This window comes from Streptomyces longhuiensis, from assembly GCF_020616555.1.
Classification (GTDB): domain Bacteria; phylum Actinomycetota; class Actinomycetes; order Streptomycetales; family Streptomycetaceae; genus Streptomyces; species Streptomyces longhuiensis.
This window is the reverse complement of sequence record NZ_CP085173.1, coordinates 4,607,826-4,787,500: the sequence shown is the minus strand read 5'-3', so window position 1 is coordinate 4,787,500 and position 179,675 is coordinate 4,607,826. Positions and strand designations below refer to the sequence as shown.

Annotated in this window: 176 protein-coding genes, 1 tRNA gene, 2 rRNA genes, 1 pseudogene and 1 riboswitch (2 of these 181 cut by a window edge); of the genes and pseudogenes, 93 read left to right on the top strand and 87 right to left on the bottom strand. The window is 70.9% G+C overall.

Going from position 1 to position 179,675, the window contains the following annotated elements; genetic code table 11:
- Window positions 1–2,813: ribosomal RNA gene (locus tag LGI35_RS22195) — 23S ribosomal RNA — on the top strand; it begins 310 nt to the left of the window's first position.
- Between the two features lie 89 nt (window positions 2,814–2,902).
- A 5S ribosomal RNA gene (rrf, locus tag LGI35_RS22190) occupies window positions 2,903–3,019 on the top strand.
- A gap of 77 nt (window positions 3,020–3,096) precedes the next feature.
- Here rrf and LGI35_RS22185 read toward each other — a convergent pair.
- From LGI35_RS22185 to LGI35_RS22170, 4 genes are read right to left on the bottom strand one after another with little or no spacing between them, the layout of a single operon-like run.
- Complete coding sequence (locus LGI35_RS22185) at window positions 3,097–3,759, bottom strand: response regulator (RefSeq protein ID WP_227295750.1); 663 nt, start codon at window positions 3,757–3,759, stop codon at window positions 3,097–3,099.
- On the bottom strand, window positions 3,756–5,006 hold the full coding sequence (locus tag LGI35_RS22180) for a sensor histidine kinase (RefSeq protein ID WP_227295748.1): 1,251 nt from the start codon (window positions 5,004–5,006) through the stop codon (window positions 3,756–3,758). The genes LGI35_RS22185 and LGI35_RS22180 overlap by 4 nt, the downstream gene beginning before the upstream one ends.
- Window positions 5,007–5,042: 36 nt before the next feature.
- Window positions 5,043–5,816, bottom strand: a complete 774-nt coding sequence (locus tag LGI35_RS22175) for an ABC transporter permease (protein WP_227295745.1) — start codon at window positions 5,814–5,816, stop codon at window positions 5,043–5,045.
- Window positions 5,813–6,742 carry an ABC transporter ATP-binding protein gene (locus LGI35_RS22170; RefSeq protein WP_227295743.1) on the bottom strand — a complete coding sequence of 310 codons (930 nt, stop codon included), beginning with the start codon at window positions 6,740–6,742 and terminating at the stop codon, window positions 5,813–5,815. The genes LGI35_RS22175 and LGI35_RS22170 overlap by 4 nt, the downstream gene beginning before the upstream one ends.
- Window positions 6,743–6,846: 104 nt before the next feature.
- Between LGI35_RS22170 and LGI35_RS22165 the strand changes: the two genes are divergently transcribed.
- Entirely contained in the window at window positions 6,847–7,404 is a 558-nt protein-coding gene (locus LGI35_RS22165) for a GNAT family N-acetyltransferase (protein ID WP_227295740.1), read from the top strand.
- Between the two features lie 6 nt (window positions 7,405–7,410).
- Here LGI35_RS22165 and LGI35_RS22160 read toward each other — a convergent pair whose 3' ends face one another.
- The 6 genes from LGI35_RS22160 to LGI35_RS22135 form a co-directional block, all read right to left on the bottom strand.
- Window positions 7,411–8,928 carry a type IV secretory system conjugative DNA transfer family protein gene (locus tag LGI35_RS22160; RefSeq protein ID WP_227300435.1) on the bottom strand — a complete coding sequence of 506 codons (1,518 nt, stop codon included), beginning with the start codon at window positions 8,926–8,928 and terminating at the stop codon, window positions 7,411–7,413.
- 117 nt (window positions 8,929–9,045) lie between these two features.
- Window positions 9,046–10,476, bottom strand: coding sequence for an ATP-binding protein (locus LGI35_RS22155; protein ID WP_227295738.1), 1,431 nt, complete (start codon window positions 10,474–10,476; stop codon window positions 9,046–9,048).
- Between the two features lie 15 nt (window positions 10,477–10,491).
- Window positions 10,492–12,051, bottom strand: a complete 1,560-nt coding sequence (locus LGI35_RS22150; RefSeq protein ID WP_227295736.1) for an SCO6880 family protein — start codon at window positions 12,049–12,051, stop codon at window positions 10,492–10,494.
- Window positions 12,048–13,397 (bottom strand): hypothetical protein, encoded by a 1,350-nt coding sequence (locus LGI35_RS22145; RefSeq protein WP_227295734.1) that lies wholly within the window; start codon window positions 13,395–13,397, stop codon window positions 12,048–12,050. Before LGI35_RS22145 ends, LGI35_RS22150 begins: the two co-directional genes overlap by 4 nt.
- Window positions 13,387–14,199: a DUF8175 domain-containg protein gene (locus LGI35_RS22140; protein ID WP_227295733.1), complete on the bottom strand. Its 813-nt coding sequence runs from the start codon at window positions 14,197–14,199 to the stop codon at window positions 13,387–13,389. The genes LGI35_RS22145 and LGI35_RS22140 overlap by 11 nt, the downstream gene beginning before the upstream one ends.
- Before the next feature lie 142 nt (window positions 14,200–14,341).
- Window positions 14,342–14,650: a hypothetical protein gene (locus LGI35_RS22135; RefSeq protein WP_116512240.1), complete on the bottom strand. Its 309-nt coding sequence runs from the start codon at window positions 14,648–14,650 to the stop codon at window positions 14,342–14,344.
- 759 nt (window positions 14,651–15,409) lie between these two features.
- On the opposite strand from LGI35_RS22135, the gene LGI35_RS22130 reads away from it, so the two are divergent.
- Both LGI35_RS22130 and LGI35_RS22125 read left to right on the top strand, forming a co-directional pair.
- Window positions 15,410–16,432 carry a C40 family peptidase gene (locus tag LGI35_RS22130; protein ID WP_116513563.1) on the top strand — a complete coding sequence of 341 codons (1,023 nt, stop codon included), beginning with the start codon at window positions 15,410–15,412 and terminating at the stop codon, window positions 16,430–16,432.
- Between the two features lie 235 nt (window positions 16,433–16,667).
- The gene (locus LGI35_RS22125; protein ID WP_227295730.1) at window positions 16,668–17,387 is read left to right on the top strand and encodes a phosphatase PAP2 family protein; all 720 of its coding nucleotides are present in this window, start codon (window positions 16,668–16,670) and stop codon (window positions 17,385–17,387) included.
- A 383-nt stretch (window positions 17,388–17,770) separates the two neighbouring features.
- Here LGI35_RS22125 and LGI35_RS22120 read toward each other — a convergent pair whose 3' ends face one another.
- Window positions 17,771–19,339 carry an FAD-binding oxidoreductase gene (locus tag LGI35_RS22120; protein ID WP_227295728.1) on the bottom strand — a complete coding sequence of 523 codons (1,569 nt, stop codon included), beginning with the start codon at window positions 19,337–19,339 and terminating at the stop codon, window positions 17,771–17,773.
- A gap of 71 nt (window positions 19,340–19,410) precedes the next feature.
- On the bottom strand, window positions 19,411–19,572 hold the full coding sequence (locus LGI35_RS22115; protein ID WP_227295727.1) for a hypothetical protein: 162 nt from the start codon (window positions 19,570–19,572) through the stop codon (window positions 19,411–19,413).
- A 96-nt stretch (window positions 19,573–19,668) separates the two neighbouring features.
- Here LGI35_RS22115 and LGI35_RS22110 point away from each other — a divergent pair, with 96 nt between their 5' ends.
- On the top strand, window positions 19,669–20,523 hold the full coding sequence (locus LGI35_RS22110; RefSeq protein WP_227295726.1) for an SCO4651 family lipoprotein: 855 nt from the start codon (window positions 19,669–19,671) through the stop codon (window positions 20,521–20,523).
- 97 nt (window positions 20,524–20,620) lie between these two features.
- Window positions 20,621–20,821: a hypothetical protein gene (locus LGI35_RS22105; protein ID WP_227295725.1), complete on the top strand. Its 201-nt coding sequence runs from the start codon at window positions 20,621–20,623 to the stop codon at window positions 20,819–20,821.
- 88 nt (window positions 20,822–20,909) lie between these two features.
- Here the strand turns inward: LGI35_RS22105 and LGI35_RS22100 are convergent, their stop codons facing one another.
- Window positions 20,910–21,260, bottom strand: coding sequence for a metal-sensitive transcriptional regulator (locus LGI35_RS22100; protein WP_116512247.1), 351 nt, complete (start codon window positions 21,258–21,260; stop codon window positions 20,910–20,912).
- 188 nt (window positions 21,261–21,448) lie between these two features.
- On the opposite strand from LGI35_RS22100, the gene LGI35_RS22095 reads away from it, so the two are divergent.
- Both LGI35_RS22095 and LGI35_RS22090 read left to right on the top strand, forming a co-directional pair.
- Window positions 21,449–22,069: a DUF47 domain-containing protein gene (locus LGI35_RS22095; protein WP_116512248.1), complete on the top strand. Its 621-nt coding sequence runs from the start codon at window positions 21,449–21,451 to the stop codon at window positions 22,067–22,069.
- Window positions 22,070–22,078: 9 nt separating this feature from the next.
- Window positions 22,079–23,077: an inorganic phosphate transporter gene (locus tag LGI35_RS22090; RefSeq protein ID WP_116512249.1), complete on the top strand. Its 999-nt coding sequence runs from the start codon at window positions 22,079–22,081 to the stop codon at window positions 23,075–23,077.
- Window positions 23,078–23,217: 140 nt separating this feature from the next.
- Here the strand turns inward: LGI35_RS22090 and pstB are convergent, their stop codons facing one another.
- The 12 genes from pstB to mshD all read right to left on the bottom strand — a co-directional run bounded on the left by pstB (window position 23,218) and on the right by mshD (window position 35,852).
- A complete protein-coding gene (gene pstB / locus LGI35_RS22085) occupies window positions 23,218–23,994 on the bottom strand; it encodes a phosphate ABC transporter ATP-binding protein PstB (protein ID WP_100595598.1) in 777 nt (258 codons plus the stop codon).
- A 25-nt stretch (window positions 23,995–24,019) separates the two neighbouring features.
- Window positions 24,020–25,090 carry a phosphate ABC transporter permease PstA gene (gene pstA / locus LGI35_RS22080; protein WP_227295724.1) on the bottom strand — a complete coding sequence of 357 codons (1,071 nt, stop codon included), beginning with the start codon at window positions 25,088–25,090 and terminating at the stop codon, window positions 24,020–24,022.
- A complete protein-coding gene (pstC, locus tag LGI35_RS22075; protein ID WP_227295723.1) occupies window positions 25,087–26,094 on the bottom strand; it encodes a phosphate ABC transporter permease subunit PstC in 1,008 nt (335 codons plus the stop codon). Before pstC ends, pstA begins: the two co-directional genes overlap by 4 nt.
- Window positions 26,095–26,193: 99 nt before the next feature.
- The gene (gene pstS / locus LGI35_RS22070) at window positions 26,194–27,324 is read right to left on the bottom strand and encodes a phosphate ABC transporter substrate-binding protein PstS (protein ID WP_227295722.1); all 1,131 of its coding nucleotides are present in this window, start codon (window positions 27,322–27,324) and stop codon (window positions 26,194–26,196) included.
- A gap of 238 nt (window positions 27,325–27,562) precedes the next feature.
- A complete protein-coding gene (locus LGI35_RS22065) occupies window positions 27,563–28,024 on the bottom strand; it encodes an NUDIX hydrolase (protein ID WP_227295721.1) in 462 nt (153 codons plus the stop codon).
- On the bottom strand, window positions 28,021–29,088 hold the full coding sequence (locus LGI35_RS22060; RefSeq protein ID WP_227295720.1) for a CHAD domain-containing protein: 1,068 nt from the start codon (window positions 29,086–29,088) through the stop codon (window positions 28,021–28,023). The genes LGI35_RS22065 and LGI35_RS22060 overlap by 4 nt, the downstream gene beginning before the upstream one ends.
- Window positions 29,069–31,441 carry an RNA degradosome polyphosphate kinase gene (locus tag LGI35_RS22055; RefSeq protein ID WP_376222358.1) on the bottom strand — a complete coding sequence of 791 codons (2,373 nt, stop codon included), beginning with the start codon at window positions 31,439–31,441 and terminating at the stop codon, window positions 29,069–29,071. The genes LGI35_RS22060 and LGI35_RS22055 overlap by 20 nt, the downstream gene beginning before the upstream one ends.
- Window positions 31,442–31,554: 113 nt before the next feature.
- Window positions 31,555–32,511, bottom strand: a complete 957-nt coding sequence (locus LGI35_RS22050; protein WP_227295718.1) for an ABC transporter permease — start codon at window positions 32,509–32,511, stop codon at window positions 31,555–31,557.
- Window positions 32,508–33,497, bottom strand: coding sequence for a hypothetical protein (locus LGI35_RS22045; RefSeq protein WP_227295717.1), 990 nt, complete (start codon window positions 33,495–33,497; stop codon window positions 32,508–32,510). The genes LGI35_RS22050 and LGI35_RS22045 overlap by 4 nt, the downstream gene beginning before the upstream one ends.
- On the bottom strand, window positions 33,494–34,414 hold the full coding sequence (locus LGI35_RS22040; protein WP_227295715.1) for an ABC transporter ATP-binding protein: 921 nt from the start codon (window positions 34,412–34,414) through the stop codon (window positions 33,494–33,496). The genes LGI35_RS22045 and LGI35_RS22040 overlap by 4 nt, the downstream gene beginning before the upstream one ends.
- Window positions 34,411–34,797, bottom strand: a complete 387-nt coding sequence (locus tag LGI35_RS22035; RefSeq protein ID WP_376227701.1) for a GntR family transcriptional regulator — start codon at window positions 34,795–34,797, stop codon at window positions 34,411–34,413. The genes LGI35_RS22040 and LGI35_RS22035 overlap by 4 nt, the downstream gene beginning before the upstream one ends.
- Window positions 34,798–34,919: 122 nt before the next feature.
- Entirely contained in the window at window positions 34,920–35,852 is a 933-nt protein-coding gene (gene mshD / locus LGI35_RS22030; RefSeq protein ID WP_227295711.1) for a mycothiol synthase, read from the bottom strand.
- Window positions 35,853–36,025: 173 nt separating this feature from the next.
- On the opposite strand from mshD, the gene LGI35_RS22025 reads away from it, so the two are divergent.
- Both LGI35_RS22025 and LGI35_RS22020 read left to right on the top strand, forming a co-directional pair.
- On the top strand, window positions 36,026–37,837 hold the full coding sequence (locus LGI35_RS22025; protein ID WP_227295710.1) for a bifunctional metallophosphatase/5'-nucleotidase: 1,812 nt from the start codon (window positions 36,026–36,028) through the stop codon (window positions 37,835–37,837).
- Between the two features lie 90 nt (window positions 37,838–37,927).
- The gene (locus tag LGI35_RS22020) at window positions 37,928–39,193 is read left to right on the top strand and encodes an LmeA family phospholipid-binding protein (RefSeq protein ID WP_227295708.1); all 1,266 of its coding nucleotides are present in this window, start codon (window positions 37,928–37,930) and stop codon (window positions 39,191–39,193) included.
- Window positions 39,194–39,198: 5 nt separating this feature from the next.
- On the opposite strand, the gene LGI35_RS22015 is transcribed toward LGI35_RS22020, so the two are convergent.
- The 3 genes from LGI35_RS22015 to LGI35_RS22005 all read right to left on the bottom strand — a co-directional run bounded on the left by LGI35_RS22015 (window position 39,199) and on the right by LGI35_RS22005 (window position 42,590).
- On the bottom strand, window positions 39,199–40,656 hold the full coding sequence (locus tag LGI35_RS22015) for a HAMP domain-containing sensor histidine kinase (protein ID WP_227295707.1): 1,458 nt from the start codon (window positions 40,654–40,656) through the stop codon (window positions 39,199–39,201).
- On the bottom strand, window positions 40,653–41,387 hold the full coding sequence (locus LGI35_RS22010; protein WP_227295705.1) for a response regulator transcription factor: 735 nt from the start codon (window positions 41,385–41,387) through the stop codon (window positions 40,653–40,655). The genes LGI35_RS22015 and LGI35_RS22010 overlap by 4 nt, the downstream gene beginning before the upstream one ends.
- A gap of 99 nt (window positions 41,388–41,486) precedes the next feature.
- Entirely contained in the window at window positions 41,487–42,590 is a 1,104-nt protein-coding gene (locus LGI35_RS22005; RefSeq protein WP_227295704.1) for a S1C family serine protease, read from the bottom strand.
- A 342-nt stretch (window positions 42,591–42,932) separates the two neighbouring features.
- Between LGI35_RS22005 and LGI35_RS22000 the strand changes: the two genes are divergently transcribed.
- Window positions 42,933–44,687, top strand: coding sequence for a trypsin-like serine protease (locus tag LGI35_RS22000; protein ID WP_227295702.1), 1,755 nt, complete (start codon window positions 42,933–42,935; stop codon window positions 44,685–44,687).
- Window positions 44,688–44,751: 64 nt separating this feature from the next.
- Here the strand turns inward: LGI35_RS22000 and LGI35_RS21995 are convergent, their stop codons facing one another.
- Window positions 44,752–45,774, bottom strand: a complete 1,023-nt coding sequence (locus LGI35_RS21995; RefSeq protein ID WP_116512267.1) for a LacI family DNA-binding transcriptional regulator — start codon at window positions 45,772–45,774, stop codon at window positions 44,752–44,754.
- A 23-nt stretch (window positions 45,775–45,797) separates the two neighbouring features.
- Complete coding sequence (locus LGI35_RS21990) at window positions 45,798–46,670, bottom strand: winged helix-turn-helix transcriptional regulator (protein ID WP_227295700.1); 873 nt, start codon at window positions 46,668–46,670, stop codon at window positions 45,798–45,800.
- Between the two features lie 269 nt (window positions 46,671–46,939).
- Between LGI35_RS21990 and LGI35_RS21985 the strand changes: the two genes are divergently transcribed.
- The 11 genes from LGI35_RS21985 to LGI35_RS21940 all read left to right on the top strand — a co-directional run bounded on the left by LGI35_RS21985 (window position 46,940) and on the right by LGI35_RS21940 (window position 54,955).
- On the top strand, window positions 46,940–47,773 hold the full coding sequence (locus tag LGI35_RS21985) for an alpha/beta hydrolase (protein WP_227295698.1): 834 nt from the start codon (window positions 46,940–46,942) through the stop codon (window positions 47,771–47,773).
- 36 nt (window positions 47,774–47,809) lie between these two features.
- Window positions 47,810–48,064, top strand: a complete 255-nt coding sequence (locus LGI35_RS21980) for a MoaD/ThiS family protein (RefSeq protein ID WP_116512270.1) — start codon at window positions 47,810–47,812, stop codon at window positions 48,062–48,064.
- A gap of 5 nt (window positions 48,065–48,069) precedes the next feature.
- Entirely contained in the window at window positions 48,070–49,353 is a 1,284-nt protein-coding gene (locus LGI35_RS21975) for a polyadenylate binding domain-containing protein (RefSeq protein WP_227295696.1), read from the top strand.
- Window positions 49,354–49,479: 126 nt separating this feature from the next.
- The gene (locus LGI35_RS21970; RefSeq protein ID WP_227295694.1) at window positions 49,480–50,208 is read left to right on the top strand and encodes an LmeA family phospholipid-binding protein; all 729 of its coding nucleotides are present in this window, start codon (window positions 49,480–49,482) and stop codon (window positions 50,206–50,208) included.
- Window positions 50,209–50,399: 191 nt separating this feature from the next.
- On the top strand, window positions 50,400–50,480 hold the full coding sequence (locus LGI35_RS46620; RefSeq protein WP_351257108.1) for a putative leader peptide: 81 nt from the start codon (window positions 50,400–50,402) through the stop codon (window positions 50,478–50,480).
- 145 nt (window positions 50,481–50,625) lie between these two features.
- Entirely contained in the window at window positions 50,626–51,465 is an 840-nt protein-coding gene (locus LGI35_RS21965; protein WP_227295692.1) for a sulfurtransferase, read from the top strand.
- A gap of 49 nt (window positions 51,466–51,514) precedes the next feature.
- Entirely contained in the window at window positions 51,515–51,802 is a 288-nt protein-coding gene (locus LGI35_RS21960) for a DUF1416 domain-containing protein (protein WP_100595620.1), read from the top strand.
- Between the two features lie 228 nt (window positions 51,803–52,030).
- Window positions 52,031–52,414: a hypothetical protein gene (locus tag LGI35_RS21955; protein ID WP_227295690.1), complete on the top strand. Its 384-nt coding sequence runs from the start codon at window positions 52,031–52,033 to the stop codon at window positions 52,412–52,414.
- 14 nt (window positions 52,415–52,428) lie between these two features.
- A complete protein-coding gene (locus LGI35_RS21950; RefSeq protein WP_227295680.1) occupies window positions 52,429–54,000 on the top strand; it encodes a peptidoglycan-binding protein in 1,572 nt (523 codons plus the stop codon).
- 31 nt (window positions 54,001–54,031) lie between these two features.
- Window positions 54,032–54,502, top strand: a complete 471-nt coding sequence (locus LGI35_RS21945) for a protease inhibitor I42 family protein (protein ID WP_227295678.1) — start codon at window positions 54,032–54,034, stop codon at window positions 54,500–54,502.
- A 42-nt stretch (window positions 54,503–54,544) separates the two neighbouring features.
- Entirely contained in the window at window positions 54,545–54,955 is a 411-nt protein-coding gene (locus tag LGI35_RS21940; protein ID WP_227295675.1) for a hypothetical protein, read from the top strand.
- 188 nt (window positions 54,956–55,143) lie between these two features.
- Here LGI35_RS21940 and LGI35_RS21935 read toward each other — a convergent pair whose 3' ends face one another.
- Together LGI35_RS21935 and LGI35_RS21930 are read right to left on the bottom strand one after the other, a co-directional pair.
- Window positions 55,144–55,419 (bottom strand): DUF3099 domain-containing protein, encoded by a 276-nt coding sequence (locus LGI35_RS21935; RefSeq protein WP_227295673.1) that lies wholly within the window; start codon window positions 55,417–55,419, stop codon window positions 55,144–55,146.
- Between the two features lie 25 nt (window positions 55,420–55,444).
- Window positions 55,445–55,807 carry a DsrE family protein gene (locus tag LGI35_RS21930; protein ID WP_100595624.1) on the bottom strand — a complete coding sequence of 121 codons (363 nt, stop codon included), beginning with the start codon at window positions 55,805–55,807 and terminating at the stop codon, window positions 55,445–55,447.
- 143 nt (window positions 55,808–55,950) lie between these two features.
- On the opposite strand from LGI35_RS21930, the gene LGI35_RS21925 reads away from it, so the two are divergent.
- From LGI35_RS21925 to ygfZ, 6 genes are all read left to right on the top strand, one after another.
- A complete protein-coding gene (locus tag LGI35_RS21925) occupies window positions 55,951–56,655 on the top strand; it encodes a hypothetical protein (protein ID WP_227295671.1) in 705 nt (234 codons plus the stop codon).
- A complete protein-coding gene (locus tag LGI35_RS21920) occupies window positions 56,652–57,491 on the top strand; it encodes a hypothetical protein (RefSeq protein WP_227295669.1) in 840 nt (279 codons plus the stop codon). The genes LGI35_RS21925 and LGI35_RS21920 overlap by 4 nt, the downstream gene beginning before the upstream one ends.
- The gene (locus LGI35_RS21915) at window positions 57,488–58,459 is read left to right on the top strand and encodes a hypothetical protein (protein ID WP_227295667.1); all 972 of its coding nucleotides are present in this window, start codon (window positions 57,488–57,490) and stop codon (window positions 58,457–58,459) included. Before LGI35_RS21920 ends, LGI35_RS21915 begins: the two co-directional genes overlap by 4 nt.
- A gap of 232 nt (window positions 58,460–58,691) precedes the next feature.
- On the top strand, window positions 58,692–59,264 hold the full coding sequence (locus LGI35_RS21910; protein ID WP_227295665.1) for a heme-binding beta-barrel domain-containing protein: 573 nt from the start codon (window positions 58,692–58,694) through the stop codon (window positions 59,262–59,264).
- A 105-nt stretch (window positions 59,265–59,369) separates the two neighbouring features.
- On the top strand, window positions 59,370–59,846 hold the full coding sequence (locus tag LGI35_RS21905) for a Fur family transcriptional regulator (RefSeq protein ID WP_227295663.1): 477 nt from the start codon (window positions 59,370–59,372) through the stop codon (window positions 59,844–59,846).
- 52 nt (window positions 59,847–59,898) lie between these two features.
- Window positions 59,899–60,864 (top strand): CAF17-like 4Fe-4S cluster assembly/insertion protein YgfZ, encoded by a 966-nt coding sequence (gene ygfZ, locus LGI35_RS21900; protein ID WP_227295661.1) that lies wholly within the window; start codon window positions 59,899–59,901, stop codon window positions 60,862–60,864.
- An 11-nt stretch (window positions 60,865–60,875) separates the two neighbouring features.
- On the opposite strand, the gene dtd is transcribed toward ygfZ, so the two are convergent.
- Window positions 60,876–61,301: a D-aminoacyl-tRNA deacylase gene (dtd, locus tag LGI35_RS21895; protein WP_227295659.1), complete on the bottom strand. Its 426-nt coding sequence runs from the start codon at window positions 61,299–61,301 to the stop codon at window positions 60,876–60,878.
- Window positions 61,302–61,441: 140 nt separating this feature from the next.
- Between dtd and LGI35_RS21890 the strand changes: the two genes are divergently transcribed.
- The 3 genes from LGI35_RS21890 (at window position 61,442) to LGI35_RS21880 (ending at window position 64,438) form a co-directional block, all read left to right on the top strand.
- The gene (locus LGI35_RS21890; RefSeq protein WP_116512279.1) at window positions 61,442–62,062 is read left to right on the top strand and encodes an RsiG family protein; all 621 of its coding nucleotides are present in this window, start codon (window positions 61,442–61,444) and stop codon (window positions 62,060–62,062) included.
- Window positions 62,063–62,146: 84 nt separating this feature from the next.
- Complete coding sequence (locus LGI35_RS21885) at window positions 62,147–63,109, top strand: asparaginase (RefSeq protein WP_227295657.1); 963 nt, start codon at window positions 62,147–62,149, stop codon at window positions 63,107–63,109.
- Window positions 63,110–63,184: 75 nt separating this feature from the next.
- Window positions 63,185–64,438 (top strand): GNAT family N-acetyltransferase, encoded by a 1,254-nt coding sequence (locus LGI35_RS21880; RefSeq protein WP_227295655.1) that lies wholly within the window; start codon window positions 63,185–63,187, stop codon window positions 64,436–64,438.
- Window positions 64,439–64,571: 133 nt separating this feature from the next.
- Here the strand turns inward: LGI35_RS21880 and LGI35_RS21875 are convergent, their stop codons facing one another.
- Complete coding sequence (locus tag LGI35_RS21875; RefSeq protein WP_100595631.1) at window positions 64,572–64,757, bottom strand: hypothetical protein; 186 nt, start codon at window positions 64,755–64,757, stop codon at window positions 64,572–64,574.
- 175 nt (window positions 64,758–64,932) lie between these two features.
- Here LGI35_RS21875 and LGI35_RS21870 point away from each other — a divergent pair, with 175 nt between their 5' ends.
- On the top strand, window positions 64,933–65,823 hold the full coding sequence (locus LGI35_RS21870) for a winged helix-turn-helix domain-containing protein (protein ID WP_227295653.1): 891 nt from the start codon (window positions 64,933–64,935) through the stop codon (window positions 65,821–65,823).
- 25 nt (window positions 65,824–65,848) lie between these two features.
- On the opposite strand, the gene LGI35_RS21865 is transcribed toward LGI35_RS21870, so the two are convergent.
- Window positions 65,849–66,037: a hypothetical protein gene (locus LGI35_RS21865; RefSeq protein ID WP_227295651.1), complete on the bottom strand. Its 189-nt coding sequence runs from the start codon at window positions 66,035–66,037 to the stop codon at window positions 65,849–65,851.
- A 126-nt stretch (window positions 66,038–66,163) separates the two neighbouring features.
- Here LGI35_RS21865 and LGI35_RS21860 point away from each other — a divergent pair, with 126 nt between their 5' ends.
- Window positions 66,164–67,042 (top strand): GntR family transcriptional regulator, encoded by an 879-nt coding sequence (locus tag LGI35_RS21860; protein ID WP_227295650.1) that lies wholly within the window; start codon window positions 66,164–66,166, stop codon window positions 67,040–67,042.
- A gap of 32 nt (window positions 67,043–67,074) precedes the next feature.
- Window positions 67,075–67,782, top strand: a complete 708-nt coding sequence (locus tag LGI35_RS21855; protein ID WP_227295648.1) for an HAD family hydrolase — start codon at window positions 67,075–67,077, stop codon at window positions 67,780–67,782.
- 14 nt (window positions 67,783–67,796) lie between these two features.
- On the opposite strand, the gene LGI35_RS21850 is transcribed toward LGI35_RS21855, so the two are convergent.
- Window positions 67,797–67,979, bottom strand: coding sequence for a hypothetical protein (locus LGI35_RS21850; RefSeq protein ID WP_227295646.1), 183 nt, complete (start codon window positions 67,977–67,979; stop codon window positions 67,797–67,799).
- 170 nt (window positions 67,980–68,149) lie between these two features.
- Here LGI35_RS21850 and LGI35_RS21845 point away from each other — a divergent pair, with 170 nt between their 5' ends.
- From LGI35_RS21845 to LGI35_RS21830, 4 genes are all read left to right on the top strand, one after another.
- Window positions 68,150–69,022, top strand: a complete 873-nt coding sequence (locus LGI35_RS21845; protein ID WP_227295644.1) for a GntR family transcriptional regulator — start codon at window positions 68,150–68,152, stop codon at window positions 69,020–69,022.
- A 120-nt stretch (window positions 69,023–69,142) separates the two neighbouring features.
- Window positions 69,143–71,389 carry an aminoglycoside phosphotransferase family protein gene (locus LGI35_RS21840; protein WP_227295642.1) on the top strand — a complete coding sequence of 749 codons (2,247 nt, stop codon included), beginning with the start codon at window positions 69,143–69,145 and terminating at the stop codon, window positions 71,387–71,389.
- A gap of 30 nt (window positions 71,390–71,419) precedes the next feature.
- Window positions 71,420–72,061, top strand: coding sequence for a TetR/AcrR family transcriptional regulator (locus tag LGI35_RS21835; RefSeq protein ID WP_227295640.1), 642 nt, complete (start codon window positions 71,420–71,422; stop codon window positions 72,059–72,061).
- Between the two features lie 32 nt (window positions 72,062–72,093).
- Complete coding sequence (locus tag LGI35_RS21830; protein WP_227295639.1) at window positions 72,094–74,193, top strand: HelD family protein; 2,100 nt, start codon at window positions 72,094–72,096, stop codon at window positions 74,191–74,193.
- 9 nt (window positions 74,194–74,202) lie between these two features.
- On the opposite strand, the gene LGI35_RS21825 is transcribed toward LGI35_RS21830, so the two are convergent.
- From LGI35_RS21825 to LGI35_RS21810, 4 genes are all read right to left on the bottom strand, one after another.
- Window positions 74,203–74,667: a pyridoxamine 5'-phosphate oxidase family protein gene (locus LGI35_RS21825; protein WP_227295638.1), complete on the bottom strand. Its 465-nt coding sequence runs from the start codon at window positions 74,665–74,667 to the stop codon at window positions 74,203–74,205.
- Between the two features lie 39 nt (window positions 74,668–74,706).
- On the bottom strand, window positions 74,707–76,152 hold the full coding sequence (locus LGI35_RS21820; RefSeq protein ID WP_227295636.1) for an MFS transporter: 1,446 nt from the start codon (window positions 76,150–76,152) through the stop codon (window positions 74,707–74,709).
- A gap of 135 nt (window positions 76,153–76,287) precedes the next feature.
- Window positions 76,288–76,773, bottom strand: coding sequence for a MarR family winged helix-turn-helix transcriptional regulator (locus LGI35_RS21815; RefSeq protein ID WP_227295634.1), 486 nt, complete (start codon window positions 76,771–76,773; stop codon window positions 76,288–76,290).
- Between the two features lie 81 nt (window positions 76,774–76,854).
- Window positions 76,855–77,625 (bottom strand): SDR family oxidoreductase, encoded by a 771-nt coding sequence (locus tag LGI35_RS21810; RefSeq protein ID WP_227295633.1) that lies wholly within the window; start codon window positions 77,623–77,625, stop codon window positions 76,855–76,857.
- Window positions 77,626–77,729: 104 nt separating this feature from the next.
- Between LGI35_RS21810 and LGI35_RS21805 the strand changes: the two genes are divergently transcribed.
- From LGI35_RS21805 to LGI35_RS21785, 5 genes are all read left to right on the top strand, one after another.
- Complete coding sequence (locus LGI35_RS21805) at window positions 77,730–78,689, top strand: sigma-70 family RNA polymerase sigma factor (RefSeq protein WP_227295632.1); 960 nt, start codon at window positions 77,730–77,732, stop codon at window positions 78,687–78,689.
- Between the two features lie 71 nt (window positions 78,690–78,760).
- Window positions 78,761–79,225 (top strand): helix-turn-helix transcriptional regulator, encoded by a 465-nt coding sequence (locus LGI35_RS21800; RefSeq protein ID WP_227295631.1) that lies wholly within the window; start codon window positions 78,761–78,763, stop codon window positions 79,223–79,225.
- Window positions 79,226–79,310: 85 nt separating this feature from the next.
- Window positions 79,311–79,739, top strand: a complete 429-nt coding sequence (locus LGI35_RS21795; protein ID WP_227295630.1) for a helix-turn-helix domain-containing protein — start codon at window positions 79,311–79,313, stop codon at window positions 79,737–79,739.
- A gap of 28 nt (window positions 79,740–79,767) precedes the next feature.
- Entirely contained in the window at window positions 79,768–80,364 is a 597-nt protein-coding gene (locus LGI35_RS21790; RefSeq protein ID WP_227295629.1) for a hypothetical protein, read from the top strand.
- Between the two features lie 128 nt (window positions 80,365–80,492).
- Complete coding sequence (locus tag LGI35_RS21785; RefSeq protein WP_116512297.1) at window positions 80,493–80,834, top strand: DUF2516 family protein; 342 nt, start codon at window positions 80,493–80,495, stop codon at window positions 80,832–80,834.
- A gap of 47 nt (window positions 80,835–80,881) precedes the next feature.
- Here the strand turns inward: LGI35_RS21785 and LGI35_RS21780 are convergent, their stop codons facing one another.
- The 3 genes from LGI35_RS21780 to LGI35_RS21770 all read right to left on the bottom strand — a co-directional run bounded on the left by LGI35_RS21780 (window position 80,882) and on the right by LGI35_RS21770 (window position 84,533).
- Window positions 80,882–82,180, bottom strand: coding sequence for a PP2C family protein-serine/threonine phosphatase (locus tag LGI35_RS21780; protein WP_227295628.1), 1,299 nt, complete (start codon window positions 82,178–82,180; stop codon window positions 80,882–80,884).
- A gap of 273 nt (window positions 82,181–82,453) precedes the next feature.
- On the bottom strand, window positions 82,454–83,515 hold the full coding sequence (locus LGI35_RS21775) for a C40 family peptidase (protein ID WP_227295627.1): 1,062 nt from the start codon (window positions 83,513–83,515) through the stop codon (window positions 82,454–82,456).
- Window positions 83,516–83,738: 223 nt separating this feature from the next.
- Window positions 83,739–84,533, bottom strand: a complete 795-nt coding sequence (locus tag LGI35_RS21770; RefSeq protein WP_227295626.1) for a class I SAM-dependent methyltransferase — start codon at window positions 84,531–84,533, stop codon at window positions 83,739–83,741.
- Between the two features lie 187 nt (window positions 84,534–84,720).
- On the opposite strand from LGI35_RS21770, the gene mshA reads away from it, so the two are divergent.
- From mshA to LGI35_RS21755, 3 genes are all read left to right on the top strand, one after another.
- Window positions 84,721–86,070 carry a D-inositol-3-phosphate glycosyltransferase gene (gene mshA, locus LGI35_RS21765; RefSeq protein WP_227295625.1) on the top strand — a complete coding sequence of 450 codons (1,350 nt, stop codon included), beginning with the start codon at window positions 84,721–84,723 and terminating at the stop codon, window positions 86,068–86,070.
- Between the two features lie 7 nt (window positions 86,071–86,077).
- Window positions 86,078–86,572 carry a type III secretion system chaperone family protein gene (locus LGI35_RS21760; protein ID WP_376222768.1) on the top strand — a complete coding sequence of 165 codons (495 nt, stop codon included), beginning with the start codon at window positions 86,078–86,080 and terminating at the stop codon, window positions 86,570–86,572.
- A 149-nt stretch (window positions 86,573–86,721) separates the two neighbouring features.
- Window positions 86,722–88,395: a glycoside hydrolase family 55 protein gene (locus LGI35_RS21755; RefSeq protein WP_227295622.1), complete on the top strand. Its 1,674-nt coding sequence runs from the start codon at window positions 86,722–86,724 to the stop codon at window positions 88,393–88,395.
- A 71-nt stretch (window positions 88,396–88,466) separates the two neighbouring features.
- Here LGI35_RS21755 and LGI35_RS21750 read toward each other — a convergent pair whose 3' ends face one another.
- Entirely contained in the window at window positions 88,467–89,756 is a 1,290-nt protein-coding gene (locus tag LGI35_RS21750; protein ID WP_227295621.1) for an MDR family MFS transporter, read from the bottom strand.
- 225 nt (window positions 89,757–89,981) lie between these two features.
- Here LGI35_RS21750 and LGI35_RS21745 point away from each other — a divergent pair, with 225 nt between their 5' ends.
- Together LGI35_RS21745 and LGI35_RS21740 are read left to right on the top strand one after the other, a co-directional pair.
- The gene (locus LGI35_RS21745; protein WP_116512303.1) at window positions 89,982–90,743 is read left to right on the top strand and encodes a phosphoglyceromutase; all 762 of its coding nucleotides are present in this window, start codon (window positions 89,982–89,984) and stop codon (window positions 90,741–90,743) included.
- Window positions 90,744–90,982: 239 nt separating this feature from the next.
- Window positions 90,983–91,957 carry a magnesium transporter CorA family protein gene (locus LGI35_RS21740; protein WP_227295619.1) on the top strand — a complete coding sequence of 325 codons (975 nt, stop codon included), beginning with the start codon at window positions 90,983–90,985 and terminating at the stop codon, window positions 91,955–91,957.
- A 223-nt stretch (window positions 91,958–92,180) separates the two neighbouring features.
- On the opposite strand, the gene LGI35_RS21735 is transcribed toward LGI35_RS21740, so the two are convergent.
- From LGI35_RS21735 to LGI35_RS21725, 3 genes are all read right to left on the bottom strand, one after another.
- Window positions 92,181–93,464, bottom strand: coding sequence for a serine hydrolase domain-containing protein (locus tag LGI35_RS21735; RefSeq protein WP_227295617.1), 1,284 nt, complete (start codon window positions 93,462–93,464; stop codon window positions 92,181–92,183).
- Window positions 93,465–93,681: 217 nt separating this feature from the next.
- Entirely contained in the window at window positions 93,682–94,059 is a 378-nt protein-coding gene (locus LGI35_RS21730) for a hypothetical protein (RefSeq protein WP_227295615.1), read from the bottom strand.
- A gap of 454 nt (window positions 94,060–94,513) precedes the next feature.
- Window positions 94,514–95,947: a purine-cytosine permease family protein gene (locus LGI35_RS21725; protein ID WP_227295613.1), complete on the bottom strand. Its 1,434-nt coding sequence runs from the start codon at window positions 95,945–95,947 to the stop codon at window positions 94,514–94,516.
- A 169-nt stretch (window positions 95,948–96,116) separates the two neighbouring features.
- On the opposite strand from LGI35_RS21725, the gene LGI35_RS21720 reads away from it, so the two are divergent.
- The 6 genes from LGI35_RS21720 to LGI35_RS21695 all read left to right on the top strand — a co-directional run bounded on the left by LGI35_RS21720 (window position 96,117) and on the right by LGI35_RS21695 (window position 101,415).
- A complete protein-coding gene (locus LGI35_RS21720) occupies window positions 96,117–97,025 on the top strand; it encodes a LysR family transcriptional regulator (RefSeq protein WP_116512306.1) in 909 nt (302 codons plus the stop codon).
- A 137-nt stretch (window positions 97,026–97,162) separates the two neighbouring features.
- Window positions 97,163–97,699, top strand: a complete 537-nt coding sequence (locus LGI35_RS21715) for a flavin reductase family protein (protein WP_227295612.1) — start codon at window positions 97,163–97,165, stop codon at window positions 97,697–97,699.
- Window positions 97,696–99,168 (top strand): 4-hydroxyphenylacetate 3-hydroxylase family protein, encoded by a 1,473-nt coding sequence (locus tag LGI35_RS21710; protein WP_227295611.1) that lies wholly within the window; start codon window positions 97,696–97,698, stop codon window positions 99,166–99,168. The genes LGI35_RS21715 and LGI35_RS21710 overlap by 4 nt, the downstream gene beginning before the upstream one ends.
- Window positions 99,165–99,587, top strand: a complete 423-nt coding sequence (locus tag LGI35_RS21705) for a RidA family protein (protein WP_227295609.1) — start codon at window positions 99,165–99,167, stop codon at window positions 99,585–99,587. The genes LGI35_RS21710 and LGI35_RS21705 overlap by 4 nt, the downstream gene beginning before the upstream one ends.
- The gene (locus LGI35_RS21700; RefSeq protein ID WP_227295607.1) at window positions 99,584–100,261 is read left to right on the top strand and encodes a DUF1028 domain-containing protein; all 678 of its coding nucleotides are present in this window, start codon (window positions 99,584–99,586) and stop codon (window positions 100,259–100,261) included. The genes LGI35_RS21705 and LGI35_RS21700 overlap by 4 nt, the downstream gene beginning before the upstream one ends.
- Window positions 100,258–101,415 carry a M20 family metallopeptidase gene (locus LGI35_RS21695; RefSeq protein WP_376222950.1) on the top strand — a complete coding sequence of 386 codons (1,158 nt, stop codon included), beginning with the start codon at window positions 100,258–100,260 and terminating at the stop codon, window positions 101,413–101,415. The genes LGI35_RS21700 and LGI35_RS21695 overlap by 4 nt, the downstream gene beginning before the upstream one ends.
- Here the strand turns inward: LGI35_RS21695 and LGI35_RS21690 are convergent.
- Entirely contained in the window at window positions 101,393–102,007 is a 615-nt protein-coding gene (locus LGI35_RS21690) for a TetR/AcrR family transcriptional regulator (RefSeq protein ID WP_227295603.1), read from the bottom strand. The two genes, LGI35_RS21695 and LGI35_RS21690, sit on opposite strands and share 23 nt — an antisense overlap.
- A gap of 115 nt (window positions 102,008–102,122) precedes the next feature.
- Between LGI35_RS21690 and LGI35_RS21685 the strand changes: the two genes are divergently transcribed.
- The 4 genes from LGI35_RS21685 (at window position 102,123) to LGI35_RS21670 (ending at window position 106,890) form a co-directional block, all read left to right on the top strand.
- The gene (locus tag LGI35_RS21685) at window positions 102,123–103,586 is read left to right on the top strand and encodes an aldehyde dehydrogenase (RefSeq protein WP_227295595.1); all 1,464 of its coding nucleotides are present in this window, start codon (window positions 102,123–102,125) and stop codon (window positions 103,584–103,586) included.
- Between the two features lie 83 nt (window positions 103,587–103,669).
- Window positions 103,670–105,022 (top strand): aminotransferase family protein, encoded by a 1,353-nt coding sequence (locus LGI35_RS21680; protein WP_227295586.1) that lies wholly within the window; start codon window positions 103,670–103,672, stop codon window positions 105,020–105,022.
- An 85-nt stretch (window positions 105,023–105,107) separates the two neighbouring features.
- Window positions 105,108–106,670, top strand: coding sequence for an APC family permease (locus tag LGI35_RS21675; protein ID WP_227295584.1), 1,563 nt, complete (start codon window positions 105,108–105,110; stop codon window positions 106,668–106,670).
- Between the two features lie 61 nt (window positions 106,671–106,731).
- On the top strand, window positions 106,732–106,890 hold the full coding sequence (locus LGI35_RS21670; RefSeq protein WP_165914669.1) for a hypothetical protein: 159 nt from the start codon (window positions 106,732–106,734) through the stop codon (window positions 106,888–106,890).
- 80 nt (window positions 106,891–106,970) lie between these two features.
- Here the strand turns inward: LGI35_RS21670 and phoU are convergent, their stop codons facing one another.
- Window positions 106,971–107,654 carry a phosphate signaling complex protein PhoU gene (phoU, locus tag LGI35_RS21665; RefSeq protein WP_227295582.1) on the bottom strand — a complete coding sequence of 228 codons (684 nt, stop codon included), beginning with the start codon at window positions 107,652–107,654 and terminating at the stop codon, window positions 106,971–106,973.
- 189 nt (window positions 107,655–107,843) lie between these two features.
- Between phoU and phoR the strand changes: the two genes are divergently transcribed.
- The 3 genes and pseudogenes from phoR to LGI35_RS21650 all read left to right on the top strand — a co-directional run.
- Complete coding sequence (gene phoR / locus LGI35_RS21660; RefSeq protein ID WP_227295580.1) at window positions 107,844–109,121, top strand: two-component system sensor histidine kinase PhoR; 1,278 nt, start codon at window positions 107,844–107,846, stop codon at window positions 109,119–109,121.
- A gap of 5 nt (window positions 109,122–109,126) precedes the next feature.
- The gene (gene phoP, locus LGI35_RS21655) at window positions 109,127–109,798 is read left to right on the top strand and encodes a two-component system response regulator PhoP (RefSeq protein ID WP_468975769.1); all 672 of its coding nucleotides are present in this window, start codon (window positions 109,127–109,129) and stop codon (window positions 109,796–109,798) included.
- A gap of 94 nt (window positions 109,799–109,892) precedes the next feature.
- Window positions 109,893–109,997: pseudogene (locus LGI35_RS21650) on the top strand (winged helix-turn-helix domain-containing protein); the annotation flags it as partial.
- Window positions 109,998–110,090: 93 nt separating this feature from the next.
- Here LGI35_RS21650 and LGI35_RS21645 read toward each other — a convergent pair.
- Complete coding sequence (locus LGI35_RS21645) at window positions 110,091–110,735, bottom strand: copper chaperone PCu(A)C (RefSeq protein WP_227295578.1); 645 nt, start codon at window positions 110,733–110,735, stop codon at window positions 110,091–110,093.
- Window positions 110,736–111,411: 676 nt separating this feature from the next.
- On the opposite strand from LGI35_RS21645, the gene LGI35_RS21640 reads away from it, so the two are divergent.
- From LGI35_RS21640 to LGI35_RS21610, 7 genes are all read left to right on the top strand, one after another.
- Complete coding sequence (locus LGI35_RS21640) at window positions 111,412–111,894, top strand: CarD family transcriptional regulator (RefSeq protein ID WP_003953493.1); 483 nt, start codon at window positions 111,412–111,414, stop codon at window positions 111,892–111,894.
- Between the two features lie 294 nt (window positions 111,895–112,188).
- A complete protein-coding gene (ispD, locus tag LGI35_RS21635) occupies window positions 112,189–112,932 on the top strand; it encodes a 2-C-methyl-D-erythritol 4-phosphate cytidylyltransferase (RefSeq protein ID WP_100595665.1) in 744 nt (247 codons plus the stop codon).
- Complete coding sequence (gene ispF / locus LGI35_RS21630) at window positions 112,922–113,416, top strand: 2-C-methyl-D-erythritol 2,4-cyclodiphosphate synthase (RefSeq protein WP_227295576.1); 495 nt, start codon at window positions 112,922–112,924, stop codon at window positions 113,414–113,416. The genes ispD and ispF overlap by 11 nt, the downstream gene beginning before the upstream one ends.
- A gap of 74 nt (window positions 113,417–113,490) precedes the next feature.
- Complete coding sequence (locus tag LGI35_RS21625) at window positions 113,491–113,895, top strand: PPOX class F420-dependent oxidoreductase (protein WP_227295574.1); 405 nt, start codon at window positions 113,491–113,493, stop codon at window positions 113,893–113,895.
- Between the two features lie 92 nt (window positions 113,896–113,987).
- Complete coding sequence (gene cysS, locus LGI35_RS21620) at window positions 113,988–115,388, top strand: cysteine--tRNA ligase (protein WP_227295565.1); 1,401 nt, start codon at window positions 113,988–113,990, stop codon at window positions 115,386–115,388.
- A gap of 85 nt (window positions 115,389–115,473) precedes the next feature.
- The gene (gene rlmB, locus LGI35_RS21615) at window positions 115,474–116,418 is read left to right on the top strand and encodes a 23S rRNA (guanosine(2251)-2'-O)-methyltransferase RlmB (protein ID WP_227295563.1); all 945 of its coding nucleotides are present in this window, start codon (window positions 115,474–115,476) and stop codon (window positions 116,416–116,418) included.
- Between the two features lie 92 nt (window positions 116,419–116,510).
- Window positions 116,511–118,172, top strand: coding sequence for a DoxX family protein (locus tag LGI35_RS21610; RefSeq protein WP_227300434.1), 1,662 nt, complete (start codon window positions 116,511–116,513; stop codon window positions 118,170–118,172).
- 75 nt (window positions 118,173–118,247) lie between these two features.
- On the opposite strand, the gene LGI35_RS21605 is transcribed toward LGI35_RS21610, so the two are convergent.
- The 3 genes from LGI35_RS21605 to LGI35_RS21595 form a co-directional block, all read right to left on the bottom strand.
- A complete protein-coding gene (locus LGI35_RS21605) occupies window positions 118,248–119,000 on the bottom strand; it encodes a nucleotidyltransferase family protein (protein WP_227295560.1) in 753 nt (250 codons plus the stop codon).
- A 44-nt stretch (window positions 119,001–119,044) separates the two neighbouring features.
- Window positions 119,045–119,500, bottom strand: a complete 456-nt coding sequence (locus LGI35_RS21600; protein ID WP_227295558.1) for a hypothetical protein — start codon at window positions 119,498–119,500, stop codon at window positions 119,045–119,047.
- 222 nt (window positions 119,501–119,722) lie between these two features.
- The gene (locus LGI35_RS21595) at window positions 119,723–120,862 is read right to left on the bottom strand and encodes an ABC transporter ATP-binding protein (RefSeq protein ID WP_227295556.1); all 1,140 of its coding nucleotides are present in this window, start codon (window positions 120,860–120,862) and stop codon (window positions 119,723–119,725) included.
- A gap of 217 nt (window positions 120,863–121,079) precedes the next feature.
- On the opposite strand from LGI35_RS21595, the gene LGI35_RS21590 reads away from it, so the two are divergent.
- A tRNA-Thr gene (locus LGI35_RS21590) sits at window positions 121,080–121,154 on the top strand.
- A gap of 63 nt (window positions 121,155–121,217) precedes the next feature.
- Here the strand turns inward: LGI35_RS21590 and LGI35_RS21585 are convergent.
- Both LGI35_RS21585 and LGI35_RS21580 read right to left on the bottom strand, forming a co-directional pair.
- A complete protein-coding gene (locus LGI35_RS21585; protein ID WP_227295554.1) occupies window positions 121,218–122,639 on the bottom strand; it encodes an NAD(P)/FAD-dependent oxidoreductase in 1,422 nt (473 codons plus the stop codon).
- A gap of 11 nt (window positions 122,640–122,650) precedes the next feature.
- Complete coding sequence (locus tag LGI35_RS21580) at window positions 122,651–123,382, bottom strand: rhomboid-like protein (protein ID WP_227295553.1); 732 nt, start codon at window positions 123,380–123,382, stop codon at window positions 122,651–122,653.
- Between the two features lie 26 nt (window positions 123,383–123,408).
- Between LGI35_RS21580 and LGI35_RS21575 the strand changes: the two genes are divergently transcribed.
- Both LGI35_RS21575 and LGI35_RS21570 read left to right on the top strand, forming a co-directional pair.
- A complete protein-coding gene (locus tag LGI35_RS21575) occupies window positions 123,409–124,290 on the top strand; it encodes an aminoglycoside phosphotransferase family protein (RefSeq protein ID WP_227295551.1) in 882 nt (293 codons plus the stop codon).
- Window positions 124,291–124,362: 72 nt separating this feature from the next.
- Complete coding sequence (locus LGI35_RS21570; protein WP_227295550.1) at window positions 124,363–124,836, top strand: GNAT family N-acetyltransferase; 474 nt, start codon at window positions 124,363–124,365, stop codon at window positions 124,834–124,836.
- A 24-nt stretch (window positions 124,837–124,860) separates the two neighbouring features.
- On the opposite strand, the gene LGI35_RS21565 is transcribed toward LGI35_RS21570, so the two are convergent.
- Together LGI35_RS21565 and LGI35_RS21560 are read right to left on the bottom strand one after the other, a co-directional pair.
- On the bottom strand, window positions 124,861–125,865 hold the full coding sequence (locus tag LGI35_RS21565) for a zinc-binding dehydrogenase (RefSeq protein WP_227295549.1): 1,005 nt from the start codon (window positions 125,863–125,865) through the stop codon (window positions 124,861–124,863).
- Window positions 125,866–125,955: 90 nt separating this feature from the next.
- On the bottom strand, window positions 125,956–127,131 hold the full coding sequence (locus LGI35_RS21560) for an FAD-dependent oxidoreductase (protein ID WP_227295547.1): 1,176 nt from the start codon (window positions 127,129–127,131) through the stop codon (window positions 125,956–125,958).
- A gap of 159 nt (window positions 127,132–127,290) precedes the next feature.
- Here LGI35_RS21560 and LGI35_RS21555 point away from each other — a divergent pair, with 159 nt between their 5' ends.
- Complete coding sequence (locus LGI35_RS21555) at window positions 127,291–127,992, top strand: pentapeptide repeat-containing protein (protein WP_227295545.1); 702 nt, start codon at window positions 127,291–127,293, stop codon at window positions 127,990–127,992.
- 22 nt (window positions 127,993–128,014) lie between these two features.
- Here LGI35_RS21555 and LGI35_RS21550 read toward each other — a convergent pair whose 3' ends face one another.
- The 3 genes from LGI35_RS21550 to LGI35_RS21540 all read right to left on the bottom strand — a co-directional run bounded on the left by LGI35_RS21550 (window position 128,015) and on the right by LGI35_RS21540 (window position 130,419).
- Window positions 128,015–128,524: a hypothetical protein gene (locus LGI35_RS21550; protein ID WP_227295543.1), complete on the bottom strand. Its 510-nt coding sequence runs from the start codon at window positions 128,522–128,524 to the stop codon at window positions 128,015–128,017.
- A gap of 123 nt (window positions 128,525–128,647) precedes the next feature.
- Window positions 128,648–129,289: a response regulator gene (locus tag LGI35_RS21545; RefSeq protein ID WP_227295541.1), complete on the bottom strand. Its 642-nt coding sequence runs from the start codon at window positions 129,287–129,289 to the stop codon at window positions 128,648–128,650.
- Window positions 129,286–130,419, bottom strand: coding sequence for a sensor histidine kinase (locus LGI35_RS21540; RefSeq protein WP_227300432.1), 1,134 nt, complete (start codon window positions 130,417–130,419; stop codon window positions 129,286–129,288). The genes LGI35_RS21545 and LGI35_RS21540 overlap by 4 nt, the downstream gene beginning before the upstream one ends.
- A gap of 330 nt (window positions 130,420–130,749) precedes the next feature.
- Between LGI35_RS21540 and LGI35_RS21535 the strand changes: the two genes are divergently transcribed.
- Together LGI35_RS21535 and LGI35_RS21530 are read left to right on the top strand one after the other, a co-directional pair.
- A complete protein-coding gene (locus tag LGI35_RS21535; protein ID WP_116512341.1) occupies window positions 130,750–131,304 on the top strand; it encodes a GlcG/HbpS family heme-binding protein in 555 nt (184 codons plus the stop codon).
- A gap of 76 nt (window positions 131,305–131,380) precedes the next feature.
- The gene (locus LGI35_RS21530) at window positions 131,381–132,763 is read left to right on the top strand and encodes a M1 family metallopeptidase (RefSeq protein ID WP_227295539.1); all 1,383 of its coding nucleotides are present in this window, start codon (window positions 131,381–131,383) and stop codon (window positions 132,761–132,763) included.
- Between the two features lie 37 nt (window positions 132,764–132,800).
- Here LGI35_RS21530 and LGI35_RS21525 read toward each other — a convergent pair whose 3' ends face one another.
- Together LGI35_RS21525 and LGI35_RS21520 are read right to left on the bottom strand one after the other, a co-directional pair.
- Window positions 132,801–134,357 carry a M4 family metallopeptidase gene (locus LGI35_RS21525; RefSeq protein ID WP_227300430.1) on the bottom strand — a complete coding sequence of 519 codons (1,557 nt, stop codon included), beginning with the start codon at window positions 134,355–134,357 and terminating at the stop codon, window positions 132,801–132,803.
- 359 nt (window positions 134,358–134,716) lie between these two features.
- The gene (locus tag LGI35_RS21520; protein WP_100595698.1) at window positions 134,717–135,292 is read right to left on the bottom strand and encodes a TerD family protein; all 576 of its coding nucleotides are present in this window, start codon (window positions 135,290–135,292) and stop codon (window positions 134,717–134,719) included.
- 180 nt (window positions 135,293–135,472) lie between these two features.
- Here LGI35_RS21520 and arfB point away from each other — a divergent pair, with 180 nt between their 5' ends.
- The gene (gene arfB, locus LGI35_RS21515) at window positions 135,473–135,910 is read left to right on the top strand and encodes an alternative ribosome rescue aminoacyl-tRNA hydrolase ArfB (RefSeq protein WP_227295537.1); all 438 of its coding nucleotides are present in this window, start codon (window positions 135,473–135,475) and stop codon (window positions 135,908–135,910) included.
- Window positions 135,911–135,938: 28 nt separating this feature from the next.
- On the opposite strand, the gene LGI35_RS21510 is transcribed toward arfB, so the two are convergent.
- Window positions 135,939–136,574 (bottom strand): flavin reductase family protein, encoded by a 636-nt coding sequence (locus LGI35_RS21510; RefSeq protein ID WP_376223791.1) that lies wholly within the window; start codon window positions 136,572–136,574, stop codon window positions 135,939–135,941.
- A gap of 336 nt (window positions 136,575–136,910) precedes the next feature.
- Here LGI35_RS21510 and cdgB point away from each other — a divergent pair, with 336 nt between their 5' ends.
- The gene (cdgB, locus tag LGI35_RS21505; RefSeq protein WP_227295536.1) at window positions 136,911–138,623 is read left to right on the top strand and encodes a diguanylate cyclase CdgB; all 1,713 of its coding nucleotides are present in this window, start codon (window positions 136,911–136,913) and stop codon (window positions 138,621–138,623) included.
- Between the two features lie 98 nt (window positions 138,624–138,721).
- Window positions 138,722–139,696 carry a carbohydrate-binding protein gene (locus LGI35_RS21500; protein WP_227295535.1) on the top strand — a complete coding sequence of 325 codons (975 nt, stop codon included), beginning with the start codon at window positions 138,722–138,724 and terminating at the stop codon, window positions 139,694–139,696.
- 37 nt (window positions 139,697–139,733) lie between these two features.
- Here the strand turns inward: LGI35_RS21500 and LGI35_RS21495 are convergent, their stop codons facing one another.
- From LGI35_RS21495 to LGI35_RS21485, 3 genes are all read right to left on the bottom strand, one after another.
- Window positions 139,734–140,666 carry a 1-phosphofructokinase family hexose kinase gene (locus LGI35_RS21495; protein WP_227295533.1) on the bottom strand — a complete coding sequence of 311 codons (933 nt, stop codon included), beginning with the start codon at window positions 140,664–140,666 and terminating at the stop codon, window positions 139,734–139,736.
- An 84-nt stretch (window positions 140,667–140,750) separates the two neighbouring features.
- The gene (gene nagA, locus LGI35_RS21490; RefSeq protein WP_227295531.1) at window positions 140,751–141,896 is read right to left on the bottom strand and encodes an N-acetylglucosamine-6-phosphate deacetylase; all 1,146 of its coding nucleotides are present in this window, start codon (window positions 141,894–141,896) and stop codon (window positions 140,751–140,753) included.
- Window positions 141,896–142,843: an ROK family protein gene (locus tag LGI35_RS21485; RefSeq protein ID WP_227295530.1), complete on the bottom strand. Its 948-nt coding sequence runs from the start codon at window positions 142,841–142,843 to the stop codon at window positions 141,896–141,898. The genes nagA and LGI35_RS21485 overlap by 1 nt, the downstream gene beginning before the upstream one ends.
- Before the next feature lie 208 nt (window positions 142,844–143,051).
- On the opposite strand from LGI35_RS21485, the gene LGI35_RS21480 reads away from it, so the two are divergent.
- The 3 genes from LGI35_RS21480 (at window position 143,052) to otsB (ending at window position 145,538) form a co-directional block, all read left to right on the top strand.
- Window positions 143,052–144,314, top strand: coding sequence for an ABC transporter substrate-binding protein (locus LGI35_RS21480; protein WP_451024760.1), 1,263 nt, complete (start codon window positions 143,052–143,054; stop codon window positions 144,312–144,314).
- A gap of 100 nt (window positions 144,315–144,414) precedes the next feature.
- Window positions 144,415–144,633, top strand: a complete 219-nt coding sequence (locus LGI35_RS21475; RefSeq protein ID WP_227300426.1) for a DUF3263 domain-containing protein — start codon at window positions 144,415–144,417, stop codon at window positions 144,631–144,633.
- A 47-nt stretch (window positions 144,634–144,680) separates the two neighbouring features.
- On the top strand, window positions 144,681–145,538 hold the full coding sequence (gene otsB / locus LGI35_RS21470; protein ID WP_227295528.1) for a trehalose-phosphatase: 858 nt from the start codon (window positions 144,681–144,683) through the stop codon (window positions 145,536–145,538).
- Window positions 145,539–145,715: 177 nt separating this feature from the next.
- On the opposite strand, the gene LGI35_RS21465 is transcribed toward otsB, so the two are convergent.
- From LGI35_RS21465 to LGI35_RS21455, 3 genes are all read right to left on the bottom strand, one after another.
- Window positions 145,716–147,113, bottom strand: a complete 1,398-nt coding sequence (locus LGI35_RS21465) for an alpha,alpha-trehalose-phosphate synthase (UDP-forming) (RefSeq protein WP_227295526.1) — start codon at window positions 147,111–147,113, stop codon at window positions 145,716–145,718.
- Between the two features lie 109 nt (window positions 147,114–147,222).
- Complete coding sequence (locus LGI35_RS21460; protein WP_227295524.1) at window positions 147,223–149,307, bottom strand: DUF7927 domain-containing protein; 2,085 nt, start codon at window positions 149,305–149,307, stop codon at window positions 147,223–147,225.
- Between the two features lie 37 nt (window positions 149,308–149,344).
- Window positions 149,345–150,292, bottom strand: coding sequence for a glucosyl-3-phosphoglycerate synthase (locus LGI35_RS21455; protein WP_227295522.1), 948 nt, complete (start codon window positions 150,290–150,292; stop codon window positions 149,345–149,347).
- 180 nt (window positions 150,293–150,472) lie between these two features.
- Window positions 150,473–150,604: riboswitch (SAM riboswitch) on the top strand.
- Between the two features lie 17 nt (window positions 150,605–150,621).
- Here LGI35_RS21455 and thrC point away from each other — a divergent pair.
- From thrC to groL, 4 genes are all read left to right on the top strand, one after another.
- Window positions 150,622–151,908 carry a threonine synthase gene (gene thrC, locus LGI35_RS21450; protein ID WP_227295520.1) on the top strand — a complete coding sequence of 429 codons (1,287 nt, stop codon included), beginning with the start codon at window positions 150,622–150,624 and terminating at the stop codon, window positions 151,906–151,908.
- A gap of 47 nt (window positions 151,909–151,955) precedes the next feature.
- Complete coding sequence (locus tag LGI35_RS21445; protein WP_100595710.1) at window positions 151,956–152,231, top strand: MoaD/ThiS family protein; 276 nt, start codon at window positions 151,956–151,958, stop codon at window positions 152,229–152,231.
- A 451-nt stretch (window positions 152,232–152,682) separates the two neighbouring features.
- Window positions 152,683–152,886, top strand: a complete 204-nt coding sequence (locus LGI35_RS21440; protein WP_005315736.1) for a cold-shock protein — start codon at window positions 152,683–152,685, stop codon at window positions 152,884–152,886.
- Between the two features lie 319 nt (window positions 152,887–153,205).
- Window positions 153,206–154,831 carry a chaperonin GroEL gene (gene groL / locus LGI35_RS21435; RefSeq protein WP_116512355.1) on the top strand — a complete coding sequence of 542 codons (1,626 nt, stop codon included), beginning with the start codon at window positions 153,206–153,208 and terminating at the stop codon, window positions 154,829–154,831.
- Window positions 154,832–154,903: 72 nt separating this feature from the next.
- Here groL and LGI35_RS21430 read toward each other — a convergent pair whose 3' ends face one another.
- The 4 genes from LGI35_RS21430 to LGI35_RS21415 all read right to left on the bottom strand — a co-directional run bounded on the left by LGI35_RS21430 (window position 154,904) and on the right by LGI35_RS21415 (window position 157,105).
- Window positions 154,904–155,179, bottom strand: coding sequence for a hypothetical protein (locus LGI35_RS21430; RefSeq protein WP_227295518.1), 276 nt, complete (start codon window positions 155,177–155,179; stop codon window positions 154,904–154,906).
- A gap of 53 nt (window positions 155,180–155,232) precedes the next feature.
- The gene (locus LGI35_RS21425; protein WP_227295516.1) at window positions 155,233–155,772 is read right to left on the bottom strand and encodes a hypothetical protein; all 540 of its coding nucleotides are present in this window, start codon (window positions 155,770–155,772) and stop codon (window positions 155,233–155,235) included.
- Window positions 155,773–156,066: 294 nt separating this feature from the next.
- A complete protein-coding gene (locus tag LGI35_RS21420; RefSeq protein ID WP_227295514.1) occupies window positions 156,067–156,279 on the bottom strand; it encodes a DUF397 domain-containing protein in 213 nt (70 codons plus the stop codon).
- Window positions 156,254–157,105: a helix-turn-helix domain-containing protein gene (locus LGI35_RS21415; RefSeq protein WP_376227610.1), complete on the bottom strand. Its 852-nt coding sequence runs from the start codon at window positions 157,103–157,105 to the stop codon at window positions 156,254–156,256. Before LGI35_RS21415 ends, LGI35_RS21420 begins: the two co-directional genes overlap by 26 nt.
- Window positions 157,106–157,199: 94 nt before the next feature.
- Between LGI35_RS21415 and LGI35_RS21410 the strand changes: the two genes are divergently transcribed.
- Together LGI35_RS21410 and LGI35_RS21405 are read left to right on the top strand one after the other, a co-directional pair.
- Window positions 157,200–157,433: a hypothetical protein gene (locus tag LGI35_RS21410; RefSeq protein WP_376227612.1), complete on the top strand. Its 234-nt coding sequence runs from the start codon at window positions 157,200–157,202 to the stop codon at window positions 157,431–157,433.
- Complete coding sequence (locus LGI35_RS21405; RefSeq protein WP_100595718.1) at window positions 157,430–157,633, top strand: hypothetical protein; 204 nt, start codon at window positions 157,430–157,432, stop codon at window positions 157,631–157,633. The genes LGI35_RS21410 and LGI35_RS21405 overlap by 4 nt, the downstream gene beginning before the upstream one ends.
- Here LGI35_RS21405 and LGI35_RS21400 read toward each other — a convergent pair whose 3' ends face one another.
- The gene (locus LGI35_RS21400; RefSeq protein ID WP_227295510.1) at window positions 157,634–158,143 is read right to left on the bottom strand and encodes a MarR family winged helix-turn-helix transcriptional regulator; all 510 of its coding nucleotides are present in this window, start codon (window positions 158,141–158,143) and stop codon (window positions 157,634–157,636) included.
- A 146-nt stretch (window positions 158,144–158,289) separates the two neighbouring features.
- On the opposite strand from LGI35_RS21400, the gene LGI35_RS21395 reads away from it, so the two are divergent.
- Window positions 158,290–158,820 (top strand): YceI family protein, encoded by a 531-nt coding sequence (locus LGI35_RS21395; RefSeq protein WP_227295508.1) that lies wholly within the window; start codon window positions 158,290–158,292, stop codon window positions 158,818–158,820.
- A 49-nt stretch (window positions 158,821–158,869) separates the two neighbouring features.
- On the opposite strand, the gene LGI35_RS21390 is transcribed toward LGI35_RS21395, so the two are convergent.
- The 3 genes from LGI35_RS21390 to LGI35_RS21380 all read right to left on the bottom strand — a co-directional run bounded on the left by LGI35_RS21390 (window position 158,870) and on the right by LGI35_RS21380 (window position 162,426).
- The gene (locus LGI35_RS21390; protein ID WP_227295506.1) at window positions 158,870–160,393 is read right to left on the bottom strand and encodes a PTS transporter subunit EIIC; all 1,524 of its coding nucleotides are present in this window, start codon (window positions 160,391–160,393) and stop codon (window positions 158,870–158,872) included.
- A gap of 98 nt (window positions 160,394–160,491) precedes the next feature.
- Complete coding sequence (murQ, locus tag LGI35_RS21385; RefSeq protein WP_227295504.1) at window positions 160,492–161,445, bottom strand: N-acetylmuramic acid 6-phosphate etherase; 954 nt, start codon at window positions 161,443–161,445, stop codon at window positions 160,492–160,494.
- Between the two features lie 60 nt (window positions 161,446–161,505).
- Entirely contained in the window at window positions 161,506–162,426 is a 921-nt protein-coding gene (locus LGI35_RS21380; RefSeq protein WP_116512367.1) for a MurR/RpiR family transcriptional regulator, read from the bottom strand.
- Window positions 162,427–162,549: 123 nt separating this feature from the next.
- Here LGI35_RS21380 and LGI35_RS21375 point away from each other — a divergent pair, with 123 nt between their 5' ends.
- Window positions 162,550–162,918, top strand: coding sequence for a hypothetical protein (locus tag LGI35_RS21375; RefSeq protein WP_227295502.1), 369 nt, complete (start codon window positions 162,550–162,552; stop codon window positions 162,916–162,918).
- Window positions 162,915–163,190 carry a DUF4031 domain-containing protein gene (locus LGI35_RS21370; protein ID WP_116512368.1) on the top strand — a complete coding sequence of 92 codons (276 nt, stop codon included), beginning with the start codon at window positions 162,915–162,917 and terminating at the stop codon, window positions 163,188–163,190. The genes LGI35_RS21375 and LGI35_RS21370 overlap by 4 nt, the downstream gene beginning before the upstream one ends.
- Here LGI35_RS21370 and LGI35_RS21365 read toward each other — a convergent pair.
- From LGI35_RS21365 to LGI35_RS21350, 4 genes are all read right to left on the bottom strand, one after another.
- Window positions 163,138–164,373 (bottom strand): Cmx/CmrA family chloramphenicol efflux MFS transporter, encoded by a 1,236-nt coding sequence (locus LGI35_RS21365; RefSeq protein ID WP_227300422.1) that lies wholly within the window; start codon window positions 164,371–164,373, stop codon window positions 163,138–163,140. The genes LGI35_RS21370 and LGI35_RS21365 overlap by 53 nt on opposite strands.
- 97 nt (window positions 164,374–164,470) lie before the next feature.
- Window positions 164,471–164,971: a GNAT family N-acetyltransferase gene (locus LGI35_RS21360; protein WP_227295500.1), complete on the bottom strand. Its 501-nt coding sequence runs from the start codon at window positions 164,969–164,971 to the stop codon at window positions 164,471–164,473.
- Window positions 164,972–165,002: 31 nt separating this feature from the next.
- Window positions 165,003–165,653, bottom strand: coding sequence for an HD domain-containing protein (locus LGI35_RS21355; protein WP_227295498.1), 651 nt, complete (start codon window positions 165,651–165,653; stop codon window positions 165,003–165,005).
- Between the two features lie 50 nt (window positions 165,654–165,703).
- Window positions 165,704–165,895, bottom strand: coding sequence for a hypothetical protein (locus LGI35_RS21350; RefSeq protein ID WP_227295496.1), 192 nt, complete (start codon window positions 165,893–165,895; stop codon window positions 165,704–165,706).
- A 261-nt stretch (window positions 165,896–166,156) separates the two neighbouring features.
- Between LGI35_RS21350 and LGI35_RS21345 the strand changes: the two genes are divergently transcribed.
- The gene (locus LGI35_RS21345; protein WP_227295494.1) at window positions 166,157–168,202 is read left to right on the top strand and encodes a HelD family protein; all 2,046 of its coding nucleotides are present in this window, start codon (window positions 166,157–166,159) and stop codon (window positions 168,200–168,202) included.
- 4 nt (window positions 168,203–168,206) lie between these two features.
- On the opposite strand, the gene LGI35_RS21340 is transcribed toward LGI35_RS21345, so the two are convergent.
- Together LGI35_RS21340 and LGI35_RS21335 are read right to left on the bottom strand one after the other, a co-directional pair.
- Entirely contained in the window at window positions 168,207–168,902 is a 696-nt protein-coding gene (locus LGI35_RS21340; protein WP_227295492.1) for a copper homeostasis protein CutC, read from the bottom strand.
- Window positions 168,903–169,055: 153 nt separating this feature from the next.
- Window positions 169,056–170,027, bottom strand: coding sequence for a hypothetical protein (locus tag LGI35_RS21335; protein ID WP_227295491.1), 972 nt, complete (start codon window positions 170,025–170,027; stop codon window positions 169,056–169,058).
- A gap of 181 nt (window positions 170,028–170,208) precedes the next feature.
- Between LGI35_RS21335 and LGI35_RS21330 the strand changes: the two genes are divergently transcribed.
- Window positions 170,209–172,485 (top strand): heavy metal translocating P-type ATPase, encoded by a 2,277-nt coding sequence (locus tag LGI35_RS21330; protein ID WP_227295489.1) that lies wholly within the window; start codon window positions 170,209–170,211, stop codon window positions 172,483–172,485.
- Between the two features lie 57 nt (window positions 172,486–172,542).
- Here the strand turns inward: LGI35_RS21330 and LGI35_RS21325 are convergent, their stop codons facing one another.
- Both LGI35_RS21325 and LGI35_RS21320 read right to left on the bottom strand, forming a co-directional pair.
- Window positions 172,543–174,195, bottom strand: a complete 1,653-nt coding sequence (locus tag LGI35_RS21325; RefSeq protein ID WP_227295487.1) for a DNA repair helicase XPB — start codon at window positions 174,193–174,195, stop codon at window positions 172,543–172,545.
- Window positions 174,196–174,313: 118 nt separating this feature from the next.
- Window positions 174,314–176,839 carry a helicase C-terminal domain-containing protein gene (locus LGI35_RS21320; protein WP_227295485.1) on the bottom strand — a complete coding sequence of 842 codons (2,526 nt, stop codon included), beginning with the start codon at window positions 176,837–176,839 and terminating at the stop codon, window positions 174,314–174,316.
- Window positions 176,840–176,980: 141 nt separating this feature from the next.
- Between LGI35_RS21320 and LGI35_RS21315 the strand changes: the two genes are divergently transcribed.
- Window positions 176,981–177,994: a hypothetical protein gene (locus LGI35_RS21315; RefSeq protein WP_227295483.1), complete on the top strand. Its 1,014-nt coding sequence runs from the start codon at window positions 176,981–176,983 to the stop codon at window positions 177,992–177,994.
- A gap of 12 nt (window positions 177,995–178,006) precedes the next feature.
- On the opposite strand, the gene LGI35_RS21310 is transcribed toward LGI35_RS21315, so the two are convergent.
- On the bottom strand, window positions 178,007–178,984 hold the full coding sequence (locus LGI35_RS21310) for an ABC transporter substrate-binding protein (protein ID WP_227295481.1): 978 nt from the start codon (window positions 178,982–178,984) through the stop codon (window positions 178,007–178,009).
- Window positions 178,981–179,675, bottom strand: partial view of an ABC transporter ATP-binding protein gene (locus LGI35_RS21305; RefSeq protein WP_227295479.1) — the 3' portion only. The gene runs 145 nt beyond the window's last position; only the last 695 of its 840 coding nucleotides appear in the window; its start codon lies off the right edge, out of view; the stop codon is at window positions 178,981–178,983. Before LGI35_RS21305 ends, LGI35_RS21310 begins: the two co-directional genes overlap by 4 nt.

Below are 179,675 nucleotides of genomic sequence, written 5' to 3'. Positions count from 1 at the left end.
GTGGGGTTGTGGGATCTCTCTTTCACAGTCTGCCGGCTGTGAGACGAGTCAGAAACCGTTGATGTAGGCGAAGGACATGCGAAAGGTCCGGCGTAGAGGGTAAGACCCCCGTAGTCGAAACATCAGCGGCTCGTTTGAGAGACACCCAAGTAGCACGGGGCCCGAGAAATCCCGTGTGAATCTGGCGGGACCACCCGCTAAGCCTAAATATTCCCTGGTGACCGATAGCGGATAGTACCGTGAGGGAATGGTGAAAAGTACCGCGGGAGCGGAGTGAAATAGTACCTGAAACCGTGTGCCTACAAGCCGTGGGAGCGTCGCGCAAGGAACTTGTTCCTTGCGTCGTGACTGCGTGCCTTTTGAAGAATGAGCCTGCGAGTTTGCGGTGCGTTGCGAGGTTAACCCGTGTGGGGAAGCCGTAGCGAAAGCGAGTCCGAATAGGGCGATTCAGTAGCGCGCTCAAGACCCGAAGCGGAGTGATCTAGCCATGGGCAGGTTGAAGCGGAGGTAAGACTTCGTGGAGGACCGAACCCACCAGGGTTGAAAACCTGGGGGATGACCTGTGGTTAGGGGTGAAAGGCCAATCAAACTCCGTGATAGCTGGTTCTCCCCGAAATGCATTTAGGTGCAGCGTCGTGTGTTTCTTGCCGGAGGTAGAGCACTGGATAGGCGATGGGCCCTACCGGGTTACTGACCTTAGCCAAACTCCGAATGCCGGTAAGTGAGAGCACGGCAGTGAGACTGTGGGGGATAAGCTCCATGGTCGAGAGGGAAACAGCCCAGAGCATCGACTAAGGCCCCTAAGCGTACGCTAAGTGGGAAAGGATGTGGAGTCGCACAGACAACCAGGAGGTTGGCTTAGAAGCAGCCACCCTTGAAAGAGTGCGTAATAGCTCACTGGTCTAGTGATTCCGCGCCGACAATGTAGCGGGGCTCAAGCGTACCGCCGAAGTCGTGTCATTGCGATATATACCCCCAACGGGGATCGTGATGGGTAGGGGAGCGTCGTGTGCCGGGTGAAGCAGCCGCGGAAGCGAGTTGTGGACGGTTCACGAGTGAGAATGCAGGCATGAGTAGCGATACACACGTGAGAAACGTGTGCGCCGATTGACTAAGGGTTCCTGGGTCAAGCTGATCTGCCCAGGGTAAGTCGGGACCTAAGGCGAGGCCGACAGGCGTAGTCGATGGATAACCGGTTGATATTCCGGTACCCGCTGTGAAGCGTCAAACATTGAATCAGGCGATGCTAAGTCCGTGAAGCCGTTCCGGACCCTTCGGGGAAAGGAAAGTGGTGGAGCCGACGGACCAGACTTGTAGTAGGTGAGTGATGGGGTGACGCAGGAAGGTAGTCCAGCCCGGGCGGTGGTTGTCCCGGGGTAAGGGTGTAGGCCGTGTGATAGGTAAATCCGTCACACATAAGGCTGAGACCTGATGCCGAGCCGATTGTGGTGAAGTGGATGATCCTATGCTGTCGAGAAAAGCCTCTAGCGAGTTTCATGGCGGCCCGTACCCTAAACCGACTCAGGTGGTCAGGTAGAGAATACCGAGGCGTTCGGGTGAACTATGGTTAAGGAACTCGGCAAAATGCCCCCGTAACTTCGGGAGAAGGGGGGCCATCACTGGTGAGAGGACTTGCTCCTCGAGCTGGGGGTGGCCGCAGAGACCAGCGAGAAGCGACTGTTTACTAAAAACACAGGTCCGTGCGAAGCCGTAAGGCGATGTATACGGACTGACGCCTGCCCGGTGCTGGAACGTTAAGGGGACCGGTTAGTGCACTTTCGGGTGTGCGAAGCTGAGAACTTAAGCGCCAGTAAACGGCGGTGGTAACTATAACCATCCTAAGGTAGCGAAATTCCTTGTCGGGTAAGTTCCGACCTGCACGAATGGCGTAACGACTTCTCGACTGTCTCAACCATAGGCCCGGTGAAATTGCACTACGAGTAAAGATGCTCGTTTCGCGCAGCAGGACGGAAAGACCCCGGGACCTTTACTACAGTTTGATATTGGTGTTCGGTTCGGCTTGTGTAGGATAGGTGGGAGACTTTGAACTCTGGACGCCAGTTCAGGGGGAGTCGTCGTTGAAATACCACTCTGGTCGTGCTGGATGTCTAACCTGGGTCCGTGATCCGGATCAGGGACAGTGTCTGATGGGTAGTTTAACTGGGGCGGTTGCCTCCTAAAGAGTAACGGAGGCGCCCAAAGGTTCCCTCAGCCTGGTTGGTAATCAGGTGTTGAGTGTAAGTGCACAAGGGAGCTTGACTGTGAGACCGACGGGTCGAGCAGGGACGAAAGTCGGGACTAGTGATCCGGCGGTGGCTTGTGGAAGCGCCGTCGCTCAACGGATAAAAGGTACCCCGGGGATAACAGGCTGATCTTCCCCAAGAGTCCATATCGACGGGATGGTTTGGCACCTCGATGTCGGCTCGTCGCATCCTGGGGCTGGAGTCGGTCCCAAGGGTTGGGCTGTTCGCCCATTAAAGCGGTACGCGAGCTGGGTTTAGAACGTCGTGAGACAGTTCGGTCCCTATCCGCTGTGCGCGTAGGAATATTGAGAAGGGCTGTCCCTAGTACGAGAGGACCGGGACGGACGAACCTCTGGTGTGCCAGTTGTCCTGCCAAGGGCATGGCTGGTTGGCTACGTTCGGAAAGGATAACCGCTGAAAGCATCTAAGCGGGAAGCCTGCTTCGAGATGAGTATTCCCACCCCCTTGAGGGGTTAAGGCTCCCAGTAGACGACTGGGTTGATAGGCCAGATCTGGAAGCCCGGTAACGGGTGGAGGTGACTGGTACTAATAGGCCGAGGGCTTGTCCTCAGTTGCTCGCGTCCACTGTGTTGGTTCTGAAACCACGAACAACCCCACGTTTGTCACAGAGCGTGGTGCGGTTGACAGTTTCATAGTGTTTCGGTGGTCATAGCGTGAGGGAAACGCCCGGTTACATTCCGAACCCGGAAGCTAAGCCTCACAGCGCCGATGGTACTGCAGGGGGGACCCTGTGGGAGAGTAGGACGCCGCCGAACTATTTTTGATAAAAAGCCTCATTCCCCGAGTGAAAACTCGGGGAATGAGGCTTTTTTGCGTTCATGTTCTTTCGGATTCACGCCGGCTCCACCAGCTTCGCGTCGTACGCCACGATCACCGCCTGCACCCGGTCCCTGGCCCCCGTCTTCGCCAGAATGCGGCTCACATGCGTCTTCACCGTCGATTCGGCGAGGTGCAGGCGTGCGGCGATCTCCGAATTCGTCCAGCCCTGGGCGATGACCGTGAGGATCTCGCGCTCCCGCTCCGTGAGGGCGGCGATCCGGGGGTCGGGGCCCTGGGGCGCGTGCGTGGTCGGCAAGTGCTGTACGTACGCGTCGAGGAGACGGCGCGTCAGGCTCGGGGCGACCACCGCGTCGCCTGTCGCCACCGCGCGAATCCCGGAGAGGAGCTCCTCGGGCAGTGCGTCCTTGACGAGGAATCCGGACGCTCCCGCACGCAGGCCGTCGTATGCGTACTCGTCGAGGTCGAACGTCGTGAGGATCAGGACCCTGGTGCGTTCGCCTGAAGCGACGATGCGGCGTGTGGCCTCGATGCCGTCGAGGCCCGGCATGCGGATGTCCATCAGGACGACGTCGGGGTGGAGGCGCGCCGCGAGGCGGACCGCCTCGGCGCCGTCGCCCGCCTCGCCGGCGACCGTCAGATCGTCCTGGCTCTCCAGCAGCATGCGGAAACCGAAGCGCTGCATGGGCTGGTCGTCGACGATGAGCACGCTGGTCACGGGGAGGGTTCCTTCGGGAGATGGAGGTGGACGCGCCAGCCGCCCGGGGGCGTGGGCAGCGGGCCTGCCTCAAGTGTGCCGTCGTAGAGGGAAGTTCGCTCGCGCATGCCGGTCAGGCCGCGGCCCGCGCCCGGCCCTGGTGCCGGGCCTCCGCGGCCCGTGTCCGTGACGCTGACGCGTACTCCGTCGTCCCCGTACGTGACGTCGACGGCCGCGGCGGCGCCCGGACCGGCGTGCTTGAGCGTGTTGGTGAGTGCCTCCTGCACGACCCGGTACACCGTCAGTTCCTTGCCGGGGGCGAGGGAGTCGGGCCGGCCGCGCAGTGCGAGGCGTACGGGCAGTCCCGCCGCGCGGACTCCGTCGACGAGCCGGTCCAGGTCCGTGAGCGCCGGCTGGGGTGTCAACTCGGCTGTGGGCGCGGCCTCTTCGCGTAGTACGTCGAGGAGGCGGCGCAGTTCCGCGAGGGCCTGGCGGCTCGTCGTGGCGATGGCCTCCAGTGCCTGTCCTGCGCGTTCGGGGTTCTTGGCGGCCGCGTAGGAGCCTCCGTCGGCGAGGCCCGTGATGACGGAGAGGTTGTGGCCGATGATGTCGTGCATCTCGCGGGCGATGCGGGTGCGTTCCGCCGCCGCGGCGAGCTGGGCCTGCTGGTCGCGCTCGACCTCGAGTCGGCGGGCGCGCTCGACGAGGGACGACGTGTACTCCTGGCGGCTGCGGACCGCGATGCCGAGGAGCGCCACGAGGGTGATCGCCCACACCTGCGGGACGATCTGCTGGTCCCAACTGCCTTTCGGATAGCGGAAGACGCCGACGACGACCGGCACCAGCGTCAGTGCGCAGGCGGCCGCAAGGAGCTTCAGCGGGCGGCGCAGCGCGACGTTGAACACGACGATGAGCTGGACCAGGGCCGCCTGGAGCAGCGCGCCCGTCCAGCTGTTGACGACCCCCGCCGCCACCATCACCGCGAGGGTCGTCATCGGGCGTGTGCGGCGCCACAGCAGCGGCACCGTCAGCGCGAGGCTCAGGCACAGGACGAGCGGACCCGGTACGTCGGTGTTGTGGGCGATGTTGCGCCAGCCGCCGCCCGTGTAGTCGACGAGGGCGGCGATCACGAAGAAGCCCGTCAGTACCAGCTCCCAGCCGAGCGGGCGGCGCCGGTCGAAGGCGCGCACCCGCTCGGTGAGCCGTTGGACGTACGCGGTGAGGGGGAAGGGGGCTCGCTCGGGCGCCTGGGTCCTGTCGTCCGTCACCGGTTCATCCTCGTACGGGAAAGGGTTTTGCGGGGGTCATACGTCGCGGCGCCTGAGGAGCAGGGCCGCGGCCGTGAGGACCGCGGCGGCCCACAGGGTCAGGGAGAGGAGGCCCATGGCGGGGGAGACCGCGCCGGCGAGGTGGGTGGCGGAGCCGAGGGATTCCGCGGACTGGGTCGGGAAGTGGTTCACGGCGCTGTCCACCGCGTCGTACGGGAGCATGCCGAGGATCTCGGGGAGGATCAGCACGGCGCCGACGAACGCGCCGATCGCGGCCGGGACCGAGCGCAGCAGGGCGCCGAGGCCGAGGGCGATCAGGCTCATGAGGGTGATCCCGGCGGCGTTGCCCGCGAGGGCGCCGAGGACGCCCGGGTCGGTGAGCGAGGTCGCCTTGTCGCCGTCGGAGAGCCAGATCTGCGCGACGAGGAACGTGACCAGGTTCGTCAGGAAGCCCAGGACGAACGCGACGGCCGCGAACACGCCGGCCTTGGACCACAGGACGGGCATCCGGCGCGGGACCGCCGTCAGCGAGGCGCGGATCATGCCCGTCGAGTACTCGCTCGCCGTGACCAGGATGCCCAGGACGGCGACGCAGAGCTGCGAGAGCTGGGTGCCGAGGAGGACGAAGACGACCGTGTCGATCTCGGAGTCGTCGCCGTCGTAGGTCGCGCCCATGGTGATGCCGACGGCGAGGACGAGGGCGCTCGCGACGGCGAGGGTGATCCATGTGGAGCGCAGGGTCCAGAATTTGTGCCACTCGGAGCGCAGCACGCGGGGCGTGGTGACGCGGTAGGGGACTGCGGTGGTCATGCTGCTGCTCCCGTCAGGGCGGTGGCCTGGTACTCGACCGAGTCGTGGGTGAGGTCCATGAAGGCCTGCTCCAGCGAGGCGGTCCGCGGGGTGAGTTCGAAGAGGGGGATGCCGTGCGTGGCGGCCGTGCGGCCGATGTCCGGGGCGTCGGTGCCGCGGATGTGCAGGGTGTCGGGGGACTCGTCGGTGACCTCGACGCCGGGGGCGCCGGACAGGAGCTCGCGCAGGCGTACGGCTTCGGGCGTGACGACCTTGACGTAGGCCGCGCCCGAATCGCGTACGAGGTCGGCGACGGTGGTGTCGGCGAGGAGGCGGCCGCGGCCGATGATGACGAGGTGGTCCGCGGTCAGGGCCATCTCGCTCATCAGGTGGGAGGACACGAGGACCGTACGGCCCTCCGCGGCCAGGGACTTGAGGAGGTTGCGGACCCACAGGACGCCCTCCGGGTCGAGGCCGTTGACCGGCTCGTCCAGGATGACGGTGGCCGGGTCGGCGATGAGCGCGGCCGCGATGCCGAGGCGCTGGCCCATGCCGAGGGAGAAGCCCTTCACACGCTTTCCCGCGACGTCGGTGAGGCCGGTGAGGGCGAGGACGTGGTCGACGCGGGAGCGCGGCACTCCGTGCGTGTGAGCGAGAGCCATGAGGTGGTGGAACGCGGTGCGGCCCGGGTGGATCGAGCGGGCCTCCAGGAGGGCGCCGACCTCGTGCAGGGGTGCGGCGTGGGCGGCGTAGGCGCGGCCGCCGACGGTGGCGTGGCCCGCGGTGGGGGCGTCGAGGCCCAGGAGCATGCGCATGGTCGTGGACTTGCCGGCGCCGTTCGGGCCGAGGAAGCCGGTGACGGTGCCCGGGTTGACCGTGAAGGTGAGGTCCTGGACGACGGTCTTGTCGCCGTAGCGTTTGGTGAGTCCGTGTGCCCTGATCGTCATGTTCCGAAGGTAGGGAGCGGGGCGGGGGCGGGGCGTCCGACCGCGGTCCGGAGCTGCCGAAATGCTGTAGTACCCCGGTACGACGGTCCCGTAGGGTCCGGCCCATGGAGCCTGGCGAGAAGTACGTCGTACGTCCTGTCCGGTCGGAGGAGTGGGAGGCGGTGCGGGAGATCAGGCTCGCCTCCCTGCGCGATCCGGCGGCGCCGATCGCCTTCCTGGAGACGTACGAGGCCGCACTCGCGCGGCCCGAGGAGTTCTGGCGGGACCGGGCCGGACGGTTCGAACTCGACGGTTCCGGAAACCAGTTCGTTGCCGAGGGAGCGGACGGCCGGTGGTGGGGGTCCGTGACCGTGCGGGTGGAGGAGGCCGGGGTGCCGCTCGCGTTCGGTGACACGAGCGACGTGCGGCAGGCGCATCTCGTCGGCGTGTACGTGCGGCCCGAGCACCGGGGGACCGGCGTGACCGAGGCGCTGTTCCTGGCGGCCGTGCAGTGGGCGCGCTCACTGGAAGGGCTGGAGCGGGTGCGGCTGCACGTGCACCAGGACAACGCGCGGGCCCAGGCGTTCTACCGGCGGTTCGGCTTCGGCCGCAGCGGGGCGAGCGTGGCGGTGCCGGGCGACCCGTCGAAGGTCGAGTACGAGATGGTGCTCGAGCACTTGTGACAGGCGTCAGGCGACCGGAAGTTCGGCGTGCGGCCAGCGGGCCCGGCCCTGCTCCCGGGACCGGAGGAGGGCCAGGGTCGGCAGACCCCGGTCCGCTCCGGTGGACAGCAGCTCCGGAAGCTGGGGAAGCGGAGCCACCGCGGCGACGTCGTCGAGGACGAGCGTCATTGGTGGGTCGAGCCGACCGGCAGATGACCGTTCGGCCATGCGCCGGCCGTGCTCGACCACGCTTGAGGCGAGGGCCGTGAGGAGGGGCATCGCGCCCGGGTCCGCCTTGGGATCCTCGATGGCTTCACCCACCACATAAAGCGTGCCCCCTTCGTTCACGAAGGAATCCAGGGTGAGCGCATCAGTTCGGTTTGGGGTGCACGCCTCGCGGATGTGGACGGAGAAAAGGGAGGACAGGGCGCGGGCCGTCAACTCCTGTGCCATGTCGCGGCGTTCGGGGTGCGAGGTGAGCGCGGCCTCCAGCTCGCCCGCGGAGCCGGCCGCCGCCTTCGGGCTCGTCCGCAGGATGCGTACGGCCTCCTGGACCTGGGTGCCCTGCGCCCAGCGGTGCACGTGCCGGAACGGCTTCGCGTCCACGGCGGCGGCGTGCAGAAAGCTCCGCAGCAGCGTCTCCGCCGTGTCGGCGGTGGCCGTGTCGAGTTTGGCGGTGGGCCGGATCGGGGCGAGGAGGGCGGCCGCCCGCGACGCGGCCGTGGGCTTGTCCTCGCAGCCCTGCGCCGGGTTCCAGTGGAGGCGGGCCGGGGTGTCGCACAGGTGGGTGGGGTCGTAGACGAGGACGGGGCCGAGCTTCGACCGGGCGTCCTTGGTCTCCGCCCAGACACTCGCCGACGACGTGACGACGAGGACGGGACCCTCGGCGTCCCTGATGGCCTGGATGGCCCGGGGAGCGCGGGTCTCGGCGGGCCCGAGGACGACGGGACCGCGGGGGGTGGGGAGGGCCGTGGGGGCGGGCGGGGCGGCGGGGCTCTCGTGGAGCTCCGGGTTCTCCGGGTTCGCAGAGGGCTCCGGCCCGGCCGCCGGGACCTCGGAGACCGCGGCCCGGGGAGCGGGGGCGGCCACGGGCGCCGGTTCGGCCGAATGCGCAGCGGCTGCTGCCTCCGCCCGGCCCCGCCGCCGCACGGCCCGCCACCGCGCCACCGTCCCCGCGACGAACACCGTGAGCACGATCAGCACAAGGACCTGGCCGATGAACAGGCCCCAGAACAGCCCGTACCCGGAAAGCTGCCCGTCCGGGGTGTCCGGCCACGCGCCCGGCAGGTCGTGCGGGCGGCCGATGAGGGAGCGCATCGCCACCGGCGTGTGGCGGATCGTCACGCCGTCCGGCCAGGTGCCTTTGGAGAACAGGCCCGACAGGCCCGTCGCCGTCCACACCATGACGGTCATGCCGAGCAGGAACGCGAGCACGCCGAGGAGCAGCCCGTCGGGAATGCCGCGTTCCCGTTCCCGCGGGGCGGGGCCACCCCGGCCCCGGTCCCCGTACCTGTCGTCCTGCTCGTAGGCGTCGTGCCGCCGCATGCCGCTCTCGCTCTCGCCGAGCCCCACCAGTAACTTCCCAGACCTCAGGTCTCAGACCGCCGGCCCCAGAACTGAGAGCCCTGAGAGCCCCAGAACTGAGACCACAGACCACAGACCTCAGGCCACCGTCGACTCCGACGAGTCCTTCAGCCGGTCGCCCATGTGCTGTTCCACGAAGGCGGCCGCCCGCTCCTCCGCCTCCAGGTCGGCGGCGCGCATGGCGTCGTCGTCGCCGAGCGTCTCGGCGGAGGACTCCGTCATGGCGCGATCGGTGAAGACCAGGGGCCGTTCCGTCTCGGTGATGAGGTGCTTCACGACCTGGACGTTCCCGTTCACGTCCCAGACCGCGATGCCCGGGGTCAGCGAGGGGATGATCTCCACGGCCCAGCGTGGCAGGCCGAGTACGAGACCGGTGGCCCGCGCCTCGTCGGCCTTCTGGGCGTAGATGGTCCTGGTCGAGGCCATCTTCAGGATCGCGGCCGCCTCCTTGGCCGCGGCCCCGTCCACCACGTCACTGAGGTGGTGGACGACGGCCACGAAGGACAGACCGAGGCGCCGGCCGAACTTCAGGAGCCGCTGGAACAGCTGCGCCACGAAGGGCGAGTTGATGATGTGCCACGCCTCCTCCACCAGGAAGATGCGCTTCTTGCGGTCCGGCCGGATCCACGTGTGCTCCAGCCACACACCCACGATCGCCATCAGGATCGGCATCGCGATGGAGTTGCGGTCGATGTGGGAGAGGTCGAAGACGATCAGCGGGGCGTCGAGGTCGATGCCGACCGTCGTCGGACCGTCGAACATGCCGCGCAGGTCACCGTCCACGAGACGGTCGATGACGAGGGCGACATCGAGTCCCCACGCCCGTACGTCGTCTATGGCCACGTTCATCGCTTCCGCCGACTCGGGTTCCGGGTGGCGGAGCTGCTCGACGATGTCGGTCAGGACGGGCTGACGCTCGACGATGGTCTCGTTGACGTAGGCGTGCGCGACCTTGAGGGCGAAGCCCGAGCGCTCGTCGAGGCCATGCCCCATGGCGACCTCGATGATCGTCCGGAGCAGGGCGAGCTGCCCGGTCGTCGTGATCGCCGGGTCGAGCGGGTTGAGCCGGATCCCCATGTCCAGAGCGGCCGTCGGGTCCAGCCGGATGGGAGTTATACCCAGCTCCTCGGCGATGAGGTTCCATTCGCCGACCCCGTCCTCACCCTGCGCGTCGAGGACGACGACCTGGCGGTCCTTGAACCTCAGCTGCCGCAGGACGTACGTCTTCTCCAGCGCGGACTTGCCGTTGCCGGACTCGCCGAGGACCAGCCAGTGCGGGGCGGGCAGCTGCTGCCCGTACAACTGGAACGGGTCGTAGATGTAGCCCTTGCCGGAGTACACCTCGCGGCCGATGATGACGCCCGAGTCGCCGAGGCCGGGGGCGGCCGTCGGCAGGTAGACCGCCTGGGCCTGCCCCGTCGACGTACGGACCGGAAGCCGGGTCGTCTCCACCTTCCCGAACAGGAAGGAGGTGAAGGCGTCCGTGGCCATGGACAGCGGATCCCGCATCTCAGAGCCCTGCCTCTACCGTCGGATGCCGGTCGCGAACGGCAATGTGTTGACGAAGGCCCTGTGGTGCTCGCGGTCGCACCACTCCAGCTTCAGATAGGACTTGCCGGCGGAGGCGCGGATCGTGCGCTTGTCGCGCGCGAGGCTCTCCGGCGAGCGGGAGGAGACGGTGATGTAGCCGACGAGGTTGACCCCGGCCGCGCCGCTGGCGAGGTCCTCGCCGCGCTGGTCGAGGCGGGTGTTGGCGGCGACGTCGCGCGGGTCGACGGTCCGGTTCATCTTGGCGGCGCGGCTGGCCTCCGCCTCGTCGTTCGTCTTCTCCGTGAGCATCCGCTCGATGGCGACCTCGGTGGGTTCCAGGTCCATCGTGACGGCCACGGTGCGGATGACGTCGGGGGTGTGGACGAGGAGCGGCGCCAGGAAGTTCACGCCGACCGGCGTCATCGGCCACTCCTTCACCCAGGCGGTGGCGTGGCACCAGGGCGCCCGCGTCGACGACTCACGCGTCTTGGCCTGGAGGTACGTCGGCTCCATCGCGTCGAGTTCGGCCGGCCAGGCGTTGCGCTTGGTCATGGCCTGGATGTGGTCGATCGGATGATCCGGGTCGTACATGGAGTGCACGAGCGAGGCGAGACGCCCCTGCCCGAGCGGCTGCCGCACCCGGATGTCGGCCTCCTGGAGGCGCGAGCAGATGTCGGTCAGCTCGCGCGCCATGACGACCGCGAGCCCGGCGTCCCGGTCGACCTTGCGGCCGCTGTGGGGACGGGCCGCACGGGCCATGGCGTGCGCCTCGGCGGCCAGCTCGCGGGTGTAGTGCATGCAGGCCACGAGGTAGGCGCGGTGCTGCTCGCTGCTCGTCGACACCATCGACTGGAGCTGGTCGTACGACTGCTGCAGCCAGCCCGGCGTGCGGTCGTCGCCGCGCACGGCGACGTCCTTGGCGTGCGCGTCGGGGTCGGCGGGGAGCGTGCGGGCGAGCATCTGGAGGCGCGTGACGAAGCCGTCCCCGTTCGCGACGTGCTTCAGGAGCGTCCCGAACCGGTCGACCAGCGCTTCCTGGTCCTCACTGTCCCGCAGCCCGACGCCGGGCCCCTCGATCTCGATCGCGGCCGTGACCGTCCGCCGGTCGGCGTGCAGCAGCACGGCGATCTCGTCCGGCCCGAACGGCGCGGCCAGCCACGTCAGCCGGCCGATGCCGGGCGGCGGCCCGATCTCCACCTCGCGCCCGTCGAGCCGGACGCCGGCGTCCATGGCCCGCGACCGGTACGTCGTGCCCCGCTTCAGCTGCCGCTTGTAACTGCGGTTGATCTCGAACCACTTGTAGAAGGTGCGGTGCTTGTACGGGATGTAGACGGCCGCGAGCGCGATCAGCGGGAAGCCCAGGAGCAGCGCGATGCGCAGGGACAGGGCGGGGACGAGAAGCCCGCACATCATGCCCAGGAAAGCGCCCCCGATGATGAGGGCGATCTCGCCGGTCTCGCGGTTCTTGCCGACGATGGCGTTCGGCCGGGCACGGCCGATCAGATACGTACGGCGGGGCGTGACCGATGGGGACACATGGGACTGGGTCGTCAACGCCCTGCACCTCCTTGCCGATTGCTGTTGCCGGTGTTACCACCGCTACGCGTATTGCTCGCGTGCGGCGTGTTCGTGGGGCTCGTGCGGGGCGGAGGTGCGGCGGAGGGGACAGATCCGCCGCCACCGCCACTGCCCCCGGAGGAGGGGCGTGTGCTGTGTGCGGCCACGCCTCCCGACACGGGGTTCGCGGGGCGCGCCTGGGACTGGCCGCCACCGCTGCCGCCGCCACCGTCCGCGCGGGCGCTGTGCGTCTTGATGCCCTGCGAGACGAGTGCGGCGGGTGAACTGATGACCGCGGCCGCCTTGCTCTCGGCGCCGCGCATGATGCGGTTGTTACGCCCGTTGGCGATCTCGTCGCCGAAGCCGGGTACGAAGCGGTAGATCATGCCGCTGGCGAAGATCGCGAGCAGCACGATCGCGAGACCGGACACCACGGCTGCGAGCGAGTCGGGCCCTTCGGACCCCGACAGCGCACCCGCGAGCCCCAGCACGATCACGATCACCGGCTTCACCAGGATCACCGCGATCATGACGCCCGCCCACCGACGGACATGCCCCCACAGGTTCTTGTCGACGAGCCCGGCGTAGACCACGACCCCGAGCAGCGCGCCCACGTACAGCAGCACGGCCCGCAGATACAGCTCCAGGTACAGCACACCCGCGGCGAGGATCGACACGAGCGAGACGACGATCAGCATGATCGGCCCGCCCCCTATGTCGTCGCCCTTCTTCAGCGCACCGGAGAACGTCCCGAAGAACGCGTCCGTCTGATCCCCCGTCGCCTTCGCCAGCACGTCCGAGACACCGTCCGTCGCGGACACGACGGTGTAGAGGATCAGCGGCGTGAACGCGGACGCGATGACCGTGAGCCAGAGGAACCCGATGGCCTCGGAGAGGGCGGTACCGAGGGGGACACCCCGGACGGCCCTCTTGGCCACGGCGAGCAGCCACAGCAGCAACGTGAGAATCGCCGACGCCGCGAACACGATGGCGTACTGCTGAAGGAACTTCGGGTTGGTGAAGTCGACGTTGGCGTTCTGCTTGATGGACTTGCTGAGCATGTCCACGGTCCAGGACGCGGCGTCGGCACAGCCCTTGGCGAGGGAGGAGAGGGGGTCCAGGGGGTTGGTGGTGCCGGGGGGTGTGGCGGGACTCCCACCACTGGACTTTCCGTTGCCGCGCTCGCAGTAGGCCTTGGCGGGGCCGCGGATGAGGTCGCAGGGGTCGCTCGACGACTTGGGGTCGGGAGCCGCGAAGGCACGCGTCGCCAGAAGCACGGCCGCGGTCTGCACCGTGGTCACAGCTGCGGCGAGAGTGAGGGTGCGGCGTCGGCTACCGGGCATACGTGAACCCTCCGTACTGCTCTACAGCCTTCGCCATGTCGTCCGCGGTGGAGGCCCTTTGGTCGCGGCCGACCGGCACGGGTCCGTCCTTCTGCTGAAAGTCCGTGACCTTCCAGTCGCCGCCGGTCCACCGCAGCTCGTACGTGTTGGTGAACCAGCTCTCGGACACGGGGTTCTTGGTGTCCGTGCCGGCCAGGCCGAAGAGGGAGGAGTACCAGATGTCCACGGTGGCGCTGTCGTCGGCGAACTTCACGGCCTTCGTGCCGACGGGGATGATCCGCGAGACGAACGTCGATCCGCCGGGCGCCGAACCGTCTTTGTTCAGGCCGATGCTGGACAGGAAGGCCTCCTGGGCATAGACCTTGTCGAGACTGGCCTGGCGGTCGGCCGCGACGTCAGGGGCGTAGACGGAATCGACGATCGAGTGACGGCGGCTCTTGTCGAACATCTCGGCGGAGCCGAGAGCCACCGCATAATTCGCCGCAGCGCTCTGCGCCCCCTGCTCGTCATGGGCGAACCCCGACGCGACCGCCTTCGTCCCCGTGGGGGCCGTCGGGGACGTGCCCGGCTTCTTGTCGCTCGCGCCGTCGGACGACGCATCGTCTCCGCGGTTGGCGAAGGCGATCGCCGCGACGAGGAGGACCACTACTCCGACCACCGTGATGAGGCTGCGCGACGAAGAGCGGGCGGGTCTGCGCGCGGTGCCCCCGTACATGTCGCCCTGACCCCCGTCGGGCAGGCGCGTGCGGGTCTGACCTGTGCCGCCGTAGAGGTCGTCGTCGTTGCCGTCGCCCGGACTCATCCCGCGTACGCCCCCTCAGGCTCGTGCTGAACCGCCACGTACGACGGTAGCCGCGCTGCTTTCCGCGCGGGCGCGGTGTGGTGACTCGACATCAGGGAGTTGCAACCTCAGTGCAGATGAGACCGGAGCGGGCGGAACAGGGCTAGATCGCCATGCCGTACACGATGGTGAAGAGCGTGCCGAGCGAGCCGATGATGAAGACGCCGGTCAGCCCCGCGATGATGAGGCCCTTGCCCTGCTCGGCGCTGAAGGTGTCGCGCAGGGCCGTCGCGCCGATCCGTTGCTTGGCCGCGCCCCAGATGGCGATGCCCAGGCACAGCAGGATCGCCACCGCCATCACGACCTCGACCATCACCTGTGCTTCCTTGCCCAGGTTCTGGAATGGGCCCCAGTCGGGGGCGATCCCGCCGATGATGGTGTCGATGTTGCCCTTGCCGGCTGCCAGCAGCATGTGTAACTCACCGCCCCAAGTGGGTAGTTCTGTCGCCCCCGCCGCAGCGCAGAGGTCAGGCCCATTCTTGCCCAGATCGCCGCGGATGCCTGCCGACTTGGCGCCATTCCTTGGCTGAGTTCCAACGTCTTCACATGGTTGCGTATACGACGGAACGTACGGTCACTCTGTGTATCACGCTGCGTCACTCCGGGCAATGAACGTCAGGTCTGCGCCGTGACCTGGACGGTGACGATTCGTTGGCCACTCACCGGCGGTCACCGGATGCGTCGTCGTGGGGCATGGGGCGTCCTTCCCGGAGGTCACCGATGAAAGCGGATTGGGTGACGGGGGGAGGCGGGCTGCCGGGTGCGGGCCGGTTTGGATGCGGGCGGGGCGGGCTGATTTCTTCGTCGTGGACGGGAACTGGCCCGAATCTGCCAGTCATTGAGAGCTCTGCCGCCGGTCATGAGAGCGCTGCCAGGAGGGCACTGCCCCAGCTGGGCTTTCGTGGAAGGTGTCCTGGGGCGGGCTGTCCATAGGGGTGCGAGTGGCAGATCCCGGTCAAGCGAAGGGGCATCGGCCCCCCGACGGGCCGCGGCCGCGAGCGAGACGCGCGACCGCCCCCGCGCCCGCCGGACGAGAGCGGCGACGGCGTCGGGGCCCGTGTGCGTGATTCGGACAATCCGGGGGGTGCGTCCTTGCGATGAGGGCCGGTGAGAACCCTGCCCACCTACACTGAGGCCCGGCGTACTACCGGGCTTCGAGGGGCGGTTGACGGTGCGTAAGGCGTGGGTCGTCGGGGGTGCGCTCGCCGCCGGGGGGACCGGGTTCGTGACGCTGCTCGTCGTCGGTACGTTCATGGCAGCCGGCAGTCTCGCCAGCGGGGTCGGCAAGGGGGCCGTGGGGCTCGCCAAGGGCGCCGTGCCCAGCGCGTACCAGTCGATCGTGCAGGAGTGGGGGAACCTCTGCCCCGCGATCAATCCGGCGCTGCTCGCCGCGCAGCTCTATCAGGAGAGCGGGTTCAACCCGAACGCGAAGAGCCCGGCGAAGGCGCTCGGGATAGCGCAGTTCATCCCGGGGACGTGGGCCGCGCACGGGGTCGACGGGGACGGGGACGGGGACCGGGACATCTGGGATCCGAAGGACGCCATTCCGTCCGCGGCCTCGTACGACTGCTCGCTCGCCAAGTACGTGAAGGACGCGCCGGGCAATCAGACCGAGAACATGCTCGCCGCGTACAACGCGGGCGCGTACGCCGTCATCAAGTACGGGGGCGTGCCGCCGTACCGCGAGACGCAGAACTACGTGAAGACGATCACGAACCTGGAGAAGAGCTTCGCGCGGCCGGTCGGCCGGGTGCAGCCCTCGCAGCAGGCTGCGGGTGCCATCTACTACGCGCAGAAGAAGCTCGGGACCGAGTACCTGTGGGGCGGGAACGGGACCGCCGATCAGGGCGGCCGGTTCGACTGCTCGGGGCTGACGCTCGCCGCGTACCGGGAGGTCGGGATCGAGCTGCCGCGGGTCGCGAACGACCAGTACAACGCCGGGCCGCATCCCAAGCGGGACGAGCTGCTGCCGGGGGATCTCGTTTTCTTCTCGGACGATCTCACCGACAGCCGTGCGATCCGGCACGTCGGGATCTACGTGGGCGGCGGCTACATGATCGACGCGCCGCGTCCGGGTGCCGTGATCCGGTTCGACCCGGTCGACACACCCGACTATTTCGGGGCGACACGGGTGACCGAAGATGGTGCGAAGGCCGTGCCGAGCGAGAGGCCGGACGGAAACCCCGAAGTGTGACGTGGCCGGAACTCTCCGTCAGAGCCCTGCCCTGAGCTGCGGCTTCGTGTCTCTCTTCGATAACGTCTACGTGATCATTCCGTGGATTGTGGAACGAAGGAGAGGGGACCGTGCGTTCCTTTTCCTGAGCCGATCGCGGATCGACGAAGACCGCGGATCTATGACCACGGGGGTGGACGAGCGGCGCACGACTGTGTGCGCCCACTGAGCAGCAAGACGAAGGGGCCGCGGCGAGATGGCTGGACTGGCTGGACTCTCGGCACTCGGGGCCTCCGGGTCCAACCCCGACGTCGGTCTGCTCTACGACATCAACGGCCTGGCGAAGGACGCCCCCGGCTGGGTCGACAGCACCATGGCGTTCGTCGGTGAGTACGGGCTGCTGCTCGCGCTCGTGCTGCTCACGCTGTGGTGCTGGTGGGGCGTGCGGAAGCAGGACTCGCTCGACGACGCCGCCTCGTCCGTCGCCTCCGTCGTGTGGGCGCCGCTCGCCGCCGGGATCGCCGTCCTGGTGAACGTGCCGATCCGCAGCTTCGTCGAACGGCCCAGGCCCTTCACCGACCACGACGGCCTCGACGTCCTGGTCAGCGGCAAGTCGGACTTCTCCTTCGTCAGCGATCACGCGACGCTCGCCATGGCCATCGGCGCCGGCCTCTTCGTCGCCCACCGGAAGTTCGGGCTCATCGGGCTGGGGCTCGCGGTGCTCGAAGGGTTCTGCCGGGTCTTCATGGGCGTGCACTACCCGACGGACGTCGTCGGTGGATTCGCCCTCGGCACGGCGGTGGCGCTGCTCCTGTCGCCGCTCGCGTCCGCGCTGCTCACCCCTCTGGCGCGCGCCGTCGGTCGGACGACGCGGCTGCGGTGGCTGGTGTGGTCGCCTAGCGCTGCGCCGTCGGCTCGGGAGACGGTGGAGATTCCTGAGGCTCGTGAGTCGGAAGAGCGGGATCTGGCCGCTTAGTCTCTTCTGCCGCACGTCGGCACAGGAGGACGGTGCCGCCGGCGGCACCGGCGAGCGCCACGGCGCCGGAGGTGACCGCGAGGGAGCCCGCGGCGGGGTGGTCCGAGCCGTCGTCGGTGACGGCGGCGGTCGTGATGCCCAGGGCGAACGCGGCGGCGGCGATCGCGAAGACGGCGGCTATGCGGGGTATCCGGGGCTTGTTCATGATTCCAGCGGACCCCGGCGCCCCCGATTGGGCCAGCCGAGGGCGTGTTGCCTGAGCCGTCCGGGGGGCGCTTACCGCCGCAACGGCCGCGCGTGGTGCCGGCCCGGTGGCGGCGGAGCGCGCGGTTTCCCGCGCCCCTCGGGGCGCGGATCATGGGCGCGCTCAGATCAGGGGGCGCTCAGAGCGCCTGCGGGAACGTGAAGAAGCGGTTCGGGTCGTACTGCTTCTTGACCGTCGTCAGGCGTGCGGCCGCGTCGCCGTAGTACGCCTTGCGCCAGTCCGTCAGCGTCGGGTCCGTGTAGTTCTGGTACGCCGCCCCCGACGCGTACGGGCGCATCGCCGCGTGGGTGGAGTCGAGCCAGCCGCGGGCCGTGGAGCCGGACGTTCCGGCCCGCCAGGACACGATGTACTGCGCGAGCATCCGGGAGCGCCGGTGCACGAAGGCGGTGGCGGTCGGGTCGACGCGGTTGATCGCCCCGCCGAGGGCGGTCAGCGCGATGCTGCCGGCGCCCGAGGTGACGTTCTCCATCTTGGCGAACAGGGCGCGGATGCCGGCCGAGGAGATCGAGCGGTCGAAGAAGTCCGAGCGGGCCGCGTACGTCTCGCGCCCCAGCGCCCCCTGGGTGCTGCGGCCCGGGGTGGTGCCCGGCAGATGGCACATCGCGTCCTCGGCGAACGCCGAGCAGCCCGCGTACACCTCCATCGACTCCTCGTAGGAGCGCCGCTTGAGGGAGACGTTCGACGCGGGGCCGGGGCCGCCGGGGCCGTCGGCGAGGCGGTCGACGGCGTTCTGGAGCTCGCGGTACGTGCCGAGGGAGAACGCGGCGATCGAGATGGTCGGCCGGCCACCCACCGCGTTGGCTATGTGGCAGGACGACCAGATCTCGTCGGGCTGCGAGGGGCCCCACTCCTGCCAGGCCTTGAGGACGGCCGTGGCCTTCGACCAGGGCCAGGTCATGTACGCGGAGACGGCCTGCGGGGCGGGGTGCGTGCGGAAGCGGAGCTCGGTGACCACGCCGAAGTTGCCGTTGCCCGCGCCGCGCAGGGCCCAGAACAGGTCCTTGTTCTCGCTCTTGTTCGCGACGACCTGCTTGCCGTCCGCCGTGATCAGCGTGGCCTGGGTGAGGCTGTCGCAGGTCAGGCCGTAGGCGCGGGAGACGACGCCGTGGCCGCCGCCGAGGGTGAGGCCGGAGACGCCGACGGTGGGGCAGGAGCCGGCGGGGATGGTGACGCCCTTCGCGGCGAGGGCGCGGTACACGTCGATGAGCTTGGCGCCCGCGCCCACCACGGCCTCGCTCCCCGAAGCCCTGATCGTGGAGAGCTTGGACACGTCGAGGATCAGACGGCCGTCGCCGGACGACCAGCCCGCGTACGAGTGGCCGCCGTTGCGGATCGAGACGGGGACGTGGTGGGCCCGCGCGTAGGCGAGGGTGGTGCGGATGTCGTCGGGGTGGGCGACGTAGGCGACGGCGGTGGGCTTCAGGCTGTCGAAGCGGGTGTTGTAGAGCTGGCGCGCGGCCGCCCACTTGGCCTGGCCGGGGGTGACGAGGGTGCCGTCGAGGTCCTTGGCGAGTGCCTTGAGGTTCGCCGAGGCGGAGGCGCTCGCGCTGGTGGTGCGGATGGGCGCGCTGGTCGTCGCGCTGGGCGTGGTCCGCCCGCCGGCCCCCGCCGCGCCGGTGCTGCACGCCGTGGCCGCACCTGCCGTGACGGTGGCCGCGCCGACTGCGATGAACGTACGCCGATCCATGGACGCCTCCCGTTGGTTCCCGGGGTACGAGACGTCTGTGGGGAGCGCGGGGTTCCACGCCGGGGGTCGGGTCAGGGGCCGGCCGTGTGCTCCTCGGCGTCGGTTCTCGCCTTGGAGCGGGCTCTGCGGGAGGGGCCGCGCCAGCCGCAGGTGCAGCGGGCCAGGCAGAAGCGGCCTTGTTCGGCCGTGGTCGTTCGGTGGGTCTCGGGGAGTTCGGACTGCTCTTGTGCCACAGCTCAACGGTACGCGTGACGGGTGCAGGCAACCGTCGTTATCCGGTCGACAGAGGGGCCGCGGACGCTCGGACAGGGCTTGGGGGCAGACAGGCGATGGTGCAGCACGGACGCGCAGCACGGGCGGTCGCGGCGGCCGCGGCGGTCGGACTGATGGGCCTCGCCACCGGCTGTTCGGCCGCCGAGGCGGACAACGAGAGCCCGGCCGAGTCCGCCGCCGCCGTGCACGACGCGGCCGACCGCCTGGTCAGGGAGGGCAGTTCCAAGGCCCGTACGTCCATGGAGATGGCGAGCGGCGGGACCCGCGTCACGATCAGGGGCGAGGGCGTCTACGACTACCGGGCGCACGTCGGGCAGTTGAAGGTCGTGCTTCCGCAGGATCCTTCCGGCGCCGAGGAACACCGGCCCATCACCGAACTCCTCGCGCCCGGCGCCCTGTACATGAAGAACCGGGGCGCGGGGGTGCCCGCCGACAAGTGGGTGCGGGTCGACACGGCCACCATGTCGGACGGGAACCTGGTCACGGGCGGGGCCACGGACCCGCTGGCCGCCGCCGAACTGCTGCGGGGCGCGCGCAAGGTGACGTACATGGGGGAGAGCGAGCTCGACGGGACGGAGGTCCGGCACTACCGCGGGACCGTCGACATGGCGGCCGCCGCCCGTGCCGCCTCCCCGGCGAGCCGGCAGTCGCTGACGGCCGCGGCGAAAGGGTTCGCCAAGGACCAGGTGCCGTTCGACGTGTACCTCGACGACGAGGGCCGGATCAGGAAGGTGCGCCACCGGTTCAGCTTCGTGAATACGAAGGTGACGGCTGCGGTGAAGGGGAAGGGCGGGAAGCGGGAGGTCGTCGATGTGGCGTCCACCACTCTTCTCGACGGCTTCGGGATTTCGGCGAATATCGAACTTCCCGACACAAGGGACATTTTCGCCGGGAAGATCGCCGAGAATTAGCCGTCCGGAAATGGTCCGTCCGTGCCATGCGCAGCGCGTAGGCCGCTCCCTACTCTAGGAAGTCGGTTACGGCTACGGCTTACGGCTGGAAGAGGTGATGGACGTGGCTCCGGTGGGCGGCACGGCGGTTCATGACCACGTCGCCCTCGCCGAGATCGAGCTGTGCGGTGAATTGATCATCGCGGCGTCGGCCGCGGATGAGGACCGGCTCAGTGCGGACCGTATCGACGAGGTGCTGAGGGTCGCCGAGGAGCGGTGGCCCCGGGACGAGGGGGCCGGGGAGCCCCGGGAGTCCTGAACCCGTGAGGGGCGCGCCGGGGCCGGCGCGCCCCTCACGGGTCACGTATCTCACAGGGGCAGGGCGCGCGGTGCGTGTCCCGGGCGTCTCAGGTGCGCAGCATCCGCGCGATCGCCTTCGTCGCCTCCTCGACCTTCGCGTCGATCTCGTCGCCGCCCTTGACCGCCGCGTCGGCGACGCAGTGGCGCAGGTGCTCCTCGAGGAGCTGGAGCGCGAAGGACTGGAGGGCCTTGGTGGAAGCGGAGACCTGCGTGAGTATGTCGATGCAGTAGACGTCCTCGTCGACCATGCGCTGCAGGCCCCGGATCTGGCCCTCGATGCGGCGCAGGCGCTTGAGGTGCTCGGCCTTCTGGTGGTGGTACCCGTGGATCCCACGGTCGTGGTCCGTCACGTTCTCGCCGTCGTGGTCGGCCACGATCTCGGTCGCCTCCGTGGTCATCGCGTCCTCCCGTTGTATACCCCTAGTGGGTATATGGTACCGAATTCCGAGGGGGTCCGACGGGTTCGCGGGACCCCGTGCTGATCACTGTGCCTGATGGGCGACACTGGGGTATTGCCGGTTAGCCGTGGCCGGATGATGCGCCTAGCATCAGCCTGACCGAATCCAAAGCACCCCGAGGACCCCACGTGCGCTTTCGTCTGACCCCCAGGGAGACGAGCTTCTACGACATGTTTGCCGCATCCGCGGACAACATCGTCACGGGCTCGAAACTCCTGATGGAACTGCTCGGGGCGGATTCCTCCGCCCGGGCCGAGATCGCGGAGCGGATGCGGGCAGCGGAACACGCCGGTGACGACGCCACCCACGCGATTTTCCACCAGCTGAACTCCTCGTTCATCACGCCCTTCGACCGCGAGGACATCTACAACCTCGCGTCGTCCCTCGACGACATCATGGACTTCATGGAGGAGGCCGTCGACCTCGTCGTCCTCTACCAGGTCGAAGAGCTGCCCAAGGGTGTCGAGCAGCAGATCGAGGTTCTGGCGCGCGCGGCCGAGCTGACCGCCGAGGCCATGCCGAACCTGCGGACCATGGACAACCTCACCGAGTACTGGATCGAGGTCAACCGCCTCGAGAACCAGGCCGACCAGATCCACCGCAAGCTGCTCGCGCAGCTCTTCAACGGCAAGTACGACGCCATGGAGGTGCTGAAGCTCAAGCAGATCGTGGATGTGCTCGAAGAGGCGGCGGATGCCTTCGAGCACGTGGCGAACACGGTGGAGACCATCGCCGTCAAGGAGTCCTGAGGCCTTCTCATGGACACCTTCGCACTGATCGTGACGATCGGCGTCGCGCTCGGATTCACATACACGAACGGCTTTCACGACTCGGCGAACGCGATCGCCACGTCGGTTTCCACGCGTGCGCTGACGCCCCGCGCGGCGCTCGCGATGGCCGCGGTGATGAACCTCGCCGGTGCCTTCATGGGCAGCGGCGTCGCCAAGACGGTGAGTGAGGGGATCATCGCCACGCCCGAGGGCAGCAAGGGGATGGGCATCCTCTTCGCCGCGCTCGTCGGCGCGATCATCTGGAACCTGGTCACCTGGTACTTCGGCCTGCCGTCGTCGTCCTCGCACGCGCTGTTCGGCGGCATGGTCGGCGCGGCGCTCGCCGGCGGTACGGCCGTCTACTGGTCCGGCGTGCTCGACAAGATCGTCATCCCGATGCTCACCTCGCCGGTGATCGGTCTGATCGTCGGCTATCTCGTCATGTGCGCGATCCTGTGGCTGTTCCGGCGGTCCAACCCGCACAAGGCCAAGCGCGGCTTCCGTATCGCGCAGACGGTGTCGGCGGCCGGCATGGCGCTCGGCCACGGTCTCCAGGACGCGCAGAAGACGATGGGCATCGTGGTGATGGCCCTGGTCATCTCCGGGCACGAGACCTACAGCGACCCGATCCCGGTCTGGGTCAAGCTCGTCTGCGCGCTGATGCTGTCCCTCGGTACGTACGCGGGTGGCTGGCGCATCATGCGGACCCTCGGGCGCAAGATCATCGAGCTCGATCCGCCGCAGGGTTTCGCGGCTGAGACGACCGGTGCGTCGATCATGTTCGGCTCGGCGTTCCTGTTCCACGCGCCGATCTCGACGACGCACGTCATCACCTCGGCCATCATGGGCGTGGGCGCGACCAAGCGCGTGAACGCGGTCCGCTGGGGCGTCGCCAAGAACATCGTCCTCGGCTGGTTCATCACCATGCCGGCCGCCGCGCTGGTCGCGGCGGGGAGCTACTGGATCGTGAATCTCGCGTTCGGCTAGTACGCGGTCCGCCCGCAGGCGGTCTCGCAGTACGCAGTCTTCGTGGAACGAGAAAGAGGGCCCGCCCCCCGGGAGCCAGGGGGCGGGCCCTTTGCCTTGCGGTGGCACCGCCATGCAGCACCGCAAGGAGCGGGTGGTGTCTAGCCGAAGCGGCCCGAGATGTAGTCCTCGGTGGCCTGGACCGACGGGTTGGAGAAGATCCGCTCGGTCTCGTCGATCTCGACGAGCTTGCCGGGCTGGCCGACCGCGGACAGGTTGAAGAACGCCGTGCGGTCCGAGACGCGGGCCGCCTGCTGCATGTTGTGCGTCACGATGACGATCGTGAAGCGCTCCTTGAGCTCGCCGATCAGGTCCTCGATGGCGAGGGTCGAGATCGGGTCGAGGGCCGAGCAGGGCTCGTCCATGAGGAGCACCTGGGGCTCGACCGCGATGGCGCGGGCGATGCACAGACGCTGCTGCTGGCCGCCGGAGAGGCCGGAGCCGGGCTTGTTGAGGCGGTCCTTGACCTCGTTCCAGAGGTTGGCGCCCTTGAGGGACTTCTCGACGACGTCGCCGAGCTCGCTCTTCTTGTACGAGCCGTTCAGGCGCAGGCCCGCCGCCACGTTGTCGAAGATCGACATGGTGGGGAACGGGTTCGGGCGCTGGAACACCATGCCGACCGTGCGGCGCACGGCGACCGGGTCGACGTGGGTGCCGTAGAGGTCCTCGTCGTCCAGGAGCACCTTGCCCTCGACGCGGCCACCGGGGGTGACCTCGTGCATGCGGTTCAGGGTGCGCAGGAAGGTGGACTTGCCGCAGCCGGACGGGCCGATGAAGGCCGTCACGGAGCGGGGCTCCACGGTCATCGAGATGTCCTCGATCGCCTTGTGGGAGCCGTAGTACGCGGTGAGGCCGCTGACGTCGATTCGCTTGGCCATAACTAATTCACTTCCAGATGCCGCGTCAGCGGCCGGTCTTGGGGGCCTTCCAGCGGGCGATGCCGCGGGCCACCAGGTTGAGGATCATGATGAAGGCGATGAGGACGAGAGCCGCCGCCCATGCACGGTCGTACGCCGCCGGGCTGCCGCCGCTGTTCTGGTACTGCTGGTAGATGTACAGCGGCAGCGAGGACTGGGGTCCCTGGAACGGGTCCGTGTTGATGAGCGGGTTGCCCCAGACCAGCAGCAGTACGGGCGCGGTCTCGCCGGCGATGCGGGCGATGGCCAGCATCACACCGGTCGTGATGCCGCCGATCGACGTCGGCAGGACGACCTTGAGGATCGTGCGCCACTTCGGTACGCCGAGCGCGAGGGAGGCCTCGCGCAGCTCGTTCGGGACGAGCTTGAGCATTTCCTCGGTGGAGCGGACGACGACCGGGATCATCAGGATGGAAAGGGCCATCGACCCGGCGAAGCCGGAGTAGCTGAAGCCGAGGATCAGGATCCAGAAGCTGAGGATGAACAGGCCCGCGACGATCGACGGGATGCCCGTCATGACGTCGACGAAGAAGGTGACCGCCTTCGCGAGCTTGCCCCGGCCGTACTCGACCAGGTAGATCGCGGTGAGCAGGCCGATCGGCACGGAGATCAGGGTGGCGAGGCCGACCTGCTCCAGGGTGCCCATGATGGCGTGGTAGATGCCGCCGCCCGGTTCGGCGTCGGTGACGACGCCCATCGAGTGCGTCAGGAAGTAGACGTCGAGGACCTTCACGCCGCGAGAGACGGTCTCCCAGATCAGGGAGACCAGCGGGATCACGGCGAGGATGAACGCGACCCAGACGACGCTGGTCGCGACGCGGTCCTTGGCCTGGCGCTTGCCCTCGACGGCGGTGGCGATGCCGAACGTGCCGAGCACGAACAGGACCGCGGCGATCAGACCCCACTGGATCTGGCTGTCGAGTCCGGCGCCCAGGCCGATCGCGCAGCCGATCGCGACGGCGCCGACGGCGATGGCGTACGGGGACCAGCGCGGCAGGCGCGCGGCGCTCAGGGAGTCGGTGCCGGGGGCCGGCGGGGTGATCGTTGCGTTGCTCATGCGTTGGCCCCCGAGTACTCCTTGCGGCGGGCGATGATCGCGCGGGCCGCGCCGTTCACGACCAGCGTGATGATGAACAGGACCAGACCGGAGGCGATGAGCGCGTCACGGCCCTGCTCGGTGGCCTCGCTGAACTTCGCGGCGATGTTCTGCGCGAAGGTGCCGCCGCCCGGGTCGAGCAGGCTGGCGTTGATCTCGAAGCTGGGGGAGAGGACCGTCGCGACGGCCATGGTCTCGCCGAGCGCGCGGCCGAGGCCGAGCATCGAGGCGGAGATGACGCCGGAGCGGCCGAAGGGGATCACCGACATGCGGATGACCTCCCAGCGGGTGGCGCCGAGCGCGAGTGCGGCCTCCTGGTGCATCAGGGGCGCCTGCCGGAAGACCTCACGGCTGACGTTCGTGATGATCGGGAGGATCATGATCGCGAGCAGGATGCCGACGGCGAGGAGGGTGCGCGGGGCGCCGCCCTGCCACTCGAAGATGCCGGTCCAGCCGAAGTAGTCGTCGAGCCAGCTGTAGAAGCCGGTGAGGTGCGGCACCAGGAAGAGGGCGCCCCACAGGCCGTACACGATGGACGGTACGGCGGCGAGCAGGTCGACGACGTACGCGATCGCACCGCCGATCTTCTTCGGCGCGTAGTGCGTGATGAACAGCGCGATGCCGACGGCGACCGGGACGGCGATCGCCATGGCGATGACCGAGGAGACGATCGTGCCGAAGGCGAGGACCGCGATGCCGAAGACCGGCGGGGTCGCGTTGGCGTTCCACTCGAACGTCGTGAGGAAGTTGCCGTCGTTCTTGGACAGCACCATCGAGGCGCGGTAGGTGAGGAAGGCCGCGATGGCGGCCATGATCACCAGAAGCAGGATGCCGGAGCCGCGCGAGAGACCGAGGAAGATCCGGTCACCGGGGCGGGTGGCGCCGCGGGACGCGCGCGTCTGCAGCGCGGGCGTGGGCGGGTCGGCGGGGGCGGGTGGAGCAGTCGTCTTCGTGGATATATCCATGGGGTTCTCCGGTCTGCGGAGTCGCGGTCGGGCGGCTCCAGGCGGCGGTGCACCGGACGGTGCGGCCCGCCCCCGGTGAGGGGCGGGCCGCACGCTGGGTCAGCTCAGGCTCGCGATGGTGTCGCGGACCTTGGTGTTGATCTCGGAGGGGATCGGCGCGTAGCCGAGGGCCGCCAGGGAGTCCTGGCCGTCCTGGCTCGCGATGTAGGTGAGGAAGGACTTGGTGGCCGGGAAGGTGTCGGCCTTGTTGCCCTTGTCGCAGACGATCTCGTAGGTGACGAGCGTGATCGGGTAGGCGCCGTCGGCCTTCGTCGCGTAGTTCAGCTCGAGGGCGAGGTCCTTGCCGGTGCCCACGGTCTTGGCCTCGGAGATCGCCTTGGTGGCGTTCTCGACGGTGGCCTTGACCGGCGCGGAGGCGCCCGTGTCGAGGTCGACCGTCTTGATGCCGTCCTTGGCGTAGGAGAGCTCGAAGTAGGAGATCGCGCCGGCGGTCTGCTTGACCTGCTGGGCGAGGCCGGAGGAGCCCTGCGCGGACTGGCCGCCCTTGGCCTGCCAGGCCTTGCCGCCCGAGTACTTCCAGTCCGCCGGGGAGGCGGCCTTGAGGTACTTGGTGAAGTTGTCGGTGGTGCCGGACTCGTCCGAGCGGTGGAACGCCTGGATCTTGGTCTTGGGCAGCTTCGCCTTGGGGTTCAGCTTGGCGATGGCCGCGTCGTCCCAGGTGCTGATCTTGCCGTCGAAGATCTGGGCGAGGGTCTTGGCGTCCAGGACCAGGTTGTCGACACCCGGGACGTTGTAACCGACCGCGATCGGGCCGCCGACCATCGGGAGGTCGATGCCCTGGCCGCCGGAGCAGACCTTCTTGGAGGCGGCGACCTCTTCGGGCTTCAGGGCGGAGTCCGAGCCGGCGAAGGCGACCTGGCCCTGGGTGAACGCCGTGACACCGGCGCCCGAACCCTCGGGCTTGTAGTTGATCTGCACGCCCTTGCACTCGGCGGTGTACGCCTTGACCCAGGCCTGGATGGCGTTGGCCTGTGCGGAGGAACCGTTGGCGAGCAGCTGGCCCTTGGCGTCGCCGCACTTGATGCTGCCGGCCTTGGCCGACGGGCCGCTGCTCGAACCGCCGTTGGCACTCGTGTCGTCCGAGCCGCACGCCGTGAGGGCCAGGGCGCCGGAGACGGCGATGGCGCCGAGGGAAAGGGCGCGGAGCCGGTTCTTGCGCTGAAGCTTCACTTTCGGATGTTCCTTCCAGGAGCCGCCGGTCGGTGATCCGGGACGGCGTGCGAGGTCGTTTCGTTCCAGGTAGGTGGTGCGGTGTTCGCCCGTGTGGGCAACTCGCACCGTGCAAGGCCGAAATTAGGCAGGACAGGTGAAGCGACCGATGGGCATGAGTGAACGGCGGGTGAACCTCGGCGGTCGGTGCGGTGAGGTACTGTGTGACGTTTTGTGACGGCGCAAGTACACGCTGCGACTATGCCAGGTGGAGGGCGCTCAGCAGCGCGTCGACGAGCGTCTTGTCGCGGGGCTGGGTCAGACGGTGGCGGGCCGCGGTCGGGGAGAGCCAGGCGACACGGTCGACCTCGCGGTTCGGCGTGAATCCGCCGTCCGTCGCCTCGGCGGCCCAGTAGTCGACGCGCTTGGGACGGCCGCCCGCGACGTAGCGGGTGGTGGGGAGGCGGGCGCCGGGGGCGCACCGGAAGCCGGTCTCCTCCTCGACCTCGCGCAGCGCGCCCGCGAGGGCCTCCTCGCCGCGCTTCAGCTTGCCCTTGGGGTGCGACCAGTCGTCGTACTTGGGCCGGTGCACGAGGCAGACCTCGATCGGGGCCTCCCCTGCTCGATCGAAGTGGGGAGCTCGGGGAACGTCGTCGTACGGGGAGCGGCGCCACAGGACACAGCCGGCGGCGCGGATGACGTCGTTGTCGCCCCTGCTCATGACGTGCGGACCGTCTCCTTCAGCCAGGCCCGCTGGAACGCGAAACGGGCCGCTTCCACTTCGTGGCGCTGGTCGGCGTGCAGGACGCCGAGCGCGTAGGCCGTCGCCGGGGCGATGCGCGGGGTGCGGGCCGCGTGGGCGGCGGCGGCCGCGGCCTCGGCGGCGTCCCGGTGCCGGTCCAGCGAGGCGGCCGCCTCGGTCTCCGCGTCGGCCGGCCCGCCGCCGGTGCCGGGTCCGCACGGCACGACCTCCTGGGCGTAGCGGTGCAGCCGCAGCAGGAGGCGTACGTGGTGCCAGGGGGCGTCCTGGGACGGGGGTGCCGTGTCGGCGGTGAGGCCCTGGACGAGGGCCTCCGCGTTGTAGGGGTGGCCCGCCCGGTGGAGGGGCAGCGCGGCGACGGCCTCGGCGAGGCGGGACCGGGCGGAGGCGGCCAGCGCGTCGAGGTCGGCCGTGGTGGTACGCAGCGGGACCTCGCTGGCGAGTACGGCGACGTTGTCCGCGACCGCGTGGAAGCGGGACGAGCCGAGTGCCTGCAGCGCCGTGGAGTGGGCTCTGGTCCGGGCGAGGGTGAGCTGGCGCTCCAGCAGGGCGCCCGCCTTCGCCGCGCCCACGGTCAGATTCCCCGCCGCCGTGCTCTCGGTCCGCGACAGCTGGGCCGTGCCCACCCGTCCGGGGGGAGCCGCGGGGGTCTGGGCGGGTACCGCGTGTGCGCCGGAGAGCCGGTGCAGCGCCGACAGCAGCCGCTCCAGGCGGCCCGCGTACGCGTGCTCCTGCGCCAGTGTGCCCGAGAGCCATGCCAGTTCGGGGCGCAGCGCGTCGGACCACTCGGGGTCGAGCAGGGGACGGAACGTGTGCAGGGTGCCGCTGATGCGGCGGGCCGAGCGGCGCAGGGCGCGCGCCGCTCCGGCCGCCTCTTCGGCGGTTCCGCCGGGCGCGGAGCCACCGCTCTCGCGGTGCTGCCGCAGGGAGCGCAGGAACTCCGTGGCCTGCTCGCGCAGATAGGCCGCGACGGCCTCGCCCGCGGAACCCTCCGCTCCCGTCGTCTCAAGGTGTTGCTGTGCCACGCCGGCGCCTCCGGGCGTCTATGAGCATCTCCTGTACGTTCCGCAGGGGCCGACCCTCCGCGTCCTTGGCGTGCCGGACCCAGTTCCCGTCCGGTCCCAGGTGCCAGGAGGCGGTGGTGTCGGACATGCCCGTCTCCAGGAGCCGGTTCAGGGCGCCGCGGTGAGCCGGGTCGGAGACCCTGACCAGGGCCTCGATGCGGCGGTCGAGGTTGCGGTGCATCATGTCCGCGCTGCCGAACCAGACCTCGGGCTCGCCGCCGTTGCCGAAGGCGAAGATTCGGGAGTGCTCCAGGAAGCGGCCGAGCACGGACCGTACGCGGATGTTCTCCGACAGGCCCGCGACGCCCGGCCGCACGGCGCAGATGCCGCGGACCCACACGTCGACGGGCACACCGGCCTGCGCCGCCCGGTACATCGCGTCGATGACGGCCTCGTCGACCATCGAGTTGACCTTGAAGCGGACGTAGGCGGGGCGGCCGGCGCGGTGGTGCTGGACCTCGTTGTTGATCCTGGAGATGAGGCCGTCGCGCAGGGACTTGGGGGCGACGAGGAGACGGCGGTACGTCTCGCGGCGCGAGTAGCCCGACAGCCGGTTGAAGAGGTCGGAGAGGTCGGCGCCCACCTGCGAGTCGGCGGTCAGCAGGCCCAGGTCCTCGTAGAGGCGGGCCGTCTTCGGGTGGTAGTTGCCCGTGCCGACGTGGCTGTAGCGGCGCAGCGTGTCGCCCTCCTGGCGCACCACGAGCGACAGCTTGCAGTGCGTCTTGAGGCCGACGAGGCCGTACACGACATGGCAGCCGGCCTCCTCCAGCTTGCGCGCCCACTTGATGTTGGCCTGCTCGTCGAAGCGGGCCTTGATCTCGACGAGGACGAGGACCTGCTTGCCGGACTCCGCGGCGTCTATCAGCGCGTCGACGATCGGCGAGTCGCCCGAGGTCCGGTACAGCGTCTGCTTGATGGCGAGGACGTCCGGGTCGGAGGCGGCCTGCTCCAGGAACGCCTGCACGGACGTGGAGAACGAGTCGTACGGGTGGTGGAGCAGCACGTCCCGCTCGCGCAGGGCGGCGAAGATGTCGGGCGCGGACGAGGACTCGACCTCGGCCAGGTCGCGGTGGGTGCCCGCGATGAACTTGGGGTACTTCAGCTCGGGCCGGTCGAGGCCGGAGATGCCGAAGAGGCCCGTGAGGTCCAGGGGGCCCGGCAGCGGGTACACCTCGGACTCGCTGATCTTCAGCTCGCGCACGAGGAGGTCCAGGACGTACCGGTCGATGGTCTCCTCGACCTCGAGCCGCACCGGCGGCCCGAAGCGGCGCCGCATGAGCTCCTTCTCCAGCGCCTTGAGGAGGTTCTCCGCGTCGTCCTCCTCGACCTCCAGGTCCTCGTTCCGGGTCAGCCGGAACATGTGGTGCTCCAGGACCTCCATGCCGGGGAACAGCTCGCCCAGGTGCTTGGGCGCCGAGATGACGTCCTCGATGGGGACGTAGCGCTGCGGCGAGGCCTCCAGGAAGCGGGAGAGCAGCGGCGGCACCTTGACGCGCGCGAAGTGGCGGTGCCCGGAGACCGGGTTGCGCACGACGACGGCGAGGTTCAGGGACAGGCCGGAGATGTAGGGGAACGGGTGCGCGGGGTCCACGGCCAGCGGGGTGAGCACCGGGAAGATCTGCTGCTTGAACAGCGTGAAGAGCCGGGACTGCTCCTTGTCGGTGAGCTCTTCCCAGCGCACCAGGTGGATGCCCTCGTCGGCGAGCGCGGGGGCGACGTCCTCCTGGTAGCAGGCGGCGTGCCGGGCCATGAGCTCGCGCGAGCGGTTCCAGATCAGCTCGAGGACTTCGCGGGGCTGGAGCCCTGAGGCCGAACGGGTGGCGACGCCCGTCGCGATACGTCGCTTGAGTCCGGCCACGCGGACCATGAAGAACTCGTCCAGGTTGGACGCGAAGATCGCCAGGAAGTTCGCCCGCTCCAGGAGCGGGGTGTCCGGGTCCTCGGCCAGTTCGAGCACGCGCTCGTTGAACGCGAGCCAGCTGCGCTCCCGGTCGAGGAAGCGGCCCTGGGGCAGCTCGGCGCTGTAGTCCTCGAACTCGTCGGGGTCGGCGTCGATGTCGGCCGTGAGCTCGGGGAGCTCGGGTTCGAAGTCACCCCCCGCGACCGTGTGCGGGCGGTGCGCGGCTATCGAGCCGACGGACGGCTGCGCTTGCCGGTCGGAGGCCTGGTCCTGGGCGTTCTGCTGGCTCATGGACCCATTCTTCCGCGCCCGGACCACGATGGGCGCGTCGGAGAGCGCGGGCGTGAGGCGGAGTCTCCCGTTCGGGGAGTGCTCCGCCGGGGCCCCGGTGGGGTCGGGCGCGGCGGGCTGCATTCACTGAGGGTGGCAAGCCCGTCTGAATGGTTGGTTACGGCGACATGACGTGCGGGGCATGGCGGGGCGTCCCGCGGACGTTCCCGGGACGCCCCGCCACGCCCCGTACGTCGTCAGGGCCGCTGGTTCCTGCGCAGGAGGGCGAAGGCGGCGGCTGCCACCAGTGCCGTCAGGGCGAGGAGGATGCCGGTCTCGACGAGCTGGAGCGGCCAGAAGTGGGAGGCGGGCTGGAACTCGCGGTAGAAGCCCGTGATGTTGTGCCGGCCGAGGCAGCTCTTGTCGTCGACGCACAGGGGGTCGGCGATGTGCGCGCCGCTGCCGGTGACCGCGCCCTCGTCGAGGAGGAGGCCGGCGAAGCCCCGGTAGCCCTCGTGGACGTCGCCAATGACGGTGACGGGGGGCCAGAGGCGGCCGCGGATCTCGCCGAGCGCGGTGATCACGATGCCGAGGAGGGCGAGCGAGACACAGATCGACGGGATCACGCGCTTGGAGATGAACGCGACCAGCGCGCCGAGTGCCAGGCCGAGCAGCGGGAGCGCGACGGCGGTCGGGCCCAGGGCGCCGTAGACGCCGTTGGTGAACCACTGGTTCGACGGGAGGCCGCTCGCCGCAGAGGCGACCAGGTGGCGCAGGGCCACGAGGATGCCGGTGCCCACGACGAGGAAGGCGGCCGGGAGGGCGAGCTTCGTCGTCAGCCAGCGGGCCGGCGGGACGGACTGCGTCCAGGCGAGCGAGGCCGTGCCGCGCTCCAGTTCGCGGCCTATGAGCGTCCCGCCCGCGAAGGCGGCGGCGATCGCGGGCACGATCGTGATCAGGCCGGTGGTGAGCGCGAGCAGGTACTCGTACGTGCCCGCGCCCGGCCCTGTGGCGCTGCAGGCGTTCATGACGCCCGCGACGCACTTGCCCGTGATGTGCCACCCGGAGCTGCCCGGTCCCCACAGCCACAGCAGCATCGCCCCGGTCACCGCGACGTACGCGGCCCACAGCCACAGGGCGAGCCGGTGCAGCCGCAGCACGGTCCAGGTCAGGCCGGTCGAGGGGGAGAAGGGGGAGAGAGCGGCGGCGCTCACGCGGTGGTCTCCTTCTTCGGCTGGTACCGGCGCAGGACGAGGAACGCGGCGGCCACGGCGAGTGCGGTCAGGCCGAGCAGGACACCCGTCTCCGCGAGCTGGCGGGGCCAGTAGTCGGGGGAGGGGAGGTAGCTGCGGGTGAAGCCGGTGATGTGGTGGCGGTCCAGGCACTTCTGGCTCAGGTAGCAGCCGGGGTCGGAGACCTTGGCGCCCGTGGACGTGATCGCCTTGCTGAACACCGGCAGTTCGGGCTGCAGACGCGAGAACGGCGAGTGCTGGAAGGGCCAGTTGTTGCCGCGCATCGCGCCGGCCAGGAACTGGACGACACCGGCGGCCGCCAGGGCGGGCAGCGTACGGCGCAGGACGAGGGCGGCGAGCACGCCGACGGCGAGGCCGAACAGGGCGTTCGCCACGGTGGCGGGGCCGAGAGAGAAGGCGAACGAGCGAGGGCCGATGCCCGCCACAAGGAGGTGGTTGTGCGCGTTCCACACCAGCCGGTACAGGACGACGATCAGGCCCGTGCCGACGGCGACGAACACCGCGGGCACGGCCAGCTTCGCGGTGAGCCAGCGGGCGGGGGACACGGACTGGGTCCAGGCCAGCCCGGCCGTCCCGCGCTCCAGTTCGCGCGCGATCAGCGGTCCCGCAGCGAAGACGGCGATGGCGCACGAGGCGATGCCGATCAGCGAGGACGGGCCGTAGAAGCGGGAGTCGAACGAGCCGCCGAAACCGAGAAATGAGAACCCGTCGCGGTACGCGTTCTCCTGCGCGCCGCTGTAGCCGAACGCGTCGAACGCCTTCTGCGCCGCGTTCGCGCCGGGGCCCCACAGCCACAGCAGCATTCCCACGGTGACGGCGACGTACGCGGTCCACACCCACATCGCGGTGCGGTGCAGCCGCAGCACGGTCCAGACGAGGCCGTCGGCGCCGGGAAGGGTGCGGCGCGCGGCGGGGCGGCCGGTGTCCCTGTCCAGGAGGGCGGTCATGCCGTCACCGCCGCGGCGGTGACGGTCGTGCCCGGGGTGATCAGGGCGGGGGCGCCGGGGTTGCGCAGATGGGCGAGGATCAGCTCCTCCATGGACGGCTCCTGCGCCTCCCAGGCGCTGTCGAGCGGTCCGTCGCGGCGGATCAGGGCGGTCAGTCCCCGGCCGGCGGCGCGGGACTCGACCACGGTGTGCGGGGCGAGGTCGGCGGCCGTGCCGCGCCCGGTGACCAGGCTGTGCGCGGCCGTCAGGTCGTCGATGCCGCCGCCGAGCCGGATGCGGCCGGCGCCGAGGAGCAGCAAGTGGTCGCAGGCGTCGGCCAGTTCGGCGACGATGTGCGACGACATCAGGACGGTGGTGCCGTGTTCGGCGGCGTCCGCCATCAGCGTGCCCATCAGCTCGTGGCGGGCCAGCGGGTCGAGGTCCGCCATCGGCTCGTCGAGGAGCATCAGCTGGGGGCGCTTGCCGAGCGCGAGGGCGAGCGCGACGCGGGTGCGCTGTCCGCCGGAGAGCGAGCGGACCCGGGCCGCGGGGTCGAGGTCGCCCTGCTCGACGATCCGGTCGGCGTACGCGGCGTCCCAGCGGCCGGGGTTCAGCTCGGCGCCCATGCGCAGGGTGTCCGCGATGGACAGCTGGGGGTAGAGCGGCTTGTCCTGCGAGAGGTAGGCGACGCGGTCGCGGTGCACGCCGGGTGCGGCGCCGAGGACGGTGAGCTGTCCGGAGCTGGGGCGCAGGAGTCCGGCCGCGATCGCGAGGAGGGTGGACTTTCCTGCCCCGTTGGGTCCGACCAGGGCGCTGATCCGCCCGGCGGGCAGCCGGAAGGAGCACAGGTCGAGGGCGGCGTGGCCGTGGCGGCCGTAGCGCTTGCCGAGCCCTGTCGCCTCGATGGCGACGGCCGGGGTGGTGCTGGTGGAACTCACTGATCCCCCTTCGGGAAGTTTTCGTCCAGTACGGCGCCGAACAGGGCGGCCGCGTCCTCGCGGTCGAGGCCCGCGGTGCGGGCCCGCCGGGCCCAGTCCGCGAGTTCGGCCCGCAGCGGCGAGTCGGCCGGGGCCGCGCCGAGCGTCCTGCGGACGAAGGTGCCGAGACCTCTGCGGGCCTCGACCAGACCCTCGCGCTCCAGTTCGCGGTACGCCTTGAGCACGGTGTTCGGGTTGATCGCGGTGGCTTCGACGACCTCGCGGGCCGTGGGCAGTTTGTCGCCGGGCTCCAGCAGGCCGAGGCGCAGGGCCTGCTGGGTCTGCTGGACGATCTGGAGATAGGTGGCGACGCCGCTGCGCCGGTCGATCCGGTACTCGACCACGTTCCTGAACACCACCCTTTCACTAATCAAGTAGTGAAAGGGTGGTGCAAGAGAGGGGCAGTGTCAAGTGACCACTGCCCCTCGGGTGCCTGCCTGCCGCTTTCCGCCGCTACGGACGCGGACTACGACTCCGTGCGGTACATCAGGTCCGTCTCGTGGGTGACGAAGCCGAGGCGCTCGTAGACCGTGACCGCGGGCTTGTTGTCGGCGTCCACGTAGAGCATCGCCGTCGGCAGACCCGACCTCTCCAGATGCCGCAGGCCCACCGCCGTGAGCGCCTTGCCGAGGCCGCCGCCCTGGCTGCCCGGCGCGACCCCGACGACGTACACCTCGCCGAGCTGTTCCTCGGCGTGGACCTTGGTCCAGTGGAAGCCGATGACCTCGCCGTCGGCCTCCCGGACGGCGAGGAAGAAGCCGGCCGGGTCGAACCACGGCTCGGCCTTGCGGTCGTCCAGGTCGCGCTGGGTCAGCGAGCCCTGCTCGGGGTGGTGGGCGAACGCCGCCGCGTTCACCGCGAGCCAGGCCGCGTCGTCCTCGCCGGGCACGAAGGTGCGGATGACGACACCCGCGGGCAGCACCGGCTCGGCGAGCTCGGGACCCTCGGCCAACGGGCGCCGCATCTGGCGCAGTTCGCGGAACAGGGTCAGGCCGAGGACCTGCGAGAGGTGCCGGGCCGCCGAGTGGCCGCCGTGCGCCCAGACCCGCAGCCGCTTGCCGGACGCGCCGAGCAGCGCCGAGCCGAGCGCCCGCCCGTGCCCGTGCCCGCGGTACGCGGGGTGCACGACGAGCTCGGCGGCCGGCGCCTCGATCGGGTCGGTGTCCTCCAGCTGGCCGTACCCGATCAGCTCGCCGTCGACGGTCAGCAGGAAGTGGCGCACGCCCTCCCTGGGGCCGCCGCGCAGCTGCAGCCTGCCCTGCTCCGAGACCGCCTGCTGCCCGTCGGCACGGGCGGCGTCCGAGAGGATCTCCAGGACGGCTTCCGCCTGGTCGGGAGTGAGGGCGGTGAGCGTCTCGATCTGGCGGTCGGGGGCGGTGGGCACGGCATCGCTGGTCATGGACAAGAGGGTACGGCGACGGGCCCGCGCCGGGCCTGCTGCCGGGTGATGGCAATCAGCTCGTAACCGGCAAACACCTGTCGTGCTACGCGCGTTGACCTTAGGCTGCCGACTTGGTCACGACACACCGCCGGCACCTCCGTCTCACAGCACCCACACAGGGGGACGCACCCATGACACAGCTGACACCGCACAGGACCAGACGCCGCGCCGCATCGCGGATACTCGCCGCGGCGGCCGGGTTCGCCACCGTCGGCGCGCTCGTCGCGGCGCTGCCCGCGAACGCCACGCAGGACCGGCACCACGGGGGCAAGGGCGGCCGCACGGTCGACGTGCAGCTGCTCTCCTTCAACGACTTCCACGGCAACCTGGAGCCGCCGGCCGGCTCGTCGGGCCAGGTCACGGAGAACCTGCCGGACGGCACCACGAGGAAGGTCGACGCGGGCGGCGTCGAGTACCTCGCCACGTCCCTGCGGACCGCCAGGAAGAGCCACCCGTACAGCGTCACCGCCGCTGCCGGCGACCTGATCGGGGCCAGCCCGCTGCTGTCGGGGCTCTTCCACGACGAGCCCACCGTCGAGGCGATGAACAAGCTCGACCTGGACGTCACGAGCGTCGGCAACCACGAGTTCGACGAGGGCGCCACGGAACTGGCGCGCATGCAGAACGGCGGCTGCCACCCCAAGGACGGCTGTTTCGAGGACGGCAAGAAGTTCGAGGGCGCCGACTACCCCTACCTCGCCGCCAACGTGACGAACGAGAAGACCGGCAAGCCGATCCTCGCCCCCTACTGGGTGTGGAAGCACAACGGCGTGAAGATCGGGTTCATCGGCGTGACCCTTGAGGGCACCCCCGACATCGTCTCCGCGGACGGCGTCAAGGGCCTGAAGTTCCAAGACGAGATCGAGACCGTCAACAAGTACGCCAAGATCCTCGACAAGCAGGGCGTGAAGTCGATCGTCACGCTCATCCACGAGGGCGGCGTGCCGGCCTCCGGCTCGTACAACTACGACTGCGACTCGCCGAGCGGCGGCGCCGGCATCTCGGGCCCGATCGTCGACATCGCCAAGGGCATCTCGCCGAAGGTCGACGCCCTGGTCACCGGGCACACGCACAACGCGTACGTCTGCACGATCCCCGACCCGTCCGGCAAGCCCCGCATGGTCACTTCGGCGTCCTCGTACGGGAAGCTCTACACGGACACGACGCTGACGTACGACCGCCGCACCAAGGACATCGTGCGTACGTCGGTGAAGTCGGCCAACCACGTGGTGAGCCGCACGCAGCCGAAGGCCGCGGACATGACCGCGCTCATCGGCCGCTGGAACAAGCTCGCCGCGCCCGTCGCCAACCAGCCCGTCGGCTACATCTCGGCGGACATCCCGGGCCGCGGCGCCACTTCGCCGGAGGAGCCGCTCGGTGACCTGATCGCGGACGCGCAGCTCGCGCACGCCAAGATCCTCGACCCGAAGACCTCGCTGGCGCTGATGAACCCCGGCGGCGTGCGTTCCGACCTCGTGTACAAGGCGAGCGGCAGCGAGGGCGACGGCGTCGTCACCTACGGCGAGGGCTTCACCGTGCAGCCCTTCAGCAACACCGTGAACCTGGTCGACCTGACCGGCGCGCAGGTCATCACCGCGCTCCAGCAGCAGGTCAGCGGTTCCAACGAGGCCTCGCCGAAGATCCTCCAGCCGTCGGCGGGCCTGACGTACACGCTCGACATGACGAAGGCGGGCGCGGCCCGGGTCGTCGTCGACTCCATCAAGCTGAACGGCGCCGCGATCGACCCGGCGGCGACGTACCGCGTCGCGATGAACTCGTTCCTCGCGGGCGGCGGCGACGGCTTCGCGGCGCTCGGCCAGGGCAAGAACCCGCTGGTCGGCAGCGACGACCTGAAGGCGTTCAACGACTACCTGACGGCGAACTCGTCGGCCACGTCGCCGATCGCGCCCCCGAAGGCGGACCGGATCACGATCGTGAAGTGACGTATCGCACGGCCGGGTCGGTGACCTAAACCGTCCCTTACTCGGAGTAATGCTCAGCGGTGGGGTCGGGACGTGTGGTGAAATCTCACGATGCGTTCCCCCCACCGCATAGCCACGTTCACGTCCGAGTCCGCCGAACTGTCTGATGTACGCACGGAGGAATCCGTTCCCTCAGGCACTGTGCCGCACAACCCGTACGACGAGTTGGGCGCCCTCGCGGACAATCCCCTCGACGAGTTCCTGCACGAGGAGGACCCCGAGGCGGGGCCGGACGACCAGCCCTGGTCCCGGCCCAACCACCGCCGCGGCAGCCGCCGCCGCAACCGGTTCGCCGGGCTGCCGCTCGCCACGAAGGCCGTCGTCGGGATCCTCGTCCTCGCCGCCTTCGTCACCCTCGCGGACCGCTGGGCCCTCCTCTACGCCGAGCACCGCGCCGCGGACCGGCTCAAGGAGCAGCTGCACCTGAGCGCCGCGCCCGAGGTCGACATCGGGGGCTTCCCGTTCCTCACCCAGCTCGCCGACCGGCGCCTGGACGAGGTGAAGGTCACCGTCCCCGACGTCGCCGCGAGCCGTGTCTCCCTCGCCAAGGTGTCCGCGACCATCCGTGACGTACGCATCGACGGCGACGGGCCCACCGACGTGCGCGGCGCCCGCATCGGCGGCATGACCGGCGAGGTCCTGCTCACCTTCGACGACCTGAACCGTGAACTCGGTGCCTCCCAGGTCACGTTCAGCGGACAGGGCCGTGACCGGGTCCTCGCGCGCGGCACGCTGCCCGTCGCCGGACACGACCTGAAGGTGCGCGCCGACGCCACGATCCGGCGCATCGGCGACACCGGCATCGCCACCGACATCGGCGGCATGCGGCTCGACATCGGCGACCTCGCCACGTACCGGCCCGGCACGCGTCCCTCCGAGGGCCTGCACCTCAGCCGCCGCTCCGTGGCGCGCCTCGCGACCGAGACCGCGAAGGCGAAGGCCCTGCTGTCCGTGCCGTCCCTCGTGCACCGGCTCGGCGTGCCCGACTCGGCCGTGCGCGCGGCGCTGCGCAGCGACCGGCGCCTGAGCGAACTCACCGGATCGCCGCGCTTCGTGCACCAGTTGATGTCCCTGAACCTGGTGGACCTCGCGCTCGCGCACCCGGCGCTCCTGAAGAAATTCGGCCTCGACCCGGCGCTGCTCCAGGGCCTCACCCGGCTCACCCGCCCCGAACTCGCCGACCGCCTCTCGCTGGCGTTCCGGCTGCCGAAACTGCCGGGCGCGGGCACGGGCGACGTCCGGCTGAGTGACGTGCGGGTCGAGAAGGACGGGATCCGGGTCGGCCTGACGGGGGAGGGCCTCGGCTTCGGCCGGTAGGTCGCTCAGGCCCCTTCGGGGACCTCCGGCGGGGGCGTGGGCGCGCCCGGCAGCTGCACCGTCGCGACCGTGCCGCCGCCCTCCGCGGCCCCGAGCTCGACGGTGCCGCCGTAGCTCTCCACCGTCCGGGCCACGATCGACAGGCCGAGGCCCGACCCCGGCAGCGCCCGCGCCGTCGGCGAGCGCCAGAACCGGTCGAAGACGTACGGGAGTTCATCGGCCGGGATGCCGGGACCGTGATCGCGCACGGTCAGCCGGCCGCGCATGAGGTGGACCTCCAGGGTTCCCTCCGGCGGGCTGAACTTGACGGCGTTGTCGAGGAGATTGACGATCGCGCGCTCCAGGGCGGCGGGCTCGGCCCGTACGTACCAGGGGGCGAGCTCGGACGTGATGGTCAGCTCGGGTCCGCGCAGCCGGGCCCGCTCGATCGCGGTGCGGACCGTGTCGTGCAGCGAGACGACCTTGAGCGGGCCGTCCCCGCCGGCCAGCCCCGTACGGGACAGCTCCTGCAAGTCCCCGATGAGCGCGGCCAGTTCCGTCATCTGGGCCTTGAGCGAGGCCATCAGCGCCTTGCGGTCGTCCGGCGGGATCGCCCGGCCCGTCTCGTCGCTGCGGGTGAGCAGCTCGATGTTGGTGCGCATGGAGGTGAGAGGGGTGCGCAGCTCGTGCCCGGCGTCGGCGATCAGCTGCCGCTGGAGGTCACGCGACGAGGCGAGCGAGGCGGTCATGGAGTTGAAGGACGCGGAGAGGCGCGCGATCTCGTCGTCGCCCTCCACGGGGATGCGGACGGTGAGGTCTTCGGTACGGGCCACGTGTTCGACGGTGTCGGTGAGTTCGTCGACGGGGCGGAGTCCCGTTCGGGCCACCCACAGTCCGGCGGCGCCCGCGCCCACGACGCCGATCCCCCCGATGGTCAGGAGGACCAGCGCGAGGTTGTTGAGGGTCTTGTCGGTGTCTGTCAGGGGCACGGCGACCGTGAGAGCCAGGTTCTGCACAACGGCGCGCGCCGGGCCGCCGGTGACGGCGGCGCGGGTCATGACGCGCAGCGGCTTGCCGTCGCTGTCGACGCCGTTGCGGAAGTAGAGGTGGTCGGTGTCGCCGCGCTTGGCGACCGCCCGATCACCGGCTGTGGCCTCGACCAGGCCGACCGAGTTCGCGGCGACGCACACGGTGCCGTCGCTGTTGACGACCTGGACGTAGAACACCTGAGGGTGCCCGAAGCCGTTGTCCGTGGCGGGTGTCCGGGTGCAGTTGGCCAGCAGATCGGCGTACTGACCCGCCGTGACCCCGCCGGGGATGGCGCCGCGCAGATCGTCGTCGACCTTGTTGTACAGCTGCTTCTCCACGATGAACCAGCACGTCACCGATACGGCGGCCACGGCGAACGCGACGGCGACGGCGGTCAGGAGCGAAAGCCGGGACCTGAGGGGCAGCCCCCGGAAGTAGCGGACGACCCGGTTCATTCGCTCCCGCCCGAGCGCAGCACGTACCCCACACCCCGCACCGTGTGAACGAGCCTCGGCTCGCCGCCCGCCTCCGTCTTGCGCCGCAGATACATCACGTACACGTCCAGGGAGTTGGAGCTGGGCTCGAAGTCGAAGCCCCACACCGCCTTGAGGATCTGCTCGCGGGTGAGGACCTGGCGCGGGTGGGCCAGGAACATCTCCAGGAGCGTGAACTCCGTGCGGGTCAGTTCGACGGTGCGCGCGCCGCGCGTGACCTCGCGGGTCGCGAGGTCCATCCGCAGGTCCGCGAAGGACAGGACGTCACCCGCGTCGTCCGCCGGGCCCGTCGCGGAGGCGTAGGCGCTGCGCCGCAGCAGCGCCCGTACCCGCGCGAACAGTTCGTCCAGTTCGAAAGGCTTGACCAGGTAGTCGTCGGCGCCCGCGTCGAGCCCGGTCACGCGGTCGCCGACGGTGTCGCGCGCCGTCAGCATGAGGATCGGGGTGCGGGACCCGCCGGCCCGCAGCCGCCGGGCGGCCGTGAGGCCGTCCATGCGCGGCATCTGGATGTCGAGGACGACCAGGTCGGGCTGGTAGGCGGCCGCCTTGTCGAGCGCGTCCGCGCCGTCGACCGCGACCTCCGTGCCGTACCCCTCGAAGGCGAGGCTGCGCCGCAGCGCCTCTCGGACGGCGGGTTCGTCGTCGACGATGAGAATGCGCTGGGGTTCGCGGTCGCCTTCGGCGGGGCTCATGGGTGGGCTTCCTCGGGGGTGCGGACGGTGGTGGGGGCCGGTATCAGCCTCGCACGGAGGCGCTACGGGTGCGTGCGGCGCGGCGGTGCGCGGCCGGGGTCAGCCGCCGGAGGTGCCCCCGCTGCGCAGCGAGTCGAGGTCGGCCTTGACGGTGTTGACGGGGATGGCGAAGCCGAGTCCGACGCTGCCCGCGCTCGACGATCCCGACCCGCTGTCCGAACTGGCCGAGTACATCGCGGAGTTGATGCCGATGATGTTGCCGTTCATGTCGATGAGGGCGCCGCCGGAGTTGCCGGGGTTGAGGGACGCGTCGGTCTGGATGGCCTTGTACGTCGTCTTCGAGGAGCCCGTGTCGCCGTTGAACTGCTGCCCGCCGAACTCGAACGGCCACCGGTCGTCGCTGCCGCCGCCCTGTTGCTGCTGCTGTTCCTCGTCCGTGGAGACGGTGACGTCGCGGTCGAGCGCGGAGACGATGCCGCTGGTGACGGTGCCGGTCAGGCCTTCGGGGGAGCCGATGGCGACGACCTCGTCGCCGACCTTGACGTTGTCGGAGTCGCCGAGGGACGCGGTCTTGAGACCGGACGCGTTCTTCAGCTTGATGAGGGCGAGGTCCTTCTTGGCGTCGGTGCCGACGACCTCGGCGGTGTAGGTCTTGCCGTCGCTCGTCCGCACCTTGACCGTCGAGGCGCCGGAGACGACGTGGTTGTTGGTGACGATCTCGCCGTCGCTCGTGATGACGACGCCGGAGCCGGTGGAGCTGCCCGCGTTCGAGGTCGCGTTGATCTCCACGATGGCGGGGCTGACGGCCGCGGCGACACCGGAGACGGTGCCCTTCTGGCTGGTGGGCACGACGCTCGTGCCGGCGGAGGCGGAGGTGGAGGTGGACTCCTTGCCGGTCAGCTCCTGGAAGGCGTACGCGGTGCCGCCGCCGACGGCCGCGGCGGCGATGGCGACCGCGGCGAGCAGCCCGAGCGGACCCCTGACCCGCCGCCGGCGTGCGGGCGCGGGCGGTGCGGGGGAGCCCTCCGGCGTGGGAGCGGGCCACATCGCCGAACCCGGGGCGGCGTTCACCGGCTGCGGCGGGTCGTAGGCGGGCGGGGGCGGAAAGGCGCCGCCCGCCTCGGGGGTCCCCGGATACGGGGACTGCGAGTGCTGCTGCTGGCCCTGGGGGTACTCGCCGCTTCGGCGGAAGCTCTCGGTCATGGCAGCAAGCCTGAACCGCGTTCATGAGAGCCACCTGAGCGTGCCCTGAGAGTCCCGCGAGAACCCTGTTTGCCCGAAATAAAGACGCCTCGGAAAACGCCGGGTTGACGGAGGGTGAGGTGCGGGAGGGCGCCCGGACAACTCTCACCTGCCTGCTGTGAAGGTCGTGTGCCGAGGGGCTCGTGAGATCTACGATCCGTGCGCCGGAGGGGGGTCTGCGGCGGTGCACGGGTCCGAGCCCGAATCCGATTTCCTGTCCGCTCGGTGTCCGGTACCGGCCGTGGTGCGCGCCGTACGCCTCTTCTCGGGCCCTGAAGCCACTCCTCACACCAGGAGCCCTGAGTGATACCTGCCCTGCGCGACCGCTGGAGACGCCCCGTCACGGCGCTGTCCACGGCCGCTCTCGCGCTGGCGCTGAGCTGCGCCGGCGCCCTCGTGGCGCACCCCGCCACCGCGGCCGACGACCCGCCCGGACTGCCCGACGCGAGCGTCGCCCGCACCGCGAACCCGACCCCTTCCGCCTCCGACGCCGAACTGCGCAAGCGGGTCGTCGAGGCCGCGAAGACCCGGGCGACCCCGGAGACGAAGCCCAAGAAGACGCCGTTCATCATCGGCGGCACCGAGACGCCGATCTCCTCCGCGCCGTGGATGGTCCAGCTCTCGTACTACGACGCCGCGTCCGGCGACGGCTACTTCTGCGGCGGCACCCTCGTCGCCCCGAACAAGGTCCTCACCGCGGCGCACTGCGTGGCCGGTCTGGACTGGGCGGACAACGGCGCGGTCGTGGCCGGCGCCACCGGCCTGCTCGACAGCGCCAACGGCACCGTCGCGGGCGTCTGGCGCCAGTGGAACCACCCGCGCTACAACGCCGACACCATCCAGAACGACATCGCGGTCCTCACCCTGGACCGTCCGCTGGAGGACCAGTGGACGAAGCTGGTCCAGAGCAACGACACCGCGTCCTACAAGGCGGGCACCTCCGCCACGGTCTACGGCTGGGGTCTGACCTCGGGCGCGCAGGACGCCGACCTGTCGGCGATCCTGCGCAAGGTCACCCTGCCGCTGGTCTCCGACTCCACCTGCAACACCGCGATGCAGTCCGTCCTCGGGGAGGACGACTTCGTCGAGGGCTCGATGTTCTGCGCGGGCACCCCGGCGACCGGCGCCGACGAGGGCACCAAGATCACCTGCAGCGGTGACTCCGGCGGTCCGGTGGTCGTCGGCGGCCGCGTCGTCGGCATCGTCTCGTGGGGTGTCTCCGGCTGCACCGCCAAGGGCGCCTACCCCGTCTTCACCAAGGTGTCCTCGTACGTCTGGGCGGCCCAGCCGCGCATCGACGACACGGACCTGAGCTTCGACGGCCGGGCCGACCTGCTGGCGCGCACCCCCTCCGGGGGCCTGTTCGAGCAGGACAGCAAGGGCACGTCGCTCGCCACGCGCGCCTACCAGAGCGCCGGCTGGCAGACCGCGAGCTGGGCCCTCCAGGCCGACCTGGACCGGGACTTCTTCCAGGATCTGATCATCCGCGACAGCACCGACGGCAAGCTGTACCGCAGCTACTACGACCACGCGGCGGACGCCTTCGAGTGGATGCAGATCACCTCGGTGTGGGGCGGCTACAAGTCGTACGCCATCCCCGGCGACATGACCGGTGACTCCCGCCCCGATCTGGTCGCGGTGGACGCCGACGGCTCGACGTACCTCTACCCGGGCAAGGGCAACGGCGAGTTCTACGGCAAGGTCAAGGTCGTCGACAAGGCCTGGAAGGGCGTCAAGATCTTCGGCCGTGGCGACCTGACCGGCGACGGCAAGGCCGACCTCCTGGTCCGCAACAGCTCCGGCGTCCTGTACCTCTACCGGGGCACGCAGGTCGAGCACACCCCGTTCGCGGCGCGCATCCAGGCGCGCACGGGCTGGAACTTCACCTCGTACGTGACGAGCGGCGACGTGACCGGCGACGGCATCGCCGACGTCATGGCCCGCGACTCGGGCGGCACGCTCTGGCTCTACCCGGGCACCAACAAGGCGTCCTCCGACGTCTTCGGCGCCCGCAAGAGCCTGGGCACCGGGTTCAACCAGTACAACCTGATGTTCTGAGCGACCCGGAACACAGCACGCGCGCCGGTCCGGTGTTTTCGGGCCGGCGCGCGGTCGTGCGAGGTCAGGGGCAGCCGCAGGACTGGCGGACGACCAGCCGCGAGGGGAACACCTTCAGGCGCTCACGCCGGGAACCGGCGACGCGCAGCGAGTCGTCGAGGACGAGGTCGACGGCGGACCGCGCCATCGCCGAGCGGTCGGACGCGACCGTCGTCAGCGGCGGATCCGTCAGGCCCGCCTCCTTCACGTCGTCGAACCCGGCGACGGCCAGCTCGCCCGGCACCTCGATCCGCAGCTCGCGCGCGGCCCGCAGGATGCCGAAGGCCTGGTCGTCCGTGGAGCAGAAGATCGCCGGCGGCCGCTGGGGCCCGGCGAGCAGCTCGAGCCCGATCTTGTACGCGTCGTAGCGGTTGTACGGCGCCTCGAACAGCCGCCCCTCGGTGGAGAGCCCCGCCTCGTGCATCGCCCGGCGCCAGCCCTCGACGTGGTCGGAGACCGGGTCGCCGACGGACGGCGTCTCGGCGGTGCCGCCGACACAGGCGACGTACGGGTGACCGTGTTCAAGAAGATGGCGGGTGGCGAGCTGGGCGCCGCCGATGTCGTCGATGACGACGGCGACGTCGTCGATCGCCTCGGGCCGCTCGTGCAGCAGGACCACGCGCGCGTCCCACGCCTCGATCTCGGCCGCGGCCAGATCGTTCAGGCCGTGGCTGACGAGGATGAGGCCGGACACCCGCATGCCGAGGAAGGCCCGCAGATAGTGGACCTCGCGCTCCTCGACGTAGTCGGAGTTGCCGACGAGGACCATCTTTCCGCGCTCGGACGCCGCCTGTTCGACGGCGTGCGCCATCTCCGCGAAGAACGGCTGGCGCGCGTCCGGCACGATCATGCCTATGAGGTCGGTCCGCCGCGACGCCATGGCCTGGGCGACCCGGTCGGGCCGGTACCCCAGTTCCTTGATCGCGGCGAGTACACGCTCGCGCGTGGCCGGGGCAACCGGCCTAGGTCCGTTGTTGATGACGTAGCTCACGACCGCGGTCGAAGTACCCGCCAGTCGCGCCACGTCATCCCGAGTCACCTTGGCCACGCGCGGAGTCTACGCGGATGGACCTACCGCTGGGCAGGGCGTCCGGCGGCGGCCTGACGAGCGCCCGCCCGGGGCTGCTCGGCCGGCTCCCGCGCGGCACGGGAATCCGCCGCGGAGTCCGTGCCGTCGGCGTGGGCCGGGTGCTCCGCCGGTGCCGCGTGCTCAGTGTCGTCCGGCCTCGGCGTCGCCGCCTTGGCCTTCGCCCCGTCCGCCGCCCGCTCGACCTTCTCCGGCGTCACGAAGCGGTAGCCGACGTTGCGCACGGTGCCGATCAGCGACTCGTGCTCGGGCCCGAGCTTCGCGCGCAGGCGCCGCACGTGGACGTCCACGGTGCGGGTGCCGCCGAAGTAGTCGTAGCCCCACACCTCCTGGAGCAGCTGGGCGCGCGTGAAGACGCGGCCCGGGTGCTGCGCGAGGTACTTGAGGAGCTCGAACTCCTTGAAGGTCAGGTCGAGGACCCGCCCCTTCAGCTTCGCGCTGTAGGTGGCCTCGTCGACCGACAGGTCGCCGTTGCGGATCTCCATCGGGGAGTCGTCGGTGACGATCTGCTGGCGGCCCATCGCGAGGCGCAGCCGCGCCTCGACCTCGGCCGGTCCCGCCGTGTCGAGAAGTACGTCGTCGATGCCCCAGTCGGCGGTGACGGCCGCGAGGCCGCCCTCCGTCACGACGAGGACCAGCGGACAGCCCGGCCCGGTGGAGCGGAGAAGCTGGCACAGGCTGCGCACCTGTGGGAGGTCGCGGCGCCCGTCGATGAGGATGACGTCGGCACCGGGGGTGTCGACGAGAGCCGGGCCCTCGGCGGGGGCGACCCGCACGTTGTGCAGCAGCAGGCCGAGAGCGGGGAGCACCTCCGTCGACGGCTGAAGGGCATTCGTGAGGAGCAGCAATGAACTCATCGCGGCCCACCTGCCTGGGTCGTCCTACGGTCGTGCACGTTTCGCTCGCCCATAACGTCGGTTCCTCCTCGGTCCCTGCGAGGACGTTTACGGCACTGCTTCGTACTGCTTGTTCGTACTGCTTCTCGTGCTGGTTCGCACGGCTTCGGGCCCCGCGCCCTGGGGCCCTGTGCGCCTCCCGGCCGGCGTTCGTATACAACGCGGTCCGAAAGCACAAAAGGACCCGGGGGCTTCGCTGCCCGGATCCTCTGACTAGGAGAATAGCCCACATGAGTTCCGGTCCGGCAGGTCAAGACGCACGATCTTCTGTGCAGCCGATCACTGCCCGCTCACGCCGTGTGATGCTGCGCACGCGGGACGGGGTCCCGATCGAGGCCGCCCACGACCCCGGGCCGGGCCCCGCCGGCGGCCCGGTGATCGTGGTCGCGCACGGGTTCACGGGCGATCTGGAACGGCCGCACGTCCGGCGGGCGGCGGGGGTGTTCGCGCAGCGTGCCGCCGTGGTCACGTTCTCGTTCCGCGGCCACGGGCGGTCGGGCGGGCGGTCCACCGTCGGTGACCGGGAGGTACTCGACCTGGTGGCCGCCGTGGAGTGGGCGAGGTCACTCGGGCATGAACAGGTGGTGACCGTCGGCTTCTCGATGGGTGGTTCCGTCGTCCTGCGGCACGCCGCGTTGCACAGGGGGCGCACGGAAGCGCGCGCCGACGCCGTCGTCGCGGTGAGTGCCCCGGCCCGCTGGTACTACCGGGGGACCGCGCCGATGCGGCGGCTGCACTGGCTGGTGACGCGGCCCGCCGGACGGGTCGTGGGCCGTGTCGGACTCCGCACCCGCATTCACCCGCACGAGTGGGACCCGGTGCCGCTCTCGCCGGTCGAGTCCGTTCCGCTGATCGCGCCGACGCCGCTCCTGATCGTGCACGGCGACCGGGATCCGTACTTTCCCCTCGACCACCCGCGGATGCTCGCCGCGGCCGCGTCCGGCGAGGCCGAGCTGTGGCTGGAAGCGGGCATGGGGCACGCCGAGCACGCGGCGGACGACGGGCTCCTCGCGCGGATCGGCGACTGGGCCACGGCATCATGGACGACGGCAACCGCCGAATAGACCGCTTGGACAGACCGCACGGGAGGAACGCCGCACATGGCCAACGGGACCATCCGCTACTGGGCCGCGGCCAAGGCGGCCGCCGGTGTCGCCGAGGAGCCGTACGAGGCCGAGACGCTGGCCGACGCGTTGGAGGGCGCGCGTGCGCGACACCCCGGAGACCTGGTGCGCGTCCTGCAGCGTTCCTCGTTCCTGATCGACGGCGATCCCGTCGGCAGGCGCGGGCATGAGACGGTACGGCTTGCCGAGGGCGGCACGGTCGAGGTGCTCCCGCCGTTCGCAGGAGGGTGACCGCGATGAGTGACGAGCCGTACGAAGACGAGTACGGGCAGCAGCAGCCGCCCCAGCAGACTCAGCAGTGGCAGGGCCAGACCTGGGACACCCAGGTCCAGTCGACGTACCCGCAGCCCCAGGGATTCGAGCCCGGCCAGACCCCGTTCGGCCAGAGCCCGTACGGGCAGGCCGCGTACGGGGAGACCCCCTACGGGCAGGCCGCGTACGGGCAGGGCCCGGTGAGCCAGACCGGCGGTGACCAGCAGGCGTACGGGGAGCAGCAGGCGTACGGCGGTGACCGGCAGGGTCACGGCTACGGGCAGGCGCCGTACGGGCAGGGGCCGGCGGTGCAGACGCCGGGCGGGCAGAGCACGCCGCCGCCCGCGCATGCCGCGTACGGCGAACCGGCCGGGTACGGGCAGGCCCCCCACACCCCCGGTGCCGACCAGCAGACGCAGGTCTTCGGGACGGTGGCGGCGGCCCAGCCGCTGCCCGTCGCCGAGCCGGAGGCCGCCGCCTACGGGCCCGCCACCGTCACCGGCAACCCCCGCGTCACCGACGCGCAGCGCGCCCGTGCCGAGGGGCGGTCGCCGATCATAGAGCCGGGGATGCAGCCCGCCGCGCTGACCGCGCTGCTCGGGCTGCTGCTCGCGGGCGGCGCCGCGGTGGGCCAGTACGCGCTGCTCGTCCCGCTCGTGCTGCTCCAGGCCGTCACGGCCGCCGGCTGGTTCCGGCTCAACGGCATGTGGCCGGCCCGGCAGGGCATCGCGCTCGCCTTCGCGGGCGGCCTCGCCGCCGACGCGGCGCTGCTCGTCACCGGCCGGGAGAACGCGCCCGCCGCGATCCTCGGCACCCTCGGTGTCTGGGTCCTGCTCACCCTCGTCCTCCAGCTCCGCAGCCACGCGGCGCCGGACGAGCGCATGTACGGCCTGATGGCCACGGTCGCCTCGGCGGCGCTCGCGATCGTCGCGACCGGACACCTGGCGGCCGACCCGGACGCCGTGACCGTCGGCGCCGTGGCGGTCGCCGTCGCCGTCCTCGCACGGGCGCTCCCGCTGCCGACGCCCGCCTCCGTGGGCGTCGCGCTGCTCGCCGCCGCGGGCGCCGGAATCGCGGCCGGCGGTCTGACGGACATGGGGTCCAAGGGCGCGCTCCTCGGCCTCGGCGCCGGTGTCTGCGCGCTGATCGGCCACCGCGTCGCGAGTTACGACTATCCGTCCCGCTTCGTGCACATGACGGCGGGCGTGGCCCTGCCGCTCGCCGCCGCGGCCCCGGCCGTCTACCTGCTCGGGCGGGTCGTGGGCTGAGCGTCCGGCGGGCGTACCGCCTGTCACAGCTGATCGACAAGAATCGGGCCGGGCCCCCGTCTCGGGGGCCCGGCCCGTACGCTCGCGATCAGGAACTGTCGTCCAGGTGGGGGGAAACACCGGGCCATGCGTGCTCTGCGGATACTTCTGATCGTCGTCGTGATCCTGGGCGGCCTGTTCGTCATCGCCGACCGGGTCGCGGTGAACTTCGCCGAGGGCGAGGCGGCCGACCGCGTGCGCACCAGCGAGGGCCTGGCCGGCACACCCGACGTGTCCATCAAGGGCTTCCCGTTCCTGACCCAGCTCGCGGGCGGCAAGCTCGACGACGTAGAGGTCGGCATCAAGGACTACGACGCGAAGAGCGGCGGCGAGTCGATCCGGATCGCCGATCTGAACGCCGAGATGCACGGCGTGGAGTTCTCCGGTGACTTCAGCTCCGCCGTCGCCGACTCGGCCACCGGCACCGCCCGCATCTCCTACGCCGAGCTGCTCAAGGCCGTCAGGAAGCAGGACGCCGCCCAGGTCGCCCCGGGTGTGACGGCGCGGATCGAAGGCCTCTCCTACGGCGGCGGCGACAAGGTCAAGATCGCGATCACCGTGCACACGCCGCTGGGCACCCTGCACCCCACGGTCCTCAGCTCGGTCAAGGTCACCGACGGCAAGGTCTCGGCCCGTGCCGACAGCCTGCCCAAGATCGGCGCGCTCGACCTGGCCGAGGGCCGGATCCGCGCCGTCACCGACTTCCAGCAGGCGATCGACAACCTGCCGGCCGGGATCGAGCTGGACCGGGTCGAGGCGGTCAAGGACGGCGTCGAGATCTCGGTGAAGGGTTCGAAACTCGACCTCGTCGGGTAGCACTCGGAAAACGGCGCGTCCGCACTGCGAGACGGCGCCGTCCGCACAGCAGTGATCAGCGGAGCCGCAACGGCCCCGGAGCCCCTTCCCTCAGGCCCCGGGGCCGCACTCGTCTCGTATCGCGGACGATCGTGTCTCACGATGCGACACACCGGTGACACGGCCGCCCGTGCGTACCTACGATCGGTGGCATGAAGCGACAGGCGGATCTCACGAAGCGGCGGGCAGTAGACCTGTGCCGCGTCGCCGCCATGCTCTGTCGCACCGCCTGAGCGGGACGGCAACTCCCGCTTCCCCAGGCCCCTTTGAGGCCTCCCCTCGCGCGCGCCGAATGCCGTCCCTGTTCGCATGCAGGGACCGTGCCCGCACCGCACCCGCACTCCCGCACCCCGCCGCAACTGCCCCGGAGGAGAAAAAATGAGCCGCAGCGACGTCCTGGTAGACGCCGACTGGGTCGAGGCGAACCTCGACAACCCGAAGGTCGTCATCGTCGAGGTCGACGAGGACGCTTCGGCGTACGACAAGAACCACATCAAGAACGCCGTCAAGGTCGACTGGCAGCAGGACCTGCAGGACCCGGTCCGCCGCGACTTCATCGACCAGGCCGGCTTCGAGAAGCTCCTGTCCTCGCGCGGCATCGCCAACGACGACACGGTCGTCCTCTACGGCGGCAACAACAACTGGTTCGCGTCCTACGCCTACTGGTACTTCAAGCTCTACGGCCACGACAGCGTCAAGCTCCTCGACGGCGGCCGCAAGAAGTGGGAGCTCGACTCGCGCGACCTCGTCGCCGAGATCGTCCAGCGCCCCGCCACCGACTACAAGGCCAAGGCCCAGGACACCTCGATCCGCGCCTTCCGTGACGACGTCGTCGCCGCGATCGGCAGCCTGAACCTCGTCGACGTGCGCTCCCCCGACGAGTTCTCCGGCAAGCTCCTCGCGCCGGCGCACCTCCCGCAGGAGCAGTCGCAGCGTCCGGGCCACGTCCCGTCCGCGCGCAACATCCCGTGGTCGAAGAACGCCAACGACGACGGCACGTTCAAGTCGGACGACGAGCTCAAGGCCCTCTACGAGGACGAGCAGGTCGACCTGGCCAAGGACACCATCGCGTACTGCCGCATCGGTGAGCGCTCGGCCCTGACGTGGTTCGTCCTGCACGAGCTGCTCGGCCAGGCCAACGTCAAGAACTACGACGGCTCGTGGACCGAGTACGGCTCCCTCGTCGGTGTGCCGATCGAGCTCGGCGCCAACAAGTAACCCTCCCGGACCCCTCAGACAGACCTGACCGACCTTTTTGGAGAAACACATGTGTGGAGCGAAGGCCGGCGGCCCCGACGCCTCGACGATCAAGCCCGGTGAGACCACCATCCAGGGCCAGGTGACCCGCGACGGCGAGCCCGTCACCGGTTACGTGCGCCTGCTGGACTCGACCGGAGAGTTCACGGCAGAGGTCCCCACCTCGGCGACGGGCCAGTTCCGTTTCTACGCGGCCGAGGGTACGTGGACGCTGCGCGCCCTGGTCCCCGGAGGCTCGGCGGACCGCACGGTCGTCGCCCAGACCGGTGGTCTCTCCGAGGTCGCCATCGCCGTCTGACGCGGCTCGCCGTGTGACGGCGGCGCAGATACGGCCGAGGGGCCGCACCTCCGGGGGTTGGACGCCTACGGAATCGAGGTGCGGTCCCTCGGCTTTGTGTGGGGCCTGCACCGAAAGGCGTGTACATGGCGGCATTCTGCTAATTTCTTGAAGGCTGTGACCTGACTCAACTTCCTTGTGCGGAAGGCGTGTCGAGGTCGTGGACTCAAGAAAATCGGGGGAACTGCCATGACCTCTCCGGAGGGCTATCAGGTCGGGCACAAGGGCATGTCGGGCCAGGCCGGCGAACTCGACGGCGCGGGTACCGACGTCGGCAAGATCGGCAAGGCCGTCGCCGGCACGATGTGCTACTCGCAGGACGCGCTGGGCGGCTCCGACACCGGTCCCGCGTTCAACACGTTCGCGGCCGCGTGGGAGGCCGAGACCAAGGTCCTCGAAGCGGCCCTGCACGAACTCGCGGACAAGGTCCGCCTCTCCAGCCGCGCGTACTCCGGCTCCGACATCGGCGTACGCAACGGCGCGCAGTCCGTGTCCGTCGGCTCGGCGGCCGAGGAGCGCGTCGGCACGATGCCGGCGTACGCCGAGCGCCCGTCCGCGCTGTCCGCCTACTGACGGGGCCCGCGACCGTGACGGAATCCACGAACGACCGCAGGCAGAAGCTCAACGGCCTGCGCGACAGGATCTCTTCGGCCGGCAGCAAGAACGACCTGATCGACGCGATCGAGGACGCCCTCGGTGTCTCGGGGCCGGTCGGCGATCCGAAGGTGATCGAAGCGCTGGGCAAGCGCTACACCGGCCAGACCGACGAGGCCGACGCCGTGAGCGACCGGATCGACAAGATCGCCCGCAAGGGTCTGCCGCAGGTCTGGGTCGGCGACACGAGCGTCCTCGCCTCCGACGTGGTGGGCGCCGCCTCCCGCGACGCCCAGCAGATGATCGAGGCGTTCCAGGGCGGCGGCAAGGCCCTGATCGCGCTGTCCGACGCGCTGGAGACCGCGCAGACCCTCGACGGCACGGGACGAGGCAAGCTTCGCGACGCCCGCGGCATGCTCGGCGGCAAGGACGGCTGGTTCGACGACTGGCACGAGGACGACGACGAGGAGGCCCTCCGTCTGAAGGCCCGCTCGCTGGCCTCCCACGGCGCCGACGACCTGCACAAGGCCGCCGCCGACGCCGACGACGCCGCCCGCGTCGCGGCCCGTGACCTCAACAAGTTCGCCGCCGAGGCCCGCGCCGGCCAGCTGGGCACCGACGAACTGACCGCCGCCGACCGGCTCGCCCTCGCCGACACCGCCAACCCCGGCGGCGACCTCGAACTGAACGAGATCCTCAGCGCCAACGACCTCGAACGCTCGGGCCGCGCCATGGAGGACATGTCACCCGCCGAACGGGCACGTATGGAAAGGCTGTTGGCGAACGCGTCGAGCCCGCAGGAGAAGGCGTACCTCATGAAGGCCCTCGCCTCGGGCTACGGCGTCGGCGAGGTCGAGAAGTTCGGCGGGAAGATCCACGGCAAGGACCCGGCGTGGCTCTCGGAGCACCTGACACCGGTCACCACGAAGTCCGTCGGCGGCGGCAAGGAGCAGCAGGACTTCCGCGGCGAGCTCTGGGACCAGGACGACGAGACCTGCGTCCCGTCCTCGACGGTCACCGCCCGCGCCCTCGTCGACCCGGTGTACGCCCTCGAACTCACCGGCGGCCCCGACGGCACCGACGACGACCCGGACCACTTCCGCAAGCGCCTGCACGACGAGCAGTTCCGGATGAACGACGAGGGCGACGGTGAGATGGACGGCTGGTGGTGGGACCGACACCCGGCCGGCATGGACTCCGACGGGCAGGAGGAGATCTCCGACAAGGAGCTCGGCCCGCACACCGGCGACAAGTACGACCAGAAGGAGATGGACGGCGCCGACGACCGGCGTGGCGTCCTGCCCGACATCGAGAAGTCCGTCGCCGACGGCAAGCCCGTGCCCATCAACATCACGCGCGTCGACGAGAACGGCGACCGCCACGGCCACAGCCTGATGATCATCGGCCAGGAGGGCGGCAAACTGCAGGTCTACAACCCGTGGGGCACCACGTCGTGGATCAGCGAGGACGATTTCATCAACGGTGATCTCGAGTCCGTCGTCGACGACCGCTACTCCAAGGCCCATCACGGCGACGTCAACCGCGTCTACATCCAGCAGGACTGAACCCACCGTGCGAATGCGAAACACCCCGCGAATGCGAAACATCGTGCGTACCGCGGCCGCTTCGGCCGCCGCCCTCGTCACCCTTTCCGGATGCGGCGGCTCCACCGGGCCCACCGCCTTCGGGCCGGGTGAGCGGAGCGTCTCCGTCGACAAGGGAGACACGTTCACGCTGGAGGTCCCGGCCAGCCCCGCCCTCGGCCAGAACTGGTACTTGGCGAGCCCGCGCCCCGACACGGGCGTCGTCACGTACCAGGGTCGGCGCGAGGAGGAGGACGGGGGCGACGAGGACCTCATCGGCAGCGGTGACGGTGCCCAGTTCTTCGACTTCGAGGCGCGCGCGTCCGGCAGGACGACGGTGAAGCTGCTGTTCTGCCCGCACGGCCTGTGCGGGAGCGCCGCGGAGGTGAGCGCGAGTCCGGTCCCGACCGCCACGGACACGGCGGCCCCGACCAAGTCGGACGACGAGGTCGCCTACTACGTCTACACGATCACCGTCCGCTGACCTGCACGGGAACGGACCGACGGAACGACGGAACGGAACGGAATGACCATGGTCCACGACCGCTCCCCGCGCACCGACGACGAGGTGCTCGCCGCCACCGACGTCTCGACGCTGCTGCGCCACGGCCTCACCCGCGACGCCTTCCGCACCGCGCTCTTCGGCGACGGTGCGATCGCCGCCGCGGTCACCCTCGACCGGCTCGACGTGCTGCCGCGCTCGGTGACGTACGTGGCGAAGATCGTCCGGGCCGGCGGCCTCGCGTACGCGGCCGCGCTGCCCGAGCCGCTGCCGTCGGGGGCGGCGTCCGCCTGCCTGCGGGACTGGCTGGATATGGCGGCGCAGGTGGCCGAGGCGCCGGGTGACGAGACGCGCGCGGCGCGGTGGCTGGAGACGGTCGCGGAGATCGTCGCGATGCGCCGCGCAGGCCGGGCCGAGGGGGGCGAGAGCGCCTAGGGGCCTCGGGGGTTTTGGAGCCTCACGGGCCTTGAATGGCTTAGGGGCCTCACGGGCCTCACGGGCCTCACGGGCCTCACGGGCCTTATGGGGCTTAGGGGCAGCCTCGGGGTCTCACGGGCCTTATGGGTCTCAGGGGTCCTAGGGGTCGTCTTACACGCCCTAGGACTCCGTGGGTGGCCTGAGGGCTAAGGGTCGTACGGGTCCTGGGGGCGCTTCTTGCCGTCCAGCTCGTCCCACCACTCGTCGGACTTCGCGTCGCCGGAGGGGTCGTCCCACCAGCGGTCGTCGGGCCCGCGGCGGTTGGCGACGATCGCGGCGACGGGCGGAATCACCATCGCCACGATGCACATCGCCACCGCGGCGGGCACGGACCAGAGGCGCACGACGGCCCAGGCCAGGACGAACAGGCCGATGCAGAAGCCCATCATGGCGAAGTACAGGTGACGACGCCGCGAGTACATGCTTCAAGCGTAGGTCCGCGCCGCGTCAATAGACGAGCGCCTGCGTCCCGTCCGTCATCGCCTCCTGCACGAAGACCTGAGCACCGGCGATCCGGACGCCCTCGATGACGTCCTTCTCCGTGATCTCGCGGCGGGCCGCGCACTGTGTGCACAGCGTGATCCGCCCGGCCGCCAGGATCGACTCGATCAGGTCGGGCAGCGGCGCGGCGTGCGGCAGCTCGAACTCGGCGGCGCGACCCGGCAGCGCGAACCACGACGACTCACCGGTCAGCCAGAGCGAGACCTCCACGCCGCTGGCCACGGCCACCGCCGCGACCGTGAAGGCCTGCGAGCAGCGTTCGGGGGCATCGGCCCCCGCGGTCACCTTGATCACGAGCTTGTTCGCCATGGCTGAATCGTAATCAACTGCCGTACAACCAGGGATGTTGCCTGTGGGTCTCCTGTGCGCGCGGATACGGAATCCGCGCTTCGAGTTCCGTGGGGGACCCGTTGGATGACGAACGAATACCGCAGGGGGCGCCGGAGCCGTCCGTGCCCGTGGTGCCGGAGAGGCCGCGCCGCCGCGGCCGCACCACCCTGCTGATCGCCTGCGCCGCCCTGCTCGGCGCGGTCGCGGGCGTGTGCACCGGCTACGTCGTACAGGCGGACCGGGAGCCGACGGCGCTGCCGCCGTTGTCCCTGGCAGTGGTCGGGCAGGCGAAGGGCGAGGGGCCCCAGGTGGCGCCCCGGGCCCAGGACGGCGATCTGCGCAAGCTCCTCGCGCCCAGGCCTGCCGGGACGCAGAAGGCGGACGCGCGGCAGGGCTGGATGAACCAGTACGCCTTCGCGAACCGCTTCAAGGATCCGCGCTGGATGTTCGGGCAGCTCGCCGAGGGCGGCTTCCGCCGGGCCACCATCGAGGCCTGGCGGCGCGGCCAGTCCACGACGGAGGTCCAGCTCATCCAGTTCCGGGACGACACCGACTCCGGCTCGCGCAAGTTCCTGGACGGCCAGCAGAGCTACATGGGTGACAGCGACTGGGCGGGCAACGAGGGGGTGCCGCTCACCGGCAGCGGCAACGGCCGCGTCTACGTCTACGACAAGCCGCACACCGAGGCCGGCTACCTCCCGGTGTACCAGGCCAGGGCGCTCGCCGCCCGTGGCGACATCGTCATGGACATTCGCCTGTACGACACCAGGCCGATCCCCGAGAAGACCGTGATGTCTCTCGCGAAGCGCCAGTTGGAGCGACTGTGAGCGACCTGGACACACAGCTTTCCGAACCCGGGCCCACCCCGGATCCCGCCCCCGTCGCCACGGTTCCCGCTCCCGTCGCGGGGAGTGCGGCCCGCCGCTGGCCCGTCGTGGCCGTGGCCTGCGCCGTCGTGCTCGCCGTCGGCGCCGGCACCACCCTCACCGTCATGAAGGTGAACGCCGCCGACCGCTCGGCGCCCACCGAGGTGTGGGCGAAGCCGAAGGAGCAGAAGCAGGCGAAGCCCGGCCAGGCCAAGGCCCAGGGGCTCAGCGCCCGGCTGCTCCCGGTCCCCAAGGCCTACCGGCTGGGCCCGGACATCGACGAGTACGGCAACGACAAGGCCCTCACCGGCAGCGAAGCCACCGCCCGCCTCAAGAAGGGCGCGCGCAACCTGCCCTCCCGCCAGCGCGAGGCGCAGGAGAAGGCCATCGACAAGCTGAAGCTCAGGGGCATGGCCATGCGCAGCTACCAGCTGAGCGGCTCCATCGGATTCGGGTCCGACGACGCCAAGAAGTCCCTCGTCGTCGACATGCAGCTCGCCCAGATGCAGAACCGCAGGGCCGGGCGTCAGCTCAAGGAGTTCCGCAGCGAGTTCCTGCGCTCGGTCGGCGTGTTCCCCAAGGGGCCGAAGGTCAAGGGCCATCGCAACGCCGACTGTTTCCTCGCGCCCAAGGACAGCAAGGGCAAGCTCGAAATGGTCCTCTGCAGCGCGTACGAGGACGACGTGCTGGTCACCGCCACCGGGTACGGCCCCAAGCCGCTCAACACCGCCGAGGTCGCCGGCCTGCTCGCCCAGCAGCTCGACCGCCTGACGTCGCAGGGAGGGCAGCTCGTATGAGCGAGACACTGCAGCCGGCCGAGGAGCCGCAGCAGGCCGAGGCCCCGCGGCGGGCCGAGACGCCGCGGCGGGCCGAGACGCCGCGGCCGGCTGAGGAGCCGCAGCGGCAGGAAGCCGTGGCCGCGGACGTTCCGCAGCAGCAGGACCCCGTGGCCGCCGGGTCCCCGCAGCAGCCGGGTACCGGTCCTGCCGAGGAGGCCCCGCCCGCCCCCAGGGACCGGCGCGTCCTGCGCGCCGTCCTGCGCTGGACCGCCGCCGTCGTCGTCTTCGGCGTGATCGGCGCGGCCACCGCGTACGGCGTCACCGAGCAGAAACGCACCGATCTGCCGGGCCTGGCCACCGAGAGTGACGGCCGCTGGACCTTTCCGGCGATCGAGAAGCCCCCGCTGCCCGACGGCTCCCCGGCCCCCTTCGCCGACGGCAACGACAGCGAGACCCACTACGCCGATCTGCGCAAGCTCGTCCTGCCCCTGCCCCGGGGCGCCACGCCGGACAAGGCGCTGGCCGGGAAGGACGGTTGGCTGCCCACGTCCGTGTACCTCGACGCGTACGAGAAGGAGGGGCGCCAGGACCTGGGACAGCAGCTCAAGGACGACGGGCTGCGGCAGATCGCGGCCCGCGGCTGGACCACGCCCGACGGCACGCGTACGCGGATCTACGCGCTGCGCTTCACCTCTGCGGCCTTCACCCGGATCGTCCACGCCGACCTGACGGACAACGTGTCCTCCCCGGCGGACGCGCCGTACGCCGACGAGGAGTACGGCGGCTGGGCGGAGAAGGTCGACGTCCAGTACACGAAGCGGAACGTCTTCACGGAGGCGAAGCCGTACGGGAGGACGGCGGTGCGATACGCCTACATCGAGGCCGGTGACGTCATCGCCCTGGTGATCCAGTCCGGGAAGGCCGCCCTGCCGCCCCGGATCACCTTCCAGCAGACCGTCGTCCTGCAGAGCCAGCTCCTCGGCTGACCGCCGCACCCCGCTTGGGTGACCTCATCGAGAGAGCCGGGCCCCACCCGACTAAAGTGGGGCCCGGCTCTGTACCGACCACCGCTCACCGAGGAGCACCCCGTGCTTGAGGCCTTCTTCTCCACTCTGCTCGTTCTGGTCTGCGTCGGCGTTCTCGCGTTCGCCGGGCTGACCGTGAAGAAGCTGTACCAGGGCCAGCGCTGACCCCCACCAGAGAGACGCTTCGCAGACCATGATCGAGATCCCGTCCGACCTGCACCCCGACCTCGTCCCCCTGGTGTTCCTCCTCGGTAACTGGGCGGGCGCGGGTGTCACCGACTTCCCCGGCGCCGAGAAGGCGAACTTCGGGCAGGAGGCCTCCTTCACCCACGACGGACGGGACTTCCTCGAGTACCACTCGCACACCTGGATCCTCGACTCCGAGGGCAACAAGGTGAAGCCCCTGGAGTCCGAGTCCGGGTACTGGCGGATCGACAAGGACCGCAAGGTCGAGGTCGTCATGGTCCGTGACGACGGCGTCGTCGAGGTCTGGTACGGCGAGCTCGCCGACAAGAAGCCGCAGATCGACCTGGTCACGGACGCCGTCGCGCGCACCGCGGCCTCGGGCCCGTACACCGGGGGCAAGCGGCTCTACGGCTATGTGAAGAGCGACCTGATGTGGGTGGGCGAGAAGCAGACCCCCGAGGTCGAGCTGCGCCCCTACATGTCGGCCCAGCTGAAGAAGGTCGTCTCCCCCGACGACGTGGCCGAGATGGCCCGCAACCTCCCGGACCTGCCCGACGACGGCATCGCCTTCTTCAAGTAGTCCCGTCAGGTAGTCGCGCTCGCGCTCGCTCCCGCTCCCGTTGCCGTTCGCGTTCTTCGAGCGGTCCCGAAGTCGTCCCCGGCAAGTGGACCTACACTCGGCGGTGTGGTGAGCACCGACTGGAAGAGCGACCTGCGGCAGCGCGGCTACCGGCTGACGCCCCAGCGTCAGCTGGTCCTCGAGGCCGTCGACACCCTCGAGCACGCGACCCCCGACGACATCCTCTGCGAAGTGCGCAAGACGGCGTCGGGGATCAACATCTCGACGGTCTACCGCACCCTGGAGCTGCTCGAGGAGCTGGGGCTCGTCAGTCATGCCCACCTCGGGCACGGTGCGCCGACGTACCACCTCGCCGACCGGCACCACCACATCCACCTGGTGTGCCGGGACTGTACGAACGTGATCGAGGCCGACGTCGAGGTCGCCGCCGAGTTCACCGCGAAGCTGCGCGACACCTTCGGCTTCGACACGGACCTCAAGCACTTCGCGATCTTCGGCCGCTGCACCGACTGCTCCCAGCGGGACGGCCAGGACGCCAAGGAACAAGACGGCCCGCAGGAATCCGCGGCTCCGCAGGAATGAGCGGCTCCGCAGGAATAAGCGCGTCCGTGTGCTCGTCGTAGTGTCTGTGAACATGAAGAGCCCCCTCCTGTCCCTGCCCGGCGCCGTTCCCGCCGAGGGCGTGGACGAAGGCGTCGCCGCGCACTACGGCGACCTGTTCCGCGAGCAGCGCACCCTCGCCGACGGCAACGGCCTCGTCGACCTCTCCCACCGCGGCGTCATCACCGTCACCGGCGACGACCGGCTCGCGTGGCTGCATCTGCTGCTCACGCAGCACGTCAGCGACCTCCCGGCCGGCCAGGCCACCGAGGCGCTCGTCCTCTCCGCGCACGGCCACATCGAGCACGCCCTCTACATCGTCGACGACGGCACCACCACGTGGGCGCACGTCGAGCCCGGGACGCAGGAGGCGCTGATCGCCTACCTGGAGTCGATGAAGTTCTTCTACCGGGTCGAAGTCGCCGACCGCACCGAGGAGTTCGCCCTCGTCCAGCTGCCGGCCGGTTCGATCGCGCAGGTCCCGGACGGTGTCGCGGTGCGCGAGACGGCGTACGGCCGCGACGTGTTCCTGCCGCGCGCCGACCTGGAGGCGTACGCGGAGCAGAACGGGCCCGCGATCGGGCTCCTCGCCCACGAGGCGCTGCGCGTGGAGAACCACCGGCCGCGCCTCGGCTTCGAGACCGACCACCGCACCATCCCGCACGAGCTCGGCTGGATCGGCACCGCCGTCCACCTCCAGAAGGGCTGCTACCGCGGCCAGGAGACCGTCGCCCGCGTGCAGAACCTCGGCAAGCCCCCGCGCCGCCTCGTCTTCCTGCACCTGGACGGCAGCGATGTGCACCTGCCCCCGCACGGCGCCCCGGTCCGGCTCGCGTCCGACGGCCCCGAGAGCCGCAAGCTGGGCTTCGTGACGACGTCCGTACGCCACCACGAACTCGGTCCGATCGCGCTCGCCCTGGTGAAGCGGAACGTGCCGGTGGACGCGGACCTCATCGTGGACACGACCGCGGCCGCGCAGGAAGTCGTCGTCGAGCCCTAGCCACGCCGTGGCTACATCTCCAGAAGCACCGTGAACGGGCCGTCGTTCGTCAGGGACACCCGCATCTGCGCCCCGAACCGGCCCGTCGCCACGGTCGCCCCCAGGGCGCGCAGCTGCGCCACGACCTCGTCGACCAGCGGCTCGGCCACCGGCCCGGGCGCCGCCGCGTTCCAGGTGGGGCGGCGGCCCTTACGGGCGTCCCCGTAGAGCGTGAACTGGCTGATCACCAGGAGCGGTGCGTCGATGTCGCTGCACGACTTCTCGTCGGCGAGCATCCGTACGGACCAGAGCTTGCGCGCCAGTTGGGCGGCCTTCTCCTTGGTGTCCTCGTGGGTGACCCCCACGAGGACGCACAGGCCCTCGCCCTTGATCTCGCCGACCACTTCTTCGTCCACGACGACGCTCGCGCCGTCCACCCTCTGCACCACTGCACGCATACGGACCATCATGCCGTGCTCCCGAACCGCCCATCCGGGGCGGATTAGGGGCACTCGTGCACAGAGCGGCCACTCGGAGTGGCACGATGCTCCCACGCGGTGCACCGCGTCGGTCCGGTCGAGGGGACGGTAGGGACGCAATGAGCCACACATCGAGCATCGGGCAGCCTCCAGGGGCCCCCGTTTCGTTGACGCACGCCAGTCGCATCACCGGTACGAACCGCCTCAGCACGGCGCGCCCGCCGAAGCAGCGGGTCGCCGGCCCGGACTTTCCGGAGCCGCCCGGCCACGACCTGTCCGCGCTGCGCCTTCCCGAGCTGCGCACGCTGCGCCGCGAGGCCCAGCAGGACGAGGCCGACCTGAGCTACGTACGACGGCTGCTCCAGGGCCGGATCGACATCCTGCGCGCCGAGGTCGCCCGCCGCAGGGACCCCGAGGCGCCGGTCGTGGACCGGCTCTCCGAGATCCTCACCGACAAGACCGCCCGGCACCGCTCCTCCGCCCGCCACGTCACCCTCGGCACGCCCCGCAGCGAGGAGTACCGGGGCCTCGCCGCCGAGATGCTCGCCGAGGTCGAGCTGTCCGACCTGGACGCCCGGACGGACGATGAGCTGGACACGGCGATGGGCCGCCTCGTGCGCTACGAGCAGCAGGTCTCGCGCCGCCGCCACCTGCTCCAGTCGACGGCCGACGATTGCAGCGCCGAGATCGCCCGCAGGTACCGTGAAGGCGAAGCACAAGTAGACGACCTGCTCGCGTGACGCGGCCGCACCGGTGACCCCGGTGGCCCGCTGCGGGGCGGGTCTGTCCATGGCCCGCCATGGACCCGCCCCGGAAGGCCACCGATGTCCCCCTCCTCCGCCGCCGCCATACCCCCGGTCCTCGCCGAGGTCGTCCGTTCCGGCTTCGTCGAGGGCCATCACCGAGGCAGCCTGGTCGTGCTCGCCGCGGACGGGACCGTGGAGCTCGCCCTCGGGGACGTGACCGCTCCCGTCTTCCCCCGCTCGTCGAACAAGCCGATGCAGGCGGCGGGCGTGCTGCGCGCGGGCCTCGACCTGTCGGGCGAGCGGCTCGCGCTCGCGGCCGCGAGCCACTCCGGTGAGATCTTCCACCGCGATCTCGTCCAGAAGATGCTGTCCGAGCACGAGCTGACCCCGGCCGAGCTCCAGTGCCCGCCCGACCTGCCGCTCGACCCCGTCGAGACCGAGACGTACCTGGCGGCGGGCGCCGTGCGGGACCGGGTCACGATGAACTGCTCGGGCAAGCACGCGGCGATGCTGGCCGCCTGCGATCTGAACGGCTGGCCCAAGGACTCCTACCTGAACCCGGAGCACCCGCTCCAGAAGCTCATCCACGAGGTCGTGGAGGAGGCCGCGGGCGAGCCCGTCGCCGCGGTAGGTACGGACGGCTGCGGGGCGCCCCTGATGGCGATCAGCCTCACCGGCCTCGCCCGTGCCTTCCGCCACTTCGTACTCGCCCCCGAGGGCTCGGCGGAGCGCCGGGTCGCCGACGCGATGCGCACGCACCCCGAGTACGTCGCCGGTACGCGCCGTCCCGACACCTGGCTGATGCGCGAGGTGCCCGGCGTCCTGTCGAAGATGGGCGCGGAGGCGGTCCAGGCCGTGGCGCTCCCGGACGGACGGGCGCTCGCCTTCAAGATCGACGACGGCGCGACGCGCGCGCTCGGCCCGGTCCTGGCCCGCGCGCTGCGGATGCTGGGCGTGGACGGCGAGGTCGTGGCCCGCATCGGCGAGGCGCCGCTGCACGGCGGCGGGGGCGTCGTGGGGGAGATCCGCGCGGTCTTCTAGGCCCGGCAGCCGCCGGGGCGGGGCCACGCGGTAAACGGGTGGCCCCGCCCCTCGGACGCCGCTTAGCGTGACGGGATGACCCGCGACGACATCGACGTACGGCCGATCACAGATGACGAGTTTGCCGACTGGTCCCGCGCGCTGAACACCGGCTTCCTGCGGAGCACCCCCGACTCGCGGGAAACCCTCGACAAACGCAGGGAACAGGCCCGCGACTCCCGGATCCTGGGCGCGTTCGACGGCGGGCGCTGCGTCGCCACCTTCCGCTCGTTCCCTCAGGAGCTCACCGTGCCGGGCGGCGCGGCCGTCCCCGCCGACGCGATCTCGAACGTCACGGTCAGCGCCACCCACCGCCGGCGCGGCCTCCTGAGCCGGATGATGGCGAGCGACCTCGCCGACGCGAAGGCCCGCGGTGACGTCGTCGCGACGCTCATCGCCGCCGAGTACCCGATCTACGGCCGGTTCGGCTTCGGGCCCGCCACGTCGCTCACCGAGTGGGCGGTGGACGTGCCGCGCGCCGGGCTCGACCCGCGTCGGCCGGTCCCGGACGACGGGGGCCGTATCGACCTCGTCGACGGCGAGGACGTCCGCAAGACGGGCCCGGAGCTGCACGAGCGGCTGCGCGCGAGCAGGCCGGGAGTCATCGACCGCGACGGGTTCTGGTGGCGCCGCACCACCGGACGCCTCGAAACCCCGGAAGATCCCTGGAAAGAGCCCTTCTACGCGGTCTACCGCGCGCCGAACGGCGAGGTCGAGGGCCTGATCGTCTACGCCGTCGACGACAACTGGAGCGACACCAAGCAGCCGCACAACACGGCGACCGTGCGCGACCTGATCGCCGTCACCCCGGCCGCCGAGCGCGCCCTGTGGCACTACGTCTGTTCCGTCGACTGGATCGCGACCGTCCGCACGGGCCACCGGGCCCCGGACGACCTGCTGCCGCATCTGCTGCCCGACCCGCGCGCGGCCCGCGTCGTCACGCACGCGGACTGGCTGTGGGTGCGGATCCTGGATGTCGTACGGGCCCTGGAGGCGCGTACGTATACGGGGACGGGATCGCTGGTCCTCGAGGTCGGTGACGCGACCGGCCTCTCCGGGGGCCGCTACCGGCTGGACGCGGAGCCTGGGGGTGCGGTGTGCGCACCGACCTCGGAGGAACCCGAACTCACGCTGGACGTGAGCGAGTTGGGGACGCTGTGGCTGGGCGACGAGTCCGCGGTGCGGCTCGCCGCGCTCGGCCGCGTCAGGGAGGAGAGGGCGGGCGCCGCCGCCATTGCCGACGCCCTGCTGCGTACGTCCAGGCGCCCGTGGTGCCCGGACATCTTCTGAGGCGCACTCGGCGAGGTGCGCCGGCGTGCGTCTCCCGAACCGTGCTGTGGTGCTGACGTGCTGACGTGCTGACGGCGCGCTGTGACGCCGTGGCGTGACCGGGCTCCCGGCTCCCCTCCGGAAGGGAGCCCGGTCAGCCGCTCTGGGCCAGCAGCATCACGAGGATCACGGCCCCGATGCCGCTGATGAGGTTGTTCTTGGCCTTGAGGCCGATGGAGAGCGCGACGAACGCGATGATGCCCATCGGCCCGTACTTCCACTGGATCAGCTGCTCGAACCCGATGGCGAGGGCTGCTACGGCGATGGCGATGAACGGCATGTCTGGTCCCCCTTCAGTTCGGGAGTGATGACCAACCGGGCCAACCCTTGCGGATGTCCGACCATGTGGCTCAAGTTGGCAACCAACTCCACTGAAGTTATCTCCGCCTAGCGCCGACCCATAACCACCTTTCCCTCAACTCCCCAAAGATGGCGGGAAGTTGTAGGGTTCGTCTGTGGGTCCGGAACATGCCGCGGTCGACGGTCGCCGGGAGCCACCGGCGACGTATCGCCAGGTGGCCGACGAGCTGCGCGCCCGGATCAGGGCGGGCCGGCTGCGGCCGGGTGAGCGCCTGCCGACCCAGGCGCGCCTCGCCGACGAGTTCGGCGTGGAGCGCGCCGCCGTGCGCCAGGCCCTGAGCATCCTGCGCTCGGAACGCCTGCTCGCCGACGTGTCCAGGGGGACCCCGGCCACCGTCGCGCAGCACACGGGCCCCGCCTTCACCGGTCCCGGATCGTCGCCCCAGCCCACGATGGTGGGGCTCGGCCCGCGCGTCGCCGCCGCGTTCGGCGCCCGGCACGTCCAGATCGACGCCCTGTGCCTGACCGCGGTCTCGCTGACGCTCGCGATGGGGGAGCCGCTCCGTCAGATCCACGCCGGCCGTTCGAATCCGGCCAAGGTCGACGTCCGCGTCCTGCTGCCGAGCCGCGACATCGACCTCGCGTTCCCGACGCGGGTGGGCGCGGCGGACGCCCGGCTCAAGCGGAACTGGCTGGCGCAGCGCAACGCGCAGGGGCAGGTCCTGCGCCACAATCTCCTCGCCCTGCGCTCCACGCACGGGATCGACGTCCACGTCACGTTCAGGGCGCTGCCGTTCACGCCACCGATCAAGCTCTATCTGCTCAACGGCAGCGAGGCGCTGTTCGCGTACTACACACTGACCAGGCGGGGCGAGCGGATCGACCAGGAGTACCTGGAGACGTACGGGGTGCAGGGCACGCGGTCGGTGCTCTTCCCGCTCGAACAGGGGCGGGGGCTGCGGGAGACGACGTTCGTCGAGCAGTCCCACCTGTGGTTCGACAGCCTCTGGAACACGATCAGTTCGGACCTGACGCTCACGCCGTGAGGGCGCGCGGACCCGCGGGCCGAAGTCAGAGCGCGGGTCCGGCGAGCATCAGGGCCAGGAGTACGGCCCCGATGGAGCTGCAGGTGGGGCTCTTCGCCTTGACGCCGATCGTGAGGAGCAGCAGGCCGGTGATCCCGACGGGACCGTAGCGCCACTGGACCAGCTGCTCGAAAGTGATCACGAACACCGCGGAGAAGAAGGTGAGGACGGACATGGTGGTTCCTCCTTCGGCCATCTTGCTCAAAGTTGGCAACCAACTACTATGAAGTTGTCCCCACTTGGTCGTGATAAATAAACAACTCTTCAACAACTCCCGCCAAGTGGTGGTTAGTTGTAGCGTTTGGTTGTGACTCAGGAGAGCGTTGCAGTGAACGGCAGCAGAAGGTCCTCGCCCCAGGAGATCGCCGACGTCTTGCGGGAGCGCATCAAGGCGGGTGAGCTCCGTGCGGGCGAGCGGCTGCCGACACAGGCGGAGCTGGCCGAGGAGTTCGGCGTGGAACGCGGCGCCGTACGGCAGGCCCTGCGCTCCCTCCAGGAGGACGGCCTGCTCAGCAACGTGAGCAAGGGCAGCCCGCCGAGGATCGCCGAGCAGACCCCGGCCCGTGACGAGCCGCAGCGCACGATGGTCGGCCTGGCCCCACGCCTGTCCGAGGCGTTCGCGTCGCCGCAGGTGCGGATCGACGCCGTCTGCCTCACCGCGGAGACCCTGATGCTGGCGCTCGGCGAGCCGCTGCGCTTCATCCACGAGGGCCGCATACAGCCCGACTCGGTCGACGTGCGCATCCTGCTGCCGGGCCGGGACATCAATCTCGCCTTCCCGGTCTCGGCCACGGAGGAGGGCGACGCCGAACTCGTCCACAAGCGCTGGCTCGACCAGCGCAACGCGCAGGGCCAGGTGCTGCGCCACAACCTGCGCTCGCTGCGCTCCTCGCACGGCATCGACGTACGGGTCACCTTCCGCGCGCTGCCCTTCACCCCGCCGGTCAAGCTCTACCTGCTCAACGGGAACGAGGCGCTCCTCTCGTACTACCTGGTCACGCGGCGCGAGGAGGAGATCGAGAGCGGCACGCTCGACATGTACGACACGCTCGGCACGGAGTCGCTGCTGTTCTCGTTCGAGAAGCGCGCGGGGCAGCGGGACACAGCGTTCGTGGAGGAATCGCAGAAGTGGTTCGACGCCCTCTGGGAAACCATCACCACGGACCTGACACTCTCCTAGTGACTTCTGATGCAACGAAGCAGACTGTTCCGGTGGCTGAAGCGACGGAATCACTTCGGGAACTGATCAAAAGGGCGCGCTTCGTGCTCTTCGACTTCGACGGGCCGATCTGCCGGCTCTTCGCGGGGCACTCGGCGGAGCGGGTCGCCGTCGAACAGGTGCGGTGGCTGGAGGAGCGCGGCCTGCACGGTCTGCTCACCGAGGAGGAGCGCGCGGAACCGGACCCGCACGCCGTCCTGCGCGCCGTCGACCGCCGGCGCCCCGGCAGTGACCTGGTCGTGGAACTGGAGGAACGCCTCACCCAGCAGGAGCTCACGGCAGTGGCCTCGGCATGGCCCACGCAGTACGCCGACCCGCTGATCAGGACGTGGTACGCGGTGGGCGCCCACCTGGCCGTCACGACCAACAACTCCCCGGCGGTGGCGTCCCGTTACCTGGCCACACGCGGCCTCACGACCTGCTTCGCCCCGCACATCTACGGCCGAACCCAGGACCTCCACCTCCTCAAGCCCCACCCGCACTGCGTGCAACGCGCCCTCGGCGCCCTGGGCGCGACGCCCGGGGCGTCTCTGATGATCGGTGACACCCCCTCGGACTTCGAGGCGGCCACCGCGGCTGGCATCGCGTTCCTCGGCTACGCACGCAACGAACGCAAGGCGAAGGTACTGAGGGAGGCGGGAGCGGAGACGGTGGTGTCGTCGCTGGAGCCGCTGCTGGGGGTGCTGCGGGAGCGGGGGTGACCGCCCGGGCGCCTTCAGGCCTGCATCGTCAGCAGCACGAGCAGGACAGCGCCCACGGCGAGCCACCTCTCGCTGCGCATCCGGATGCTCGCGGTGATCAGGACCAGCGCGAAGAGCCCGAAGGCCCCGTAGCGCCACTGGACGAGCTGCTCGAAGCCGAGGACCACCAGGGTCGACAGCAACTGAATGATGACCATGTTCCCACCCCTTGGCATGTGTCTAAGAGCGATCAACTAGCCGTCCAATTGGACTGGTTGACTGAATTGGATTTCCCCTACCTGAATGATCGGGTAACCAACAGTCCGTATTGGAAGGCAAGTTGACCGGATTCGGTGTGCCCGCGGACTGAAAGAGGTACGGTCCCCTCATGGCCGGTGGGCGGGGACGTGACGGCGGCGGCAGGGAGACCTGGCGCGTCGCCGAAGAGCTGCGCGCCCGGTTGGCCGATGGCACCTACCCGGTCGGGAGTCTGATTCCGCCGCAGCGTGAGCTGGCCGACCGGTTCCACGTCTCGCGGGACACCGTGCAGCGGGCGCTCAGGGAACTCGCCGGCGAGGGCTGGATCGAGTCACGCCAGGGCAGTGGGTCCCGCGTACTCAAGAACCAGCGCATCCAGTCGTACACGGCGAAGGCGTCCCACGAGGGCCGTGTGTCGCTCGGACCGCTCATCAGCGAGGCGTTCGAGCAGCCCGAGGTCACCCTCGACGTCTACACGCTCACCTCGGAGTCACTCGACACGCACATCAGGGTTCAGGCCGAGCGGATCCGCTCGGGTGAGACCGCCCCGGAGAAGGTCGGGATCCGAATCCTGCTGCCGTCCGAATCCCTCAAGCTGCCCTATCCACAGGCAAAGGGCGATCCGGACGATCCACGCCTGCGGGAGCGTCTGCTGGGCATCACCCACCGGCACACCGTTTCCATCCGGCGCGAGCTTCGTCAGCTGCAGGCGGAGGGCCTTGTTCCCGTGGCGGAATTCCAGGTCCGCCACGTCCCTCTGACGCCGGCTTTCAAGCTCTATCTGCTCAACGGGGGCGAGGCGCTGCACGGTCCGTACGAGGTGATCGAGCGTCCCATCGTGCTGGACAGCGGCGAGGAGATACTGGCTCTCGATGTCCTGGGCCTGGGGGCGACGCTCACGCACTACGTGAGGGACGGCGATCCCAACTCCCGCGGATCCGTTTTCGTGGAGAGCATGGGGGCCTGGTTCGGTTCGGTCTGGAACCTGATCGCCGAACGCTGAAGCGCGCTGTCGGTCGAACGTGATGACGGCCGTATCCCCAATTGGCCCACGGTTCGACGGACTCGAGTCGTCGGGGTCCCGCGCGGCCATTAAGGTGTGCACAATTTCCACCGGATTCGCATGACTATCCAGGAGTGGCCCGTGGGCGGTTCGCCTGCGCCCTGTCCCCCCGTCTTCTCGGCTGCGACGGACTCTGCGTACATCAGCCTCATCACCCGCGCCAAGAAGCAGGGTGATCTCGTGCGGGGGCACCACAACCAGAACTGGGTGGGGCAGCCCGTCGAGGGCGAGCGCCGGATCCTGGGCTGTGCGCAGGACGAGTTCGTGATCGTGCGGGAGCCGATCGAGGACGCGCTGCCCGTGGTCATCAGGACCTGGCAGGACGAAGCGGCCATCCTCGACGCGGTGCGCGGGGCGCTGCCCCATGTGCCCAAGTGTCTGTTCAGGCGGCGGGGCACGACCGTGCTCAGTTTTGTGGAGGGCTTGCCGCTGTCCAGCGTCTGCCCCAGCGGCACCAAGGTCGACGGGGCCGTGGTCAGCGCCCTGGCGGAGCTGCTCGCCGACATGACGCAGGTCAAGCGGACCGCGCTGCCCGCATTGTCGCAGCACTGGCCACGGAAGAACCAGGGCAGGACGTCGTATCTGAGAGCCCTGGTGCTCGCCGCGGAGGAGCAGATCAGGCGGCCCAATTGGACTGCTTTTGGCGGTCTGTTCGCTCAGCTGGGCGTGGGCGAGCGCGCCCTGACGGACTACGCGGAGCGACTGCCGACGCTCATCAGCCGCCCGTTCAGCCTGCTCCACACCGATCTGCACCGCGACAACGTGATCCTTCCCTACGGCGACGGTCCGCCTCTGATCTGCGTCGACTGGGAGCTCGCCTCCTACGGCGACCCGTTGCACGACCTCGCCACCCACCTGGTGCGGATGCGGTACCCGGACGCCCAGTGGCGGGCGGTGCAGGACGCGTGGCGGAAGGCGATGCTGCAACGGCGCCCCGAAGCCGTGAACGGCTTCGAGCAGGATCTCGATCATTACGTGGACTTCGAGCGGGCCCAGTCCGTCTATCCGGACGTGATGCGGGCGGCGAACTCGCTTCTCGGCCACTACGGCCAGGCGGATCTGGAGGCCGCGGCGCGCGAGGTGCACCGGGCCCTGGCGACCGCGAGGGATCCGCTGAAGCTCACGAGCGTGCCGGACGAGTCCACGATCACGAAGATCCTCTACCGCTGGCAGAAGTCGCGGGGCGGACAGCACGCCGTCGACCGGGACACGGCCCAGTTCTTCTGGGTGCGCGACGACCGGGACCGGCCGCACCCCGACTTCCCCGATCCGGCGGTGACGCGAGCCCTGTACGCGGAGGGTGCCGCGCCCGCGGACCAGGTGTTCAAGGGGACGGCCAACCTGAGCACGGTCGTGGAGGTGAATGGTTTCCCCCACCGCGTCATGGTGCGGCGCAAGGCGAGTTCGGTCAGCCCGCTGGAGCGGCGCTTCCTCGACGAGTACGACGTCCTGAGGGCGATCGAGGAGGCCGGCCGGGACGTGCGTGCTCCGCGGGCGCTGGCCCGGGGCATCAGTGAGCTCGGGGACGAGTTCACCATCCATACCTACGAGGGGCCGGCGGACCGGCGCGGTAGACCGGCCCACCCCGTGGACGGGCTGACCCCGCGGGAGGCCGACGACCTGGTGGACCAGCTCTGCGAGCTGACGCAGGTCGACCACTCCTCGTTGAGCGGGGGAGGACCCGCCCAGGATTTCAGTCATCTTCTGAGAGCGGAGATGCGTCGGCTCGTACGGGAACTGCCGCGCAGCACCAAGGAATTCGGCAGGCAGCTCGGCCTGCCCGACCACGCTTTCCTGGACGACCTGCTGACGATAAGCCCGTTGGCCCCGCGTACGTCCGTCCTCCTGCACGGCGACCTCAACCCGTGGAACCTCGTGCGCCGCGAGGACGGCGGCCTCGTCCTCATCGACTGGGAAATGGCGATGGTCGGCGACCCCCTGTACGACCTGATCCGCCACATGCATCTGACGCCGACGGCTCCGGGGATCCAGGAACGGATGTTCGCCCGCTGGAGCCGTCAGCTGCCCGACGAGTACACCAAGGGCTGGCAGGACGACCGGCGCTTCTACCGCCGCCTGGAGACCGTCCGTTCCGCCTACGTGGACCTCGACCGGCTCGTCGCCAACGCCAGTCTCGACGCCCCCAACGTCCGCAGGGCGGTGGACTCGTACGCGATGACGCTCAACGCGGCGACGGCCAATCTGGGGCTCCGCACGCGATCCGTCACGAATCCCTATCTGGTCCGTGCGCTCCCGGGCGGGGACCAGGGCGGTACGCGGACGGCGGGGCCGCTTCCCGGCGCGTGACACCCGACCGCCCTGCGTACGCTTTCGCCCATGAGTGGCGACACCGGCGACATGGGCCTCCGTGAGCGGAAGAAGCAGCGGATGTATCAGGCGATCTCCGAGGCGGCCATCGGGCTGTTTCTGGAGAAGGGTTTCGACAAGGTGTCCGTCGCCGAGGTCGCGGCCGCCGCCGAGATCTCCAAGCCGACCCTGTTCCGGTACTTCCCCACCAAGGAAGACCTGGTCCTGCACCGGTTCGCCGATCACGAGGGCGAGGCCGCACGTGTCGTCGCCGGGCGGGGTGGGGGCGTGACGCCGCTCGCCGCGCTGCGGGCGTACTTTCTCGACGGGCTGGAGCGGCGCGACCCGGTGACCGGGCTGAACGACCACCCCGCGGTGCTCGCCTTTCACCGACTGCTCTACGGCACCCCTTCGCTGGTCGCGCGGGCCTACGGGTATCAGGAGCGGTCGGAGAAGATCCTCGCCGGCGCGCTCGGCGAGGGGGCCGGGGCGCGGCTCGCGGCCGGGCAGATCGTGGCCGTACAGCGGATTCTCGCTCTGGAGAACTGGCGGCGGATCGCCGAGGGGGAGAGCGCCGACGAGGTGTGGCCGGATGCCGTGGACGCCGCTGAGCTGGGGTTTCGGCAGTTGGAGTGCGGGCTCGGGGCGTTCGGGCATTTCGAGGGTCAGTAAAAAATGTTACTCGGTTACGTTATTCTCGTTCGGTGACCGATTCTGCCGATCTCCGTACCCTCGTCCAGGAACGCCACCACCACGACCTCTGCCGCGCCGCCCTCGCCGCGATGATCGAGGGCGCCGACGAACAGGTCGTCATCGGCGAGAACGCCTCCGCCTCCGGGGCCGACGCCGAAGTGCTCGGGTACCAGCTGCGCAGCAAGGCCAAGGAGCTGCACGAACTGCCCGAGGTCCCGCTCTTCTTCGGGCGCCTCGACTTCGCCGACGGTGACGGCGACCACGCCGGGCAGAGCTACCACGTGGGGCGGCGGCGCGTGGTCGAACACCCGTCCGCCCCGCCCCTCGTCGTCGACTGGCGCGCCCCCGTCTCACGCGCCTTCTACCAGGCCGGCCCCCAGGAACCGCAAGGCGTCGCGGTCCGGCGCCGCTTCGGATGGGCCCCCGCGAGCAAGGGCGACTCCGCCGATCTGACCGGCCTGGAGGACGAGTGGCTCACGGTGGACGGCGGGTCCGCGGAAGGGTCCGGGTCCGCTCCCGCCTCCGGTGCGGGCAGCCGCATCGTCGCCCGTGAGATCGAGCGCCCCCGCGTCGGCCCGATGCGCGACATCGCCGCCACCATCCAGCCCGACCAGGACGACCTCGTCCGCGCCGATCTCGCCACCTCCGTCTGCGTGCAGGGCGCCCCCGGCACCGGCAAGACGGCGGTCGGCCTGCACCGGGCCGCGTACCTCCTCTACACCCACCCCCAGCGCGTCCAGCGCGGCGGACTCCTCATCCTCGGGCCCAACCGCACCTTCCTCACCTACATCTCCGAGGTGCTGCCCGCGCTCGGCGAGAGCGGCGTGCGGCAGTCCACCATCGAGGAGATCCTCGTGGAGGAGAGCAGCACGACGGTGGCCAGGGCGCGGACGTACGAGGACGCCGGGGCCGCGGCCGCCGTGAAGCACGACGCCCGCATGGCCGAGGTCCTGCGCCGCGCCCTCTACTCCCGCGTGCGCCCCGAGGCCGTCACCGACTCCCTCGCCGTCCCCGACGGTTCGTACCGCTGGCGCGTGCCGGCCGGTGTGCTCGGGCGGATCGTGGCGGGCGTACGGGAGGAGGAGCCGCCGTACGCCGTCGGGCGGGAGCGCGTACGCAGCCGGGCCGTGCGGCACCTTCAGGAGCAGGCCGAACGCAGGTCGGGGCCGGTGAACAACCTCTGGTTGCAGAAGGTCGGCAGGGCACGGCCGATGAGCGCGTACGTCGACGCGGTGTGGCCCAGGGTGCGGCCGGAGGAGGTCGTGGCCGGGCTCCTCGGCGACCCGGACGCGCTCGCCGCTGCGGCGGACGGGATCCTCGACGCCGACGAGCAGCGGGCGATCCTGTGGGCGAAGCCCCCGCGCTCCTTCCGCTCGGCCTCCTGGTCGGCGGCCGATGTCGTCCTCCTCGACGAGGTCGCCGGACTCCTCGAACACCCCGCCGGCTACGGGCACATCGTCATCGACGAGGCCCAGGACCTCTCCCCGATGCAGGCCCGGTCGATCGCGCGCCGTGCCGCGTACGGTTCGCTCACCGTCCTCGGCGACCTCGCGCAGGGCACCACTCCGTGGGCGGCCCGCACCTGGGACGAGCTGCTCGGCCACCTGGGCAAGCCCGACGCCCTGATCGCGCCCCTGACGACGGGATTCCGCGTCCCCGGCGCGGTCGTCGCCCTCACCAACCGCCTCCTCGGTCTCCTCGACGTGGACGTGCCGCCCGCCCGTTCCCTGCGCCGCGACGGCGAGGTGAGGATCCGTCAGACGCAGGACGTCGTCGCGGAGACCGTCGACGCCGTGCGCGAGGCGCTGGCGCACGAGGGGTCCGTGGGCGTCGTCGCGGCCGATGACGAGACGGTGCGGCTGCTGCGAACGGCCCTGACGGACAAGGGGATCGAGGTGGGCGGGCCGGATGATTCGCGGGCGCGCGTGACCGTCCTCGGGGCGTCCGTCGCCAAGGGGCTCGAGTACGACCATGTCGTCGCCGTCGAGCCGGCCGCCGTGGCCGAGGCCGAGCGCCGCGGCCTGCACCGGCTGTACGTCGTCCTGACCCGCGCCGTGTCCCGCCTCGACGTCGTGCACAGCCGGCCGCTGCCGTTCTCCGCGGCGTCCTGAGCCGCCCGCTCACTTCGGGATGTCGAGCGCCGTCCCGTAGAGCCGCGTCACGCGGAGCCTGATCACCACGCGGCTCTCCTCGACCTGCCGGCCGAGGAACTCCGCCTCCTGCGCGGGGTCGTCGAACCCCGGCGTCATGGCGAGCAGTTCGCGCCCGGCGGCGTCGCCGGGCGTGGCCGTCACGTCCGACACCTCGGCCTCGCCCTCGGCGACGGCGAACGACCACAGGTCGGGGCCGGTGACGTGCAGCGCGGCATGCGGGTCGCTCCGCAGCTGACGGGCCTTGAGGCGGTCGGTCGTGGTGGAGACGCGCACGACACGCTCCTCGGGATTCCAGTGGTAGAGCACGGTGGACAGGTGCGGGTGCCCGGTGCGCCGCACGCTGGCCAGCGTCCCGAACCGGCCGCGGGCCAGCAGCAGGTGGAGCTCTTCGTCCGTGAGGGTCCGGGGTGCGGGGCCACTCTTCGCTGTCATGACGCCTCCGTGCGGTGTGGTGGTGGGTGTGGGGGCTGATCAGGCCGTCGTACGGGGCCTGCGCAGCACCCCGTACGCGATCACGAACGCGGTGACCAGCAGACCCGTACCGACCGTGAAGGCCAGGTGGTAGCCGCTGGTGAGGGCCTCGGCGCGGGTGCCGCCCTGTGCGGTGAGCGAGCGGGTGCGGGACGCGGCGAGCGTGGAGAGCACGGCGACGCCGACGGCCATGCCGATCTGCTGGGTGGTGTTGAAGAGGCCGGAGGCGAGCCCGGCGTCGGCCTCGCTCGCCCCGGACATGGCGAGCGAGGTGAGCGCGGGCAGGGCGAGGCCGAAACCGGCCGCGAGGAGCATCACCGGGAGGATGTCGGTGGCGTAGTGCGCGTGCACGGGGACCCGGGCGAGGAGTCCGAGTACGCCGACGAGGAGCGCGATTCCGGTGAGCAGCACGTTCCGTTCGCCGAAGCGGGCGTTGAGGCGGGCCGAGACGCCGAGGGAGACCACGCCGATGACGGCGGCGGCGGGGAGCATGGCGAGGCCGGTCTCCGCGGCGCCGTAGCCGAGGACTTGCTGGAGGTAGAGCGCGACCAGGATCTGGAAGGAGAACAGCGCGGCCACCATCAGCATCTGGACCAGGTTCGCCCCGGCGACGCTGCGCGAGCGCAGGATCCGCAGCGGCATGAGCGGCGTACGTGCCCTTGCCTGCCGGACGAAGAACCCGGCGAGCAGGAGCGCGGCGACGGCCCCGGTCCCGAGCGTGCGCGCCGAAGTCCAGCCGTACTCCTCGACCTTGACGACGGAGTAGATCCCGAGCATCAGGCCGCCGGTGACGAGCAGCGCGCCGGCCGTGTCGGCCCCCGCCCTGAGCCCGAGGCCTCGGTCGCGGGGCAGGGCGGGCACGGCGACCGCGAGGGCCGCGAGCCCGATGGGCAGGTTGATGAAGAAGATCCAGTGCCAGCTGAGGCCGTCGGTGAGCAGGCCGCCGAGGACCTGCCCCATCGAGGCCCCGGCGGCTCCGGTGAAGCTGAACACGGCGATGGCCCTGGCGCGTTCGCGGGGTTCGGTGAACAGCGTGACGAGGATCCCGAGGCTGACGGCGGACGCCAGCGCGCTGCCGACGCCCTGGAGGAACCGCGCCGCGATCAGGACCGCGGGGCTCGTGGCCACGCCCGCCAGGAGCGAGGCCGCGGTGAAGACCGCCGTGCCCACGAGGAACAGCCGCTTGCGTCCGACGAGGTCGCCGAGCCGCCCGGCGAGCAGCAGCAGGCTGCCGAACGCGATCAGGTAGGCGTTGACGACCCAGCTGAGGCCGGCCGGGGTGAACCCCAGATCGCTCTGGATGGCCGGCATCGCCACGGTCACGATGCTGCCGTCGAGGACCGTCATCAGCATCCCCGTGGCCAGGACGCCGAGGGCCGGCCACCTGGAGCGCTGGGGGGTGAGGAGTGCCGGAAGGGTGCGGAACGGTGCGGACACGGCAGGCATGTGCGGTCATCTCCTGTCAAAGGGCCACTGCGGGAGCCGCTGTGGGCCAACAGGAATGACCGTAGCAGATAGTTTTGTTGCAGACTATCTTTTACGGGCGCATGTAGGGGTGAGTAGGTGAGCGGGGGTGGGTGGCTAGCGCTGGCGTGCCCTCCGGGGTGCCGGGCGCGGGCTCTCGGGCGATGTGGCCAGGTGGCCGTCGACCAGGCGGTTCAGCGCGCGCAGCAGAACCTCGCGCTCCGCCCCGGGGAGCGAGCCGAGCGCCTCCTCGTGGACGCGGTCGGCGATCGCCTGGCTCTCCACGGCGACCTGCGCGCCCTTCTCCGTGACCGCGATGATCCGCGCCCGCCGGTCCCGTGCCGACGGGCGCCGCTCGGCGAGGCCCGCCTTCTCCAGGGCGTCGACCGTCACCACCATCGTGGTCTTGTCCATGTCGCCGATCTCCGCGAGCTGCGCCTGGGTGCGCTCCTCCTCCAGGGCGTGCACCAGTACGCAGTGCATCCGGGCCGTGAGGCCGATCTCGGAGAGGGCCGCCGCCATCTGTGTACGCAGCACATGGCTGGTGCGGTCGAGCAGGAAGGAGAGGTCCGGTTCGGTGCGGGTGGGCGCCATGGAGGTCATGCGTCCCAGGGTAGTCAATTTGATCCGTTACGGATTATCTGCAACTTGGCACACCCCTGGGAGCGCGTCCGGTGCACCCCGTCACCCGCCGACCCGCTCGCCGACGAACGCCTCCCACGTCCGCTCGCCCCTGGCCGCACCCGCGCGCGCCAGGTTCTCCCCGGCCCGGTACGCGCGGCCCGCCTTCCCGGGGATGCGGACCGGCAGCTTCGGCCTGCGCCTGCCCGTGGCCCGGAGGTAGCCGGCGCTCAGCTCGGCCATCCCGTACACCTTGGGACCGGCCAGGTCCGGTACCTGGCCGGCCGGCTCGCCGAGTGCCAGCTCCACCAGGCGGGCGGCGACGTCGCGCGAGTCGACCGGTTCGAAGCGGAGCCCGCCCGGGACCGGGAGCACCGGCAGCTTCGTCATCTTCTCGACCACGCCGAGGACGAGGTCGTTGAACTGGGCGGCCCGCAGCGTCGTGAACGGTATGCCGGACTCGGCGACGGCCCGCTCGGCGGCCAGTTTGTTCTTGACCCAGGCCACCGGGACCGTGTCCGCGCCGGTCACCGAGATGTAGACGAGGTGCTTCACCCCGGCCTGCTGCGCCGCCCGCACCAGGTTCCGGGTCGCCACGTCGTCGCCCTTGGGGCCGCCCGCGAGGTGGAGGACGATCTCGGTCCCCGTCAGCGCCGTGCGCAGTCCCGGGTCTTCTTCGTCGAGCAGGTCGGCGCTCACGTACTCGACGCCGTCGGCGGACTCGCGGCCGTGCCGGCTGAGCACGCGGACCGGGTGGCCGGCCTTGCGCAGCAGGGGCACGACGTGGCCGCCCAGCGTGCCCGTGCCGCCGGTGACCAGGATCGGTGCAGTCATGGCTACTCCCGTTGATTGCGCGGACCGGGGCTTCGCGCCCCGTCCGGGTCGGTAGGTTCTCGACGTCTGCTTCTTTGACCCGCGCCGAGCGAGGAATGTGACCGATGGACGAGAACGCATCGCTCTCCGAGCGTTTCGAGAAGGACCGGACCCGGCTGCGCGCGGTGGCCTACCGGATGCTCGGCTCGGTGACCGAGGCGGACGACGCCGTGCAGGAGACCTGGTTGCGCCTCAGCCGTACGGCCGACGCGCACGCGCAGCGCGAGGACGGGGAGGAGCGGGGGGACGGGGACGCGCCGGCCGGCATCGAGAACCTCACCGGGTGGCTGACCACGGTCGTGTCGCGCGTGTGCCTCAACATGCTGCGCGCCCGCGAGAACCGCCGTGAGGACCCCCTCGACGCGTACGTCCCCGACCCGGACGCCGCCCCGGAGGACGGGCGTGACCCCGAGGAGGAGGCGCTGCTCGCCGATTCGGTCGGCGTCGCCCTCCTCGTCGTACTCGACACCCTGACCCCCGCCGAGCGGCTCTCCTTCGTGCTGCACGACATGTTCGCCGTGCCGTTCGACGAGATCGGCCCGCTGATCGAGCGGACCCCGGCCGCGACCAGGCAGCTCGCCAGCCGCGCCCGCCGCCGGGTCAAGGGCGTCGCCCCGGCGCCCGACGACGATCTGCCGCGCAGGCGCCAGGTCGTCGAGGCGTTCCTGGCCGCCACGCGCGGCGGGAACTTCGACGCGCTCGTCGCCCTGCTCCACCCGGACGTGGTGCTCCACGCGGACCGTACGGTCATCCCGACCCCCGAGCCCGTCGTGGTCCGCGGCGCCGCCACGGTGGCCCGCGGCGCGATGGCCGCCACGGGCCGCGCCCTGTTCACCGGTACCGCGCTGATCGACGGCTCGGCCGGCCTCGTGATGGCGCCGGGCGGCCGCCTGTTCCTGGTGCTCGTCTTCACGGTCACCGGCGACCTGATCACGGGCATCGACGTGATCGCGGAACCGGAGCGCCTGCGCCACCTGGTCGTCACCGTCCTCGACGGTGATCCGGGCGATCCGTACGGGAAATAGGGCCGGACGAGGAACGGAGTCTCGCGGCGAGTGGCCGGACGCGGGCCCGGGCCCGGCCGTACGCTGGCAGCGTGACGCTCGATGACCTCGTAAGGCTGCGTCGGGCCCGGGACATGATGGACCGCGACTACGCGCAGCCCCTCGACGTCCCGGCCCTGGCGCGTGCCGCGCACATGTCGCCCGGGCACTTCTCACGCAGCTTCCGGGCGGCCTTCGGCGAAACCCCGTACAGCTATCTGATGACCCGCCGTGTCGAGCGGGCCAAGGCGCTGCTGCGGCGGGGCGATCTGAGCGTGACGGAGGTCTGCTTCGAGGTCGGCTGTACGTCGCTGGGGTCGTTCAGCTCGCGTTTCACCGAGCTGGTCGGCGAGACCCCGAGCGCGTACCGGGCCCGCAGTCACGAGCCGGGCGCGGTCATACCCGCGTGCGTGGCCAAGATCCTCACCCGCCCCGTCAGGAACGGACCGGCCGGGGGCGGGCACGTCATCGACGCTCAAGTCCTCGGCGGAGAACCGGAAACGGGCCCTCGCGCGTAGGTTTCACGCCGCCTTCCGGGTGGCGTGGCGCACTTTTGCAAGCAGTCGCTTGCAATAGTTAGCACAGGCGAGGCACTATCGGAGCATGGCATCGCTCAACGTCGGCAATCTCGGTGAGTACCTGCGCGAGCAGCGCCGCAGTGCGCAGCTCTCGCTCAGGCAGCTCGCCGATGCCGCCGGGGTGTCCAATCCGTATCTGAGCCAGATCGAGCGCGGTCTTCGCAAGCCGAGCGCGGAGGTCCTCCAGCAGGTGGCCAAGGCCCTGCGGATCTCCGCGGAGACGCTGTACGTGCGGGCCGGGATCCTCGATGCGGAGCGGGATCGGGAAGAGGTGGAGACGCGCGCCGTCATCCTCGCCGACCCCTCGCTCAACGAGCGCCAGAAGCAAGTGCTGTTGCAGATCTACGAGTCCTTCAGGAAAGAGAACGGGACCGAGGTACAGCACGACAGTCAGGAACACCCCGCCGACGGCCCCCGCACGGCCGGGAGCAGCGGTGCCGAACCCTCAAGCTGAAGCCGATGTGATCCGGGAGGACCACGCCATGGCCATCACCGACGACCTGCGTAAGACCCTCAGCAACCCGACCCCCCTCTACTTCGCCGCCGGCACGGCCGAGCTCGCCTATCAGCAGGCGAAGAAGGTGCCCGGCATCGTGGAGCAGCTGCGCGCCGAGGCCCCGGCCCGGTTCGAGGCCGTGCGCAACACCGACCCGAAGGACGTCCAGGAGAAGGCGGCCGGCCGCGCCAAGGAGGCCCAGGCGGCCATCCAGGCCAAGGTCACCGAGGTGCTCGGCACGCTCGACACCGACCTGAAGAAGATCGGCGAGTCCGCCCAGGACCTCGCGCTGCGCGGTGTCGGCGTCGCCGCCGAGTACGCCGTCAAGGCCCGCGAGACCTACGAGAAGGTCGCCGAGCACGGCGAGGAGACCGTGCGGGCCTGGCGCGGTGAGGCGGCCGACGAGATCCTCGAGGTCGCCGAGGCCGTCGAGCCCGACACGGAGCCCGTCGCCGTGGCCGACGAGCGGACCACCGCGAAGCCCGGTCCGGCCGACGCGTCCGCCAAGAAGCCGGTGGCCGTGAAGAAGGCCCCGGCCAAGAAGACGACGACCGCGAAGAAGACCGCGCCCTCCGGCAAGTAGCGGCACGGCGGGGTGAACAAAGCGGTACGGAGCGTACCGAAGGGCGGGCCGGGCACTTACCGAGTGTCCGGCCCGTTCACCGGGTACGGTGACCGCGTAGGACTGATCTGACTCGGGTGGTGGGCGTTGTGCTGATGTCGGCTTTCGGCGGCTTGATGTGGCTGCTCTACACCGCCATGCTCGTGCTCGCGGTGGTTGCTCTCGTGATGGCCGCGTTCTCGCGCGAGGACGCGTTCCGCGCGGCGGACAAGCAGAACAAGATGTTCTGGCTGATCATCCTCGGCATCGCGGTGGCGGTGAATCTGCTCGTCCCGATGCTGTTCCTCCAGCTCGCGGGGCTCGTCGCGACGATCGTCTTCTTCGTGGACGTGCGGCCCGCGCTCCAGCAGGTGTCGGGCGGCGGCCGGGGTCGCCGTGGCGGCGGCTCCAGCAGTGACGGTCCGTACGGGCCGTACAACGGCGGGCGCTGAGCCCTCCGGCTCCCCGGGGGCTCGGTCGCCCCCCCCCGGATCAGGGGCTAGTTCCCCCGGTCCAGGAGGACGACGGCCACGTCGTCCGTGAGGTCGCCGCCGTTGAGGTCGCGGGCCTCGTTCACCGTCGCGTCGATGAGTTCCTCGCCGCGCAGCCCCTCCACGAGCTTGCGGCGCACCATCTTCACCATGCCCTCCTGGCCCAGGCGCTGCTTGCCCTCGCCGACCCGTCCCTCGATCAGGCCGTCCGTGTAGAGCATCAGGCTCCACGTCGGGCCGAGCTCGACCTGACGGCGCGGCCAGCGGGCGCGCGGCAGCAGACCGAGCGCCGGGCCGTTGTCCTCGTACGGGAGCAGCTCGGCGCGCCGTCCCGGGCGCGCTATCAGCGGCGACGGGTGGCCCGCCAGGCACAGGCCCGCGCGGCGGCCGTCGGGGGAGATGTCGACCGTGCACAGCGTCGCGAAGATCTCGTCGTCCGCCCGCTCGTGCTCGAGGACCTGCTGGAGCGTGGAGAGCAGCTCGTCGCCGCACAGGCCGGCGAACGTCAACGCCCTCCAGGCGATGCGCAGTTCGACACCGAGCGCCGCCTCGTCGGGGCCGTGACCGCAGACGTCGCCGATCATGGCGTGCACCGTGCCGTCGGGCGTGCGGACGGCGTCGTAGAAGTCGCCGCCGAGCAGCGCGCGGGAGCGGCCCGGGCGGTAGCGGGCCGCGAAACGCAGCGGGGAGCCGTCCAGCAGCGGCGTCGGGAGGAGGCCGCGCTCCAGGCGGGCGTTCTCCTGGGCGCGCAGCCGGGACTCGGCGAGCTTGCGCTGGGCCACGTCGGCGCGCCTGCGCTCGACGGCGTAGCGCACCGCACGGCCCAGCAGACGGCCGTCCAGCTCGTCGCGGAACAGATAGTCCTGGGCGCCGACGCGTACGGCCTCGGCGCCGCGCTCCGCGTCGCCGGACGCGGTGAGGGCGAGGACGGCGTGGCGCGGCGCGAGGCGCAGGACGTGCCGGAGCGTCTCCAGCTCGTCGGCGTCCGTGGCCGCGCCGGGCGCGGGCAGGGCGAGGTCGAGCAGGATGCAGTGGACGTCATCGGTGAGGAGCCGCTCGGCCTCGGTGAGGTTGCGGGCGGTACGGACGCGGATCGGCTTGCCCGCCGAGTCGGTCAGTTCGGGCACGCCGAGGGAGGCGGTGGGGTCGTCCTCGATGACGAGGAGCGTCAGAGGGCCACCTCCGCCGCTCTGGGCGCCGGAGGCCGTGGGCTGCCGGGGCAGCGTGACGGACGGCGTCGGCACTGCCGGAGCCTGACCACCTTCCACGGCCGGGATAGCTCTCTGCCGCGGTACGGGTACGGGCATCGATCGGTTCCTTCCCTCCCCCCGAGGGCGTGGTGGAGCGAAGGATCGTCGCACCACCGACGGTGGACCTTAGCGGTAGGCGGCGTCGCAACGGAATGGTGAGAGGCAAACCGCCACTGTCATATGCCGCATCAACTAACGGAATTGGGCACGCCAGAGGGCCCGTCGGCGGTTTCGGGGATGACGAAGGTCACGTCGGTTCACCGCAACCGGAGGCGGGGGAGTGCGGTGGGTCACGTGGCCCAGCTCACGACGACGCCCCCCCGCAGTCCTTTACGCGTCGGGGCGGACGACCCCGAGGATCGCCATGGAGCCCGCGCCCGCGATCGTGACGTTCCGCCCGGGGCGCGGCGCGTGCACGATGGCGCCGTCCCCTATGTACATACCGACGTGGCTGGCGTCGTCGTGGTAGATGATCAGGTCGCCCGGGCGCATGTCCTTGACGGCGATGTGCTTGAGCTGCTTCCACTGCTCCTGCGAGGTCCGCGGGATCGGCCGTCCGGCCGCCGACCACGCCTGCGAGGTCAGCCCCGAGCAGTCGTAGGAGCCGGGACCCTCGGCGCCCCACACGTACGGCTTGCCCAGCTGGCCCGTGGCGAACGCGACCGCCTTCTTGCCCCGCGCCGACGCGCTGCCCTTGATGTCCTTCAGTACCCCCGAGCTGAGCCAGGCCGTCTGTCGCTTGTACTCGGCCTGCTGCTCCAGCTTCTTCAGCCGCTCCCGCTCCTCCTTCTCGAGCTGCGACTCGAGCTTCTCGGCGGCCGCGATCTTGCTCTTGATCTTCTTCTGCGCCCGGGCCTTCTCCTTGCGGCCGGCCTCGAGCTTCTTCCAGTTCCGCGTGGCGTCCTGGGCGTACGTCTGCAGGTCCTCCTGCGTGCGGGCCATCTCGCCCAGGAGCCCCTTGGTGGCGTGCTGCCCCTGCCGCATCCGGTCCGCGCCGTCCAGGAACCGCGACGGGTCGTCCGAGAGCATCAGCTGCGCCTCCGGCGGCATCCCGCCGTCGCGGTACTGCTGACGGGCCGCGGCGCCCGCGCGGGACTTCAGCCGGTCCAGCTTCTTCTGGCCGGCGACGATGTCCTTGGCCAGCTGGACGATCTGTCCCGACTGCTTCTCGGCCTTCTCCTCGGCCGCGTTGTACGCCTCCGTGGCGACGGCCGCGTCGTGGTAGAGCCCGTCCAGTTCGGCGCGGACCTGCTCAAGGTCCCTGCTCTTGTCGGACGTTGACGGCGGCGCGGGTCGCGCGGGACTCGCGTACGCGGCGCCGGGCGCCGTCAGTACGGTCAACGCGCTGACCAGCGCCACGGCCGCCATGACTGTCGTGCTCCGCCTGCTCATCGCGCTCCGCCCCCAAGCCGTGAAGACCCACCAAAACTGATTTACCGTCAGTAACTTACGGATGCCCTGGGGATGGTGCCACGCCGGCGCCGAATGTGACAGAGCCGGGCAACAACTCCCTATCCGCTCCCGGCCCGCCCCATCGGTCCCGCACGTCCCTGCCCCGCACCGTCTGACGTACGACCCCCGGAGATCGTTCCCTCGGGCTCCGGACGCGCCTTCGTCAGCCTCGAGGAGCCAACGCCCCCCAGGCGACCGTCACTTCTCCCTGCCGCCAGCGCGCGGGCCGGTCGACCACCGGCCAGTCCGCGCTCAGCGCCCGCGCCGTCCTGATCCACCGCTGCCGCGCCCCGTACGAGGCGTAGGGGGCGGCCGCGGCCCAGGCGCGGTCGAAGTCGCGCAGGAACGCGTGGACCGGCTCGCCCGGCACGTTGCGGTGGATCAGCGCCTTGGGCAGGCGCTCGGCGAGGTCGGAGGGGCGGTCGAGGGAGCCGAGGCGGGTCGCGAAGGTGACCGTGCGGGGGCCCTCGGGCCCGAGCGCCACCCACACGTGGCGGCGGCCGATCTCGTCGCAGGTCCCCTCGACCAGGAGCCCGCCGGGCGCGAGCCGGGCGGTCAGCCGCCGCCAGACGTCGGCGACCTGGTCCTCGTCGTACTGGCGCAGCACGTTCGCGGCCCTGATCAGGAGCGGGTCGTGGGGGAGAGGCACCTCGAAGCCGCCGTGGCGGAAGGTGAGGCCGTCCCGTTCATAGGGGAGGGCGGCGGCGACCCGGGCCGGCTCGATCTCGATACCCACCACGCGCGCGCGGGGTGCCACGGTGCGCAGGCGGTGCAGCAGCTCGACCGCGGTCCAGGGCGCGGCTCCGTAGCCCAGGTCCACGGCGACGGGGTGGTCGGCACGGCGCAGGGCGGCGCCGTGCGTGGCCGCGATCCAGCGGTCCATGCGGCGCAGGCGATTGGGGTTGGTGGTCCCGCGTGTGACCGTTCCCACGGGGCGGGAAGGGGGGCGCGGGCTCATGGGTACGAGGGTATGCGCCCGCCCCGGGCGCCCCAGGGTTGAGCCCCCGATGGTAATGATTCGGCAAAACGGAAATGGAGCGGAGACCTCCGGTGTTGGAGGGGCTGAAGGAGGGTTCGTGCCCGGGCTGGGTGCCCGCGGTTCCGCGCCCCCGACGAGTCGTGCCCGCAGCAAGGAGGACCGCCACGTGAGCCAGCACGTGTCCAGGCTCCGCCGTTCCGGGGCCTCGTCCCCGCGGCTCAGGTTCCCCGGCGCGCACCGCAGACCGCGTCGCGTGGCCATGCTGAGCGTGCACACGTCACCGCTTCACCAGCCCGGCACGGGCGACGCGGGCGGCATGAACGTCTACATCGTCGAGCTCGCCAAGCGCCTCGCCGCGATCAACATCGAGGTCGAGATCTTCACGCGCGCCACGACCGGCGCGCTGCCCCCCTCCGTCGAGCTGGCGCCCGGCGTCCTGGTCCGGCACGTGGACGCGGGCCCGTACGAGGGTCTCGCCAAGGAGGAGCTGCCGGCCCAGCTGTGCGCCTTCACGCACGGCGTGATGCAGGCGTGGGCGGGCCACCGGCCGGGCTACTACGACCTCGTCCACTCGCACTACTGGCTCTCCGGCCACGTCGGCTGGCTGGCCGCCGAGCGCTGGGGCGTCCCGCTCGTGCACGCCATGCACACCATGGCCAAGGTCAAGAACGCCGCGCTCGCCGAGGGCGACACCCCCGAGCCCGCCGCGCGTGTCATCGGCGAGACCCAGGTCGTCCGCGCCGCCGACCGCCTCATCGCGAACACCGCGGAGGAGGCCGACGAGCTCGTACGCCACTACGAGGCGGAGGCCGCCAAGGTCGCCGTCGTCCACCCCGGCGTGAACCTGGACCGCTTCCGTCCCGGCGACGGCCGCGCCGCCGCCCGGCACCGCCTCGGCCTGCCCCAGGACGCCCTCATCCCGCTCTTCGCGGGCCGTATCCAGCCCCTCAAGGCGCCGGACATCCTGCTCAGGGCCGTCGCCGTCCTCCTCGACGAGCGGCCCGAGCTGCGCTCGCGGATGGTCGTGCCCGTGGTGGGCGGGCCCAGCGGCAGCGGTCTGGCCAAGCCGGAGGGGCTGCAGAAGCTCGCCGCCAAGCTCGGCATCGCGGACGTCGTCCGCTTCCGCCCGCCGGTCGGGCAGGACCAGCTCGCGGACTGGTTCCGCGCGGCCTCCGTCCTCGTCATGCCGTCGTACAACGAGTCCTTCGGGCTCGTCGCCATAGAGGCGCAGGCGGCCGGTACGCCGGTGATCGCGGCCGCGGTCGGCGGTCTGCCCGTCGCCGTGCGCGACGAGACGACCGGCTTCCTGGTCCCGGGCCACGACCCGGCGGCGTACGCGCGCCGGCTGGGCGATTTCGCCGACCGTCCACAGCTTGTGGACAGCATGGGCGCCGCCGCCGCGGCGCACGCGCAGGGCTTCGGCTGGGACACCGCGGCCTCCGCGACGGCCGATGTGTACACGGCGGCCACCTACGAGCACCGCCACCCCCGTCACGTACCCTCGCTGCATGGCTGACAGCACCATGGCCGGCGCGGCGGCGGTCATCGAGCAGGTCCTCACCGAGGCCGAGCTCGAGTGGGAGAGCCCGGAGCCCGGCTCGTCGTACGTCGTGAAGCTGCCCGGGACGCGCAAGCTGTCGACGACGCTCTCGCTGCTCGTCGGCAAGCACTCGCTCTCGCTGAACGCGTTCGTGATCCGGCACCCGGACGAGAACGAACAGGGCGTCCACCGCTGGCTCCTGGAGCGCAACCTCCGTCTGTACGGCGTGAGTTACGCGGTCGACCAGCTCGGCGACGTCTACCTCACCGGCAAGTTGCCCCTCGCGGCCGTCACCCCGGACGAGGTCGACCGCCTCCTCGGCTCGGTCCTGGAGGCCGCGGACGGCGCGTTCAACACGCTCCTGGAGCTCGGTTTCGCGAGCGCGATCCGTCGCGAGTACGACTGGCGGGTGTCGCGCGGGGAGTCCACCCGCAATCTCGACGCGTTCACGAACCTGACCCAGCGCCCCGCCAAGTAGCGCCTCTCTCCTGCCGGTTGACCGTTGCGCGCCCCCTTCCGTCGCAGGGGTCGCCGTGGCATGCTCGCGGCCGACGCGGACATGAACGACGTTCACATCTTTGAACGTCTTGGATGTCTTCGACCTGAATCGTGTGGAGGGTGGCGGCGGTGGAGAACCTCAGCAGACGCGGGTTGTTGGGCAGCGCGATAGCGGTGGCGGCCGTGACGGTGACGGGAACCGGCGCGCGGGCCGCCACGGCACAGTCCGGTGAAGTCCCGCCCATCTGGCGCGAGTTCACCCGAACCCCCTACACGCACCCGCAGATCCCGTACGTCGGACGGGCCGGATACCGCGCGGGCCGCCAGGGCTTCGCCCGCCCCCGCGTCGTCGCCGACGTCGTCCGCGACTACGGCGCGCGCCCCGACGGCTCGGCCGACGCCGCCCCCGCGATCAACCGTGCCCTCGCCGACGCCGGACGGGCCGGCGGGGGCACGGTCCACCTGCCCCCGGGCACGTACCGCATCGACGACCTCATCCGCATCGGCCACTCCGGCGTCGTCCTGCGCGGCGCGGGCAGCACCCGCACCAAGCTGTACGCGACCCGCAGCCTCACCGAACTCATCGGCGTCTACGGCTCCCGCTACGGCGGCGACAAGTCCAGCTGGTCCTGGGCGGGCGGCCTGATCTGGCTCTGCCCCGAGGACCGCTTCCGCACCCTCACCGACGCGATCAGGGCGAAGGCCTGGCCCTTCGAGGGCTGGACGGGCAACAAGCGCGACGAGTGGGACACGCTGACGTCGGTCGGGCCCGCCACCCGCGGCTCCTGGTCGGTGACGGTCGCGGACGCGTCCCGCCTCTCCCGCGGCGACCTGGTTCTCCTGCGCCTCGCCGACGACCCCGGCCACACCCTCCTCGAACACATGGCGGGTGGCGGCCCGGGCCCCGAGGCGTACTTCTGGGACGACAAGACCAAGCTGACCTCGTACGTCCCCTACGAATGGCCCGTACGGATCGCATCCGTGCACGGCCGCCGCGTCACCTTCGAACGCCCGCTCCCCCTCGACATACGCCCCGAGTGGGACCCCCGGCTGACCACGCACGTCGGCGCCCTGACCGGCTCGGGCGTCGAGGCGCTGACCCTCGAAGCCGTCGAGACCCCGCAGTCGCAGCACCTCCTCGACAAGGGCTACAACGGCGTCGCGTTCCAGTGCGCGTACGACTGCTGGGCCGACGACGTCACCGTGCGCCACGTCGACAACGGCTTCGGCCTGGTCGCCGCGTCCGCGTGCACCCTGCGCCGCACGCGTGTCGCGGGCCGCGGCTCGCACCACCCGTACTTCTGCCGCGAGGGTTCCCACGACAACCTCGTCGAGTCGTTCACGATCGAGCAGCGCACCGTCCCCGCCCCCGCGGGCACGCAGCTGCACGGCATCAACGTCGAGGGCCTGTCGTCGTACAACGTGTGGTCGCGCGGCGAGATGGAGATGGGCACGTTCGACTCGCACCGCGGCATGCCCTTCGCGAACGTGCGCACCGACATCACCGTGAACAACAACGGCCGCCACGGCGGCGACGCGTCGGCGGGCCCCCTCTTCGGGGCGCGCTTCACCCACTGGAACATCCGCGTCACGAACCAGCGCGCCGGCCTGATGCGCCTCGACGGACTCGCGCCGTACAGCGCGACCGTCGCCGTCAACACGGTCCGCGAGTTCGACCAGACCGACGTACCGGACTTCACCGGGGACCTGCATGCGCGGCTTGAGCTGTACGGCGACGGGGTGTCGGACACGGTCCGGCCGCGGAACCTGTACGACGCGCAGCGGTCGTCGGTCAGGCGGTGAGCGTCAGGCGGTGAGCTCAGCCGGTGAACGTCAGGTGGTGAACGTCAGGCGGTGAGCTCAGCCGGTGAGCGTCAGGCGGTGAGTTCGGGCTCGGCCCCGGTCTTCTCGGCCCCGGTCTTCTCGGGGCCGGGGACGGGCGTGACGGGGTGCTCCTCCGCGGGCAGCCCTCGCATCAGGATCCAGTACCCGGCCGCCGCGACGGTCCCGATCACCGCGCAGCCCGCCCACAGCCACCCCGCGCCGAACCGGTCGATCGTCACGCCCGACGCGAGCGGCGCGACCAGCGCCGCCACCGACCACGACATGGAGTACATGCCCTGGTAGCGGCCGCGCCCGTGGGTCGGGGCGAGCCGCGCCACCAGGCCGGACTGCGTGGGCGCGTTGACCATCTCGCCGAGCGTCCACACGACGACGATCAGGGCGTACGCGGCCATCGAACCGGCGAACGCGGTGAGCGCGAAGCCGTAGCCGATGAGGAGTGAGGAGACTGTCAGGAGCCGGCCCGCGTCGCGCTTCTCGATGAAACGGGTCAGCGGGATCTGCAGCGCCACGATGACGATGCCGTTCACGGCGGCGACGAGCCCGACGTCCGAACTGCTCAGCCCCGCCTGCCCCATGACGATGGGCAGCCCGGACGAGGACTGCGTGAAGACGACGGAGATGAGGAACGACAGCCCCACCATCAGCATGTACCGGCCGTCGCGCAGGACGGTCAGCATGGTCACGTCGGCGACGGGCGCCGCGTCGGGCTTCGGCTCGGCGCGCTCGGGCCGCGACTCGGGCACCTTCACGAACACCAGGACCGCGCAGGCCAGCGTCATCGCGGCCTCCAGGAGGAAGCCGGCGGTGTAGCTGGCGGCGACGAGGAATCCGGCGTAGACGGAGGAGACGGCGAAGCCGAGGTTGATGGCCCAGTAGTTGAGGGAGAAGGCCCGCACGCGGTCCTTCGGCGCGACGAGGTCGGCCATCATCGCCTGCACGGCGGGACGCGAGGCGTTCGAGGCGACACCGAGCAGGAAGCCGGTCACCGCGATCCCGGCGGGGTCGCGCACGAAGGCGAGGACGGCGACGGTCGCGGCGGTCGCGAGCTGCGCGCCGAGGAGCGTGGGGCGCCGCCCGATCCGGTCCGCGAGCACCCCGCCGAGCAGCGACGCGATCATGCCGCCGAGCCCGATGAGCGCGGCGACCAGACCCGCGTACGACGCGGAGAAGTGGCGCTCGGTGGTCAGGTACAGCGCCATGAACGTGAGGACGAAGCCGCCCAGGCGGTTGATCAGGGTGCTGGTCCACAGCCACCAGAACTGGCGCGGCAGACCGGACACACTCTCGTGTGCGGCCCGTCTGAGTGCGGTGACGGACATCGGGACGGATCCCCCCTGGGGCGCGTGCGGCGTGGGTGCGGCCTGATGGGCCTGTAAGCGGCGCCGGCCATGTCCGTAACTTACGTGGGGGAGGGCGGCCACAGCCACTCAATTGACGGTCGCCGTCAATCGTCGGCGGACCCGCCCGCGCACCGCCCGGGACCGTACCGTCCGGCCCGTGGCCGGGCGCGCAGGGCGCCGGAGGCGTGGATTAGGCTCGGAGCCATGGCCGACGCACCGTACAAGCTGATCCTCCTCCGCCACGGCGAGAGCGAATGGAACGCGAAGAACCTGTTCACCGGTTGGGTGGACGTCAATCTCAACGAGAAGGGCGAGAAGGAGGCAGTCCGCGGCGGTGAGCTGCTCAAGGACGCAGGCCTGCTCCCCGACGTCGTCCACACCTCGCTCCAGAAGCGCGCGATCCGCACGGCCCAGCTGTCGCTGGAGGCCGCGGACCGTCACTGGATCCCCGTCCACCGCTCCTGGCGCCTGAACGAGCGGCACTACGGTGCGCTCCAGGGCAAGGACAAGGCGCAGACGCTGGCCGAGTTCGGCGAGGAGCAGTTCATGCTCTGGCGCCGCTCGTACGACACCCCGCCGCCGCCGCTGGCCCGCGACGCGGAGTACTCCCAGTTCGACGACGCGCGCTACGCGAGCCTCCCGCCGGAGCTGCGCCCGCAGACGGAGTGCCTCAAGGACGTCGTCGTCCGCATGCTCCCGTACTGGTTCGACGACATCGTCCCGGACCTCCTGGACGGCAAGACGGTCCTGGTCGCGGCCCACGGCAACAGCCTGCGCGCCTTGGTCAAGCACCTCGACGGCATCTCCGACGCCGACATCGCGGGCCTGAACATCCCGACGGGCATCCCGCTGTCCTACGAGCTCGACGCGGACTTCAAGCCCCTGAACCCGGGCGGCACGTACCTCGACCCGGACGCCGCCGCGGCGGCGATCGAGGCGGTCAAGAACCAGGGCAAGAAGAAGTAGCTTTCACGATCATGCCTCCCACCTGCGCAGACGGCGCGGATGGGAGGCATTTTCATGGCCTGGTACGTCCCTGGGGCCTCACCCTCGTCCACGCGGGGACAGGCCCTCTCGTCCCCTCCTGTGAGCGATCTCGTCACCCGTCCGGTCCGCACGGTGCCGCACATGACGGTGTCCGAGTGCGCAGCCACCGGACCGCACGCACGCTGGGACCGTCGGAGTCGTAACCAACGGTGAGGGCCATGATCGTAACGATGGTGTCGATGCCGGACGCGACCGTGACCCGTACGAACCTGTCCGAGGCACGTGAGCGGCTCGCCGCGGCCCGCTTCCTGATCGTCGACGTCGAGGTGCCGGAGGACGCGTCGGCGGGCGGCGGGGACGTAGCCCGTCAGCTCGGCCTGGAGGCTGAGGACCTGGCCTGGTTCGGCAGGAGGGACGAGCCCGCGCGGGCCGATTTTTTGGGGGAGAAGGCCGGCTTCGTCGTGCCCGTGGTCCACGACGATCAGATCACCTACATCCACGCGCTGGTGACCGAGCAGTTCCTGGTCACCGTTCACCGTGGCTGGGCGGGCATGGCGTCGAACATCTCCGCGCAGCTCCGGCACGAGAGGCCCCCCGACGTCGTGGCCGTGCTCTTCCTGCTGCTCCAGGAGGCGCTGGCGACCTTCCGCCGGGCCGCCGTGCAGGACCTGCTGCTGACGGAGGAACTCGAGGACGACATGTTCCAGCAACGGCGCCCCGAGCAGGTCTACCGCCTGTCGAAGCTGCGACGGCGCTCCGCCCTGCTGCACCACTCGCTGCTTCCCTACCTTCAGGTGGTGGACGAGGTCTTCACCCGCCGGATGCTGAACCCCAACTTCCCTGCGGAGCGGCAAAGGCTCGCCCAGGAGTTCCAGCACGCGGCGAGGCTGGTCCTGACGGACATCGAGTCCCTCCAGGACGCCTCCCGTCGTGCTTTCGCCAGCTACTCCTCCCTCGCCGCGGGCGAGCAGAACGGCGTGATCAACCGGCTGGCCATCGTGTCGACGATCTTCCTGCCGCTGACGTTCCTCAGCGGATTCTTCGGTATGAACTTCACCTACCTGACCGACGAACTGGAGAGCAAGGTCGTCTTCTGGCTGCTCGCCGTGGGACTTCAGGTGGCCGTCCTGTTCGTGGCCTTCTACGTACTGCACCGCACCCGCATCTGGCGGCGGCTGCGGGACGAGGACTAGGGCGACGGCGGCGACGGCGGCGACGGGAGCGGGAACGGGCACGGGGACCGTCCGTCTGATCAGGCCCGGAAAACGGGCGGTCGCAACCCGGGGCATGACGGAGCAGCTTTCACGATCACGCCTCCCACCTGCGCGGACGGCGCGGACGGCGCGGACGGGAGACGTGATCGTGAGCTGGGCTGGGCTGGGCTGGGGGGCGGGGGCCGGGGGGCGCCGGTTCGTGTCACCTCGCCGCCGGCTGGGCCGGCAGGTCGAAGACGTTGTCCGGGGAGATGATCTTGGTGATCGCCTGGCCGAAGAGGGTGCTCGGCTCCGAGTTGTCGTGGTTGATGTCCGTGTTCAGGAGCACCACGAGCGTCGCCTTGGCCGACGGCAGATAGATCGTCAGGGACTCGTAGCCCGGCAGGGAGCCGTTGTGGCCTATCCAGCCCTGGACGTTGAAGATGCCGAGGCCGTAGCCCGCGCCCGGGATCGTGGTCTTCGGGGTGATGAGGCGCTGCTTCTGCGCGGCGGGGCTGATCATCGCGTCACCGTTGGGGAACGTGCCCGTGGCGACCGTGGGTGCCCAGATGCGCAGGTCGTTCAGCGTGGAGATCATCGCGCCCGCCGCCCAGCCCCAGGACGGGTTCCAGTCGACCGTGTCCTCGATCTTCCCGTTCGCGGTCTGGTTCGTGTAGCCCTGCGAGCGCGGCTTCGGGAACTCGTTGCCGGTCGGGAACAGCGTCTGCTTCATGCCGGCCGGGGTGAGGATGTGGTCCTGGATGTAGTCGTTGAGGGCTTGGCCGCTCTCCTTCTCGACCACGAGGCCGAGCAGGATGAGGTTGGTGTTGGAGTAGTAGAACTGTTTGCCCGGCGCGAACAGCACGGGGTGCTTGAACGCGTAGTCGAGGAGCTGCTGCGGGGTGAACGGCCGCTCCGGGTCCGACGTCAGCGCCTTGTAGAAGTCGTCGTCCGCCGAGTAGTTGAAGAGTCCGCTGCGCATCTCGGCGAGCTGACGGATCGTGATCTTGTCGCCGTTGGGGACGCCGTCGATGTACTTCCCGATCGGATCGTCGAGGCCGACCTTCTTCTCGTCGACCAGTTGCAGGATCGACGTGACGGTGAAGGTCTTGGTCTCGCTGCCGATACGCATGTGCAGGTCGGGCGACATCTTCTGGCCGGTGCTCTTGTCGGCGACGCCGAAGGACTTCACGTACTCGCCCTTGTCCGGCGTCCACACGCCGACGGTCACACCCGGAACGTTCGCCTCGGCCATGACCTTCTGCACGGCGGTGTCGAGCTCCTTCTCCACGGCGGGAGTGAGCTTCTGGACCTGGCCCGGGGTCGCCGTCGCGGAATCGGACGGCGAGGGCGGGTCGGCGGCGCGGAAGGCGGAGGCGGAGCTGGAGCCGGCGGAGACGGAGGCCGGCGTGGCGAACGCGGACCCACCCGCCACCGGCACCGCGAGCGTTCCCACCGCCACGGCGGTCACAGCCCCCCTGCGCAATCCTCGGGTCGCATGCGTCATGAGCTGACTCCAACCATGTGAGGAGGAACCCACAGGAAGAACCCAGACCATCGTAGGGCGGGGCCCCACGCACCGCCTCTCCAGTCACCGGAGCCCCTGCAGTCACAGGGACCGGCGCGCTCACCGCCTCTCCGACAGCCCCGTTCACCGCCACCACTCGGCGTCCGTCACCTGAGGTCCACCCTCCGGTGTCCACCGGCCGGTCGACCCCGTCAGGTCAGTCGACCCCCCGCAGATAGACCCGGCTGCTCCGCGCATCGACCGGATGCACGGCCACCTCGAGGGAGTTCAACTCGCCCGCACAGGGCGCGCACACCGGTCCTCCGCGCACGTCCGCAAGTGTCTCCGGCTCCTTCAGCCCGAGGCGCGCGAACGGCGTCATGGGCTTCACCGACCGAGTCAGGGCCTCGGCGCGGTGGGTGAGCGGCTGCTCGGGGGCGAGCCCCGTCAAGAACGCGCCCACACGCGCGGTCGGCACCGTGAAGGCCAGCAGAAGACCGTCGTCCTGGAAACCGTTCTGGTAGGCAGCCCGCCGATCGGTGGCCTCGTCAGGAATCGATACGTGCATCAGCTCGCCGACCTCGGCGGGGGTCACGCCCGACTTCCAGGCGGGCACGTGCCGACGAGTGTCCGCACCGGCATCACGCCCGGCGCCGGTACCGCCCCCCGAACATGCCGTGATCAGGGCGAGGGCGACGAGGCCCAACGCACCGGCGGAGGTGCCTCGCCCGGGAGGCATCGAGGAGGGCCGTACCTTCACCGCGCATCCCCGTTGCGTCCGATGTCAGTTCGGGTTCCGTCCCGTCCGGGATCGGCCGGGTCAGGAAGCTTCGCGGGGCCCGACCCCAGGTCGTAGTGCTGCACAGAACCGCTGCCTCGCATGTCGAACTCCCTGGCCAGACCATCGATGAACCCGCCTTCCCGCGAGACCTGTCGCCAGATTTCCGGCCGTCAGGCTCTCAGACACTGTCCGGGACCGCGGCGGTTGCGCGACGGTATGGCCCCGGACGAGCGGATGGGCCCCGTCGTCAGCCGGGGTCCATCCGGCTTCACACGGTCGCAGAAGCGGCCTCCGTCGCTGTCGTCTCGGTCTCCGTCACCGCGGTCCCGCCCTGCAGTGCCGCCCGGCGCGCCCACACGTAGTACACGGGGGCCGTCACCAGCAGGCCCACGAGCCATGACAGGTCCGCGCCGCCGAGTGGGGCGACCAGCGGGCCCGTGTACAGCGACGTGGCGACGAAGGGGAGTTGGACCGCGATGCCGATCGCGTACGAGGTCAGGGCCACCGGGTTGAAGCGGCCGTAGCGCCCGCCGTCGGGCGCGAAGAGGTCGCCGAGCGCGTAGCGGCCGCGGTGGACGAGGTAGAAGTCGATGAGGTTGATCGCCGTCCAGGGGACGAGAACGACGAGCAGGACCAGGACGAGGTTCACGAAGCTGGAGACGAAGTCGCTGGACAGCGCCGTCGCGATGAGCAGCGCGCCCACGAGGACCACCGCCGAGACGACGCCGCGGGCCCTCTGGCGCGGCGTCCACGCGGGGCGGAACGTCTGGCAGATGGTGATCAGGGACAGCACCGCGCCGTAGAGGTTGAGCGCGTTGTGGTTGACGACCGAGAAGAGGAAGAGGAGCAGCACGACCGGGCCGAAACCGCCCGCCGCGCTGTCGAAGCCCGCCACCGTGTCGTCCGTGCCGGGCGACGCGAGGCCGATCACCGTGCCCGCGAGGAACGGCAGCGTCGAGCCGAGACACGAACCCCAGTACGTGGCCCAGAAGGTCGACGCCGTACGGACGGTGCGCGGCAGGTAGCGCGAGTAGTCGGAGACGTAGGGGGCGAAGGCCAGTTGCCACAGGGCGCTCAGGGACACCGTCGCGAGCCACCCCGCGAAGGTGAAGGAGCCCGCGGAGAAGAAGCCGTCGGGCAGGCCGCGCGCGACCACGACGGCGAGGCCGACCAGGATGCCCACGCCGAGCACCCATGTCGCGATCTTGTTGAGGGTGTGGATGAGGCGGTAGCCGACCCAGCAGATCAGTGCGGAGCCGAGCGCCCCCAGCACGATGCCCGCGTCGACCGGCACGGCGGGCGCGAGGCCGTGCAGCGACTTGCCCGCCAGGATGATGTTCGAGGCGAAGAAGCCTATGTACATCGCGGCCGCCACGACCACGATGAGCAGCGCGCCCACGCTGCCGAACTGCGCCCGGCTCTGGATCATCTGCGGGACGCCGAGCTGCGGGCCCTGCGCCGAGTGCAGCGCCATGAAGACGGCGCCGACGAGCTGGCCCACCAGGATCGCCGCGACGCTCGACCAGAACGACTGGTGGAAGACCTGGACGCCCATGGCGCCGGTGACCAGCGGCAGCGGCGCGATGTTCGTGCCGAACCACATGGTGAACAGGTCGCGGACGCGGCCGTGGCGCTCGTTCTCGGGGACGTGGTCGATGGTGTGCTGCTCGACGGCCGGGGCCGCCTCGGGTGTGGCGGGCATACGGACTCCCTGTCCGGAAAACGAGGGGGCGGGCGGGGGTGTTCGGGCATGCGGGTTGGTTGGGGAGTCTCGCCACCCTCACAATCCCCGGTCAAACATCGATTTCCCGGGAGTTACATCTGTTTTCAAGATGCAGACAGCTCGCGGGCGCCCGGGGCACAATCCCGCCATGGCCAAGGACGCGAACTTCACCCTCGTGCAGCTGAGGTACTTCCTCGCCGCCGCCGAGCTCGGCAGCATGACCGCCGCGGCGCACCGCATCAACGTCTCGCAGTCCGCGGTCTCCACCGCCGTGCACCACCTGGAGCGCGAGCTCGGCGTGCAGCTCCTGATCCGCCGGCACGCCAAGGGCCTGGAGCTGACGGCCGCGGGGGAGCGGTTCCTGCACGAGCTGCGCGGCTTCCTCACCCACGCCGACGAACTCGCCGAATCCGCCAGGAGCCTGGGCGCCGACCTCGTGGGCGAGCTGGCGGTGGGCTGCTTCCAGACGCTCGCCCCGTTCTATCTGCCGCGCCTGTTGCGGGAGTTCGGCGAGCGCCAGCCCTCCGTGCGCGTCGAGGTGGTCGAGGGCGACATCCCGGCCGTGCAGGAGAGCCTGCGCACGGGTGCCTGCGAGCTGGCGCTGCTCTACGACATGGATCTCGACGCCGACATCGAGTGCGAGGTCCTCGCGATGGCCCCGCCCTACGCCCTGGTCCCCGAGGGGCACCGGCTCGCGGGCGGCGGCCGGGCCCGCCTCGCGGACCTCGCGGACGAGCCGATGATCCTGCTCGACCTGCCCGCCAGCCGCGACTACTTCCGCTCCGTCGCCGCCAAGGCCGGCGTCGAGCCGCGCGTCAGCCACCGCACGAGGAGCTACGAGACCGTGCGCGCCCTGGTCGCCGCCGGATACGGCTGGTCGCTGCTCAACCAGCGGCCCGCGCACGACCGCACGTACGACGGTTCGAGCGTCGTCGCCCTGCCGCTCGCCGACCCGCTGCCCGCGCTCCCCGTCGTCCTGGCGAAGCTGCGCGGAGTCCGGCTGACGGGCCGCGCACAGGCGTTCGCGACGGCGTGCCGGGAGGCGCTCAGGTCCTGACGGCCCAGCTCAGGGCCGCACATCTGAAGCCATCTCCAAAACAGATCCAGTAACACGAAAAGATCTGTTGTACGGATGCAGGCTTCCCCTCGCATAGTGGTCGCACCACAGCCCACTCGCTCCGAGGGAGGCCGCTCATGACCATTGCTCCGGATCAACTCCTCACATCCCGCCAGGACTTCGTGGCCGCGATGGGGAACGCCGCGACGGGCGTGACCGTTGTCTCCACTGAAGGACCGGCCGGTCGCTTCGCCCAGACCGTCTCCGCCATGTGCTCCGTCTCCGCCGACCCGCCCTCGCTGCTGGTCTGTGTGAACGAGCGGAGCCCCCTCGCCGCGGCCGCCGTGCGCAACGGCGTCATCGCCGTGAGCGTCCTCGCCACCGGCCAGGCCCACGTCTCGGACGTGTTCGCGGGCCGCCCCGCCCACGGCAGCGGCCCGTACGACTTCGACTGCGCCGAGTGGGACGTGCTCGCCACCGGCGCGCCCGTCCTGCGCGGCGCGGCCGCCGCCTTCGACTGCCGGCTCGCCGACCCCGTCACGCGGGGCACCCACCAGGTCCTGTTCGGTGCCGTCGTCGCCTCCGCGGCCTCCGGCGCCCGCCCGCTCGTCCACCACGCCCGTACGTACGCCACCCCGAGCCCCCTCAACTCCCCCAAGGAGCACGGCGCATGATCCGCACCGGAGACCAGTACCGCGAGTCGATCCGCGACGGCCGCGACGTATGGATGAACGGCGAGAAGGTCACCGACGTGACCACGCACCCCGCGTTCAAGCCGCTGGTCGACATACGCGCCCGGATCTACGACATGGCGCACGACCCGGCGACCCGGGACTCGATGACGTACGAGGACGAGTCGACCGGCGAGGTCAACGCGATCCAGCAGAAGCCGCCGCGCACCCGCGAGGACTGGGACGCGAAGCGGGCGGCGACGGACGCCGTGCTGAGCGACGTCGGCGGGGTCGTCACCCGCGTCGGGGACGAGACGATCGGCGAGGTCTGGTCGCTCATCGACGGCCAGGACGTCCTCAACGCGATCAACCCGACGTACGCGGAGAACGTCAAGCGGCACATCGACCACGCGCTGTACGCCGATCCCTTCCACGTCTCGGCGAACACCGACCCGAAGGGCGACCGCTCCAAGCGCCCCCAGGACCAGGACCCGGACATGCTCCTCCACGTCGTGCGGGAGACGGACAGCGGCATCGTCGTGCGCGGCGCCAAGTACGAGACGGCCGCCGCCTACTCGAACCAGGCGTTCACGAAGCCGACGATCGCGAACTGGGGCGACTCCGAACTCTCCGACTACGCCCTCGGCTTCATCGCCGACATGGGTTCGCCGGGCCTGAAGTACATCTGCCGCACGGGCTTCGCCGGCAGCAAGCCGCCCGCCGACTACCCGGTCTCCAGCCGCTTCGACGAGGTCGACACCCTGGTCGTCTTCGACGACGTCGAGATCCCCTGGGAGAACGTCCTCTTCTACCGGGACACCAAGGCCGCGACCTTCATCCGCGCCACGCTCCACCGCTACAGCGCGTTCGCGTTCACGCAGCGCAACCTGCGGCTCGCGGACCTGATGATCGGCGCCGCGCTGTGGAACGTGAAGCAGACGGGCCTGGAGAAGCAGCAGGCCGTACAGGAGAAGCTCGCGACGCTGGCCTGCTACCGCGAGGGCATCAACGCGCACCTGACCGCGTCCATCGCCATGGCCGAGCCCAGCCCCGGCGGGCTCCTCATGCCGAACCAGTCGCTGCTGTACACCGGCCGCGTCCTGGCCTGCTCGCAGCTGCACGAGATGATGCACATCGCGCGCGAGCTGTGCGGCGGGCAGATCTGCATCACGCCCGACAAGGCGTCCTTCGACCACCCGGACACCAAGCCGTGGCTCGACAAGTTCTACTCGATCAACGAGCACTGGGTCGCCGAGGACCGCCGCAAGCTCCTCGCCTACGCCCGTGACCTGCTCAACTCGGACTACGCGGGCCACCGGCTGACCTTCCAGCTCTTCGCGCAGTCCCCGCCGTTCGCGCACCTCGGCGCGGTGTACCGCAACTTCGACTGGGAGGGCCCGCTCGACCTGGTGAAGGACGCGGCCGGCCTCAGCGACAACGTCCTCGGCACCCTCGGGAGGAAGGCCAAGTGACGACCCACCGGCGTGTCCGCCCCTTCAACACGGCGGACACCTACCCCGAGCAGGACCTGTCCAACGACCTCGCGCAGGCGGTCGTCGCCGACGGCACGGTGTATCTGCGCGGCCAGATCGGCCAGGACCTCGACACCCGCGAGAACGTCGGCGTCGGGGACGTCGCCGCCCAGGCCGAGCAGGCCATGGCGAACATCGCGATGCTCCTGGAGGAGTCCGGCAGCCGCCTCGACGACATCGTCAAGATCACCGTCTATCTGACGGACATCCGCTTCCGCGAGCCCGTCTACCGTGTCATGGGCCGCCGGCTCAAGGGCGTCCACTACGTCTCCACGGGCCTGGTCGTCTCGGCGCTCGCCCGCCCGGAGTGGCTCGTCGAGATCGACGCCACGGCCGTCATCCCGAAGGAGCGCCGATGACGTTCTCGATCGCCGCGCGGTGCCCGCGCACGGGCCGGTTCGGGGTGGCTGTCACCTCGTCCTCGCCGGCCGTCGCCGCGCGCTGCGCGCACGTACGGCCCGGAGTGGGCGCGGTCTGCTCCCAGAACGTCACCGACCCGCGCCTGGGCACCCGCCTGCTCGACCTCCTGGAATCCGGGGTGTCCGCGAAGACGGCCGTGCGCGAGGTGGCCGGCCAACCCCACGCCGAGTGGCGGCAGTTGACGGCCGTCGGCGTCTCCGGACCCGGCGCGGTCTTCTCAGGTGCGCGGACTCTCGGCACGTACGCGGAGGCGGTCGGCCCCGACGCCGTGGCCGCGGGGAACCTGCTGGCGGGCCCCGGAGTCCCCCAGGCGGTACTCGATGCGTTCACGGGCGCGGACCCTCAGGCTCCGCTCGCCCGCCGCCTCGTCGACGCGCTGACCGCGGGCGCGGCGGCGGGCGGCGAGGCGGGCCCCGTCCACTCGGCCGGGCTCCTCGTCGTCGACGCGCAGCAGTGGCCGGTGACGGACCTGCGCGTGGACTGGACCGAGGGCGACCCGATCGCGGAGCTCGCGGACCTGTGGAAACGGTGGGAGCCCCAGCAGGAGGCGTACGTGCAGCGGGCGCTCGCCCCGGACGCGGCGCCGAACTACGGCGTGCCGGGGGACGAGTGAGGCCCGTGCGCGAGGCGGTCGCGAAGGCGGCGCCCGAACTCCTCGCCCTGAGCCACCGCATCCACGCGAACCCCGAGGTGGCGTGGGAGGAGGAGAAGGCGGCGCGCTGGACCGCGTACGCCCTCGACGACCTCGGCTACGACGTCGTGACCGGCACCGCGGGCCTGCCCACCGCCTTCACCGCCACCGTCGGCAGCGGCCCGCTGCACCTCGCGATCTGCGCCGAGTACGACGCGCTGCCCGGCCTCGGCCACGCCTGCGGGCACAACGTCATCGCGGCGGCCGCGGTGGGCGCCGCGGCCGGACTGGCTCCGGTGGCGGACGAGTTGGGCCTCAAGGTCACCGTCTTCGGCACCCCGGCCGAGGAGGGCGGCGGCGGCAAGATCCTCATGCTGGAGCGCGGCGCCTTCGACGGGGTGCACGCGGCGATGATGGTGCACCCCGGTCCCGCGGACGTCGCCGAGGCCGACCCGTACGCGGTCGCGCACCTCAAGGTCCGCTACCACGGCAAGGCGGCGCACGCGGCGGCGTACCCGGAGCAGGGCCGCAACGCGGCGGACGCCTTCACCGTCGCCCAGGTCGCCATCGGACTCCTGCGCCAGCAGCTCCCATCCACCACGCGCGTGCACGGCATGGTGACGCGCGGCGGGGAGGCCCCGAACGCGATCCCGGAGCTGACCGAGGGCCGCTGGTACGTGCGCGCGGGAAGTCTCGAGGAGCTGTCCGCGCTCCAGCCGCGCGTCGAGAAATGCTTCGAGGCCGGCGCCCTGGCCTCGGCCTGCGACCTCGAAATGGAGCCGGAGTCCCGCCCGTACTCGGAGTTCCGCAACGACGCCGCGATGCTGGCCGCCTACCGGCGGGCGGCCGGATCCCTCGGCCGCACCTTCGACAGCCCCGGATCGCCGGCGGCCCGGATGAACCGCGCCTCCACGGACATGGGCAACGTCTCCCGCGTCCTGCCCGCCATCCACCCCTACCTGGGCATCAACTCGCTGCCCGCGGTCAACCACCAGAAGGAGTTCGCGGCGGCGTGCGTCACCCCGGACGCGGACCGGGCGGTCCTCGACGGCGCGCTGGGCATGGCGCTCACCGCGGTGGCCCTCGCGGGCGACGACCGGGAGCGGGCCCGGCTCACAGCTCCGGGCAGCCGGTGACCGTCCGCGCGTAGCCGAGGAGCAGGCGCCGGGCGACGTCCGGCGTCAGCTCGGCGTTGCGGCTGACGATGTGCAGGCCGTAGCCGTCCTCCAGCGCGACGAGATTGCGTGCGAGGTCGGCGACGGGCTCGGTGAGCGTGAACTCCCCCACGGCCGCGCCGACTTCGAGCACGGTCGCGTACAGGGCGACCTCGCGCGCGAAGAGGGACGCCATCAACGTCGCGTGCCCGGAGCTGCGGTCGGCGCGCCGGTGTAGCTCGAAGAGCAGTCCGTGCACGGCGTCTCCCGAGCCGCCCGGCAGCCCGCTCCCCACGAGGGCCCGCAGTCGTGCCACGGCTCCGGTCGCCCCGTCCACGGCCCCCTGCCGCGCGGCCAGATAGCGCTCCACGGCGCCCCGGTGCACTTCGAGGACCAGCTCGTCCATCTCCGGGTAGTAGTACAGGACCGACCCCGCCGACATGCCCGCCTCGGCGGCGATGTCCTTGATGCGCAGCCCCTCCAGGCCCCGCTCGGCGATGGCGCGTCCCGCCGCGTCGACGAGGGCCTCGCGGCGCGCCGTCTGGTTCTTCGGTCTCCCAGGCTTGTTCCCCATGGGTTAATTCTCTGTTACTCGGTTCAAATAAATCAAGTTCCTTGCGTCCATGGCATTGACGACCCGGCACCTCATTGTTTGAATCCGATCTCAAAGAAGTAGAGGGAGCCGCCGCATGAACACCCACGCAGACTGGCAGCGCCGAGCCGCCGAACTGACGCCACGCACCAGGGCGTTCATCGACGGCACATGGACCGAGGCGCGGTCCCGGGCCACCTTCCCCACCGTCAACCCGGCCACCGGCGAGGTCACGGCACACGTCACCCGGGGCGAAGCGCCCGAGATCGACGCGGCGGTCCGCGCGGCCCGCACGTCCTTCGACGACGGCCGCTGGTCCCGCACCGACCCCGCGGCCCGCAAGCGCGTCCTGCTCAGGCTCGCCGACCTGATCGCCGCCGACGCCGAGGAACTGGCCCTCCTCGATACCCTCGACATGGGCAAGCCGATCGCCGAGTCGTACGGCACGGACGTGCCCGGCGCGGCCGGCGTCTTCGCCTGGTACGCGGAGGCCGCCGACAAGCTGTACGACGAGATCGCGCCGACGCCCCCGGGCAACCTGGCGACGGTCCGCCGCACACCGCTGGGCGTGGTGGGCGCCGTGGTCCCGTGGAACTTCCCCCTCGACCTGGCGAGTTGGAAGCTGGCGCCGGCCCTCGCGGCGGGCAACAGCGTCGTACTCAAGCCGGCGGAGCAGTCCCCGCTGTCGGCCCTGCGTCTGGCCGAACTGGCGGCGGAGGCGGGTCTCCCCGACGGTGTGCTGAACGTCGTCCCCGGCATGGGCGACACGGCGGGCCGGGCCCTCGGGCTGCACGAGGACGTCGACACCCTGGTCTTCACGGGCTCGACGAAGGTCGCCCGCCTCTTCCAGGCCTACGCCGCCGAGTCGAACATGAAGCAGGTCTGGCCGGAGGCGGGCGGCAAGAGCCCGAACGTGGTCTTCGCCGACGCGGACCTGGACGCGGCGGCGGAGCGCGCGGCCTGGGGATTCGCGTACAACGCCGGCCAGGTCTGCTCGGCCAACACCCGCCTGTTGGTGGAGAGTTCGATCGCCGAGGAGTTCACGGCCCGCGTCGCCGAACACGCGGCACGCTTCGTGCCTGGCGACCCCCTGGACCCCGACACGAACCTCGGCCCGCTGGTGGACGAGGCCCAGGCCGTCCGGGTCCTCGGCGCGGTCGAGGCATCGGACGGCAAGGTGATCACGGGCGGCACGCGCGAGGGCGCGTACCTCACCCCCACGATCGTCACCGGTCTGCGCCCCGACGCGCCCCTGGCGAGCGAGGAACTCTTCGGCCCGGTCCTGACGGTCCACGCCTTCAGCACGGAGGCAGAGGCGATTCGGACCGCCAACGACTCCCCGTACGGCCTGGCGGCCTCGCTGTGGACGAGGGACCTGGCCCGCGCCCACCGCGTGGCGGACGCCCTGCGCGCCGGGACGGTCTCGGTGAACACGGTCGACGCGCTGAGCCCCCTCACGCCGTTCGGCGGCTTCAAACAGTCGGGCCACGGCAGGGACCTGTCGCTCCACTCCCTCGACAAGTACACGGGCCTGAAGACGACGTGGATCACGTACGCGTGAACCCGCACGCGCGACCGGGCCCGACGGCGACCGCCCGGACGGCCCCCCGACCCTCCACACGACCTCCCGAAGGGACGAACACCATGACCCTCACCCCCGCACAGCAGCTCGCCGCCACGGACCGGGCGCACATCATCCACCCCTACCTCCCCGGCACCGCCGAGGAGCGCGTGGTGATGACGGAGGGCAAGGGCTGCCGCCTCACCGACGCGGAGGGCCGCAGCTACCTCGACGCGACCGGCGGGCTCTGGCTCGCCCAGGTCGGCCACGGCCGCAAGGAGATCGCGGACGTCGCGCACGCCCAGATGCAGCAGCTCGAATACTTCACGAGCTTCTGGGAGTTCTCGAACGACAAGGCGATCCGACTGGCCGAGCGCCTCGCCACACTGGCCCCCGACAACCTCAACCACGTCTACTTCACGTCGGGCGGCTCGGAGGGCAACGAGGCGGCCATCAAGATGGCCCGCTACTACCACCACCGCCGGGGCGAGGGCTCCCGCACCTGGATCCTGGCCCGCGACAAGGCGTACCACGGCATCGGCTACGGCGGCGGCTCGGCCACCGGCTTCCCGGTCTACCACGAGGGCTTCGCCCCGATGATGCCGCACGTCAGCCACCTGACGCCCCCGTGGCCCTACCGCACGGAGCTCTACGGCGACGCCGACCCCACCGACTTCCTGATCGCCGAACTGGAGGGCCGCATCGCGGAGATCGGCGCCTCCAACATCGCGGCGATGATCGGCGAGCCCATCATGGGCGTGGGCGGCATGCTGGTCCCGCCGGCGGACTACTGGCCGCGCGTGCGCGAGGTCCTCGACCGCCACGGCATCCTCCTCATCTTCGACGAGGTGGTGACGGCGTACGGCCGCGTGGGCGAATGGTTCGCGGCCCAGCACTTCGGCGTGAAGCCGGACATCATCACGACGGCCAAGGGCATCACGTCGGGCTACACACCCCTCGGCGCACTCCTGGTCTCCGACGAGGTGACCGAGGCGCTGCTCCAGGACCACGGCTTCCCGATGGGCTACACGTACAACGGGCACCCGGTGGCGGCGGCGGTGGCGCTCGCCAACCTCGACATCATCGAGCGGGAGAACCTCCTGTCGCGCGCCGTCACGATGGGCGAGTACCTCCACGACCAGCTCACCGACGCGCTGGGCGACCTGCCGATCGTCGGCGAGATCCGCTCGGTCGGCATGATGCTGGCGGTGGAACTGGTCGCGGACCGCGAGACCCGCACCCCCCTCCCCATGAACCCGGCCCGCATGCCGCACGACGTGATCCGCAAGGAGACGGGCGTCATCGTCCGCGACTCGGCCCACAGCCTGGTCCTGTCCCCGCCGCTGATCATGACGGAGCAGGAGGCGAAGGAGGCGGCGACGGCGATGCGCTCGGTCCTCGAACGCACGACACCGGCGGGCGACATCACCAAGTAGCCCCGGGGCCCTGCCCCACGAACCACCGAGCGCCCCCATGCCACCCGCACCGTCCCACCCGTCCCCAGCTCACGAGGACACCGACGTGCCCGACTACAAAGAACAAGCAGCACCTCCACCCCCCAGCACGACCCCCGCGGACGCGGAAGGCACCCTCACCTCCGCGGAAAGCACGCCCACCTCCACCCCCAACCTCCACCGAAGCCTCCGCCGTTTCGACATCACGGCGATGGCGGTGGCCGCGGTGATCTCCTTCGACACGGTGGGCCAGATCGCGACGGGCGGCGGAGAGGCGGTGACGTGGACGGCGGTCATCGCGGTCGCGTTCCTCATCCCGTACGCGCTGCTCTTCGCGGAGACCGGCGCGGCCTTTCCCCAGGAGGGCGGTCCCTACGTCTGGGTGAAGCTGGCGTTCGGCCGGCTGACGGCGGCGATCACGACGCTCTTCTACTGGGTGACGAACCCGATCTGGCTGGGCGGCTCGCTCGTGTTCATCGCGGCCCAGACCTGGGACGGCTTCGTGTTCCGCCTGGGCCAGGGCACGTTCGCCGACTACGCGTTCAAGACGGTGTTCATCTGGACGGCGATCCTCACGGCGGTGGTCTCGCTGCGCAGAGGCAAATGGATCACGACGGCGGGCGCGGCGGCCAAGGTCCTCGCGCTCACCGTGTTCACGGCGACGGCAGTGGCGTACGGACTGGAGCACGGCTTCCAGGGGCTGACAGGAACGGCGGACCACACCACCGCCACCTTCACCCCCACGACGGCCGGGTTCCTGGCGCTCGTCCCGGTGCTCCTCTTCGCCTACGTCGGCTTCGAGGCCCCGAACGCGGCGGGCGAGGAGATGCACAACCCGCAACGCGACGTCCCCACGGCCCTCGGACGCTCCGCGGCGATCGCGGCGGCCTGCTACCTGCTCCCCGTCCTGGCGATCCTCTCCGTGGTCCCGCCCGGCAAGGTGACCGGCATCGGCGGCTTCATGGAGGGCGCCCAGACCATCTTCACGATCTACGGAGGCGCGAGCGGCGCACTCCTGAAGGCGACCGCGCTCCTCTTCGTCTTCGCGCTCCTCACCCAGGGCAGCGCCTGGATGATCGTCAGCGACCGGATGCAGGCGATGGCGGCGGCGGACGGCGGCTTCTTCAGCCGCAGGCTGGGCGCGTTCCACCCGACGCTGGGCACACCGGTGCGCACGAACCTGCTGTCGGGGGCGATCGCTACGGTGTTCATGGTGGCGGCGATGCGGCTCGCGGACGGCGACGCGGCGGCGGTGTTCTCGGTCGTCCTGACCGTCGCGGTGACGACGCTGCTGCTCTCGTACCTGACGGTGATCCCGGCCCTGGCGGTCCTGCGCCTGCGCCACAGGGACGTACCGCGCCCGTACCAAGTCCCTTTCGGTACGAAGGGGTTCATGATCTGCGCGGCGCTGGTCTACGCGTGGATCCTGACCGGCTCATGGGCTGCCCTGTTCCCGGGCACGCTGGAGGCGCTCCTCGGCATCGCGTACGAATTCCACGACACGTGGGGGGTGTCGCGGACGGCGTTCGAGGCATTCACGCTGGGCACGGTGGTCGCCCTGCTACTCATCGGCACCATCGGCCACACAGTGGCCGCAAAGGCGAACGCCCGCGCGCGTGTGCGCCGTTGACGCGCCCGCCGGGCGGGGCATGAACTGGGTGACAGGCAGTTCGCCCCGAGGAGGGAACACCATGGCCGAGTCCCCCACCCCCGAAGCCGTCGCAGAGCAGCCCACGGAAGTCGCGCAGCCGCACCGGCTGGTCCTGCTAGGCGCCTGCGGCTGCGGCTCGGGCTGCGGCTGCGGCTGCCAGTCGGGCGCGCCGTGCCAGTGCGGCGGCTGCTCGGGCTGACTGGACGGAACACGACGGGGGCCCCGCACCACACAGGTGCGGGGCCCCCGTCCGACACATCACCCCGAGAGAGGCCCGGCTCAGCGGCCGTCGACAGGCTGCGGCTGCGGCGGCTGGATCTCGTCGGCGTGCTCACCGGTCACCAGGTACACCACACGCTTGGCCACGGAGACCGCGTGATCGGCGAAGCGCTCGTAGTAACGGCCCAGCAGCGTCACGTCCACGGCGGTCTCGATGCCGTGCTTCCACCGGTCGTCCATCAGGTGCTGGAACAGCGTCCGGTGCAGCAGGTCCATCTCGTCGTCGTCCTGCTCCAGCTGGAGCGCGAGGTCGACGTCCTTGGTGATGATGACCTCGGCGGACTTCGCCATGAGCCGCTGTGCGAGCTGCCCCATCTCCAGGACGGTCGCGTGCAGGTCGTGCGGAACGGCCTTGTCCGGGAACCGCAGCCGGGCGAGCTTGGCGACGTGCTGCGCCAGGTCACCGCTGCGCTCCAGGTCCGCGCTCATCCGCAGCGAGGTCACGACGATCCGCAGGTCCGTGGCGACGGGCTGCTGGCGCGCGAGCAGGGCTATCGCCCTCGCCTCCAGGTCATGCTGCAGGTCGTCGACCTTCTGATCCGCCGCGATGACACTCTCGGCCAGCTTCAGGTCGGCGTCGAGCATGGCCGTGGTGGCGCGCCCGATCGCCGACCCGACAAGGCGGGCCATCTCGACCAGGCCCTCGCCGATCGAGTCAAGTTCCTCGTGGTACGCGTCACGCATACAACTGTCCCTCTCACTCACTGCGTGGGGCTGCTGTGCCCCACGCTCCCACGTTCGGCCCTGTACGCGTCCGTTTCCGTCACCTCAAATGAATCACCCCTGTATCCAAGGTGAACTCTGGGCGACGAGTGTTCGAGGTACCACTCGGACGGCTGTGGGCAGCGCTTGCGAGGCGCATAACCTGGAGGCATGGACGTGAACGCGGCGGTCGCCGCAGCGGCAGCGATCGCCGGGGTGTGCACCGGCGTGATCGCCATGCTGGCGTTTCGCTGGAGCGAACGCGACCAGAAACGCCCCACCCGTACTTCCCTGCACACGGACCCGGTCCTTCCGCCCGGCGTCGACACCGTCCTCTCCGTACTGCGCTCCTCCGCCGTCGTCCTGGACGAGGCGGACAGCGTGGTCAAGGCCAGCTCGGCGGCGTACGCCCTCGGCCTGGTCAGAGGCGGCAAGCTGGCCGTGGAGCCGATGCTCCTCATGGCCAGGGACACCCGCCGTGACGGAGAGATACGACAGGTCGAGCTCGACCTGCCCCGCCGCGGTACCGGCCGCGGGGACGCCCTCGCGGTCTCCGCGCGGGTGGCTCCCCTCGGCTCCCGCCTGGTCCTGCTCCTCGTGGAGGACCTGACGGAGGCCCGCCGCATCGAGGCGGTCCGCCGTGACTTCGTGGCGAACGTCAGCCACGAGCTGAAGACCCCGGTCGGCGCGCTCAGCCTCCTCTCCGAGGCGGTCATGGACGCGTCCGACGACCCGGAGGCGGTGGAGCGCTTCGCAGGCAGGATGCAGATCGAGGCGACCCGCCTGACGAACCTGGTCCAGGAGCTCATCGACCTGTCCCGGGTGCAGAACGACGACCCGCTGGAGGACGCCGAGCCGGTCCGCGTCGACGAACTCGTCGCCGAGGCGATCGACCGCTGCCGCCACCAGGCCGGCACGAAGCAGATCACCATGGCCGCGGGAGGCACCGCGGACCTCCAGATCTGGGGCAACCGCGGCCAGCTCGCCGCGGCTCTCGGCAACCTCGTCGAGAACGCCGTCAACTACAGCCCGGCCCGAACCCGCGTGGGCATAGCCGCGCGCAGGGTCAGCGCGCCCGGCGGAGACCTCATAGAAGTGGCGGTCACCGACCAGGGCCTCGGTATCTCCGACAAGGACAAGGAGCGCATCTTCGAGCGCTTCTACCGGGTCGACCCGGCCCGCTCCCGGGCCACCGGCGGCACGGGCCTCGGCCTCGCCATCGTCAAGCACGTGGCTGCCTCGCACGGCGGGGAAGTCACCGTATGGAGCTCCGAAGGCCAGGGCTCCACGTTCACCCTGCGGCTGCCGGAGGCAGGCGCGACCCGCGACCGCGGCCCAGGACACGTAGGCGGCGACGCATACGGACACCACGACGGCAACGACGCCGACGGGCCCGACGAGACAACCGCATACGATCCCATTCCTGCCGCCCCGGAGGTCCTTCCGTGACCCGAGTGCTCGTCGTCGAGGACGAGGAATCCTTCTCCGACGCCCTGTCGTACATGCTTCGCAAGGAGGGTTTCGAGGTCGCCATCGCGGCCACCGGCCCCGACGGACTCGACGAGTTCGAGCGCAACGGCGCCGACCTCGTCCTGCTCGACCTGATGCTGCCGGGCCTGCCCGGCACCGAGGTCTGCCGCCAGCTGCGCGGCCGGTCCAACGTCCCCGTCATCATGGTGACCGCCAAGGACAGCGAGATCGACAAGGTCGTGGGCCTCGAGATAGGAGCCGACGACTACGTCACCAAGCCCTTCTCGTCCCGCGAGCTGGTCGCCCGTATCCGCGCGGTCCTGCGCCGCCGGGGCGAGCCCGAGGAGGTCACCCCGCAGGCCCTGGAGGCCGGCCCGGTCCGCATGGACGTGGACCGCCACGTCGTCACGGTCTCCGGCTCCAAGGTCGACCTGCCCCTCAAGGAGTTCGACCTCCTGGAGATGCTCCTGCGCAACGCGGGCCGCGTCCTGACCCGCATGCAGCTCATCGACCGAGTCTGGGGCGCGGACTACGTGGGCGACACCAAGACCCTCGACGTCCACGTCAAGCGCCTGCGCGCCAAGATCGAGCCGGACCCGGGTGCCCCGCGCTACCTGGTGACGGTGCGCGGCCTGGGCTACAAGTTCGAGCCGTAGACCGCCGTGTGGCTGCGTCGGGACGTCCGGACGGAGTCCGGCGCAGCGCTTCGAAGCCCGTGAAGCGGTGCGAGGAGCGCACGGGGGAGGGGGCCTCGACGTCCACGTCAAGCGCCTGCGCGCCAAGATCGAGCCGGACCCGGGTGCCCCGCGCCACCTGGTGACGGTGCGCGGCCTGGGCCACAAGTTCGAGCCGTAGACCGCCGGGTCACGGTGGTGGCCCGGTCACGGAACGCCGAAGGGCGGGATCCCCACCGGGGGTCCCGCCCTTCGCCATTGCGTACGTACGTGATCAGTGCCCGGCGGCGGCGCTGCCCGAGGCCGACTCGGACGGCGAGGCGGAGCCGGACGGAGTGGCCGAACCGGAAGGCGTCGCGGACTCGGACGCGGACTCCGACGGCTCCGTGCTCGGCACGGCCGGGATCTCGCTCGGCCCCCACTTCTTGAAGTAGCTCTCGGCCGGCACGACGAACGACTGGATCTTGACGGCGCCCGTGGTGCTGAACGTGAAGGTCAGCGCCTTCACGTCACCGTCGAGGTCGGCGGTGCGGCTGTTGGGCAGCTGCGCGGACGCGTTGCCCTCCCCGCCGAGCACGAGGGAGCCGCCGGCCGGGATCGTCACGGTCTTCTTGCCGTCGGCGGCCGACAGCTCGGCCTTCTTGCCGACGCCGTCGAGCGCGATCGAGTCGAGGGTCTGGGGCTTGGAGCCATTGTTGAAGAGCGTCGCGGTCACGACGGCCGGACCCGTGGACTTCAGGTCGGGCTGCGTGATCACGGTGGCGTTCTGGATCCGGATGTCCCCGACGGAGGTCTCCGCGTTGTCCGGCTTGACCTCCAGCGTCTGGGCGTTGTTTCCGGCGCCGCACGCGGCGAGCGAGGCGATCGAGAACGCGAGGGCGGCGGCGGCGAGGGCGCCGCGTCGAAGGCTGCTGCTCACGGCGGCGGCAACTCCTTGAACGTGGGCGGTAAGGGTCTGGACGCCCTGGACGGGTGTAAAGCCGCCCTAAGGGTCTGTCAGCGGGCTTAGGTTACCGAGCCGTTCGCGCGCCGCTGCACCCGACCCGCCCCTAGGGGGTTTCGGATGGATCTCGGCACCGGCCGAACCCCCGCTCCGACCGTGGCGCGCACGGCCCGCCCCACCCGCGATCACACCCCCGCCGACCCCTTCGACCCCTCTCACCTCACCAAACGTGACAGGCCGCATTGGCCTCCCGTTCACCATTCGCATAAGGGCCACGGGACCGCCCCTGCGGATTTCCGGTAAGGAATGCATGGCGGTACGGAAAATTGATCACCCCCCACGGTGATCAATTCCGGATTCAGGTCGCACGCGTCTCCGACTCACCGAACGGAGTAGCGGAAGTGTGGCGCTTCGAACCGCGCAAACCGGGACGTTCAACCCTCTGCGGGGCCTTCCAGGTAGGTGTAACGTGCGCGTTTCGGCTCCGCCGGAGAGCCGCTCCGACCTGCGAATACCCCCTTCCGCAGGCCCTCCGCAGCACGTTCCGGTTGTGGTTGTCAAGCCCCGAGATATGCCCTGACCTGCGAAAACGCCATTCAGAAGACGCCGTTTCCGTGTTACCCTGGATAGCCACGGAAGGGGTACCTGTCACATGACGTTCAAGGTTGGCGACACCGTGGTCTATCCCCATCACGGGGCCGCGCTGATCGAGGCTATCGAAACTCGCCAGATCAAAGGCGTGGACAAGACCTACTTGGTGCTGAAGGTCGCGCAGGGTGACCTGACGGTGCGTGTGCCAGCGGACAATGCGGAGTTCGTCGGCGTACGTGATGTGGTCGGTCAGGACGGTCTCGACCGGGTCTTCGAGGTGCTTCGCGCGCCGTACGCCGAAGAGCCCACGAACTGGTCGCGCCGCTACAAGGCAAATCTCGAGAAGCTCGCCTCCGGCGATGTCATCAAGGTCGCGGAAGTTGTCCGTGACCTGTGGCGTCGGGAGCGTGAGCGCGGACTGTCCGCAGGTGAGAAGCGCATGCTCGCCAAGGCACGGCAGATCCTGGTGAGCGAGCTCGCGCTCGCTGAGAACACGAACGAGGACAAGGCCGAGGCCCTGCTCGACGAGGTTCTCGCGTCCTGACGCGTGCCCTGACCGGCACGCGGCTGCGACAAGAAGTCCCGGGTGAGAGCCCAGGCGCATGAATAATGCCGCGGTGCCCGCTGACCCTTGATGGTGTCGCCGGGCGCTGCGGCATGTTCGTACCCGCACTCTGTGCCTACTCGTGGCGCCTTACCCGCTGGACTCAGTTGGTGTGCCGGGCCCGGGCAGCTGGCTCGACCGGATGTCACGGAAGGGGTCCGGTCGAGGCGTCGCGCCCGGCACTGGTGTTGGCCATACCCACCTCGGTCGAGCACACAAACCTGAACGGAAGCGATGTCTGACGAAACGCGGCCCTCGCGCACCGCGGCCGTGATTCCGGCCGCCGGCCGGGGCGTACGCCTCGGCCCGGGCGCCCCCAAAGCACTCCGCGCGCTCAATGGCACCCCGATGCTCATCCACGCCGTCCGGGCGATGGCCGCCTCGCGGTCCGTCTCCCTCGTCGTCGTGGTCGCGCCGCCCGACGAGGCGTCCGCCGCCGAGGTGAAGACCCTCCTCGCCGACCACGCGCTGCCCGAGCGGACCGACTTCGTCGTAGTCCCCGGCGGCGAGACCCGCCAGGAATCCGTGAAGCTCGGCCTCGACGCCCTGCCGCCCGGCATCGACGTCGTCCTCGTCCACGACGCGGCCCGCCCCCTGGTGCCCGTCGACACGGTCGACGGCGTCATCGAAGCCGTACGCGAGGGGGCCCCCGCCGTCGTCCCCGCGCTGCCCCTCGCCGACACGGTCAAGCAGGTCGAGGCCCGCACCGACGGCGGCCCCGAGCTCGTCGTCGCGACGCCCGAGCGGGCCCGGCTGCGTGCCGTGCAGACCCCGCAGGGCTTCGACCGCGCGACGCTCGTGCGCGCCCACGAGACCGTCACCGACAACGTGACGGACGACGCCAGCATGGTCGAGCAGCTCGGCGAACCGGTCGTCGTCGTGCCCGGGCACGAGGAGGCCTTCAAGGTGACCCGCCCCCTCGACCTCGTGCTCGCCGAAGCCGTACTCGCCCGCAGGAGGGCCAACGATGGGTTCTGAGCCGCCGGTCATCCCCCTCGTCGGCATCGGCACCGACATCCACGCCTTCGAAGAGGGCCGCGAGCTGTGGTGCGCCGGCCTGAAGTGGGAGGGCGAGGGCCCCGGGCTCGCCGGGCACTCCGACGCCGACGTCGTCGCGCACGCCGCGTGCAACGCGCTGTTCTCCGCCGCCGGACTCGGTGACCTCGGTGCCCACTTCGGCACCGGCCGCCCCGAGTGGTCCGGCGCTTCGGGGCTCACCTTGCTGACCGAGGCCGCCCGCATCGTGCGCGAGGCGGGCTTCACCATCGGCAACGTCGCCGTACAGGTCGTCGGCCCCCGGCCGAAGATCGGGAAGCGGCGCGAGGAGGCACAGAAGGTGCTGTCGGACGCCGCCGGCGCCCCGGTCTCCGTCTCCGGCGCCACCACCGACGGCCTGGGTTTCCCCGGCCGCGGCGACGGCCTCGCGGCGATCGCCACGGCGCTGGTCGTCAGGGCGGGCTGAAATACCGCTCCGGGGGCGGATGTTGGCGCAGTATCGGGTACTCGTGCAGGCATCCCCCCAAGGAGTGAGGCTTCATGTCCGCCCAGCTGTCCGACGAGCTCAAGGCGTTGCTCGACACCCCCGTCTTCATCACCGTCGCCACCATCCAGCCCGACGGGAGCCCGCAGGTGTCGCCTGTCTGGGTGAAGCGGGACGGGGACGACGTGCTGTTCTCCACGACCGTCGACCGGCGCAAGGAGAAGAACCTGCGCCGCGACCCCCGCGTCACCGTCGTCGTGCAGCCCACCGACAACCCCTACGCGTACGCCGAGATCCGCGGCACCGCCGACCTCACCACCGAGGGCGGCCAGGAGCTCATCGACGAGCTGTCGCTCAAGTACACGGGCAAGCAGTACGCGGACTTCAACCCCCGCTCCGCCGACGACGCAGAGCGCGTCGTCGTGCGCATCACACCCCGCAAGGTCGTCGGCCGGATCTGAACGGCGGCCTGACACACGTCACAACGTCACGGTTGCGCCCCGTGTCCCCAAGGGGTCGCGGGGCACTGCCTTGGGCCCACTACCCTGGAGGCGTGACTATTCGCCTGCACGACACCAGCGCCCGGAAGATCCGTGACTTCGTCCCGCTGACACCGGGTTGTGTCTCGATCTACCTCTGTGGCGCGACCGTGCAGGCCGCTCCGCACATCGGGCACATCCGGTCCGGCCTCAACTTCGACATCATGCGCCGCTGGTTCACGTACCGCGGCTACGAAGTGACGTTCGTGCGGAACGTCACCGACATCGACGACAAGATCATCAAGAAGGCCGCCGAACAGGGCAGGCCCTGGTGGTCGATCGGGTACGAGAACGAGCGCGCGTTCAACGACGGCTACACCGCCCTCGGCTGCCTGCCGCCCACCTACGAGCCGCGCGCCACCGGTCATGTCACCGAGATGGTCGAGATGATGCGCGGCCTCATCGAGCGCGGCCACGCCTACGAGGCGGACGGGAACGTCTACTTCGACGTGCGTTCCTTCCCCGGCTACCTGGAGCTGTCGAACCAGGACCTCGACGACCTGCGCCAGCCGTCCGGCGACGGCGAGACCGGCAAGCGCGACCCGCGCGACTTCGCCATGTGGAAGGCCGTCAAGCCCGGGGAGCCCAGCTGGGAGACCCCGTGGGGCCGCGGCCGGCCCGGCTGGCACCTGGAGTGCTCGGCGATGGCCCACAAGTACCTGGGCACCGCCTTCGACATCCACGGCGGCGGCATCGACCTGATCTTCCCGCACCACGAGAACGAGATCGCCCAGGCCAAGGCCTTCGGCGACGAGTTCGCCAAGTACTGGGTGCACAACTCGTGGGTCACCATGAGCGGCGAGAAGATGTCGAAGTCCCTGGGCAACTCGGTCCTCGTGTCCGAGATGGTCAAGGACTGGCGCCCGATCGTGCTGCGCTACTACCTCGGCACCCCGCACTACCGCTCGACGATCGAGTACAGCGAGGAGGCCCTGCGCGACGCCGAGTCCGCGTTCGCGCGGATCGAGGGCTTCGTGCAGCGCGTCGTCGAGAAGGCCGGGGGCGTCGTCGCCCCCGCCGACGAGGTGCCGCCCGCCTTCGCCGAGGCCATGGACGACGACCTCGGCGTGCCGCAGGCGCTCGCGATCATCCACACCGCCGTCCGCCAGGGCAACAGCGCCCTCGCCGCCGACGACAAGGAGGCCGCCGTCGCCCGCCTCGCCGAGGTACGCGCGATGCTCGGCGTCCTCGGTCTGGACCCGCTCGACCCGCAGTGGGCCGGCGAGACCGACCGTGGCGAGGACCTGCACGGCGCCGTCGACACCCTCGTACGGCTCGTCCTCGAGCAGCGCGAGTCCGCTCGCGCCCGCAAGGACTGGGCCACCGCCGACGCCATCCGCGACCAGCTCGGCCAGTCCGGGCTCGTCATCGAGGACAGCCCGACCGGGCCGCGCTGGACGCTCGGCCCGCGCTGACGACCTGCGCGAATGTGCCGCTCGGGCCTCCGGGCGGCACACTTCATATACGTACGCACATACGCATCACACAGACAGGTAGATCATGGCCGCGAACAACCGCCGCATGTCCGGCAAGAAGGGCGCGCAGGTCGGCAGTGGCGGCCAGCGACGCCGGGGACTCGAAGGCAAGGGTCCGACGCCGCCCGCCGAGATGCGCAAGAAGCACAAGAAGAACCGCATCGCGAACGCCAAGGCCAAGCAGGCCGCCCGCCGCCCCGCGACGCTGAAGAGCCGCGGCGGCAAGGGCACGTCCGAGATGGTCGTCGGGCGCAACTCCGTCGTCGAGGCGCTGCGCGAGGGCGTGCCCGCCTCGATGCTCTACGTCCAGCAGTACATCGACAACGACGAGCGGGTGCGCGAGGCGCTCCAGCTCGCCGGTGAGCGCGGCGGCATCCACCTGATGGAGGCCCCCCGCCCCGAGCTGGACCGCATGACGAACGGCCTCAACCACCAGGGCCTCGTCCTCCAGGTCCCGCCGTACGAGTACGCGCACCCGGAGGACCTCGCCGCCGCCGCGTACGACCAGGGCCAGGACCCGCTGATCGTCGCCCTGGACGGCGTCACCGACCCGCGCAACCTGGGCGCCGTCGTGCGTTCCGTCTCCGCGTTCGGCGGCCACGGCGTCGTCGTGCCCGAGCGGCGCGCGGCCGGCATGACCGCCGGTGCCTGGAAGACCTCCGCGGGCGCCGCGGCCCGTACGCCCGTCGCCCGCGCCACGAACCTGACGCGCGCGCTCGAGGGCTACAAGAAGGCGGGCATCGCCATCGTCGGTCTCGCGGCCGACGGCGAGCACACCGTCGGTGACCTCGAAGCTCTCGGCGGGCCCGTCGTCATCGTCGTCGGCAGCGAGGGCAAGGGCTTGTCCCGCCTCGTCGGCGAGACCTGCGACTACCGCGTGCGGATCCCGATGCCGGGTGGCACCGAATCCCTCAACGCCGGTGTCGCGGCGGGTGTCGTCCTGTACGAGGCCGCGCGCCGCCGGTCCTGAGTCGGGTGTCCGGGCCGCGATCTTGACGCGGTCCGGACATTTGCACGCGCTCGAGGCAGTGTCCTAAACACACATCACTCGGTTAGATGAGTGTGGACACCAGAACACCCCGCACACCTACGGGGGACCGCTCGCCCGGATTCGGCCCCGGATTCGATTCCGGATTCGACGACGGTCCCGCGCTGAGCATGGTGAAGGTGCCGTGCGATCCCGCGCAGGTCGTCGTCAATCACGCGAGTTTCCGCGTGCAGCTGCCCAGGGCGCAGCAGACGCAGTCCCCTCGCATCGCCCGGCACCTGGGCTCGCTGGACCAGACCGCCCGCATCCCCGTCGTCGGCGCGGCCGCAGCCCGCCGCCGCGCCCCGGTCGTCTGGAGCGGCCGGTCCGCGCCCGGTGACCCCGGGGCGACCGGTCTCCTCCAGGCGGCCCGCAGAGCAGGCGAGAGCACGCTTCCCCGGCACGGCTTCGAGGGCGGGGAGGGCGGCGCCACCCAGGTCATCCCGCGCATCGACCTCGACAGCGACCTCAGGGACGACGCCACCGGCGAACTGCCCACGGTCACCGCTCAGGGCACCCGTCTCCTCCCGAAGATGCGCCAGTCCGGCAGCGCCTTCGAAGAGCCGCCGCCGTACGAGGAACCCCCTTACGACGACGGCGAGTTCGGCGACGACGAGTACGACGACGGGGGCGAGCGGAACGCCTCCCGGCGGCACGGCGCCGACCCGGTGCGGCACGCGTACTACCCCGGCCGCCGGATGAATCTCGGCGTCGTCCTCCTCCCGCTTCGCGTCTTCCTCGGCTTCATCTCCATGTACGCCGGCATGGGCAAGCTCTGCGACCCCGTCTACTTCGACGGCGGAGACCGCGGCTCCATGGTCAAGTGGCTCAACTCGCTGCACCCGTGGGCCCTCGCCGAACCCCTGCGCGACTTCGCCCTCCAGCACCCCGTCGGCGCCGGGCTGTGCATCGCCTTCCTCCAGGTCGTCGTCGGCGTGCTCACCGTGCTCGGCCTCTGGCAGCGCGTCGCGGCCGTCTTCGGCGTACTGCTCTCGGCCGCCCTCATCGTCACCGTCAGCTGGAAGACGGTGCCCGCCTACGACGCGCCCGACATCATCTACCTGGCCGCCTGGTCGCCGCTGATCATCGCGGGCGCGCCCGTCTACTCCGTCGACGGACGCCTCGCGGGCGGCGCCTGGCGCCGGCTCGGCCCGCGCGCCGAACTGTGGGAGCTGCGACGGTACGTGCTGCGCCGCGGCACCGTCGTGACGACCGTCGTCGTCGGCCTGACCCTGCTCATCGGCTCGCTGCTCGGCGGCGCCGTGCGTGACGCGGGCCGTGTCACCGCCCCCGGTCCCGGTGAGGCCCCGCGCAACGAACTGCCCGGCTCCCCGCTCCCGTCGGAGCCCGGCCGCAAGCAGCACCGCTCGCAGAGCCCGTCGGCGTCCAACACGCCTACGCAGGGCGCCACTTCGGCGAAGCCGTCCGGCGCCGCGAGCTCACCGGGATCCGCCCCGGCGACGGGCACCGCCAGCGGCGCGGGCCAGCCCAGCCAGACGCAGGGCACCGGTCAGGCGCCTCCGCGGTCTGCCCCGCCCGCCCAGCAGCAGCCCCCGGCGTCCAGCAGCGGGCCCTCCTCGAGCGGCGGTACGGGCACGAGTGGCGGCACCGGTACCGGTGGCGGCACCGGCGGTTCCGGTGGTTCCGGCGGCGGGGACAAGCCGGGGGGCCTCCTCGGTGGAGTACTCGGCGACTGACCACACCCCGTAGAAACCTGAAGGGGCCCGCACACGCTGTGTGTGCGGGCCCCTTCCCGTATCGGGAGCGCGGGCTCAACGCCCCGGCGCGGCCAGCTCCTTGGCGGCCTCGGTGAGGTCCTTCGCCGTGTCGATGGCCCTCCAGTACGCGCCCTGCGGGATCGGGAACCCGGCCAGGCGCTTGGCGCGGGCCAGGCGCGGGAACGTGGTGCGCTCGTGGTCACCGCGGTCCGGGAGCAGGCCCGTGAAGTCGGGGGAGAAGACGTAGACGCCCGCGTTGATCAGATACGGGGACGGCGGGGCCTCGACGAAGTCCGTGATGTGGCCGAACGCGTCGGTCTCCACAGCGCCCCACGGGATGCGGGGGCGGGCCAGGGCGAGGGTGGCGGTGGCGTCGCGCTCGGCGTGGAAGTCAGCCATCTCGCGCAGCGAGAACCGGGTCCAGATGTCGCCGTTCGTCGCGTACCAGGGCCGGTCGGGGTGCGGCAGGTGCGCGGCGGCGTACTTGAGGCCGCCGCCACGGCCGAGGGGTTCCTTCTCGACCACCGTGGTGACGCGCAGGGGGAGTTCGGCGCCGTCGAGCCACTCCTGGAGCACCTCGGCGAGATGCCCGCAGGAGACGACCGCGTCGGTCACGCCCTCCTCGGCGAGCCAGGCAAGTTGATGGCCGATGATCGGGGTCCCCGTGCCGGGGATCTCGACCATCGGCTTGGGCCGGTCGTCGGTGTAGGGCCGCAGGCGCGAGCCCTGGCCGCCGGCCAGGACGACGGCCTGTGTGGGGTGGTGCTGGCTGTGCGTGTGCGGGTCCTGGGCCTGGGCGCTCGTCATGCCCGCACTGTACGTCGGCCCCTTCCCGGCCGGCCGTGAGGGCGTCAGCCGCGCGCTGACGTGGCGACGCCCGTGGCGAACGCGGTGTCGCAGACGGGGCGGGCGAAGGACTGGGCGCGGGAGGGACCGTAGGCCTGCACGGCGGCGCGGCCCAGGGCGCGGGCGATCGAGACGCAGTGCTTGGCGAGGGACGGCCGCTCGTGCATCTCCTGCTGGAGGTGGGTGAGGGCGATACCGGGGTCCTTGTCCTGGAGCTCGAGCAGCAGCTTGTCGCGCAAAACGTCCTGGGGGGCACGCGACTTGGCGCGCGCCGAGACGTTCTGCGAGGAAGCGGTGAGGATCGAGTCCGCTGAACTGCCGGACCAGTTCACTCGGGTGACCGCGAGTGTGCCGGAGAGCACCAGCATCACCGGCAGGACGAGAGCGAGGGTGCGGCCGACGCGGCGGGCGGGGCCCCGGCCTCGGCGCGGCTTCTGGGTGTAGTTGGCGGAGTGCGTCACGCGAGTGAGCGTAGCGGTCGGTGATGATTTGGCGACATTTAGTCACTCGGTCGAGGGATGGGTAATCCGGTTTTGATTCACGCGTGTTGACGCACAGAGTTCGAAATGGCGGGTGTGCCGGGGTATTTGTCGACAATGCGGCGTGCGTGAGGGGGGAGAACGGCCGGAACGCGGAGGAGCCCCGCACCGAAGTGCGGGGCTCCACAGCGGAACGGGCGGGTGTCAGTCGGTGAGGCGCTCACCGGTCGACGAGGAGAAGACGTGGGTCTCGCCCGGACGCGGCACGACGTGGAGCTGGGTGCCCTTCTCGGGGACCTGGCGGCCGTTGACCCGGACGACGAGGTCCTTGGCCTCGCCACCGACCTGCGCGGTGCCGTAGACGTAGCCGTCGGCGCCGAGTTCCTCGACGACGTTCACCGAGACGGCGAGGCCGGCGGGGGCGTCCTCGGCGTCCTTGGAGAGGGACTTCGCGGCCTCGCCGCCGCCCGCCTCGACGATGTCGAAGTGCTCCGGGCGGACGCCGACCGTGACGGTGCGGTCGCCGGCGTCGGAGGCGGCCTTCAGCGCCTCGCGGTTCACCGGGACGACCGAGTTGCCGAACTTCACGCCGCCGTCGGTGATCGGGACCTCGACCAGGTTCATGGCGGGGGAGCCGATGAAGCCGGCGACGAAGAGGTTGGCCGGGCGGTCGTACATGTTGCGCGGCGAGTCGACCTGCTGGAGCAGACCGTCCTTGAGGACCGCGACGCGGTCGCCCATGGTCATGGCCTCGACCTGGTCGTGCGTGACGTACACGGTGGTGATGCCGAGGCGGCGCTGGAGCGAGGCGATCTGCGTACGGGTCGAGACGCGGAGCTTGGCGTCGAGGTTCGACAGCGGCTCGTCCATGAGGAAGACCTGGGGCTCACGCACGATGGCGCGGCCCATCGCGACGCGCTGGCGCTGACCGCCGGAGAGGGCCTTCGGCTTGCGGTCCAGGTAGTCCGTGAGGTCGAGGATCTTCGCGGCCTCTTCGACCTTCTGGCGGATCTCGGCCTTGTTCACGCCGGCGATCTTGAGGGCGAAGCCCATGTTGTCGGCGACCGACATGTGCGGGTAGAGCGCGTAGTTCTGGAACACCATGGCGATGTCCCGGTCCTTGGGCGGCAGGTGGGTCACGTCGCGGTCGCCGATGCGGATCGCTCCGCCGTTCACGTCCTCGAGACCCGCGAGCATGCGCAGGGAGGTCGACTTGCCGCAGCCGGACGGGCCGACGAGGACGAGGAACTCGCCGTCCTCGATCTCGATCTCCAGGCCGTCGACGGCCGGCTTGGTGGAGCCCGGGTAGATCCGGGTCGCCTTGTCGAACGAAACAGTTGCCATGGCTGTGAAGCCCCCTTCACCGGCAGGAACGTGCCGGACGATCCGAGTAAAGGTGGTGATCCGCTACGGCTGATGCCGCAGTGGTTTAGTCCACGCGGGTGAACTGTTCTGGACGGTACCTGTCGGGTGTCGGGTCTGTCAGTAGTCGGAGCGAAGGACCTTCGACGAAATATTCGACGGGGTGCCGCCCGTCGTTGGTTACACTGCTCGGGCTGCTGCCTCCTTAGCTCAGTCCGGCCAGAGCAACGCACTTGTAATGCGTAGGTCGTCGGTTCGAATCCGACAGGGGGCTCCCACGGGACGAAGGCCCAGGTCACGGGTGTGACCTGGGCCTTCGTCGTGCTTGGGGGGCTTGTCAGCCGCGGCCCGCCACCCGGTCCGCGGCTCGGGCCAGGCGGGAGGAGTCCGTCGTGTGCGTGGTGAGTTCGCGGTGGTCGGCGGCGTTGTAGGTGGCGTACATGCCGTGGACGCCCAGCCAGCGGAAGGGTTCCGGTTCCCACTTGCGGACCTTGTGGTTGACCCAGGGGAGGGTCGTGAGGTCGGTGGGGCCGGACTGGCCGGAGTCCTGCTGGACCAGGTCGCGCAGGGTGCGGGCGGCGAGGTTGGTGGTGGCGACGCCCGAGCCGACGTAGCCGCCCGCCCAGCCGAGGCCCGTCGCGCGGTCGAGGGTGACCGTGGCGCACCAGTCGCGGGGGACGCCGAGGACGCCGGACCAGGCGTGCGTCACGGCGACGCCCGCCAGCTGGGGGAAGAAGCGGGTCAGGAGCGCGGTGAGGGACTCGATGGTGGCGGGCTGGGTGCGGCCGTCGTTGTCGGTCCTCGAGCCGTAGCGGTACGGGACGCCCCGGCCGCCGAGCGCGATGCGGCCGTCGGCGGTGCGCTGGGCGTACATGTAGGCGTGCGCCATGTCGCCGAGGGTCTCGCGGCCCTCCCAGCCGATGGACTCCCACTGCGCGTCGGTCAGCGGCTCCGTGGCGATCATGGAGGAGTTCATGGGGAGCCAGGTGCGGCGCTGGCCCTTGAGGGAGGCGGTGAAGCCCTCGGTGCAGCGCAGGACGTAGGGCGCGCGGACCGTGCCGTACGGGGTGACGGCGTGCTTCGGCTTGATCTCCGTGACGGGCGTCGACTCGTGGATCGTGACGCCGAGCGCCTCGACGGCGGCGGCCAGGCCCTTGAGGAGCTTGACGGGGTGCAGGCGGGCGCCGTGCGGGGTCCAGGTCGAGCCGACGGCCCCGAAGACGCGGACGCGCTCGGCGGTCTCGCGGGCGCCGTGCAGGGTGCGGTCCTTCTCGCCGTACGCGAGTTCCGCCGTGTGGAAGGCCTTGAGGCGGGCCAACTGGGCCGGTGTGTAGGCGATTTCGAGTACGCCGCCCTGATGGATGTCGGCGTCGATCTCCTCTTCGGCGGCCGCGCGGATCACCTCGGAGACCGTGTCGTTCATGGCTTCCTGGAGGCGGACGGCAGCGTCGCGGCCGTGCAGCTTCGCGTAGCGGTCGCGGCCGGCGATGCCGTTGTAGAGCCAGCCGCCGTTGCGCCCGGACGCGCCGTAGCCGCAGAACTTCTGCTCCAGGACGGTGATGCGGAGGAAGGGCGCGGCCTTCTTCAGGTAGTAGGCGGTCCACAGGCCCGTGTAGCCGCCGCCGACGATGACGACGTCGGCGGACGCGTCACCCGGCAGGGGCTCGCGGGCGGTGGGGATGCCGTCGTCCGCGTACCAGAACGATATGCCGCCGTTGACGGTGGCCTGGGCGCCGTGCGTGCCGTTCTTGCTGCTCATGGCCCCGGACGTTAGCGCTCCGCAGGGGGGTTCGGGCAGGGGGGACGGCCGCCTTCCTGGATTTGCGAGTGATCGTTTCGCCGCGCTGTCCGGTCCCGTCGCCGCAGGAGCGTCAGCGGGTTCCAGGGCTCGCCCCGGTCGCGTACGAGGGGGTGGCAGGCCAGGCCGATCAGGACCGAGACGAAGTGCCCCAGGTCGGTGAAGGTGCGGCCGGTGAGGAGCGGGCCGCCGTAGACGACGAGGACGACGGCCAGATAGACGTAGCGCCACGGCGGGGCGAGCCGGTACGTGAGGACGCCGACGACGCCCGCGAGCGCGTAACTCACCCCCACATCGAGGGTGTCGACCGACGAGGCGGGCGCGTGGCCGTGGCGGATCGCCCACAGCAGGGCGCCCTCGCTGATCAGGGTCGCGAGGACATGCGCCGCCCCGACGACGGCCAGCCAGCGCCAGGTGTCGAGCCAGCGCTCGGCCTGCGCGTGGAACACCGTGTAGAGGACGGCGTACGGCCACCAGCTGCTGCCGTCGATCCAGAACAGGGAGGCGACGAAGACGCGGACCGGGTCGGTCGACAGCTCGTGCAGGTTCGTGGAGCGCTGGCGCAGGAACTCGTGCTCGAAGTGCGGGTCCATGTGGTGCATGGCGACCGTCGTGAAGAACAGGGCGGCCAGCCAGATGTAGGTGCCGGGGGCGTGCCGTACGTACGACCACACGGCGAGGGGAAAACGGCGCATGGACTGCATTCAGGCACGCACGTAGGGTCGTTCGGGTGATCGACATCCCGGACGGCCTGGTCGAGTCCCAGTACACCTATGCGGGTGAGCCCGGTCGCGCCTTCGTCGCCGGGCTCCCCGCGCGCGTGGAGGAGTTCGTCGAACGCTGGGACCTGCGCGTCGACGGGCCCGCGATGCACGGCATGGCCGCCCTGGTCCTGCCCGTGGTGCGGGGCGACGGGACGCCCGCCGCGGTCAAGTTCCAGATCCTCGACGAGGAGACCGAGGGCGAGCCGGTCGCCCTGCGTGTCTGGGACGGCGACGGCGCCGTCCGGCTGCTCGACCACGACGACGCCACGGGCACGATGCTCCTCGAACGGCTCGACTCCGGGCGGATGCTGGACTCCGTCGAGGACTCCCGGAAGGCCGTCCTCGTCATCGCCGAACTGCTCGCCCGGCTCACGTCCGGGCCCGCCCCGGAGGGGATGCGGCGGCTGTCGGACATCGCGGCCGACATGCTCGCCCAGGTGCCTTCGGCGCTCGCGGCCGTGCCCGGCCCGGCCGACCGCGCGCTGCTCGCGGACTGCGCGGCCGCCGTGCGTGAGGTCGCGGGCGAGGCGGGTGACCGGCTGCTGCACTGGGATCTGCACTTCGAGAACGTGCTGGCCGCCGAGCGGGAGCCGTGGCTGGCCATCGATCCGAAGCCGCTCGCCGGCGACCCGGGCTTCGACCTGAAGCCCGCCATCGACAACCGCTTCGACGCGGACGAGGTGGTGTGGCGGTTCGACGCGATGAGCGGGGTGCTCGGGCTCGACCGGGAGCGGGCGCGCGCCTGGACGCTCGGGCGGGTGCTTCAGGACTCCCTGTGGGAGATCGAGGACGGTCGGCCGCTGGTGCCGGACCATCTGGAGACGGCGCGCAGACTGCTCGGGCGGTGAGCGGGCCGGTCCGCGGTGAGTGGTCGGCCGCCCCGTGCGGGCCGCCCCGTGGTGACTGGTTAGCCTGCCGTCATGATTCGTACCGCCACGCCCGCCGACGTCCCCGTCATCCACGCCATGGTCCGTGAACTCGCCGACTACGAGAAGGCGCTGCACGAGGCGCGGGCCACCGAGGAGCAGCTGTGCGAGGCGCTGTTCGGGGAGCGGCCCGCCGCGTTCGCCCACATCGCCGAGGACGACACGACGGGCGAGCCCGTCGGCTTCTGTCTGTGGTTCCTGAACTTCTCCACCTGGCGCGGGGTGCACGGGATCTACCTGGAGGACCTGTACGTACGGCCCGAGGCGCGCGGCGGCGGCCACGGCAAGGCGCTGCTGACCGAGCTGGCGCGGATCTGCGTCGAGCGCGGTTACGAGCGCCTGGAGTGGTCGGTCCTCGACTGGAACGAGCCGTCGATCAACTTCTACAAGGCGCTCGGCGCGGCGCCGCAGGACGAGTGGACGGTGTACCGGCTGACGGATGAGGCGCTGGCCCGGCTCGGGTCGTAGCGCGACCGGGGACCCGGGCCCGGGTCACGGGATCAGGACCACCTTGCCGATCGTGCCGCGGTTCTCCAGGGCTCGGTGCGCCGCGGCGGCCTCGGCGAGCGGGAAGCGGGTCACCGCGGGACGCAGGCGGCCCGCCTCGGCCTCCCCCAGCGCGGCCAGCTCCAGCGTGCGGACCGGGTTGTCGCCGCCCGCGCGCCGCATCATCGGCGGGCCGAGCACCTGTTCCTGGGTGATGCCGCGCCGGGTGAGTTCGTCCGCGGAGAAGGTGAGGGGCTCGCCGTCGTGCAGGCCCTTGCCGGACCAGCCGAAGACGACGTGGACGCCGCCGGGGCCGAGCAGGTCGACGGCGGCCAGGCCCGCGTCGCCGCCCACCCCGTCGAAGACGACGGTCGCCTGGCGGCCGCCGAGGAACCGGCGGACCTGCTCGGGCCAGTCGGGCGCGGTGTAGTCGACGGCCAGGTCGGCGCCGTTCGCGCGGACGCGGGCCACCTTCTCGGGGCCGCCCGCGAGGCCGACGACGGTGGCGCCCGCGTGCTTCGCGTACTGGACGAGCAGGGTGCCGATGCCTCCCGCCGCGGCCGGGATCACGGCCACCGACGCGGGGCCGAGCGGGGCGAACTGCAGGATCCCCATCGCCGTACGGCCCGTGCCGATCAGGGCGACGGCCTCGGCGAAGTCCAGGCCGGGCGGGAGTTCGTGCAGACGGGCCGCGTCGATCACGGTGAGCTCGGCGTAGCCTCCGGGGGCGAACCCGAGGTGGCCGACGACGCGCTTGCCGAGCCAGGACGCGTCGGTGCCCTCGCCGAGCGATTCGACGGTGCCGGCGACCTCGCGGCCGGGGACGGTGGGCAGCGCGGGCGGCTCGGGTGCGGGGCCCTTCATGCCCTCGCGCAGGGCGGTGTCCAGGAGGTGCACGCCGGCCGCGGCCACGGCGATCCGGACCTGGCCGGGGCCCGGCAGGGGGTCGCCGGTCTTCTCGTAGAGGAGGTTCTCGGCGGGTCCGAAGGCGTGCAGTCGTACGGCGTGCATGGCGGGCTCCTTTGGGTGTGCGGTCTCTTGACGGCTCAGGTGCGCCCACCACCTTTCAACCTGAAGTGGACTTGAGGTCAAGAGTGGGCGTCAGGCCGCGCGGAGCCCCGGGCGGGACGCGGTGAGGGCCAGCGTGGTCGCCTCGACGGCGCTGTTGAACGACACCTCGGAGAGCACGCCGGGCGCCGCGACCTGGTCGCCCACCAGATACACGCCGTCCCCGCGGTCGATCGCGGGCCGGTCCCGCCAGGTCGTGCCGGGCAGATCGACCGCCCCCGTACGCCCGTTCGCGAGCGCGTCCCTGCGCCAGGTCACGCGGTCGCGCCAGCCGGGAAATCCCAGGTCCAGGAGGCGTTCGGCGCGTGCCGTGCCGTCGGCCTTCGACTCGTGCGGCGCCACGGGGATGTGGCCCTGGACGAGCTGCTGCCCGTGCGGCGCCAGACCCCGGTCCTGGGCCGTGAACCGCTCCAGCCAGGCCGGGAAGTCGAGCCCGGACACGATGAAGGCGTCGCCGCGGCGGGTGCGCACGGCCAGGTCGATCAGCGTCGTACGGCCGCTGTTCCACGTCAGCGACGAGTCCCCGAGGAGGCGGCGCGCCGAGTCGAGGGACGTCGCCACGATCACCGGCCCGCCGCCCGTGGGCACGGAGTCGACGCGGGACAGCGTCTCCACGCGCACGCCCAGATTCCAGGCCCGGGCCGCCATCCGGTCGATCACGGACGCCCAGCCGCCGCGCGGATAGTGCGCCTCCGGCGGCACCTTCGCGGCGCGGCGCAGGCGCTGCTGGACGAAGGCCGCGGAGAGGGCGCCCGGGTCGTGGTGGAAGAGCGCCACGGACGAGTAGTGCGCGGCCGCGCGGGCCCCCTCCTCGCCGACGTGGCGCGTCGCCCACGTCATGAAGTCCACGTCCACGGGCGCGTGTTCGGCCCGGTGGCGAAGGAGGCGCAGAAGGGCCAGCGGAGGGGTGCGGCGCAGGGCTCCGCGGTGGTGGAAGCGCAGGCGGGAGCCCTCGAGGGGCGGGATCGGGGCGAGCGGGCCGAGCAGGTCGCGCTGCTTCAGCCAGGTCCAGTGCGGGCCTCCGCTGTAGAGGGCGTGCGGTCCGTCGTGCGTGCGGTACGGGCCTTCGGCGGTGCGGGCGCGGCCGCCGAGGGTGTGGTGCGACTCGTACAGCGTGACGCGCGCTCCGGCCTCGGCGGCGGTGACGGCCGCGGTGAGGCCGGCGAATCCGCCGCCGATGACGGTGAGGTCGGGGGTGGTCGTTGCCATGCCGCTGTTCCCCTTCGGGTTGGGTGCTGTGCCTGTGTCCGTGCCTGTGCCTGTGCCTGTGCCTTTACGACTTACGACGGCTGTGCGCGGCGGAATGTGACATGGGCGGGGGAGCGGCGGCGGTCACCGATTGTCAGTGGCGGCGGGCAGCATGGGGGCATGGCGGAGAAACGAGTGGTGAGGCCGGCGAAGGCGGCGTCGGCGAAACCGGCGGCGGTGAAGAAGGCGCGGCGGCCCGAGGTGCGGCTGCCCCCGCTGGCGCCCTGGACCGGCGGCGAGCTCGAGCCGGACGGGGACTACGACGGGGTGGAGTTCACGGCGGCCGACTTCACCGGGCAGGACGGCGGGGGCGCCCGCTTCATGGACTGCGCGCTCGAAGGGTGCGGGCTCGACGAGACGCGGCTGACCCGCGCCCGGATCCTCGATTCCACGCTGACGGGGATACGGGGTGTGGGCACGGACCTCGCGGAGGCGACCCTGCGGGACGTCGAGGTGGCCGACGCCCGGCTCGGCGGGGTCCAGCTGCACGGGAGCGCGCTGGAGCGGGTCGTGGTGCGCGGCGGGAAGATCGAGTACCTGAACCTGCGCAAGGCGCGCCTGAAGGACGTCGTCTTCGACGGATGCGTGCTGGTGGAGCCGGACTTCGGGGGCGCGCGCCTGGACCGGGTGGAGTTCCCGGGCTGCGTGGTGCGGGGTGCGGACTTCACGGGCGCCGTGATGGCGGACGTGGATCTGCGGGGCGTGGCCGAGCTGGGGATCGCGCGCGGCGTGGACCGGCTGGCCGGTGCCGTGATCAGCCCGGCCCAGCTCTTCGACCTGGCACCGGCGTTCGCGGCGCAGATCGGGGTGCGGGTGGAGTAGGGGCGGCTGACGGAGGTGGGGGCTAGCGCTCGTCCGGGACGCGGGGGAAGCGGGCCTGGAGGTCCCAGATCGCGGGGTTGTCCGCCAGGTCCTCGTGCATGTCGGTGAGGTCGGCGATCACGTCGTGCAGGAAGTCGCGGGCCTCGCGGCGCAGCTCGGTGTGGGAGAACGTCAGGGGCGGCTCGTCCGCCTCCATCCAGTCGGCCTCGATGTCGACCCACCCGAAGCGGCGCTCGAAGAGCATCCGGTCCGTCGACTCGGTGAAGTCGAGCTCGGCGTACTGCGGCCTCGACGCGCGGCTGCCGCGCGGGTCACGGTCCAGCTGCTCGACGATGTCGCACAGCGCCCAGGCGAAGTCCAGCACCGGAACCCATCCCCAGGCTGTGGACAGCTCCCGGTCGGCCTTGGTGTCGGCGAGGTAGACGTCGCCGGCGAACAGGTCGTGCCGCAGCGCGTGGACGTCCGCGCGACGGAAGTCCGTCTGCGGAGGGTCGGGGAAGCGGCGGGAGAGGGCGTAGCCGATGTCGAGCACGTTAGTGATGGTGTCACGGCCGGGACGGGGTGCCGTTCATGGGCGGGAGGGGCTGCGCGCACGGCTGTCACGGGTCGCCGCGGCCGTCACATCCGCACAGGCGCCCCGGCGGTCGGGACGCGCTCAGCCCAGCAGCCGCTGCTCCTTCGCCACCGCCACCGCGCCCGCCCGGGTGTCCACGCCGAGCTTGTCGTAGATCCGGCCCAGGTGGGTCTTCACCGTGGCCTCGCTGATGAACAGCGCGCGGGCGATGTCCCGGTTGCCCAGGCCCTGGGCGAGCTGGCCGAGGATGTCGCGCTCGCGGTCCGTGAGGGACGGGCGCGGGCTGCGCATGCGCGCCATGACGCGGCTCGCGACCGGCGGGGACAGCGTCGTACGGCCCTCGGCGGCGGCCTGGATCGCGGCGAACAGCTCCTCGGGACGCTCCGCCTTGAGGAGGTATCCCGTGGCGCCCGCCTCGATGGCCCGGGTGATGTCGGCGTCCGTGTCGTACGTGGTCAGGACCAGGACGTGCGGGCGCGGGCCCCCCTCGGGCGGCGCGGTCGTGATGCGCCGCGTCGCTTCCACGCCGTCGATGCCCTCGCCCAGCTGGAGGTCCATGAGAACGACGTCCGGCGTCAGCTTCGCGGCGAGCGCCACCGCCTCGTCGCCCGTGCCGGCCTCGCCCACGACCTCGATGCCGGGCGCGCTGCCGAGCAGGGCGAGCAGTCCCGCGCGCACCACCACGTGGTCGTCGCACACCAGCAGCCGTACGGGGTCACTCATGAGGCCTCCAGCGGAATCGCCACCGACAGCACCGTGCCCTCGCCCGGCGCCGACTCGATCGTCAGGGTGCCACCCAGCTGCCGCGTGCGCGCCCGGATCGCCGGAAGGCCGTGCCCGCGCACGCCCGACTTCCGCGGGGGCTCGGGTGTGAAGCCGCGGCCGTTGTCCGCGATGTCGAGGACGACCTGGTCGCCGAGGTGCGTCAGCGTGATCGCGGCGGCCGTCGCGTCCGCGTGCTCCCGTACGTTCGCCAGGGCGCCCTGCGCGATCCTCAGCAGCGCGGACTCGACCCGGTCGGGCAGCGGGGCCGGGGTGCCCTCCGCGTGGAAGCGGACCGCGAGCCCCGCCTCCGACTCCCGCGCCGCCAGCGTGCGCAGCGCCTCGTCCAGGCCGCCGCCCGCGAGATCCGCCGGCGCCAGGTCGTGCACGAACCGGCGTGCCTCCACGAGGCCCCGCTCGGTCACCGACTCCGCGGTCCGCACATGGGCGCGGGCCCGCTCGGGGTCGGCGTCCCACAGCCGGTCCGCCGCCTGGAGCAGCATCTGCTGGCTCGACAGGGACTGGGCGAGCGTGTCGTGGATCTCCATCGACAGGCGCTGGCGCTCGGCGAGCGTCCCCTCGCGGCGCTCCGTCGCGGCGAGTTCCCTGCGGGTGCGCACCAGGTCGTCGATCAGGGCGCGCTGGCGTTCCGCCTGACGCTCCATGTGGACGAAGACGGCGGTCGCCAGGGCCGCGACGGCCGGCGGCGCGAGCAGCAGGTTCGGGTCGAAATCCCCCGCGAGACGCAGCTGCGCCCCGACGACGAACACCGTGAGTACGCCGATCAGGACGAGCGCGGCGCGGGCGGGCAGGGTGCGCAGGCCCGTGTAGAAGAGCGGGACCGCGCACCACGCGAAGCTCGGCGCGAGGACGACGAGGACCACCCACACGGCGACGACCAGGGCCAGCCAGGTGAGGCGGCGCGGGGTGGGGCGGGTGCCGATGCCCGGGCCGAGCGCGGGGCCGAGCACGTACAGGGCGGCCAGGACCACGGACAGCGCGATGATCCACGGGGTGCGGGCCTCGCCGGGGTGGCGCAGCAGGAACCGGGCGAGGGCTCCGCCGAGCAGCAGGAAGAACGCGGTGTGCATCACCGCCGCCAGCCAGCGGGCGTCCGGATCCCGCGTCCCGTGTGCCACGCCCGTACCCCTCTCCGCTTCCGTCGCCGCTCCGCCTCGGTGCTGCGGAAGCTTGGGCCACCGCACCGCGATCGCGCTGCTGAACTGGTCAAACACCCCCATTGTGGCCTGCTCGGGCGGTACGCGGGTCAACCGATCGGCTGACCCGGACGTCAGCCGAGCCGCGCTCCGGTCGCAGCCGGTACGTCGACGGTGCGGCCCGGTTTCCGGCCTGAGGATCGATACCAGAGCGACTCACCGACCGCCTCTGACCGACCCGACCGCCTCCAAGGAGCACCCGTCATGAAGAAGATCTCGAAGCGCGCCCGTGTCCTGACCGGTGGCGCCGTCCTCGCCGGCGTCGTCGCCGGTACCTTCGGCGCGGTCTCGGCCAGCGCGTCCGCCCCGGCCGCCGCCCCCGCCGCCGTGACCGCGGACGCCCCGGCCAGGAACCTCACCCAGTCCACGCACCTGACCACGGCCGCCGCCACGAAGGCCGCGCAGGCCGCCCTCGACGCCGCGAAGAAGGAGAACCAGCGCGTCTCCGTCGCCGTCGTCGACCGCAACGGCAACACGATCGTCACCCTCCGCGGCGACGGCGCCGGCCCGCAGTCGTACGAGTCCGCCGTGAAGAAGGCGTACACCGCGGTGTCCTGGAACGCGCCGACGTCCGAGCTCGCCAAGCGCCTCGAGCAGGCCCCGAACCTGAAGGACATCCCGGGCACCCTGTTCCTCGCGGGCGGCGCGCCCGTCGCGGCGAACGGCGCCCCGGTCGCGGGCATCGGCGTCGCGGGTGCGCCCTCGGGAGACCTGGACGAGAAGTTCGCGCAGGCCGGTGTCGCCGCGCTGAACCGCTAGTCGCGACCCCCCACCGACGTGGAGGCGCCCGCCGACCGGGAGGCGCCTCCACGGCGTTCGCCCCTACGATCGTCAAGTGCCCCACAGCCCACGATCCGCCTCCGCCGTCCTCGCGCTCGTCCTGGCCCTCGGCGCCTGTTCCGCCGCCGGTGACCACGGCACGCCGGGTGCCGCGGGCGTGCGGGACCCGTACTTTCCGAAGCTGGGCAACGGCGGCTACGACGCCACGCACTACACCCTCACCCTCGACGCCGACCGGCACCGGCTGACGGGCACCGCCGACATCACCGCGAAGGCCACCCAGGACCTCAGCGCGTTCAACCTCGACCTCAAGGGCCTGACCGTCGAGAGCGTCACCGTCGACGGGGAGAAGGCCACGTTCGAGCGGGCCGGGCACGAGCTGACGATCCGGCCGGCCGAATGGCTGCGGAAGGGCTCCGAGTTCCGCACGGTCGTGCGGTACTCCGGGAAGCCCGAGACCATCACCGACCCGGACGGCTCAGCGGAGGGCTGGCTCCCCACGGAGGACGGGGCCCTCGCGCTCGGCGAGCCCACCGGGTCCATGGCCTGGTTCCCCGGGAACAACCACCCCTCCGACAAGGCGACGTACGACATCCGTGTCACCGTCCCCAAGGGTCTGAAGGCCGTGTCCAACGGGGAGCTGACGAAGGAGCGGACGGCCGGCGGGCGGACGACGTTCGACTGGCACGTCCCGCAGCCCATGGCCAGTTATCTGGCGATGCTGGCGATCGGGAAGTTCGAGACCAAGGCCTACAAGACGCCCGACGGGCTGCCCGTGTACACCGCCGTGGACCCGGTCGAGGCGGCCGCGAGCGCCAAGGTCCTGACCAGGATCCCGGACGTCATGGCCTGGGAGTCGAAGACCTTCGGCCCCTACCCCTTCTCCTCCACCGGCGCCGTCGTCGACCGGGAGAACGACGCCGGGTACGCGCTGGAGACCCAGAACCGGCCCGTCTTCCCCGGCACCCCTCCGCTGTCCACGCTCGTCCACGAGATGGCCCACGAGTGGTACGGGGACTCCGTCACGCCGAAGTCCTGGCGGGACATGTGGCTCAACGAGGGCTTCGCGACCTACGCCGAATGGCTCTGGCAGGAACAGCACGGCGGCGACAGCGCGCAGGACACGTTCGACCGCTACTACGCGAAGGGCAGCGGGAACGCGATCTGGGCCTTCCCGCCCGCCAAGCCGTCCGGGGCCGCGAACATCTCGGCCCCGCCCGTCTACGAGCGCGGCGCGATGGTGCTGCACAAGATCCGCGAGACGGTCGGGGACGCCAAGTTCTTCGAGCTGCTCAAGAGCTGGCCCGCCGACCACAAGTACGGGAACGCGGACACCGCCGACTTCACCGCGTATGTGGAGAAGCAGAACCCGGGCAAGGATCTGGGGCCCGTCTGGGACGACTGGCTGTACGGAAACGGAAAGCCGGACCATCCGTAGTGGCGGATGGCCCGGCCGAATTCCCTTTCGAGCAGGGTTATTTCACGTTCACGGCGCTCCAGGTCGCCGCCACGGCCTGCTGCTCGGCGCTGTTCGCGCCGTACAGGTCGCCCGCCGCCTGAAGAGTGGCGGTGCGAGCGGCCGCGTAGTTCGTCGTCGACGTCATGTACGTGGAGAGGGCCTTGTACCAGATCTGCTCGGCCTTGGCCCGGCCGATGCCCGCGAGCGAAGCGCCGTTGGACGTCGGGGAGTTGTAGGAGACGCCGTTGATCGTCTTGGCGCCGCTGCCCTCCGACAGGAGGTAGAAGAAGTGGTTGGCGACGCCCGACGAGTAGTGCACGTCGAGGCGGCCGACGGTCTTGGACCAGTAGTCCGCGGAGCCGCCGTCCTTGCTGGGCTTGTCCATGTAGCGCAGCGGGGTGCCGTTGCCGTTGATGTCGATCTTCTCGCCGATGAGGTAGTCGCCGACGTCGCTGCTGTTGTTCGCGAAGAACTCCACCGACGTACCGAAGATGTCGGAGGTGGCCTCGTTCAGGCCGCCCGACTCACGGCTGTAGTTGAGCCCCGCCGTGGACGCGGTCAGGCCGTGGCTCATCTCGTGGCCGGCCACGTCGAGGGCGGTCAGCGGCCGCTGGTTGTTCTGTCCGTCGCCGTACGTCATGCAGAAGCAGGAGTCGGACCAGAAGGCGTTGACGTAGGCGTTGCCGTAGTGGACGCGGGAGTACGCGGCCTTGCCGTCGCCCGCGATGCCGTTCCGGTTGAACGCGCTCTTGTAGTAGTCCCACGTCTCCGCCGCGCCGTACGCGGCGTCGACCGCGGCGGTCTGGCGGTTCGTCACCGTGCCGTCGCCCCACCGGTCGTCGGCGTCGTGGAAGAGCGCGCCCGTGCCGGTCGTCCCGCCGTTCAGGTCGTACGTCTTGTGGCCGCCGCGTCCGCCGTCGACGAGGTCGAACCCGCCGCCGGCCGAGGCCGTGCTGCCCACCGTGACGGTGCCGCTGTACTCGCTGGTGCCGGTGCCGTTCTCGATGCCCTCGTACGAGTACAGCTTCTTGCCGGTGGCGGCGTCGGTGACGACGTGCAGCTCGCTCGGCGTCCCGTCGGCCTGTTTGCCGGTCACGACCGTCTCGTACGCGAGGGCCGGGGTGCCGGAGGCGGCCCAGACGACCTTGCGGACGTTCTTCGCGGTGGCGCTCTTGGCGTCCGAGGCCGCGACGGCCGACTTCTTGGCGGCGGTGGGGGCGAGTGCGGCGTCCGTCGACGCCACGGATATCGAGCCCTTGTGCGCCTTGGAGACGCCCTTCAGGTCGCCGTTCTTCGCGGTGTGCGTGACGAGGTCGCCGCCGAGCACGGGCAGACCGTCGTAGGTCCGCTCGTAGCGGGTGTGCGTCGTGCCGTCGGCGTCCTTGACGACATCGCGGACGACGAGCTTTTCCCCGCTGCCGAGGCCCAGTTGGCGGGCGGCCGCCGGGGCGTCGGTCTGCGCGGCCTTGAGGGCGGTGGCCCGCTGGGACGCGCTGAGCGGCACGGCCGTGGCGCCGGCGGTGCGGTCGGCGGCGGTCGCCGCGGTGCCGCTCTGCAGAGCCAGTACGACCATCGCGGCCGATGCGGCGAGAGCGGTGGCCCTCGCGGCGGTCCTGCGGCCGGCGGTGCGGGGAGCGGGGGAGTGGTGTGTCACTCGGACTCCTTCTGTGTCCAACGACCCGTGGGAGGTGACCCGTCGGGGTGGGGGGGCGCGGGGAGAGAGTGACACCGGGTGCACTGTGTTTGACAGGGCGCCGTCAAAGATTTAACAGTTCGTGTCCGAATGCGGGTGGTGGCTGTCCGTTATTTGCCGCTTGACAGGGAAGAGTCGGTCGGGAGAGTGCTCGCCGAGCGCACGCAGAAGGGCCCCGGCCGGGTATTCCCCGGCCGGGGCCCTTCAACTGCCTTGCTGCGGCGGTGACTCCGCTCAGGTCAGACGTTCACGCCGAAGTCCTGCGCGATGCCGACGAGGCCCGAGGCGTAACCCTGGCCCACCGCGCGGAACTTCCACTCCGCGCCGTTGCGGTACAGCTCGCCGAAGACCATGGCGGTCTCGGTGGCGGCGTCCTCGGAGAGGTCGTAGCGGGCGATCTCGGTGCCGCCGGCCTGGTTGACGATGCGGATGAACGCGTTGCGCACCTGGCCGAAGTTCTGCGAGCGGTTCTCCGCGTCGTAGATCGAGACCGGGAAGACGATCTTGTCGATGTCGGCCGGGAGGCCCGCCAGGTTGACGTTGATCTGCTCGTCGTCGCCCTCGCCCTGGCCCGTGACGTTGTCACCGGTGTGGACGATGGTCTGGTCCGGCGTCGCCTTGTTGTTGAAGAAGACGAAGTGGCCGTCCGAGTAGACCTTGCCCTGCGGGTTCACCGCGATCGCGGAGGCGTCGAGGTCGAAGTCGGTGCCGGTGGTGGTGCGGACGTCCCAGCCGAGGCCCACGGTGACGGCGGTCAGGCCCGGAGCCTCCTTGGTGAGCGAGACGTTGCCACCCTTGGACAGGCTTACAGCCATTGTTGGGAGTCCTTCCCTCGTTAGCGATGCGTGCGCTTCGTAGACGAAGCTACTCGTACCCCTATGAACGCCAAGGGGGGATCCAGGGTTCCAGGTGTCTTTACTTTCTTTACCCTCTTTCCCCGGGATGGGTGCGGCGCCGGGAAAAGGGGGTGACGCGGCGTGTGTCCAGGCGCGACCATGGAACCCATGTCCGGTCCTTACTTCATCCGCGGCTCGGTGGTCCTTCCGGAGGCCGAGCTCCTCTGGCGATTCTCCCGGTCGTCCGGGCCGGGCGGCCAGCACGTGAACACCAGCGACTCCCAGGTCGAGCTCCGCTTCGACCTCGCCAGGACGGAGGCGCTGCCCGAGGTGTGGAAGGCGCGGGCCCTGGAGCGGCTCGCCTCCCGCCTCGTCGACGGCGTCATCTCCGTACGGTCCTCGGAACACCGCTCCCAGTGGCGAAACCGCGAGACCGCCGCCGTGCGCCTCACGTCGCTCCTCGCCGAGGCCACCGCCCCGCCGCCCAAGCCGCGCCGCGCGACCCGCATCCCCCGGGGGATCAACGAGCGCCGCCTGCGCAACAAGAAGGCGCGGTCGGACACGAAGCGGGGCCGGTCGGGGCAGGGCTGGGACTGAGCGGCCTCACGGGGTCCGGGCGGGGGCTTCACCCCAACTGCCGGTACTTCCCCTTGAAGTAGGCCAGCGGTCCGCCGTCGGCGCTGGGCAGCGAGGCCGTGAGCACCCGGCCGATCACCAGCGTGTGGTCCCCGGCCGTCACCCGCTGCTCCGTGCGGCACTCCAGCGTCGCGAGCGCGCCGCCCACCAGGGGCGCGCCGGACACCTCGCCGCGTACGTAGGGGATGTCCTCGAAGAGCAGACGGTCGCTGATGCGGCCCTTCATCGCGAAGCGGCCCGCGATGTGGCGCTGACTCTCGGAGAGCACGGACACCGCCCACAGGGGCTGTTCGTCGAGCAGGTCGTCCATGCGGGAGCCGTTGCGCAGGCTGACGAGGACGAGCGGGGGGTCGAGGGAGACCGACAGGAACGCCGTCGCCGTCATGCCGACGTCCTCGCCCAGGGGAGCCGACGGGTCGTCCGGGTCGAGCGGCATCTCGCGCGCGGTCACCAGGACCACGCCCGCGGCCAGTCGGGACATGGCGGCGCGGAACTCGTCGTTGCTCACCCCCTCAGCATGCCCGGCCGAGGCGGGCGCGGGGACGAAAGCAGCGGTGGGGGTTGTGGGGGTCGTGCGGGTGGTGGGGGAGAGCGGGAAATTCTTCAGCGGCGGGGGAGTCTTCAGCACGTCTCGACGCTAGCTTCGGTGCCGTGCCCGCCACATCGGGCCTTGGGCCGAGGTCGGTCCTAGGACCTGTGGTGGGTGTCGTCCGCATATGGTGCTGATCGTCGGTTTTCTCCGTTCAGGAAGTGCAGGGGGCGTGCGCCGGAGCACCCCTCAACCCTTCATCTCCTCCTGTGACTTGAGTCACAGGAGCCATATTTTGTTGACCCTGTGTACCGAGTGGACAGCTCGCTGTGATTCAGTGGCGGAGACACTGCAAGAAGAGCGTGCACACGCACGTGCGGAATCGGCGATCAGAATTCTGGAGTGCTGTCGAGGTCTCGGGGAGAGCTGAGCATGGAGACCGAGTCGGAGCCGTACGTCCGTCTTGCGACCCTGCGGCAGCTTCACCAGGTCATGGCGGACATGAACACCGCCCGCAGCCTGGCCGACACCCTGCAGACGGTCTCCGACGGAGTCGTGAACGGCCTCGGATACGAGCTGGCCTGCGTCAATCTCGTACGCCCGGACGGTGACCTCGTCGTCGCCGCCTTCTCCGGTGACTCCTCCGCCGAAGCCCTCATCACCGGCCGGGTCGGCTCCCGCGCCTCCTGGGACCGCCGCCTGTCCATGGGCGAGGCCTGGGGCGACCTGCGGTTCATCCCGCACACCGAGGGCTGGGTCCTCGACGAGGACGACGTACCGCAGTGGTTCACCGACGGTCCGGCGCCCCGCTTCGAGGACGAGTGGCACCCGGCGGACCGTCTCTTCGCCCCGATGTACGCCACCGGCGGCTCCGGCGGCGAACTCCTCGGCGTGATCTCCGCCGACCGCCCGCGCAACGGCAGGCGCCCCGGCGCCTGGGGCCGTGAGGCCCTGCAGATGTACGCCTTCCAGGCCGCCATCGCCATCAGCAACGCACGGCTGCGCGCCAACATGCAGCGCGCCCTGGTCCGGCTCGAACGCGAGCAGCAGGCCCTGCGCGCCAGCGAGGAGTCCTTCCGCCAGGCCTTCGAGTACGCCCCCAGCGGCATGGCCATCGCCGAGATGGGCGGCGACCAGCACGGGCGGCTCCTGCGCACGAACGACGCCCTGTGCCGGCTGCTCAGCCGCCCGGCGTCCGCCATGCGCCGCTACTCGTTCTCCGACCTCGTCCACCCCGAGGACATCGGCACGCTGCTGCGCACCTCCGCCGAGGGCGGCCGCGCCGAGCTGCGCCTCGGACGGCGCGACGGCACCTACGTCTGGGTGTCCCTGCGGAACTCGGTGGTGGCCGACGCCGCCGACGGACCGCGCTTCCTGCTCACCCACGTCGAGGACATCGAGGAGCGCAAGCGCCGCGAGCTGCACCTCGCGCACCGCGCGTCCCACGACTCCCTCACCGGCCTGCCGAACTCGGCGGAGCTGCGCTCCCGCCTCTCGGCCCGCCTGTGCCGCCGCCCCCAGCTGCCCGAGCAGAGCGCCGTGGACTCCCTGGACGCGGCGTACGGGGACCGCACCGGCAGCTCGTACGACACGAACGGGCACGGATTCGACTTCGCGGGGGCCGCGGCTGCCGCCGCGGCCGGACAGCAGAGCGGCGGGTCCGGGCCCTCCGGCGGGATCTACGACGACTATGGCTTCGATCACCACGTCCACATCGTCGCGCCCGAGGGGGAGACCGACGACGGGACGAAGGGCCTGGCGGTCCTCTTCTGCGACCTGGACGGCTTCAAGTCGATCAACGACCGGTTCGGGCACCACACCGGAGACGCCGTTCTGATCGAGGTCGCACGGCGTCTGACCAGCGGTGTCCGTGACGGGGACACCGTCGCGAGGCTCGGCGGCGACGAGTTCGTCGTGCTCGCCGACGGGCTCGGCCGGGCCGACGCACAGGACCTCGCCGTCCGTCTGCGGAACGCGATCATTCCGCCCATCCGGGTCGACGGGAGGGCGGTCCGTGTGGGCGCCAGTTTCGGCATCGGCTGGGCGCACTGCGGGATGACGGCCGACGAGGTGTTGAAATCCGCTGACCAGCGGATGTACATCGAGAAACGGTCGCGTGCCAAGCAGCACCGACGGGCCGGATGATCTCCTTCCGCGGGTATCGGTGAGGTCAACGCCACCCCTTCGGACCACTCCCAGCGGGTACGCTCGCCGGGTAAGCGATACGTAGGGAGTGATCAGGGATGGCGCCCGCTGACAACGGCGCGAGCACGCCCGAGGACGACGATCCGTTCGGCTATCTGTACGCCGACGGACAGGCGGCCGGGGCGACACCGCCCAGCGGGGGCGGCGGCTACGGCTATCCGGGTCCCCGGTCCTACCACCAGGTCAGGCCGGTCGGTGAGCGGCAGTACGGGCAGCAGCCCCCGTACGGCCAGCAGCCGCAGCCGACCGCCGCGTACGGTCAGGCGCCCCAGCAGCCCCAGGCCTACGGCCAGCCGAACGCGCACTACTCGGCCCCCGAGACGCTGCCCGGCGGCGCACCGACCACGGTGACACCCACGCAGCACGGCGGCGGTGGCGGCCGGGGCCGCGGTCCCAACACCAAGGGCCTGCTGATCGGCGCGCTCGCCGTCGTGGCGGCCGTGGTCATCGGCATCGGCGTCGCGGTCCTCGGCGGCGACTCGAACGACGACGCGAAGGGCGGCGACGCGGGCGGGCAGCCGTCCGGCGGCTCCCAGTCGGTCCAGCCGAGCCAGACCCCGTCCAAGAGCGCCGACAAGCCGGTCGACCTCCCGAAGACGGACGCCAAGGCGCTGAAGCTCGAGGGCGGCACGGCCACCGCGTCGGACGTCAAGGGCGCCAAGGCCGACGGCGGCACCTATGTGGCCGGCTTCAACCAGGTGGGCGCCAAGCTCACCTGGACGGTCAACGGCATCCCGAAGGACGGTGCGTACAGCCTGCGCGTCAACTACGGCGTGCCCGGCAAGGACGCCAACGCGACCATCACGGTCAACGGCAAGGCGCAGACCCGCCCGCTCAACATGAAGAACTTCTCCGGCGCCAAGGAAGGCGACTGGGAGAAGGGGTGGACCAACACCTGGTCCGTCGTCCAGCTCAGCAAGGGCACGAACGCGATCGCGATCTCGTGCGAGCAGGGCAACCAGTGCGACGCCAACTTCGACCAGATGTGGCTGGTCAAGGGCACCAACGGCTGATCCACAGAAGTTTGCCGACAGCGGCCCGGGGCGTGCCCTAGGCCGCTGTCGCCGTCTGTTGCGTCACCGCGACCCGGCCGAGCAGTTCCTCGTACGCCGCGCGGTCGAACTCCCCGGCCACCGGGGCCAGTACCGTCGCCGCGGACAGGGCGACCGCGCGGGCCAGGCGGTCCGGCCACGGCAGGTCTTCCACGTAGCCCGAGAGCAGGCCGGCGACCGCCGAGTCGCCCGCGCCCGTCGGGTTGCCCTTCACGCGGTCCGGGGCGGGAGCGCGCCAGCTGCCGTCCGGGGTGACCGCGAGGAGGCCCTCGGGGCCCAGTGAGGCGACCACGGAGTGTGCGCCGCGGCGGCGGGCGTCACGGGTGGCGCGCAGCGGCTCGTGGGAGCCGGTGAGCTCGGCGAGCTCGTCGGAGTTCGGCTTGATGATGTCGGGGCGGGCCGCGAGCCCCCGGCGCAGCGGTTCCCCCGACGAGTCGAGCAGTACGGGCACGGACGCGGCGCGGGCCGCGCGGACCAGCTGGGCGTACGCGCCGACGGGGACACCCGGCGGCAGGCTGCCGCACAGGGCCACCGCGGACGCGGACGTGAGGAGCTCCTGGTAGGCCTCGGTGAACGCGGACCACTCGGCGGGGGCGACGAGCGGGCCCGGCTCGTTGAGCTGGGTCGTGTCGCCGGTCGTGGCGTCGACGACCGCGATGGTGCGACGGGTGGCGCCCGAGACCGGGACGAGCGCGTCCCGGATGCCGGGGGAGTCCACGAGCTGTTCCCTGAGGGCGCGGCCCGTGCCGCCGCCGGCGAAACCGGTGACGGTCACGTCGTGGCCGAGCGCGGCGAGCACGCGCGCGACGTTGAGGCCCTTGCCGCCGGGGCGTTCGGTGACCTTGGTGACGCGGTGCGACGCGTGCGGGTGCAGCGCCGGCACGTCGTAGGTGATGTCGAGCGCGGCGTTCAGTGTGACCGTGAGGATCACGAGACCCCAGCCCACCCCTCAGTTCGGAACTACCTTCAGTAACGCGGCCTGATCATGCCAAAGACCGGGCGGTAGGCCCAGACCTCAGGCGAGCCGGGGTTCCACGATCCACCGGCCCTTGCGCATGACGCCCTTGAGTTCGAAGTCCTCGTCGAGAACCACGAGGTCGGCGTCCTTGCCGGGCTCCAGCGAGCCCACCCTGTCGTCCACGCCGAGGAGGCGGGCCGGGTTGGCGGAGATCGCGCGGACGACGTCCTCGACGGGCAGCTTGTCGATGGTGGCGGCGCGCTTGAACGCGCGGTCCAGGGTGAGCGTCGAGCCGGCGATGGAGTTGCCCTCGACGAGCCGCGCGACGCTGTCCTTCACCTCGACCTCCAGGGTGCCGAGCATGTAGCGGCCGTCGCCGAAGCCCGCCGCGTCCATCGCGTCGGTGATGAACGCGACGCGCCCGCTGCCCACGTGGTGGAACGCCAGCTCCAGTGCGGCCGGGTGCAGATGCGTGCCGTCGTTGATGAGTTCGACGGTGATCCGCTCGTCCTCCAGGAGCGCCGAGATGGGGCCCGGGGCGCGGTGGCCGATGGCCGGCATGGCGTTGTAGAGGTGCGTGGCGACGGTGGCGCCCGCGTCGATCGCCTCGACGGTCTGCTCGTACGTGGCGTCGGTGTGGCCGATCGCGGCGATCACGCCGTGCTCGGCGAGGAGGCGTACGGAGTCGATGCCGCCGGGGAGTTCGGGGGCGAGGGTGAGCATCTTGGCCCGGCCGCGCGCCGCGTCGAGCAGCTTGCGGACCTCGGCCGGGTCGGGGTCGCGCAGGAGCGTTTCGTCATGGGCGCCCTTGCGGCACGGGGAGATGAACGGGCCCTCGAAGTGGATGCCCGCGATCTCGCCCTGCTCGGCCAGCTCGGACAGCAGGCCCGCGCGCTGGGTGAGGAAGTCCGTCTCGCCGGTGACGAAGGACGCGACGACCGTCGTGGTGCCGTGCAGACGGTGCGTGCGGACGCCCTTGAGGATGTCGTCGATCGATCCCGAGGTGAAGGAGGCCCCGCCGCCGCCGTGGTTGTGCATGTCGACGAAGCCGGGCACGACCCAGTGGCCGGTGAGATCGGTGGAGGGGGCGCCGGCCGGCGCGCTGCCGGCGATCTTCGCGCCGTCCACGATCACGCGTCCGTTCTCGACGACGCCGGCCGGCAGGACGACGCGGGCGCCGGAGAGAACATTCAGAGCGGCCATCAGGCGACTACCTCCGTGGAATCGGTGGACCGGGCGAGCAGATCCCAGGCGAGCAGGCCCGCGCCCAGGCAGCCGGCGGTGTCCCCGAGGGCCGCCGGGACGATCGTGGGCAGCTTCTGGAACGTCACGCGTTCCTCGACGGCGGCCCGCAGTGGTGTGAACAAGGTTTCCCCCGCCTCGGCCAGACCGCCACCGATGATCAGGGTGCGCGGGTCCAGCAGGGTGAGCGCCGTGACGAGCCCGTCGGCGAGCGCCTCCACGGCCTCCTGCCACACCTGCCGCGCCCTGGGGTCACCGGACTCGACGGCCTTGGCGCAGTCCGCGGCGTCCGCCTCCGGGTCGCCGGTGGCCTCGGCCCAGGCGAGCGAGACCGCCGAGGCGGACGCGTAGCGCTCCAGGCAGCCGCGCTGGCCGCAGCTGCAGTCCGTGCCGCCGGGGCGTACGACGATGTGGCCGATCTCGCCGGCCGAGCCGTGCGCGCCGGGTTCGATGCGGCCGCCGATGCCGATGGCGCCGGCGATGCCCGTGCCGAGCGGCACGAACAGGAAGCGGTCCGCGCCCTTGCCCGCGCCGAGCCGGCCCTCGCCGAGGCCGCCGGTGCGCACGTCGTGGCCGAGGGCGACGGGGATGCCGTCGAGCCGCTCGCTCAGCAGTCTGCGCATCGGCACGTCGCGCCAGCCGAGGTTCGACGCGTACAGGGCGATGCCGTGCTCGTCGTCGACGATGCCGGGCACCGCGACGCCGGCCGCGGCGGCCGGCTCCCCGAGGTGTTCCTCGCCGTACGCGCGCAGGTCGGCGGCGAAGCCGAGTATGGTCTCGACGACCGCGTCGGGCCCGCGCTCGCGGCCGGTGGCGCGCCGCGTCTGGTGGAGCAGGGTGCCGTCGGCCCCGACCAGCGCGGCCTTCATTCCGGTGCCGCCCACATCGAGGGCGATGACATGTCTCACGGGGACAGTCTCGCGCCTCAACCCGCGAGAGGTCTAGTCCACTTGCATGGATCTTGCGTCGATGTGTACGGATGGCGCGTTTCCGCTTTCCCGGCGAAGGCCCGTTGCGGGGGCGGAACCCGTGTGGTGTAGACCTTATGACCGGGCCTCGTGAGCATTCCGGGCCCGAAATCCTGACGAGCGACATCAAGAGGGTGGGAAACCGGCTGTGCAGCGGCGCATGACAGGTCTGACGGCGGCGGTGGCCGCGCTCGGCATGGCGGCGACGCTGGCCGCCTGCGGGGGCCCGGGCTCCGAGGACGTGACCCTGAAGCTGGTGGCCGCCGACTACGGTGACTCCCCGGCGAACAGCTCCCAGAAGTACTGGGACGCGCTGTCCGCCGACTTCGAGAAGAAGAACCCCGGCATCAAGGTCGACGTCAGCGTCTACTCCTGGAGCGACGTCGACGCCAAGGTCAAGAAGATGGTCGCGGACGGCCACGCGCCCGACATGGCGCAGATCGGCGCGTACTCCGACTACGCCGCGAGCGGCAAGCTCTACAGCGCGAACGACCTGCTCTCCATCCCCGTGCAGTCCGACTTCCTGCCGCAGCTCGCCGCCGCCGGCGAGGTCTCCCGCGTCCAGTACGGCATGCCCTTCGCGTCCTCCACGCGGCTGCTGTTCTACAACAAGACCCTCTTCGACGAGGCCGGCCTGACCCCGCCGCAGACCTGGGCCCAGCTCCAGGCCGACGCCAAGGCCCTCAAGGCGCGCGGCGTGAAGATCCCCTACGCGCTCCCGCTGGGCCCGGAGGAGGCGCAGGCCGAGACGATGATGTGGATGCTGAGCGGCGGCTCCGGGTACACGGACGACGTCGGCACCTACAGCATCGACTCCCCGCAGAACGTCAAGACCTTCGAGTGGCTGAAGGACGACCTGGTCGGCCAGGGCCTCACGGGTCCGACCCCGCCCGCCAAGCTCGACCGCGCACAGGCCTTCGCGGCCTTCACGCGCGGAGACGTCGGCATGCTCAACGGGCACCCGACGCTGATGCAGATGGCCGCCAAGAAGGGCGTCAGCTTCGGCACGGTGCCGATGCCCGGCATCCACGGCAGGGCCCGTTCGACCATGGGCGTCGCCGACTGGATGATGGCGTTCCGGCAGAACGGCCACAAGGACCAGGTCGGCAAGTTCCTCGACTTCGTCTACAGCGAGAAGAACGTCCTCGACTTCTCGCGCGAGTACGACCTCCTGCCGGTCACCAACTCCGCGTCGAACACGATGGCCGACGACAGGCGCGACCAGAAGCTCTCGAAGTTCCTCGGCGAACTGCCGAACTCGCAGCTCTACCCCGTCGGCAAGACGTCCTGGGCCCAGGTCAGCGCCGGCGTCAAGCGCGAGATCGGCTCGGCCGTCGGCCCCAACGGCAACCCGGGCGCCACCCTCGGCCGCCTTCAGCGCTCGGCCGACGCGGCGGAGAACGCGGAGTAGCGTCGCTGCCGTGAGCGAACCGCCGTACAGAGAGTCAGAGTCAGGGCCGGAGCCCGAGCAAGCGCCCGAGCCCGAGTCCGCCGAGGAGACGTCCGGCGCCCTGTCCCCCCGTGAGCAGGGCGTCCTCGCCCTGGAGCGGCGCGGGTGGGCGTCGGCCGGGGCCAAGGAGCGCGCCGTGCGCGAGGAGCTGGGGCTCGCCCCGGTGCGCTACTACCAGCTGCTCAACGCGCTTCTCGACGACCCGAGGGCCCTCGCCCACGACCCGGTCACGGTCAACCGGCTGCGCCGGGTACGGGACGCGCGCCGCGCGGAACGCTGACCCACGCGCCAGGAGTACGGTCCGCCTCCCGCGGATAGGCTCGGCGCATGGGCAGCCCTCAGCAGCACGACCTGCCGTCGCCTGTGACCTCCGCCGGGCGTGACGGCCTCGACGCACTCCTCTCGGACCCCGCGCGGGCCGTGATCGCGCTCGACTTCGACGGCACGCTCGCGCCGATCGTGCCCGACCCCGAACAGGCCCGCGCCCACCCCGGTGCCGTCCACGCGCTCGCCGCGCTGGCACCGCAGGTCGCGTCCGTCGCCGTGATCACCGGCCGCCCCGCGGGCGTCGCCGTGCGCCACGGCGGCTTCGCGGGCGTCCCGGGCCTCCAGCACCTCGTGGTCCTCGGCCACTACGGCGCCGAGCGCTGGGACGCCGTCACCGGCACGGTCCACGCCCCCGCCCCGCACCCCGGCGTCGCGGCCGTCCGCGCCGAACTGCCCGGCGTCCTGGAGTCCGTGGGTGCCTGGCGCGGCACCTGGATCGAGGAGAAGGGCCGCGCCGTCGCCGTCCACACTCGCCGCGCGGCCGACCCGCAGGCGGCGTTCGAGGCGCTGCGCGCGCCCCTGTCCGACCTCGCGGCCCGGCACGGCCTGATCGTCGAACCCGGCCGCCTCGTCCTGGAACTGAGGCCGCCCGGCATGGACAAGGGCGCCGCGCTCAGTGCGTACGTACGCGAAGTGGGCGCGACGTCGGTCCTCTACGGGGGCGACGACCTCGGCGACCTGCCCGCGTTCGCCGCCGTCGACGAACTCCGCAAGGACGGGGTGCCGGGCCTGCTGGTGTGCAGCGGCAGCTCGGAGGTCACGGAGCTGGCGGAACGGGCGGACGTGGTGGTGGACGGGCCGGAGGGAGTGGTGGGGCTGCTGTCGGGCCTGGCCGGCGCGATCAGCTCCCGGGCCTAGGGCCTCTCGGGCCTCTCGTCGGATCAGGCTGGGCTCGCGGGGTCCGGCACGCACATCTGCGGTGTTGTCGTCACTCGCCGACTCCCCGAGCTCTCGGCTGCGCTCGAGCAGGGGGACCCCCATGACCCCGCTCCCTGATCCAGCCCGGTCCGAACGAAAGGCCCTGGCCCCCGCCGCCTAACCCCGCAGCGCGTGGAGCTGGTCGAGGAACCACTGCGCGGGCGGCAGCGCGGTCGCCGCCGCTACAAGCCGCTTCGTGCGCTCGGCGCGCTCCCCGTCTCCCATGAGCAGCGCGGCGTGCAGGGCCTCGGCCGTCGCCGACACGTCGTACGGGTTCACCACGAGCGCGTCGTCGCCCAGCTCCTCGTACGCCCCCGCCTCCCGCGACAGGACCAGCGCGCAGCCCTCGTCGGAGACGACCGGGACCTCCTTGGCGACGAGGTTCATGCCGTCCCTGATCGGGTTGACCAGTGCCACGTCGGCCAGCCGGTACGCGGCCAGGGAGCGGGCGAAGTCGTCCTTCACATGGAGCACGACCGGGGTCCAACTCTGCGTACCGAAGCGGGAGTTGATCTCCTCGGCGACCCGGGAGACCTCGTCGGTGTATTCCCGGTAGACCGCGAGGTCCTGGCGTGACGGGTACGCGAAGGCGACGTGCACCACCCGCTCGCGCCACTCGGGGTGCTCGTCGAGGAGGATCCCGTACGCGCGCAGGCCGCGCACGATGTTCTTCGACAGCTCCGTGCGGTCCACGCGGACGATCACCTTGCGGTCCGGGCCGCCGATCTGCTCCCTCAGCGCGGCGAGCCGCTCCTCGACGTCGGGGCGGCGCGAGCGCTCGCGCAGGAAGTCCGCGTCCGCGCCCAGGCCGTGCACCCCGATCTCCGTGTCGAAGGTGCCGCCCACCACGGCCTCGCAGCACGCCGTGAACGTGTCCGCCCAGCGCCGCGTCAGGAACCCGAGCCGGTCCGCGCCCAGCATGCCGCGCAGCAGCTGCCCGGCGATGTCGTCCGGCAGCATCCGGAAGTAGTCGACCGGCGCCCACGGGGTGTGCGAGAAGTGCCCGATGCGCAGGTCGTCGCGCAGCTCCCGCAGCATCCCCGGCACGAGCGCCAGGTGGTAGTCCTGCACGACGACGGCGGCGCCCGGCGCGGCCTCGGCGGCCAGCGCCTCGGCGAACGCCCGGTTGTAGGCCTCGTAGGACGCCCACTGCGCACGGAACCGCGGCCCGAAGACCGGCTCCAGGGGCGTCTGGTAGAGCATGTGGTGGACGAACCAGAGGACCGAGTTCGCGATGCCGTTGTACGCGTCGGCGTACACCTCGGGGTCGATGTCGAGCATCCGCACGCCCGGCTCCCCGACACCGCGCCGCACCGCCTCGCGGTCACCTTCGCCGAGAGCCGCGCACACCCACATCGCGCTCGCGCCGTCCGGGTCCTGTCCGATCGCGGAGAGCCCGGAGACGAGCCCGCCCCCGCCGCGCCGCGCGTCGAGCGTCCCGTCGGCCCCGAGCTCGTAAGAGACCGGACCGCGGTTGGACGCGACGAGGATCTGTGCACCCTGCGTGGAAGCCATACGGGCAAACGTAGCCCGGCCCGTAAACGCTCAAACGTACGGCCGGACTCCACGGGAGCCCGGCCGTATACGATCCGCCGTTCGCCTGCGCCGTCGTTACCCGCGCGGGTCAGTCACGCCGGCTGCGCGCCGCCGCCACCGCGAGGACGCCGAGCCCGCACAGAGCGCCCGCGAGACCGCCGTACAGGAACGTGTCCGAGTCGCCGGTGTCGGCCAGTGCGCTGCCGTGCGAGCGGTGCGAGTCCTGAGGTGGGGCGGGGCGGGCCTGCTCCCGCCTGGCGGTGATGACCGAGGTGCACGGGTCGTCCGCGCCGGGCCGGGCCTTCGGGCAGTTGGTGCGCGGCACGCCGGCCGTCACGGTGATCGCGGTGGCCTCGCCCGTCGTGCAGGACGCCTTCACGCGCTGTGTGATGACGACCTTGCCGTGTGCCGCGACGTCACCCTTCCAGACGTACACGGACCCCCGCTTCGTGATGCTCCCGGCGGAGGCGACCGGGGCCGAGCCCGCCGTCACGGGCCACTCGACGGCGGCGCCGGTGCGCTCCCTGGCCGAGAAGTCGGCGATCGTGACGGTGTTCCCGGTCTCCTCGCACGGCGGCACGGCGGGCCGCTCCGGCACGTTCGTGATGCGCAGGGCGGGCGGCGCCGGGGGCGGCGGCTTCTCGATCTCGGGGGCGGTCCCGCAGCTCGGGTCGGCGCTGCCCGCCGCGCAGTTGGAGCGCGGTGACTGCACCTCGACGCCGCCGGGCAGCTTCCCGTCGCCGCGCACCGGGTCGTGGATCCTCACCGAGTACGTGACGGTGACGGTCTTCCCCGCGGGGATGTCACCGGTGTAGCCGATCCTCGGCGCGCTGTACGCGACGTGGCCGAGGTCCGTGCGCACGTCGCCGTTGTACGCCGCGTCGTCGAGGCTGCCGGTCAGGTCGTCGCTGAACCTGGCGTTCGGGTAGTCGAGCGAGCCGACGTTCTTCGCCGTGACCGTGTACGTCAGGATGTCGCCGGGGCGGGCCGTCTGCGGGCTCGCCGTCCTGGTGACCTCCAGGTCCGGGACCGGGACGGACAGCGCGAGCGCCGAGGGGACACGGGTGTCGCCCTGGGTGGTGAACGTCAGCTCGGTGGAGGTGGCGCCGGGCGGGATGGTCCCGGCGGGCAGCTCGAACGCCTTCGCGTCGACGCTCAGGTCGTCGGCCGCCTCCGGGGCGACGGCGCCGTCGCTCTCGCTGAGGTAGGAGTTGCCGGTGTGGGCTTCGGTGACGTTCTTGCCGTCGACCAGGAACCGGTCGCCCAGCGTGTTCCAGCCGCCCTCGTACGTGGAGACGCCCGCCCGCACCCTGCCGCCGCCCGCGCGGTGGAAGCCGTCCACGCCGATCGTGGTCGCCGGCGAGACGGGGCGCTGGAGGACGTGTCCGCCGTAGACGTACACGTTGCGGCGCTCCGGCGCGTACTCGGCGTTCGGGGCGCCGTACTTGTAGACGACGGTCATCGACCAGCCGGCCACGCAGCCCTTGCCGTCGGGCGCCCAGACGCCGCCGACCGCGACGGGGACGGGCGCGCCGGTGCCGGTGACGCCGGCGAACATGCTCGTGACGTCGGCCTCGCCCGTGTAGTAGTGCGGGCCGTTGATCGTCGCCGGGTCCTGGACCAGGTCCTCGACGGAAACCCTCGCAGCCGCGCCGCCGTTCACGCCCAGCACGGGTACGGCGGCGAGCGGGGAGCCCGGTGAGGGCCGCACATCGGCGCCGGAGATGTCGCACCGCGCGAGCCGCGCGCCGCTCGGGCCCCTGTACGTACCGTCGTTGCCGCCGAAGAACAGGCGGGCGTACGCCACCTTCGCGCCCGGCGGGATCGTCACCCGGCCGGTGCTGGAGCCGTAACCGGCCGTCGTACGGGCCGTGTTGACGCGCTGCATCACGAACGTCTCGTCGCCGCCCCGGCCGCCGCCGGCGGCGGCCGCGCAGCGCGTCGCGAGGTCGGCCGGCGCGGCCGGGCAGCCCATGACCGTGTTGCCGATGGTCACGAAGTCGCCGTACAGCGATTCGTCGTAGCGCTTGGTGAACGGCGCGACCACGTCCGCCGCGGCGGGGGCCGCGGCGCCGAGCGCCGTCAGTGCGGTGACCGTGGCGACGAGCGCCCCGGCGGTGCGGGTCGCGGCTGCGCGCAGCCGTCGCTCACCCGAAACTTGTCTGAGCCACATAAAGGGCAATGTAGGCAAAACATACGATTGCCCCTGGCTACGCCACGCGGCGCTCCGCGTACTCGGTGATTTGGGTCATCGGGGGGCGTTCCTCGGTGTCCACGTCGTGCGTGCGCGGCTCGAATCCCTGTTCCCCGCGCTCGAACTGGGTGAGCACCGGACGCACGAGATGCCCGCGTGCGAGCCGCAGCTGCGCGGTGCGGTAGATCGCCGCGGCCATCCGGCCGAGCGCCTGCCCGTCCTGGTGCCGGTGCTTGCGCACCCCCACGTCGACCTGCCCGAGCGCGTCCAGGCCCACCGTGTGCAGCGCGTCGACGAGAAGACCGAGCTCGACCCCGTAACCGACGGGGAACGGCAGGCGCTCCAGGAGCGATCTGCGGGCCGCGTACTCGCCGCCGAGCGGCTGCACGAACCCGGCGAGCAGCGGCCAGTGCAGATTGAGGACCGGGCGCGCCACCAGCTCCGTGACCCGGCCCCCCTGGCCCGCGGCGGACCCGAGCGGGCGGTCGTACATCGCCTTCACGAAGTCCACGCCGGGATCCGTGAGCAGCGGGCCCACGATCCCCGAGACGAAGTCCGCGGAGAACTCCTTCAGATCCGCGTCGACGAAACAGACGATGTCGCCGCCCGTCACGAGCAGCGAGCGCCACAGCACCTCGCCCTTGCCGGGCACGGCCGGGATCCTCGGCAGGATCGTGTCCCGGTGCACGACGCGCGCCCCGGCGGCCCGCGCGACCTCGGCCGTACGGTCCGTCGAGCCCGAGTCGATCACCACCAGCTCGTCGACCAGCGGCACCCGCTCCGTCATCAGGGCGCGACGGATCTCGGCGACGATCTCGCCGACCGTCTCCTCCTCGTTCAGCGCGGGCAGCACCACGCTCACCGAGGTGCCCGAGGCGCGCTTGGCGGCGATCAGCTGAGGGAGCGGACGGTCCGACACCGACCAGGAACGCCTGCTCAGCCAGCGCTCTACTTCTTCCAGCACGGTGCGCGGCTCCTCACTGTCTGAACTGTCTGATCACGAACTGTGATCCATCTCGCGGTTCGGACGACTATCTCAAGCGTCCAGGCCTTCGGTTACAGTCTTGAACAACGCCGGTGACCATCGCATGTCGGGGTCGCCGCCGCGCTTGAGTGATCAAGTGCCAGCTCAACAACCGAATAGCGCTCATCCAGAGGGACAGAGGGATACGGCCCGTTGAAGTCCCGGCAACCCTCCCGCCGACCTTGTCGAGGTCCAGGTGGGGAAGGTGCCAATTCCGTCTCGTGGCGAGATGCGCCGCGAGGAAGATGAGGAGAAAGGGCCTCGCCATCATGGCTGCGCAGACTGTCGCCACCACCACTTCCGTTGATCTCGGACCCGCATCGGCGCTTTCCTGCCGCGAGTGCGGCACCAGCTTCCCGCTCGGACCGATCTTCGCCTGTGCCGAGTGTTTCGGGCCGCTCGAAGTCTCCTACGACCTGCCGGTCGGCGACCCCGAGTCGCTGCGCAAGGAGATCGAGGCCGGACCCGCCAACATCTGGCGCTACGCCCCTCTCCTGCCCGTCCCGGCCGACGTCGCCGAGAAGCCGAACCTGAACCCCGGCTGGACCAAGCTCGTCAAGGCCGACAACCTCGCCCGTGAACTCGGCGTCGAGCAGGGCAAGCTGTTCGTCAAGGACGACTCCGGCAACCCCACGCACTCCTTCAAGGACCGCGTCGTCGCCCAGGCCATCGAGGCCGCCCGCGCCTTCGGCTTCACCACCCTGTCCTGCTCCTCCACCGGCAACCTCGCCGGCGCCGTCGGCGCCGCCGCGGCCCGCGCCGGCTTCCGCTCCTGCGTGTTCATCCCGCACGACCTGGAGCAGGGCAAGGTCGTCATGGCCGCGGTCTACGGCGGCGAACTCGTCGGCATCGAGGGCAACTACGACGACGTCAACCGCTTCTGCTCCGAGCTCATCGGCGACCCGCTCGGCGAGGGCTGGGGCTTCGTCAACGTCAACCTGCGTCCGTACTACGGCGAGGGCTCCAAGACGCTCGCGTACGAGATCTGCGAGCAGCTCGGCTGGCGCCTCCCGGACCAGCTGGTCATCCCGATCGCGTCCGGCTCCCAGTTCACGAAGATCGACAAGGGCCTCCAGGAGCTGATCAAGCTCGGCCTCGTCGAGGACAAGCCGTACAAGCTCTTCGGCGCCCAGGCCGAGGGCTGCTCGCCGGTGTCCGTCGCCTACAAGGGCGGCCACGACGTCGTGCGGCCGCAGAAGCCGAACACGATCGCCAAGTCCCTGGCCATCGGCAACCCGGCCGACGGGCCGTACGTCCTCGACATCGCCCGCCGCACCGGCGGCGCCGTGGAGGACGTCAACGACGAGCAGGTCGTCGAGGCGATCAAGCTCCTGGCGCAGACCGAGGGCATCTTCGCGGAGACCGCGGGCGGTGTGACGGTCGGCGTGACGAAGAAGCTGATCGAGGCCGGCCTGATCGACCCGACGCTCACCACCGTCGTCCTCAACACCGGTGACGGCCTCAAGACCCTCGACGCGGTCGCCGAGACGTCCCAGGCGACCGCCACCATCCGCCCGAGCCTGGACGCGTTCCGCGACGCGGGCCTCGCCCACTGAAGACCCGCGCACTCCCGCGACACCCGCACGGAAAGGCTGCAGCCCCCATGAGCGTCAACGTCCGCATCCCCACCATCCTGCGCACCTACACCGGCGGCAAGGCCGAGGTCGCCGCCGAGGGCGCGACCCTCTCCGAGGTCATCGCCGACCTGGAGAAGAACCACACGGGCATCGCGGCCCGCGTCCTGGACGACCAGGGCAAGCTGCGCCGCTTCGTGAACGTGTACGTGAACGACGACGACGTGCGCTTCGAGCAGGGCCTGGAGACGGCGACGCCGGCAGGCGCGGGCGTCTCGATCATCCCGGCCGTCGCCGGAGGCTGACCGTCGGGCACCGTGCCGGCGGCTGATCGCCCGGCCTTGCAAGGCCACACAGAGTCACCTGAATTGCCCCCTCCGCGAGAGAAGCGGAGGGGGCAATTCTGCATGGTTGAGCGCGGTAGAGTTGGGAAGCGAGCTTCGCGCCTGTGCCGAGCGCATATATGAAGTCGGCCGCCGCCCGACAAGAAGCAGCCAAAGTGCCCCGCCCTTATCGGGTGTTCGTGGCATTTGTCGGGCCCGAGTTGCCCCGGAATCCAATGACTCCGCCGCTTATTACCGCTCTGCCGTGCCCAGAATTCTCGTCCGATTGACCTGTTGCAGACGGCAGTTGGGCAGATACATTCAGCCGCGGTCGACGCGTTCCGGCGCACACCTCCAACCAATGGGGCGTGAGGTCTGACCCGGGTCCGCGAAGTGCGGGCCTGTGCAAGGGCCAGTAATAGGGGAGTTAGTCATGGCTCAGGGCACCGTCAAGTGGTTCAACGCGGAGAAGGGGTACGGCTTCATCGCGGTCGACGGTGGTGCGGATGTATTCGTCCACTACAGCGCCATCCAGATGGACGGATACCGCACCCTTGAAGAGGGTCAGCGAGTCGAATTCGAGATCTCGCAGGGCCAGAAGGGTCCGCAGGCGGACATGGTCAAGCTCGCCGTCTGATCTCGGCGCGATCGGCCACCGACACACTCACGCCGAGAGGCCCGTACCCCGCGAGGGGTGCGGGCCTCTCGTGCGTGTGCGGGCGGCTCGCGTGGGCCGCCCGCGGGGACCGCGCGTCTGCCGGAGGCGCTTGCACTCTCCTAGGTCGAGTGCTAATCATTGCGTTAGCACTCTGAAGGTGAGAGTGACAGAACTTGGATCGGGTCGGTGAGGCTCGCAGGCCGGGTGGGGCAAGGAACCACACGGCACGCAGGCCGTCCGTCGCGGGCACCAGCACGGTCCGTTTGCGTTTCCACCCCGTCCGGGAGGACCACTTCACATGGCCAAGATCATCGCGTTCGACGAGGAGGCACGGCGCGGCCTCGAGCGCGGCATGAACCAGCTCGCCGACGCCGTCAAGGTGACCCTGGGCCCCAAGGGTCGCAACGTCGTCCTCGAGAAGAAGTGGGGCGCCCCCACGATCACCAACGATGGTGTGTCCATCGCCAAGGAGATCGAGCTCGAGGACCCGTACGAGAAGATCGGCGCCGAGCTGGTCAAGGAGGTCGCGAAGAAGACGGACGACGTCGCCGGTGACGGCACGACGACCGCGACCGTCCTCGCCCAGGCGCTCGTCAAGGAAGGCCTGCGCAACGTCGCGGCCGGCGCCAACCCGATGGCCCTCAAGCGCGGCATCGAGAAGGCCGTCGAGGCCGTCTCCGCCGCCCTGCTCGAGCAGGCCAAGGATGTCGAGACCAAGGAGCAGATCGCTTCCACGGCCTCCATCTCCGCCGCCGACACCCAGATCGGCGAGCTCATCGCCGAGGCGATGGACAAGGTCGGCAAGGAAGGCGTCATCACCGTCGAGGAGTCGCAGACCTTCGGTCTCGAGCTTGAGCTCACCGAGGGCATGCGCTTCGACAAGGGCTACATCTCGGCGTACTTCGCCACCGACATGGAGCGTATGGAGGCGTCGCTCGACGACCCGTACATCCTCATCGTCAACTCCAAGATCGGCAACGTGAAGGACCTCCTTCCGCTGCTCGAGAAGGTCATGCAGTCCGGCAAGCCGCTGCTGATCATCGCCGAGGACGTCGAGGGCGAGGCCCTTTCGACCCTGGTCGTCAACAAGATCCGTGGCACCTTCAAGTCCGTCGCCGTCAAGGCCCCGGGCTTCGGTGACCGCCGCAAGGCCATGCTCGGCGACATCGCCATCCTCACCGGTGGCACCGTCATCTCCGAGGAGGTCGGCCTCAAGCTGGAGAACGCCGGTCTCGACCTGCTCGGCCGCGCCCGCAAGGTCGTCATCACCAAGGACGAGACGACGATCGTCGACGGCGCCGGTGACAGCGACCAGGTCCAGGGCCGCGTCAACCAGATCCGTGCCGAGATCGAGAACTCGGACAGCGACTACGACCGCGAGAAGCTGCAGGAGCGCCTGGCGAAGCTCGCCGGCGGTGTTGCGGTCATCAAGGCCGGTGCCGCGACCGAGGTCGAGCTCAAGGAGCGCAAGCACCGCATCGAGGACGCCGTTCGCAACGCGAAGGCGGCCGTCGAGGAGGGCATCGTCGCCGGTGGTGGCGTGGCCCTGCTGCAGGCCTCCGCGGTCTTCGAGAAGCTCGAGCTCGACGGTGACGAGGCGACCGGCGCCAACGCCGTGAAGCTCGCGCTGGAGGCCCCGCTCAAGCAGATCGCCGTCAACGGTGGTCTCGAGGGTGGCGTCGTCGTGGAGAAGGTCCGCAACCTTCCCATCGGCCACGGCCTGAACGCCGCGACCGGCGAGTACGTCGACATGATCGCCGAGGGCATCCTCGACCCGGCGAAGGTCACGCGTTCCGCGCTGCAGAACGCCGCGTCCATCGCCGCGCTGTTCCTCACCACCGAGGCCGTCATCGCCGACAAGCCGGAGAAGGCCGCCGCCGGCGGCGCTCCGGGCGGCATGCCGGGCGGTGACATGGACTTCTGATCCTGACGGATCGGTAAGTACATCTCTGTCGGCCCCCGGGACCACTTGGTCCCGGGGGCCGACGGCGTGTTGTCAGACCGCCTGCTCCTCGTAGGTGCGCCACGCGTCGCGCCCCGCCTGGGCGGCGGTCTGCGCCTGGTGGAGGGTCCGGGCGGCGAGCTCGCCGGGCGGCACCTCCCAGCCGCTGGTCCAGGTACGGCCCGCGCGGACCAGCTCATAGACCAGCAGGCCGACACCCGCCGCGGAGACCAGCATCCCGGCGCCGGTCAGCACGGCGCCGGCGGTCAGCCTCCCCTGGTCGGGACGGAACTCGGTCCAGGAAATCTTCGAGAACGTGCTCTCAGCCATACCTTCAGAATGCGCGACGGCTCGCGCGGGCGCATGTGGAGCGCCGGACGCCGTCAAGGCGCCCCGGTGGTCCCTCCGGGGCAGTTCCCGTCGTCGACGGTGAAGTCCACGGTGTCGTAGCCCATCGCCTTCGGCCGCTGCACCGCGTGGACGTGCAGACAGAAGGCGGTATCGGTGCCGCGGGCCTCGACCGAGAAGTCGGCGTCCTCGGTGCCGCCGTACCAGATCGTGGATTCGGGCGGGTCGGAGGCGAGGGTGACGGTGAGGGCGTCTTCCGGGCCCTTCCCGTGCCGCGCGATGTCCTGCGTCAGGATGTCCGCGTACAGGCCGGTGTCGGTGCCCGGGCCGGTCTTCTCCCGCGACAGCTGCGTCGTCGCGCCCGTCACCGCGGTCCGCAGGTCGTCACCGTCCCAGCCGCCCCGGAAGAGATCCGGGTGGTACAGCACGTAGAGCGCACCCGCCGCGAACAGCAGCGAGCCGACGATGAGGACGCGTCCGACGGGGTTGCGCGCGTTGTAGACGTAGCGGTTCGTGCCCCAGTTGCTCCGGACGAAGACGCGGTCGTCGTCCGGGTGTTCGCGGTCGTGGCTCATGAGGCCATTCTGATACGGCAGTTGAGGCCGGTTCATCCCCGTGGGTCGAAGGGCGGGTTGAGACCCGCCTCCCGCTTCCTTGAAGGGAGCGCTCGGGGCCGGCGACTTGAGCTCCGAATGAGCTTGTGGCCCGAATCTGCCAAACCCCGCCGAGCTCCGCCGCAGATGGCTGGTGGACCGGGGCCCGGCCCTGGCTGACCCCGCCCCCGACAGGGAGATCGGCAGATCCGGGCCAATCAGCCTCGCTTCCGGGGCAATCTCGCGCCACTGCCGGGGCGGGCGGGCGGACACGCCCTAGCGATCTCCCTTGAGATCCGTGATGAACGCGGACCAGGCCTCCGCCCGGAGCACGAGCTTCGGGCCGTCGGGGTTCTTGGAGTCGCGGACGGGGGCGAGGCCGGGGTGGTCGTGGGTGACTTCGAGGCACTCTCCGCCGCTGCCGCCGCTGTAGCTGGACTTGTGCCAGGTGGCCGTGGTCAGGTCAGGATCCTGGGGCGTGATCTTCATGCGCATAATCCTCCGCCACTGATGCGATCAGGGCTAGAGATTGCCTCGGCGTGAGGGCATTGGCCCTGAGTAGATCGTAGGACAGTTGATGGCGAGCCACCGTGGCGGGATCGTCCATCAACTGGCCTGTTCCGGAGGCGTCGACGAAAGACAGCGGGGGCGCGTCTTTGAAGTACATGACCTTGAGTGGCCCGTCCAGGGATGCATGTGCCCCCGCTGAGAACGGCACCACTTGGATGATTACCCGCCGCCTGCTCGCCAGTGTCGCGACGTGTCGCAGAGCCTCAGCCATCACCGCCGGTCCGCCGACCTCTCGCCGCAGAACCGCCTCGTCAAGGACTTCCCACAACAACGGCTTTGTTGGATTGTCGAGGAGGTGGGTCCGTTCCATCCGGGCAGCCACCAGTTTGTCGATCGCCTCTTCCGGAGCCGTGGGCTGGTAGGCCAGGAAGACCGCGCGGGCGTAAGCCGGTGTTTGCAGCAGGCCAGGGATCAGCAGCGACTCGTACTGTCTGATCTCGATCGCGACGGCCTCCGCCTCGGCTGCCTCCGCGAAGTGCTCGGGGTGCTTCGACTCGTTCGCCTTCACCCCGTGCCGGACGAAGAACCCCGCTGTCCCCAGCGCCTCGTCCAGCCGTTCCGCCATGTCCGGCAGGATCCTGCGCGTACCCGCCTCCATCTGGCCGACGTACGAACCGCTCACGAACAGCAGCTCGCCCAGAGCCTGTTGAGTGAGGCCGGCCCGCTCTCTCGCGTGGCGGAGTTCCTCGCCGACCATGACGCGGCGGGAGGCGGGGTCGAGGTCCTTCGGTCCGGTCACGTGCATCGACTCCCAGAGCAGCAAAGGGTTTGTTGGGCCGGTGGCTCTGGAAAGCGTAGGACCGGTCCCGTCACGCTGGGTGGTGAAAGCGGAACTTGGCGTGAAGGAGCGGGTGATGGTGGTGCGGGACGCGGAGCGGCTGCGGGTGGTCGAGGAGACCGTCGCGCAACTGCGGGCCGAACTCGGTGTGCTGGGCGTGCTGCTGCCGTCCCTGCGGGTCGACCCCGTGTCGGCGGCGGGGGAGGTCGGTTATCCGCTGGTGGACCTGGGGTGCGTGAATCTCGATACGGCGATGCGGCTGGCCGCCGTACTGCACGACAGGCGTGGCGCGTGAACATCGGCGCGTACGTGATCGACGTACGGGACGGACGCGTCGGGCAGGTCATGGGGCGTGAGGGCGGTTACGTGCAGTTGCGGCCGCCCGGCGGCGGGCGCGAGTGGGACTGTCCGCCGGAGGCGGTGGAGCCGGCGCCCGTCGCGGAGGAGCTGCGGGCGCGGGTGCGGGTGGTGAACCGGGAGGGGCGACTGCCCTGATCAGTTACGCGCCTCTTCGGGCGCGGGGAAGAGGCTGTGCAGCGCTTCCTGCTGGGCGGCGCCGACGAACTGGGCGATGGCGTCGGTGACCGTGGCGGCCAGGGCGGCCGAGGCCTGTCGCAGGAGGGTGCGGGCCTTGTCGGTGAGGGCGACCTCGACGCCGCGCCTGTCGCCGCAGGCCGAGGCGCGGGTGACGAGTCCGGCGCGCTGGAGCAGGGCCACCTGGTAGGTGAGGCGGGTCTTGGGGCGGCCGAGCAGGTCGGCTATGCGGGTCATGCGGACGCCGCCTTCCGTGGACTCGCCCTTCTCCTCCGCGAGCAGGCACAGGATGAGGAACTCGTCGTGGGAGACGCCGAGTTGCTCCTTGACGACGGTGCGCAGCCGCTGTTCCACGCCTCCGGTGGCCGCGAGCAGCAGCATCCACGCGCGCAGTTCGGGCGGCAGCAGGCCGGCGCCCGCGCTCGGACAGCCGGACGGGCTCTCGTCGGGTTCTGCCGCGTCGTCGCTCATGGGGCCCGAGTTTACCGGTTGTCCAAATTTGCCCTACCGGTTGTGCAAATTTGGATCAGTGGCTACCGTGAGGTGCACGAGTAATCCAAATTTGGATTATCGGAGCTCGGTGACCCGTGCTCAGTGATCAGCAATCGGGAGAAGTCATGACCGTCGCCGTGGAAACGGGGCAGTGGCAGCTCGACGCCGACGCCTCCACCATCGCGCTCAAGCACCGCACCATGTGGGGGCTCGTCACCGTCAAGGGCGCCTTCGGTGTCGTCGGCGGGGGCGGTGAGGTCCGGCCGGACGGGACCGTCACCGGGGCCGTGACCCTGGACGTCGCCTCGCTCGACACCAAGAACGCCAAGCGCGACACCCATCTGCGCTCGGCGGACTTCTTCGACGTCGAGAAGCACCCCGAGATCACCTTCGAGGTGCGGGGTGTCGAGACCGGCGCGGACGCCGCGGCGCGGGTGGACGGTCGGCTGACCGTGCGCGGTGTCAGCAGGCCGGTGTCCGTGCCGGTGCGGCTGACCCGGGAGGGCGCGGACGCGGTCACACTGGCGGCCGAATTCACCGTGGACCGGACGGAGTTCGACATGGGGTGGAACCAGCTGGGGATGCTGCGCGGGCTGACCGCCGTCGCCGGGTCGCTCCGCTTCACGCGAGTGCCGGGCGGCGTCCAGGAGAGCTGAGAGCCGGGGCCCGTGCGGGCCCCGGCTCTCAGGGGGAGCGAGTGGCCGGTCAGACCTTCGCGGGTTCCCTCGGTTCCGTCGTGCCCGCGGGGGCCGGGGACTCGCCCGCGGCGGCCTGGGTGTCCACGTTCAGGTCCACCAGCATCTGCTTGCTGAACCCGAAGAAGTACGTCGCCACGAAGCCCACGATGTAGCCGACCAGCAGGCCGGCGCCGTAGATCGCGACCGTCGTGCCGAGGCCCTTGTTGCCGTCGAGGAGGGGGAACAGGGCCCAGCCCGAGGGGCCGATCGCCGTGGAGCCGACCTTGTCGCCGATCATCGAGAAGAAGCCGACGAACGCGCCGCCCGCCGCGCCGCCCACGCACGCCGTGACGAAGGGGCGGCCGAGCGGGAGCGAGACGCCGTAGATCAGGGGTTCGCCGACGCCCAGGAAGCCTGCGGGGAGGGCGGACTTGATCGTCGTACGGATCGACTTGTTGTGCTTGAGGCGCTTGAACACCGCGATCGCACAGCCGACCTGGCCCGCGCCCGCCATCGCCAGGACGGGCAGCAGGACGGTGTAGCCCTGCTGCTCGATGAGCGTGGTGTGGATGGGGATGAGGGCCTGGTGCAGGCCCAGCATGACCAGGGGGAGGAACAGGCCGCCGAGGACCAGGCCCGCGAAGGCGCCCGTGTTGTCGAGGAGCCAGTTCGCCGCGGTGCCGATGCCCGTGGAGATCTCACCCGCCACGAACATCAGGCCGAAGATCGTGACCAGGCCGGAGACCAGGACCGTGAGGGTGGGCGTGACCAGCACGTCCACCGCCTCCGGGACCCACTTCCTGCACCACTTCTCGATGTACGTCGCGAGGACCGCGGCGCCCAGCGCGCCCAGCACGCCGCCCTGGCCGGGCGACAGCTTCTGGCCGAACGCCTCGATGTTCGCGACGCCCGCGTACACGATGATCGCCGCGACCGCGCCGCCCAGGATCGGCGTACCGCCGAACTCCTTCGCCGTGTTGAAGCCGACGAAGACCGCGATCAGCGCCATGAAGCCGGAGGCGATGGCGGCCAGGGCGGGGGTGACGCCCGGCAGCCAGTGCAGGTTGATCAGCAGGCCGTTGATGCCGGCGATGATGCCGCAGCCGATCAGGGCCGGGATCAGCGGCACGAAGATGTTCGCGATCCGGCGCAGGAACAGCTTGAACGGCGTCGCGTTCTTCGCCTTGCGGGACGCCCTCAACTCGGCGCCCTGGGCGGCGAGTTCGTCCGCCGTGACCGTGTGCGGCCCGGAGGCCGCGGGGGCGGTGGCGGGGGCGGCGGGTGCGGCGGCCCTGCCCTCCTCGACCAGGGTCTCGAACTCCGGGGTGACCCGAGCGACCTTTCCCGGTCCGAGGACGATCTGGTACGTCTCGTCGTCGACCACGCCCATGACGTCGGGCAGGGCCTTCAGCGCGTCCTCGTCGACGAGCGCGCGGTCGGCCAGGCCGAGACGGAGCCGGGTCATGCAGTGGGCTACGGACGTGATGTTCGATGCGCCGCCGACGAGAGGAAGGATCGCGGCGGCCGTGGCGCGGTTCTTTGAGTCAGCCATGGGTCGTGGTGCCTTGCTGTGCGTGGTGCGTGGGGGGTGGAGCAATACGGGACTGCGGGACTGCGGGGCCCAAAAAACGGGACTGCTGGACTGCGGGACTACGCGGTCGTGGCCGAGGCCTGGAGCGCGGCGCGCAGATGGCCCTTGCTGTCGGTCAGGAGGCGGGCGGCTGTCGGACCGTCGACCGATCCGAGGATCACGAGGATGGCGTTCTTCACCTCCCCGTCCGTCGCGGCGAGCGCGGCCTCGATGTCGGCGTCGTCCGCGCCGGTGGCCAGGGCGACGATCCGGCGGGAGCGGGCGCGCAGCTTCTCGTTCGAGGCGCGTACGTCCACCATCAGGTTCCCGTACGTCTTGCCGAGCCGGATCATGGTGATCGTCGACAGCATGTTGAGGACGAGCTTCTGGGCCGTGCCCGCCTTCAGCCGGGTCGAACCGGTGAGGAGCTCGGGGCCGACGACGACCTCGATGCCGTGGTCCGCGGCCGCCGCGAGCGCGCTGTCCGCGTTGCAGGACAGCCCGATCGTGAGGGCTCCCCGGCCGCGCGCGTGCTCGACGGCGCCGATCGCGTACGGGGTGCGGCCCGAGGCCGAGATGCCGACCACGACGTCGTCCGCCGTCAGACCCAGCGCGTCCAGGTCCTCGGCCGCGAGCTCCTTGGAGTCCTCGGCGCCCTCGACCGCCTTGACCATGGCGCTCGGGCCGCCCGCGATCAGACCGACGACCTCGCTCGGGTCGGTGTTGAACGTGGGCGGGCACTCGGACGCGTCCAGGACGCCGAGCCGGCCGGCCGTGCCCGCGCCCGCGTAGACGAGGCGGCCGCCGCGGGCCATCCGCTCGGCCGTGCCGTCGATCGCGGAGGCGATCTGCGGGAGCTGCTCGGCGACGGCGGTGGGGACGCTCGCGTCCTCGCCGTTCATGATCTGCGCGATCTCCAGCGTCGACAGCTGGTCGATCTCGGAGAGCTCCGGGCGGAACGCCTCGGTGGTGAGCGTGGCGAGCTGGGCGCGCAGCTCGCTGTAGTTGTCGGCGGCGTCGGTCGTGGAGGTCATGACGTGTGCGGCTCTTTCCGGTGCGGCAGTGGGGGCGGAGGAAGGGCGTGCGTGCGTCCCCTAGCGGGAGCCGCGCGGCGTGTGACGGTGCGCGAGCGCCTCGTACGACGCCGACAGGGCGGGGGCCGCCGTCTCGTACGTACGCTGCGCGACGCCCACGAACAGGCAGTCCACGACGAGCAGCTGGCTCGTGCGGGACGACATCGCGGCCGGCCGCAGCTCGCTCTCGCGCGCCGTGGACGTGGTCAATATGTGGTCGGCGTACTGCGAGACCGGGCCGTCGGGGCGGCCGGTGATCGCGATCGTGGCGGCGCCGTGCTCGAAGGCGACGCGCAGCGGCTCGATCACGTCGCCGGTCGATCCGGAGTGCGTGATGGCGATGGCGACGTCCTTGGCGCGCAGCTGCACGGCGTTGGTGATCGCCAGGTGCGGGTCGCCGTGGGCGTGGGCGATCAGCCCGATGCGCAGAAGCTTCTGGGCGAGGTCCTGGCCGACGAGGCTGGACGCGCCGATGCCGTAGATGTCGATGCGGCGGGCGCCCGCCAGCGCGTTCACGGCCGCCCCGAGCTGCACGGTGTCGAGGCCGGCCGCGGTGTCGGCGAGGGTCTGCTGCTCGTCGTACGCGAGCTTCGCGACGACGTCGGCGATGGGGTCGTCGACCGCTATGTCCGCGGTGACGGCGGGGGCACGGCCCGACTGCTGCTGGGCGGCGAGCCCGGCGAGGGCGAGGCGCAGGTCCCGGTATCCGGGATAGCCGAGGAGGCGGGCGGTACGGACCACCGTCGCCTCGCTGGTGCCGGTGAGCTCGGCCAGGCCGGTGACCGTGAGGGCCGCGCAGCCGGCCGGGTCCCCGGCCACGGCCTCGGCGACCCGCTGCATGGAGCGGGTCATCGACGGCGCGAGGGTCCGCACCTTGGCCGCGAGGGCGGCCGGGGCGGGCGGCGCGTCGCCTGCGAAAATTTCCTTCACGTTGCTGGTCACATTTGAAAGATATTTTCAGGGGGGTGAGACGTCAAGAGTCCTTCGACTGTGCCGTTCGGCACGTCACTCCGGGTCTTCCGGACGTTCTGGGAGCCCGTACGCCGAGGGAGCACAATGGGCTGCATGGACCACATCAGCCCCCTCGAACAGGCACTGCACGCGGCCCGCGCCCTCGTACTCGCCGACCTCGGCTCCGGCGAGGTCGCCCACGCCGACGTCGTCTCCCTGGTCGAGGACTCCATAGTGCACCGTCGCTGGTGGGTCGAGCAGTGGCCGGAGGGGGTCGACTACGTCGCCGGGCTCGTCGCACAGGACGTCCAGGACGGACTCCTCGAACGCTCCGGCCGCTGGCCCCTGTGCCCCGTGTGCGGCTCCGGCGAACCCCACGCCCTCGATGTGGAACCGGAGTTGGGACCCGACCCGCACTGGGTGTGCAGCGAGGCGGGTGTGGTCGTGGCGCCCGTGGGGTCCCTCGGTACCGTCGCGCGATGACTGTCTACATCGATCCGCCGACCTGGCCCGGCCACGGACGCATGTGGTCCCACGTGGTCAGCGACGTCTCCTTCGACGAGCTCCATCTCTTCGCCGAGCGGCTCGGCGTCCCGCCCCGCGCCTTCGAGCGCGACCACTACGACCTGCCGTCGCACCGCTATGAGGACGCGGTGCGGGCCGGGGCCGTGAAGGTCGGCTCGAAGGAGCTGGTGCGCAGGCTCACCGAGGCGGGGTTGCGGAGGCCGAAGGGGCGTCCCGCAGTGGGAGGTTGAGGTCCTTGGGGCCGGACGACGCCACGAGCTTCGTGGCCGATCCGCGGTGCAGGCGCAGTGACACGGCCGTCGCGCCGATCGCCGTCACCGTCATCGCCGCGCCCGCCCACGCCGTCGCCGGGTAGCCGAGCCCCGCGTCGATCACCGTGCCGCCGAGCCACGGCCCGCCCGTGTTGCCCAGGTTGAACGCCGCCGTCGTCGTCGCCCCGGCGAGCGTGGGGGCCGCGCCCGCCACGTTGAACATGCGGGCGTTCAGCGCCGGCGCCGTGTAGAACGCCGAGAAGCCCAGCAGGAACGACAGCACCACCGCCGCCACCGCGAACCCGCCGAGCAGCGCCAGTGCCACCAGGAACACCGTGGACGCCGCGATCCCGCTCAGCAGCACCCCGAAGAGATGCGCGTCGGCGACCCGGCCCCCGACCGTCGTGCCGACCAGCGCGCCGACACCGAAGAGCGCGAGGACCGTCGGGACCCAGCCCTCGTCCAGGCCCGCCACATCCGTGAGCAGCGGCGACAGATAGCTGAACGCGCAGAACACGCCGCCCGCGGCCAGCGCCGTCACCGTGATCGACAGCCAGACCTGGCTGTCCCGGTAGATCGCCAGCTCGCGCCGCGGCCGCGGCCTCTGCGCCGGGAGCGGGATCCGCGGGATCAGCGTCACCACCCCCACCAGCGCGATCGCCGACGCCACGGCCACCGCCCAGAACGCCGCCCGCCAGCCCAGACCGTCACCGAGGAAGGCGCCCGCCGGGACACCCAGCACGTTCGCGATCGACAGACCGCCGATCATCACCGCCATGGCCCGTGCCCGCTGGGTCACCGGCACCATCGCGATGGCCACCGCCGCGCCCACGGCCCAGAACCCGGCGCAGGCCAGCGCGCTCACGATCCGCGACGCGAACAGGACCGCGTACGTCGGCGCCAGCGCGCCCGCGACCTGGCCCAGGCCGAACACCGAGATCAGCGCGATGAGTGTGGTGCGGCGCGGCAGGCGCAGCGTCGCCACGGCGAGCAGCGGGGCGCCCACCACCATGCCGATCGCGAACGCCGATATCAGCAGGCCCGCCTGCGGGATCGTGACGTCCATGTCGTCGGCGATCGCGGGCAGGATGCCGGACAGCATGAACTCGGACGTGCCCAGCGCGAACACCGCGAGGCCCAGGATGTAGACGGCCGGCGGCATGCGGGTGGGGGCGCCCGCGGGGGTGTCTTCGGCGGTGTCGGCGGGAGCTTTTCGAGCGGAGTCAGGCATGACGTGACACAACGCGACGAGGTGTCGCCTAAATTCCCGACAGTTCGTAGGAGCAGAGGTCCGGCGTCGTCGCGATCCGTACGAAACCGGCGCGCTCAAGTACCCGTTGGGACAGCCCGTTGTCCAGGTCCGTGTTCGCCGTCACCGCCGTGACGCCGGGCTGCGACAGCGCCCACGTGGCTATCGCGGTCACCGCCTCCGTCGCGTAGCCCCGGCCGCGCGCCCCCTCCGTCACGTCGTAACCGATCTCCACGCGGCCCTCCTCGTCCGGCGGGCTGTGGAAGCCGATCCCGCCGACCGCGCGCCCGTCCTCGGTCCGCACGATCGCGTACGTTCCCCAGCCGTCGCGGTACGTGCCCGCCGCGTGCGCCTTCACCGTGATCCCCGAGCCGGTCCGGGTGCCGTCCGGTGCGTCGCCGTCCAGCCAGGCGAAGCCGCCCGACCCGCTGTCCGCGTTCAGGTCCCTGGCCGACTCCAGGGACAGCTCGTGCAGGCGTACGCGCGCGGCCGCGATGGTGAGGAGTGTCATGGGCCGAGGATGCGACAGCCGCACGTGCCGATCAACCGGTTTGCGGAGTCAGCAGGGCCAGCTCGGCCGTGAGGTTCTCGCGGGCCCGCTCCTCCCAGTGCGCCGCGCCGTACGGGGTGCGGAACAGGCGGGGCAGGGCGAGGAGTTGGCGCAGTACCGCGGCGCGGCCCTCGCGGAACGGCTCGTCCGGCACGAAGCCGTACTCCTCCCGGACCGCCGCCGCGTAGGCCGCGTACGCGCCCGGCGACTCCGCCAGGATCGCCAGGTCCGCGTCGCACAGGACCTCGCCGTTGTGGTCGTCCTCGTCCGGGTCGTGCGTCACCGTGAGCATGACCAGGCGGCTCACCTCGTCGATCTGCCGCTCCGTCAGGCCCACTTCCGCCAGGGCCCGTTCGGCGAGGCGCGCCGAGCGTTCCTCGTTCGTCGAGCGCTCGGGGAGGTACACCGCGTCGTGGAACCAGGCCGCGAGGCGGACCAGGGCCGGGTCGTCGGCGTGGTCCTCCAGTGCGTCGATGTGGTCCAGGACCGCCTTGAGGTGCGTCGTCGTGTGATAGCGGCGCTGTGGCTCCGCCCAGCGGGCAAGGAGGTCGTCCGCGTAGGCCTCCGGGGTCGTGGGGGTGGCTGTCGTGGGCTGCGCCGTGGCGAGTGTGTCCGCCCAGGCTTTCCTCAGGTCGTCCCGCATGCGGCGACCCTAGACCCTGTCGGCGGGGCCCGTCGGCAGGCCCCGTCGCTCTAGTCCGGGGGCGGCTCGTACGCGGCTGATCGCTTCTGGACGCCGGCCTCCTCGTCGTACTCGCCCAGAAGGACCACGCCGAGCGCCGTGGTCACGATGACCTTGGCCGCTCGCAGGACGTTTCCGAGGCGGTGGGGGTGGTGGGTCTCCGTGGCGGCGGTGGCACCGTGGGTGAAGGTCATGGTTGTCATGCCTCCATGGTGGAATACGGGCATTCCGCGCACATCGGTCCGGAGTCGTAGGTTGCGGCGGCGGGGGTGCGCCCTGGGGGTGACTCCGCCCCCTAGGGCCCTCTCCATGGCTCCCCGGGGAAATAAATGTGTTGGTCGTGTGTCGGGGCGGGAGTAAGGTGGTCCGCCTTGCCCGCCTCCCTCCGTGGAGTGCCGCCGCCCGGACGGAAACCGGCCGGCTGCCGTGTGTAACCGAACCCCCGGAGCCCGGAGGCATAGCCCGTGTCCCTCGACGACCCGCTTTCCCGCGAGCGCGCCCACCTCACGTCGTCCCGTGCCGCCCTGCGCGCCATGCGCGAGGACGTGGAATCCCTCGACATCGCCGACGTGACCGCGAACTGGGTGAACGCCGCCGTTCTGCAGCGCCAGATCGACGACCGGATCAAGGCCCTGGCCGATCTGTCGCACACCCCCCTGTTCTTCGGGCGGCTCGACTACCTGCACGCCCCCGGCGCCGACCAGGCCGAAGGGGCCGAGGGGGAGCGGTTCTACATCGGGCGGCGCCATGTTCATGACGCGGTGGGCGACCCGATGGTCATCGACTGGCGCGCCCCCGTCTCGCAGCCCTTCTACCGCGCCTCGAAGAAGGACCCGATGGACGTCGGGCTGCGGCGGCGGTTCGGTTACACGGGCGGGGATCTCACCGCGTACGAGGACGAGCGGCTGTCCGACCCCGCCGAGGCCGAGGTCGTGAGCGCGCTGCTCCAGGCCGAGATCGAGCGCCCCCGCGTCGGACCCATGCGCGACATCGTCGCCACCATCCAGCCCGAGCAGGACGAGATCGTGCGCAGCGGGCTCTCGGGGTCCGTGTGCGTCCAGGGAGGGCCCGGGACCGGTAAGACCGCCGTCGGCCTCCACCGTGTCGCCTACCTGCTCTACGCCCACCGCGAGCGGCTGGCCCGGACCGGGACCCTCGTCATCGGACCGAACCGGTCCTTCCTCCACTACATCGAGCAAGTCCTCCCCGCCCTCGGCGAGTTGGAGGTCAAGCAGGCCACCGTCGACGACCTCGTCGCCCATGTGGAGGTGCGGGGCGCCGACAGCGCCGACGCCGCCGTGATCAAGGGTGACGCGCGGATGGCCGAGGTGCTGCGGCGGGCCGTGCGCTCGCACATCACGCTGCCCGTGGAGCCCGTCGTGGTCGTGCGCGGGTCCCGGCGCTGGCGCGTGCCCGCGTATGAACTCGAGGAGATCGTAAGGGAGTTGATGGGCCGGGACATGCGGTACGGCGCCGCCCGCGACGCCCTTCCGCAGCGCATCGCCCACGCCGTTCTCGTACAGATGGAGCGGTCGGGCGAAGCCCCCGACGACCGTGTGCAGGACTCCGTGGCCAGGAACGCGGCCGTCAAGGCCGCCGTGAAGGTCCTGTGGCCCGCCGTCGATCCCGCGAAGCTCGTGCTGCGGCTGCTGTCCGACGCCGAGTTCCTCGCCGAGCACGCGGAGGGGGTGCTCGGCGAGGACGAGCAGAAGTGCGTGCTGTGGGAGCGTCCGGCGCGCAGCGTGCGGGCCGCCAAGTGGTCCTCCGCCGACGCCGTGCTGATCGACGAGGTCACCGATCTCGTCGCCCGTACGCACTCCCTCGGGCATGTCGTGCTCGACGAGGCACAGGACCTCTCGCCCATGCAGTACCGGGCCGTCGGGCGGCGCTGCACCACCGGGTCCGCCACCGTGCTCGGCGACCTCGCGCAGGGCACGACGCCCTGGGCCACGCGCAGCTGGGCCGAGGCGCTGCGGCATCTGGGTAAGGAGGAGGCCGTGGTCGAGGAGCTGACCGTCGGGTTCCGCGTGCCGCGCGACGTCATCGCGTACGCGTCCCGGCTGCTGCCCCACATCGCGCCCGGCCTCGCGCCCGTCTCGTCCGTCCGGGAGAACCCCGGCGCCTTCGAGGTCCGGGAGGCGGCGAACGGGGCCGACGACGTGGTCGTCGCGTGCGCGGAGGCGCTGGAGCGCGAGGGATCCGTGGGCCTCATCGCCGCCGACGCCCGCATCCCGGCCCTGGCCGAGGCCCTCGCCGACGCCGGGCTCACCTACCTGGGCCCCGGCGAGGAGACCACCGCGCAGACCCGCCTCACCCTCGTGCCGGCCTCGCTCGCGAAGGGCCTCGAATACGACTACGTGGTCCTCGACGAGCCCGCCGCCGTGGTCGACGGCGAACCCGACGAGCGGACCGGACTGCGTCGCCTGTACGTGGCGCTGACCCGAGCCGTCTCCGGGTTGGTCGTGGTCCACGCCGCGGAGCTGCCGGAGCAGCTCGGGGGAGCGCTGTAGGGCCCTACCTCCCCGCGTCGACCGCTTCCCGCCACGCGCGGACCGCGTCCGCGGACACCGGGGCCGTCCAGCCCTGGGGGCGGGCCGCGCCGCCGATGTGGAAGGCGTCGATGCCCGCCGCCTTCAGGCGCGGCAGGTGGTCGAGACGGAGGCCGCCGCCGACCAGGATCCGCTGTTCGTAACCCGGTTCGCCCGAGCGGGCCGCCTCCGCCGCGAGGACGTCGAGCCCGGCGTCCACGCCGTCCGGCGAGCCGGCCGTCAGATATGTGTCGAGGCCCGGCGCGTGCGCGAGCTGCTTGCGCAGGGCGTCGCGGTCCGCCGCCCGGTCGATCGCGCGGTGGAAGGTCCAGCGGCAGCCGTCCAGCTCCGCCGTGATGCGTTCGACCGCCGCGAGGTCGGGGTCGCCCGCCGGGTCGAGGAAGCCGAGCACGAACTCGTCGGCCCCTTCCGCGCGCAGCCCGCGCGCGGTCTCGGCCAGCGCGTCCAGGTCGCCCGCGGCGAAACCGTCCGCGAGCCGGATCATGACCCGCAGTGAGATGCCGACGGCCGCGCGGATCCGGCCGAACGTCTCGCGCGACGGGGTGAGCCCGTCCGCCGCCATGTCGGTGACCAGCTCGAGCCGGTCGGCCCCTCCTGCCTGGGCCGCGACGGCGTCCTCGGCGCCGAGCGCGATCACCTCCAGGACTGCACGCTTGCTCATGGGACCCCTTTTGTCGGCTCTGTCGGCTCTGTCGGTTACGAAGGCGGGTGCGGATACGGTGGCGGCCGGGCCCCCGGCCTGTCGTCCCGACAGGTCCTAGAGGTCTAGTCCAATAGGTCAGCCTACGCGCAGACGGCCCGCGCCGACAGGTGATCAGTGGCCGTGCTCCTGGGGATGATCACTCGCGCTCCGCCCGGCGTGCACCGTGAATTCCGCCGTCCGCACGGTGCCGTCGTGCTTGAAGTCCAGGAAGAGGCGGTACGTCCCGTTGCTGGGCGCCGTCGCCGTGAACGACACCTCCGGCCCGGGCCCGCCCTTGTTCGGGTGTACGTGGAGGTACGCGAGGTCGCCGGAGCGCAGGGCGACCAGGTGCCCGTACGAGCCGAGGTAGGGCTGGAGGTCGGTGACCGGCTTCCCGTTCCTCGCGACGCTCAGGGTCAGCTCGCTCGCCGCTCCCGCGCCGAGGCCGCCGCCCAGGCGCACCTCGTATCCGTCGCCGGCGTCGGCGGTCCGGGAGGCCGCCGGGAGGTCCCCGGGCGCGTACTTTCCGGCCACCGACAGGTCCGCCCCGAGGGTGAGGCCCTCCTTCTCCGTCCGCGGGGTGAAGTCGGCGAAGACGCGGTAGCCGCCCGCCTTCGGCAGCTCGACCGGCGTCCTCCAGGTGCCGTCGGCCGCGCGGGCCGGGTGCAGGTGGCGGTAGACCGTGAGGTCCCGCGAGGCCACGATCAGGTGCAGCTGCTTGCCGTGCTCCGTCCGGTACGCGGTGACCTTGCGGCCCGTGTCGTCCTTGGTGATCGCGAAACTCAGCTCGCTGCGCTCGCCGGCGGCCGCGATGTGCCGGGTCCGCAGGTCGAGCGTGTAGCCGCGCTCGGAGATCTGCAGCCCGCCCGGGACGGCGGCGGCCCCGGCGGCCGATGTGCCGTGCCCGGCGTGCCCGTCCTGCGCCTTCTCCGCTCCCTCCGCTTCCTTCTCATGTCCTCCACCCGCGTGTCCTGCCCCCGCGTGTCCTGCCGTCCTCTGTTCTCCCGCGGTGACGGGGTCCACGCCCTTGCCCACCCCGTACGCGGTGCCGAAGGTCGCGGCGACGGCGGCTGCGAAGGCGGTGATCTTCAGTCCGGTCTTCATGACGGCTCCTGGTGTGCGGACGGTGTCGATGTCTGGTGGCTGATAGCTCGACCATACCCCCAGGGGGTATGAAGTCAAGCGGCGTGAACGCTTGCGCCAGATACCCCCCATGGGTATAGATTGGATCTCGTGAGCGATACCCGCCCCGGGTACCGGAGCAGAGAGCGATCGAGGAGGCCTCATGTCGGTGCATCAAGCCGCCACCGCGCCCTTTGCCGCCCAGGCGGCAGAGGTGGAACTCGCCATCGGCGGCATGACCTGTGCCTCGTGCGCCGCCCGGATCGAGAAGAAGCTGAACCGGATGGACGGCGTGGAGGCGACCGTCAACTACGCCACGGAGAAGGCGAAGGTCACCTTCGCCGACGGGGTGGCGGTGGCCGATCTGATCGCCACGGTCGAGGCCACCGGGTACACGGCCCAGGAGCCGCCCCGGACCGTCGAGGAGAAGACGGAGGGAGCGGAGTCGGACGCGTCGGCCGACCCGCTCGCGCCGCTCCGGCAGCGACTGGTCACCGCCGTCGTGCTCGCCGTGCCGGTGGTGGCGATGGCGATGATCCCCGCCCTCCAGTTCGAGTACTGGCAGTGGCTGTCCCTCACGCTGACGGCGCCCGTCGTGACGTACGCGGCCTGGCCCTTCCACAAGGCCGCCGTCACCAACGCGCGGCACGGCGCCGCGACCATGGACACCCTCATCTCCGTCGGCACGTCGGCCGCGTTCCTCTGGTCGGTGTGGGCGCTCTTCCTCGGAACCGCCGGCACGCCCGGCATGACGCACGCCTTCGAGCTGACCATCGCCCGCAGCGACGGCGCCGGGAACATCTACCTGGAGGCCGCCGCCGGAGTCACCGCCTTCATCCTGGCCGGGCGCTACTTCGAGGCCAGGTCCAAGCGGAAGGCCGGCGCGGCACTCAAGGCGCTGCTCGAACTCGGCGCCAAGAACGTCACGCTGGTGCGCGTGGGCGGACGTGAAGGGACCGTCCCCGTCGGCGAGTTGAAGGTCGGCGACCGGTTCCTCGTACGGCCCGGCGAGAAGATCGCCACCGACGGGGCCGTGGTCGAGGGCGCGTCCGCCGTGGACGCCTCCATGCTGACCGGCGAGTCCGTGCCCGTGGAGGTCGCTGTCGGGGACGCCGTCACCGGCGCGACACTGAACGTCGGCGGACGCCTCGTCGTCGAGGCCACCCGCGTCGGCGCCGACACCCAACTCGCCCGTATGGCACGCCTCGTGGAGGACGCGCAGAACGGAAAGGCGGCGGCGCAGCGCCTCGCCGACAGGATCTCCGCCGTGTTCGTGCCGGTCGTCATCGGGCTCGCGCTGGCCACGCTCGGGTTCTGGCTCGGCAACGGCGCCGGGATCACCGCCGCCTTCACCGCGGCCGTGGCCGTCCTCATCATCGCCTGCCCCTGCGCCCTGGGCCTCGCCACACCGACGGCGCTGATGGTCGGCACGGGGCGCGGCGCGCAGCTCGGCATCCTCATCAAGGGCCCGGAGGTCCTGGAGACCACGCGGGCGGTCGACACGATCGTCCTGGACAAGACCGGAACGGTCACGACCGGCCGGATGACGCTGCTCGCCACGCACGTGGCCGACGGCACGGACATGGGTGAAGTCCTGCGTTTCGCGGGGGCGTTGGAGCACTCCTCGGAGCACCCGATCGCGCAGGCGATCGCCGACGGGGCCCGCGAGAAGGTGGGCGAGCTCGGCGTCGTCGAGGACTTCGCCAACCTTCCCGGCCTCGGCGTGCAGGGCATCGTGGACGGCCGCGCCGTACTCGTCGGCCGCGTCAAGCTGCTGGGCGAGTGGGAGATCCGGCTGCCCGTGGAGCTGGAAAGGGCGAGGGCGGAGGCCGAGGCGGCGGGGCGTACGGCCGTCGCGGTGGCCTGGGACGGGGAGGCCAGGGCCGTCCTCGAAGTCGCGGACGCGGTGAAGGAGACCAGCGCGGAGGCGGTACGGCGACTGCGGGACCTGGGCCTGACGCCCATCCTCCTCACCGGCGACAACGAAGCCGTGGCACGCTCGGTGGCCGCCGAGGTGGGCATCGACGAGGTGATCGCGGAGGTCATGCCGCAGGACAAGGTCGACGTCGTCAAGAGGCTTCAGGGCGAAGGGCGTTCCGTGGCCATGGTCGGCGACGGCGTCAACGACGCGGCGGCCCTGGCGCAGGCCGACCTGGGACTCGCGATGGGCACGGGAACGGACGCGGCGATCGAGGCCGGCGACCTGACGCTGGTCCGCGGCGACCTGAGGGCGGCGGCCGACGCGATCCGCCTGTCCCGGCGGACGCTGGGGACCATCCGCACCAACCTGTTCTGGGCGTTCGCCTACAACGTCGGCGCGCTGCCGCTGGCCGCGGCGGGCCTGCTGAACCCGATGATCGCGGGCGCGGCGATGGCGTTCTCCTCGGTGTTCGTCGTGGGCAACAGCCTGCGGCTGAGGAACTTCAGGCCGCAGTCGTAGGAGCGAGCGAGCAGGGCCCGTCCACACACGGTGGACGGGCCCTGCTCACGTGACCGTTCAGCTTCCCTGCCCGCCCGCGAGGAGTTCGTCGGCGTCGATGATGCGGTACGCGTAGCCCTGCTCGGCGAGGAAGCGCTGGCGGTGGGCCGCGAAGTCCTGGTCGATGGTGTCGCGGGCGACGACGGAGTAGAAGCGGGCCTCGTGCCCGTCGGCCTTCGGACGCAGGACCCGGCCGAGGCGCTGGGCCTCCTCCTGCCGGGACCCGAAGGTGCCGGACACCTGGATCGCGACCGTGGCCTCGGGCAGGTCGATGGAGAAGTTGGCGACCTTGGACACGACGAGGACGGAGATCTCGCCGTTGCGGAACGCGTCGAAGAGCTTCTCGCGCTGGGCGTTGCTGGTCTCGCCCTTGATGACGGGGGCGTCCAGATGCTCGCCGAGCTCGTCGAGCTGGTCGATGTACTGCCCGATGACGAGGGTCTGCTCGCCCTGGTGCTTACGCACGAGGGCCTCCGTCACCTTCCGCTTGGTCGCCGTCGTGGCGCAGAAGCGGTACTTCTCCTCGGCCTCCGCGGTCGCGTAGGCGAGCCGCTCGCTGTCGGTGAGATTGACGCGCACCTCGACACAGTCGGCGGGGGCGATGTAGCCCTGGGCCTCGATCTCCTTCCACGGAGCGTCGAAGCGCTTGGGCCCGATCAGCGAGAAGACGTCCGACTCGCGTCCGTCCTCACGCACCAGCGTCGCGGTGAGGCCGAGGCGCCGCCGGGCCTGGAGGTCGGCGGTGAACTTGAAGACGGGCGCGGGGAGCAGATGCACCTCGTCGTAGATCACGAGCCCCCAGTCGCGGGAGTCGAAGAGCTCCAGATGCGGATAGATGCCCTTCCGCTTCGTGGTCAGCACCTGATACGTGGCGATGGTGACGGGCCGGATCTCCTTCTTCGTCCCGCTGTACTCGCCGATCTCGTCCTCGGTCAGGCTCGTCCGCTTGACCAGCTCGTGCTTCCACTGCCGGGCCGAGACCGTGTTGGTGACGAGGATGAGCGTCGTCGCCTTGGCCTCGGCCATCGCGCCGGCGCCCACGAGCGTCTTGCCGGCGCCACAGGGCAGCACGACCACGCCGGACCCGCCGTGCCAGAAGCCCTCGACGGCCTGCTTCTGGTACGGGCGCAGCGCCCAGCCGTCCTCCGCGAGGTCGATCTGGTGCGCCTCGCCGTCCACGTAACCGGCGAGGTCCTCGGCGGGCCAGCCCAGCTTGAGGAGCGTCTGCTTGATCTGGCCGCGCTCCGAGGGGTGCACGGCGACGGTGTCGGCGTCGATGCGGGCGCCGACCAGCGGGGCCACGCGCTTGGAACGGAGGATCTCCTCGAGGACCGGCCGGTCCGTGGTGGTCAGGACGAGGCCGTGCGCCGGGTGCTTGGACAGCGTGAGACGCCCGTACCGGTCCATGGTCTCGGCGATGTCGACCAGGAGCGCGTGCGGGACGGGGTAGCGGCTGTACTCGACGAGGGCGTCCACGACCTGCTCGGCGTCGTGGCCGGCGGCCCGCGCGTTCCACAGCCCCAGCGGCGTCAGCCGGTAGGTGTGGATGTGCTCCGGGGCGCGCTCCAGCTCGGCGAAGGGCGCGATGGCGCGACGGCATGCGTCGGCCTGGTCGTGGTCGACCTCCAGGAGCAGCGTCTTGTCACTCTGGACGATGAGCGGTCCGTTCACATGTATCCCTTCCACCGCGCTCCGCGACGCGCGGGGCCAAACGTCCAGTGTGCCGCATGGCGCGTACGAACCGCGTACGGTCGGTCGCCGACGGGACGTGGGGACACGGACCCCGGCGTCAGGCCTCGGCCTCCAGCTCGGCCACCCCGGTCACCCGGTGCAGCGGATACGTCCGGACCTCGTCCGCGGTGTGGTCGTACGCGGTGACGAACCCGCCCTCCACCCGGATCGGGGCGATGACGCGCTGGCTGGCGGAGCCCTCCGCGTTCACATAGCCGATCCACACGGCCTCACCGGTCAGGACGGCCGCCTGCATCGTGGCCAGCGTGTCCGCCGCGCTGGTGCGGGGAAGCGCCCCGCTCTGCTCGCCCGGCGCATGCTTGCGCGGGGTCGTGGAGGCGAGGTCACCCGCGCGGATCGCGCGCACGGCGGCGGTCAGGAGCGTGCCGTCCGGAACCGGCGGCCCCTCCGGGACGGGCTCGGGGGCGCTGCGCGGCGGAGTGCGGTGGGCGTGGGCGCGGGTGATCAGCACATCGCCCTCGGGACTCTCCGCGGCGGGCGCGAACCCCATCTGGCGCAGGCCCTCCAGGAGCGCCGCGGGATCGGCCTGCGCGGCGAGGACGGTCGGCGCGAGCCGCCGCAGACGCAGGCCGGCCGAGCGCTTGTCGGCGAGGATCTCGCCCAGGAGCACGTCGTCGTCGCAGCGCACATACGCGGAGGCGGCGCCGATGCGCAGATGCCCGTGCTTACGGGCCACGTCGTCGATGAGGTACGCGAGGGGCTGCGGCACGGGCGTGCGGGAGTGCGTGTTCAGGAAGTCGTGCAGGTCGGAGGCAGTGCGCCCGGAGTCGAGGGCGCGCCGTACGGACCCGGGCGTGAAGCGGTAGACGGTCGCCCCGCCCTTGGACTCGACGTCGGCGAGGACGGAGAGCGCCTCGGCGAGCGGCCGTTCCAGGGGCCCGGGGGCGACGGCGGTCAGGTCGGCCTGCAGCAGGACATGGTCCAGCGGCTCCGGCAGCAGCGGCGCGAGCAGAGCGACAGCGGCCGCCTCCGCCGAAGTGGCAGCCGCGCCCCCGCCGTCGAGAAGCGTCCGCCCGTGCTCGGACAGGGCACCCCGTCCGGTGACGCCGAGCAGTTCCGCCTCCGTGAGGGTCCACCGGGCGATGCGGGCGCGCAGGTCGTCGGGGTCACCGGCGTCGTCGGCGGAGGTGGCGGCGCCGCGCAGGGGCCGCTCCCAGCGGAGCCGGGCGAGCAGGGTCTCGGGGTCCGGGGAGGCGCCCTCGGGGAGCTCGGACAGGAGCGCGAGCACGCGGCGGCGGACCTCGGGAGCGGCGGAGCGGTCGAGGTGCGGCCCGAGCGTGGAGAGGGTGCGCCCGGCGGCGGAGACGGCGGCGGTGCCGTCGCGCCCGCCGACCAGGCCGGACGTGCGGGTGGCGGGGAGCCAGGCGGCGACGAGCCGGACCCAGCGCTCGGCGGCGGGCTGCTCCAGCCAGTCGTCGTAGGCGGGCGTCGCGGCGTACTGCTCGTCGGCCTCGCCGTCGGAGGCGATGAGCCCGGCGGCGTAGGCGAGTTCGACCCAGAACGCGGCGAGGGGCTCGGTGGTGTCGAGGGCGGCGGCGGTGCGCTTGAGGTCCCGCACGCTGAGCCCGCCGGCCCGGAGGACGGCGGGCCCGCCCTCGTCCCAGTCCTTGAGGAGCTCCTCGACGGTGGCGAGCGCGGTGTAGGCCTGCCCGGCGGCGGTCGCGTTCACGACGGCGGGCCGGTGGGTGGCGGCCGGATCGACGGCGGGAGCCACGGGTTCCAGGGCGCGGTGGGCGCGTCCGCCACGCAGATGGAGGGCCGCCTCGCGGGGCAGGACGACGGTTCCGGGAGCCGTGGGCAGCAGGAGGCCGCGGTCGAGGAGCCAGCGCAGATGGGCGGCGGGTTCGGCGGTGACCTGGCCGTAGGGCGGGCCCCAGACGAGCCGGGAGAGGACCTCGACGGCGTCCGCGGGCGCTTCGTCGAGGAGGGCCGACATACGGGGCCGCTCGGTGAAGAGCGCGGTCAGTGAGGCGACGGCGGAGACCGGATCGTGTGTGGAGGGGAGGCCCGCGGCCGTCACGATCTCCTGGACGCGGCCCGGGGACATGCCCGCGGTGGCCTCGGCGACCGTCGGGCCGAGGCCCGTGGGGGAGGGCCGCTGGGGCGCGGGGGCGAGCAGCTCACGGGCGGTGCGCACGAGGCGGAGCCGGTCGTCGGGCCCCCAGAGCAGGGCCTGTTCGCGCAGGGCGGCGACGGCGTGCGGCAGGGCCGCGGCGACCGTACGGGCGTCCACGCCCGCGTCGTCCCCTTCGTCGCCGGCGAGCAGGGCCAGGAGCGTGCCGTACGTGGTGGGTTCCGGGGCGACGGCCAGCGCTTCCGCGGTCTGGAGCGTGAATCGGTCCAGGTGTTCGAGCGCGCGGATCACGGAGGCGCGGGTGCCCGCGCGGGTGGCCAGCTGGGTGAGGTCGCTCGGGACGGGGTTGAGCAGATCGGGGCGGGCGCGCAGGAGTGCGCCGAGGGAGGCGTCGTCGCGTGCGCGCAACGCCTCGGCGAGGGACCGGGGGGCCGTACTCCCCGCCCCGCTCCCGTCCTCGGCGGCGCGGTCCGGCTCGTGAGTGCTCATCCGGGCCACGGTAGCGCCTGACCGGCCCGCCGGGCGGCGGCCCCGCTGGGCCCGGAAGAGGCCCCCGGTGCCGGGCCGGGCACGGTAACGTCGTAAAACGGGTGAACGAACCGTCAACACCACCACCTCGGAGGGGACTTCGTGGGGATCGAGAGCGATCAGCTCGTCTTCGACTATCTGAGCCGCGTCGGGGACCTGGCCCAGCAGCGCCAGCTGCCCTCCGGCACCCGGATGCGCCTGGTGTCGGAGCTGCGCAACGAGATCGAGGCGCGGCGCGCGAAGACGACGGTGGACAGCCCGGCGGCGGTGCGCCGGATCCTGGAACGTCTCGGCTCGCCGGACGAGGTGGTCACGGGCGCGGGCACGGGCCGCGGTTCGGCGCAGCCGGAGGCGCCGAGGGCGGCGGTGCCCGTGCAGCGGTCGAAGGAGCAGCGGCCCAAGGAGCCGCGCCCGAAGGGTCTTCGGCGGATCGTGCCGGGCCCGCGCGCGGAGCCGCAGGAGGACGGGACGCCGCGGGACGCGCCGTCGCCGCCGCATCTGGCGGGGACGGACGAGCTGGGGGAGCCGGGCTCGGAGCCGGACTGGTGGCGGGTGGACAGCAGCCCGTTCGGAGTCGCGGACAGCGTGCCGGGGTTCGTGGGTGGCGTGGAGATCCCGGAGATACTCAGGCCGCCGGGCAAGGACGACCCGCGACTGCCCAGGGCGCGCAGGGCCGAGCCCGGTACGGAGGAGGAACTCCCGGACGACGAGCCGGAGACGGGAACGGGGAAGGGCACGGAGAAGGTGTCCGGAGGGCGCCGCCTCCCGTCCCTGCCCGGCTGGTCGAACCCGCTCCTGCTGCTCGCCGCCGCCCTCCTGGTCGCCGGCGCGGTCATGGGCAACTGGTTCGCGCTGGGCCTCGGCTGGATCATCGCGTACGCGTCGCGGCGGCTGAGCGAGGGCGAGTCGAAGGTGGCCGTGCTGTGGCTGCCGGGGCTTGCGGTGACCGCCGGGCTCGTGTGGCTGTGGGGCCGTAGCACCGGGCGCTGGGGCGAGCCGATCGCGGACGGGCGGATGAGCGACGCGATCGGCACGACGTGGCCGTGGGTGGTGCGGGCTGCGGCCGTCGCCTCCGCGCTCTTCGTGGTGTGGAGATCGCAGCGGCAACGGCCGTGACTCAAGGGCCTGTCACGCGGTCAGGTCCTTCTGGAACTCGTCGAGGATCTGGTGCGCGGCGGTGTAGCCGATGCCCGCGATCCACAGGTTGTCGTCGACCGTGAAGACCTTGCCCTCCTCGGACGCCTCGAGGTTCTTCCACAGGCCGCTCCTCATCGTCTCCGTCGCCTTGGCCTTGCCCGGGTCGCCGTAGGTCGAGGTGAAGATGACGTCCGCGTCGGCGAGGTCGATCTTCTCGGGGCTCACGTCGTACGAGAACCCGTCCTTGGCCTTGTCGGTGACGGCGGGGCGGCCCACGCCGAGGTCGCCGAGGATCGAGCCGATGTAGTTCTGCTTTCCGTAGATGCGGATGTCGGCGCCCTCGACGAAGCGGACGAAGTTGATGTCCGTCGCGGCGGCCTTCTCCTTGCCGCCGATCGCGGTGGTCACCTTCGCGATGTGCGCGTCGTAGTCGGCGACGACCTTCTTCGCCTCGGCCTTCCTGCCGAGCGCGTCGGCGTGGACCTGGAAGTTCTCCTTCCAGGCGGTGCCGGTGGACTCCGTCATCACGGTCGGGGCAATGGCGCTGAGCTGCTTGTAGCGCGCGCCGTCGCGGACCTTGCTGGTGAGGATGAGGTCGGGCTGCAGGGCGGCGACGGCCTCCATGTCGGGGTTGGCGATCTCGCCGACCTCCTTGATGCCCTTCACCTCGCTCGCGGGCAGGTAGGACGGGAAGCCCTCCTCCGTCGCCGCGTGGGTCGCGCCGACCGGCTTCACACCGAGCGTGAGCGCGGAGTCGAGTTCGCCGGTGTCGAGGACGACGACTCGGGTGGGGTGTCCGGGCACCTTCACGTCACCCATCGCCGTACCGACCGTGTGCGTCTTCGGGGATGCCGACGCGGCCGCGTCGGAGCCGGAGTCCCCGTCGGACGAGCCGCAGGCGGTCAGAACCAGGGCGCCGGTCAGGACCAGGGCACCGGCGGTCAGGGCGGGGCGGGCGCTGCGGGTCATGAGGCTGCCTTTCGGGAAAGGGAGTCGGACGGGGCGCCGGACCGCGCGCCCGCCTGCCAGGGCGCGCCGGGGACGATCAGCGGGGATCCGGTCACCGGGTCGGGGACGACCACGCAGTCCAGGCCGAACACCTCCCGTACGAGATCCGCCGTGACGACCTCGGCGGGCGGGCCCTCGGCGACGATGCGGCCGGACTTCATGGCGACGAGATGGTCGGCGTAGCGCGCCGCCTGGTTGAGGTCGTGCAGGACGAGGACGACGGTGCGGTCCTTGTCGTGGTTCAACTGACGTACGAGGTCGAGGACTTCGACCTGGTGGGCGATGTCGAGGTACGTCGTCGGCTCGTCCAGGAGCAGCAGTTCGGTCTCCTGGGCGAGCGCCATGGCGATCCACACGCGCTGGCGCTGGCCGCCGGAGAGCTCGTCGACGGAGCGGTCGGCGAGGGCCGCGACATCGGTGCGTTCCATGGCCTCGGTGACGGCGCGCTCGTCGGCGTCGGACCACTGCTGCCACCAGTGCTGGTGGGGCTGGCGGCCGCGGGCCACGAGGTCGGCGACGGTGATCGCCTCGGGCGCCACGGGTGTCTGCGGCAGCAGCCCGATCTGCTGGGCGATCTTCTTGGTGGGCAGCTTGGTGAGGGCTTCGCCGTCGAGGAGCACGGAGCCGCTCCTCGGCTTGAGGAGCCGCCCGA

Bases quoted from the DNA above. Each gene is read 5' to 3' on its own strand.
- groL (WP_116512355.1), top strand. From the start codon at position 153,206: ATGGCCAAGATCATCGCGTTCGACGAGGAGGCACGGCGCGGCCTCGAG.
- LGI35_RS21845 (WP_227295644.1), top strand. From the start codon at position 68,150: ATGGCCGGTGGGCGGGGACGTGACGGCGGCGGCAGGGAGACCTGGCGC.
- LGI35_RS21985 (WP_227295698.1), top strand. From the start codon at position 46,940: ATGAGTTCCGGTCCGGCAGGTCAAGACGCACGATCTTCTGTGCAGCCG.
- arfB (WP_227295537.1), top strand. From the start codon at position 135,473: ATGGAACCCATGTCCGGTCCTTACTTCATCCGCGGCTCGGTGGTCCTT.
- LGI35_RS21565 (WP_227295549.1), bottom strand. From the start codon at position 125,865: ATGCACGCCGTACGACTGCACGCCTTCGGACCCGCCGAGAACCTCCTC.
- LGI35_RS21390 (WP_227295506.1), bottom strand. From the start codon at position 160,393: ATGGCTGACTCAAAGAACCGCGCCACGGCCGCCGCGATCCTTCCTCTC.
- LGI35_RS21425 (WP_227295516.1), bottom strand. From the start codon at position 155,772: ATGAGCCACGACCGCGAACACCCGGACGACGACCGCGTCTTCGTCCGG.
- LGI35_RS21810 (WP_227295633.1), bottom strand. From the start codon at position 77,625: ATGACTGCACCGATCCTGGTCACCGGCGGCACGGGCACGCTGGGCGGC.
- LGI35_RS22160 (WP_227300435.1), bottom strand. From the start codon at position 8,928: ATGCGGCGGCACGACGCCTACGAGCAGGACGACAGGTACGGGGACCGG.
- LGI35_RS21350 (WP_227295496.1), bottom strand. From the start codon at position 165,895: ATGACAACCATGACCTTCACCCACGGTGCCACCGCCGCCACGGAGACC.
- LGI35_RS21710 (WP_227295611.1), top strand. From the start codon at position 97,696: ATGATCCGCACCGGAGACCAGTACCGCGAGTCGATCCGCGACGGCCGC.
- dtd (WP_227295659.1), bottom strand. From the start codon at position 61,301: ATGCGTGCAGTGGTGCAGAGGGTGGACGGCGCGAGCGTCGTCGTGGAC.
- LGI35_RS21360 (WP_227295500.1), bottom strand. From the start codon at position 164,971: ATGACACTCCTCACCATCGCGGCCGCGCGCGTACGCCTGCACGAGCTG.
- LGI35_RS21910 (WP_227295665.1), top strand. From the start codon at position 58,692: ATGATCGAGATCCCGTCCGACCTGCACCCCGACCTCGTCCCCCTGGTG.
- LGI35_RS21930 (WP_100595624.1), bottom strand. From the start codon at position 55,807: ATGGCGAACAAGCTCGTGATCAAGGTGACCGCGGGGGCCGATGCCCCC.
- LGI35_RS21540 (WP_227300432.1), bottom strand. From the start codon at position 130,419: ATGCACACCGCGTTCTTCCTGCTGCTCGGCGGAGCCCTCGCCCGGTTC.
- pstB (WP_100595598.1), bottom strand. From the start codon at position 23,994: ATGGCCAAGCGAATCGACGTCAGCGGCCTCACCGCGTACTACGGCTCC.
- otsB (WP_227295528.1), top strand. From the start codon at position 144,681: ATGGGCAGCCCTCAGCAGCACGACCTGCCGTCGCCTGTGACCTCCGCC.
- LGI35_RS21980 (WP_116512270.1), top strand. From the start codon at position 47,810: ATGGCCAACGGGACCATCCGCTACTGGGCCGCGGCCAAGGCGGCCGCC.
- LGI35_RS21965 (WP_227295692.1), top strand. From the start codon at position 50,626: ATGAGCCGCAGCGACGTCCTGGTAGACGCCGACTGGGTCGAGGCGAAC.
- LGI35_RS21640 (WP_003953493.1), top strand. From the start codon at position 111,412: ATGACGTTCAAGGTTGGCGACACCGTGGTCTATCCCCATCACGGGGCC.
- LGI35_RS21940 (WP_227295675.1), top strand. From the start codon at position 54,545: ATGACCATGGTCCACGACCGCTCCCCGCGCACCGACGACGAGGTGCTC.
- LGI35_RS22025 (WP_227295710.1), top strand. From the start codon at position 36,026: ATGACACAGCTGACACCGCACAGGACCAGACGCCGCGCCGCATCGCGG.
- pstC (WP_227295723.1), bottom strand. From the start codon at position 26,094: ATGGATATATCCACGAAGACGACTGCTCCACCCGCCCCCGCCGACCCG.
- LGI35_RS21465 (WP_227295526.1), bottom strand. From the start codon at position 147,113: ATGGCTTCCACGCAGGGTGCACAGATCCTCGTCGCGTCCAACCGCGGT.
- LGI35_RS21885 (WP_227295657.1), top strand. From the start codon at position 62,147: ATGTCCCCCTCCTCCGCCGCCGCCATACCCCCGGTCCTCGCCGAGGTC.
- LGI35_RS22090 (WP_116512249.1), top strand. From the start codon at position 22,079: ATGGACACCTTCGCACTGATCGTGACGATCGGCGTCGCGCTCGGATTC.
- LGI35_RS21340 (WP_227295492.1), bottom strand. From the start codon at position 168,902: ATGAGCAAGCGTGCAGTCCTGGAGGTGATCGCGCTCGGCGCCGAGGAC.
- LGI35_RS22175 (WP_227295745.1), bottom strand. From the start codon at position 5,816: ATGACCACCGCAGTCCCCTACCGCGTCACCACGCCCCGCGTGCTGCGC.
- LGI35_RS21835 (WP_227295640.1), top strand. From the start codon at position 71,420: ATGAGTGGCGACACCGGCGACATGGGCCTCCGTGAGCGGAAGAAGCAG.
- LGI35_RS21935 (WP_227295673.1), bottom strand. From the start codon at position 55,419: ATGTACTCGCGGCGTCGTCACCTGTACTTCGCCATGATGGGCTTCTGC.
- LGI35_RS21440 (WP_005315736.1), top strand. From the start codon at position 152,683: ATGGCTCAGGGCACCGTCAAGTGGTTCAACGCGGAGAAGGGGTACGGC.
- LGI35_RS21790 (WP_227295629.1), top strand. From the start codon at position 79,768: ATGGCCATCACCGACGACCTGCGTAAGACCCTCAGCAACCCGACCCCC.
- LGI35_RS21545 (WP_227295541.1), bottom strand. From the start codon at position 129,289: ATGAGTGACCCCGTACGGCTGCTGGTGTGCGACGACCACGTGGTGGTG.
- LGI35_RS21690 (WP_227295603.1), bottom strand. From the start codon at position 102,007: ATGGGGAACAAGCCTGGGAGACCGAAGAACCAGACGGCGCGCCGCGAG.
- LGI35_RS21840 (WP_227295642.1), top strand. From the start codon at position 69,143: ATGACTATCCAGGAGTGGCCCGTGGGCGGTTCGCCTGCGCCCTGTCCC.
- LGI35_RS21760 (WP_376222768.1), top strand. From the start codon at position 86,078: ATGGCCGGCGCGGCGGCGGTCATCGAGCAGGTCCTCACCGAGGCCGAG.
- LGI35_RS21820 (WP_227295636.1), bottom strand. From the start codon at position 76,152: ATGCCTGCCGTGTCCGCACCGTTCCGCACCCTTCCGGCACTCCTCACC.
- pstA (WP_227295724.1), bottom strand. From the start codon at position 25,090: ATGAGCAACGCAACGATCACCCCGCCGGCCCCCGGCACCGACTCCCTG.
- LGI35_RS21310 (WP_227295481.1), bottom strand. From the start codon at position 178,984: ATGACCCGCAGCGCCCGCCCCGCCCTGACCGCCGGTGCCCTGGTCCTG.
- LGI35_RS21395 (WP_227295508.1), top strand. From the start codon at position 158,290: ATGACCGTCGCCGTGGAAACGGGGCAGTGGCAGCTCGACGCCGACGCC.
- LGI35_RS21720 (WP_116512306.1), top strand. From the start codon at position 96,117: ATGGCCAAGGACGCGAACTTCACCCTCGTGCAGCTGAGGTACTTCCTC.
- LGI35_RS21975 (WP_227295696.1), top strand. From the start codon at position 48,070: ATGAGTGACGAGCCGTACGAAGACGAGTACGGGCAGCAGCAGCCGCCC.
- LGI35_RS22155 (WP_227295738.1), bottom strand. From the start codon at position 10,476: ATGCGGGATCCGCTGTCCATGGCCACGGACGCCTTCACCTCCTTCCTG.
- LGI35_RS21370 (WP_116512368.1), top strand. From the start codon at position 162,915: ATGACTGTCTACATCGATCCGCCGACCTGGCCCGGCCACGGACGCATG.
- phoR (WP_227295580.1), top strand. From the start codon at position 107,844: ATGGACGTGAACGCGGCGGTCGCCGCAGCGGCAGCGATCGCCGGGGTG.
- LGI35_RS21420 (WP_227295514.1), bottom strand. From the start codon at position 156,279: ATGAAGATCACGCCCCAGGATCCTGACCTGACCACGGCCACCTGGCAC.
- LGI35_RS21960 (WP_100595620.1), top strand. From the start codon at position 51,515: ATGTGTGGAGCGAAGGCCGGCGGCCCCGACGCCTCGACGATCAAGCCC.
- LGI35_RS21775 (WP_227295627.1), bottom strand. From the start codon at position 83,515: ATGAGCAGGCGGAGCACGACAGTCATGGCGGCCGTGGCGCTGGTCAGC.
- LGI35_RS21605 (WP_227295560.1), bottom strand. From the start codon at position 119,000: ATGACGAGCGCCCAGGCCCAGGACCCGCACACGCACAGCCAGCACCAC.
- murQ (WP_227295504.1), bottom strand. From the start codon at position 161,445: ATGACCTCCACGACCGACGCCGCCGACAACTACAGCGAGCTGCGCGCC.
- LGI35_RS21415 (WP_376227610.1), bottom strand. From the start codon at position 157,105: ATGCACGTGACCGGACCGAAGGACCTCGACCCCGCCTCCCGCCGCGTC.
- LGI35_RS21715 (WP_227295612.1), top strand. From the start codon at position 97,163: ATGACCATTGCTCCGGATCAACTCCTCACATCCCGCCAGGACTTCGTG.
- LGI35_RS21460 (WP_227295524.1), bottom strand. From the start codon at position 149,307: ATGTGGCTCAGACAAGTTTCGGGTGAGCGACGGCTGCGCGCAGCCGCG.
- LGI35_RS21335 (WP_227295491.1), bottom strand. From the start codon at position 170,027: ATGAAGACCGGACTGAAGATCACCGCCTTCGCAGCCGCCGTCGCCGCG.
- LGI35_RS21735 (WP_227295617.1), bottom strand. From the start codon at position 93,464: ATGACGCATGCGACCCGAGGATTGCGCAGGGGGGCTGTGACCGCCGTG.
- LGI35_RS21815 (WP_227295634.1), bottom strand. From the start codon at position 76,773: ATGACCTCCATGGCGCCCACCCGCACCGAACCGGACCTCTCCTTCCTG.
- LGI35_RS21535 (WP_116512341.1), top strand. From the start codon at position 130,750: ATGAAGAAGATCTCGAAGCGCGCCCGTGTCCTGACCGGTGGCGCCGTC.
- LGI35_RS21320 (WP_227295485.1), bottom strand. From the start codon at position 176,839: ATGAGCACTCACGAGCCGGACCGCGCCGCCGAGGACGGGAGCGGGGCG.
- LGI35_RS21670 (WP_165914669.1), top strand. From the start codon at position 106,732: ATGGCCGAGTCCCCCACCCCCGAAGCCGTCGCAGAGCAGCCCACGGAA.
- LGI35_RS21805 (WP_227295632.1), top strand. From the start codon at position 77,730: ATGGACGAGAACGCATCGCTCTCCGAGCGTTTCGAGAAGGACCGGACC.
- LGI35_RS22120 (WP_227295728.1), bottom strand. From the start codon at position 19,339: ATGGATCGGCGTACGTTCATCGCAGTCGGCGCGGCCACCGTCACGGCA.
- LGI35_RS21825 (WP_227295638.1), bottom strand. From the start codon at position 74,667: ATGACAGCGAAGAGTGGCCCCGCACCCCGGACCCTCACGGACGAAGAG.
- LGI35_RS21430 (WP_227295518.1), bottom strand. From the start codon at position 155,179: ATGGCTGAGAGCACGTTCTCGAAGATTTCCTGGACCGAGTTCCGTCCC.
- phoU (WP_227295582.1), bottom strand. From the start codon at position 107,654: ATGCGTGACGCGTACCACGAGGAACTTGACTCGATCGGCGAGGGCCTG.
- LGI35_RS22125 (WP_227295730.1), top strand. From the start codon at position 16,668: ATGGCTGGACTGGCTGGACTCTCGGCACTCGGGGCCTCCGGGTCCAAC.
- LGI35_RS22065 (WP_227295721.1), bottom strand. From the start codon at position 28,024: ATGAGCAGGGGCGACAACGACGTCATCCGCGCCGCCGGCTGTGTCCTG.
- LGI35_RS21955 (WP_227295690.1), top strand. From the start codon at position 52,031: ATGACCTCTCCGGAGGGCTATCAGGTCGGGCACAAGGGCATGTCGGGC.
- LGI35_RS21780 (WP_227295628.1), bottom strand. From the start codon at position 82,180: ATGCCCGTACCCGTACCGCGGCAGAGAGCTATCCCGGCCGTGGAAGGT.
- LGI35_RS21945 (WP_227295678.1), top strand. From the start codon at position 54,032: ATGCGAAACATCGTGCGTACCGCGGCCGCTTCGGCCGCCGCCCTCGTC.
- LGI35_RS21595 (WP_227295556.1), bottom strand. From the start codon at position 120,862: ATGGCAACTGTTTCGTTCGACAAGGCGACCCGGATCTACCCGGGCTCC.
- LGI35_RS21680 (WP_227295586.1), top strand. From the start codon at position 103,670: ATGACCCTCACCCCCGCACAGCAGCTCGCCGCCACGGACCGGGCGCAC.
- LGI35_RS21330 (WP_227295489.1), top strand. From the start codon at position 170,209: ATGTCGGTGCATCAAGCCGCCACCGCGCCCTTTGCCGCCCAGGCGGCA.
- thrC (WP_227295520.1), top strand. From the start codon at position 150,622: ATGGCTGCGCAGACTGTCGCCACCACCACTTCCGTTGATCTCGGACCC.
- LGI35_RS21865 (WP_227295651.1), bottom strand. From the start codon at position 66,037: ATGTCCGTCCTCACCTTCTTCTCCGCGGTGTTCGTGATCACTTTCGAG.
- LGI35_RS21750 (WP_227295621.1), bottom strand. From the start codon at position 89,756: ATGTCCGTCACCGCACTCAGACGGGCCGCACACGAGAGTGTGTCCGGT.
- LGI35_RS21990 (WP_227295700.1), bottom strand. From the start codon at position 46,670: ATGAGTTCATTGCTGCTCCTCACGAATGCCCTTCAGCCGTCGACGGAG.
- LGI35_RS22055 (WP_376222358.1), bottom strand. From the start codon at position 31,441: ATGCAGCCCGCCGCGCCCGACCCCACCGGGGCCCCGGCGGAGCACTCC.
- LGI35_RS21740 (WP_227295619.1), top strand. From the start codon at position 90,983: ATGATCGTAACGATGGTGTCGATGCCGGACGCGACCGTGACCCGTACG.
- nagA (WP_227295531.1), bottom strand. From the start codon at position 141,896: ATGGCCGCTCTGAATGTTCTCTCCGGCGCCCGCGTCGTCCTGCCGGCC.
- LGI35_RS21685 (WP_227295595.1), top strand. From the start codon at position 102,123: ATGAACACCCACGCAGACTGGCAGCGCCGAGCCGCCGAACTGACGCCA.
- ispF (WP_227295576.1), top strand. From the start codon at position 112,922: ATGGGTTCTGAGCCGCCGGTCATCCCCCTCGTCGGCATCGGCACCGAC.
- LGI35_RS21915 (WP_227295667.1), top strand. From the start codon at position 57,488: ATGAGCGAGACACTGCAGCCGGCCGAGGAGCCGCAGCAGGCCGAGGCC.
- LGI35_RS21375 (WP_227295502.1), top strand. From the start codon at position 162,550: ATGGACCACATCAGCCCCCTCGAACAGGCACTGCACGCGGCCCGCGCC.
- LGI35_RS21725 (WP_227295613.1), bottom strand. From the start codon at position 95,947: ATGCCCGCCACACCCGAGGCGGCCCCGGCCGTCGAGCAGCACACCATC.
- LGI35_RS21555 (WP_227295545.1), top strand. From the start codon at position 127,291: ATGGCGGAGAAACGAGTGGTGAGGCCGGCGAAGGCGGCGTCGGCGAAA.
- LGI35_RS21400 (WP_227295510.1), bottom strand. From the start codon at position 158,143: ATGAGCGACGACGCGGCAGAACCCGACGAGAGCCCGTCCGGCTGTCCG.
- ispD (WP_100595665.1), top strand. From the start codon at position 112,189: ATGTCTGACGAAACGCGGCCCTCGCGCACCGCGGCCGTGATTCCGGCC.
- LGI35_RS21880 (WP_227295655.1), top strand. From the start codon at position 63,185: ATGACCCGCGACGACATCGACGTACGGCCGATCACAGATGACGAGTTT.
- LGI35_RS21570 (WP_227295550.1), top strand. From the start codon at position 124,363: ATGATTCGTACCGCCACGCCCGCCGACGTCCCCGTCATCCACGCCATG.
- LGI35_RS21560 (WP_227295547.1), bottom strand. From the start codon at position 127,131: ATGGCAACGACCACCCCCGACCTCACCGTCATCGGCGGCGGATTCGCC.
- LGI35_RS21365 (WP_227300422.1), bottom strand. From the start codon at position 164,373: ATGCCGCCGGCCGTCTACATCCTGGGCCTCGCGGTGTTCGCGCTGGGC.
- LGI35_RS46620 (WP_351257108.1), top strand. From the start codon at position 50,400: ATGAAGCGACAGGCGGATCTCACGAAGCGGCGGGCAGTAGACCTGTGC.
- LGI35_RS22170 (WP_227295743.1), bottom strand. From the start codon at position 6,742: ATGACGATCAGGGCACACGGACTCACCAAACGCTACGGCGACAAGACC.
- LGI35_RS22045 (WP_227295717.1), bottom strand. From the start codon at position 33,497: ATGACCGCCCTCCTGGACAGGGACACCGGCCGCCCCGCCGCGCGCCGC.
- LGI35_RS22020 (WP_227295708.1), top strand. From the start codon at position 37,928: ATGCGTTCCCCCCACCGCATAGCCACGTTCACGTCCGAGTCCGCCGAA.
- ygfZ (WP_227295661.1), top strand. From the start codon at position 59,899: ATGAAGAGCCCCCTCCTGTCCCTGCCCGGCGCCGTTCCCGCCGAGGGC.
- LGI35_RS21500 (WP_227295535.1), top strand. From the start codon at position 138,722: ATGGCGCCCGCTGACAACGGCGCGAGCACGCCCGAGGACGACGATCCG.
- LGI35_RS21850 (WP_227295646.1), bottom strand. From the start codon at position 67,979: ATGGTCATCATTCAGTTGCTGTCGACCCTGGTGGTCCTCGGCTTCGAG.
- mshD (WP_227295711.1), bottom strand. From the start codon at position 35,852: ATGACCAGCGATGCCGTGCCCACCGCCCCCGACCGCCAGATCGAGACG.
- LGI35_RS21700 (WP_227295607.1), top strand. From the start codon at position 99,584: ATGACGTTCTCGATCGCCGCGCGGTGCCCGCGCACGGGCCGGTTCGGG.
- LGI35_RS21585 (WP_227295554.1), bottom strand. From the start codon at position 122,639: ATGAGCAGCAAGAACGGCACGCACGGCGCCCAGGCCACCGTCAACGGC.
- LGI35_RS22100 (WP_116512247.1), bottom strand. From the start codon at position 21,260: ATGACCACGGAGGCGACCGAGATCGTGGCCGACCACGACGGCGAGAAC.
- LGI35_RS21445 (WP_100595710.1), top strand. From the start codon at position 151,956: ATGAGCGTCAACGTCCGCATCCCCACCATCCTGCGCACCTACACCGGC.
- rlmB (WP_227295563.1), top strand. From the start codon at position 115,474: ATGGCCGCGAACAACCGCCGCATGTCCGGCAAGAAGGGCGCGCAGGTC.
- LGI35_RS22005 (WP_227295704.1), bottom strand. From the start codon at position 42,590: ATGACCGAGAGCTTCCGCCGAAGCGGCGAGTACCCCCAGGGCCAGCAG.
- LGI35_RS21890 (WP_116512279.1), top strand. From the start codon at position 61,442: ATGAGCCACACATCGAGCATCGGGCAGCCTCCAGGGGCCCCCGTTTCG.
- LGI35_RS22010 (WP_227295705.1), bottom strand. From the start codon at position 41,387: ATGAGCCCCGCCGAAGGCGACCGCGAACCCCAGCGCATTCTCATCGTC.
- LGI35_RS21795 (WP_227295630.1), top strand. From the start codon at position 79,311: ATGGCATCGCTCAACGTCGGCAATCTCGGTGAGTACCTGCGCGAGCAG.
- LGI35_RS21520 (WP_100595698.1), bottom strand. From the start codon at position 135,292: ATGGCTGTAAGCCTGTCCAAGGGTGGCAACGTCTCGCTCACCAAGGAG.
- LGI35_RS21745 (WP_116512303.1), top strand. From the start codon at position 89,982: ATGGCCGACGCACCGTACAAGCTGATCCTCCTCCGCCACGGCGAGAGC.
- LGI35_RS22145 (WP_227295734.1), bottom strand. From the start codon at position 13,397: ATGCCCGGTAGCCGACGCCGCACCCTCACTCTCGCCGCAGCTGTGACC.
- LGI35_RS21875 (WP_100595631.1), bottom strand. From the start codon at position 64,757: ATGCCGTTCATCGCCATCGCCGTAGCAGCCCTCGCCATCGGGTTCGAG.
- LGI35_RS21525 (WP_227300430.1), bottom strand. From the start codon at position 134,357: ATGGTCGTACTGGCTCTGCAGAGCGGCACCGCGGCGACCGCCGCCGAC.
- LGI35_RS22015 (WP_227295707.1), bottom strand. From the start codon at position 40,656: ATGAACCGGGTCGTCCGCTACTTCCGGGGGCTGCCCCTCAGGTCCCGG.
- LGI35_RS22135 (WP_116512240.1), bottom strand. From the start codon at position 14,650: ATGCTGCTGGCAGCCGGCAAGGGCAACATCGACACCATCATCGGCGGG.
- LGI35_RS22105 (WP_227295725.1), top strand. From the start codon at position 20,621: ATGGACGTGGCTCCGGTGGGCGGCACGGCGGTTCATGACCACGTCGCC.
- LGI35_RS21580 (WP_227295553.1), bottom strand. From the start codon at position 123,382: ATGCAGTCCATGCGCCGTTTTCCCCTCGCCGTGTGGTCGTACGTACGG.
- LGI35_RS21355 (WP_227295498.1), bottom strand. From the start codon at position 165,653: ATGCGGGACGACCTGAGGAAAGCCTGGGCGGACACACTCGCCACGGCG.
- LGI35_RS22165 (WP_227295740.1), top strand. From the start codon at position 6,847: ATGGAGCCTGGCGAGAAGTACGTCGTACGTCCTGTCCGGTCGGAGGAG.
- cdgB (WP_227295536.1), top strand. From the start codon at position 136,911: ATGGAGACCGAGTCGGAGCCGTACGTCCGTCTTGCGACCCTGCGGCAG.
- LGI35_RS21770 (WP_227295626.1), bottom strand. From the start codon at position 84,533: ATGAGCCCGCGCCCCCCTTCCCGCCCCGTGGGAACGGTCACACGCGGG.
- LGI35_RS22140 (WP_227295733.1), bottom strand. From the start codon at position 14,199: ATGAGTCCGGGCGACGGCAACGACGACGACCTCTACGGCGGCACAGGT.
- LGI35_RS21625 (WP_227295574.1), top strand. From the start codon at position 113,491: ATGTCCGCCCAGCTGTCCGACGAGCTCAAGGCGTTGCTCGACACCCCC.
- LGI35_RS22110 (WP_227295726.1), top strand. From the start codon at position 19,669: ATGGTGCAGCACGGACGCGCAGCACGGGCGGTCGCGGCGGCCGCGGCG.
- LGI35_RS21970 (WP_227295694.1), top strand. From the start codon at position 49,480: ATGCGTGCTCTGCGGATACTTCTGATCGTCGTCGTGATCCTGGGCGGC.